General features: G+C 64.9%; 205 protein-coding genes, 1 tRNA gene, 1 pseudogene and 3 riboswitches (2 of these 210 cut by a window edge). Of the genes and pseudogenes, 108 read left to right on the top strand and 99 right to left on the bottom strand.

Annotation, left to right across the window (positions count from 1 at the left end; genetic code table 11):
- Nucleotides 1-738 carry the 5' portion of an MlaE family ABC transporter permease gene (locus ACQ3C8_RS01250; protein WP_428853010.1) on the bottom strand. 375 nt of this gene lie to the left of the window's left edge, so only the first 738 of its 1,113 coding nucleotides appear in the window; the start codon lies at nt 736-738; its stop codon lies beyond the left edge, outside the window.
- Nucleotides 739-1,028: 290 nt separating this feature from the next.
- Between ACQ3C8_RS01250 and ACQ3C8_RS01245 the strand changes: the two genes are divergently transcribed.
- The 3 genes from ACQ3C8_RS01245 to ACQ3C8_RS01235 are packed head-to-tail and all read left to right on the top strand — an operon-like array spanning nt 1,029 to nt 3,500.
- Complete coding sequence (locus ACQ3C8_RS01245; RefSeq protein WP_428852178.1) at nt 1,029-1,883, top strand: biotin--[acetyl-CoA-carboxylase] ligase; 855 nt, start codon at nt 1,029-1,031, stop codon at nt 1,881-1,883.
- 34 nt (nt 1,884-1,917) lie between these two features.
- Complete coding sequence (locus tag ACQ3C8_RS01240) at nt 1,918-2,778, top strand: type III pantothenate kinase (RefSeq protein WP_428853009.1); 861 nt, start codon at nt 1,918-1,920, stop codon at nt 2,776-2,778.
- Nucleotides 2,775-3,500: an SPOR domain-containing protein gene (locus tag ACQ3C8_RS01235; protein WP_428852177.1), complete on the top strand. Its 726-nt coding sequence runs from the start codon at nt 2,775-2,777 to the stop codon at nt 3,498-3,500. The genes ACQ3C8_RS01240 and ACQ3C8_RS01235 overlap by 4 nt, the downstream gene beginning before the upstream one ends.
- A 74-nt stretch (nt 3,501-3,574) precedes the next feature.
- Here the strand turns inward: ACQ3C8_RS01235 and rfaE2 are convergent, their stop codons facing one another.
- The 5 genes from rfaE2 to ACQ3C8_RS01210 form a co-directional block, all read right to left on the bottom strand.
- Nucleotides 3,575-4,084: a D-glycero-beta-D-manno-heptose 1-phosphate adenylyltransferase gene (rfaE2, locus tag ACQ3C8_RS01230; RefSeq protein ID WP_009520990.1), complete on the bottom strand. Its 510-nt coding sequence runs from the start codon at nt 4,082-4,084 to the stop codon at nt 3,575-3,577.
- 109 nt (nt 4,085-4,193) lie between these two features.
- Nucleotides 4,194-5,051: a ferritin-like domain-containing protein gene (locus ACQ3C8_RS01225; protein ID WP_428852176.1), complete on the bottom strand. Its 858-nt coding sequence runs from the start codon at nt 5,049-5,051 to the stop codon at nt 4,194-4,196.
- A gap of 185 nt (nt 5,052-5,236) precedes the next feature.
- Nucleotides 5,237-6,406, bottom strand: a complete 1,170-nt coding sequence (locus ACQ3C8_RS01220) for a patatin-like phospholipase family protein (protein ID WP_009520988.1) — start codon at nt 6,404-6,406, stop codon at nt 5,237-5,239.
- Complete coding sequence (locus tag ACQ3C8_RS01215; RefSeq protein WP_428852175.1) at nt 6,403-7,224, bottom strand: PhaM family polyhydroxyalkanoate granule multifunctional regulatory protein; 822 nt, start codon at nt 7,222-7,224, stop codon at nt 6,403-6,405. Before ACQ3C8_RS01215 ends, ACQ3C8_RS01220 begins: the two co-directional genes overlap by 4 nt.
- Nucleotides 7,225-7,370: 146 nt before the next feature.
- Nucleotides 7,371-8,360 carry a fumarylacetoacetate hydrolase family protein gene (locus ACQ3C8_RS01210; RefSeq protein WP_428852174.1) on the bottom strand — a complete coding sequence of 330 codons (990 nt, stop codon included), beginning with the start codon at nt 8,358-8,360 and terminating at the stop codon, nt 7,371-7,373.
- A 216-nt stretch (nt 8,361-8,576) separates the two neighbouring features.
- On the opposite strand from ACQ3C8_RS01210, the gene ACQ3C8_RS01205 reads away from it, so the two are divergent.
- Both ACQ3C8_RS01205 and ACQ3C8_RS01200 read left to right on the top strand, forming a co-directional pair.
- A complete protein-coding gene (locus ACQ3C8_RS01205) occupies nt 8,577-9,614 on the top strand; it encodes a DUF3108 domain-containing protein (RefSeq protein ID WP_428852173.1) in 1,038 nt (345 codons plus the stop codon).
- A 221-nt stretch (nt 9,615-9,835) separates the two neighbouring features.
- Nucleotides 9,836-10,093, top strand: a complete 258-nt coding sequence (locus tag ACQ3C8_RS01200) for a BTH_I0359 family protein (RefSeq protein ID WP_009520984.1) — start codon at nt 9,836-9,838, stop codon at nt 10,091-10,093.
- Between the two features lie 111 nt (nt 10,094-10,204).
- On the opposite strand, the gene ACQ3C8_RS01195 is transcribed toward ACQ3C8_RS01200, so the two are convergent.
- Nucleotides 10,205-10,597 (bottom strand): rhodanese-like domain-containing protein, encoded by a 393-nt coding sequence (locus ACQ3C8_RS01195; protein ID WP_009520983.1) that lies wholly within the window; start codon nt 10,595-10,597, stop codon nt 10,205-10,207.
- Between the two features lie 110 nt (nt 10,598-10,707).
- Here ACQ3C8_RS01195 and ACQ3C8_RS01190 point away from each other — a divergent pair, with 110 nt between their 5' ends.
- From ACQ3C8_RS01190 to ACQ3C8_RS01165, 6 genes are all read left to right on the top strand, one after another.
- The gene (locus ACQ3C8_RS01190; RefSeq protein WP_009520982.1) at nt 10,708-11,751 is read left to right on the top strand and encodes a homocysteine S-methyltransferase family protein; all 1,044 of its coding nucleotides are present in this window, start codon (nt 10,708-10,710) and stop codon (nt 11,749-11,751) included.
- Between the two features lie 58 nt (nt 11,752-11,809).
- Nucleotides 11,810-14,551, top strand: coding sequence for a methionine synthase (metH, locus tag ACQ3C8_RS01185; protein WP_428852172.1), 2,742 nt, complete (start codon nt 11,810-11,812; stop codon nt 14,549-14,551).
- 219 nt (nt 14,552-14,770) lie between these two features.
- Complete coding sequence (locus tag ACQ3C8_RS01180) at nt 14,771-15,277, top strand: hypothetical protein (protein WP_428852171.1); 507 nt, start codon at nt 14,771-14,773, stop codon at nt 15,275-15,277.
- A gap of 170 nt (nt 15,278-15,447) precedes the next feature.
- Nucleotides 15,448-16,083 carry a response regulator gene (locus ACQ3C8_RS01175; RefSeq protein ID WP_009520979.1) on the top strand — a complete coding sequence of 212 codons (636 nt, stop codon included), beginning with the start codon at nt 15,448-15,450 and terminating at the stop codon, nt 16,081-16,083.
- Between the two features lie 112 nt (nt 16,084-16,195).
- Nucleotides 16,196-16,612: a response regulator gene (locus ACQ3C8_RS01170; RefSeq protein ID WP_009520978.1), complete on the top strand. Its 417-nt coding sequence runs from the start codon at nt 16,196-16,198 to the stop codon at nt 16,610-16,612.
- Between the two features lie 90 nt (nt 16,613-16,702).
- The gene (locus tag ACQ3C8_RS01165) at nt 16,703-16,843 is read left to right on the top strand and encodes an entericidin A/B family lipoprotein (protein WP_009520977.1); all 141 of its coding nucleotides are present in this window, start codon (nt 16,703-16,705) and stop codon (nt 16,841-16,843) included.
- A gap of 140 nt (nt 16,844-16,983) precedes the next feature.
- On the opposite strand, the gene ACQ3C8_RS01160 is transcribed toward ACQ3C8_RS01165, so the two are convergent.
- Nucleotides 16,984-18,417 carry a sensor histidine kinase gene (locus tag ACQ3C8_RS01160; RefSeq protein ID WP_428852170.1) on the bottom strand — a complete coding sequence of 478 codons (1,434 nt, stop codon included), beginning with the start codon at nt 18,415-18,417 and terminating at the stop codon, nt 16,984-16,986.
- Nucleotides 18,418-18,625: 208 nt separating this feature from the next.
- Here ACQ3C8_RS01160 and ACQ3C8_RS01155 point away from each other — a divergent pair, with 208 nt between their 5' ends.
- The 4 genes from ACQ3C8_RS01155 to ACQ3C8_RS01140 all read left to right on the top strand — a co-directional run bounded on the left by ACQ3C8_RS01155 (nt 18,626) and on the right by ACQ3C8_RS01140 (nt 20,181).
- Nucleotides 18,626-18,802, top strand: a complete 177-nt coding sequence (locus ACQ3C8_RS01155) for a DUF1328 family protein (protein WP_009520975.1) — start codon at nt 18,626-18,628, stop codon at nt 18,800-18,802.
- A 129-nt stretch (nt 18,803-18,931) separates the two neighbouring features.
- Nucleotides 18,932-19,093 (top strand): DUF1328 domain-containing protein, encoded by a 162-nt coding sequence (locus ACQ3C8_RS01150; RefSeq protein WP_009520974.1) that lies wholly within the window; start codon nt 18,932-18,934, stop codon nt 19,091-19,093.
- Nucleotides 19,094-19,196: 103 nt separating this feature from the next.
- Nucleotides 19,197-19,640: a DUF883 family protein gene (locus ACQ3C8_RS01145; RefSeq protein WP_428852169.1), complete on the top strand. Its 444-nt coding sequence runs from the start codon at nt 19,197-19,199 to the stop codon at nt 19,638-19,640.
- A complete protein-coding gene (locus ACQ3C8_RS01140) occupies nt 19,630-20,181 on the top strand; it encodes a ferritin-like domain-containing protein (RefSeq protein WP_428852168.1) in 552 nt (183 codons plus the stop codon). The genes ACQ3C8_RS01145 and ACQ3C8_RS01140 overlap by 11 nt, the downstream gene beginning before the upstream one ends.
- A gap of 89 nt (nt 20,182-20,270) precedes the next feature.
- Here ACQ3C8_RS01140 and ACQ3C8_RS01135 read toward each other — a convergent pair whose 3' ends face one another.
- Nucleotides 20,271-20,597: a DUF1840 domain-containing protein gene (locus ACQ3C8_RS01135; protein WP_009520971.1), complete on the bottom strand. Its 327-nt coding sequence runs from the start codon at nt 20,595-20,597 to the stop codon at nt 20,271-20,273.
- Nucleotides 20,598-20,750: 153 nt separating this feature from the next.
- Here ACQ3C8_RS01135 and argS point away from each other — a divergent pair, with 153 nt between their 5' ends.
- The 5 genes from argS to ACQ3C8_RS01110 all read left to right on the top strand — a co-directional run bounded on the left by argS (nt 20,751) and on the right by ACQ3C8_RS01110 (nt 25,912).
- A complete protein-coding gene (gene argS / locus ACQ3C8_RS01130) occupies nt 20,751-22,517 on the top strand; it encodes an arginine--tRNA ligase (protein WP_009520970.1) in 1,767 nt (588 codons plus the stop codon).
- 69 nt (nt 22,518-22,586) lie between these two features.
- On the top strand, nt 22,587-23,303 hold the full coding sequence (locus ACQ3C8_RS01125) for an SPOR domain-containing protein (protein ID WP_428852167.1): 717 nt from the start codon (nt 22,587-22,589) through the stop codon (nt 23,301-23,303).
- A 93-nt stretch (nt 23,304-23,396) separates the two neighbouring features.
- Nucleotides 23,397-24,041 (top strand): thiol:disulfide interchange protein DsbA/DsbL, encoded by a 645-nt coding sequence (locus ACQ3C8_RS01120; RefSeq protein WP_009520968.1) that lies wholly within the window; start codon nt 23,397-23,399, stop codon nt 24,039-24,041.
- Nucleotides 24,042-24,248: 207 nt separating this feature from the next.
- Nucleotides 24,249-25,070, top strand: a complete 822-nt coding sequence (locus ACQ3C8_RS01115; protein WP_428852166.1) for an SDR family oxidoreductase — start codon at nt 24,249-24,251, stop codon at nt 25,068-25,070.
- The gene (locus ACQ3C8_RS01110) at nt 25,067-25,912 is read left to right on the top strand and encodes a helical backbone metal receptor (protein WP_428852165.1); all 846 of its coding nucleotides are present in this window, start codon (nt 25,067-25,069) and stop codon (nt 25,910-25,912) included. The genes ACQ3C8_RS01115 and ACQ3C8_RS01110 overlap by 4 nt, the downstream gene beginning before the upstream one ends.
- 72 nt (nt 25,913-25,984) lie before the next feature.
- Here the strand turns inward: ACQ3C8_RS01110 and ACQ3C8_RS01105 are convergent, their stop codons facing one another.
- Together ACQ3C8_RS01105 and ACQ3C8_RS01100 are read right to left on the bottom strand one after the other, a co-directional pair.
- The gene (locus ACQ3C8_RS01105; protein WP_428852164.1) at nt 25,985-26,941 is read right to left on the bottom strand and encodes a DMT family transporter; all 957 of its coding nucleotides are present in this window, start codon (nt 26,939-26,941) and stop codon (nt 25,985-25,987) included.
- Nucleotides 26,941-28,020, bottom strand: coding sequence for an MBL fold metallo-hydrolase (locus ACQ3C8_RS01100; RefSeq protein ID WP_428852163.1), 1,080 nt, complete (start codon nt 28,018-28,020; stop codon nt 26,941-26,943). Before ACQ3C8_RS01100 ends, ACQ3C8_RS01105 begins: the two co-directional genes overlap by 1 nt.
- Before the next feature lie 336 nt (nt 28,021-28,356).
- Here ACQ3C8_RS01100 and aceK point away from each other — a divergent pair, with 336 nt between their 5' ends.
- From aceK to ACQ3C8_RS01025, 15 genes are all read left to right on the top strand, one after another.
- A complete protein-coding gene (gene aceK, locus ACQ3C8_RS01095) occupies nt 28,357-30,159 on the top strand; it encodes a bifunctional isocitrate dehydrogenase kinase/phosphatase (protein ID WP_009520963.1) in 1,803 nt (600 codons plus the stop codon).
- Entirely contained in the window at nt 30,156-30,824 is a 669-nt protein-coding gene (gene can / locus ACQ3C8_RS01090) for a carbonate dehydratase (protein WP_009520962.1), read from the top strand. Before aceK ends, can begins: the two co-directional genes overlap by 4 nt.
- A gap of 54 nt (nt 30,825-30,878) precedes the next feature.
- Nucleotides 30,879-32,075 (top strand): acetyl-CoA C-acetyltransferase, encoded by a 1,197-nt coding sequence (locus tag ACQ3C8_RS01085; RefSeq protein WP_428852162.1) that lies wholly within the window; start codon nt 30,879-30,881, stop codon nt 32,073-32,075.
- A gap of 186 nt (nt 32,076-32,261) precedes the next feature.
- A complete protein-coding gene (locus tag ACQ3C8_RS01080) occupies nt 32,262-32,951 on the top strand; it encodes an SDR family oxidoreductase (RefSeq protein ID WP_428852161.1) in 690 nt (229 codons plus the stop codon).
- Nucleotides 32,952-33,225: 274 nt separating this feature from the next.
- On the top strand, nt 33,226-34,293 hold the full coding sequence (locus ACQ3C8_RS01075) for a serine endopeptidase (RefSeq protein ID WP_428852160.1): 1,068 nt from the start codon (nt 33,226-33,228) through the stop codon (nt 34,291-34,293).
- Nucleotides 34,290-34,697, top strand: coding sequence for a YchJ family protein (locus ACQ3C8_RS01070; RefSeq protein WP_428852159.1), 408 nt, complete (start codon nt 34,290-34,292; stop codon nt 34,695-34,697). Before ACQ3C8_RS01075 ends, ACQ3C8_RS01070 begins: the two co-directional genes overlap by 4 nt.
- A gap of 275 nt (nt 34,698-34,972) precedes the next feature.
- Entirely contained in the window at nt 34,973-36,382 is a 1,410-nt protein-coding gene (gene bioA / locus ACQ3C8_RS01065; protein ID WP_428853008.1) for an adenosylmethionine--8-amino-7-oxononanoate transaminase, read from the top strand.
- A complete protein-coding gene (gene bioF, locus ACQ3C8_RS01060) occupies nt 36,379-37,620 on the top strand; it encodes an 8-amino-7-oxononanoate synthase (RefSeq protein ID WP_428852158.1) in 1,242 nt (413 codons plus the stop codon). The genes bioA and bioF overlap by 4 nt, the downstream gene beginning before the upstream one ends.
- Before the next feature lie 27 nt (nt 37,621-37,647).
- Nucleotides 37,648-38,418, top strand: coding sequence for a dethiobiotin synthase (gene bioD / locus ACQ3C8_RS01055; RefSeq protein WP_428852157.1), 771 nt, complete (start codon nt 37,648-37,650; stop codon nt 38,416-38,418).
- Between the two features lie 33 nt (nt 38,419-38,451).
- A complete protein-coding gene (gene bioB, locus ACQ3C8_RS01050; RefSeq protein ID WP_428852156.1) occupies nt 38,452-39,507 on the top strand; it encodes a biotin synthase BioB in 1,056 nt (351 codons plus the stop codon).
- 148 nt (nt 39,508-39,655) lie between these two features.
- Nucleotides 39,656-40,597, top strand: a complete 942-nt coding sequence (locus tag ACQ3C8_RS01045) for a 2-hydroxyacid dehydrogenase (protein ID WP_428852155.1) — start codon at nt 39,656-39,658, stop codon at nt 40,595-40,597.
- A 1-nt stretch (nt 40,598) separates the two neighbouring features.
- Nucleotides 40,599-41,522 (top strand): hydroxymethylglutaryl-CoA lyase, encoded by a 924-nt coding sequence (locus ACQ3C8_RS01040; protein WP_428852154.1) that lies wholly within the window; start codon nt 40,599-40,601, stop codon nt 41,520-41,522.
- A complete protein-coding gene (locus ACQ3C8_RS01035) occupies nt 41,519-41,794 on the top strand; it encodes a DUF1289 domain-containing protein (protein ID WP_428852153.1) in 276 nt (91 codons plus the stop codon). The genes ACQ3C8_RS01040 and ACQ3C8_RS01035 overlap by 4 nt, the downstream gene beginning before the upstream one ends.
- Nucleotides 41,795-41,950: 156 nt before the next feature.
- Complete coding sequence (locus ACQ3C8_RS01030; protein WP_428852152.1) at nt 41,951-42,463, top strand: hypothetical protein; 513 nt, start codon at nt 41,951-41,953, stop codon at nt 42,461-42,463.
- A 13-nt stretch (nt 42,464-42,476) separates the two neighbouring features.
- A complete protein-coding gene (locus ACQ3C8_RS01025) occupies nt 42,477-43,448 on the top strand; it encodes an MBL fold metallo-hydrolase (RefSeq protein WP_428852151.1) in 972 nt (323 codons plus the stop codon).
- Between the two features lie 301 nt (nt 43,449-43,749).
- On the opposite strand, the gene ACQ3C8_RS01020 is transcribed toward ACQ3C8_RS01025, so the two are convergent.
- The gene (locus ACQ3C8_RS01020; RefSeq protein ID WP_428852150.1) at nt 43,750-44,724 is read right to left on the bottom strand and encodes a tripartite tricarboxylate transporter substrate-binding protein; all 975 of its coding nucleotides are present in this window, start codon (nt 44,722-44,724) and stop codon (nt 43,750-43,752) included.
- A 184-nt stretch (nt 44,725-44,908) separates the two neighbouring features.
- A complete protein-coding gene (locus ACQ3C8_RS01015) occupies nt 44,909-45,808 on the bottom strand; it encodes an alpha/beta fold hydrolase (protein WP_428852149.1) in 900 nt (299 codons plus the stop codon).
- 143 nt (nt 45,809-45,951) lie between these two features.
- Between ACQ3C8_RS01015 and ACQ3C8_RS01010 the strand changes: the two genes are divergently transcribed.
- Nucleotides 45,952-46,389, top strand: a complete 438-nt coding sequence (locus tag ACQ3C8_RS01010) for a YbaN family protein (RefSeq protein WP_428852148.1) — start codon at nt 45,952-45,954, stop codon at nt 46,387-46,389.
- A 19-nt stretch (nt 46,390-46,408) separates the two neighbouring features.
- On the opposite strand, the gene icmF is transcribed toward ACQ3C8_RS01010, so the two are convergent.
- The 5 genes from icmF to ACQ3C8_RS00985 form a co-directional block, all read right to left on the bottom strand.
- Nucleotides 46,409-49,702, bottom strand: coding sequence for a fused isobutyryl-CoA mutase/GTPase IcmF (gene icmF, locus ACQ3C8_RS01005; protein WP_428852147.1), 3,294 nt, complete (start codon nt 49,700-49,702; stop codon nt 46,409-46,411).
- A gap of 292 nt (nt 49,703-49,994) precedes the next feature.
- Complete coding sequence (locus ACQ3C8_RS01000; RefSeq protein WP_428849658.1) at nt 49,995-50,531, bottom strand: hypothetical protein; 537 nt, start codon at nt 50,529-50,531, stop codon at nt 49,995-49,997.
- Between the two features lie 69 nt (nt 50,532-50,600).
- A complete protein-coding gene (locus ACQ3C8_RS00995) occupies nt 50,601-52,913 on the bottom strand; it encodes a CHASE2 domain-containing protein (RefSeq protein WP_428852146.1) in 2,313 nt (770 codons plus the stop codon).
- Nucleotides 52,914-52,916: 3 nt separating this feature from the next.
- Entirely contained in the window at nt 52,917-54,464 is a 1,548-nt protein-coding gene (locus ACQ3C8_RS00990; RefSeq protein WP_428852145.1) for a FecR domain-containing protein, read from the bottom strand.
- Entirely contained in the window at nt 54,461-55,276 is an 816-nt protein-coding gene (locus tag ACQ3C8_RS00985; RefSeq protein WP_428852144.1) for a response regulator transcription factor, read from the bottom strand. The genes ACQ3C8_RS00990 and ACQ3C8_RS00985 overlap by 4 nt, the downstream gene beginning before the upstream one ends.
- A 664-nt stretch (nt 55,277-55,940) precedes the next feature.
- Between ACQ3C8_RS00985 and ACQ3C8_RS00980 the strand changes: the two genes are divergently transcribed.
- Nucleotides 55,941-56,324, top strand: coding sequence for a hypothetical protein (locus tag ACQ3C8_RS00980; protein ID WP_428852143.1), 384 nt, complete (start codon nt 55,941-55,943; stop codon nt 56,322-56,324).
- 326 nt (nt 56,325-56,650) lie between these two features.
- Here the strand turns inward: ACQ3C8_RS00980 and ACQ3C8_RS00975 are convergent, their stop codons facing one another.
- The 21 genes from ACQ3C8_RS00975 to ACQ3C8_RS00875 all read right to left on the bottom strand — a co-directional run bounded on the left by ACQ3C8_RS00975 (nt 56,651) and on the right by ACQ3C8_RS00875 (nt 75,228).
- A complete protein-coding gene (locus ACQ3C8_RS00975; RefSeq protein ID WP_428852142.1) occupies nt 56,651-57,067 on the bottom strand; it encodes a hypothetical protein in 417 nt (138 codons plus the stop codon).
- Between the two features lie 8 nt (nt 57,068-57,075).
- Nucleotides 57,076-57,879 (bottom strand): type III secretion system export apparatus subunit SctT, encoded by an 804-nt coding sequence (sctT, locus tag ACQ3C8_RS00970; RefSeq protein ID WP_428852141.1) that lies wholly within the window; start codon nt 57,877-57,879, stop codon nt 57,076-57,078.
- An 8-nt stretch (nt 57,880-57,887) separates the two neighbouring features.
- On the bottom strand, nt 57,888-58,157 hold the full coding sequence (sctS, locus tag ACQ3C8_RS00965; protein WP_009520937.1) for a type III secretion system export apparatus subunit SctS: 270 nt from the start codon (nt 58,155-58,157) through the stop codon (nt 57,888-57,890).
- Between the two features lie 2 nt (nt 58,158-58,159).
- Nucleotides 58,160-58,798: a type III secretion system export apparatus subunit SctR gene (gene sctR, locus ACQ3C8_RS00960; protein WP_428852140.1), complete on the bottom strand. Its 639-nt coding sequence runs from the start codon at nt 58,796-58,798 to the stop codon at nt 58,160-58,162.
- Nucleotides 58,791-59,474, bottom strand: a complete 684-nt coding sequence (locus ACQ3C8_RS00955) for a FliM/FliN family flagellar motor switch protein (protein ID WP_428852139.1) — start codon at nt 59,472-59,474, stop codon at nt 58,791-58,793. Before ACQ3C8_RS00955 ends, sctR begins: the two co-directional genes overlap by 8 nt.
- Before the next feature lie 186 nt (nt 59,475-59,660).
- A complete protein-coding gene (locus ACQ3C8_RS00950; protein ID WP_428852138.1) occupies nt 59,661-60,722 on the bottom strand; it encodes a hypothetical protein in 1,062 nt (353 codons plus the stop codon).
- Between the two features lie 7 nt (nt 60,723-60,729).
- Complete coding sequence (locus tag ACQ3C8_RS00945) at nt 60,730-61,599, bottom strand: hypothetical protein (RefSeq protein ID WP_428852137.1); 870 nt, start codon at nt 61,597-61,599, stop codon at nt 60,730-60,732.
- Entirely contained in the window at nt 61,596-62,102 is a 507-nt protein-coding gene (gene sctO, locus ACQ3C8_RS00940; RefSeq protein WP_428852136.1) for a type III secretion system stalk subunit SctO, read from the bottom strand. Before sctO ends, ACQ3C8_RS00945 begins: the two co-directional genes overlap by 4 nt.
- Nucleotides 62,099-63,448, bottom strand: coding sequence for a type III secretion system ATPase SctN (gene sctN, locus ACQ3C8_RS00935; RefSeq protein WP_037029114.1), 1,350 nt, complete (start codon nt 63,446-63,448; stop codon nt 62,099-62,101). Before sctN ends, sctO begins: the two co-directional genes overlap by 4 nt.
- A 167-nt stretch (nt 63,449-63,615) precedes the next feature.
- Nucleotides 63,616-64,257, bottom strand: a complete 642-nt coding sequence (locus tag ACQ3C8_RS00930; protein ID WP_428852135.1) for an HrpE/YscL family type III secretion apparatus protein — start codon at nt 64,255-64,257, stop codon at nt 63,616-63,618.
- Nucleotides 64,227-64,943: a SctK family type III secretion system sorting platform protein gene (locus tag ACQ3C8_RS00925; RefSeq protein WP_428852134.1), complete on the bottom strand. Its 717-nt coding sequence runs from the start codon at nt 64,941-64,943 to the stop codon at nt 64,227-64,229. Before ACQ3C8_RS00925 ends, ACQ3C8_RS00930 begins: the two co-directional genes overlap by 31 nt.
- Nucleotides 64,943-65,833, bottom strand: coding sequence for a type III secretion system inner membrane ring lipoprotein SctJ (gene sctJ / locus ACQ3C8_RS00920; protein ID WP_428852133.1), 891 nt, complete (start codon nt 65,831-65,833; stop codon nt 64,943-64,945). The genes ACQ3C8_RS00925 and sctJ overlap by 1 nt, the downstream gene beginning before the upstream one ends.
- Nucleotides 65,834-65,846: 13 nt before the next feature.
- Nucleotides 65,847-66,251, bottom strand: coding sequence for a hypothetical protein (locus tag ACQ3C8_RS00915; protein ID WP_428852132.1), 405 nt, complete (start codon nt 66,249-66,251; stop codon nt 65,847-65,849).
- Between the two features lie 17 nt (nt 66,252-66,268).
- The gene (locus ACQ3C8_RS00910; protein WP_428852131.1) at nt 66,269-66,760 is read right to left on the bottom strand and encodes a tetratricopeptide repeat protein; all 492 of its coding nucleotides are present in this window, start codon (nt 66,758-66,760) and stop codon (nt 66,269-66,271) included.
- Nucleotides 66,681-67,259 carry a tetratricopeptide repeat protein gene (locus ACQ3C8_RS00905; RefSeq protein ID WP_428852130.1) on the bottom strand — a complete coding sequence of 193 codons (579 nt, stop codon included), beginning with the start codon at nt 67,257-67,259 and terminating at the stop codon, nt 66,681-66,683. Before ACQ3C8_RS00905 ends, ACQ3C8_RS00910 begins: the two co-directional genes overlap by 80 nt.
- Before the next feature lie 13 nt (nt 67,260-67,272).
- On the bottom strand, nt 67,273-67,803 hold the full coding sequence (locus tag ACQ3C8_RS00900) for a hypothetical protein (RefSeq protein ID WP_428852129.1): 531 nt from the start codon (nt 67,801-67,803) through the stop codon (nt 67,273-67,275).
- A 363-nt stretch (nt 67,804-68,166) separates the two neighbouring features.
- Nucleotides 68,167-69,450 carry a type III secretion system translocon subunit SctE gene (gene sctE / locus ACQ3C8_RS00895; RefSeq protein ID WP_428852128.1) on the bottom strand — a complete coding sequence of 428 codons (1,284 nt, stop codon included), beginning with the start codon at nt 69,448-69,450 and terminating at the stop codon, nt 68,167-68,169.
- 189 nt (nt 69,451-69,639) lie between these two features.
- The gene (locus tag ACQ3C8_RS00890) at nt 69,640-70,113 is read right to left on the bottom strand and encodes a hypothetical protein (RefSeq protein ID WP_428852127.1); all 474 of its coding nucleotides are present in this window, start codon (nt 70,111-70,113) and stop codon (nt 69,640-69,642) included.
- A 52-nt stretch (nt 70,114-70,165) separates the two neighbouring features.
- Nucleotides 70,166-70,789, bottom strand: coding sequence for a hypothetical protein (locus ACQ3C8_RS00885; protein ID WP_009520921.1), 624 nt, complete (start codon nt 70,787-70,789; stop codon nt 70,166-70,168).
- Between the two features lie 56 nt (nt 70,790-70,845).
- Nucleotides 70,846-71,130: a hypothetical protein gene (locus ACQ3C8_RS00880; RefSeq protein WP_428852126.1), complete on the bottom strand. Its 285-nt coding sequence runs from the start codon at nt 71,128-71,130 to the stop codon at nt 70,846-70,848.
- Nucleotides 71,131-71,250: 120 nt separating this feature from the next.
- Nucleotides 71,251-75,228 (bottom strand): hypothetical protein, encoded by a 3,978-nt coding sequence (locus ACQ3C8_RS00875; RefSeq protein ID WP_428852125.1) that lies wholly within the window; start codon nt 75,226-75,228, stop codon nt 71,251-71,253.
- Nucleotides 75,229-75,519: 291 nt separating this feature from the next.
- Here ACQ3C8_RS00875 and sctW point away from each other — a divergent pair, with 291 nt between their 5' ends.
- The 8 genes from sctW (at nt 75,520) to ACQ3C8_RS00835 (ending at nt 82,749) form a co-directional block, all read left to right on the top strand.
- Nucleotides 75,520-76,812 (top strand): type III secretion system gatekeeper subunit SctW, encoded by a 1,293-nt coding sequence (sctW, locus tag ACQ3C8_RS00870; RefSeq protein WP_428852124.1) that lies wholly within the window; start codon nt 75,520-75,522, stop codon nt 76,810-76,812.
- A gap of 1 nt (nt 76,813) precedes the next feature.
- Nucleotides 76,814-77,221, top strand: coding sequence for a hypothetical protein (locus ACQ3C8_RS00865; RefSeq protein ID WP_428852123.1), 408 nt, complete (start codon nt 76,814-76,816; stop codon nt 77,219-77,221).
- A 169-nt stretch (nt 77,222-77,390) separates the two neighbouring features.
- Nucleotides 77,391-77,915 (top strand): hypothetical protein, encoded by a 525-nt coding sequence (locus ACQ3C8_RS00860; RefSeq protein WP_428852122.1) that lies wholly within the window; start codon nt 77,391-77,393, stop codon nt 77,913-77,915.
- Between the two features lie 5 nt (nt 77,916-77,920).
- A complete protein-coding gene (locus tag ACQ3C8_RS00855; protein ID WP_428852121.1) occupies nt 77,921-78,328 on the top strand; it encodes a hypothetical protein in 408 nt (135 codons plus the stop codon).
- On the top strand, nt 78,325-80,430 hold the full coding sequence (gene sctV, locus ACQ3C8_RS00850; protein ID WP_009520914.1) for a type III secretion system export apparatus subunit SctV: 2,106 nt from the start codon (nt 78,325-78,327) through the stop codon (nt 80,428-80,430). The genes ACQ3C8_RS00855 and sctV overlap by 4 nt, the downstream gene beginning before the upstream one ends.
- Before the next feature lie 45 nt (nt 80,431-80,475).
- Nucleotides 80,476-81,918, top strand: coding sequence for a type III secretion system inner membrane ring subunit SctD (sctD, locus tag ACQ3C8_RS00845; protein WP_428852120.1), 1,443 nt, complete (start codon nt 80,476-80,478; stop codon nt 81,916-81,918).
- 73 nt (nt 81,919-81,991) lie between these two features.
- Nucleotides 81,992-82,306 carry a hypothetical protein gene (locus tag ACQ3C8_RS00840; RefSeq protein ID WP_428852119.1) on the top strand — a complete coding sequence of 105 codons (315 nt, stop codon included), beginning with the start codon at nt 81,992-81,994 and terminating at the stop codon, nt 82,304-82,306.
- 143 nt (nt 82,307-82,449) lie between these two features.
- Nucleotides 82,450-82,749, top strand: coding sequence for a hypothetical protein (locus ACQ3C8_RS00835; protein ID WP_428852118.1), 300 nt, complete (start codon nt 82,450-82,452; stop codon nt 82,747-82,749).
- Between the two features lie 558 nt (nt 82,750-83,307).
- Here the strand turns inward: ACQ3C8_RS00835 and ACQ3C8_RS00830 are convergent.
- Nucleotides 83,308-83,796, bottom strand: coding sequence for a CesT family type III secretion system chaperone (locus tag ACQ3C8_RS00830; protein ID WP_428852117.1), 489 nt, complete (start codon nt 83,794-83,796; stop codon nt 83,308-83,310).
- A gap of 442 nt (nt 83,797-84,238) precedes the next feature.
- Here ACQ3C8_RS00830 and ACQ3C8_RS00825 point away from each other — a divergent pair, with 442 nt between their 5' ends.
- From ACQ3C8_RS00825 to ACQ3C8_RS00805, 5 genes are all read left to right on the top strand, one after another.
- On the top strand, nt 84,239-85,696 hold the full coding sequence (locus ACQ3C8_RS00825) for a helix-turn-helix transcriptional regulator (protein ID WP_009520909.1): 1,458 nt from the start codon (nt 84,239-84,241) through the stop codon (nt 85,694-85,696).
- 266 nt (nt 85,697-85,962) lie between these two features.
- A complete protein-coding gene (locus ACQ3C8_RS00820; protein ID WP_050980976.1) occupies nt 85,963-86,682 on the top strand; it encodes a winged helix-turn-helix domain-containing protein in 720 nt (239 codons plus the stop codon).
- Nucleotides 86,683-86,946: 264 nt separating this feature from the next.
- A complete protein-coding gene (locus ACQ3C8_RS00815; protein ID WP_428852116.1) occupies nt 86,947-87,744 on the top strand; it encodes a LuxR C-terminal-related transcriptional regulator in 798 nt (265 codons plus the stop codon).
- A gap of 205 nt (nt 87,745-87,949) precedes the next feature.
- Complete coding sequence (locus tag ACQ3C8_RS00810) at nt 87,950-89,929, top strand: diguanylate cyclase domain-containing protein (protein ID WP_428852115.1); 1,980 nt, start codon at nt 87,950-87,952, stop codon at nt 89,927-89,929.
- A gap of 126 nt (nt 89,930-90,055) precedes the next feature.
- Nucleotides 90,056-90,364 (top strand): hypothetical protein, encoded by a 309-nt coding sequence (locus tag ACQ3C8_RS00805; RefSeq protein ID WP_428852114.1) that lies wholly within the window; start codon nt 90,056-90,058, stop codon nt 90,362-90,364.
- Between the two features lie 130 nt (nt 90,365-90,494).
- On the opposite strand, the gene ACQ3C8_RS00800 is transcribed toward ACQ3C8_RS00805, so the two are convergent.
- The gene (locus tag ACQ3C8_RS00800; protein WP_428852113.1) at nt 90,495-91,595 is read right to left on the bottom strand and encodes a substrate-binding domain-containing protein; all 1,101 of its coding nucleotides are present in this window, start codon (nt 91,593-91,595) and stop codon (nt 90,495-90,497) included.
- A 183-nt stretch (nt 91,596-91,778) separates the two neighbouring features.
- On the opposite strand from ACQ3C8_RS00800, the gene ACQ3C8_RS00795 reads away from it, so the two are divergent.
- Nucleotides 91,779-93,509 carry an NADH-ubiquinone oxidoreductase-F iron-sulfur binding region domain-containing protein gene (locus ACQ3C8_RS00795; RefSeq protein ID WP_428852112.1) on the top strand — a complete coding sequence of 577 codons (1,731 nt, stop codon included), beginning with the start codon at nt 91,779-91,781 and terminating at the stop codon, nt 93,507-93,509.
- A 17-nt stretch (nt 93,510-93,526) separates the two neighbouring features.
- A complete protein-coding gene (gene fdhF, locus ACQ3C8_RS00790; RefSeq protein ID WP_428852111.1) occupies nt 93,527-96,355 on the top strand; it encodes a formate dehydrogenase subunit alpha in 2,829 nt (942 codons plus the stop codon).
- A 93-nt stretch (nt 96,356-96,448) separates the two neighbouring features.
- On the opposite strand, the gene ACQ3C8_RS00785 is transcribed toward fdhF, so the two are convergent.
- A complete protein-coding gene (locus ACQ3C8_RS00785) occupies nt 96,449-96,853 on the bottom strand; it encodes a DoxX family protein (RefSeq protein ID WP_428852110.1) in 405 nt (134 codons plus the stop codon).
- 244 nt (nt 96,854-97,097) lie between these two features.
- On the opposite strand from ACQ3C8_RS00785, the gene ACQ3C8_RS00780 reads away from it, so the two are divergent.
- The 6 genes from ACQ3C8_RS00780 (at nt 97,098) to ACQ3C8_RS00755 (ending at nt 102,557) form a co-directional block, all read left to right on the top strand.
- Entirely contained in the window at nt 97,098-98,054 is a 957-nt protein-coding gene (locus tag ACQ3C8_RS00780; protein ID WP_428852109.1) for an ABC transporter ATP-binding protein, read from the top strand.
- Nucleotides 98,051-98,812, top strand: coding sequence for an ABC transporter permease (locus tag ACQ3C8_RS00775; RefSeq protein WP_428852108.1), 762 nt, complete (start codon nt 98,051-98,053; stop codon nt 98,810-98,812). The genes ACQ3C8_RS00780 and ACQ3C8_RS00775 overlap by 4 nt, the downstream gene beginning before the upstream one ends.
- An 87-nt stretch (nt 98,813-98,899) precedes the next feature.
- Nucleotides 98,900-99,856, top strand: a complete 957-nt coding sequence (gene sigJ / locus ACQ3C8_RS00770; RefSeq protein ID WP_428852107.1) for an RNA polymerase sigma factor SigJ — start codon at nt 98,900-98,902, stop codon at nt 99,854-99,856.
- 110 nt (nt 99,857-99,966) lie between these two features.
- Nucleotides 99,967-100,452, top strand: a complete 486-nt coding sequence (locus ACQ3C8_RS00765; RefSeq protein ID WP_428852106.1) for a carboxymuconolactone decarboxylase family protein — start codon at nt 99,967-99,969, stop codon at nt 100,450-100,452.
- A gap of 190 nt (nt 100,453-100,642) precedes the next feature.
- On the top strand, nt 100,643-101,980 hold the full coding sequence (gene soxC, locus ACQ3C8_RS00760; protein WP_428852105.1) for a sulfite dehydrogenase: 1,338 nt from the start codon (nt 100,643-100,645) through the stop codon (nt 101,978-101,980).
- The gene (locus ACQ3C8_RS00755) at nt 101,967-102,557 is read left to right on the top strand and encodes a c-type cytochrome (protein ID WP_428852104.1); all 591 of its coding nucleotides are present in this window, start codon (nt 101,967-101,969) and stop codon (nt 102,555-102,557) included. The genes soxC and ACQ3C8_RS00755 overlap by 14 nt, the downstream gene beginning before the upstream one ends.
- 113 nt (nt 102,558-102,670) lie before the next feature.
- On the opposite strand, the gene glmS is transcribed toward ACQ3C8_RS00755, so the two are convergent.
- Together glmS and glmU are read right to left on the bottom strand one after the other, a co-directional pair.
- Complete coding sequence (glmS, locus tag ACQ3C8_RS00750) at nt 102,671-104,509, bottom strand: glutamine--fructose-6-phosphate transaminase (isomerizing) (protein ID WP_428852103.1); 1,839 nt, start codon at nt 104,507-104,509, stop codon at nt 102,671-102,673.
- Nucleotides 104,510-104,596: 87 nt separating this feature from the next.
- A complete protein-coding gene (gene glmU, locus ACQ3C8_RS00745) occupies nt 104,597-105,958 on the bottom strand; it encodes a bifunctional UDP-N-acetylglucosamine diphosphorylase/glucosamine-1-phosphate N-acetyltransferase GlmU (protein WP_009520893.1) in 1,362 nt (453 codons plus the stop codon).
- A gap of 124 nt (nt 105,959-106,082) precedes the next feature.
- Between glmU and ACQ3C8_RS00740 the strand changes: the two genes are divergently transcribed.
- A complete protein-coding gene (locus ACQ3C8_RS00740) occupies nt 106,083-106,994 on the top strand; it encodes a DUF6279 family lipoprotein (RefSeq protein ID WP_428852102.1) in 912 nt (303 codons plus the stop codon).
- Nucleotides 106,995-107,053: 59 nt separating this feature from the next.
- Here ACQ3C8_RS00740 and ttcA read toward each other — a convergent pair whose 3' ends face one another.
- From ttcA to ACQ3C8_RS00725, 3 genes are read right to left on the bottom strand one after another with little or no spacing between them, the layout of a single operon-like run.
- Complete coding sequence (gene ttcA / locus ACQ3C8_RS00735) at nt 107,054-108,043, bottom strand: tRNA 2-thiocytidine(32) synthetase TtcA (protein ID WP_009520891.1); 990 nt, start codon at nt 108,041-108,043, stop codon at nt 107,054-107,056.
- A 1-nt stretch (nt 108,044) separates the two neighbouring features.
- Nucleotides 108,045-108,440, bottom strand: a complete 396-nt coding sequence (locus tag ACQ3C8_RS00730; protein WP_009520890.1) for a dihydroneopterin aldolase — start codon at nt 108,438-108,440, stop codon at nt 108,045-108,047.
- A gap of 45 nt (nt 108,441-108,485) precedes the next feature.
- Nucleotides 108,486-109,298, bottom strand: coding sequence for an SDR family oxidoreductase (locus tag ACQ3C8_RS00725; protein WP_428852101.1), 813 nt, complete (start codon nt 109,296-109,298; stop codon nt 108,486-108,488).
- 15 nt (nt 109,299-109,313) lie between these two features.
- On the opposite strand from ACQ3C8_RS00725, the gene ACQ3C8_RS00720 reads away from it, so the two are divergent.
- Together ACQ3C8_RS00720 and ACQ3C8_RS00715 are read left to right on the top strand one after the other, a co-directional pair.
- Nucleotides 109,314-110,501, top strand: a complete 1,188-nt coding sequence (locus tag ACQ3C8_RS00720) for a class I SAM-dependent methyltransferase (RefSeq protein WP_428852100.1) — start codon at nt 109,314-109,316, stop codon at nt 110,499-110,501.
- 151 nt (nt 110,502-110,652) lie between these two features.
- The gene (locus ACQ3C8_RS00715; protein ID WP_009520887.1) at nt 110,653-110,847 is read left to right on the top strand and encodes a DUF2905 domain-containing protein; all 195 of its coding nucleotides are present in this window, start codon (nt 110,653-110,655) and stop codon (nt 110,845-110,847) included.
- A gap of 7 nt (nt 110,848-110,854) precedes the next feature.
- Here the strand turns inward: ACQ3C8_RS00715 and ACQ3C8_RS00710 are convergent, their stop codons facing one another.
- The 5 genes from ACQ3C8_RS00710 to ACQ3C8_RS00690 all read right to left on the bottom strand — a co-directional run bounded on the left by ACQ3C8_RS00710 (nt 110,855) and on the right by ACQ3C8_RS00690 (nt 116,613).
- A complete protein-coding gene (locus ACQ3C8_RS00710; protein WP_138750683.1) occupies nt 110,855-111,358 on the bottom strand; it encodes a MarR family winged helix-turn-helix transcriptional regulator in 504 nt (167 codons plus the stop codon).
- Nucleotides 111,359-111,461: 103 nt separating this feature from the next.
- Complete coding sequence (locus ACQ3C8_RS00705; RefSeq protein ID WP_428852099.1) at nt 111,462-112,709, bottom strand: multifunctional CCA addition/repair protein; 1,248 nt, start codon at nt 112,707-112,709, stop codon at nt 111,462-111,464.
- A gap of 4 nt (nt 112,710-112,713) precedes the next feature.
- A complete protein-coding gene (locus ACQ3C8_RS00700) occupies nt 112,714-113,409 on the bottom strand; it encodes a glutathione S-transferase family protein (RefSeq protein ID WP_009520884.1) in 696 nt (231 codons plus the stop codon).
- 79 nt (nt 113,410-113,488) lie between these two features.
- Nucleotides 113,489-114,523, bottom strand: a complete 1,035-nt coding sequence (locus ACQ3C8_RS00695) for a complex I NDUFA9 subunit family protein (RefSeq protein WP_428852098.1) — start codon at nt 114,521-114,523, stop codon at nt 113,489-113,491.
- Nucleotides 114,524-114,711: 188 nt separating this feature from the next.
- The gene (locus tag ACQ3C8_RS00690; RefSeq protein WP_428852097.1) at nt 114,712-116,613 is read right to left on the bottom strand and encodes a transglycosylase SLT domain-containing protein; all 1,902 of its coding nucleotides are present in this window, start codon (nt 116,611-116,613) and stop codon (nt 114,712-114,714) included.
- Here ACQ3C8_RS00690 and ACQ3C8_RS00685 point away from each other — a divergent pair.
- Nucleotides 116,612-117,259, top strand: coding sequence for a 5-formyltetrahydrofolate cyclo-ligase (locus tag ACQ3C8_RS00685; protein WP_428852096.1), 648 nt, complete (start codon nt 116,612-116,614; stop codon nt 117,257-117,259). The two genes, ACQ3C8_RS00690 and ACQ3C8_RS00685, sit on opposite strands and share 2 nt — an antisense overlap.
- 197 nt (nt 117,260-117,456) lie before the next feature.
- On the opposite strand, the gene metF is transcribed toward ACQ3C8_RS00685, so the two are convergent.
- The 3 genes from metF to ahcY form a co-directional block, all read right to left on the bottom strand.
- Nucleotides 117,457-118,287: a methylenetetrahydrofolate reductase [NAD(P)H] gene (metF, locus tag ACQ3C8_RS00680; protein ID WP_428852095.1), complete on the bottom strand. Its 831-nt coding sequence runs from the start codon at nt 118,285-118,287 to the stop codon at nt 117,457-117,459.
- Nucleotides 118,288-118,319: 32 nt separating this feature from the next.
- Nucleotides 118,320-118,670: a phage holin family protein gene (locus ACQ3C8_RS00675; protein WP_009520878.1), complete on the bottom strand. Its 351-nt coding sequence runs from the start codon at nt 118,668-118,670 to the stop codon at nt 118,320-118,322.
- A 201-nt stretch (nt 118,671-118,871) separates the two neighbouring features.
- Nucleotides 118,872-120,290, bottom strand: coding sequence for an adenosylhomocysteinase (gene ahcY, locus ACQ3C8_RS00670; protein WP_428852094.1), 1,419 nt, complete (start codon nt 120,288-120,290; stop codon nt 118,872-118,874).
- Between the two features lie 88 nt (nt 120,291-120,378).
- Nucleotides 120,379-120,471: riboswitch (S-adenosyl-L-homocysteine riboswitch) on the bottom strand.
- 195 nt (nt 120,472-120,666) lie between these two features.
- On the opposite strand from ahcY, the gene thiD reads away from it, so the two are divergent.
- Both thiD and ACQ3C8_RS00660 read left to right on the top strand, forming a co-directional pair.
- Nucleotides 120,667-121,509, top strand: a complete 843-nt coding sequence (gene thiD, locus ACQ3C8_RS00665) for a bifunctional hydroxymethylpyrimidine kinase/phosphomethylpyrimidine kinase (protein ID WP_428853007.1) — start codon at nt 120,667-120,669, stop codon at nt 121,507-121,509.
- 95 nt (nt 121,510-121,604) lie between these two features.
- Nucleotides 121,605-123,428 (top strand): hypothetical protein, encoded by a 1,824-nt coding sequence (locus ACQ3C8_RS00660; RefSeq protein WP_428852093.1) that lies wholly within the window; start codon nt 121,605-121,607, stop codon nt 123,426-123,428.
- On the opposite strand, the gene ACQ3C8_RS00655 is transcribed toward ACQ3C8_RS00660, so the two are convergent.
- From ACQ3C8_RS00655 to ACQ3C8_RS00640, 4 genes are read right to left on the bottom strand one after another with little or no spacing between them, the layout of a single operon-like run.
- Entirely contained in the window at nt 123,425-124,555 is a 1,131-nt protein-coding gene (locus ACQ3C8_RS00655) for a thiamine phosphate synthase (protein ID WP_428852092.1), read from the bottom strand. The two genes, ACQ3C8_RS00660 and ACQ3C8_RS00655, sit on opposite strands and share 4 nt — an antisense overlap.
- Before the next feature lie 14 nt (nt 124,556-124,569).
- Nucleotides 124,570-125,406 carry a thiazole synthase gene (locus ACQ3C8_RS00650; protein ID WP_428852091.1) on the bottom strand — a complete coding sequence of 279 codons (837 nt, stop codon included), beginning with the start codon at nt 125,404-125,406 and terminating at the stop codon, nt 124,570-124,572.
- 14 nt (nt 125,407-125,420) lie between these two features.
- Complete coding sequence (gene thiS / locus ACQ3C8_RS00645; protein WP_037029089.1) at nt 125,421-125,618, bottom strand: sulfur carrier protein ThiS; 198 nt, start codon at nt 125,616-125,618, stop codon at nt 125,421-125,423.
- Nucleotides 125,618-126,769: an FAD-dependent oxidoreductase gene (locus ACQ3C8_RS00640; RefSeq protein ID WP_428852090.1), complete on the bottom strand. Its 1,152-nt coding sequence runs from the start codon at nt 126,767-126,769 to the stop codon at nt 125,618-125,620. Before ACQ3C8_RS00640 ends, thiS begins: the two co-directional genes overlap by 1 nt.
- Nucleotides 126,770-127,007: 238 nt before the next feature.
- A riboswitch (TPP riboswitch) is annotated at nt 127,008-127,107 on the bottom strand.
- A gap of 464 nt (nt 127,108-127,571) precedes the next feature.
- Here ACQ3C8_RS00640 and ACQ3C8_RS00635 point away from each other — a divergent pair.
- Nucleotides 127,572-129,806, top strand: a complete 2,235-nt coding sequence (locus tag ACQ3C8_RS00635; RefSeq protein WP_428852089.1) for a hypothetical protein — start codon at nt 127,572-127,574, stop codon at nt 129,804-129,806.
- A gap of 68 nt (nt 129,807-129,874) precedes the next feature.
- On the opposite strand, the gene thiC is transcribed toward ACQ3C8_RS00635, so the two are convergent.
- Nucleotides 129,875-131,776, bottom strand: a complete 1,902-nt coding sequence (gene thiC, locus ACQ3C8_RS00630; protein ID WP_428852088.1) for a phosphomethylpyrimidine synthase ThiC — start codon at nt 131,774-131,776, stop codon at nt 129,875-129,877.
- 139 nt (nt 131,777-131,915) lie between these two features.
- Nucleotides 131,916-132,017: riboswitch (TPP riboswitch) on the bottom strand.
- 238 nt (nt 132,018-132,255) lie between these two features.
- Between thiC and ACQ3C8_RS00625 the strand changes: the two genes are divergently transcribed.
- Both ACQ3C8_RS00625 and ACQ3C8_RS00620 read left to right on the top strand, forming a co-directional pair.
- Complete coding sequence (locus ACQ3C8_RS00625; protein ID WP_428852087.1) at nt 132,256-133,305, top strand: hypothetical protein; 1,050 nt, start codon at nt 132,256-132,258, stop codon at nt 133,303-133,305.
- A gap of 236 nt (nt 133,306-133,541) precedes the next feature.
- Complete coding sequence (locus ACQ3C8_RS00620) at nt 133,542-135,206, top strand: isovaleryl-CoA dehydrogenase (RefSeq protein WP_428852086.1); 1,665 nt, start codon at nt 133,542-133,544, stop codon at nt 135,204-135,206.
- A 95-nt stretch (nt 135,207-135,301) separates the two neighbouring features.
- Here the strand turns inward: ACQ3C8_RS00620 and metK are convergent, their stop codons facing one another.
- The gene (metK, locus tag ACQ3C8_RS00615) at nt 135,302-136,483 is read right to left on the bottom strand and encodes a methionine adenosyltransferase (protein WP_009520864.1); all 1,182 of its coding nucleotides are present in this window, start codon (nt 136,481-136,483) and stop codon (nt 135,302-135,304) included.
- Nucleotides 136,484-136,747: 264 nt separating this feature from the next.
- Between metK and ACQ3C8_RS00610 the strand changes: the two genes are divergently transcribed.
- The 4 genes from ACQ3C8_RS00610 to ACQ3C8_RS00595 are packed head-to-tail and all read left to right on the top strand — an operon-like array spanning nt 136,748 to nt 140,266.
- Entirely contained in the window at nt 136,748-137,623 is an 876-nt protein-coding gene (locus tag ACQ3C8_RS00610) for a lysophospholipid acyltransferase family protein (RefSeq protein ID WP_428852085.1), read from the top strand.
- Complete coding sequence (locus ACQ3C8_RS00605) at nt 137,623-138,513, top strand: lipid A biosynthesis lauroyl acyltransferase (protein WP_037029088.1); 891 nt, start codon at nt 137,623-137,625, stop codon at nt 138,511-138,513. Before ACQ3C8_RS00610 ends, ACQ3C8_RS00605 begins: the two co-directional genes overlap by 1 nt.
- Nucleotides 138,514-138,555: 42 nt before the next feature.
- On the top strand, nt 138,556-139,428 hold the full coding sequence (gene dapF, locus ACQ3C8_RS00600) for a diaminopimelate epimerase (RefSeq protein ID WP_428852084.1): 873 nt from the start codon (nt 138,556-138,558) through the stop codon (nt 139,426-139,428).
- 28 nt (nt 139,429-139,456) lie between these two features.
- Entirely contained in the window at nt 139,457-140,266 is an 810-nt protein-coding gene (locus tag ACQ3C8_RS00595) for a polyphosphate kinase 2 family protein (protein WP_428852083.1), read from the top strand.
- Between the two features lie 13 nt (nt 140,267-140,279).
- Here the strand turns inward: ACQ3C8_RS00595 and pyrE are convergent, their stop codons facing one another.
- Nucleotides 140,280-140,951, bottom strand: coding sequence for an orotate phosphoribosyltransferase (pyrE, locus tag ACQ3C8_RS00590; RefSeq protein ID WP_428852082.1), 672 nt, complete (start codon nt 140,949-140,951; stop codon nt 140,280-140,282).
- 28 nt (nt 140,952-140,979) lie between these two features.
- Here pyrE and ACQ3C8_RS00585 point away from each other — a divergent pair, with 28 nt between their 5' ends.
- The 7 genes from ACQ3C8_RS00585 to ACQ3C8_RS00555 all read left to right on the top strand — a co-directional run bounded on the left by ACQ3C8_RS00585 (nt 140,980) and on the right by ACQ3C8_RS00555 (nt 146,592).
- A complete protein-coding gene (locus ACQ3C8_RS00585) occupies nt 140,980-141,756 on the top strand; it encodes an exodeoxyribonuclease III (RefSeq protein WP_428852081.1) in 777 nt (258 codons plus the stop codon).
- A 76-nt stretch (nt 141,757-141,832) separates the two neighbouring features.
- Nucleotides 141,833-142,489, top strand: coding sequence for a DUF937 domain-containing protein (locus ACQ3C8_RS00580; RefSeq protein WP_428852080.1), 657 nt, complete (start codon nt 141,833-141,835; stop codon nt 142,487-142,489).
- A gap of 177 nt (nt 142,490-142,666) precedes the next feature.
- Nucleotides 142,667-143,614 (top strand): N-acetyl-gamma-glutamyl-phosphate reductase, encoded by a 948-nt coding sequence (gene argC / locus ACQ3C8_RS00575; protein WP_009520856.1) that lies wholly within the window; start codon nt 142,667-142,669, stop codon nt 143,612-143,614.
- Between the two features lie 272 nt (nt 143,615-143,886).
- On the top strand, nt 143,887-144,423 hold the full coding sequence (gene hslV / locus ACQ3C8_RS00570) for an ATP-dependent protease subunit HslV (protein WP_428852079.1): 537 nt from the start codon (nt 143,887-143,889) through the stop codon (nt 144,421-144,423).
- A 67-nt stretch (nt 144,424-144,490) separates the two neighbouring features.
- On the top strand, nt 144,491-145,825 hold the full coding sequence (gene hslU / locus ACQ3C8_RS00565; protein ID WP_428852078.1) for an ATP-dependent protease ATPase subunit HslU: 1,335 nt from the start codon (nt 144,491-144,493) through the stop codon (nt 145,823-145,825).
- A 325-nt stretch (nt 145,826-146,150) separates the two neighbouring features.
- Entirely contained in the window at nt 146,151-146,354 is a 204-nt protein-coding gene (locus ACQ3C8_RS00560; protein WP_009520853.1) for a CsbD family protein, read from the top strand.
- 76 nt (nt 146,355-146,430) lie between these two features.
- Nucleotides 146,431-146,592, top strand: coding sequence for a hypothetical protein (locus ACQ3C8_RS00555; protein WP_009520852.1), 162 nt, complete (start codon nt 146,431-146,433; stop codon nt 146,590-146,592).
- Nucleotides 146,593-146,711: 119 nt separating this feature from the next.
- On the opposite strand, the gene ACQ3C8_RS00550 is transcribed toward ACQ3C8_RS00555, so the two are convergent.
- The gene (locus ACQ3C8_RS00550) at nt 146,712-147,257 is read right to left on the bottom strand and encodes a response regulator transcription factor (protein WP_428853100.1); all 546 of its coding nucleotides are present in this window, start codon (nt 147,255-147,257) and stop codon (nt 146,712-146,714) included.
- Between the two features lie 11 nt (nt 147,258-147,268).
- Nucleotides 147,269-148,624: an ATP-binding protein gene (locus ACQ3C8_RS00545; protein ID WP_428852077.1), complete on the bottom strand. Its 1,356-nt coding sequence runs from the start codon at nt 148,622-148,624 to the stop codon at nt 147,269-147,271.
- 127 nt (nt 148,625-148,751) lie between these two features.
- Between ACQ3C8_RS00545 and ACQ3C8_RS00540 the strand changes: the two genes are divergently transcribed.
- From ACQ3C8_RS00540 to ACQ3C8_RS00480, 13 genes are all read left to right on the top strand, one after another.
- Nucleotides 148,752-150,896 carry a TonB-dependent receptor family protein gene (locus ACQ3C8_RS00540; RefSeq protein WP_428852076.1) on the top strand — a complete coding sequence of 715 codons (2,145 nt, stop codon included), beginning with the start codon at nt 148,752-148,754 and terminating at the stop codon, nt 150,894-150,896.
- Nucleotides 150,897-150,989: 93 nt separating this feature from the next.
- Entirely contained in the window at nt 150,990-151,469 is a 480-nt protein-coding gene (locus ACQ3C8_RS00535) for a copper chaperone PCu(A)C (RefSeq protein WP_428852075.1), read from the top strand.
- Between the two features lie 131 nt (nt 151,470-151,600).
- Nucleotides 151,601-151,897, top strand: a complete 297-nt coding sequence (locus tag ACQ3C8_RS00530) for a hypothetical protein (protein ID WP_428852074.1) — start codon at nt 151,601-151,603, stop codon at nt 151,895-151,897.
- A 131-nt stretch (nt 151,898-152,028) separates the two neighbouring features.
- A complete protein-coding gene (gene argB, locus ACQ3C8_RS00525) occupies nt 152,029-152,943 on the top strand; it encodes an acetylglutamate kinase (protein WP_009520846.1) in 915 nt (304 codons plus the stop codon).
- Nucleotides 152,943-153,818 carry a pyrimidine 5'-nucleotidase gene (locus ACQ3C8_RS00520; protein WP_428852073.1) on the top strand — a complete coding sequence of 292 codons (876 nt, stop codon included), beginning with the start codon at nt 152,943-152,945 and terminating at the stop codon, nt 153,816-153,818. The genes argB and ACQ3C8_RS00520 overlap by 1 nt, the downstream gene beginning before the upstream one ends.
- A complete protein-coding gene (gene slmA / locus ACQ3C8_RS00515) occupies nt 153,815-154,483 on the top strand; it encodes a nucleoid occlusion factor SlmA (RefSeq protein ID WP_428852072.1) in 669 nt (222 codons plus the stop codon). Before ACQ3C8_RS00520 ends, slmA begins: the two co-directional genes overlap by 4 nt.
- A gap of 238 nt (nt 154,484-154,721) precedes the next feature.
- Nucleotides 154,722-156,005: a homoserine O-succinyltransferase MetX gene (gene metX, locus ACQ3C8_RS00510; protein ID WP_428852071.1), complete on the top strand. Its 1,284-nt coding sequence runs from the start codon at nt 154,722-154,724 to the stop codon at nt 156,003-156,005.
- Nucleotides 156,002-156,685 (top strand): methionine biosynthesis protein MetW, encoded by a 684-nt coding sequence (metW, locus tag ACQ3C8_RS00505; RefSeq protein WP_009520842.1) that lies wholly within the window; start codon nt 156,002-156,004, stop codon nt 156,683-156,685. Before metX ends, metW begins: the two co-directional genes overlap by 4 nt.
- Nucleotides 156,686-157,027: 342 nt before the next feature.
- Entirely contained in the window at nt 157,028-160,129 is a 3,102-nt protein-coding gene (locus tag ACQ3C8_RS00500; RefSeq protein WP_428852070.1) for a hypothetical protein, read from the top strand.
- Nucleotides 160,130-160,245: 116 nt separating this feature from the next.
- Nucleotides 160,246-161,223, top strand: coding sequence for an ABC transporter substrate-binding protein (locus ACQ3C8_RS00495; protein ID WP_428852069.1), 978 nt, complete (start codon nt 160,246-160,248; stop codon nt 161,221-161,223).
- A gap of 152 nt (nt 161,224-161,375) precedes the next feature.
- Nucleotides 161,376-162,284 carry an ABC transporter permease gene (locus ACQ3C8_RS00490; RefSeq protein ID WP_428852068.1) on the top strand — a complete coding sequence of 303 codons (909 nt, stop codon included), beginning with the start codon at nt 161,376-161,378 and terminating at the stop codon, nt 162,282-162,284.
- Between the two features lies 1 nt (nt 162,285).
- The gene (locus ACQ3C8_RS00485; RefSeq protein ID WP_009520838.1) at nt 162,286-163,080 is read left to right on the top strand and encodes an ABC transporter ATP-binding protein; all 795 of its coding nucleotides are present in this window, start codon (nt 162,286-162,288) and stop codon (nt 163,078-163,080) included.
- A 27-nt stretch (nt 163,081-163,107) separates the two neighbouring features.
- Nucleotides 163,108-164,166 carry a hypothetical protein gene (locus ACQ3C8_RS00480; RefSeq protein WP_428852067.1) on the top strand — a complete coding sequence of 353 codons (1,059 nt, stop codon included), beginning with the start codon at nt 163,108-163,110 and terminating at the stop codon, nt 164,164-164,166.
- A gap of 74 nt (nt 164,167-164,240) precedes the next feature.
- Here the strand turns inward: ACQ3C8_RS00480 and ACQ3C8_RS00475 are convergent, their stop codons facing one another.
- On the bottom strand, nt 164,241-165,494 hold the full coding sequence (locus ACQ3C8_RS00475; RefSeq protein ID WP_428853099.1) for a muropeptide transporter: 1,254 nt from the start codon (nt 165,492-165,494) through the stop codon (nt 164,241-164,243).
- Nucleotides 165,495-165,738: 244 nt separating this feature from the next.
- Between ACQ3C8_RS00475 and ACQ3C8_RS00470 the strand changes: the two genes are divergently transcribed.
- The 4 genes from ACQ3C8_RS00470 to ACQ3C8_RS00455 all read left to right on the top strand — a co-directional run bounded on the left by ACQ3C8_RS00470 (nt 165,739) and on the right by ACQ3C8_RS00455 (nt 176,138).
- Complete coding sequence (locus ACQ3C8_RS00470; protein ID WP_428852066.1) at nt 165,739-171,798, top strand: MG2 domain-containing protein; 6,060 nt, start codon at nt 165,739-165,741, stop codon at nt 171,796-171,798.
- Nucleotides 171,799-171,851: 53 nt separating this feature from the next.
- The gene (pbpC, locus tag ACQ3C8_RS00465) at nt 171,852-174,197 is read left to right on the top strand and encodes a penicillin-binding protein 1C (RefSeq protein ID WP_428852065.1); all 2,346 of its coding nucleotides are present in this window, start codon (nt 171,852-171,854) and stop codon (nt 174,195-174,197) included.
- A 308-nt stretch (nt 174,198-174,505) separates the two neighbouring features.
- Complete coding sequence (locus ACQ3C8_RS00460) at nt 174,506-175,015, top strand: c-type cytochrome (RefSeq protein ID WP_428852064.1); 510 nt, start codon at nt 174,506-174,508, stop codon at nt 175,013-175,015.
- Nucleotides 175,016-175,214: 199 nt separating this feature from the next.
- On the top strand, nt 175,215-176,138 hold the full coding sequence (locus tag ACQ3C8_RS00455; RefSeq protein ID WP_428852063.1) for a M48 family metallopeptidase: 924 nt from the start codon (nt 175,215-175,217) through the stop codon (nt 176,136-176,138).
- 203 nt (nt 176,139-176,341) lie between these two features.
- Here the strand turns inward: ACQ3C8_RS00455 and ACQ3C8_RS00450 are convergent, their stop codons facing one another.
- From ACQ3C8_RS00450 to ACQ3C8_RS00435, 4 genes are all read right to left on the bottom strand, one after another.
- Nucleotides 176,342-177,556: a CobW family GTP-binding protein gene (locus tag ACQ3C8_RS00450; RefSeq protein WP_428852062.1), complete on the bottom strand. Its 1,215-nt coding sequence runs from the start codon at nt 177,554-177,556 to the stop codon at nt 176,342-176,344.
- A gap of 224 nt (nt 177,557-177,780) precedes the next feature.
- The gene (gene dksA, locus ACQ3C8_RS00445; RefSeq protein ID WP_009520829.1) at nt 177,781-178,200 is read right to left on the bottom strand and encodes an RNA polymerase-binding protein DksA; all 420 of its coding nucleotides are present in this window, start codon (nt 178,198-178,200) and stop codon (nt 177,781-177,783) included.
- Nucleotides 178,201-178,741: 541 nt separating this feature from the next.
- The gene (locus ACQ3C8_RS00440) at nt 178,742-179,833 is read right to left on the bottom strand and encodes a CobW family GTP-binding protein (RefSeq protein ID WP_428852061.1); all 1,092 of its coding nucleotides are present in this window, start codon (nt 179,831-179,833) and stop codon (nt 178,742-178,744) included.
- A 72-nt stretch (nt 179,834-179,905) separates the two neighbouring features.
- Nucleotides 179,906-180,385 carry a Fur family transcriptional regulator gene (locus ACQ3C8_RS00435; RefSeq protein ID WP_009520827.1) on the bottom strand — a complete coding sequence of 160 codons (480 nt, stop codon included), beginning with the start codon at nt 180,383-180,385 and terminating at the stop codon, nt 179,906-179,908.
- Nucleotides 180,386-180,488: 103 nt separating this feature from the next.
- On the opposite strand from ACQ3C8_RS00435, the gene ACQ3C8_RS00430 reads away from it, so the two are divergent.
- Nucleotides 180,489-181,373, top strand: a complete 885-nt coding sequence (locus ACQ3C8_RS00430) for an EamA family transporter (protein WP_428852060.1) — start codon at nt 180,489-180,491, stop codon at nt 181,371-181,373.
- Nucleotides 181,374-181,448: 75 nt separating this feature from the next.
- Here the strand turns inward: ACQ3C8_RS00430 and ACQ3C8_RS00425 are convergent.
- From ACQ3C8_RS00425 to gatC, 7 genes and pseudogenes are all read right to left on the bottom strand, one after another.
- Nucleotides 181,449-183,523, bottom strand: a pseudogene (locus tag ACQ3C8_RS00425) (putative bifunctional diguanylate cyclase/phosphodiesterase).
- A gap of 178 nt (nt 183,524-183,701) precedes the next feature.
- A complete protein-coding gene (xerC, locus tag ACQ3C8_RS00420) occupies nt 183,702-184,715 on the bottom strand; it encodes a tyrosine recombinase XerC (RefSeq protein ID WP_428852059.1) in 1,014 nt (337 codons plus the stop codon).
- A gap of 17 nt (nt 184,716-184,732) precedes the next feature.
- Nucleotides 184,733-185,401, bottom strand: a complete 669-nt coding sequence (locus tag ACQ3C8_RS00415) for a DUF484 family protein (protein ID WP_428852058.1) — start codon at nt 185,399-185,401, stop codon at nt 184,733-184,735.
- An 88-nt stretch (nt 185,402-185,489) separates the two neighbouring features.
- On the bottom strand, nt 185,490-186,947 hold the full coding sequence (gene gatB, locus ACQ3C8_RS00410) for an Asp-tRNA(Asn)/Glu-tRNA(Gln) amidotransferase subunit GatB (protein ID WP_428852057.1): 1,458 nt from the start codon (nt 186,945-186,947) through the stop codon (nt 185,490-185,492).
- An 85-nt stretch (nt 186,948-187,032) separates the two neighbouring features.
- On the bottom strand, nt 187,033-187,497 hold the full coding sequence (locus tag ACQ3C8_RS00405; protein WP_009520821.1) for a hypothetical protein: 465 nt from the start codon (nt 187,495-187,497) through the stop codon (nt 187,033-187,035).
- Nucleotides 187,498-187,499: 2 nt separating this feature from the next.
- Nucleotides 187,500-188,978: an Asp-tRNA(Asn)/Glu-tRNA(Gln) amidotransferase subunit GatA gene (gene gatA / locus ACQ3C8_RS00400; protein ID WP_428852056.1), complete on the bottom strand. Its 1,479-nt coding sequence runs from the start codon at nt 188,976-188,978 to the stop codon at nt 187,500-187,502.
- 124 nt (nt 188,979-189,102) lie between these two features.
- The gene (gatC, locus tag ACQ3C8_RS00395; protein WP_009520819.1) at nt 189,103-189,402 is read right to left on the bottom strand and encodes an Asp-tRNA(Asn)/Glu-tRNA(Gln) amidotransferase subunit GatC; all 300 of its coding nucleotides are present in this window, start codon (nt 189,400-189,402) and stop codon (nt 189,103-189,105) included.
- Between the two features lie 448 nt (nt 189,403-189,850).
- On the opposite strand from gatC, the gene ACQ3C8_RS00390 reads away from it, so the two are divergent.
- From ACQ3C8_RS00390 to rodA, 5 genes are all read left to right on the top strand, one after another.
- On the top strand, nt 189,851-190,894 hold the full coding sequence (locus tag ACQ3C8_RS00390) for a rod shape-determining protein (protein WP_009520818.1): 1,044 nt from the start codon (nt 189,851-189,853) through the stop codon (nt 190,892-190,894).
- A gap of 125 nt (nt 190,895-191,019) precedes the next feature.
- Nucleotides 191,020-191,952, top strand: coding sequence for a rod shape-determining protein MreC (mreC, locus tag ACQ3C8_RS00385; protein WP_009520817.1), 933 nt, complete (start codon nt 191,020-191,022; stop codon nt 191,950-191,952).
- Nucleotides 191,949-192,461, top strand: a complete 513-nt coding sequence (mreD, locus tag ACQ3C8_RS00380) for a rod shape-determining protein MreD (RefSeq protein ID WP_428852055.1) — start codon at nt 191,949-191,951, stop codon at nt 192,459-192,461. Before mreC ends, mreD begins: the two co-directional genes overlap by 4 nt.
- 33 nt (nt 192,462-192,494) lie before the next feature.
- Entirely contained in the window at nt 192,495-194,681 is a 2,187-nt protein-coding gene (gene mrdA, locus ACQ3C8_RS00375) for a penicillin-binding protein 2 (RefSeq protein ID WP_428852054.1), read from the top strand.
- Nucleotides 194,682-194,697: 16 nt separating this feature from the next.
- Nucleotides 194,698-195,840 (top strand): rod shape-determining protein RodA, encoded by a 1,143-nt coding sequence (gene rodA / locus ACQ3C8_RS00370; protein WP_009520814.1) that lies wholly within the window; start codon nt 194,698-194,700, stop codon nt 195,838-195,840.
- Nucleotides 195,841-195,869: 29 nt separating this feature from the next.
- Here the strand turns inward: rodA and ACQ3C8_RS00365 are convergent, their stop codons facing one another.
- On the bottom strand, nt 195,870-197,066 hold the full coding sequence (locus ACQ3C8_RS00365; RefSeq protein ID WP_428852053.1) for a LysR family transcriptional regulator: 1,197 nt from the start codon (nt 197,064-197,066) through the stop codon (nt 195,870-195,872).
- A 548-nt stretch (nt 197,067-197,614) separates the two neighbouring features.
- Here ACQ3C8_RS00365 and ACQ3C8_RS00360 point away from each other — a divergent pair.
- The 4 genes from ACQ3C8_RS00360 to minE all read left to right on the top strand — a co-directional run bounded on the left by ACQ3C8_RS00360 (nt 197,615) and on the right by minE (nt 202,116).
- Entirely contained in the window at nt 197,615-200,185 is a 2,571-nt protein-coding gene (locus ACQ3C8_RS00360) for a hypothetical protein (RefSeq protein ID WP_428852052.1), read from the top strand.
- A gap of 73 nt (nt 200,186-200,258) precedes the next feature.
- The gene (minC, locus tag ACQ3C8_RS00355) at nt 200,259-201,005 is read left to right on the top strand and encodes a septum site-determining protein MinC (RefSeq protein ID WP_428852051.1); all 747 of its coding nucleotides are present in this window, start codon (nt 200,259-200,261) and stop codon (nt 201,003-201,005) included.
- 29 nt (nt 201,006-201,034) lie between these two features.
- Nucleotides 201,035-201,850, top strand: coding sequence for a septum site-determining protein MinD (gene minD, locus ACQ3C8_RS00350; protein ID WP_009520810.1), 816 nt, complete (start codon nt 201,035-201,037; stop codon nt 201,848-201,850).
- 11 nt (nt 201,851-201,861) lie between these two features.
- On the top strand, nt 201,862-202,116 hold the full coding sequence (minE, locus tag ACQ3C8_RS00345) for a cell division topological specificity factor MinE (protein WP_428852050.1): 255 nt from the start codon (nt 201,862-201,864) through the stop codon (nt 202,114-202,116).
- A gap of 64 nt (nt 202,117-202,180) precedes the next feature.
- Here the strand turns inward: minE and ACQ3C8_RS00340 are convergent, their stop codons facing one another.
- The 4 genes from ACQ3C8_RS00340 to ACQ3C8_RS00325 are packed head-to-tail and all read right to left on the bottom strand — an operon-like array spanning nt 202,181 to nt 206,500.
- Nucleotides 202,181-202,924 (bottom strand): enoyl-CoA hydratase/isomerase family protein, encoded by a 744-nt coding sequence (locus ACQ3C8_RS00340; RefSeq protein WP_009520808.1) that lies wholly within the window; start codon nt 202,922-202,924, stop codon nt 202,181-202,183.
- Nucleotides 202,921-204,558: a class I adenylate-forming enzyme family protein gene (locus ACQ3C8_RS00335; protein WP_428852049.1), complete on the bottom strand. Its 1,638-nt coding sequence runs from the start codon at nt 204,556-204,558 to the stop codon at nt 202,921-202,923. The genes ACQ3C8_RS00340 and ACQ3C8_RS00335 overlap by 4 nt, the downstream gene beginning before the upstream one ends.
- Nucleotides 204,545-205,525 (bottom strand): MDR family oxidoreductase, encoded by a 981-nt coding sequence (locus tag ACQ3C8_RS00330; protein WP_009520806.1) that lies wholly within the window; start codon nt 205,523-205,525, stop codon nt 204,545-204,547. Before ACQ3C8_RS00330 ends, ACQ3C8_RS00335 begins: the two co-directional genes overlap by 14 nt.
- 42 nt (nt 205,526-205,567) lie before the next feature.
- Nucleotides 205,568-206,500 (bottom strand): NAD(P)-dependent oxidoreductase, encoded by a 933-nt coding sequence (locus ACQ3C8_RS00325; RefSeq protein WP_009520805.1) that lies wholly within the window; start codon nt 206,498-206,500, stop codon nt 205,568-205,570.
- Nucleotides 206,501-206,637: 137 nt separating this feature from the next.
- Between ACQ3C8_RS00325 and ACQ3C8_RS00320 the strand changes: the two genes are divergently transcribed.
- The gene (locus ACQ3C8_RS00320) at nt 206,638-207,519 is read left to right on the top strand and encodes a LysR family transcriptional regulator (protein ID WP_428852048.1); all 882 of its coding nucleotides are present in this window, start codon (nt 206,638-206,640) and stop codon (nt 207,517-207,519) included.
- Between the two features lie 17 nt (nt 207,520-207,536).
- On the opposite strand, the gene ACQ3C8_RS00315 is transcribed toward ACQ3C8_RS00320, so the two are convergent.
- The 13 genes from ACQ3C8_RS00315 to ACQ3C8_RS00255 form a co-directional block, all read right to left on the bottom strand.
- On the bottom strand, nt 207,537-207,878 hold the full coding sequence (locus ACQ3C8_RS00315) for a carboxymuconolactone decarboxylase family protein (protein ID WP_009520803.1): 342 nt from the start codon (nt 207,876-207,878) through the stop codon (nt 207,537-207,539).
- Nucleotides 207,879-207,911: 33 nt separating this feature from the next.
- Complete coding sequence (locus ACQ3C8_RS00310; RefSeq protein WP_428852047.1) at nt 207,912-209,117, bottom strand: mandelate racemase/muconate lactonizing enzyme family protein; 1,206 nt, start codon at nt 209,115-209,117, stop codon at nt 207,912-207,914.
- Nucleotides 209,118-209,142: 25 nt separating this feature from the next.
- The gene (locus ACQ3C8_RS00305; RefSeq protein ID WP_428852046.1) at nt 209,143-210,117 is read right to left on the bottom strand and encodes a tripartite tricarboxylate transporter substrate binding protein; all 975 of its coding nucleotides are present in this window, start codon (nt 210,115-210,117) and stop codon (nt 209,143-209,145) included.
- Between the two features lie 68 nt (nt 210,118-210,185).
- A complete protein-coding gene (gene acdA, locus ACQ3C8_RS00300) occupies nt 210,186-211,388 on the bottom strand; it encodes a 3-sulfinopropanoyl-CoA desulfinase (RefSeq protein WP_428852045.1) in 1,203 nt (400 codons plus the stop codon).
- A gap of 21 nt (nt 211,389-211,409) precedes the next feature.
- On the bottom strand, nt 211,410-212,624 hold the full coding sequence (locus ACQ3C8_RS00295) for a CaiB/BaiF CoA transferase family protein (protein WP_428852044.1): 1,215 nt from the start codon (nt 212,622-212,624) through the stop codon (nt 211,410-211,412).
- A 233-nt stretch (nt 212,625-212,857) separates the two neighbouring features.
- Complete coding sequence (locus ACQ3C8_RS00290) at nt 212,858-213,595, bottom strand: amino acid ABC transporter ATP-binding protein (protein ID WP_428852043.1); 738 nt, start codon at nt 213,593-213,595, stop codon at nt 212,858-212,860.
- Nucleotides 213,596-213,631: 36 nt separating this feature from the next.
- Complete coding sequence (locus ACQ3C8_RS00285; protein ID WP_428852042.1) at nt 213,632-214,324, bottom strand: amino acid ABC transporter permease; 693 nt, start codon at nt 214,322-214,324, stop codon at nt 213,632-213,634.
- A 3-nt stretch (nt 214,325-214,327) separates the two neighbouring features.
- Complete coding sequence (locus ACQ3C8_RS00280) at nt 214,328-215,113, bottom strand: amino acid ABC transporter permease (protein WP_428852041.1); 786 nt, start codon at nt 215,111-215,113, stop codon at nt 214,328-214,330.
- A gap of 12 nt (nt 215,114-215,125) precedes the next feature.
- Nucleotides 215,126-216,031: a transporter substrate-binding domain-containing protein gene (locus tag ACQ3C8_RS00275; protein WP_428852040.1), complete on the bottom strand. Its 906-nt coding sequence runs from the start codon at nt 216,029-216,031 to the stop codon at nt 215,126-215,128.
- Nucleotides 216,032-216,070: 39 nt separating this feature from the next.
- Nucleotides 216,071-217,252 (bottom strand): aminotransferase class V-fold PLP-dependent enzyme, encoded by a 1,182-nt coding sequence (locus tag ACQ3C8_RS00270; protein ID WP_428852039.1) that lies wholly within the window; start codon nt 217,250-217,252, stop codon nt 216,071-216,073.
- Nucleotides 217,253-217,299: 47 nt separating this feature from the next.
- Nucleotides 217,300-217,701, bottom strand: coding sequence for a Zn-ribbon domain-containing OB-fold protein (locus ACQ3C8_RS00265; protein WP_428852038.1), 402 nt, complete (start codon nt 217,699-217,701; stop codon nt 217,300-217,302).
- A 10-nt stretch (nt 217,702-217,711) separates the two neighbouring features.
- Nucleotides 217,712-218,872 carry a thiolase family protein gene (locus ACQ3C8_RS00260; RefSeq protein ID WP_428852037.1) on the bottom strand — a complete coding sequence of 387 codons (1,161 nt, stop codon included), beginning with the start codon at nt 218,870-218,872 and terminating at the stop codon, nt 217,712-217,714.
- A gap of 1 nt (nt 218,873) precedes the next feature.
- Nucleotides 218,874-220,121, bottom strand: a complete 1,248-nt coding sequence (locus ACQ3C8_RS00255; protein WP_428852036.1) for a CaiB/BaiF CoA transferase family protein — start codon at nt 220,119-220,121, stop codon at nt 218,874-218,876.
- Nucleotides 220,122-220,204: 83 nt separating this feature from the next.
- Between ACQ3C8_RS00255 and ACQ3C8_RS00250 the strand changes: the two genes are divergently transcribed.
- Together ACQ3C8_RS00250 and ACQ3C8_RS00245 are read left to right on the top strand one after the other, a co-directional pair.
- A complete protein-coding gene (locus ACQ3C8_RS00250; protein ID WP_428852035.1) occupies nt 220,205-221,008 on the top strand; it encodes an IclR family transcriptional regulator in 804 nt (267 codons plus the stop codon).
- A gap of 609 nt (nt 221,009-221,617) precedes the next feature.
- The gene (locus ACQ3C8_RS00245; protein WP_428852034.1) at nt 221,618-222,358 is read left to right on the top strand and encodes a PAS domain S-box protein; all 741 of its coding nucleotides are present in this window, start codon (nt 221,618-221,620) and stop codon (nt 222,356-222,358) included.
- Between the two features lie 334 nt (nt 222,359-222,692).
- Here the strand turns inward: ACQ3C8_RS00245 and ACQ3C8_RS00240 are convergent.
- From ACQ3C8_RS00240 to rsmB, 5 genes are all read right to left on the bottom strand, one after another.
- Nucleotides 222,693-222,768 (bottom strand) — tRNA-Phe (locus tag ACQ3C8_RS00240).
- Between the two features lie 38 nt (nt 222,769-222,806).
- On the bottom strand, nt 222,807-223,553 hold the full coding sequence (locus tag ACQ3C8_RS00235) for a response regulator (protein ID WP_428852033.1): 747 nt from the start codon (nt 223,551-223,553) through the stop codon (nt 222,807-222,809).
- A 26-nt stretch (nt 223,554-223,579) separates the two neighbouring features.
- The gene (locus tag ACQ3C8_RS00230) at nt 223,580-226,039 is read right to left on the bottom strand and encodes an ATP-binding protein (protein ID WP_428852032.1); all 2,460 of its coding nucleotides are present in this window, start codon (nt 226,037-226,039) and stop codon (nt 223,580-223,582) included.
- Nucleotides 226,036-226,701 carry a DUF4390 domain-containing protein gene (locus ACQ3C8_RS00225; RefSeq protein WP_428853098.1) on the bottom strand — a complete coding sequence of 222 codons (666 nt, stop codon included), beginning with the start codon at nt 226,699-226,701 and terminating at the stop codon, nt 226,036-226,038. Before ACQ3C8_RS00225 ends, ACQ3C8_RS00230 begins: the two co-directional genes overlap by 4 nt.
- 16 nt (nt 226,702-226,717) lie before the next feature.
- Nucleotides 226,718-226,775, bottom strand: partial view of a 16S rRNA (cytosine(967)-C(5))-methyltransferase RsmB gene (gene rsmB / locus ACQ3C8_RS00220; protein ID WP_428852031.1) — the end only. 1,295 nt of this gene lie beyond the right edge of the window; the window shows 58 of its 1,353 coding nt (coding positions 1,296-1,353); the start codon falls outside the window, past its right edge; its stop codon occupies nt 226,718-226,720.

Here is a 226,775-nt window from a genome sequence, read left to right as displayed (position 1 = left end):
GATACCCATGACGCGCATCGCGTCGAGCTCCTCGGTCACGCGCATGACGCCAATCTGCGCCGTGATGGCAGAACCGGAACGGCCTGCCACGAGAATGGCGGCGAGCACCGGTCCGAGCTCGCGGATGATGCTCATGCCGAGAATGTTGACGATGAAGGTACTGGCGCCAAAGATCCGCAACTGGTTCGATGACAGGTAACTCAGCACGATGCCGATCAGGAAGCCGACCAGTGCGGTGATCGGCAGGGCGCGGTAGCCGATGCTGTAGATATTGGCGGAGATCTCGCGCCATGGCCCGAGATGCGGCACGCGCAGGAAGCGCAGCAGGTCGAACATCAGCTGGCCCAGCATCGCCACACCGCTGTGCATATGGCGCAGGAACGACAGCATTGCCATGCCCAGTAGCACGATCGGATTGGCGCGGTCGAACTGGCGCTTTTTCCAGTCGCCGACCTGCAGGCCGGCCGCGCGCTCGATGACGCGGCGCTGCGCCGGCGACACCGTGATCTGCGCCGGCCATTGTCCGTTCCATGCCGTCCACAGCAGCAGCGCGCCAAAGTGGTCGAGTCGTGCGACGTTCCGCAGATCCCAGCGCACATCGGCCCCAGCGCTGCGGATCTGGGCGCGCAGCTTCCCTGCCCGCTTGTCGTGAGCCAGGGCAAGGGCGGTCCAGTCGCCAGCCGGTGTGGCGACCGTACCGCCGTCCTGCGGGCCGGTGTCGAGTCGAGGCGGGTCGATATCAGTCAAATTGGACGTGGTTGTTCAACCGTGGTTATTCAACGTAAGGACGCCAGTACCAGGCACAGCCGCATATGCGCTGCGCACTCCGGTAGTTTGTACGCCCCGCGCTTGCGCGACCGCAGGCAGAGCCCGCCATGACGAGGGCATCCGTGCTGCAGTGTTCCAGAGCGCATTCTAAGCCACAACAAGCGGGCCGCTACAGCATGACAGGCAGTCACACAGGCACATCGTACAATAGCTGCGCTACGCCCCTGGCCGGCAGACCCTTTGTCCAGCGCTCCCAACCCATGCACCCGACCGCCAACACCCCGCCCGACACCTCAGCCCTGCCGCCGCACCGGCAGATCGACCCGGCCCGCCTGCATGCCGCGCTCGACGCTGTGCCGCGCACATGGGCCCTCGACATCGTTGCGGAAACCGGTTCGACCAACAGCGATCTCCTGCAGATGGCCCGCACACGCACCGACAGCACGCCGCTGTGCCGCCTGGCATACCTGCAGACCGCCGGCCGTGGCCGGCAGGGACGGCCGTGGGCCGGCAGTCCGAGCCTGACGTTTTCGCTGGCGTATCCGTTTCCGTTCGACCCGCAGGCCCTGAGCGGCCTGAGCCTGGTGTGCGGGCTGGCGCTAGCGAACGGCGTTGCCGACTACACGCCGGCAGCGCGCGGCCGCGTACGGGTGAAATGGCCGAATGACCTGGAAGTAGATGGCAGCAAGCTGTCCGGCATTCTGATCGAAACGGCACGCGCCGGCAGCACGCTGTGGGCCATCATCGGCATGGGTCTCAACCTGTCGCGCCCGCCAGGCATTGAGGCCGCGCTCGGCCGCCCCATCGCCTGCGTCGACGATCTGATGCCGTCCGGCGAACCCATCGACAGTACTGGCCTGTTCGCCGCCATCCTCAACCAGCTGGCCGGTACGCTTGCGGTGTTCGCGCGCGACGGCATGCCGTCGCAGCGCGCCGCATGGGAAGCGCTCGACGCCTATCGCGGCCGCGCTGTGCGGCTGCTGCGCGACCAGACGGTCGTGCTCGAAGGCATTGCACGCGGCATCGATGACAGCGGCCAGCTGCTGGTCGAGACCTCAGCCGGCGTGCAGGCCGTGATGAGTGGCGAAATATCCCTGCGGCCGGCGGCGGCATGAGGACCAGCGCATGAGTACCAGCATGAGCACTGGCATGGACACAGACCACACGGTCCACGCCGGGACCGGCACCGCCACCCTGCTGATCGACGCGGGCAATACCCGGGTCAAATGGGGCTGGCTGCAGCGCGACGGCAGCGTTGCCGCCGGCACACCCTACGCCCATGCAGACAGCGCTGCGGCCGCTCAGGCGTCAGCCTCGTGGCGCGCTGCGGCCCCGGTGGACAAACCCGTCGCGATCTGGCTGTGCAACGTCGCCGGCCCAGCCGTCGACATTGCCTTGCGGGCACAGGCAGCCGCAGCCTTTGCGCATGACGCCCAGTGGCACCCCGTTGCCTCGAGCGCCGCAGCAGCGGGCATGCGCAACGGCTATCGCAATCCCACGCAACTCGGCGCCGACCGCTGGGTGAGCGCCATCGGCGCGCGTGCGTTGTGGCCGGGCACGCCCCTGCTGGTAGTCACCGCAGGCACGGCCACCACGCTCGACGTGATCACGGCGGATGGCATGTTCCGTGGCGGCATGATCCTGCCGGGACTGTCGTTGATGACGCGTTCGCTGGCACGCGGTACGGCGCAGTTGCCGGACGTGCCGGCCATCACGCCCCCCCTGCCGGCATGGGCCGACAACACGCAGGATGCCATCGCCCTCGGCTGCCTGAGCGCCCAGTGCGGCGCGATCCAGCTGGCATGGGAACGCTTGCTTGCGGATCTGGCTTCCAGTACCACGCCCATCAGGCCGCGCTGCATCCTCAGCGGTGGAGCAAGCGATGCGCTGGCAGCCGCGCTCACGCTGCCATACACGCAGTATGACAATCTGGTGCTGGCCGGGCTTGCACATCTGGCCACCCATCCAGCCACCCCGTCGGCCACTTTCGTGGGAGACCCATCCGCATGAAACGCAAGATGCTCTGGCTGCTGTTGCTGCTGGCAATCAATGGGCTGCTGCTCGGCAGCATCCTGGGCATGCCGTGGCTGCCAGCGACATTTCAGGAAATGCGCGAGCCGGAGCGGCTGGCGGCGCAGCAGCATCGCGAGGCCATTGTTCTGTTGCCCGCCTCCGATGCGCCCGCTTCCGACGTGCCCGCAGCCGGAGCCTCCGCAACGGAGACAGTCGCCGAAGCCAGTAGCGCACCGGCAGACAGCACTGGAAACTGTCTCGAACTGGGCGGGTGGAGCAAGGCCCAATGGCAGGCCGCCAGCGACGAGCTCGGCGCCTTGCGCGCACAGTTTGCGGATGGACAGTGGCGTCAGGTCGAGCGGCATGACAGCGAGCGGCTATGGGTGAGGTTGCCGCCCTTTGCGGAACGCCCTGCGGCGGAACGGGCCGTGGCCGCGCTGCACGACAAATCCGTAGAGGATGTCTCCATCGTCAGCGACTCGCAGGCGGGCACCCATACCGTGTCGCTCGGCGTGTTCCGGGACCCGGTGCGTGCCCAACGGCGGCTGACAGAGCTGCGCGCCAAACAGGTCGAGGCCGAGATCACGCCCGACCCGCGCAGCCCGGCTCGCATCTGGGTGCAGGTGCACGACGCCAACGAGGACGTGGCGGCGCGTCTCGCAGCACTCGCCAAGCGCCACAAGCTGGCTGCGCCGGCGCCATGCCGGGCAGACGGATAATCCGGGAAAAAGCAAAAGATTCGGATGCCACAAACCACAGCCGCGCCCAGGCGCGTCTGCGGTCGCGGTCATCCTCAGCCCGCGTTGCGCACGCGCTTGAGCAGCGTGGTCGTGGACCGGTCGTGCAGGAACGGAATGGCAACCGCCGATCCACCCCACGTGCGTACGATGCGGGTTTCCTCGAGCGCGTCGATATCGTAGTCGCCGCCCTTGACGTAGATGTCGGGATGCACGCGTGATACCAGCGACACCGGCGTCTTGTCGGTGAACATCACCACCAGATCAACCGCCTCCAGCGCCGCGAGCACAGCCATGCGATCGGCTTCGGCGTTGACCGGACGGTCATCGCCCTTGCCCAGCATGCGTACCGACGCGTCGCTGTTGACGCCAACGACAAGCGCGCCGCCCAGCGCTCGCGCCTGCGCCAGATAGGTGACGTGGCCCCGGTGCAGGATGTCGAACACGCCGTTGGTGAATACCAGCGGGCGCGGCAATCCGGCAAGGCGACGCGTCAGGTCGGCCTCCGCCTCGGGGGTGTCGAGGCAAACGATCTTGCGTTCGAATAAGGGTGCGGCAAAGGTCATCGCAGACAGTGGGGTCAGCAAGTGGACGAAGGGTCAATCGACGCGCGCTGGCCGCGCCGGCCGGAACGTGCGGCGCGCGTCAGCGCCACAGCACGGCACGCCGCGCCAATCAGGCAGCCGCAACCTCGCCAGTGGCCAGCAACCGGGCGTTCAGTTCCTTGCGGTAGCGATTCAGGTCCTGCACGCTTTCGAACGTGCGCTCGAACAGCAGCGACATATTGTGCAGAATGCGCTCGATCACCTTCTTCTCCCAACCCTCGTCGAAGCGGATCTGCTCGTCGAGCCAGTGTTCAAGCCATTCCGGATCCGGCAGGCGCGACTGGATGGTGTCGTTCGGGAACAGCGCCTTGTTGACGTGCAGGTTGGTCGGGTGCAGCGGCTTGTCGGTACGACGCGCCGCGGCCATCAGCACGCCGATCTTGGCAAACGCGGCACGCGCGCTATCGCCGAACTGGGCCAGGTATTTTTTCATGTAGCGCAGGTAGGCGCCGCCATGACGTGCCTCATCCTGCGAGAGGTGCTTGTAGATCTGCTTGATGACCGGTTCCGTGTGCCACTCCGAGGCGCGGCGGTACCAGTGGTTCAGGCGGATCTCGCCACAGAAATGCAGCATCAGCGTTTCCAGCGGCGGCGCGGGGTCGAACTCGAAACGCACGGCGTGGAGTTCGGCTTCTGTCGGCACGAGATCGGGACGGAAACGGCGCAAGTACTCCATCAGTACCAGCGAATGCTTCTGTTCCTCGAAGAACCAGATGCTCATGAACGCGGAAAAGTCCGAATCATGGCGGTTGTCGCGCAAGAACATTTCAGTGGCCGGGAGCGCGGACCATTCGGTGATGGCATTCATCTTGATGGTACGGGCCTGGTCTTCGGACAACAGGCTGGAATCGAACTGATCCCAGGCGATGTCCTTCTCCATATTCCAACGGACTGCTTCCAACGATTTGAACAATTCAGGATAGAGCATGGTAAGCCTTTGAAAACATTTGATTATTTTACCAGACTGGCGCACTCCCCCCCGGAAATATCGCCGTCCTGCTGATTCTGTTGCGGAACCATCCCGTGCCAGGAAACGCCAACGGCACATGGATGCAGCGCCGCGCGGAGGCCGGGAGGCCGGCGTGGCCTGCCGGCATGGAGATTACAGAGGCCTCAGCCGGCCGTCGGTGGCGGCACGACGCCGTAGAGAAACGCCCGCAACTCATCCGCCCTTTGCAGTGCATCGTGCTCGCCCAGCGCCATCAGTTCGTTCGTGAACTCCGGCTCGAACAGCAGGTAGCTGGCGAATGCCGCGCCGCGCGCCTCCGTGCCACCGAGCGGCGCCAGCAGCGCTCGGACGGTGCGCGGCAGATACTTCAGATGGCGCGCGGCGATCACCTCCAGGCGCTCGCTGGGCTCCATCACCATCACTTCGATCGGCCGCCAGCCGGCCACGCTGTCCACAAGTTCGGGAGCGCGAGCCAATAGACCATTGATCTGCTGTAAACGTTCGATATCGACTGTCAATCCGTCGAGAAAAATACTCGCGAGGGCCTGCCCGCCGATCTGCGCGAGCGAGGGATAGCCGCCCGCCGGCACGGTGTCGTACCAGCCCGGGCGGTAGCGCGAGGCCGAGCCAATTGCCATGATGCGCGACGCCCCGAGATGGATCGCCGGACTCAGCGGAGAGATCTGCCGGATCGTGCCATCGCCGAAATGCTCTTCGCGGCCGCCACACTGGATCGGAATGGCGGGAAACAGGAACGGAATGCTACTCGATGCCAGCATGTGGGCAGGGGTGATCTCCGCCACCTCGGCCTCACGCTGCGAACGCCGCCAAGGCTGGATCGAGCGGTGGGCCTGATAGAACGTGACATGCCGCCCCGTAGAGTAGCTCAGCGCCGTAATCGCCAGCGCCTGCAGCGTACCGGCGCGCAACCCTTCGGCAATCGCATCGGGGCGATGCAGGCGCTCAAGCATCTCGCCGAGCGGCGCATTGTCGAACAGGGAGCGCGGCCCGCGCCGCAGCATCCAGCCGAGCGCCATGGCGCTCAGCCAGCGGGCGCCGCTGACACTGATGCTGCCCACGCCGGTGCGATAGATATCGGCCGCATGGATGTTGCTCCAGAGCGCCGCAAGGCCATCGACGGCGGCCCGGAAATCGCCCGATGATGCTGCCAGCGCGCCGGCGTTGATGGCACCCGCCGAGGTGCCGCACAGGATGCGGAATGGCGATGCCGGCCCGGTCTCTGGTGGCATCAGCGCCGCCAGCCCCCGCAGCACGCCGGCCTGATAGGCCGCGCGCGCACCGCCACCGGTCAGAACAAGCGCGGTGGTTGTCATGCGGGCGGCCGTTTGACGGCGCGCTTGGTGGAAGAGGTATCGGACGACGGCCGGGCAGCGGACTTCAGCGACGATTTTGCTGTCGGCTTTGTTGTCGACTTTTTGGCAGGCTTGGCCGTGGACGCTGGCGATGCTGGCGCCGCCCCGGCAAACTGCTGCGCTCCCTCTCGAGTTGTCGTCTTGCGGGGAGCAGCACCACGCCGGCCCGCCTCATACCCGGAGCCCGCCGCAACACCGCCGAACGGTGGCATCGTGGCCGCAGCCGCCGAACTGGCGATCTGGTTGAACTGCTGCTGCAGCAGATTCCACCAGAGCGCTGCGTTGTCAGCTACGTTGTCCGGCGTTTTCCCGGCAGCGGCAGCATCCGCCGTCTCTGCCGAGGCGGCATCTGCAGCCGGTTCGGATGCAGGCTCCGGCATTGGCTCCTGCGGCGCCTGCTTCGGCGCGGCAGGAGCCCCTTCGGGCGGTCTGGAGGGTTGGGACGGCTCGGTCGCACCACCCTGGCGCTCTGCCATGCGTGCCATCGTAGCCTGCATGGCCTCGGGCGAAAGTGTGGCGCCGAAGGTTTGCAACGCGACCAGCGTGGCCCGCTGCACTTCCAGGCCCTGGATGGTGGAGCGCAGCAGGTTGACGTTGAGCTGCAGCCAGCTTTCCACGGCCTTGAGATCCTGGATACGTTTTTCCAGCTCATCGAGGCTAACCGGCGGCGTACCAAAACCGCTCATGCCCGGCATCAGGCCGGCCGGCATGGCGGACTGTTCCCACATCTTGCGCAGCATATCGAAGCTGTTGCTGAAATCCGGCATCTGTCCAAACATTTGCACCCCTCCGCTCGACGACTCACAACAGCATAGCGGAACAGGCAGTCACGGGAAAACCCTTGGCAGGATCAAGGCATCGGGCGTACGCGCGCATCACGCGGCAGGGGGCGGCGCGATCTGCGCGTACACGTACCGGCCATGGTTCAGGTGTTTTCGGAAGCCTCGACCGTCTGCTCGATTGCCCCGAACACTGACGTGCCCTGCGCATCGAACATTTCGATGCGCACCGTGTCGCCAAAGCGCATGAACGGCGTGACGGGTGCGCCCGTGTCGATGATCTCCAGCATGCGCTGCTCGGCAATACAGCAGTAACCCTTGCTGCGGTCGACATTGGAGATCGTGCCCGAGCCGACGATGCTGCCGGCGCGCACATTGCGCGTCTTGGCGATATGCGCAATCAGCTGGCCAAAGTCGAACACCATGTCGGTACCGCAGTCCGGCGCGCCAACCTTGCGTCCGTTCCAGTGCACGGTGAGCGGCAGGTGCACCTTGCTGTCGCGCCACGCCGGGCCCAGTTCGTCAGGTGTCACGGCGACCGGCGAAAAGGCCGAGGCAGGTTTGCTCTGGAAAAAGCCAAATCCCTTGGCCAACTCGCCGGGAATCAGGTTGCGCAGCGACACATCATTGACCAGCATGAGCAAGCGGATCTGCTGCGCCGCCTGCCCGGCGGTACTCCCCATCGGTACGTCGCCGGTCACCACTGCTACCTCGCCTTCGAAGTCGATGCCATGCTCTTCGCTACGGCAGATGATGTCATCGCGCGGCCCGAGGAAATCATCGGACCCGCCCTGGTACATAAGCGGATCCACCCAGAACTCCGGCGGCATTTCTGCGCCACGCGCCTTGCGCACGAGTTCGACATGATTGACGTAGGCCGAGCCGTCGGCCCACTGGTAGGCACGCGGCAGCGGCGCCATGCACTGCGTCGGATCGAAGGGAAAAGGATGGCGGGCGCGTCCCTGGTTCAACGCCTGGTAGATATCCTCGAGCTGCGGCGCAAAGAAACTCCAGTCATCGAGTGCGCGCTGCAGCGTACCGGCGACTGCCGTGGCGAACTGCGCGGTCTTGAGATCGCGGGAGACGACCACGAGCTGTCCGTCGCGGGAACCGTCCTTGAGTGTGGCAAGTTTCATGATGCTTCCAGATCCAGAGTGATGCGCTGCGGCCTGAACCGGTGGCCGGCGGCCAGCCCCGGGGGCCGTCCCGGTGCGCGCAGAAAGTCTACACTATGGCGTATATGAGTCACCTGCCACTCTCCGTGTTGCGCGCCATCCGGCACAGCCATGTGGTGTGCGTGTTCGAGGCGCTAGCGCGGCGATACGCGCACCAGTCTATGCGGCAGCACCATCATGGCTAAGCGCTGGCGCACGGCTGGCCGCTGGGCGCTGGTCGCGGCGGCCGTCATCGCACTCCACCTGCTCGTGCTTGGATGGCTCGGACGCCTGCCCGCGCCCGCCCGGATCCTCGACGCCGCGCGCATCGTCGAAGCCCACCTGCTATCGCCGCCGGCCCCGCCCGCTCCGGTGAAGGTGACACCACCTCACAAGCCAGCCGCGCCACGCGAAGCTGCGAAACCCGCGCCGGCGCCCGAGCAACCGGCGGTTGCCACCGCGCCGTCCGGCACCGACACAGCGGCATCGGAGTCCGGCGAGCCGCCGGCTGCTTCCGTACCGCCCGCTCCGCCCGCACCGGCCGCCGTTCGCCCGGCTGGCGCCCCGGACGATGCGGCGCATTTCGCCCTGCCGCCCTCCACGGCCTTGCGCTACGACACGTACGTCAACGGCATCCGCAACCAGAACGGCACGTTGCGCTGGACTACCGACGGCAAGCAGTACGCGATGGAGGTCGAGACCAGCATTCCCTTTCTCGGCCGCTACGCCTTCCAGAGCACCGGTCATATCGACGCTTACGGACTGGCCCCGGACCGCTATACCGAGATTCGCGGCCGGCGCGACCCGGCCACCGCCACCTTCGAGCGCGGCACGCGACCCGGCGGCACTTCGGCCGTGACCTTCTCGCGCAACGGCGGCAGCGTCCCTTTGACACCCGGGATGCAGGACCGCTTCAGCGTTTTCATGCAGATGGTCGGGCTCCTGCGCGGGGCCGCGCAACGGTACGCCACGCCGGGGGACACGCTTCCCTTCCAGGTCGTCGATACACGCGACGCGGAAGCCATTCGCGTGCAATTCGTCGGCGAGGAAAGCGTGGCTGTGGCAGGCGGGCGCAACGTACAGGCGCGGCACTTCGTGCGACTGCCGCGTCACGCCGACGACCGGCGGGTGGTGGAGGTCTGGCTGGCGGAAAGCCTGGGCTGGATGCCTGCGCGGCTGCGCCAGACCGAACCGAACGGCCTGCAGTTCGAACTCGTCTGGCAGGGCAGGGAGTGATAAATCGTTGTGACAAAACGTCAAGACTGCAAGCAAGTGTCGCAGAACGCCCCTTTTTTGCGCGCTGTGGCGTACAACGGAAGTGCGCACGCAGCAATCGCGATCCGCGGCAGGCGCGGCAGTGCAGACGCCCTTGAAGAACGTCCCGGCGTCCCCAGATAGGCAGCAATAGCGCGGAATGCCTCCGGCAATGCCGCGAATCCGTATCCGAGGAGTGTGCCATGCAGATGATCTACAACAGCGACAACTACTACGTCGTCGAATTCGGGGCAGACATGCAGGACGGTGCGCAATCCACAGCAGGCTATGAAATCGTCGGCAAGCACCTGAACCGCGAGATCTATCTCGGCGGCAAGCTCGCCGAGCATTTCCGCGAAGATGTGCGCAAGCTGATCGCCAGCGAACCGACCGAGGAGGAGGTAGACGACTTCCTTGCCCGCTTCGATACCGTCATGCTGCAGCCGGTGGTCGTGCACTGACCCGTCACCCGCGCGGATGAACGCCGGCCTGCTGGCTGGCGCGCATCCGCCGCAACTGCGCGCGGCGCGCCGGCAAGCCTGGCGCATCACAACCTCAGGCGCGTATCCCGATCAATACTGTTCCCAGGGCAGCCCGTCGAAGCGCCAGCCATTGACCGAATTGCGGTGGCGGTGTGCGTCCAGGTCGCCCTCGAAGCCATGCGTGACATTCGTGATGGCCGTGAAGCCCGCTTCCTCCAGCGCCGCGCCAGCAGCCAGCGAGCGGTTGCCGCTGCGGCAGATCAGTACGATCGGCCGCGCATCGCCGTGGCCCGCCAGTTTGCGCACCATCTGGACGAAGTGCGGATTGACCTCCCAGTCGGGGCCGTCATTCCATGACACATGGTGCGCCCCCGCCGGGTGTCCCACGAAAAGATGCTCCATTTCGCTACGCACGTCGATGAACAGGGCTTGAGGGGTGGCTTGCAGGAATGCGAACGCTTCCTTGGGGGTCATGTGCTTCATGGCGTCTCCGGCGCATCATACTGTTGAGACGGAAGTGTACCCTGCACCGCCCGGCTACAGGCGCAGCGGGGTCCGGACTGGTAAAATCACGGCTTTCCTGGAGTTCCCGCATGTCGCCTGCCAATCGCCCCTATACCCGTGCTGCCCAGCTGCCCGCGCTGCTGCGTGACCGCATCCTGATCCTTGATGGGGCGATGGGCACGATGATCCAGCGCTACAAGCTGTCCGAAGCCCAATATCGCGGCGAGCGTTTCGCCGATTTCGCGCACGACGTGAAAGGCAACAATGAGTTGCTCAGTCTGACGCAGCCGCAGATCATCCGTGAGATCCACGACCAGTACCTGGCGGCCGGTGCAGATCTGATCGAGACCAATACCTTCGGCGCCACCACCGTCGCCCAGGCCGACTACGAGATGGCCGACCTGGCCTACGAGATGAACCGCGTGTCGGCCGAACTGGCGCGCGCGGCGTGCGATGCCTTCACCACGCCGGACAAGCCGCGGTTCGTGGCTGGCGCGTTCGGCCCAACGCCCAAGACCGCCAGCATTTCGCCCGACGTGAACGACCCCGGCGCGCGCAACGTCAACTTCGATACGCTGCGTGACGCCTATTACGAACAGGGCAAGGGCCTGCTCGACGGCGGCGCGGATGTATTCCTGGTGGAAACCATCTTCGACACGCTCAATGCCAAGGCCGCGCTGTTCGCCATCGACCAGTTGTTCGAGGACACAGGCGAGCGCCTGCCGGTAATGATTTCCGGTACCGTCACCGACGCCTCCGGCCGCATCCTGTCTGGCCAGACCGTGGAAGCCTTCTGGAACAGCCTGCGCCATGCGCGACCCATCACCTTCGGCCTCAACTGCGCCCTGGGTGCAGCGCTGATGCGCCCCTACATCGCGGAACTGTCCAAGATCTGCGACGTGGCGGTCTCGTGCTATCCAAACGCCGGCCTGCCGAATCCGATGAGCGACACAGGCTTCGACGAAACGCCGGAGACGACCTCTTCGCTGGTCGACGAATTCGCCTCTGCCGGACTCGTCAACCTGGTAGGCGGCTGCTGCGGCACCACCCCCGAACACATCGCGGCCATCGCGGCACGCGTCGCCAACCGCAAGCCGCGCGCCTGGCCCAGCCAATACCGCGACGCCGCCTGATGGCGCGAGCGCCCGCGCCAGCCTGGCGCGGCCCGACAGAATCACAGAGCCCCACACCATGACCACCGCCCAGCACCCGTCCGACCCGATCCGCCTGATGCGCCTGTCAGGCCTCGAGCCCTTCAACGTCGGTCCCGACACGTTGTTCGTAAACGTTGGTGAACGGACCAACGTCACCGGCTCCAAGGCCTTCGCCCGCATGATCCTGAACGGCCAGTTCGACGAAGCGCTGGCCGTGGCACGGCAGCAGGTCGAAAACGGCGCGCAGGTCATCGATGTAAACATGGACGAAGCCATGCTTGACTCGAAGGCGGCCATGGTGCGCTTCCTCAACCTCATCGCCTCCGAGCCGGATATCGCACGCGTGCCGATCATGATCGACTCGTCCAAATGGGAGGTGATCGAAGCCGGTTTGAAATGCGTGCAGGGCAAGGCCATCGTCAACTCGATCTCGCTCAAGGAAGGCGAGGAGCCGTTCCGCCATTACGCCACGCTGCTGCGCCGTTATGGCGCCGCCACGGTAGTGATGGCCTTCGACGAGAAAGGCCAGGCTGACACCTTCGAGCGCAAGACCGAAATCTGCAAACGCAGCTACGACATCCTTGTGAACGAAGTCGGCTTCCCGCCGGAAGACATCATCTTCGACCCGAACATCTTCGCCATCGCCACGGGCATCGAGGAGCACAACAACTACGCGGTCGATTTCATCAATGCCACGCGCTGGATTCGCGAGCACCTGCCGCATGCGCACGTGAGCGGGGGCGTCTCGAACGTCAGTTTCTCGTTCCGTGGCAACGATGCGGTACGCGAGGCGATCCACACCGTGTTCCTGTACCACGCGATCCAGGCCGGCATGGACATGGGCATCGTCAATGCCGGCATGGTCGGCGTGTATGACGATCTCGATGCCGAGCTGCGCGAACGCGTCGAGGACGTGGTGCTCAACCGCCGCCCCGACAGCACTGACCGCCTGCTCGAGATCGCCGACCGCTACAAGGCCGGCGCGGCAAAGAAAGAAGAGAACCTCGAGTGGCGCAATGCGCCGGTCGAGAAGCGCCTCGCGCATGCGCTGGTGCATGGCATCACCAACTACATCGTCGACGACACCGAAGAAGCGCGCCAGAAAATCGCCGCCACCGGCGGCCGCCCGATCCACGTCATCGAAGGGCCGCTGATGGATGGCATGAACATCGTCGGCGACCTGTTCGGCCAGGGCAAGATGTTCCTGCCGCAAGTGGTGAAATCCGCGCGCGTGATGAAGCAGGCCGTGGCCCACCTGGTGCCTTTCATCGAGGAAGAGAAGCGCCTGCTCGCCGAAGCCGGCGGCGACGTCAAGCCGCGCGGCAAGATCGTCATGGCGACGGTCAAGGGCGACGTGCACGATATCGGCAAGAACATCGTGACCGTAGTGCTCCAGTGCAACAACTTCGAAGTCATCAACATGGGCGTGATGGTTCCGTGCAACGAGATCCTCGCCAAGGCCAAGGAAGAAGGCGCGGACATCGTCGGCCTGTCGGGCCTGATCACGCCATCGCTGGAGGAAATGGCCTATGTCGCCTCCGAAATGCAGCGCGACGCCTATTTCCGCGACCAGCAGTTGCCGCTGCTGATCGGCGGCGCCACGACGTCGCGCGTGCACACCGCCGTGAAGATCGCCCCGAACTACGACGGCCCGGTCATCTACGTGCCGGACGCCTCGCGCTCCGTGAGCGTGGCATCGAGCCTGCTGTCGGACGAAGGCGCCGCGCAGTATATCGACGAGATCCGCACCGAATACGAACGCGTGCGCAAGCAGCACGCCAACCGCAAGGAAACACCACTGGTGTCGCTGGCCGACGCACGCGCCAACAAGTACCGCATCGACTGGTCCGCCTACACGCCGCCGCGTCCGAAATTCATTGGCCGCCGCGTATTCCGCAACTACGACCTGGCCGAATTGGCAAACTACATCGACTGGACGCCGTTCTTCCAAACCTGGGACCTGGCCGGCAAATTTCCGGCCATCCTCAAGGACGAGGTGGTCGGCGAATCCGCGCGGCGCGTGTACGACGATGCCCGTAACATGCTGGAGCGCCTGATCCAGGGCCGCTGGCTGACGGCCAACGGCGTGCTGATGATGCTGCCGGCCAATACCGTCAACGATGACGACATCGAAATCTACACTGACGACTCACGCAGCGAAGTTGCACTGACCTGGCACAACATCCGCCAGCAGACGGAGCGTCCGGTCGTCGACGGCATACGCCGGCCGAACCGCTGCCTCGCCGACTTCATCGCGCCCAAGGACAGCGGCGTGGCGGACTACATCGGCATGTTCGCCGTCACCGCCGGCATCGGCATCGAAAAGAAGGAAGCCGAGTTCGAGAAGAACCTCGACGACTACAGCTCGATCATGCTCAAGGCGCTGGCCGACCGTCTCGCCGAGGCATTTGCGGAAGCCCTGCACGCACGCGTGCGCAAGGACCTGTGGGGCTACGCACCCGACGAACAGCTCGACAACGAGGCGCTGATCGGCGAACAGTATCGCGGCATCCGTCCGGCGCCAGGTTATCCGGCCTGCCCGGAGCATACAGTGAAGCTGCCGATGTTCGAGGTGCTGAACGCGGCCGAGATCGGCATGAGCGTCACCGACTCGCTGGCCATGATGCCCGCATCATCCGTTAGCGGCTTCTATCTCTCGCACCCCGACGCGGTGTACTACACCACCGGCAAGATCGGGCCGGACCAGGTGGATGACATCGTGGCCCGCCGCCACGCGAACCGCGACGACATCCTGCGCGCACTCGCACCGAATCTGTAACGGAATCTCTTTCGCCTGCCGCCGCCGGGGTCTGTCTGGCGTTGCGGCATGGCCGAATGACAGGCCAGCGCGGACACCCTCGTGCACGCGTTCTTTTACACTCCATTACAAGCCATTACATCCCTCAACGCCGCCCTTTCATAGACTCAACCTCACATCGAAACCATCGGTGTCAGGTCCTCGCCTCCCGCGAGGGTCTCTCTCTTGAAAGGAGCTTGTATGAAGAAGATTCTGCTGTCGATTTCCGCGCTGGCCTTTGTGACCGCATCTTCCCTGGCTGCAGCTCAAGGCGTCGGTGCCGCCCTCAAGGCCGACGGCCAAATCGCCGCGCCGATCCCGGCTGCCGCGCCGACCGTGGGCAGCGCTGCCGAAGGTGTCGGCAAAACCGTGAGCGGCACCACCAGTACACTCTCGCAGCAAGCCAGCGAAACCGCGCGCGCCGCGAATGGCATGGCACACTCGACGCTAGGCAAGACCGCCTCCGCGGCACACAATGCAGCCCCGGCAGCCGATGCACAACTGAGCGCAGGCGCAACCGCCGAAACCAAGGGCGGTACCAAGGCCGACCTGAACGCCGACGCACATCAAGGCGCGCATGCCGACACGAAAGGCACGATCAAGGATGCCAGCAAGACCGGCAAGAAGCTGCACAAGAAAGGCGCGACCGAGACTAGCAAGCTCAGTGGTTCCGCCAAGGCAGGCACCGAAGCCGGCGTGACGCAGTAAGCGAACCCGCCCCCTCCCTCCGAGCGCCGGTACGTCCGGCGCTTTTCATTTTTGGCGGATGACTGCGCAGATCGGTTGGCGAACGCTACAATGTATCCGCAGCAGTCACTCCATATAGTAGAGCTCGCCTATGTGTACCAAGGCGGCCGATGCAGTCAGGAAGGAGCAGCATGATTCGTGTTTTGATTGCCGACGATCACGAGATCGTCCGCGCGGGACTCAGGCAATTTCTGTCCGATGAACCCGATATCGAAGTCGCCGGCGAAGCAGGCAGCGGAGATGAGGTGATGGAGAGCCTCCAGGAGCCTGGTGCGTTCGATGTGGTGGTGCTCGACATCTCGATGCCGGATCGCAACGGTATCGACACGCTCAAGCTGATCCGGCAGCGCCATCCCGATCTCCCGGTGCTGATCCTTTCGACGTTCCCCGAGGATCAGTACGCCATCAACCTGATTCGCGCCGGCGCCAGCGGCTACCTGACGAAAGAGAGCGCGCCGGATGAACTGGTCAAGGCGATCCGCACGGTCTCGCAGGGACGCCGCTACGTGAGCCCGGCGGTGGCAGACCTGCTGATCGGCGGCCTTGAAAAGCCGACCAATCAACCTCTGCACCAGAATCTCTCAAAACGGGAATTCCAGATTTTCTGCAAGCTCTCGCGTGGCCAGTCAGTTTCCGTCATCGCCGACGAACTATTCCTGAGTGTCAAGACAGTCAGCACCTATCGCACCCGTATCCTTGAAAAGATGGGCATGAAATCGAACGCCGATCTGACGTATTACGCAATCAAGAACGGGCTGGTGGAGTAACCTCGGCGCGCCCCACACCAAAGTCTGGCATCCGAACGCAAAGCAAGGCTCCATGCGGGCTGTAGGACAAAAACCGATACCGCTGCAGTTTCCCGGGCGCTAAGCTTTGACCATGCTGGAACAAGCTGTGACAAACTCCCCGCGCGGCGTACGCGTGCTGCTGATCGAAGATTCTCCAGTGTTGCGAGACATGCTGATGGAGTATCTCGAGGCGCTGTCGTTCGTCGAACAGATCGAGTGGGCTGACACCGAGCAGCTCGCTCTGCGCAAGTTCGCGCAGACGCACCCGGAGATTGTCATCGTCGACCTCCAGCTGCGTCAGGGAAATGGTGTCAACGTTCTGAAGATGCTGCAGAACCAGAGCGCCCCTGGCATCCGCATCGTCTATACCAACCATGCGCATGTGGCGACGTACCGCAAGCAGTGCGTCGATGCCGGAGCGAACTATTTCTTCGACAAATCGCTCGAAATGGAACAGATCTTTCGCGTCATCGAGGAGTATGCGCAAAGCACCACGCAACCGCATTAACCGGTGGCTGACGGATGGGCCTGCAGAGCAGGCTTATGGTTTTCCCGATGCTGCAAGCGCGGCATCACAACAACAGCAAGGAGAAATCTGATGAAGAAACTGATCGCTGTATTCGCGCTGGCTGGTATTTTCCTGGGTGGCTGCAACACAATCGCTGGAGCAGGGAAAGACATCGAACGTGGCGGTGAGAAGCTGCAGGGCACCGCACAGGAAACGAAGCAGAAGATGTAATACGCACCCAGGCAGGCGATCGTCATCGCCTGTCACATGCATGACGCAAGGGACCCTTCGGGGTCCCTTGTCGTATCAGTCTTCCTGCCGTTGTTCCCCGTTGCCTCGTCGTTGCGACCACAGCGGTCCCGCAGGCCGTTTCACGCCGGGTTATCGCGCGAGGAGTTGTCGCCCACCGGCAGCCCTGCCTCGGCACCGTCGGGTACAACTGGCTGCACGCATGACGCCCGCGGCAGTTCGACCACGACCACGACACCCTGCGCCGGCCGGGAATCGGCCTGCAGCCAGCCACCCAGGGCGATTGCCCGCTGTTCCATGCCGAGCAGGCCGTGGTGGCCGGCCTGGCGGTCGGCCTCGCGGTCAGGCATGAATCCCTTGCCGTTGTCGCGCACCGTCAGCCGGATCACCTCGTCCGTGCAGCGAAGTTCGATCTCCACGCGCGTCGCGCCGGCGTACTTCGACGCGTTGGTCATGGACTCCTGCACGATCCGGTAGAGCGCAATGGCGGCGTCGGTCGTCAGCGGCGGCATGTCTTCCGGCAGCTTGACCGCGGTTTCCCAGCCATTGCGCGCCCCGACTTCTTCCACCAGTTGCTGCACGGCCTCGCATATGCCGAAGTTCAGCAACACCGTCGGCCGCAGGTCTTCGATCAGCCTCCGCTTGATCTGGATACCTTGGTCGACATGCGATACAACCCGCTTGAGTTTGTCGAGCACCTCCGCCGGCGCGGGGTCCAGCTTGGCGATCTTGCCGCGCACCCAGTGCAGGTCGAGTTTGGTGGCAGTCAGCAAGGCCCCAAGTTCATCATGCAGCTCCCGCGACAGGCGTGTCTTTTCTTCTTCGGTAACGCGCTGCAGGTGAGCGGCCAGATCCGATAGCTGGCTGGTGCGCTGGCGTACCAGCCGATCGAGAAACTGGCTTTCCTGCGAAAGCCGCTCATGCTCTTCTTCGGCCTGGGCGAGCCGACGCGCGTATTGCATGCCAAGCACCACCAGCAACACGATGTTCAGCGCCGTGATAAGCGCGATGCCCCAGCGCGCCAGCATCAGATCGCGATCGGCAAAGGCCAGGCTGCGCGACACCTTCACGGCCTCATGCCCATAGAGTTCGGCCAGTCCGCGCCGAATGCCGTCGAGTGACTGCTTGCCAAAATCAGTCCGTACCAGATCGAGCGCCACCTGCAGATCGCGCTTACCGTAGATCAACGTCAACTCCATCTCGGTCAGCTTGCGGTCAATCAGGCCGGCGATGGCATTGAACTGCGTCAGTTCGGCCGGACTGGTACGGTAGTGGTTGCCAACATCCGCCACCAGTGTGCGGATCTTGGGAATGGCGAGATTGTAGGGTTCGAGATACTCCTCGTTGCCGGTCAGGAGGTAGCCGCGCTGCCCGGCCTCGGCATTCACGAGTTCCGCCAGTAGCGCATTGATCGCCGTTTGTGCCTGTTGTGACTGGATGACCTGCCGATACCCTTCGGTCAGCCGGCTGTTCCCGGTTTCGGAGGCGATCAGTACGCCAAGGGTCAGCAGAATACCGCCGACCAGCAGCAATGTGGTCCGTAAGGAACTGCGCATAGAAAAACTGGAGATATTGTCCGGCAACGCCGGACCGGCTTTGCATGGAAACATAGAAAGCGGAGGGGGTCAACGTCCGCGCGGCTCCGGCCGCTGTAGGAAAACGCTGACAAGCGAATCGGAACGCCAAGTGTGGAGGCAAATAGGCCTGCGCTCTACGATAGACCCATACCTGCATAAGCGGGGTCGACCATCGGAGGGAATCATCATGCTGAAGTGGGCAATCGTATTTGCCATCATTTCCGTGATCGCCGGCGTGCTGGGGTTCACCGGAATCGCTGCCGGCGCCGCAGGCATCGCGAAGATCCTGTTCTTCATCTTCCTGATCCTGTTCGTGCTGTTCCTGGTCCTCGGCGCCACGGTGTTCAAGGCTGTCAAGGATTAGCGCGCCATTTGTTCTCGTTCCCGCTGCGGCGGGCGCGAGAACAGCCCAGCGCATCGCCGCCGGGAAGTCTTCCTGGCAAGCCAGAGCGCCCAAAACCATAACAAAGCCACATCTACCGGAGCCTGCCCCATGCTGAGATATGCCGTCATCTTCTTTGTTATCGCCATCATTGCCGCTGTGCTGGGCTTTGGCGGGATTGCTGCCGGTGCAGCCGAGATCGCGAAGATCCTGTTCTTCATCTTCATCGTGATCGCGGTGATCGCCTTCTTCATGGGACTCATGAAGCGATAACGCATTCGCCCCGTCGGCCAAAGCCGGCGGCCTCGAGGCTTCTCGCCGCAGACCACCCCGGAATGCCACGGGATCGCCTTCACTTCATTTTCGGGAAGACATCATGACACTACTCAAGAACACGCGTGTACGCGAAGAGATGGATCAGGTTTCCCAGACCGCCCAGGATGCCGTACGCCATGCGCGCGGTGCCGCGCGCAACAGTACCTCGGCCATCCGCGAAGCCGCGCAGCCAGTCCGCGAGGACATCCAGCAACTGCTGCGCGATGTCGAGCATGCCGCCGGCACGCTGAAGCAGGAGACAAGCGCCGAAGCCCGCGCGCTGCGCGATTCGCTGCAGGCCCGCGCACACGACCTGCGCGAAGCTGCCTCCGATAAAGCCAAGCAGGCACGTGCCAAGGCCGCATGGTGTGCCGATGAAACGGCGCGCCAGGTCCGCGCCTCCCCGCTCAAGGCGATTGGTATTGCCGCTGGCGTGGGCGCCCTGCTTGGGCTGATCTTCGCCGGCTCGCGCCAGACGAAAGCGGGGACGCACCATGACGAATAAGACGAGCCCAACCGACACCGGCTTTCTCAGCGACGTGCAAACGCTGCGCGCCCGCGCCCGTAAGCACATCGAGGAAGGTGCCGTGACCGGCAACTATGGCGCCGACCGTGATACCGTGCTGAAGCTGCTCAACGAAGCGCTCGCGACCGAACTGGTCTGCGTGCTGCGTTACCGCCGTCACCATTTCATGGCCAAGGGCATCCATGCCGAGCCGATTGCGGCGGAGTTCAAGGTTCACGCGGATGAAGAACAGGCCCATGCCGACCAGATCGCGGCCCGTATCGTGCAACTCGGCGGCGAGCCGGACTTCTCGCCGGACGGCCTGGCGGCGCGCAGCCACTCGGAGTATGTGGAAGGGGATTCGCTGAAGGACATGATCCGCGAAAACCTCGTGGCGGAACGCGTTGCCATCGAAAGCTACCTGGAGATGATCCAGTATCTCGGCGATCGCGACCCGACGACACGGCGGATGCTGGAAGGCATTCTGGCGGTGGAAGAGGAGCACGCCGACGAACTGGCGGACATGCTCTCCAGCGAATAACGGGACATACCAGGCCAGCTGGCCTGGCTTGTCGGGACAATGGACGCCCTTGCGGGCGTCCGTTTTTTCATGAGAGCTCGGAAACCGAGTCAGACACCCCACATCACATTGGTATCGGCACGCAGCGATTCCCGCAGCATGTCCAGGAAGGGGAAGGCACGCTGGCCGAGGTGCAGCGGCTCCTCGACGGGATCATCATCCTCATGGCCATCCGTCGCCTCGGCCGCGGCCGCGCCCTGGCGCTCCCGGTCCTCGCGCACGGCACGTTCGAGCTTGTGGATGGCCGCCGGCATTTCCGCCGGGGTGATGACTCCACGCTCTCCGACATGCTTGCCGACAATACCCAGCAACACCGTCGCCAGGTCGTTCATCATGGTCAGATCCTGCGTTGCACGCGATTTGAAAGTAATCAACATGGCGTATTTCCTCTTCTTGTCAGTACGGTGACCAATGGCTGCGGAGATGCCGCCACGCGGTCCGTCCATGTTAGGCAGCATAGCACCTGATAAAATCCGCAGTCTTGTCATTTCATCACGTTGCGCCGCTCGCGGCGCGTCGGGAATTCCCTCATGCTGCCTGTTCATTACCAGACCATCGCCACCCTGTTCGCCAACGCCGTGGCGAACGTCGCGCCGGACGCGCCAGCCCCTGCAATCACGCTGGAGCGCCCCAAGGCCGCCGCACATGGCGATGTGGCCTGCAATATCGCCCTGCAGCTGGCCAAACCCCTCAAGACCAATCCGCGCGAGCTTGCTCAGCGCATCGCCGACGCCCTGCAGGCCGATCCGGCCGCCAGCGGCCTGATCGGTGGTGTCGAGATTGCCGGCCCGGGTTTCATCAACCTGCGCCTCGCGCCCGCAGCGCGCGCCGCCATCGTGCGTGCCGTGCAGACCGAAGGCGACCGCTTCGGCGCGGCGGCAACGCCACGCGACACGGTGCTGGTGGAATTCGTCTCCGCCAACCCGACTGGCCCCCTGCACGTCGGCCACGGCCGCCAGGCCGCGCTGGGCGATGCACTGTCCACCCTGCTGGCCTGGCAGGGCTGGCGCGTGCACCGCGAGTTCTACTACAACGATGCCGGGGTGCAGATCCAGAACCTGGCGATTTCCGTGCAGGCACGCGCCCGCGGCCTGGCGCCGGGCATGGCCGACTGGCCTGAAGCCGCTTACAACGGCGACTATATCGCCGACATCGCCCAGGATTTCCTCGCCGGCAAGACGGTCAGTGCGTCGGACGGCGCGCCGGTGACGGCTTCCGGCAACGTCGACGATCTCGAATCGATCCGCCGCTTTGCCGTGACCTACCTGCGCAACGAGCAGGACATCGACCTGCGCGCCTTTGGCGTGCGTTTCGACCACTATTACCTCGAATCGTCGCTGTACACCGATGGCAAGGTCGAAGCCGCGGTGCAAAAGCTGATCACCCAGGGCAAGACCTACGAGCAGGACGGCGCGCTGTGGCTGCGCACCACCGACGATGGCGACGACAAGGACCGCGTGATGCGCAAGTCCGACGGCGGCTACACCTATTTCGTGCCGGACGTGGCGTACCACACGACCAAGTGGGAACGCGGTTTCCACAAGGTCATCAATATCCAGGGCAGCGACCACCACGGCACCATCGCACGCGTGCGCGCCGGCCTGCAGGGCCTGGATATCGGCATTCCGGCCGGCTATCCCGACTATGTGCTGCACAAGATGGTCACCGTCATGAAGAACGGCGAGGAGGTGAAGATATCCAAGCGCGCCGGCTCGTACGTCACGGTGCGCGACCTGATCGAATGGAGCAATGGCGGCGACGAGACCATCCAGGCGGCCATGGCGGCCGATCCGCAGCACTGGCCCGCCCACTTTACGCGCGGCCGCGATGCCGTGCGCTTCTTCCTGCTGTCGCGCAAGGCCGATACCGAATTCGTGTTCGATATCGACCTGGCTCTGAAGCAGAACGACGAGAACCCTGTGTACTACGTCCAGTATGCGCACGCCCGCATCTGCTCGGTGTTCGAGCAGTGGGGCGGCGACGCCGCCAGCCTGGGCAGTGCCGACCTCGACGCGGTGACCGGCGCCGATGCCAGCCCGCAGGCGCTCGCCCTGATCCAGCGCCTGGCCGATTTTCCGTCGATGCTGGCCGATGCCGCCAACGAACTCGCGCCGCACGCCGTCGCGTTCTACCTGCGCGACCTGGCGGGCGACTTCCACGCCTTCTACAATGCCGACCGCGTCCTGGTGGACGACGAGGGCGTGCGCCACGCCCGGCTGGCCTTGCTGGCCGCAACCCGGCAAGTGTTGCGTAATGGCCTGGCGGTGATCGGCGTTTCCGCGCCGCTGCGCATGTAAGCGCGTAGCGCCCGCGTCCACGGCCGGACAGCCGCTCTATAATCGAGTGACACGAACATGAGGGATTTCATGCACGCAACACGCACACGACCGATCCACCGGAACCGGCCAGGCCGGCGCGCCCTGCAGCGCGGCGGCACTTTCCTCGGGCTGGTGCTCGGCCTGATCGTCGGCCTGGCCATCGCCGTCATCGTCGCCCTGTATATCACCCGCGCACCGTCGCCCTTCCGCTCCGCCGCCCCGGCCAAATCCACGCCGGGCAATGTGGCGACCCCGCTACCCCAGCCGCAGGCCCAGCAGGAACAGGAGCCGGTCGATCCCAACCAGCCGCTGTGGAGCCGCGTGCCCGCCACGCCGAGCACTCGCACGCCGGACGCCACGCATCCCGCCGAAGGCACACGTCCGGTGCCGCCTGTGGCCGGCACGGCGCCGGCCTCGCAGCCGCCCGCCAAGCCGGCGGAAAAACCGGCCGACAAGCCGGTCGCCGAAAAACCGGCGGAAAAACCGGTGTTCGACCCGATCGCCGAGATCGCCCGGGAAGACAACGCCAAGATCGGCTATCTGCTGCAGATCGGCGCTTACCGCTCGAAGGACGATGCCGCCCGCCAGAAAGCCAACCTGGCCATGCAGGGCTATGAATCGACCATTACCGAGCGCGAGGTCAATGGCGTCATGCTGTACCGTGTCCGCGTGGGTCCGTACAAGAAGCTCGAAGACATGAACAAGGCGCGCGACCGCCTGCAAAGTTCCGGTTTCGAGGCCTCGGTCATCCGCTTTACAAAATGATGCACTTTGCCTGATGCCGGCCCGGGTGGCATGGAACCCTTGTCATGCTGCCCGGGTCTGATTCGTGACCGTCCTCTCTCTGCTCACCCCGCCATGAAAAAATTCCTCGCCGCCCTGCTCGCCACCCTCGCCGCCTCGGCCCTGCTCCTGCCACACAGCGCCAGCGCCCAGGGCGCCGCACCGGTCGAAGGCAAGCAATACAAGCTGCTGGCCAAGCCGCAGCCGACGCCGCCAGGCAAGATCGAAGTGATCGAATTCTTCTGGTACGGTTGCGTGCACTGCAATGCCTTTGCGCCGACGATGAAGGCCTGGGCCGCGCGCCAGAAAGCCGACGTGGTAGTCAAGCGCGTCCCGGTCGCCTTTGGCCCGGAGTACATGCCGCACAACAAGATCTACTACACGCTCGACGTCATGAAGAAACTCGACGTCATGCATGAGAAGGTGTTCCACGCCATCTTCGTGGATCGCAAGGAAATGCTCGACCCGAATGAAATCGCCGATGTCATGGCCAAGAACGGCCTGGATCGCAAGCAGTTCCTCGATACCTTCAACTCCTTCCCGGTCGTCACCAGCGCCCAGCGCGCGCCGGGGCTGGTCGATGCCTACGGCATCCAGGGCACGCCGTCGGTGGTGATCCAGGGCAAGTACCTGACGTCGCCATCGATCGCCGGCGGCGCGGCTCAGGCGACGCAGACCATGGACTGGCTGATCGACCAGATCCGCAAGGGCAAGAAGTAAGCACGAACCATCGGGGCTGCGCCGGCACATTGGCCGGGCAGCGCCCTACCGGCGGCGGGGTCGGTCGGACCTGAAACGGACCTGAAGCGAGGCCCGAAGCGGGACCCAAGACGCTCCCCCGACCGTCCATCGGGTCTCCCGGCCCGACATACCAATCACATGCCGCGGCCCGGCGCGCATCGCGCATTTTTGACATGGCAGGACGGCATGCAGGCACTCAAGGTTTTCATCACGGGCGCATCGAGCGGCATCGGCCAGGCGCTGGCGCAGGAGTATGCGCGCCAGGGTGCGGTGCTCGGCCTCGTTGCCCGGCGTGAAGAGGCCCTGCGGGGCCTTGCCGCCAGCCTGCCAAACCCGCGTGCCGCCCATCTCTATCCCGCCGATGTCTGTGATGCCGACGCCATGCAGGCGGCGGCGCAGCGCTTCATCGCCGAAGTCGGCGTTCCCGATATCGTCATTGCCAATGCCGGCATCTCGGTCGGTACCCTGGCCAGCGAGCGGGAAGATATCCACGCGTTCCGGCAGGTGATGGAGACCAACTGGTACGGTGTGCTGACCACCTTCAATCCGTTCATCGCCCCGATGTCCGAGGCCGCGCACGGGCCCGTCCGACCGACACTGGTGGGCATCGCCAGTGTGGCCGGCGTGCGCGGGCTGCCCGGTGCCGGCGCCTACAGCGCTTCCAAATCAGCCGTGATCAAGTTGCTCGAAAGCCTGCGGCTCGAACTGCACGGCAAGGGCATCCGCGTGGTGACCATTGCACCGGGCTACATCCGCACGCCCATGACGGAGCACAACCCGTATCCGATGCCCTTCCTCATGGATGCCGACCGTTTCGCGCGGCGTGCGGCCAGGGTGATCGCACGCGGGCAGCGCTTCCGCGTCATTCCATGGCAGATGGGTGTGGTCGCCGCCCTGCTGCATTGCATGCCGCGCTGGCTGTATGACCGCCTGTTCCGCAATGCGCCGCGCAAACCCCGAGCCTCCGGCACCCCCGACACACCGGGCTCACCGGATTCCCCGGCATGAAGCACACCCTGCGCGATGCCAGCGGCATCGATCATGTGCCGGCGGATGGCACGGTGCGGATCGTCTCGCTGGTGCCATCCCTCACCGAATTGCTGTTTGCCCTCGGCCTGGGCCCGCAGATCGTCGGCCGTACCGGCTTCTGCACGGCGCCCGCCGAAGCGGTACGCGACCTGCCCAAGGTTGGCGGCACCAAGGATGTGAACCTCGACCGGCTGCGCGCCCTCGCGCCCACGCACGTGGTCGTCAACATCGACGAGAACACGCGCGAGACAGTCGAGGCCATGCGTGCCTTTGTCCCGCACATCATCGTCACCCACCCGTGCGCCCCGGAGGACAACTTCGCGCTGTATGCGCTGCTGGGCGGCATCTTCGGTCGGCAGTCCCAAGCGGCGGCGCTGGGCGAGGCCTTGCGTGCCGCTCTCGATGAAGTGGCACGTACCGCCTGGCCGGCGCGCCAGGTGATCTACTGCATCTGGCAGGACCCCTGGATGACAGTGTCGCGCAACACCTATATCTCGCGCATGCTGGCACTCGTCAACTGGCAGACCTGGCCTGCCAGCGACGCGGATCTGGCGGCCTGCGACGGCGGCAATTGCGTGCGCCCGCCCGCGCCAGGCACACGTTATCCGGCGTTCCGCTGGCAGGGCGATGTCGTCCAGGCAACCGATTTGATCCTGCTGTCGACCGAGCCCTACCGCTTCACGGAGCAGCACTGCGATGCGCTGGAACGCCAGACCGGCACGCCGGTCGCGCTGATCGACGGCGCGATGGTGTCGTGGTACGGCAGCCGGGCGATCGAGGGGGTACGCGCACTGGCCGCCTTCGCGCGCGCATGGTCATGAGCTGCGTCACATGGCGAGAGAATGTCGAAGGATGTCGGGCAGGACCAGCACACCGCCCGAGAGCAGCAGATTTCAGGTGCGCACCGGCAACCGGTGGTTGGGCCGGTTCACCAGCAGGATGCCTAGCAGGGTCACGGCGCCGCCGGCCAGCATGCTCCAGTGCACCGTCTCCCGCAGGAACAGCACGCCCGACAGCACGCCGAACACCGGCACGAGATTGCTGAACACCGCGGTGCGCGTCGCGCCGATCCTCAGGACACCCTGGTAGTACGAGACGAAGGCGAAGGCCGTGCCAAGCATGCCGAGATACGCCATGGCAGCGACATGCGCCGGTGTGATCCGCGCCAGATCGAGCACGCCCGGCTCGAACCAGGCACCGACGGCCAGCATCGCGGTACCCCACAGCGCGGCGTAGGTGGTGGCGACCAGCGGTGTGAGCGTCCGCAGCACCCCGCGTCCGATCAGGGTATAGGCGGTCCACGCCGCCGCGCCGCCCATCATCAGCCATTCGCCGCGCCCCAGCGCTTCATGGCGAAACGTCGCCAGGTCGCCGTGTGACAGCACCAGCGCCGCGCCACAGAAGGCAATCACCATGCCGGCCCAGCGGAACCAGGCCAGACGCTCGCCCAGCAGCACGACCGCCGCCAGCACCGTCATGCCCGGATTGAGGGCGATAATCAGTGCGGTCCGGCTGGCCGGCAGTGTTTCCAGGGCACCAAAGAAACACACATTGAAGAGGAACACGCCGGTCAGTCCCAGCGCAGCGGTCTCCAGCCACTGGCGCGGCGACAGGCGCGGCAATCCGCCTTCGCGCCACCACACCAGGCACAGCAGGCAAACGGTGGCGATCAGGTAGCGCCCGGTCGCGGCCGCCAGGTGCGGCACGCTTTGCGCGAGCACGCGGCCCGCCACGAACGTGCCGCCGGCCGCCATGGTCATGGCGATAAGGCGCAGGTAGAGTCCGGCCAGAGGAGCTCCCGAGGGCATGGCCGCCCCGGCCTGCTCCCCGGAGGCGCTACGCGCCGTCATCAGGCGGCCGGGGCGAAGCGGTAGACGCCGTCGGCGTCGCAGGTCCGCACCAGTTCACCCGCCAGCCAGAGCATATGGAGGTGCGCCAGCGCCTCGCCCATGGCAAAGGTCAGCTGATGGATATCGAACTCGCGCCGGAAGATCACCTGCACGATATCGCGTGCGGTCTGCGGCGCCTTGCGGCAAGCCTCACGCGTTTCCTCCAGGCGCTCCGCATGATGGTCGCGCAACTGATGGATGCGCGTATGCAGGCCGCGGAATGGCTTGCCATGCGCCGGCAGCACAAGCGTGTTTTCGGGCAGCGGCAGATACGCCTCGAGCGAATCGAGATACAGCTGCAGCGGATTGCCTTCAGGCTCGACGTCGAACACGCTCACATTGGTGGAAATGCGCGGCAGCACCATGTCACCGGAAATCAGCACACCCGATTCGGCGCAGTACAGCGCCATATGCTCGGGCGCATGGCCAAATCCGGCGATGGTCCGCCAGGTGCGGCCGCCCATGCGGATCGCGTCGCCATCGCGCATGCGGCGGTAGCGGACCGGCAGCGACGGCACCAGCGAGGAAAAATAGGTCTTGCGTGCGCGGATCTGTTCGATGGTATCGGGGTCGGTGAGGCCGTGCCGGGCAAAATGCGCTGCAGCCGCATCACCGCCCGCATTGGACGGGCCCGTACCCTGCAGCATGTTGTGTGCGAACGAGAAATCGCCGAGACTCATCCACACGCGCGCCGACCAACGTGCCTTGTCGCCACCACTGGAAATCCAGTCGGCCAGGCCCACATGGTCCGGATGCATGTGCGTGACGATGACACGCAGCACGGGCAGGCCATCGAGTTCCCGCTCGAAGATCCGTTCCCAGTGCGCGCGGATCTCGTCACTGCTGACGCCGCAATCGATCACCGTCCAGCCCTGCACACCCTCCACTTCATCGCGCACCAGCCACAGGTTGATGTGATTCAGCACGAACGGTAGCGGCATGCGGATCCAGAAGATGCCGGGGGCGACTTCGTGCTTCTCGGCCGGCTCCGGCAGATGTTCGCCGAAGGGGTAGTCGAGCTGGTGTTCAAGTGCATTCATGTGGGGGTCTCCGCGCCCGGCGCATCGTGGCGCGGGAGCAATATGCAGGCACCTGCGCGGTGCCAACGCCAGGCGCACCACGCCGGTGGTCTGATGGGTCCTTGAATCATGCAATGGTAAGCGAAAATGCGGCAGCGCATCGCACGACCGTGCTAATTTCAGCAAGTTTGCGCAACTCACCGCGATTGCCCTCTCATCTGCAATCATGTCCGCACAAACGTTCCTTGTGAAAATTGTGCGGAAGCAGCGCAAACTGGCGGGATCGACACCCCGACGCGTTCCTTCGCCTGCCAAACCCAACTACAATCGGACACCTGCAGCCTGATTGCCGCCCCCATGTCGCACTTCCCCAAGCTACTCTCCTCGCAGATTGCCTACGACGTTGCGCGCACCATGCTGGACGGTTTCGACCGGCATTACCGGATCTTCCGGGAGGTCAGCCACAGCGCCAAGACCATGTTCGAAGCCGGTGACTGGCATGGCCTGCAGCGCTTGCAGCGCGACCGTATCGCTTACTACGACGAGCGCGTCAAGGAAACCACGATCCTGCTCGAGGATGAATACGACGCCGAGAACATCGACGACGAGATCTGGCAGCAGATCAAGCTGCACTACATCGGCCTGCTGACCAATCATCACCAGCCGGAGCTGGCCGAGACCTTCTTCAATTCGGTCACGACGCGCATCCTGCACCGCTCGTACTTCAACAACGATTTCATCTTCGTGCGGCCCGCGATCTCCACGGAGTACATCGACACGCACGAACGCGGCACGCGCCCCACCTACCGCGTGTACTACCCCGGCGCACTGGCCGGCATGGCGGCGACCTTCGAGCGCATCATCCACAACTTCCAGCTGGAACGGCCGTTCGAAAACCTGCAGCGCGATATCGACTACGTGTTGCGTGCCTTCATGGAACGTTTCGGCGATTTCAAGGTGCGCCCGAATTTCCAGATCCACGTGCTGTCGTCGCTGTTCTTCCGCAACAAGAGCGCGTACATCATCGGCCGCGTGCTGAACGGCGATGTCACCATCCCGCTGGCAATCCCGATCCTGTTCGGCCCCAGCGGCAGGCTGACGCTGGACACCGTGCTGCTCCACAAGGAGCAGTTGATGATCCTGTTCAGCTTCACGCATTCGTACTTCATGGTTGACATGGAAAACCCGTCGGCCTTCGTCACCTTCCTGCGCGACATCATGCCGCGCAAGCCCCGCGCCGAAATCTATACCTCGCTGGGCCTGCAGAAGCACGGCAAGAACCTGTTCTACCGCGATTTCCTGCACCACCTGCAATACTCGTCCGACCGCTTCATCTCGGCGCCTGGCATCAAGGGCCTGGTGATGCTGGTGTTCACGCTGCCGTCGTTCCCGTATGTCTTCAAGGTCATCAAGGATTTTTTCCCGGCGCCCAAGGAAACCACGCGCGCACTGATCCAGTCGAAGTACCTGCTGGTCAAGCAGCACGACCGCGTCGGCCGCATGGCGGATACGCTGGAATATTCGAACGTCGCCTTCCCGCTCTCGCGCTTCGACCCGGCGCTGGTGCGCGAGCTCGAGCAGCATGCGCCGTCGATGGTCGAGTACCAGCGCAGCCAGAGTGGCGAGGACGAGATCGTCGTGCGCCACCTGTACATCGAACGCCGCATGACGCCGCTCAATATCTGGCTGCAGGAAGGCACGGACGAGCAGGTGGACCAGGGCATCATCGAATATGGCAACGCCATCAAGGAGCTGATCGCCGCGAACATCTTCCCCGGCGACATGCTCTACAAGAACTTTGGCGTCACACGTCACGGACGCGTGGTGTTCTATGACTACGACGAGATCGAGTACCTCACGGACATCAACGTCCGCAAGGTGCCCGAACCGCGCAACGAGGAGGAGGAAATGTCCAGCGAGCCGTGGTACAGCGTCGGCCCGCACGACATTTTCCCGGAGACCTACCGCACCTTCCTGCTGGGCGACCCGCGCGTCCGCCAGGCTTTCCTGAAGCACCACGCCGACATCTTCGAGCCGGAGATGTGGCAGGCCTTCAAGACACGGCTGCAAGCCGGACAGGTGCATGATTTCTACGCATATGACGCGAGCGAGCGCTTCATCAACCGCTACGGCGTCGCCACACAGGAGCAGTCGAAATGACCGATGACATCAAGGTACTTTTCCAGAACAACCGCGACTGGGTCGACCAGGTCAATGCGGAAGACCCTGAGTTTTTTAACAGCCTGGCCAACCAGCAATCGCCCGAATACATGTGGATCGGCTGCTCCGATTCGCGCGTACCCGCCAACCAGATTCTTGGCCTAGCGCCGGGCGAGGTATTCGTCCACCGCAACATCGCCAATGTGGTGGTGTATAGCGATCTCAACTGCCTCTCGGTCGTGCAGTTCGCCGTCGACGTACTCAAGGTCAAGCACATCACCATCGTCGGCCACTACGGCTGCGGCGGCGTGCGCGCGGCGCTCCTCAAGCTGCGCGTCGGCCTGGCAGACAACTGGATCCGCCATGTGCAGGACGTCGCCTCCAAGCACGAGCGCTACCTCGGTTCGATCCTGCGCGAGGAAGAAGCGCACGACAAGCTGTGCGAGTTGAACGTCATCGAGCAGGTCAAGCACCTGTGCGAGACCACAGTCATCCAAGACGCCTGGGACCGTGGCCAATCGATCACGATCCACGGATGGGTGTATGGTGTATCCGATGGCTTGATACGCGAACTCGGCATGGCCGTCGCCAGCAACGAACAGTTGCATGAACAGCTGGAACGCGCCTACCAGCAATACAGCGTCGACGCTTACGGCCGGCGCTGAATGCAGCTCCGCAGGGCGGGGCGCGAAGGCTTGCGTGCCGGGAAGGAGAACGTCATGCACGATCCGATCGTCATTGTGTCCGCCACACGCACCCCGATGGGGGCATTCCAGGGTGAACTGTCCAGCCTGACCGCCCCCCAGCTCGGAGCCGTGGCAATTCGCGCAGCGCTCGAACGGGCCGGCGTGCAGGCCGAGCAGGTCGACGAAGTGGTCATGGGCTGCGTGCTGCCCGCTGGCCAAGGGCAGGCGCCAGCCCGACAGGCGGCGCTCGCGGCCGGACTGACAGAAGCGACTGCCTGCACGACCGTCAACAAGATGTGTGGCAGCGGCATGCGCGCCGCCATGCAGGTGTATGACGCGCTCGTGGCCGACGCCTTCCGGATCGGCATCGCCGGCGGCATGGAAAGCATGAGCAATGCGCCGTACCTGCTGCCCAAGGCGCGCGGCGGCTACCGCATCGGCCACGGCATGGTATTCGATCACATGATGCTCGATGGCCTCGAGGATGCCTACGACCGGATGCCGGACGGCAGCCGCCGTGCCATGGGCACCTACGGCGAGGCGTGTGCCGCGCACTACGGCTTTACCCGCACGGCGCAGGACGACTTCGCGCTAGCCTCGGTACAACGCGCCCAGCTGGCCGCACACAGCGGCGCCTTCGATTGGGAGATTGCCCCAGTCACCGTCACGACACGCCATGGCGAGACCCGCGTCGACAGCGACGAAAGCCCGCGCCGCATCCAGCCCGACCGGATCCGCACGCTCAAGCCGGCCTTTGCGCCAGACGGTACCGTGACGGCCGCCTCGTCTTCTTCGATTAGCGATGGTGCTGCCGCACTGACCATGATGCGCGCCTCCACAGCGCAGCAGCTCGGCCTCGCGCCGCTGGCGACGATGGTGGGCCACGCTACGCATGCACAAGCCCCAGCCTGGTTCACCACCGCGCCGGTGCACGCCATCCGCAAGCTATGTATGCGTCTCGGCTGGGACATCGACAGCGTCGACCTGTTCGAAATCAACGAGGCCTTTGCCGTCGTGCCCATGGCCGCCATGCACGACCTCGGCATTGCGCATGCGCGCCTGAACATCCACGGCGGGGCGTGCGCGCTCGGTCACCCGATCGGCGCATCAGGAGCGCGTATCATGACCACGTTGCTGGGCGCGCTGCGCGCCAGCGGCGGGCGGCGCGGCATTGCCAGCCTGTGCATCGGCGGCGGCGAAGCCACGGCGGTCGGCATCGAACGGCTGTAGGCAATAGCTGGCCGAAAGCCAGCCGGTTCATGCGGATGTCAATCGCAGCTGCCAGCATCGCGGGTAGCCACGGTAAGATGAGCGGGAGCGGCGCGTGACATCGCATCGCCAGACCGGACAGGGCGGCAGCAGGATGCCTGCGTTCTGCCGGGGGTTTTTCAAGAACAGCATCCAGGGGGAAATGGCATGCCTGTGGCTTTGATTCTCGGCGCGTCGCGCGGCATCGGACTGGAGTTCGCGCGGCAGTATCGCGCCGATGGCTGGCGCGTTGTGGCCACCACGCGCAGCGACGACGGCCAGCGCGCGCTCGAGGCGCTCGGCGCGGAAGTCCACCGGCTCGACCTGACCGACCCGACCGCTGTCGCTGCGCTGGGCTGGAAGATCGACGGCGAAGCGTTCGATGCCGCCATCTACTGCGCGGGTGTGATGGGCATGCGCACCCATGGCATCCAGCCGGTGCACCAGGACAATTTCGATACGGTGATGCGCACCAACGTGCTGGGCCCGATGATGGCCCTGCCGATCATCCTCCCCGCTGTGGAAGCCGCCACGCAGGCGCGCGGCGGCAAGGGCGGTGCGCTGGCCGTGCTGTCGAGCCGCATGGCGAGCCTCGGCGAAATGGAGAGCAATAGCAACTGGCTGTATCGTGCCAGCAAGGCTGCGCTCAATGTGGTCGTCAAGGCCACCGCGCTCGAGGCACAGCAGGCCACGGTGGTCGCCCTGCATCCGGGCTGGGTGCGCACCGACATGGGCGGCCCGCTGGCGGAAATCTCGCCCAAGCGCAGCGTCACGGAAATGCGCATCGTGCTCGCCGAAATCAGCCGCGCCCACAACGGCGCCTTCCTGAACCACGACGGCAACGCCATTCCCTGGTGAACCCCCGCTCATGAGGATGCTGCGACGTCCACGCGCCCATGCCTCGACCTGGACCGCAGGCGCAGCTTGGGACGATCACTGCAGCATCAGACCAATATGCCGGGTATTGCCGGGCATTCACTGCTCGCCCTGCCTTCGCAGACAACGTATTTCCACCTATATGCGGGCAGCCGGCGTTGCCTGCGGTCTGGCACCCCTTCCCGCGGGTTGACGTGCCACAATCGCGAGCATTGCAATCAAGGATTGCCGTTCCGACTGCAAGGAGCTGACTGATATGAAAAAAGGCTTGCGCTTCAGTGAAGCGTGGTTCCAGCGTGGCCTCTGGCTGATCGCCATTGTCTTCGCCAACTTTCTGATCGGCCTGGGCAGCCTGGTGGTCAGCGACCTGCCACGCGTCGACAATACGCCCCGCCTCGAGGATTTCGTCGACCAGGCGAGCGCCGGGCCGCTGCGCCAGCGCATCGATGCCGCGGATGTCACGCTCAAGCAAAACAATGATGAAACCGCGCGTGCGCAGTTGCTGCTCGATGCCGCGCGCAACGACACGCGTCAGGCCCGCGCAGCCTTCCAGAACTGGATCGCGTCGCGCACGGCTACAACCGAAGCCGCGCAGAATCCGGAAATCGCCCGGCGCACGCAGGAGCTCGATGCGCTGGTCGCGCGCGAGCGCACCGCCGAACGCACGGTCGAAGGGCTGCGGCAGCGCGCACTGGCCGTGCGCACCGAGCAACAACAGGCGCGCGACCAGTTGAACACTCTAGAAGAGAGCGGCCGCAAGGAACTGGAGCGCGCAATGCGCGCCAGCGAGCTGCGCGTATTCGGTCTGCGGCTGGCGCTGACTCTGCCGCTGCTGGCGATCGCCGGCTGGCTGTTCGTCAAGCACCGCAAGAGCCGCTACTGGCCGTTCGTGTGGGGCTTTATCTTCTTCGCCGGTTTTGCGTTCTTCGTCGAACTGGTCCCGTACCTGCCGAGCTACGGCGGCTATGTGCGCTACCTCGTCGGCATTGTGCTGACTGGCGTGATCGGCCACTACGCCATCCGCGCGCTGCAACGCTACCTCGAACGCCAGCGCGAGGCCGAGCGCCAGCCCGACAGCGCACGCCGGCAGATGCTCGACTACGACGTGGCGCAAAGCCGCCTCGCCAAGAAAATCTGTCCCGGCTGCGAGCGGCCTATTGCCACCGACGACCCGCAACGCAACTTCTGCATGCACTGCGGGATCTGCCTGTTCAACAAGTGCACCCAGTGCGATGCCCGCAAGAATGCCTTCGCGCATTACTGCCATGCCTGCGGCACCGGCGCGACAGAGCGCGCGGCCCCGGTAGAAGCAGGAGCGGCATGAGCAAGGGCGCCCGTCACAAGCCCGCACCCGGGAGCGATGCCTGCCCTTGTGGCGGGCCCACGCTCGCCGCCTGCTGCGGCCCCTACCTCGCCGGCACGGAGGCACCGGCCCGCGCAGACCTGCTGATGCGCTCGCGCTACACCGCGTACGTGCTCGGCGACACAGCCTATCTGCGCGCCACCTGGGATCCGGCCACTTGCCCGGCCTCGCTTGATGATGGCACGCCGACGCAATGGCTGGGCCTGAAGGTCTTGACATATACGCCGCGCGACGAGAGCCATGCCGAAGTGGAGTTCGTAGCACGCTACAAGATCAATGGGCGCGCCTACCGGCTGCACGAGCGCAGCCGTTTTGTCCGCACGGACGGCCGCTGGCGTTACGTGGATGGCGACATGCTGGCGTGAAGGCGCGGCAAAAGACGCGGAAATCCAGGTGCCGGGCGAAACGCATGGCACCCCCGTAGCCGGCCAGCACAAGCGCCCTCGCCAGCACAACGCCTTCTTCTTCACGCAATCCATAGCGAATTTCCGCCAAACCGCACTCAACTTCCATTTTTGACGTGCATTGCCGCATTCCGGCGCCTTCCCTAAGATAGACCGGTCCCGACCGATATCGCCAGCATCCGCTGGTCGAGGAGTGCGCTGTGTCCCGTGTTGCCCCCGCTGCCCTTGCCACCCCCATGCCCGATCCGGCTGTTGCACCCGGCAGGGAGCAGGCCTGCCATGCTGCGGACAACGCTACGTGGCAGGCCCGCTCGCGCACGGCGGTATGGCATCCGTGCACGCAGACGATCCGCCTCGAGGCCGCGCCGCCGCTGCCGGTGGCCCATGGCAAGGGCGTCTGGCTGCATGACTACGCTGGCCGGCGCTATCTCGACGCCACCAGTTCGTGGTGGGTCAATCTGTTCGGGCATGCGCATCCGGCGCTCAATGCCGCGCTCAAGGACCAGCTCGACCGCATGGCCCATGTCATGCTCGCGGGGTGCACCCACGGGCCGGCGGTGGAACTTTCGGAACGCCTGTCGGCCCTGACGGGCGGCGTGCTGGGGCATTGCTTCTACGCCTCGGATGGCGCCTCGGCGGTCGAGATCGCCCTGAAGATGAGTTTCCATTTCTGGCGCAATGCGGGCCAACCGGAAAAACGCGAGTTCGTCTGCGTGCAGCATGGCTACCATGGCGAGACGCTCGGAGCGCTGGGCGTCACCGACGTGGCGATCTTCCGCGATGCCTATGCGCCGCTGATCACGCCCGCGCATATCGTGCCCTCGCCCGACATGCGCGAGGCCGCCGTCGGTGAAAGCGCGGCCGATGTCGCGCACCGCGCCGCCGATGCGCTCGAAGCGCTGCTCGCGGCACGTGCCGGGCAGATCGCCGCCGTGGTGATCGAACCGCTCGTCCAATGCGCCACCGGCATGGCAATGCACGACCCTGTCTATCTGGAACGCGTACGCGCGCTGTGCGACCGTTACGCGGTACACATGGTGGCCGATGAGATTGCCGTCGGCTGCGGCCGCACCGGTACTTTTTTCGCGTGCCAGCAGGCCGGTACCGCGGCACAACCGGTGTGGCCGGATTTCCTGTGCCTGTCAAAAGGCATCAGCGGTGGTTATCTGCCGCTCGCGCTGGTGATGACGCGAGACGCCATCTATGCGCGTTTTCAGGACGAGGACATCAACCGCAGCTTCCTGCATTCGCACTCGTACACTGGAAATCCCATGGCTTGCCGCGCCGCGCTTGCCACGCTCGACCTGTTCGACAGCGAAGACGTACTGGTACGCAACCGCGCTCGCGGCGCGCGGCTCGCCGCCGCACTGCAGTCTGAACTCGCGGGTGCGCTGGCCGATGGCGTAATCACCCATCTGCGCCGGCAGGGCATGATCTTTGCCTTCGATGTCGCTCCGGAATGGATCGGCGAACGCTTCAGCGAACGCTTCCATCTCGCCGCACGCGCGCATGGCGTGCTGATGCGCCCCATCGGGCGTACCGTGTACCTGATGCCACCATATGTGATCAGCGATGACGAGATCGACTGGCTGGCCGAACAGACCGCGACGATCCTGCGGGCTACGCTGAACGGAACCATGGCATGAACCTGCTCGTCCATCTCGACCAACAGCTCGCCCTGCTCGATGCGCTGGCCCTGCGCCGCCGCCGCCATGTCGCCACGACTGCCTGCACCCCGCACCAGACCCTTGCGGCGCCGGGCGCGGAGACGGTCAGCACGCCGCTTGCCTTTTGCAGCAACGACTACCTGGGACTGGCCGCCCACCCGGCGCTCGCGGCAGCACTGGCCGAAGGCGCAGCACGCTATGGCGCCGGCAGCGGCGGCTCGCACCTGATCGGCGGTCACAGCGCAGCGCATGCCGCGCTCGAACAGCGGCTGGCGCAGTGGTACGCGCCCTATATCCCGGAAGTCGCCACGCTGTTCTTCAGCACTGGCTACATGGCCAACCTGGGCGTGCTGACGGCGCTTGGTTCGAGCGATGCCGTGCTGTTCACCGACAAGCTCAACCATGCCTCGCTGATCGACGGCGCGCGTCTCGCCGACGCGCAGGTCGAGCGGTACCCGCACGGCAACATGGACAATCTGGCGATGCGGCTGGCGCGCAGCACGGTCGCGCTCAAGTTCATCGTGACCGACAGCGTGTTCAGCATGGATGGCGATATCGCGCCCATGCAAGAGCTGCTGGCCCTTGCGCAACAGCACGATGCCTGGCTCGTGGTGGACGATGCGCATGGCTTCGGCGTGCTCGGCCGGCACGGGCGCGGCATTGCCGAGTATGCCGACCTGCATTCCGAACGGCTGATCTATATCGGCACCTTCGGCAAGGGCGCGGGGCTCTCGGGCGCCTTCGTCGCAGCCCATCGCACCATCGTCGAATGGCTGCTGCAGCGCGCACGCACGTATATCTTCACCACCGCGACACCGCCAGCCGTCGCGCACGCGCTGCTCGCCAGCCTCGATCTGCTGGAGGGCGCAGAGGGTGATGCGCGGCGCGCCGCGCTGCAGGGGCATGTTGCCTGGTTGCAAGAGACGTTGCCCGCCGCGCTTGCCAGCCTACCGGGCTGCCCGCTGCGACTCGGCGCCTCGCAGACCGCGATACAGCCCGTGATCGTCGGCGACAACGCCACCACACTGGCGCTGTCCGCCCGGCTCGACGCCGCCGGCCTGCGCGTGCCAGCGATCCGCCCGCCCACCGTGCCGGCCGGCACGGCGCGGCTGCGCGTGTCACTGTCGGCGGCGCACACCCGGGCCGATCTCGAACGGCTCGTCGCCGCCCTCGTCGAGCATGCGCCGCAGGTTTCAGCGGCAACACTCCCGGCCTGACCCCATACCCACAGAGAAACCCACATCATGATCGCTTCCCCTCGCGGATGGTTCATTACCGGCACCGATACCGGCGTCGGCAAGACGCTGTCGAGCAGCGCGCTGCTGGAAGCGCTGGGCCAGGCCGGTGTCCGCGCGATCGGCATGAAGCCGGTGGCATCCGGTGCAGAACCCGATGCGCACGGCATGCTGGTCAACGACGATGTCGCCCGCCTGCAGGCGGCCAGCTCCATCGACGCGCCGGCCAGTGCAATCTGCCCCTACCTGTTCCGCCTCGCCATTGCCCCGCATCTCGCGGCCGTGGCGGAGGGGCGCGAGATTGCCCTCGAACCGATCCTCGCCACATACGCCGCGTTGCGACAGCGCGCCGATATCGTGGTGGTCGAAGGCGTGGGTGGTTTCCGCGTGCCGCTCGGCCCCGATTTCGACACAGCAGATCTGGCGCAGGCACTCGATCTGCCGGTGATCCTTGTCGTCGGCATGCGGCTTGGCTGCCTGAACCACGCGCTGCTGACCATCGAAGCCATCCAGGCGCGCGGGCTGACCCTGGCCGGCTGGATCGCCAGCAGCATCGACCCCGACATGCTTGCCGCCGCCGCCAACCTGGACACCCTGCATCGCTACATCGACGCACCGCTGCTCGGCCATGTGCCCTACCTGCCGGAGCCGGATGCGAACCGGCAGCGTGTGGCCGCAGCGCGCCATCTCGACCTGGGACGCCTGCTGGGCAACCCGCACCATCCACCCGGAACGGCTTATGTGACGGAACACAACGCCGTCGCCGCCAGCCCCGACTGAATACTGAACCGATACTGACCGAGAGCACTCACCATGGAACACACCATCACTTTTCATGAGCGCGCTACGCCCGTGACGCGCCCCGGCGATTCGAGCCAGGCATGGAGCGTCGACGCCGTCGCCCAGCTCTTCGAACTGCCGTTCAACGATCTGCTGTTCCGCGCGCAGCAGGTGCACCGCCAGCACTTCGACGCCAATGCAGTGCAACTCTCCACGCTGTTGTCGATCAAGACCGGCGGGTGCGAGGAGGATTGCGGCTATTGCTCGCAGAGCGCGCACCACGACTCGGGCGTGAAGGCCGAGAAACTGATGGCGCTCGACGAGGTGCTCGAAGCGGCGCGCGCTGCCAAGGCCAACGGCGCGACACGCTTCTGCATGGGCGCAGCGTGGCGCAGCCCGAAGGAACGCCACATGGAACCGATCACGGCCATGGTGCGCGAGGTCAAAGCCATGGGGCTCGAGACCTGCATGACGCTCGGCATGCTGCAGCCCGAACAGGCTCAGCAGTTGAAGGAAGCCGGCCTCGACTACTACAACCACAACCTCGATACCTCGCCCGATTTCTACGGCAAGATCATCACCACACGCACCTACCAGGATCGTCTCGACACGCTCGGCCATGTGCGCAGCGCCGGTATCCATGTGTGCTCGGGCGGCATTATCGGCATGGGCGAATCGCGCGTGCAACGCGCCGGACTGATTGCCGAACTGGCCAACCTCGATCCGGCGCCCGAATCGGTACCGATCAACAACCTGGTGGCAATCGAAGGCACGCCGCTTGCCGACGTGCAGGCGCTCGACCCGTTCGAGTTCGTGCGCACCATCGCCGTGGCCCGCATCACCATGCCGGCTTCCATGGTGCGCTTGTCGGCAGGACGCGAACAGATGGACGAAGCCCTGCAGGCACTGGCCTTCATGGCGGGGGCGAATTCGATCTTCTACGGCGACCGCCTGCTGACCACATCCAATCCTCAGGCGGAGAAAGATCGCGCCCTGCTGGCGCGCCTTGGCATCCGCACCGATGTGCAGGAGGCCCTTGCGTCAGATGCTGTCCCGACGGAACCTGCTGGCTGCCAGCATCACGCCTGAACGCCCGGCGCAACGCCAGCGCCGGGAACCACGCCGCACGCGCGCTCCACTGCGCGGACGGGCCGGCTGATCTGCGTTAAAGTCAAGGCTTTACCGCATACGCTGGCGGGCATGGACCTGCCAGCGTGACCGATCTGCTGGAGTCCGCATGAAGTTGCAGTTGTATGTTCCCGATGGCCGCTACGATCCGTGGCTGGCCGCCTTCCGTACCGCGCTGCCGGAGGCCGCGCTGAGCACCTGGTCCGACACGGCGCAGGAGGAAGCGGACTACGCCGTGGTATGGAAACCGCCGATCGACATGCTGCGCGGCCGTCGCGACCTGAAGGCCATCTTCAACATGGGCGCAGGCGTCGACGGCATCCTGCGCTGGCACGCGGAGGCGCCGGGCGCATTGCCGGCAAACGTGCCGATCATCCGCCTCGACGATGCCGGCATGTCCATCCAGATGGTCGAGTATGTCACGCACGCCGTGCTGCGCCACTTCCGCCGCTTCGATGCCTACGACGTGCAACAGCGCGAAGGCCGCTGGAAATTTGCGCGGCCCTATGTGCGCGAAGATTTTCATATCGGCGTGATGGGCCTGGGCGTCCTCGGCACGCGCATCGCATCGGCCCTCGTCCCGTTTGGTTTTCCGGTACGCGGCTGGAGCCGCACGCCCAAGCAGATCGACGGCGTCACCTGCCATGCAGGCGCGGCGCAGCAGGATACCTTTCTCGACGGCCTGCAGGTGCTCGTCAACATTCTGCCGCTGACGCCGGAGACGGACGGCATCCTCAATGCCGGCCTGATGCGCAAGCTGCGTCCCGGCGCACATCTCATCAATATCGGCCGCGGCGATCACCTGGTCGAAGAGGATCTGCTGGACATGCTGCACGCCGAACAGCTCTCCGGCGCGACGCTCGATGTGTTCCGCACCGAGCCCTTGCCCGCCGGGCATCCGTTCTGGCAGGAACCGCGCATCACCATCACGCCGCATATTTCCGCGATGACGCTGCGCGACGACACGGTCGCGCAGATTGCGCGCAAGATCCGCGCGCTGGAAGCAGGCAAGCCAGTGGCCGGGGTGGTCGACCTCGCACGGGGATACTGACATGGGCTATCCATCCACCGTCAAGGTGATTGAAGTCGGGCCGCGCGACGGCCTGCAGAATGAAGCGCAACCGGTGCCGACTGAGGTCAAGATCGCACTGGTCGACCGCCTCTCGGCAGCCGGCTTTGCCAATATCGAAGCCACTTCCTTCGTCTCGCCGAAGTGGGTACCGCAGATGGCGGACGGCACAGATGTCATGGCCGGCATCGCGCGTCGCCCTGGTACGCTCTACTCCGCACTCACGCCGAACATGAAAGGCTTCGAGGCCGCACTCGCGGCGGGCGTGGACGAGATCGTGATCTTCGGCGCCGCCAGCGAGGCGTTCTCCCAACGCAATATCAATTGCTCGATCGCCGAGTCGATCGACCGCTTCGCGCCCGTGGCGGAAGCCGCCCAGCAAGCCGGCCTGCGGGTTCGCGGGAGCATCTCGTGCGCGCTCGGATGCCCGTACCAGGGCGCGGTGCCGGTCGCTTCAGTGGTCGACGTGGTACAGCGCTTGCAGACGCTCGGCTGCGACGAGATCGACATCGCCGATACGATCGGCGTGGGCACTGCCGGGCAGGTGCGCGCCGTATTCGATGCAGCAGCCCGCGTATTTCCAATGGAACGGTTGTCGGGCCACTTCCACGATACCTATGGACAAGCACTCGCGAATATTCTCGCCAGCCTCGACGTGGGCGTGACGATCTTCCATGCATCCGTCGCCGGCCTCGGCGGCTGTCCATATGCCAAGGGCGCGACCGGCAATGTCGCCACGGAAGACGTGCTGTATCTGCTGCATGGCCTGGGGATCGCCACCGGTATCGACCTCGATGCCGTCGCGCGCACAGGCGACTGGATCTCACAGCAACTCGGCCGCGCTAATGGATCGCGCGCCGGCCGCGCGCTGCTGGCCCGCCAGTCGGCCGGAGCCGCCAACGCATGACCAGCGCAGCCTACCTGCGCGCCGCGCGGCGGATCAGGCGGCTGGCGCCACCGATTCTCGCCGGCAACGATGGAGCCGGGGGAAGCACTCCGTCGCCCTGCAACAGCGTCTGCCGCATGGACCGCGTGCCGGGCAGCAGCGATGACTGGTGCCTCGGTTGCCTGCGTACGCTCGACGAAATCGCCAGTTGGTCGACACTCGAGCCAGCACGCCAGCGGGCGATCTGGCTGGCATTGCTGGCACGCGCCGAGCAGCTCGTGCAGGAAGATTGAAGGGAGGCTGCAAGCGATGTATCACTCGCGACATTGCGCAATACGCAGTACGAACGCAACGCCACGTCGAGCGCGGCATCGCACGGCATGTGGCACGATCTCACCCGCTGACTGGCCCGCCTTGCAATGAAGCCGGACATTGCTCGAGACCCATCCGTGATGCGCTCGCCGGACACGGAGCATGCGCTCGTGGCCGTACCGACCAGCGGACCGGCCTACAGTACCTACTTCAAATGCCTGGCAAGTGGCGTGGTCTGGCTGCTGGCCTGGTATGGCTGGCGCACGGTCGTCATGATGTCTGACGTGCATGTGCCGCTGGTCCGTGAGCACCTGGGCATGTTGCTGCTGGCAGGCGGTGCGGGCTGCCTGCTATTGCTGAGCTGGTGGCACTTCCTGACATCAACCACCACGGTCGACGTCCATGGCATCCGCCAGACCGGGATCGTCAACCGATCCGTGGAATGGGAGGCATTGCGCCATGCGCGGCTGATCGGCCTGCCATTCCTGGAGCGCCTGTTTCCTCCTCGACTGGTCCTGCAGACGCGGCAGGGACATTTCGTGACCTTCCATGGGGGGACGCCGGCGCTGCTCGAGGCGTTCGCCCATATCGCCGCGGCGGGTCACACAGGCCGCACACACCATACCGGCCGCGCCACCGACGCCAGATGACGGGAACCTTGCCATGACCATCGCCCTGCCGCCCAGCCTGCGCGTCTTCGAACGTGGCTGGCTGTCCGCCAACGGTCTGCTGTGCCGCGATCCTGAAAGCGATGCAGACCGCGACGCAGACAATGCCAGACCCACCCCGGCAACACGCTATCGCTATACGCTGATCGATACCGGTTACGTCAGCCACGCCGCGCAGACCGTCGCATTACTGCGCCATGCACTGGCCGGCGCGCCGCTCGTGCGCATCGTCAATACACATCTGCACTCAGACCATTGTGGTGGCAACGCGGCCCTGCATGCCGAATGGGGGTGCCGCATCACGATTCCCGCCATGGAGGCCGCTGCCGTCGCTGCATGGGACGAGGACCAGCTGAGCTTTCGCGCCACCGGGCAGGAATGTGCCCGCTTTGTACACGACGACGTGATCGCCCCTGGCGATACGCTGCAGCTTGGCGGTTATGCATGGCAGGTGCTTGCCGCGCCGGGACACGATCCACATGCATTGCTGCTGTTCGCCCCGGAGCCGCGTATCCTGGTGTCCGGCGATGCCTTGTGGCAAAACGGTTTTGGCGTACTGTTTCCCGAGCTGGACGGCGGTGGCGGGTTTGCGGAGCAACGCGCCGTGCTGGATCTCATCGCCAGTCTCGATGCCGCCGTGGTCATCCCTGGCCATGGCCCGGTCTTCGACGACGTCGGCGCCGCAGTGGAACGCGCGCGCAGCCGTCTCGCGTACCTGGAGGCCGAACCACGCCGTAATGCCGCACAAGCGTTGCGCGTGCTGATCAAGTTCCACCTGCTGCAACGCCAGCACATGCCCGACTCCGAGTTGCTGGCGTGGATGGATGATGCCAGTTACCTGCACCGCATCCGTGCACGGTTCTTCGACGATGCGCCAATGACCGCATTAATGGCCGAGGGCATCGCCGGACTGGTGAAAGCCGGCGCGGCACGTCATGTGGATGGCGTACTGTACGACCACGGTTGAACGAGAAGCGATCCTGGGCGCCACACCCTGCGGTTCTACCGCGTTTGCGTACCTGATCCCGTTTTCTTGCCAGCCCTTCGTCAGGGCGCCTTCGCCCATGTGATTGATGGCGGCAAGGTGAGCGGCGCCGGACAGGATGAAAATTGGAGTGATTCCTCCAGACAATCGCCCACGAATCCCGTGCGCAGTGTTGCATTCATACCAATAAAAAACCGCCCCGAGGGGCGGTCTTCATCTTGATGCACCGCTGCGTGGCGGACATCGCCGAACGATATCCGAGGGCAGACAGCATGCCCGGCAGTCAGTCGGCGTAGACGCCAGCCTTCTTGATCACCGGGGACCACTTGGCAATTTCCGAGGCCAGGTGGGCGCGCAGTGATTCCGGCTTGGCCTTGGCAGGCGGCACGGCTTCCGCACCAAGCTCGGCCATCTGTGCCTTGAACTTCGGATCCTGCACCGCCTTCTGGAGCGCTTCGGACAGCTTGTCGATCACGGCCTTGGGCGTGCCCTTGGGCGCGTACATGGCGTGCCAGATCTTCACTTCCAGGCCCGGCAAGCCTTGTTCGGCGGCGGTCGGCACGTCCTTGAAGGCTTCCACGCGACGCGGCTGCATGGCGGCGTAAGGCTTGAGTGCATTGGCCCGCAACTGGCCAGCGATGTTGGTGGTCTGATCGCACATCAGGTTCACCTGTCCGCCCAGCAGGTCGGTCAGGGCCGGCGCGGTGCCTTTGTACGGCACGGTCACGAGTTCGGTCTCGATCTTGCTCATGAACATCAGGCCGCACAGGTGCGAGGCGGACCCCACCCCGGCGTTGGCCAGCGATAGCTTGGCGGCATTGGCCTTGATGTACGGGAGCAGTTCCTTGAGGGTGTTCGGCGGCAGCGACTTGTTGCCGACCAGCAACATCGGCACGTCGGCGATCTCGCCGATCATCTCGAAATCCTTCAGCGGATCAAAGCCAAGGTTGCGGTACAGTGTGGGCGCGGTGGACATGCCGATGTGGTGGATCAGCACCGTGTAGCCGTCGTTCTTGGCCTGTGCCACGCGCTTGGCGCCAATGGTACCGCCGGCACCGCCGGTGTTCTCGATAATGATCTGGCCGCCGAGAGCCTTGCTCATCGCCAGGGCGAGTTCGCGTGCCACCTTGTCGGTCGGGCCGCCGGCCGCGAACGGAACCACCGCCGAGATCGGGCGCGAGCCGGGATATTCCTGGGCGGTGGCACCAAATGCCGAAAGCATCAGGGCCACTGCGGCGAGTTTCGACAGCACTTTCATCCTAGCTCTCCTTGCGTTCATTTGATTCTCTAATCGTCTGCCGCACCGCGCCTCCCCTCGAACGGGTGGCGCCGTCTGCGCAGCAAGCTAGCGGGGATGCTATCAACCGGCTGGCGCGGATGGCATCGGGATTTACCCCTTTTCGCGCCCCGCACCTGCACTCTGTTCGCGAATCCAGCGGACTCTACGGCGCTCTTGCGAAGAACGTCATCATCTCGGCCAGGATCGTCTCCGGGAGTTCCTCGGGCAGATAGTGCCCGCACGGCAATGCGGTACCGCTGACGGTTGCGGCCACCTCGCGCCACAGCGCCAGCGGGTCGAAGCACTGGCCTACGACACCGTGCTGGCCCCACAATACGCGTACGGGGCAGGCGATCATCCGCGCTGCCGCACGGTCGGCGCGGTCATGCTGCAGATCGACCGTGGCCGCGGCGCGGTAGTCTTCGCACATGGCATGCACCGCATCGGGTTGGCGCATGGTCGCGGCATAGGCTGCCATGGCGTCGGGATGGAACGGTGCCAGCCCGGCATGCCGCAACCCCATGAGCTTGTTGATGTAAAAATCGGGCGCGGCATTGACGAGCGTTTCCGGGAACGGCGCCGGCTGGATCAGGAAGAACCAGTGCCAGTAGGCACTGGCGAATGCCATGTCGGTGCGTTCGTACATGGCCAGCGTCGGGGCGATATCGAGCAGCATCAGTCGGCGCACGCATTGCGGATGATCGAGTGCCAGGCGATGCGCGACGCGTGCCCCGCGATCGTGCCCGCAAACATCGAAGCGCGGGTAGCCGAGCGCTGCCATGACATCGACCTGATCCTGCGCCATGGTGCGCTTGCTGTAAAGCAGGTGCGCCGGATCGCCGGCCGGCTTGGACGAAGCGCCATAACCACGCAGATCGGTGGCGATCACCGTGAAGTGGGCTGCCAGGGCAGGGGCAACTGCATGCCACACTACATGACTCTGGGGATGCCCATGCAACAGCAGCAAAGGCGAACCCGATCCCCCCTGGACACCGGCAATCTCGACACCATTCACGGTTTTCCTGAAAGGCGTAAACCCCGGAAAGAATGCCGCATCCGTCATGTTCGCTCCCTGGCACATCCAACGCGCCGCAAGATGGTCCCCTGACGTGAGCCGTCGTGACCATCGCGTCATTGCAGCTTCATTACAGCACGAAAGTCACCAGACACGCGACAAGTTCGCGGCGTTCGCGCTATGCTTGAACCATGCCTGCTCCAGCCGAACCCGATCACGCCGTGCTCGCGCCCGCCTATCCACCGCGGCTACTCGCGCGCTCGCGCGGTGCGCGCATCGCGTGGATGGCGCTGGGCTGGCTCGCCCTGCTGGCCGGTGCAATCGGCATCTTCCTGCCGGTCCTGCCAACCACGCCATTCGTCCTGCTCGCTGCGGCCTGTTTTGCCCGCGGCTCGGCGCGCTTCTATTTCTGGCTGTGCTCGCACCGCATCTTCGGCCCGCTGGTGCGCGACTGGCAGACCCATCGCAGCATTCCCCGGCGCGCCAAGCGGCTGGCCATCGGCATGATGTGGACGTCGATGGCAATCTCCACGTGGCTGTTCCGGGAACGCACCAGCGTCGTGCTTGCCCTGCTGGCTACCGGGCTGCTCCTGACGGTGATGCTGGCACGCATCCCGACACGACGCTGAAGCGATCTACCGAGGCGCGCTACATCGTACGCCGATACTGTCCGCCGACCTCGAACAGGGCATGCGTGATCTGCCCGAGCGAACATACCTGTACCGCGTCCATCAGCACTGCAAAGACATTCGCATCCTCGAGCACCGCTTGCTGCAGGCGCGTTAGCATGGCTGGCGCAGCGCCGGCATGCCGCGCATGGAAAGCCGCAAGGCGGGCCAGCTGCGAGTGTTTTTCCGCCTCCGTTGAACGCGCGAGCTCGGGCGTTGGCGCGGCCTCGGCGGCAGGCGCGAGAAAAGTATTCACGCCGACGATGGGTAGCGTACCGTCATGCTTGCGCTGCTCATACAGCATCGACTCGTCCTGGATTCGGCCCCGCTGGTAGCCGGTTTCCATCGCCCCCAGCACACCGCCGCGTTCGGTGAGGCGATCGAATTCGCGCAACACGGCTTCTTCTACGAGGTCAGTCAGGCTTTCGATCAGGAAGCTGCCTTGATTGGGATTTTCACAGCGCGACGGTCCCCACTCGCGGTTGATGATCAACTGGATGGCAAGTGCGCGCCGCACGGATTCGGCGCTCGGCGTGGTCACGGCTTCATCGTAGGCGTTGGTGTGCAGGGAATTGCAGTTGTCATAGAGCGCGATCAGCGCCTGCAACGTGGTACGGATGTCGTTGAAAGCAATTTCCTGCGCGTGCAGCGAGCGCCCTGAGGTTTGCACGTGGTACTTCAGCTTCTGGCTGCGCGCATTGGCGCCGTAGCGGTCGCGCATGGCAATGGCCCAGATGCGCCGCGCCACGCGGCCAAGCACGCTGTATTCCGGATCCATGCCATTCGAGAAGAAGAATGACAGGTTCGGTGCGAACGCGTCGATGTGCATGCCGCGCGCCAGATAGGCCTCGACATAGGTAAGGCCGTTGGCCAGCGTGAAGGCCAGTTGCGAGATCGGGTTCGCGCCGGCTTCGGCGATGTGATAGCCGGAGATCGACACCGAATAGAAATTGCGCACCTCGTGTTCGATGAAGTACGCCTGGATATCGCCCATCATCTTGAGCGAGAAATCAGTCGAGAAGATGCAGGTGTTCTGACCCTGGTCCTCCTTGAGGATATCGGCCTGCACCGTGCCGCGCACGATGCGCAACGTCTCAGCCTCGATCTGTGCGCGCTCGGCGACGTCAGGTACGCGGCCCTGCTCCGCTGTGAAGCGTTCGACGCGCTGGCGGATCGCGGTTTGCAGGAACATGGCCAGCACCGTCGGCGCAGGCCCGTTGATGGTCATGGACACGGACGTATCCGGATCGCACAAGTCGAAGCCGGCGTACAGCGCTTGCATGTCGTCGAGCGTGGCGATGGAAACGCCGGCGTTGCCAATCTTGCCGTAGATGTCCGGGCGCTCGGCCGGATCCTCGCCATACAGTGTGACGGAATCGAAGGCAGTCGACAGGCGTTTGGCCGGCATGCCCGAAGACAGGAGGTGAAAGCGACGGTTGGTGCGGAAGGCATCGCCCTCGCCCGCGAACATGCGGGTCGGCTCTTCCTTGTCGCGCCGCAAGGGAAACACGCCGGCGGTGTAGGGGAATGCGCCCGGTACGTTCTCGCGCATCAGCCAGCACAGGATATCGCCAGTATCGTGGTAGGCGGGCAACAGCACCTTGCGGATGGGCATGCCGGACAGCGTGTGCGTCACCAGTGGACTGCTGCGCTCGTGCCCGCGTACCTGCGTGACCAGCTGGTCGGCAGCGTAGCGTGCCTGCAGGTCTGGCCAGGCGGTAAGCAAAGCTTGCGCGTCTTCGTCGAGTTGCGCCGAACGCTTGGCAGCCAATTCTGCCAGCCGCTGCAGCGCGGGATCATCAGGCGCACCGCCCTCGGCCGCCAGCAGCCGCTGCGCCGCATTCAGTTGCTGACACTCGCGGGCCACGGCGCTCTGCCGCGCGACACGCGCATGATAGCGACGCACCATGTCCGCCACCTCGCTCAGGTAACGGCTGCGCGCCGGCGGCACGATGGCCTGGCCGAGGGCGGTGGTCTTGCCTGCGGGGTGGGCCAGGCGCGCACCGCTGGGTGGCAGACCATGCGGCACCAGCGCCGTGCGGAGCGCATGATAGAGCGCGGTAACGCCACTATCGTTGAAGCGCGAAGCCTGGGTGCCATAGACCGGCATGTCTTCCGGCGCGACATTCCAGCACTCGCGGTTGCGCTGCACCTGCTTGGCCACATCACGCCAGGCATCGGCGGCGCCGCGCCGGTCGAATTTGTTGATGACGACGAAATCGGCGAAGTCGAGCATGTCGATCTTCTCGAGCTGCGAGGCAGCGCCGAACTCCGGCGTCATGACGTACAGGCTGACATCGGCCAGCGGGACAATCGCGGCGTCGCCCTGTCCGATGCCGGAAGTCTCGACCACGATCAAGTCGAAACCGCTGACCTTGCAGGCGTCGATGGCGTCGGGCAGATGGGCCGGCACCTCGGCCACACTGTCGCGCGTGGCCAGCGAGTGCATGAAGATGCGTGGATGGTGGATCGCATTCATGCGGATGCGGTCGCCAAGCAGCGCGCCGCCAGACTTGCGGCGCGAGGGATCGACGCAGAGGATGGCGATGCGCAGGGTCTCGGCATCATCGAGCCGAAAACGGCGGATCAGCTCGTCAGTGAGCGATGACTTGCCGGCGCCGCCGGTGCCGGTGATGCCGAGCACCGGCACGCGCCTGATCATGGCGGCCGCCTGCACTGCGGCGCGTGTTTCAGCCAACACCCTTCCTCCCGCGCACTGCGAGAGATAACGGGCCAAGGCCATATCGCGGCCTGCCAGCACATCGCCCACCTCGACCGGCGCGGGTCTCGGGGCGGCGTAGCAACGCGCGATCATGTCATCGACCATGCCACGCAAACCCAGCGCCTGGCCATCCTGCGCGCTGTAGAGCCGCGTCACGCCAGCCGCATGCAGCAAGGCAATCTCGTCTGGCACGATCACCCCGCCTCCGCCGCCGAACACCCGAATATGCGCCCCGCCCCGCGCGTGCAGCTGCTCGACCATGTAGCGGAAATACTCGACATGCCCACCCTGGTAGCTGGACACGGCGATCGCGTCGGCATCTTCCTGCAACGCGGCCGTGACCACCACCTCAACGGAGCGGTCATGCCCGAGGTGGATCACTTCGCAGCCGGCAGCTTGCAAAACCCTGCGGATGATATTGATGGACGCGTCGTGCCCGTCGAACAATGCAGCTGCGGTGACGAACCGCAGCGGCCCACGCGCGGCGCGATCGCGATTGCTATCGCCATCGGCATAGCCGCCGCGCAGACGCGCATCGGAAAGATCAGTCATGTCACCCCCTGGAGAGCCATGCCGTCATGTAGCCGGGCGCAGCGTGCTGCCGCACCGGCAGCTCACGCGCCGGCCTTGGCAAAACCCGGTCAAGTGCCTGAATCAAGCATACGCCGGCCGATCGCCTGGGGCAAACATGCGGGAGGCGCTGGGGGGAAGGACGTCCGCAGGAACGGCGTATCGCCAGTGCAGAGAAAGCGCGACGCGCGCACGCCATGGCACGAACGCGTCGCGGGAGCAAGTCATGCCGGGCCGGCAGGTCGTGGCGGCCGGTGTACGGTCGGCCGTGGCCTCAATAACGCGGCGATCTCAATGCCTGCTGGCAGACGTCGGAGTTGATATAGACATCGCCGATGCGGCGGTTGTCATTGGTCAGGTAACGGTAGCGCAGATCGACACCCATGCGCGCGAGGATCTGTACATCGGCGTTGGTGCAGATATTGCGCTGCAAGGATGGTGCGAAGCGGACTTCGAAGCTGGCGAGGTCGGGGGTGGGTCCGGCGAAATTGCTGAGCTTGATCTGCAGCATGATGCGCTTGGACGGCAGCGGACGGCAGCGCACCAGAATACTTTCCTTGTCGATGACCAAAGGCAACACGCCATTGACCTCGGCGCAGGCGCGCTCCAGCGCGGCATCCACATTACGGCCGGAAAGCAGGGAAGGCACCCCCGCAGCCCCGGTATTCCTGCCCGTGGCGGCACCCAGCACCATGCGGGCCAGCCCACCGAGCCCATCGTCGGCGGCAGGCGCGGCAAGCACCATCGCCGAGTAAAGCGTGGCGCAGGACGCAACGGTGAACGCTATCGATGTGATGAAACTCGATCTCATGGGCTCGATTATCGCACGCGATACGTGACTCACGACAGGTTACCCGGTAATCGCGCCGCCAGAATCCGCTCAATCCAACTGCACGTCCTTCGCACAACGCGGCAGCTGGAGCTGCATGGTAGTCCCGGAAGCGCCGGTTTCGAGCACGGCGACATCACCGCCGTGCCGCTCGGCGACGACTTGCACAAAGGCCAGTCCCAGGCCGACGCCGCTGAGTTTACCCGGCTGGTGGCGGGCCCGTCGGAAGGCATCGAAAATCGTCGGCACTTCCGCCGGGGGGATACCAGGCCCATGATCCACAATCTGGATGGTCACGGTACTTTCGCCGGTCAGCAGGCGGATGCAGACGATGGTTGCACGCGGCGAATACTTGATCGCATTGTTCAGCAGGTTAACAACCGCGCGCGTCATCAGAGAGCGGTCCGCATGAATCAGTACTTCGTCGTCCCGGCTTTGCACCTCGATGTTGACGTCACCCGCCGAGGCCAGCGCCCAGACATCATCCGCGGCGTCGATCAGGAGCGAACGCAGGTCGAACCACTCCAGCTGCAGGTCGATCGACTTGGCGCGCGCCAGCTGCACAAAGCCATCGGCCAGCGCCATGGTTTCCTGCGCGTGCCGCTCGATGCGGTCGAGCAGTTCGGTTTCATTGAGGGCCAGATGCCGCTGTCGGCGTAACTCCACCAGCGCCATGATGGAGGCCTGCGGCGAACGGATATCGTGGGTCAGGAAGCGCACTGCCTCTTCGCGCTCCTCTTCGGCACGCCGGATCGAAGTGATGTCGGTGAGGCTGACGATCCAGCCGAGTACAGACTGGTCGGTCGCACGAAACGGCGTGGCGCGCAGCAGCTGTACCATCCCCTCGCGGTCCATGCGCTCCTGCCGGTCAACGCGCAAGCGCTGCGCACCCAGATCGAGCGGTTCGCCGTCGCCCAGCACGCCAGCCAGGCGCAGCAGGTTGCCGAGAACGAAGATATTCAACTTGGCACGTACACCAAAGCGCGCGAAGTAGCGCTGCGCCGCATCGTTGTTCATCAGCACGCGCCCATGCAGATCGACCACCATGGTGGCATCCGGCAGGCTGTTCAAGCCATCCGAGACAAACCGGCTCACACTCTGCAACTGCCGGATCGCTGCTGCCAGTTGATAGCCGCGATGGTCGAACAGATCAGCATCCGCCGATGCGGGAAAGAGGCGCAACACCGGCAGCGGTATGGTGCTTTGCGAAAGATTGCGCAGCTGGTGGTCAAGGTAGCGCAGCGCGGCCTCCTGACGCCGCCAGCTCCACAAGGGATAAGCGACCAGCACGCCGAGGACGGCTGAGGCCGGCGGCATCCAGATCCCGACGCGTAACAACAGGAAGGCACTCAGGCCAAGGATGCCGGCGGCAATCGCACACGTCACCATCAGCCCGTGCCGAGGCGTGAGGAAACGCAAGGCGATCAGTGCACCGGCGACAAACAGCAAGGTCAGCACCACATGTTGCGCCATCGATATCGGAGTGATGTGCATGCCGGCCTTGAGCGCCGCGACGATACTGGCAATCAGCTCGACGCCGGCCATCGGCTTGTGGTCGCGGGTCATCGGTGTGTTGACGGCATCCGCCATGCCAGATGCCATGGCGCCAATGAGGACGATGCGTCCCTCCAGATGCTCCGGCGCAACCCGGCCCTGCAGGACATCGACATAGGAAAATGCCGGGATATGGCCGGGCGGGCCAAAGAACGGAATCAGGTAGCGGCTGCCGCGCGGGACATTCTGCAGCGCCGGCAGCCAGGCCGGATCGACAAGACGCAGGGCGGCCACGGCGATGTGATCCCATCCGCCGTTTTCGATGGCTTGCTGGAGCACAGCCTCGCGCACCACGCCGCCATCGCCAATGACCGCTTCAATATGGCCAAACGAGCGTGCCGCGTCTCGCAGGCGTGCAGACGGGTAGTAGGTTACCGGCGCGCCACTGCCGCCCTCGACCAGCACAGGCAGCACCGTTGCACCATTGCGCCGCATGGCATCTGCCAGCAGGGTATCGTCATCGGGAAAGGCGGAGCTTTCTTCTGCCAGCACAAGGTCGAACACCACCGCGCGGGCGCCGGCGTCGGTCAACCGATCCAGCAGCGCCGCATGCAATGCGCGGCGCCATGGCCACTGGCCGAGCGCACGGATACTGGCATCGTCGATACCGATAAGCACGACATCGTAGGGAACGGGTTCGAGCCGGGTCGAGAGGATCTGGTCATAGAGCAGCGTGTCGGCCCGCCGCAGGCTGCCGGTGAGCACCAGCACCACCACGCAGGTCAGTACTGCCAACGACAGTGCCAGCCACTCAGCGGTGGTGCGGTGCGTCTGCCCAAGCGCACGCCATAATCCGGTCAGCCGCTTCACTGATTACATGGGTCCGATACGCAGTCTCTGGGGAGGCGTGTATGCCCGCGGTACATCATGACGATCAATATAACGTTGCCGCACCGCATAGTCACCTGCCGGCAACGGTGGCAAGGCTACGCCGTCAGCCGCGCCTGCAAGGAGGCGGGGAGCACCCTCGCTTCCGGATGCCGCACTGATTTCCAGCTGGCCTGCCATGCCGGCACGCGGCCGCCAATGCAACGAGACAGGTACGGCATCGCGAACGGCGCCAGCCCCTTTTCCTACCGTACTCCACGGGCCAGCGATGCGTTGACCGTCTCGCTCGACCACGGTGCGGATGCGCCACATCGCTCCCTCGCCAGGCAGCGTGAAGCTCGTGACGTCGGGCGCCAGCGGTACCTGCATGTGCGGCGTTCCCGGCGGTGCCGGCGGCCACCATTCCAGCTCATAGCCGGCGCTCCCGGGTACGGCAGCCCAGGCGACCGTGTTCTGGCGCAGCTCACTGCCAGCCACCCGGCCACCGCCAATGGTCAGCGGCGGTGCCGGACGCGCTGCCACCTGGATATGCTCGACCGTGTCGTTTCCTTCGATGCCGGCAGCCGAAATCGCCCGCACCTTGATGTAGTAGTCACCGTCATCGAGATCCGCAAACGTATGCTCGAGCTGCGCCGTGGCGCGGGACTCGAGCACCTGCGTGAAGCCCTTGTCGCGTGCCAGTTGCACGCGGTAAGCCACCGCCTCCGGAATCGCGGCATAACGCAGCACGACGTCGCCAAAACCTGGCTCCACCTCTGCCTGTGCACGTGGCGCGGGCAGCAGGGCTTCGTTGACCACACCACGGTCCGTGGCGCCCAGGCCCTGGCCCTCGCGGATCGTAATCCGGTCGCGCGCGCCGCGTGCCAGCACCTCGACCTCGCCCTTGAGCACCTCACCGGTGACACTGTCATCAGTGACGCCGACGCGGAAGCGCGTGCCGCGTACACCCGTCACCGCGCGCGGGGTGCGTATCTCGAAACGGCCGACACCTTTGCCGGATGGGTCAACGTTGGGTTCGACCTGGCCGCGCTCCAGCAGGATCACGAAATCCTGCAACCCAGCACGGCGGAATTCCGTGACCTGCTCGATCCGCATACGGGCATTGGGCAAGACCAGTACGGTCGAACCATCGAGCAGCTCCAGCGAGAGATAGCCGTCCGGTCCGGTATGAATCTCCGTGCCCCGCTCGAGCAAGGCGCCAGACACCGGCATATCACGTTTGACGATCTGCACCTCACCCTTCTGGTAGAGGACACGTGCCGCCGTCGGATCCTTCTCGATCAGTCTGAGCGGTACGCGTACGGTCGTCCCGGGCACCAGCCGGCGCGGATCGTCGATCTTGTTCAGGCGCACCAGCTGCGCCCAGTCCTTGGCAGTTGCGTAGCGGGAAGCGATATCGAAGATGGTGTCGCCATCCTGCACCTGATACAGGAAGTCCTGGTGGCGGGAGCCAGCCGGCTGGGCAAGTACCGGACTGCACAGCAGGCTGCCTGCGGCGCACCCCAACCCAAGCAGCGCGCGTAATCGTTTCATCCGCTGACCCTCCAGTCGGGATCGGTGTTGCCTCGCTCCTCTCCGGACGCTTCACCATCGTCGCCGTTTTCCATATCGCCAGTCGTCTGCAGGCGATAGCCGAGTCCATAGACGGTCGAAAGCTTGAAGCCGAGTTCAGGACGCAAACCGAGCTTGATGCGCACGCGCGACAGGTGCGTGTCGACCGTGCGCGATTGCGGCGAGATATCGCGACCCCAGATACGGTGAGACAGCTCGCTTTTTGAAACAAGGCGGCCAAGACTCGACAGCAGCAGCGACGCCAGCTCGAATTCCATTTTCGTGAGTTCGGCGGGCACGCCATTGCGCGTGATGATCTGGCGGGCCGGATCGATCACCAGGGGGCCGATCGTAAACGTCTCGGATACAGGCCGCTCCGGATAAACACGCCGCAGCAGGGAGCGAATACGGGCAATCAGCTCGGCCGGGCGAAAAGGCTTCACGAGATAATCATCCGCGCCAGCCTGCAATCCGGTGATGACATCTTCCTCAAGGGTACGGCTGGTCACGAAGATCACCGGCACGCCAAATCCCAGATTGGAGCGAATCCATTGCAGGACTTCGAATCCGCTCATTCCCGGCACTTCCCAGTCGAGAATGAACAGGTCGTAGGCTTCTTTGCGCAAGGTGTAGATGAGCTTCGAGCCTTCGTAGAATATGTCGGTCGCAAAGCCTTCTTCCGCAAGAACCTTCTGGATCAGCTGCGCCTGGCTCAGATCGTCTTCCAACGCTACGATTCTCATGTTTCCCCCCTCGATTGGCCGGGACAACGAATTCGGAATAGTGGCTGTCAAACTCAGCCCGCCGTCGTGCATCCGCAGATTGAACAGGCATGCGAGAAATGTCCGTTGGCCTGGTCGGGTGATAACTTAATACACGTTTTAAGCGTGTTTTAAGTCTAGTGGCATGGTGATTACCAAGGAATAAGACACTTCTTATAAACTGCAAATTTTTATAAATTTTTGCTTTTCACTTTACTTTCTCAAATCAACACGATGCCCAGTAAGCCAGTATTGGTGCGGGGATTAAACGATGCGAAAATGAGTAATCAATCATTTAACCCCCTCTTATTGGGGGCACCGTTTCACATTGGTTCGCAATCTATTTTTCATTGTCGCAGTAGCATTGGCATATACGTTGAACAACCGCATTGCATGCCAGCCCGTCGGTGCCGCTGGCAAGCCTGCCCACAGCGGCGCGCCAATCCGCCGCGCAGTCGTGCGAACTTACTGGAATATGTGTTTCATGGCGATACCAATGACCGGGCCTTCACGCGTTTCTGCCGTGCCAATCACACGGCCGTCGGCGGACGCATCGCCTTCGCAGCCCGATAACGCTGCATCGGCACCCTCGAATGCTGCCGCAGCCCATAGCAAGGCTACGCGCCACGACAACGTACATGGTGACAAACCGACGGCCGGCGCGCCGCGCGATTCGTTCGCGCCATCTGCAACCGACATGGCCAGCGACCCACAACAGGGTGGGTCCGCGAAACTCTACGCCGCCAAGCAGTTGCTCGATCAGATCGGACTCTCCGGCCTGGCCGCACGGACCTTTTTCGACAAGCAGGTGGAACGGATACTGGCCGACGATCCCGCAAAGCTCGAATCATGGCTCACGGGGTGGATACTTGCCGCCCGGCAGAATGCATCTGCCGCAAGCGCACCCGTCAACACGCTTGATCCGTTGACGCCGGAAAGCCCTCTCGCGTTGCTGGCACAGCAGCCCTGCAATAGCAATGAGGAGCGCGTGACACTCGCGACCTGGGTCGCCCTCCCAGAGGCAGAATTGCGGCACCGTCTCGCCGAGGCTACCGGAACCCCCGCGCGTCCAGCCGCCTGACAGAGACAGGCGCGCCCCGCAACGAAGCCCTCCGCCACGGTCGTCATACCGTGCCCGACCTGGACATTCGGATTGAATACCGCGGCGCCAGAACCGGCCACCCTCAATGGCGCTGCCCTTCCGGCCCGCGAGGGTACAAACGGGATGCGAAACCCAGTGACCAGCCATCGGTGACAGTAGCCTGATTGGCATTTCCACAGCAGACGTTGCTGCATCAGTCGCGGCCCATGCCTCATCGTAGCCTGCGCCTTCACTACGGCTTGAGCAACGGCCCAGCCATGGCCCCGACTGCGATCCCGACTACAGGGTTCCACAACACATTCCAACTACAATCCCACCCGCTGCTCCAGCTGTGTCAACATTTCGCGCCACACCTGACAGGTCCGCGCGAACTGCACGACGCTCTCATCGAATTCCGGCTCGCCGCATCCAGCTGCCAGCCGCTGCCACAGATGCAGGACATACCCTTCGGCATCAATCGTGCAACTGGCGGGGGACACCCTCATCAATCCCGCAGCGAATGCGCCGACGCGGCATACCATCCGCGCACGTGCCTCCGGCTCCCGCGGCAGGGCGCCGACACGCGCACGCAGTACGATGGTGGCATTGGGGGCTTCCTGCAGGCTCATGCGGATACCGTCACCTGCCAGAACCCGCAAACCGCCGTCTGGCGTACACGCGCTCTCCGGCAAGCCTCGCCGGAGACGATAGCGATGCAATGCCTGCGCACTGCTGATAGCCATTGCCGCTTTCATCGCGCTCCCTGCCAAATGATGCTGATTTGGTCGAACAATCCACCCAGCCCGCGAATTTCGTCGCCGACGTACTCCATCAATGTGCCGGCATAGAGCACCAGGATGAAAAACGCCAGGGCGCTCTTGATCGGCATGGCCAGGAAGAACACCTGCAACTGCGGCGCGAAGCGATTGACGAGCGCCAGGCCGACTTCCGCCATGAACATCAGGATCAGCACCGGCGCCGCCAGGACCACCGACAACTGCACGAGCCGATCGAGTTGCCCGAGGAAAAACGTTGCATAGTCCATATGCAGGCCGGGCGTCCATGTCATGACGCTCCAGAAACGGAAGCTGTCATAGAGAATGCCCAGCATCAGGTTCATGCCGCCGCTCAGCAGAAAATAGATGATGAACACCTGGTTGAACAGCAGGCCCAGGGGTGAGGTGTCGCTGCCGGTCAGCGGATTGAGCGTATCGGAGATACTGGCGCCGCGCTGGTTGTCGATCAGGAAGCCGACCGCCTCCAGTGCCCAGAACGGAATCGCCACCAGGAAACCCAGCACGAACCCCACCATCACCTCCTTCAGGATCAGCGCCGTGTGTTGCATGCCCGATAACGTACCAGCCATGGCGATCTGCGGCTGTACGAGGGGCAGCGCGACCAGTGACACCGCGAGCACGATCGCGGGCAATACCGCGCCAGGGATCAGTTCACGGTTGAACATCGGAATCAGCAGGAACATGGCCATGATGCGCGGCTGCAGATAGGCCAGTGCCGTGAGCCACTCCTTCACTTCGGCGACGCTCACGGATCCCATGTAATACCTCAGCGTGCGACGAGCGGCAATGCGTCGAAGATCGACAGCGTGAAGTGGTACATCTCCCCCCCCAGCCACCGTCCGGTCAGGAAGAGGGTGATGGCGACCGCGATGAGCTTGACACCGAAGGCCAGGGTCTGCTCCTGGATCTGCGTCAGCGCCTGCAGCAGCGAGAACACCGTACCGATAACCGAGGCGACGATGATCGGCGGCAGCGAAAGCCACAGCACCAGGTACAGCGCCTTGGTCAGGTAGGAAACGACTTCGACGGTTTCCATGATCAGACGTAGGACAGTACAAGGCCGCCGATCAGGCGGGTCCACCCGTCCACCGCAACGAACAGGAACAGCTTCAGCGGCAGCGAGATCGTGACAGGCGACACCATCATCATCCCCATTGCCAGCAGCACATTAGAGATGATCAGGTCGATCACGATGAACGGCAGGTACAGCAGAAAGCCGATCTGGAAGGCCGCCGCCAGTTCGGATACCACGAACGCCGGCATCAGGATCAGGAAATCGGACTGCGCGACATTGGCTGAGGCCTCGGCACCCCACATGCGCTTGGCCGTGGTGAGGAAAAAATCACGGTGTTCGGGCTGGCTGAACCGCATCATGAACTTGCGCAGCGGTTCGGCGCTCTCCTGGAGGCCGCTCATCACCGTACTGGCATTCGCCATTGTGCCGGGCGATGTCAGGCGCTCGAACAACGGCGAAAACACCGGCGCCATGATGTAGGCCGTAAGGATCAGCGCGAGCCCGTAGAGCGCCAGGTTGGACGGCACCTGCTGCACGCCGAGTGCATTACGCAACAGCGACATCACGATGGAGATCTTCAGGAAGGCGGTCGAGGCGACAATCAGCAGCGGGAGCAGCGAAACCGCCCCGACCAGAATAATCAGCGAAAACGGATCACCCATGATGCGCTTCCTCGGTCAGGGCAGTCAGCATGATGCCAAAACGGCCTTCCAGGTCGACTAGCATGCCGCGGGCGATTTCACGCCCATCGAGCATTAGGCTGACCCCTTCGAGCAGCGGCCGGCCGAGGTCGATCACCTGTCCGGCCTGCAGCGCGCGGATCTCGCGCACCGACACGGTCAACCGGCCCGCCTCGCAGGCCAGCACCGCCGGCAGCTCACCGATTCCGTCATCGAGATCCTCATCACCCATGGCTGCGGCAGCGGTAAATGGTGCAGCGTCATGCACGGGATGCATCAGACGCCGTTCTGTCCGCCGGGCCTCGTTTGGCCCGGCGTCATCATCGTCCTCTCCGCCCCTATTGCCCTCGTTGCCTTCGAGCCAGTCCGCGTCATCATTATCATCTGCCTCGCGCGCACCCTCGGGATGGCCAGCATCCCGCAGCTCGTGCCGGCGAGCTGCATGGCGGACATCGTCGATGTCGCCGAAGTCATCCGCATAGTCCGCATAACTGGCGTGCGGCTCGCTGTGCTCGCCCCCGATGCCATCGCCAACTCGCAATGCCTGGCGGCCACGCGCCCCGGCTATCGGCAGGGCATTGCCAAGCTCCAGGTCATCTTCGTCATCATCGAAAAAATCATCGTCCTCTTCCGGACGCTGGTCGGGGGGCGTCATCATGATGGCAGCTCAAAGGAGTGGTGCCACGATCCGCTTTGACGGGCGGACTGACCGAACATGTGATCGGTTGTGACACGTCAGACACCCATGGGGATGCCTTACTGAGACTTGAGTAACGACGTTTCGGGAATTGTTCCAGCCGCGCCCGTGGCAGCAGGCACGGCCGTTATGTGCCTACGGCAATCCTTAATCCGCTGACGCCGCAGCCGCGCGGGACAAGACCACGGCCAGGCGACCGTCGATGTCCGCCAGCACGCCCTGTCCGACCGGACGGCCGTCGAAGAACACACGCAGCATCGCGTCGCCAGGCAATACCGCCACCGCGACGTGGGCATGGATGGCCGTCAGCAACTGGCGCAGCGACAGCCTGACGAGCCCCAGCTCGAAGGTCATCCGACCCTCGCCCGGCGCGGCATCGAGCAGATCGTCGCAAAGGCGGTCGGCCTGCCAGAGCGACGCACTGCTCAGTGCGTGGTCATCGCAGACTGCCATCAGACTCCAGCCGCTGGCGGCGCGCAATGGCAGCATCTGCCGGGCGGCAGGATGATAGCGATCGATCAGGATCGCATCGCCATGCTGCAGCGTGGCTACCTGCTCGGCGGACAGGTTGGTTTCACCCACGATGGCGCGCAATGTCACCGGCACCGCGCCGATGTCGACATGATTACCGACGCAGGGACGCAGGAAGGCATGGCGGGCCAGCGCGGCCACGCCGTCCGCATCGGCCTGTATCGGCAAGGTCATGGCGCCCTCGAGCCCGGCGCCCTGCAGTTCCAGGAGGAAGCCGGGCACGGCCGGATCCCGCTCCGGAAACGCCTCGACCATCGCCAGCGACGCACCAGACAACCCGAGCGCCTGTTGCGCACTCAGCAGCGCGCCCTCCAGAATAGTATTGGCAAAGGCAGCCGGCATGCCAGGCAGGGGAATGTCCGGCACCAGGGCCTGCGCGCATGCCGCTAGCAGGGCATCCGGCACACGCATGTAGAACACGCCGCCCTCCCAGCGCAGGCGGATGATCCGCCCTTCGACCTGCCGTGCGACGCGCGGATCGGTCGCTGGCACCGGCCAGAGCCGGGCCTCCCATTGCACCCCGATGTCGATCGGCACATGCCAGGCGCGCTGCGCAACCGCCGTACATGCCTGTGCCTGCAGGCCGGTCAGGCGCGGTAGCTGCAACGGCTGCCACGGCGTGGCGCTGGCCAGCGACGCAGGTTTGCCAGGCAGCGTCAGGTTCATGGGAGGGTTCACGAATGCCTCACGACAGCGCACGTGACGCGGCAACCACGCGTCGCACGTCTGGGGCGGAAACGGTCCGGGCCGCCACGGCTTCGGCCTCCGGCGTTTCTTCGCCATCGGCATGGATCCGTGTCAGGACAGGGCGCCGCAACCGCGCACTCAGCTCATCGGACATGGTACGGACCTGGCTGCCGAGCCACTTGGCCGCGGCGCCTGATGCCGCAAACTCCACCACGAGACGGCCATTCTCGAGGAATAGCGCCACCGTGGTGCCTTCCAGATGCGGCGTCGATAGCATCACGTCGACCCGGTCGTGGCGTGCCCCATCTTCCGGCGCCAACAGTGTTGCCGCCGAAGATTCGAGCACCTGTACCAGTTCAGCCACGGCCGTGTGGCGCTCGACACGGACCGAGCGTGCGGTGGCAGCAGCCTCCGCCTGGGCATGCGCATCCTGATGGACGTAGTGCGCGAATACCATGGCATCCGGCGCGGAACTGTTATCGGTGCCAGCCACCGTGTCGCTGCTGTCCTTGTCTTTCTTGTCGCCCTCCTCACCGGCACGCTCATATCGCCTGGTCTCGGCGAACGATTCCTGGGCGTTCATGGCTGCCCCCTGGAACGCGGCCGGGTGAGACGGCGCGGGCGGCGGTGTTTCCGACACAGGTGCGGCATCGGGCGTGAAATCGACCAGACTCATCGGATCCTGGCTGGCCGCCGCATCCTCGTCGGACTCATGGCGATCATGCTTGTCATCGTCGTCCTGCCGTTCCGCCAGACGCCGGAATGCCTCGATCTGCTCGGGTGGCGCCATCAGTTCGGACGCGGCTGACGGGAGCCCGGAACGACTTTCCCGCGCCGTGGCATCGCACTGCATTGCAGTTGCTTTCATTTGCTCTCCATCAGCCCCGCACCACGGGCGCGGGCATGCGCATGGCCGAGCGTGCCGGCCTCATCGAGTTCGTGTTCTTCCCGCATGACGCGGTCGCGGGCCTGTTCCTGCGCGCTTTGCTGCACCAGCTCCGCAAATTTCTGCGTCATGCGCACGGCCTCCAGATGGGCTGCCCGTGCCTGTGCGAGCGCATCGCATGCAGCAGCCTCCTCGTTTCGCGCCTGGGTGGCGGCCTCGGCGTGTGCCGCCTCTTCCTCGCGTAGACGGGTGACGGCATGCTGCACGTCTTCGATTTCACTCAGTTCCACGGTGCGGGTACACAGATCGGCATACATAGCGAGTTCTGTCTCGCGGGCATATGTCCGAAACGCATCCAAGGCCTGCTCACATTGGTGGCGCGCCGCCTCGCAACGTTCCAGCGCGTTGACACTTCGCATCACTTCGCGCTCAGCCTCGCGCTCGCGGAACTGCTTCAGCGAGAGGAGTTCGTCGAGCGTGTTCATGCCCTACCTACCAGGGCCTCAAGCCGCTGCAGCGTCTCTTGCATGCCGCAGCGTTCAGTGGTCTGCTGGCGCAGAAACTGGCGAATCCCTTCGATCTTGGCAATCGCCTCGTCCGCCAGAGCGTCGGTGCCGGGCTTGTACTCGCCGACCTTGACCAGCAGCTCGATCTCTTCATGTTTGGCAAGCAGGCTACGCAGGCGGCCGGCGAGCATGCGGTGGCGCTCGGGAACCACGGCATGCATGACACGGCTGATCGACGCCAGCACGTCGATGGCAGGATAGTGATTGGCAGCCCCCAGCTTGCGCGAGAGCACGATATGTCCGTCGATGATCGAACGCGTTTCATCGGCAATCGGCTCGGTCATGTCGTCGCCCTCGACCAGCACGGTATACAGCGCGGTGATCGAGCCGCGATCGCTCATGCCGGTGCGTTCCAGCAGCTTGGGCAGCATGGCGAACACCGATGGCGGAAAACCGCGCCGTGTCGGCGGCTCGCCTGCAGCCAGGCCGATCTCGCGCAGCGCCCGGGCAAAACGCGTCACCGAATCCATGAGGAACAGGACCTTCTTGCCCTGATCCCGAAAATACTCCGCTACGGCAGTCGCCACATACGCGGCCTTGGCGCGTTCCATCGACGAGCGGTCGCTGGTGGCGCACACGACCACGCTCTTGCGACGGCCCTCCTCGCCCAGCTCGTGCTCAAGGAACTCGCGCACTTCGCGGCCCCGCTCGCCGATCAGTGCAATCACGGTGACATCGACGTCGGCGCCGTTGACCAACATGCCCATCAGGGTCGACTTGCCGCCCCCTGCTGCGGCGAAGACGCCCATCCGCTGACCTTCACCGCAGGTGAGCACCGAATCCAGCGCGCGGATGCCAAGCTCCAGCGGCTGTGCGATGATGCGCCGCGCGAGAGGGTCGGGCGCTTCCGCATAGACGGGATACAGGCGATCCCACGCCAGCGGCCCATGTTCCTCGACATCCAGCGGCCGGCCCAGGCCATCGAGCACGCGGCCCAGCAGGCCGGGGCCGACGGCAACCTGATGCGACCGCCCGGTGGGAATCACCTGGGTGCTCGAGGAAATGCCGTGCATGTCGCCAATCGGCGTCAGCAGCGCGGCTTCGTTGGAGAAGCCGACCACCTCGGCTTCCACCTCGGTGGCATCGCCAGCGTTGCGCAGCAGGCACACCTCGCCCATCTTCACATGCGGCACCACAGCCTTGACGATGGTACCGACGACCTGAACGACCCGGCCCTTCACCCGCGGCTCGGACACCGTGGACAATGCTTGCGTGAGCGCCGGCAGAATCGCATCGAGGGGGCTTGGCGCAGGGGCGCGCAGCATGGCCGAGCGACGGACCGGCCGGGTGGCTGCCGCAGGGCCGGCAGCCGGTGCAGAGCCGAGATCGGATTCAAAGCCGGGTTCGTGCAGGGATGCAGGTTTCGACTCCGGTCTGGCACCAGATGCGCGCGTGGCTGCGCGCCGCCGACGGACCGGCTGCTCGGCAGTGCTCACGGCCGCCCCCCCAGCGCCCGCCGGAAGGCCTGGGCGATCGCCTCGATTTGGCCTGCGACACTGCCTTCGACCACGCCAATGCCGCTTTCGAGCGTACAGGTATCGCAGGGAATGGACTTGTCCTCGATTACATCAAGCGTATCGATGCCGGGAAATTCCTTCATCAGGCTGCGCACCTGCTCGCGGACCAGGGCAGCCTGGCCATCGTTCACGCGGAGGGTCAACAGCTTCTGCCCGCGCACCGAAGCCAGGCATTGCCGCACCGCAGCCGTCACGCGTCGCTTTTCGCCCAGCTCGCCGATGACCTGGCGGACAGCTGTCATGACCAACTCAGCAATCTGCGGTGCAGCACCGGCGTAGTAGCTGGCGGTTCGCGCCGCCATGTCGGCGAGTTGCGCGCTCAACTCGCGGCTCGCCTGCTCGCGCCCCTCGCGGTAGCCGCGCAAGGCTTCTTCTTCATAGACCCGGCGTGCGTCGGCCACGATACCGTCCGCCTGGGCGCGGGCCGCTTCGAGCATGGCATGGGCGTCGTGCCATGCCGCGAGCTCGGCGGCACGCACGACCTTGGCGCCGGGGTCAATCCGCGCCGCCAGCGTCGTCGCAGGTGTCAGTGGATGCTTGGGAACAAGGAACGCCATTGCGGATCACGCTCCGTCAGTAATTGCAGCGCCAGATCGAGTGCTTCATCCGCCGCCAGCGGCATGAGCTGCGGCACGGCTTCGGCCAGTACAGGGAGACGCAACAACGCGCGTGCCCGGATCGCCAGCGGCGCAGCCTGCAGCGCACGGCCAAGCAGGCCATAGCCAAGAACAGGAATGGCGGCATCGAGCTGGCTGACGTCCCAATCGGTGGTGTCGGGCACGAAGACCGGGTTCACCGCATGCGCCCTGGCGTAGCGAACCGTCTCCTCGCCGAGCACGCGACTGGCTTCGGCAAGGTCGGCGCGCGCCACCATGCGGCGCAGACGCACAGCCAGCAGCGCCAGCCCGGCCGACCGGGCAAGCGCCTCAAGTAGTTCGCCATGCAACATGGCGATCGGCAAGGCCGGCGCATCGAGATCGCACACCGGATCCGCTTCCAGCGACAGTGTCTGGAGAATGCTGGTAGACCAATGGCGGTGCGCAAGTGCGGCCGTTTCGGGGCAGGCCAGCAGTTCATCGAAGCCTGCCGGTAAGGCATGCTGCGTCACATGCTCCGGATGCAACGTGAGACTGGGCAGCAGATTGAATGCCACGAGATGCGGCATCAACGTGTGCCCAAGCGGCAGCCCGCCGCCGGGCCCGTTTTGCCGCTGCCTGGCCGGACCGTGCGCGGCGTGTTCCATCACGCGCCTCCGCCTTGCGCGGCATCACGCCGGCGCCGGACCCGCTCCATGATCGACAATCCGGCCTCCGCGGCTTGCGGTGCTGCGGCGGATTCTTCTGTCACAGGCGCGAGCGCCGGCGCTGCTCGCTTCGGCGCCAGCACATAGCGCCACAGCAGATAGCCGGCACCGCCTGCCGCAACCATGAAGAGCCCTGCCAGCACCATCAGGAGGATGCGCAGCCCGCTCGCTGCAGCGGGCGATACGTCATAACCCAGCACATCATCGAACACCACGCGGCCGCCCGGTGCGCGCGGCTGGGCGGCCACCAGCACGATCGACACGCGATCCGCGGCAAGATTGGGAATGGCATTCGTCACCAGGCGGCGGATCTGCGGCTGGACTGCGTCAAGGTTGTAGCCTTCCATATACTTCACGAACACGGATGCAGTGGACGGCGTGCCCGGCTCACCAGCAATGCCACGCTCCGGCAACACCACATGGACGCGCGCGGCGATCACGCCATCAATCTTGGCGAGCGTGTTCTCCAACTCCTGCGACAGCGCGTACAGATAGCGGGCGCGTTCTTCAATGGGCGATGAGATCATGCCCTCTTTCTTGAAGATCTTGCCGATCCCGGAGAATGGATCGCGCGGCAGGCCGCGTTCGCGCATCACCGAGAGCGCATGCGCGACCTGACCGGAGCCGACGCGCAGCGACACCATGCCGTCCTTGCCTGGCACTTTCTCGACATTGATGCCAGCCGCCAGCAGCGTGGTCAGCACCTCGTTGGCCTCGGCCTCCGGCACCGACGCCATCAGGTCGACCCGGTTGCCGCAGGCTGCGAGCAGCAGCATGGCGGAGCACACAAGCGCGGCGCGCAAGCGGCGCAGAGCAAAAGGCTGCGACATCGTCATGCCCCTTTTACTTGGTCAGGTCGGACACGGTTTGTGTGCCTTTGCCGACCACCTTGCTGAGCAGGCCAGTGTCGTTGGATAGTTGCATCATGTCCGCCAGGTTCCGCAGCAGCTGCACGGTCTCCATTTCACGGCCGGCGGTACCGGACACGCGCTTCATCACCGCCGCATAGTTGTTACTCATGCCGGTGAAGCCCTCGAGAATGCGGGCCCCCATGCTCGGAAGGGAACCGCCCGTCTGCTCCAATGGCTGCAGCTCGGACTTGTTGCTGTCTGCCGTCATGGCCTGGTCGAAACGCGCCACGTCGCCAGCTGGCGCCGCTCCGGCGCCGTTCAGGTCGAATGTCGCGGTGCCGCCTGCGCCTGCAGCAATACCACCGGCCGGACCCAATGAAAAATTCTGTATCGTCATGACATTCTCCTGAGGCGCTATCTACCCATGCTTCGTGGCGCGCCGCCCCTGGACGGTTCCCCGGCCAGGGCATCTTCAGCTTCGTTTTCAAGCAGGCTGCGCGCCAGCGCCACGCCGTCGTTCTGCCGTCCGCTCTCGACGACCGGCTGCAGCACGCGGACCGCTTCGCGTGCCCGGCCGGCGAGCAGCAGCATGCTGCCCAGAAAAGCCTGACCGAGGTCGCGATGCTTGCCTTCCAGCGCGGCGGTGGCCTGCAGCAGCTGCAGCGCCTCTTCGACACGCCCCTGATCCATGTAGACCCTGGACAGGCCCATGTATCCGCCAGCCACATCGCTGCGCACCGCGAGGATGCCGCGGAAGATCGCCTCCGCCTGACGCAGCTTGCCCTGCTCGCGCGCCAGGTTGCCCAGTTCGAACAGCATCACCAGATCATCCTCGGTCGCCACGTGATAGACGGGATCCTTCGCGGTGATCTGTGCTGCGCCAGTTGCCGGTCCTTGTGTTGTCATGATGCGTCCTCCTGTGGGGCTGAATCAGATTGCGCAGTCCGGCGGCACGGGTTGCCAGCGCCCGCCGTTCTGTGTGCGATGAAGGCGAATCAACCGCATCCGCAGCGCCACATGCCACCACCGCATCGAGCCATGTCACGGCTTCAGCGGGACGGCGCAGCGCCAGCAGGCACTCGGCCTGACGCAGCATGGCGGCCGGATCGCCCGGGTGCCAGAGCAACGCAGCGGTATTGATCCGGATGGCCTCGGCATGACGCTGCAATCCTGCGAGCGCCAGTGCGAGGCCAGCGAGATAACTGCGGTCCATCGGATCGTTGATAAGCAACGTGCGGAAATAGTCGTGCGCCTGCTGATAACGTTTTTCCTGCAGGTGCGCGTAACCCAGCGCGTACAGCGCTGCGGCTACGCGCGGCTCGAAGCATGGCGGCAATTGGCGGAGGGCAGCCACCAATGGGTTGTCGCTCGAGGCGGCGGCAGTCGATTGAAGGGTATTCGACATTTTCTACGCTCGCTCAGGCGGACAGCTTCATATTCTCGGCGTTGTTTTGCCCGAACGTGCGCATCATCTCGAGCGTGCGCTCGAAGACCTGGACTTGCGCCCCTTCCGACTGACTCAGTGTGTCGATCAATGCCTGGACATGCTGCGCCAACGCCTCCAGCTTCTGGCTTTCGGCCTGCTTTTTTTCCGCTTCGGCAGTCAGCGGCGCTCCGATAACGTTACCTGCGCCGTTAGTCCCTGCCGAGAATGCCATCGAGTAGTTCCCATATTTGGTTGACTCGGCACGCAACTCTTTGACCTTTTTTTGGATACCGTCAGCCTTTTCGTGTTGCGCTGGAGTCCATCCGTTCTCGTCGTAGCCATGCGTCTCGAAACGAGGTTTTGGTTTCCTGAATACACGGGCGGTGTCCTCTTTCTGACTCCTCTTGTCGGTATGATGGCTATCCGGCGCCTCCTGATCTGCCGCGCGCTTCCGCGCACCATTCCCGGATGAACTTTCGGATGTGCTTCCCTCACCAGGCTCTGTCGAGCTCGTGGATGACACGCGTGTATTCACATCGCGATCGGTAGCGGAAGTACGCGGGGTCGTGTCATCACTGGTTGCGGTATATGACTCTTTACTTGAGCTCCTCATCACTCGCATTCTTGATCAAGCCAAGCAAATCGCGAATCCTGAAAGGCTGGGGCGCCGACATGCCAGGCAAGGGCGCGTTCTGTGCCGGCGACGGAACCTGCGTAATATCGGCATCGCGATGCTGGACAGACGTGCTGCCTGCCGCCCCGGCGGCCGTCTCAACGGGGGTTGCGGAAAGAGCGAGGGGGTGCGTACCCGGTGAACCGATGGAAGGAGAAGAGATGCCTGACACGATATCTTCCTTGTGAATACGTAGATGACGCTTACGATGACTCAGACTTCCGCCATGGACGGCGCGAGACTACGGACCAAACGTGTTTGGCTGGCTTGCATGTCTTCTTTAGAGTCCTTGATCTTCTCGAGGATCTCCTGCAGGACCTCTTCCATGCTCTTCTGGTGATCGGCGGTCATGGAGAAGGCGGCATTCAGGTAGTCGGTAAAACCACGCAAGGCGGTTTCCTCGGCCTGGGTCATATCGACATCGTGCTGGCGCTGGGCCTGTTCGACCCCGTCCTTGCCGCGCTGGATGCCCAGCCCGCCCTGCACGGCGCCGCTGACAATCTGGCCGTTCTGGATGGTGAATATTTTTTGGAAGGCATTACCACCGGTGACGATCCTCCCCGCTTCCTCCGCCGCCTTGACGGCGCTGTTCATGGCCTTGCCGCTGACGATGGCGTTTGCGATGCCGTTCGCCAGCGTGCCGACCATCTTGAGGATGGCGACTACCTTGTCGCTCGCGCCGCCCATGGCGGCCGCACCAGAGAGCAGCGATCCGCCGATCTGGGCGTCCATCAGCGCGGGCGCGATGGTCACCGTGCCGACAATGCCGGCCAACAGAGTGCCTAGCTTGGCGGCGTCCTCCTTCGACATCCACTGCTCTGCCAACTGCTGAAACCCTTCTGTGAGGCCTTTGTTCACCGAAAAATCCGGACCGCCCTTCTGAGTGCTGATAGCACTGGCCATCTGGATCACGCTACCAACCAGTACCGTCATCGTCACCGCAACCGGCGCGGTCAGCGCACCGCCGGATGCGGCAATCGCCACACCGGCGAATATGGCACTGAACACGGTACCGATCACCGCACCGACCAGGTCCCAGATGTCGCGCGAGGCCAGCTTGTCCATCTGTTCCATCAGGCGCTTCAGGGCATCGAAGGTCTCCTTGGTGGCATCTTCGATCTGGTTCGACTGGTTATGCGCTGCCTGGGCGCTGGCATAAGACTGCACGCGCTTGAGGTCGGCGAACATCAGCTGCAGCTGGTAGGCCAGTTCGGTGGGATCGAACGAGGCATCGAGCGCGATCTTCGATTGATTGGTGAGCGGAATGGCGACGACGCCATCGCCGCCGGGCGGGTTACTGCCCGTCCGGTTGACCACCTGGGCTGCGGCAATGCTGGTAGGTGACGGCGATAAAACCGGGGCGCTATTTGCAACTGTGTCCGAATGCGAAACTGCAGTGGTCATGACGTCACCCCAGGAAGATATTGGCGAGCCAGGAGAACATCGAGGCTCCATTCCCTTGCTGAGTAACAGCACGCTTGAAAACGTTCGCTTCAACTCACGTTTTCAGCGGCTGCCATCTCCTGGGCCGGGGTGACGCTCGACATGACGCATCTGGCTGAAGCGGCGCTTAAGAAAAAGCTGAGGAGATCACCGAAATCATCCATCGTGCCTGGACGCATGGTTGCGCCGATAGGGCCGACGGGCCGGTACGATGGCGCGTCGCGCCACATCGGGATATGCGTATCAGGTCCCCATGCCGTTCCGCATGAGTGCGATCCGGGCGAGCGCCATGGCATTCTCTGACCTGACTGCATACTCTTCGGCAAGATCGAGAGCAATCCGCGCAGCCGGCGCGTAGCCCAAAGCAAGCTGGCATTCGGCCAGCCGCAGAGGAATATCCGGCTCCCTGCCGCCGAGCAGCAGGCAGACCTGCAGCAGGCTGGCCGCCTGCGCCGGCTTGCCTTCGGCCTGGAAGGCCTCCGCTGCCGCTGCAAGGTCAGCGAGATGGGTGGGATCGAGATGGAGCAATGCCGCGAACACGGCGCGCGCCTGCGCATACTGGCCCGCGGTCAGCAGACTGCGGCCAATGGCGCGCAAGGCAGCGCGCTGACGCCGATCGAAATTCGGCAGGCCGCCAGGCAGCGGCGCTTGAGCGGAATCCTCCGCCACAGCGCGCGGCAGATCGCCCGATTCGGCTAAAGACGGTTCGGCAGGCATCGCGCCATCCTGATCGAGTACGGGCCCACTGCGCACGACGCCTTGACTACCGCTACATGCGCTGCAAGATGTTTTCCATGATCTTCGTCAGCATGTCGATCATGGCAGCGCTCAGTCCTACGAGGTTCTTGTAGCTATTGCCGACCTTGTTGAGTTCGATCGTGTCTTTTTCGATGAGACCCAGCTTGGCGGTAATCTGGTTGTCCAGGGAGCCGAGGGCAGCCGTGGCGGTTTCCTTGGCAAACAGGGAGATGTTGTTGATCTTCAGATCGAACTGATTCAGCTGTGCCACGGTGACGCTGCCGGCATCCGCCTTGCCGCCATCAAACGCGGAGATCTGGTTGCTCGGATCGTCCTTGTAAAGCTGGTTGTTCGCCTGGATGAAGTCCAGCAGGTACTGGACCTTTTCCGTATCGACGATTTCGTTACCGTCTTTGTCGGTCTTGGTCAGCTTGATTACGCCATTACTGCGGAAACCGTCGAGCGCGGTTGCCAGGTTTTTCATGTTACGCAGCGTATTCGCATCTTCGTTTTTCTGTGCAAGCTTGGCACCCAAGGCATCGAGCGTTGCCATCATCTGCGAGGCCGCGATCAGACTTTGATTCGATATTCCCGAGAAACCCTGCGGGGCGGAAACGCTACTGGCTGCGCTCACAGTAGAAGTAGAAACAGGCATGCTTGACTCCCTGGCTGATTCTGGCGGCGCGGTAGCAGCCGCCGTTGCATGTACGGTTAAACCATCAGACGCGGACGGCGTCTTTTCAGCGGCGACGCGGTATTGCCAGAGGCGAACATCGGGTGGCTGCTGTCGGCGATCAGGCTCTGGATATCGGCCTTGACGCGATCCGCAAAACGCTGCTCCTCCAGAGTCGGGCTCGACATGACGCGGCGTGCTTCGGCGTTGTGCGCGCAGATCGATTCCAGTTCGGACTGGAACTCGCTCTTGGCCTGCTTGATGGCTTCGACGAGTGCGCGCGAGCGCGCCAGCACATCATCAAAATGTTGATCTTCCGTCATGGCTGCTCCCGAAAACGTCTCGCCAGATCATTTGGCATTCCTGCTCACTGAGTAACTTCAGCAACAGCATGGTTCCGCTTACCGCACGCCTCAACTACGTGGACGATGAACCTGCGCACCTCACCGCATGCCGACGATGATGCTGTCGATCCAGTCACTCATGTCCTTCACGATCTTGCGCACGGCATCGAGCGAGGCGCTCATCATGTTGGAGGCATTGGTCACGCCGGTGGCGGCAATCGATTGTTCGCGGCCCATCTGGTCCACCTTCGAGGTGAAGACCTGCATGGTGTTGGTGGCCTTTTCACGCGTGAAGGCCTGGTAGTGGCCGACGCTGACCGGGAAGTTGAGACCAAGCACTTCGTGGCCATCGCGGCTCTTGTCGTCCTGCATGGTGCGCGGATCGTTCAGTACCTGCTCGTACAGTGCGCGGTCCTGAATAAAGACATATCCTTGCGCGATGCCCGTCTTGACGCCGTCAAGCGTGGCATAGCCGCCACCATTCATGATGGACAGCGGAAATGCGCCAAGAGTCACGCCGCTCCCGACGAACAACGCTGCATGCACAAGCCGCTCCTGCTCCGGCGTGGACGCACGCATCTTGTCGAGCAGCAGGTCGTTCAGGATGACTGTTCCGGCCTCCTTGACCCGCGGATCGTCGGCACGCACCATGGCCACCGGGATGGTGTTCTGTTCGTTCCAGTAGGCAGTGTGTCCGTCGAGCGCAGGACCTTCACCGATCTGGTTATAGGACGTCCACATATCCACCAGGATTTCCCGCGCGCGCTTGTAGTAGTTGCGTGGATTGTCCTTGCTGTCGGTCTTGTCGCCGTATGGAATTTCCGCATCGGACGTGGCATCTTCGGCGGTAAAGCTGATCAGCTCGTTCAGCCCTTCGATGATGCGCTGGTGCAGACCCATTTTTTGCGTGGTGGCCTGCATGTCGGTTGTGAGACCCTGGTACTGGCGCGCCATGATGTCACGCGCATCCATCAGCAGCGACTGTATCCAGTAGAAAACATCTTCGCGGGAATGGCTGGCGAGTGCATTGGCAGCGGCACTGGCCCGGACATCTTTCCGGACCGCGTTGAGCGCTTCCTGCGCACCGCCGGCCAGCGCGTTGCTCAGCCGGTCGCGCTCATCCGGTGCAATGGGGCGGCTCGCATTCACATACGTCAGCACCATGTCGAGCAATCCGGGTATCTGGCTTTCGACCTCCTTGAGAATGCCGGGAACCAGGTCGTCACGATAGTTCTTGAAGCCGGTCAGCCCTTGTGCAACTTGCTGCTTGAGGGCGGCGAGACCCTCCTCTCCAAGCGTCCACTGCCCGCTGGCATCACGCACGAGGCCGGCGCGCAGGGCGTCCACCAGCTGCGGCGCGAGGGTCTTGATGAACTGACCCGCGGTCGTGTCCGGCAAGGCCTGCCACGCTGGCGCGATCCGGCGCTCAGCCTGCAGGGTCTGCATGAGCGCGGTGCGCGTGTCCTCGGGGACCGGCAGATGCGCCAGCATGGCGCGCAGGGGACCTTCGATCTCGGACATGCCGCTGTGAACGCCCTTCAGCACAGGCTGGAGGCTGCCCATGCGCATCAACTCCTGCAGCTGGGCAGCATCACCGCTGCGGACGGCATCCTGCATGAGCGCCCACACGTTTGCGGCAATCCTGAACTGATCGGGATTCTTCTGCGTGGCCGACTCGGCGGCATACCCCAGCGTCACGGCGAGCGACTGGCGCACTTCGGCGGCATATTTCGGGTTCAGCTTCTGCTGGTCGGTCACGGTAAGGGCAATGTAGTCGGCAACGGCCTCGTAGTTGCTGAGCAGCACTGCCTTGGGATCGTTGCTGGCCCGCCATTCCGGACCCGCGAACTGGTCGCCGCGCAACTGAATCTGCTGGCGCACGAAGGCATCCAGAGACGGCCCGGCCATGCCATATGCGACCCCTTTGCCATACAGGTCGACCAGCTGTTCGATCGTCTGGCGCGTCGATGCATTGAGCAGGAAAGGTGGAATCTGCGGAGTCACGGCGGCCACCGCGGCTCGCGTGGCGTTCTCGATGCCCTGCGAGAGCACCGCAGATACGATGGCTGGCCCGAGGCCGGCCGCTGGCCCCACTCCAGTGGCCTGGGTGGCCGGCATATCCAGCATGAGCCGGCTGGCCAGCTGCTTCGCCATGGCGCCCAGCTGCGACGATACGGCCTGGAGCAGTTGCGCCCGCGCCATCTGGTCATCCGTCGTCGTGGCCGGTGACAACTTGGCGAGCAATGCGGCGAGGACCGGCTGCAGGGTCTGCGCGACCTTGTCCGGGGTCAGCGTCTCGGGCGACTGCATCAGCGGCTGCAGCGCCTTGCCGGCGGCCAGCTGCAGGTCCTGCAGCAGCGCCTGGGCGGGATCGCTGGATGGCGTGAAGGTAGCGGGCAGCAGGCTGATCTCGGCGGCAAGGGTGTTCTGCAGCCGCGCGCGTTGCGTGGGCGTGAGCAGGCTGTCCGGCAGTTGCGCCATGACGTTGTCCACCAGCGTCGTACTATCGGCTCGCAGGCCGGCCAGTAGCTGGGCGCGACCCGCAGCATCGTCGGGGGCGACCTGCGCGGCGGCCGTGGCAGCCGCGCCTTTGAGGCGTTCTGCCAGGTGGCCGACGGCGAACAGGGCGCGCAGGCCAGTTTCGCCGCTGCGCGTCACGATGCCGCGGATCTGCTGCGCCAGATCGGTGACGGCCAGCAGGCCGGTCCACTGCTGGGGGGGCGTGGGCAGCGCCCCGGCCAGTTGCAACGCCATGTTCGTACGCGCGGTGACGGCTTCCTGCACGCGGGCGCGCTCGTCGGCCGGCATGTTTCCGGAACCACCGGTCATGGCTTCAACCAGGCCATCGACAATCCCGGGAAGCCGGGCGGTCAGCGCTTCACCGAGCTTCTGCATCGCCGCCGCATCGAGCGGCGGCGGGCCGTTGCGCGCCGCGAGCAGGGGGGCAAGAAGCGTCTGCGCGTCCGGCAGCTTGCCGCCGGCGGCGGTAAAGCTGTTGTTCCAGCTGGCGGTGATCGGCATGACAGCTTGCGCGATATCGAACACATCGTTGAAGACGTCCGTTTCCTGCGCCATGCGCTGCACTTCAACCCGAGCGGTGTCAGCCGCACCGCGCTGGGCGGTGCCGGTATTCGCGGAAGCGGCGAACAGCGCACTGCTGCGCACCGCGTCGGCCAGCACCTGGCCGGCAACGCCCTGCGACAGGGCCGCCACACCGCTGTTTGCGGCGACGGTGTCGAGCTGTTCGGCCAGCATCGGTAACAGATCCTGGATCGCCTGGGCGGCGGCGGTGCGCTCCTGCGCGCTCACGTCGTGTTCGCCCACGGACTGATCGATTGCGGTACCGATAAGCTCGCGCAGTGTCGCGGCCAGCACATGCCGCGCCTCCTCGGGCGAAGCTGCGTCGGCGGCGATACGCAGTCCGGCCGCCATACCGGTCCATGCGGCATGCACAGTGCGGCCAGTGAGCGTGGCGACCACATCCCAGCGTGCCGCCGGCGCACCGTCGGCGGTCGTACTCGCGGGCGGCGGTGTGTAGACGCCTTGCGGAAAGAAGCTGCTGCGCGCCGTGTTCACAGCCACCTGGACCAGCGCCGTCAGGGTGCGCGTATCGAGCGGCGCAGCGTCTTGTGGTGTCCCCGGCGCGCCCACGGCGCCCTGCGCCATTGCATGGACAACAGTGGTCGCGAATTCTGCAGCGCCGTCGGAGAGGATCTGCAACGTGACGGCGATTTCAGCCGGCGTGGCGCCGTTTTCCTTGGCCAGCGCCTGGAGCCGCTCGGCGAGCGGATAGGGTTGGCGGATGCTGTCAGCAGCGCTTGCGCCGGCGCGCGTCTGGGCATCGGCCCACAACTCGGCGAACAATCGCGCGCTCAATGCAGCGGTGCGCTCGGGGCGGACCTGCGTGTCGCTCGTGCCGGCCGGCTGGCCGTAGCTGCGCGGCAGCTCCTTGGGTACGGATGCATTGCCAGCATCCAACGCCCTGCCCTGCCCGGCCTCCGCGGAAGCGGACGGCACGAGCGCGGGCGCAACGTAATTCGTGCTCGAAGTACCAAGGTTGGAACCGGTGGAGAGCATAGGGCACCTGAAATAGCTGGATTGCTGCGCATGACCGCCATGCCGCAACATCCTCGAACGGATGCCAGATCAGTAACCTGCCGCCAGCGCCGGTTCCGCGCCAACAGACCATCCCCGGCCCTACGGCCAGCCGGATACCTGCCCGCTTCGCATGATTGGCAACCTCAGCGGAAGACTGACGCCCACCATGGAACCGTCCAGCACGCGCGGCCACACACACGGAACGCTGCGCGGGAGATCTGTGTGCACCCCGCTCCGCTTTCACCCGTGCCTGCACCGCCGCGATCGCTCATGAGCACCATCCGCGCCACGCCGTCCCATCTTCCCGCCCAGACGCAGTCGGCCAACGCAGCTGCCACTGCAGGCATGACCGCCAGCGGCAGCTGGAAAGGCCGGGAGATCGTTCTCAAACAGAAGCCTCCGGGCGAGGCCCAGGCCAACGCGGTGGAAGAGTTGTGCCGCGACGCCGCCATCCGCCTGCGCGAGCGCGACAAGAAGGAAGAAGTCAAGGAACTGCCGGATCTGCAGATCGTCGCCCACGAAAGCGCCGACGGTTATCTCGACATGACCGGCCAGCACGATCAGGCGGAAGAGCTGATGCGGCGCATGCGCCGTACACCGGAGCAGGCGGCGACGCTGGCACGGCAGCAGCGCGACGATCCCGCGCTCGGCTACCTGGCGCTGCAGCGTGCCTACGCGGCAGCGCTTGAGGACGGCGAGCGCGCCGACATCATCAGCCTGTTCGAAGATGCGCTGACCGAATGCGAGACCCAGCAGGGTCCCGCGCTACGGGCTGCGCTCAATACCATCGCCGCTGCGGTGGAACAGCAACCGACCTCGGCCCAGCTCAAATCATTCCAGGCAACCTACCGCGATATCGTGCTCGGTACGCCGACGGTTGGTGAAACGCTGACGGCGGTGCTGCGGGAATTCGGCGAGGCCCGCTTCGGCGAAGGTCTGCAGCAGATGATCCGCGCACTTGGACAGGACTTGAACGCTGCGCGCCCATCCGCCTCGCCCGTGCGGCTCAATCAGCTGGTACAGGATCTTTACCATCTGCAGGTGGTCGGCACGGTGCTGGAAGACTGCGGCAACCTGTGCATGGAACTGACGGGACGTGCCCAGCCGCTGGCGCTGTCGTCGCAACAACTCATGGAACGCATCATCAATCTGGCCGGGGAACGCTGGATCACCGGCCAGCGCGTGCTGAGCCTGACCGAGACGTGCGATGTGCGCATTCTGGCCACGCAGATCTATTTCGTCAGCTGGGTGCGCCGCATGCTCAAGCGCCTGCCGCTCAAGATTTTCTACGACGAGGATTGCCGCGGCTCAGTGCTGAACGCCAGTCAGGAAGCCCTCGACACGCTGATTGCCCGCGAAGAGGAAGGCGAGGACGAAGACGACGGGAATAGTGACGGCGAAGGCAGCAACCCCGAGGGCGACGGCGTCACTCATGGTGACAGCCGCAACGAGCGTCTCAACGGCAGGGGTACGCCTGCCGACACGGATGCCGCCAAGGCAGCGAACGGCAGCGCTGCCTCGTTCGCGCTCCCGAAACTCCCCGCCGGGCCCAAAGGACGCTGACATGCTGATCGAGCAGACGCTGGCGGCGTTCGGCCAGGAAACCGGACTGGGCGCCCTGGTGCTAACGGAGGACGCGCCCCTGCACCTGGCGCTGTCGGACCATGAGGAACTGATATTCGAGCGCTGCCCGGACGGCATCCTGCTGCATCTCGACACGCGCGTGCGCTATGACATGCCGCTGGTACTGGCCAGCGCGATGCAGCGCATTACTGCCGATGGCGCCACGCCGTATCCGGTGCAGGTGGGCATGCGCGAAACACCGGAAGGATCCTGGCTGATCGTCGGTACACGTGCCGACGAGCGCACCTTCACGCTGCAGTGGATCGAGCTGGCCACGGCCCATCTGGAACGCTGGATCGGGGCCTTGCGCAGGGACTATCCGGAGAGCTTCGACGGACCGTTCCGCTAGCGGCATCGGCAAAACGGCACGCCATCGCGCCATACGGACACGCGCACCCTCCCCGGGATAACCCGCCATGCCGATGGCGGAACCGTCACAGCCGGCCGGTTACTCATTCCGAAATCGTCATGGCAGCCATACCGGCATGTCATTGACTCGACCGTTGCAAGGTGCCCCCATGACCGAACTGAGCCTGGTACGACTCACCCTGGATTACGGGCTTGAGGGAATTTCTTATACGCGCGGCAATACCCGCCCCACCCTGCCGCGCGACCGCGACCTGCGTCCATCCGGCGTTGGCCGCCGGCCGCAGCTCGAGGCCCTGCTGGCAATGCCGAATCTCGACAGCTACCTGCGTGATGCGCTGATGCCGTCACTCAATCACCCTGAACTGCTGAACCGCGTGCAGTTCGAGCGCACGCTCGACCGCTTGTACGAGGGACTGCGCCGGCTGATCGAACATGCGGCGGAGCGCGACGAGGACTCGCGAGGCGGCAAGGACGGTACCAACGGCAGCGATCAGGAAGATGGTACCGGCGACGGTCGCGACAGTGGCAGCGATGACCGCGGCGGCGATGGAGAAGACCCAGGGATTCGTGGTCCGGAGCGACGGGACCTGCGGCAGGCGTGCGAAGCCCTGCAGCGGGAGCGCGCGCTGCGCGCCGATGTCTGGAACTATCTCAACGCCCTGCATCAGGGATGACCGCCATGACTGCCGTTCCTCTCCAGCTCACGTCAATTGAAGTTGAACTGCTCGATTTTCTCAGCTACGTGTACCTACAGATCGACGAGCCCGCCAAGGCAGCCGCGCTGCTCGCCGTGCGGCAGGCCCACGCGGAGATGCAGCACGGCCAGCCGCCCGACACCCGTGCCGCCATCGCACTGGCGGTGGCGCGCACCCGCAACGCGCAGCCCCGCAAGGCGCTGCGCGTGCTGCAGGATCTGGCGCAACGCTGCCCGGCCGTGCTGCACGACGCGAGCTATCACCTCACGCGCGCACAGGCCCTGTCGGCCGCCGGCGAACATGACGCCGCCGTCGTCGCCATGCGCACCTATGTCGAACGCCGCCCGGCCAGCCTGGCCGCCATGGGCGACCAGACCCAGGCTACCTCATGAAAGACCGCATCCTCAGCCAGGCGCAGCGCCTGGTCATGCTTGCCACCAGCCGCAACGATATCGTCCTGGCGGTGATCATCGTCGCCATCATCTTCATGATGATCCTGCCGCTGCCGACCTGGCTGATCGACGTGCTGATCGGCCTCAACATGACTGCGTCGGCCGTGCTGCTGATGGTGGCAATGTACCTGCCCTCACCGCTGGCGTTCTCATCGTTTCCGTCGGTGCTGCTGATCACCACGCTGTTCCGCCTCGGCATCTCGATTGCCACCACGCGGCTCATCCTGCTGCAGGCGGATGCGGGCCACATCATCTTCACCTTCGGCAACTTCGTGGTCGGCGGCAATCTGGTGGTTGGCCTGGTGGTCTTCCTGATCCTGACGATCGTGCAGTTCGTGGTGATTACCAAAGGCGCGGAACGCGTGGCCGAAGTGGCGGCACGCTTCTCGCTCGATGCGATGCCCGGCAAGCAGATGTCCATCGATGGCGACATGCGCGCTGGCTCGATCAACATGGAAGAAGCCAAGGCGCGGCGGTCCCTGGTCGAAAAGGAAAGCCAGTTGTATGGCGCAATGGACGGCGCCATGAAGTTCGTCAAGGGCGATGCCATCGCTGGCCTGATTATCGTCGCGGTCAACCTGCTCGGCGGCCTGATCATCGGCACCATGCAGCGCGACCTGAGCGCCAGCGACGCCATGCGCGTGTATTCGGTGCTGACCATCGGCGACGGCCTGATCGCGCAGATTCCGGCCTTGTTCATCTCCATCTGCGCGGGCATCATCGTGACCCGCGTGCAGAACGGCGACAAACCGAGCAACGTCGGTACCGACATCGGCGAGCAGGTGCTGGGGCAACCCCGGGCACTGCTGATCGCCTCTGCCATCGCGCTGGGCATGGCTGCCATCCCCGGTATGCCGGTCCCGGTTTTTCTGATGCTCGCGCTGCTCACCGGTGGCCTCGGCGTGATCCTGCTGCGCAATGCCCGTGTGGCGGATGGCAAGGGCAAGAAGCTGAAGGACATGCCTGCCATGAGCCCATCCGGCGACAAGACGGCGCACCAAGGGCAGGTCGATAGCAACGAGGAATTCACGCCGACGGTACCGCTGCTGATCGATGTCTCATCGAGCGTGCAGGAGCATTTTGATGCCGAGGTGCTGAATGCCGAGCTGATCAAGATCCGGCGTGCGTTGTACTTCGATTTCGGCGTACCGTTCCCCGGCATCCATTTGCGCTTCAACGAACTGCTGCCGGCCGAGACATACAACATCCTGCTGTCCGAGGTGCCGGTCTCGCAGGGTCGGCTGCGCGCCCATCACCTGATCGTGCGCGAAGCCCCGGCCAACCTCGACGCCCTGCAGATCGCTTACGAGGAAGACAAGCGTTTCCTGCCGGACATTCCCACGCTGTGGGTGCCGGCGACCCTGCGCGAACCGCTGTCGAAAGCCGGTATCCGCTTTCTCGACACCAACCAGATCCTGACGCACCACCTGGCCTTCGTGCTGAAGAAATACGCGCCTGATTTCATGGGCATCCAGGAAGCCAAGGTGCTGCTGACCTCCATGGAGGCGAAGTTCCCTGATCTGGTGAAGGAAGTCACGCGCGTCATGCCAATCCAGAAGATCGCCGAGATCCTGCAGCGACTGGTGTCTGAGGAAGTATCGATCCGCAATCTGCGCGCGATTCTCGAATCGTTGATCGAGTGGGGCCAGAAGGAAAAGGATTCGGTACTGCTGACCGAGTATGTCCGGTTCGCGCTCAAGCGCCACATCAGCTACAAGCACGCCAGCGCAATGAACATCCTGCCAGCCTACCTGCTGGCGCCAGATGTCGAGGACACGCTGCGCGAATCGATCCGCCAGACGTCCTCAGGCAGTTACCTGGCGCTCGCGCCGGAAGTGTCGAAGCGGCTGGTGGAGAACATCAAGAAGGTAGTCGGCAGCATGGCCGCCTCGGCGCATCCACCTGTGCTGCTGACGTCGATGGACGTGCGCCGCTACGTGCGCAAGATGATCGAGCCGGAGCTGTATGAGCTGCCGGTACTGTCCTATCAGGAGCTGACGCCGGATATCAACATCCAGCCGCTGGCCCGCGTCGAGCTTTGAGAGACGCCAGAATCGTCTGGATGGCGTCTCTAACAGGGGGAACCGATGATGAAGCAAACAGTCAGGGAACTGCGCATTCTCTCCGGACTGCATGCCGGCGCGGTGGTGCCGGTCGAATCGGAACTGGTCATCGGCTCGGATCCGGCCTGCGACATCATCCTCGACGATGACGGCATCGCGCCGCGCCATGCGCGCCTGATCATCGAAGACGATCACTGGGCGCTGTTCGAGCCGGAAGCCGATCTGCATGCCACCGGCACGACGCTGCCTGAGCCGATTGCATCCGGCACGCTGGGGGAACCGTGTACCCATGGCCCGCTGTGCTTTGCCATCGAACCTGCCGATACACCATGGAAGAGCCAGCAAGATTATGAAGATGCCGCGGCAGCACGGGCGGCAACGCTCGCCGCCACCGAGGTCGCTGCCGCGGAAGCGCCACCGATTCCGGCATCGCCATCCACTTCGCAGCCCACTGCGGCTGGCGGCACCTGGCAGACCAGGCATGCCGCCATGCGCGCGCGGCTTGCCGGCGCGCTGCGCGGCCTGCGCCTGCCACAGCTGCAGCGCATGCCGCGCTTTGCCATGATCATCGTTTGGCTGGTGCTGCTCAGTGGCGCGGGTGTTGCCGCATTCATGCAATACCAGTCGCTCAGCGCCTCACGGGCGCTCGAAGCCGCCAACCGCGAAGCCATCGCCCGCCAGAAGCGGCTGGACACCGTGCACGCCGCCATCAAGTCACTCGGTGTCGAAACCAACGTTCGTGTCGCGGCGCGCAAGGATGGCACCGTGACGGTCACCGGCTGGGTCGGCGACGAGGCCGCCCTGAAGCAGGTACAGACCGCACTGGCGGCGCTGCAACCCGCGCCGGAACTTCATCTGACAACCACAGCGCTGCTGCAGCAGAGCCTCAAGGAAGCACTGCAACCCTATGGCGCGCGGCTCAGCTTCGAGTTGCAGAAAGCGGGCAATGTGCGACTCAGCGGCGGCGTGAAAGACAGTGCACAGAAAGAAGAAATCTTGCGCAGCATCAAGGCACAGGTGCCGCAGATTGGCGATATCGAGGATTACCTCATGCTGCCGCCCCAACTCGTGCAGATGTTCCGCACCCAGCTGCGCACGACAGAGTTTCCCGATGCCGAAGCCACGTGGGACGGCAGCCGCATGGTGCTGAACGTGAAGCTCTCGGACGATGATCGCGCGGCATTCGAACGCCTGCTGATGGACTTCAGCAGCAAGTATGGCGACGTCGTTCCCTTCGTCGCCCAGACCCCCGGCGACACGCGCAACGCCCCCAAGGTAATGAGCGGCAGCGCGGAGAGCCTGCCATTCCGCGTGGTCAGCGTCATTGGCGGCCCCATGCCCTTCGTGGTACTCGACGGCGGCGTGAAGGTCATGCAGGGCGGCATCTACAAGGAATATCGGCTCGCCAGCATCGGCGACAAGGAGCTGGTGTTCGAGGGGCCGCAGCGGATCGTATTGCGGCGCTGAGGCGCGGTATCGCGCTCGCAAGATCGCGCTAGAGAGATATTCGCAAAGTAATGTGACATACCGGAACAGCGCCTTGGCGAAAGCCACTTACTCAACAACAACGTTACGCCAATCCGGCAATGCAGGGAGAACCAGGATGCTCACACCGCCCCGCAACAACGCTCCAACGGAAAAACGTCTTGAGCGCAATCCGCTTCTCGATCAACTGAGCGGCGATGCAGGTGCGAAGGCGCGTGCGCAGAAGCTGGCGCAGCTCGATGAGATCAGTGCACGGATTCAGGGTCGCCGCAATGCAGGCGCTTCCCGGCAAGGTTTTCTTGCACTGGAGCAATTGACGGAAGCCGTCGTCCTCGCGCGGGAAACCGTCGAGGCGCTCGCGAAGGCATAAGGCAAGGCGGCATCCGCTACCGCATCTCTCCGGCATTTGGAAGATACGGTGGCCAGCACGGAACAGTTTTGAATTGTCAGCATCAGCCCAGGGCTGACATCTTGGATAAACCTGGGCTCATTTGACGAAATGAGGTAATGATCATGGCTGAAGTCAATAATGGTGGTGCTGGCGGTGCTGGCGGTGCGGGTGGTACTGGTACCGCCAGCGGTACCGGCTTTATCACGGATCTCATCAAAAATTACGGAGCATTCGCGGATAAGTCTCACGGCGCTCGCGACACGTTTCTGAAAGCGGCGGCAGAGAATGGCGACGACACCAAGTCCACGCTGGAACTGCTGAACAACCAACAGACGGAAAGCCGCGTCACCGGCATCTATGTCAACGTGGTCAGCAAGCAAGACGAAATGATGCGCAAGTCCATCGACGCAATGCGCGGCTGATCTCCTGTCGCACTAACAGGATTCAGCAGGGCGGCATACCTCCGGGTATGCCGCTTTTTTTGGGCATGCTTGAGCGCCGAGGAGAACGTAGAACCACCTCATGAGGTCAGGGCACGTCCATCCGGCGACGTAACGCCAGACGACTATGACCCACGCCACGCGGTTGATGCGCACGAACGGCCTGCGGCCGTCACGGCGAGGCCGCGAGCATTGCGCAGGGCGTGCCGTTGGTGGCAATACGCTGGATACCGAGGGCGATCTCCAGTGTATTACCTTGCGCCGTCATGCCAGCCGAGTATGCCTGCTGGCTAAAAACAGGTCGAGCACGACGCAAGGTAAATCAGAAAGGAGGATGGGACATTCTGGAGGGTCGCGATGCACAAAGCGCTGAGGCCGCTCCTGGCCGACCTCGCCCTACCAAACTCAACCGGGAAGCGATGCAGGCGGCTCGACCGCGATACGGGACGTGGAAGAAACCGGTGACATGCCGGGCCCGGCTGGCGTGCCGGAAGATGCCGAAAGATGGCGGCGTGAAGTCGACTCGAGATCGAAGGAAATTCAGGCGCGCAGACCCATGCTCATGCGCTGCAGATCCGTCAGGGCCTCCGGCGCAACCGCGCCGCTGCTTGCCGGCGCGGCCGCAGAGTCAGGCTGCCCCTTGACGACGCTTTCCCACTGCGCGGCCGTATCGAGGAACCCGCCGATCACGCCCGCCAGGCTTTCGCCGGTCAGGCCATGCGCATTGATGGAGGACGAGATCACGACTTCGCCGCTGTCATGATGCACGCCAATAGTGCTGCCGCCCACACCCGCCGCGAGGTAATTGGCCTCGAGCAGTTGGAGGGCGATTTCCTGCAACCGGGCCGCGCCCGGCGCCCCCAGACGGATGAAAAAGATCACGTCGCCATTTTCTTCGTCCCCTTCCCAAAGGAAGCCGACCACGGTGCGTTCGATCATCAACTCCTGTTCTTCGAGGAATTCCTTTTTGGAATCCACACCGACATGGGTTGCGAACTCTTCCAGTACCTCGAAATAGCGTTTCGACATGGCGATATCCGGTGAAAAAGTGATAAGCCAGCGCACTGGCTGGCGCAAGCCAGCAAGGCCCGCATCGCTATGGTCAGTAACCGCAGGCGACAGACAGTTCACACCTCATGAGAAATATCCGGTTATTGAATTCAGTCCGGGGGCCCACCTCCCGAATGGCGGTGACACACATCCTCTGCCCGGCGCGCCACGACGCACTTCCCTACTCCGTGAATTCACCTATGCATGCAACCTTGCAGGTTTCCAGGCACGACCTGGCCTCACGTTTGGCACCGGCGACACAATTGCTCACACAAACAGTAGAAACATTTTGAGAGTTTCCGGCATTCCTGGACCGTAAAGTAGGCCCGCAAACACGCTTCTTTCCGCAGCGCGCCCATGCGTTTGACGCGTCGCTGGAAGGCCGGCGTACCTCAGCAGACATGCGACTCGGAGCAGGCCGATGTTCTCTTCCCTTTATCTCCCACTGTTGTCCGTCCACGCAACCACGGCCAGCATGCCGGAGTTGCAGCACAAGATCCGTCATGCACAGTTTCTGGAAGCCGCAGCCACCGGCGAGCGGCGGCGCTTTGGTCCGGAAACCAGCCTGGCGCTGCCGCAGACCGAAGCGGACGCGCTATGCGTCTATGCTGATATCCACACGGCGTTGGCCAATCATGAGGACGCCGAGGAGCTGTACCGCCGGCACCAGCGTGCCCTGGGCTTCGACAAGAAGGCCGTGCGCTTCGCCTCGTTCCGCAACAATGCGTGGAAAAGCCTGTTCCAGTCGCGGCTGGCATCGGCCTTCGCAGGTTTCCGTCGCATGCTCGACGACAAGACGCTGACCTCGGCGCAACGCATCGAAATGACAGTGGGGGCTGCCGTGACACTGCTCGCTGCCGGCGACGCTGGCAGCGCGGAGCAGCTGCTAGCCACCCTCGATCCCGAGGACATCGCGCCCAACACCGAGCTGATCCTGGAAGCCTTGCAGGCGGATGTCAGCGTGCAGCACTACCTGCGCTATTCGCAGCGCATCACGAACCATACGTACTGGCATCCGGCCGCCCATGACAGCTGGCGCACCATGGGGCAACTGGACACGCTGATGCGCAAGCTCGACCGCGACAGCGACTTCGAGGCGATCCCGGTTCTGCGCGACCGCCTCGCCTATCTGCGTGCCCTGCTCATGCTGTCCGAAGGCGATGACTACGCCGTGCCGAGCGTGCTGCGCCACCTCGGCTGGGCCGAGCGCGAGGGGATGTCGGACTACGAGGTGGCTGTTCGCCTGGAGATCGCGCTGGCCGCCATCGCCGGCAATCTCACCGATATCGCGGACATGATGCTGACCGCCTGCCGACACCGCTACCAGTCTGAACCGACCCACGGCCGGTGGATTCTCGATTACTTCTTCTGCAGCGCGCGGCTGGCGGAACAGCACGGCAAGCTGGAGCTGACGGTTCGCATGCTGCGCGACTATGCCGGCACCGCCCTGGAGTTCGCGCGGCGCGACAGCACCATTGCAGCGCTCGCCTCGACCATCGTACCGCGCCCGGCCGAAGGGGCTGGCGACGATATTTCGGTCTGCCTGCCGGCCAAGTACCGCCGCGCCTATCGCTACCTGATCGTGCAGCTGCGTGACCCGGGCCTGTCAGTCCGGCGCGTCGCCGAGCACATCGGCGTGACTGAGCGCGCCCTGCAGGCGGCCTTCAAGGCCCACTTGGGAATGTCGCCATCCGAGGTGATCCGCGTGCGACGCATGGAGCGCATTCGCGAGGAATTGACGGATACCCACCACAGCGCCTCCGCCAATATTCTCGAGACCGCAGCCAAATGGGGCGTGCGCAACCGCTCAACGCTGCTGAACAGCTACCGCAAGCGCTTTGACGAAGCGCCGTCGGAAACGGTCGAGCGTGCAGCCTGATGCGAGGAAGGCATTGCCCGCCAAACAGGCGGGCAATGCCGCGGATATGACATTTCTTTGCAGTATGGAATTCGACGGCCGCATACACTGACACGGTCTGGGCGGCCGCTTTCCGCAGAATCACAGTGACCTAAACAGTCTCGCAAAGGCTCGGCCCCGACACAGCCTGATGGCTGTGTCCGCATCCAGTCACCCGATTTCGCCATCTGCCATCGCTAAATTCGGAGAACGACGTGTTGTGTGCCGTTTATGGGAATGAAAACCGGTTGGTTGCACTGCTCCATCAGTGCTTCGGCTTGTTGCACCTGGAAGTCGAGGTATTTCATGAGGAGCTGCGGCTACTGCGTGCCGTGCAGCGGCGCTCGTACGATTTCATCCTGGTCACGGGAACCAAGCCGGCATCACTGTTCTCGTGGCACGCATCGACACATGGTCCGCGCGCACCGATCATCGTGCTGGTGAATGCGCCCAACCACGATGCCATGATCCCGTACTTCGAGGCCGGCGCGGACGATGTGATGATCGAGCCGGTTTCGCCACGCGAACTCGAAATCCGCATCAACATGGCCATGCGGCGCAGTGCGCTGGACCGCAGCACCGCCGCACGCATCAATATCGGCCCGTACTGCCTCGATCGCGTTTCAGGCCATGCCACGGTCAATGATCATCACATTCATCTGACCCCACGCGAGTTCGCCACGGCCTGGCTGCTGTTTTCCAATGTCGGAAAATGCGTGGCGCGCGACAAGCTGGCGCATGCCATTTGGGGCGCCGAAATCGACGTGGCGACCCGCACGATCGAGCAGCACATCTACAAACTGCGCAAGAAACTCCACATGTCCGGACAGATGGGCGTGACGCTGCGGACGGTGTACTCGCGCGGCTACAAGCTGGAGGTCAACGCGGATTACGAATTGCCGAAGCCACAGCCCAGCATGCCAGTCCGCATGCCGGCACAGCCGTATCTCGTCGTGCCCGCTGCGTGAAACGGCCATCATGGAAATGAGAATCAATCAGGCGCAACGCATCGCCGCCTCATGCTTTGTGAAGTGTAGTTTTCAATTGTTTGCAATTGACTTGTGTTTGTTTCTAAGAAACCCCCTAGGGTAGAGTTTGCTCATGAGCTGCATGCCCGCCGGGGGACAAAAAACGCAGCCAGTAGTTTTTCCCTGAAGGCTGTCGAGGGATTGCGCGGATTGCGCTCGGGACGTTGCGCTGTTGACGGCTAATCAGTCTGGAGATCGCCCGAGATGAATCCGGAACATTCCTTATTACACGTTGTTATTGCTACTGATCTGCCAGTGGTGTCGCATGGCATCACCTCTGCCATCGGCACAACCACCTGGGCAACCACCCACGCGGTCTGCCGGACGCCTAGCGATATCCTGGCGTCGATTCCCGCCCAGCTTCCCACCGCGCTGATTATCTTCCTGAGCGGCAAGCTGTTTTTGCGCTGCAATATTTCCACCTGGCTGAACAATCTGCGCCGTCAGCATCCCAGCTTGCCCGTGCTGCTTGCGGTGGATCAGACCGAAGCCCCATTTTTCCTGCGCAACGGCATGCTTCTGGGCATCCGCGCCCTGCTCAGCCTGAATTTCGAGCCGGACGAGATGTTGCGCGCACTCGGGGCGATCCGCTACGGGCAGGTATTTACTTCCCAAGAACTGCTGACCAGCGATTTCCGCTATCAGACCACGGGCATCCACGGGCTGACACCGCGCGAGCGCGACGTACTCGAAAAATTCGCCCGCGGGCTGTCGCTGTCGGAGATTGCGCACATGGCCAACCGGAGCGTGAAGACTATCAGCCTGCAGAAGCAATCAGCGTTCCGCAAACTGGGCTTCCGGGGGAGTGCAGACCTGCACCGCTTCTACTCGTCGCAACTGATGTCTTCGCCGGATAACTCGATGCCGGAGACGGGCAGCATGGCCCCGGCCAGCCTACCGGCAGCCGGCGTGCCGTCGGCTCCGCGGGGCCGCGCCAACGTGATCGCAGACCAGCCGCAACGGGTTCCGGCGGCGCATGTGCGCCAACGGGAACCTGCCTGACGGAAACGGCTGGGCCATCCTTGGCGGGGTGCAGCACGGCGAGTGTGGGATACTGACGATTCCCTGTCGTGCGTGCGCCCCGAGCCCATGCGTCAATGACTGGCAGGAAGCGACCCATGCCCACCCACCCGGCGCGTTGGGATAGACTTCCACCGGTCACTCCGGGCGCGCACATGCCGAAGAACCCAGGCTCGCCTCGTGTTGCATGCAGATTTCGCTGAAGACCCGTCTGGCCCTTTTTTCGTCGCTGATCGCCATCGCCCTGACGATCCTTGCCTCGTTGGGCAGCCAGTTCCTGGCATTTCGTGATCTGCAGGCCCTGCTCGAGCAGCAGCAGTCGTCCCAGGTCAAGCTGGTGGCCGAACAACTGGACACCAAGTTCGAGGATCGCAGCGAAATGCTGCGCCATCTGGTGGCGGAACTGCAGGGCAAATTCCCGTCATCGCCGTCACACGCCAATGCCATCCTGCACAGCCTGCCGCTTCCCTTGGCCTTCGATAATCTGTTCTTTATCGACCCGAAAGGAAACGTAGACTACTCCACTGCGCCACTGGGCGCACAACGGCTGAATGTCAGCGATCGCGCCTACTTCCAGGAAGCCTTGCGGACCCGGGATGTAGTGATCTCCGATCCGGTGTATTCGCGTTCCTCGCACACGCCCATGGTGTACATGGTGGCGCCGGTCATTGCGGCGGATGGCCGCGTGGTGGGTATGCTGGGCGGTGCGCTAAACCTGCTCAAGCCGAACTTTCTCGGCCGCATCGCCCATCACCGTATCGGCGTCACTGGCTACTATTGCCTGGTCTCCGGTGGCCCGCGCGCGCTGTATGTGATGCACCGTGATACTGCCCAGCTCGGCAAGGCCGCGCACCTCACCGGAGAGAACTGCGGCGAGCAGATGCAGCCCAGCCGTTACGAGTTCCTTGCGCCCAATGCGGCCCTGGTCTCACGCTACATTCTGCAAAGCACGGGTTGGGAACTGGTGGCGGTCGTTCCGGCGAATGAGGCTTATGCTCCGCTCCGGGCGATGCATACCCGCATGAAAACAATCGCCATCGTGGTGGCGGCAATCGCTGGCGTCGCGGCATGGCTGGCGACCTGGTACCTGCTGGCGCCGCTCAGCCGCCTGCGTGACGTCGTGCAGCGCAGCCATGAGGATGACGCAGCCTATGAGTCGCTGGTCCTGCAGCGCAATGATGAAATTGGCGAAGTCGGGCGCGAGTTCGCATCCTTGATGTCGCAATTGAATCTGCAGAACGATGCGCTGCGCCGTTCGGAGGCGGAGCTGCGGGCTGGCGAACTGCGCATGCGCAACATTGCCGACCATTTACCGTCGCTGGTGGCGTATCTGGACCGGAACGAGCGGTACGTATTCAACAATCACGCGTACGAGCGGGAGTTTGGGCGACCGGCCGCCGAACTGCGCGGCATGCATATTCGCGATCTGCTGGGCGAGGAGGCTTACCAGCGCCTACAACCCTATCTGCGCCGCGCCTTCGCCGGCGAAGAAATTTCCTTCGAGACCTCGGAACTGGTCCAGGGCGGCGGCATGCTCTGGACCGAAGCCTTGTACCAGCCTGAATGGAATGCCGATCACACCGAGGTCGTCGGCATTCATATCCTGGTGCGCGACATCACGGCCGAGAAAGCGGAAGTGGAACGCCTGGACGCGCTCACCCAGCTCGACCACCTGACCGGCATCGCCAATCGCAAGGGATTCGATCGCCGGCTGGCGGTCGCCGTCGATGATGCCAATCTGGCACGTATCCCGTTCGCGCTGCTGTATCTTGATCTCGATCACTTCAAGACCGTCAACGACACCTATGGCCACGCTTGCGGCGACGCGCTGCTGCAGACGTTCTCGATGCAGATCCTCGGTTGTATCCGCAAGACCGACACGGTGGCGCGCCTGGGCGGAGACGAGTTTGCCATTGTGATCGACGGGATCAATCATCCGGAACAGGTCACACGCGTGGCCCGCGATATTCTGGAGGCCACGCGCATGCCGTTCGTGTTCGGCACGCAAATTATCCCGATGGGGGTGAGCATCGGCATCGCGCTGAGCCAGCCAGAACACAATACGGTCGACGACATCAAGGCGCGGGCCGACGCCGCGCTGTATCGCGCCAAGCAGAATGGCCGCCACCAGTTTGCCGTGGATGGCGATGCGTCCACGGCCGCCTGATCCTTATTCAGCAGCGCCTTACAAATGGTTACGGCCGTAGCGATCTGGTAGCCGGTGGGCGGCAGCGCACCCCATACACTTCAGGTACGCGCACGCTGCGCGTTTTTTACGAAAATGGGGTGTGAGATGAACAAGTCCGTGCTCGCCGCCGTCTGTACCGGCGCCTTGCTGCTGTCGACGCAAGCCATGGCGCGTGTCGATGTCTTCCTGGGCCTGCCCGGCGTGGTGGTCGCTCCGCCTTCCCCGGTCTACTATCCGCCGCCGGTCGTATACGAACCGGCGCCCCGCTATGTGCCGCCGCCGAGCGCCTGGTATGACGACCGTTGGGAACGGCGCCAGTACCGCCGCTGGTTGCGCGACCAGCGCGAACGGGAGCGCTGGGAGCGGCGCCAATGGGAACGCGCCCATGGCTGGCGCGACCGGGACGACGATTGACCCTGTTGCCCGGCGCCTTCGCGACATCCGGTCGGGCAGATCAGGACGCGCGGCGCCGCCAGCGCCGTGTCCAGGCCGGGTGCGGCAACGTGCGATCACGGCAGGGCCGGCATCGCCTCCCGATCGCCGTTCATCTGGAAACCATCTCCGGAAATGCCTCATCCAGCGTCAGAATCTGGCCGGACAGCGCCCCGTCATACCCGGGCAAGGCATTGATCACCTGACGAAAATCGGCGCTGCCCAATAGCGCCAGCACATCTCTCATCAGCCCCGTATCGAGGGCCTGCCGCTCCACGGCGAAGAAATACCGCTCACGGGCCAGCGGCACAAATTCCAGTCCGAATTTCTGCGCAGCCGTCTGCACGCCGAAGCCGGCATCCGCCATGCCGCTGGCGATATATGCCGCAACTGCAGCGTGGGTAAACTCAGTGGTATCGAATCCATTCACGCGCTGGGGTGTGAGGCCGGCCGCGCCGAGCATCAATTCAAGCAGCATACGCGTGCCGGAGCCCGCCTGACGGTTGACGAACCGCACATCGCTGCGCGCCAGATCGGCCAGCGCCAGGATGTACTTGGGATTGCCCGGCGCCACGAACAACCCCTGGTTGCGCGTGGCCAGATGCACGAGCCGATGGCGGCGGGGATCGAGCCATTGACGGTAATACCGCAGCGCCTCGTTCTCGAACGGGCCAAGTGGAATATGAAAACCCGCCAGATCGCATTCGCGGTGGGCCAGGGCGGCCACCGCCTCGGCACTGTTGCGAAACCGCAGTTCCAGTGGAAATTGGCCGGCCTTCAGCCGCTCCACCAGGGCTTCTACGGCAAACCCGTGGCTGGCATACAGGCGCAGGGCATCCCCGTCAGTCGCGACCACGCGCGCCAGCTCCGTTTCGAGTTCCGAAGCCAGGCTGCTCAGCATCGGCGCCAGGCGTGCATCAATCCGCTGCTGGGCGCGCAGCAAGGTTTCCGCTAATGGCGTAAGGCGCGTGCCGGTACCGCGCTGCTTGACCAGCAGCGCACCGCCAAAGACCTCTTCAGCTGAGCGCAACAGACCCCACACATGCCGATACGAAAGCGCAGTCACCCGGCATGCCGATGCGATCGAGCCGCCGGCCTGGATATGCTCCAGCAACTGCATCAGCACGCCCGTATCGAGCGACGGCGGTGTCTGGTCGTCAGGTGACTGGCGGGCAACCTGCAGGCGCGGACGAATGGCAATCCGGTAGTTCATGCAAATTCTTTCATATTGTCGGCAGGCACTCCGCCTGCTAGATTGATCATATTACGATGATTATTATGCAAATTTTTGCATAAATACACCCCCATACACCCTTCACCGGCACCCTCCCCGCAGTGATGCAGCTCCACATGGCGGCATCCTGCGCAGTGGTCAGAGAGGGTGCGGAGACATGTCATGAACAAGCGAGTCATTCCCATCGCGCCCGAAGGGGCGAGCCGGCTGCGCAAGCGCCAGCAGCCCAAGGGCCGGCAGGTCGATCCGGCCGCGCTCGAAGAAGTGCGTCACGCGCTGGGCGATGCGCCACGCCGTGCCGACCTCCTGATCGAGCACCTGCACGCCATCAACGACCGCTATGGCCAGCTTGCCACGCCTCACCTTGCCGCCCTGGCCCACGAGATGCGCATGGCACAAACCGAGGTGTTCGAGGTGGCCAGTTTCTACCACCATTTCGATGTTGTGCGGGAGGATGCGGACGGCACGATCCATCCGCCCGCCGCGCTGACGGTACGCGTGTGCGAAGGCATCGGCTGCGAACTGGCCGGCGCGCATGGCTTGCTGGAACGCCTGCCTGCCGTGCTCGGCACTGACGTACGCGTCCAGCCCGTGCCGTGTGTAGGCCGTTGCGAGCAGGCGCCGGTCGCCGTGGTCGGCCAGAACCCGGTGCCGCACGCTACCTGCGAAAGCGTGCAGGCCACGGTACAGGCCGATGCGCGCACCGAGGTGCCGGCTCCGTACACTGACCTCGCCGCCTACCAGGCAGAAGGCGGCTACCAGTTGCTCAAGCGCGTGGCGTCGGGCGAACTCACACCCGAGGCAATGATCAAGACGCTCGAGCATTCGGGCCTGCGCGGCCTCGGCGGCGCAGGCTTTCCGGCCGGACGCAAGTGGCGCATCGTGCGTGGGGAAGCCGCGCCGCGCCTGATGGCCGTGAACATCGACGAAGGCGAGCCAGGCACCTTCAAGGACCGCTATTACCTTGAGCGCGATCCGCACCGCTTCCTCGAAGGCATGCTGATCGCCGCCACCGTGGTCGGCGTCTCGGCCATCTATATCTACCTGCGTGATGAATACGCCGGCTGCCGCGCGCTGCTCACCGCCGAACTCGACAAGCTGCGTGCTGCCGCGCCTGTCCCCCTGCCGACCATCGAGTTGCGGCGCGGCGCGGGCGCCTATATCTGCGGCGAAGAGTCGGCCATGATCGAATCGATCGAAGGCAAGCGCGGCATGCCGCGCCTGCGCCCGCCGTATGTGGCGCAGGTCGGCCTGTTCGGCCGGCCCACGCTCGAGCATAACTTCGAAACGCTGTACTGGATCCGCGACATTGTCGAAAAAGGCGCGGACTGGTTTGCCGGCCACGGCCGCCATGGCCGCAAGGGCCTGCGCTCCTACTCGGTCTCGGGCCGCGTGAAGAAACCGGGCGTGCACCTCGCGCCGGCCGGCATCACCATCGCCGAACTGATCGACGAATACTGCGGCGGCATGCTCGATGGCCACAACTTCTACGCGTACCTGCCGGGCGGCGCATCAGGCGGCATCCTGCCCGCCACGATGAACGATATCCCGCTCGACTTCGATACGCTGCAGCCCTACGGCTGCTTCATCGGCTCCGCTGCCGTGGTCGTGCTGTCCGATCACGACTCGGCCGTAGGCGCGGCACGCAACCTGATGTCGTTCTTCAAGCACGAGTCGTGTGGCCAGTGCACGCCCTGCCGTACCGGTACGGCCAAGGCGCTCGACCTGATCCACCAGCCCGAATGGGATGTCGACACGCTCAACGATCTCTCCTTCGTGATGCGCGATGCATCGATCTGCGGCCTGGGACAGGCTGCGCCGAACCCGGTCGATTGCGTCATCAAGTATTTCCCGCACGAGCTCGCCGCCCCTGGCGCGGCCTCGAAGCGCTGAACCGGAGCCGATCCGACATGAATGCCCTGACCCGCAACGAACGCGCCCTGCTGGATACCGCCACGCGCGTGAACTTCACCCTCAACGGCCAGGCCGTGACCGCGCAGAACGGCGAAACGCTGCTGCAGGCAGCCCAGCGCGAAGGCGTAGAAATTCCCCACCTCTGCTACAAGGATGGCCTCGAGCCGGCCGGCAACTGCCGCGCCTGTGTCGTCGAAGTGGCCGGCGAACGCGTGCTCGCGCCGTCGTGCTGCCGTCATCCGGTGGAAGGCATGGTCGTCACCACCAACAGCGAACGCGCCGAAAAGGCCCAGCGCCTGGTGCTCGAACTGCTGCAGTCCGACATGCCCGAGGCCGCGCACACGCGGCACAATGAGCTCGACCAGTGGTCGGCCAAGCTGAACGTCGGCAAGCCGCGTTTCGCGCCGCGCGCCGCCGTGGCACCCGATCTCTCGCACCCGGCCATCGCCGTCAATCTCGACGCCTGTATCCAGTGCACGCGCTGCCTGCGCGCCTGCCGCGACGAGCAAGTCAACGACGTCATCGGTCTCGCGTTTCGCGGCAGCGAAGCCGCCATCGTGTTCGACATGCAGGATCCGATGGGCGCCTCCACCTGCGTGGCCTGCGGCGAATGCGTGCAGGCCTGCCCGACCGGCGCACTGATGCCGGCGCGCGATGTCGCCATGAACGTGCCCGACAAGCAAGTCGAATCGGTCTGTCCGTATTGCGGCGTCGGCTGCCAGCTCACCTACAACGTCAAGGACAACAAGATCCTCTACGTGGAAGGCCGAGACGGCCCCGCCAACCACGCACGCCTGTGCGTGAAGGGCCGCTACGGCTTCGACTACGCGCAGCATCCGCAGCGCCTGACCAAACCGCTGATCCGCCGCGAAGGCGTGCCCAAGCACGGCGACTTCGTGATGGATCCGGACCACGTCATGGACGTATTCCGTGAAGCCACCTGGGACGAAGCTCTGGCGCTCGCCGCTGGCAAGCTGCGCGATATCCGCGACACGCATGGCAAGAAGGCGCTGGCCGGTTTCGGCTCGGCCAAGGGCAGCAACGAGGAAGCCTATCTGTTCCAGAAACTCGTGCGCACGGGCTTTGGCAGCAACAACGTCGACCACTGCACGCGCCTGTGCCACGCTTCCTCGGTCGCGGCACTGCTCGAAGGCATCGGCTCGGGCGCGGTCTCGAATCCGGTCATGGACGTCGGCCAGGCCGAGGTCGCCATCATCATCGGCGCGAATCCGAGCGTGAACCACCCAGTCGCCGCCAGCTGGATCAAGAACGCTGTCAAGAACGGCACCAAGCTGATCGTCGCCGATCCGCGCCGCTCCGATCTGGCACGCCACGCGCACCGTTTCCTGCAGTTCAAGCCCGATACCGACGTGGCCATGCTGAATGCGATGATGAATGTCATCGTCACCGAAGGCCTGGTAGACGAGAGCTTCATCGCCGACCGCACCACCGGCTACGAGGAACTGAAGCGCAACGTCGAGCAGTTCACGCCTGAAGCCATGGCGCCGATCTGCGGCATCGATGCCGAGACGCTGCGCTATGTCGCGCGCCTGTATGCGACCTCCAAGGCCTCCATCATCCTGTGGGGCATGGGCGTATCGCAGCACATCCACGGCACTGACAACGTGCGCTGCCTGATCGCCCTGTCGCTGATGACCGGCCAGATCGGCCGCCCCGGTACCGGCCTGCATCCGCTGCGTGGCCAGAACAACGTGCAGGGTGCGTCCGACGCGGGCCTGATCCCGATGATGTACCCGGACTATGGCCGCGTCGACGATCCCGCCAACCAGGCGCGCTTCGAGGCGCTGTGGAATACCAAGCTGGATAGCACGCCCGGCCTGACCGTGGTGGAAATCATCCACGCCATCGACCGTGGCGAGATCCGCGGCATGTACATCATGGGCGAGAACCCGGCCATGTCCGACCCGGATGCCGAACACGCCCGCGACGCGCTGGCCGCCCTCGACCATCTGGTGGTGCAGGACATCTTCCTGACCGAAACCGCCTACCTCGCTGACGTGATCCTGCCGGCATCGGCCTTCCCCGAGAAGACCGGCACCTTCACCAATACCGACCGCGCCGTGCAGCTCGGCCGCCAGGCCATCGACCCGCCGGGCGACGCACGCCAGGATCTCTGGATCATCCAGCAGATGGCGCGCGGCATGGGCCTCGACTGGAATTACGGTGACGTGAGCGAAGTGTTCGACGAAATGCGCCGCGCCATGCCGAGCATTGCCGGCATCACGTGGGAGCGGCTGCAACGCGAGCATGCGGTGGTGTATCCGTGCCGTGAGGAAGGCGACGCGGGCGAGCCGGTGATCTTCGTCGATGACTTCCCGACCAAGACCGGCAAAGCGCGCTTCGTGCCCGCCGACATCATCCCGGCCGCCGAACAGCCGGACGCCGAGTATCCCGTGATCCTAATCACCGGCCGCCAGCTCGAGCACTGGCACACCGGCAGCATGACGCGCCGGGCCGGCGTGCTCGATGCCATCGAACCGGATCCGACCGTGCTGGTGCATCCGCTTGACCTCGCTGCACTCGGCGTCGAACCGGGCGGCCTGGTCACGCTGGAGTCACGGCGTGGCACCGTCACGCTGTATGCGCGCGCCGATGCCGGCACGCCGCGCGGCGCAGTGTTCGTCCCGTTCTGCTATTACGAAGCGGCGATCAACAAGCTGACCAATGCGGCACTCGATCCGTTCGGCAAGATTCCCGAGTTCAAGTTCTGCGCGATCCGTATGAGCGCGGGCGGTGAGGCTCCTGAGCAGTCGAGCTACGGCGGCGGGCAAATTCTCGGGCTCCCGGCAGCCATCGCACGCTGAGCATCGGTAGGGCATGCGCTGCGGCGTGACCCGCAGCGAAAAAAAAGGGCGCCACGATGTGGCGCCCTTTTTCGATTATGCGACCTGACAAGCTCAGTTCAGCTTGCCACCGGCCCCTCCCATGCTGTAGCGGCCCGCACCGAGCAGCATGATCGCCAGTGCGCTGAACAGGAACATGCCCTGCAGCTCCAGATCCCAGCCGCCCGTCTGGTTCAATTTGGCCAGTTGGCCCATATGCACCAGGCCGATGGCGAACAGCATGTTGACGACCACAACCAGGGCCGCAAGACGCGTGTACAGGCCGACGATCAGCAGCAGCGGGGCCAGGACCTCGCCAATATACACCCCGTAGGCGAGGAAGGCCGGCAGGCCAGCGTTGCCGAGCATGCCAGCAATGCCGCCGACACCGCCCTTCAGCTTGGCGATACCATGCAACAGGATGAGAATCCCCAGCGCGAGCCGTAGGACCAGCTTTCCAGTATCTTGTCCGTTCTGCATCTTCGTGTGCCTCCCAGGTTTGAACTGCTCAGGATCGAGGCAGGCCGCATGCGCAAGGTCAAACGTCCCTGCAAAGGGCTGCCAAGCAGGAGCATCGCACGTCTCTCTGCAGAAATCGAGACCTACCATGTAACGGCCCTAGAAAAGGCTGAGCGGCCGGGCATGACTCCCCACTGGCAGCAGGGGGATGCGCCAAACCCGTCCGCGCCTTAGAATCGCTGCTCACGGTTACAGGGAATCCGCCATGCCGCACCCGCCCGATCCAGGCACCATCATTGCCATTTCCGGTATCAGCAAGACCTACGCTTCCGGCTTCCAGGCACTCAAGCGGATCGATCTCGAGATCCGCCGCGGCGAGATCTTCGCCCTGCTCGGCCCCAACGGCGCCGGCAAGACGACGCTGATCAGCATCATCTGCGGCATCGTCCGTGCCAGCGGTGGCACGGTACTGGCCGACGGTGCGGATATCGAGCGTGACTTCCGCGCGGCGCGCACCAAGATCGGCCTGGTGCCGCAGGAACTGACCACCGATGCCTTCGAGAGCGTGTGGGACACGGTGCGCTATAGCCGCGGACTGTTCGGCAAGCCGCCGGCGCCCGACTACCTCGAAAAGATCCTCAAGGACCTGTCACTGTGGGATAAACGGGACACCCGCATCCGTGCGCTGTCGGGCGGCATGAAGCGTCGCGTGATGATCGCCAAGGCGCTCAGCCACGAGCCGGAGATCCTGTTCCTCGACGAGCCCACCGCCGGCGTCGATGTCGAATTGCGGCGCGATATGTGGAACATGGTACGCGGCCTACGCGCGCGGGGCGTCACCATCATCCTGACCACGCACTACATCGAAGAGGCCGAAGAAATGGCCGACCGCATCGGCGTAATCCGCAAAGGCGAGATTATCCTGGTGGAAGACAAGCGCACGCTGATGCGCAAGCTCGGCCAGCGCCAGCTGACCGTGCACCTGCAGCATCCGCTCACGGCAGTTCCCGCGGCGCTGGCGAGGTTCCCGCTGACGCTCACCGATGACGGCAGCACCCTCGTGTACACCTTCGATGCCCAGCAAGACACACCGCCGGAAGGTGGCGGCATTGCCGACCTGCTGCGTGCACTCGACAATGCTGGCATTGCCTATCGCGACCTGCAGACGGCCGAAAGCTCGCTGGAGGATATCTTCGTGCAACTCGTCAAGGAGCCGGCATGAACTGGCACGCCATCCACGCGATCTACCACTTCGAAATGGCCCGCACCTGGCGCACCCTCGCACAGAGCATCGCCTCGCCGGTCATTTCCACCTCGCTGTACTTCATTGTCTTCGGCTCGGCCATCGGCTCGCGCATGCAGACCATCGATGGCGTCAGCTACGGCGCGTATATCGTACCCGGACTGGTGATGCTCTCGATCCTCACACAGAGCATCTCCAACGCCTCGTTCGGCATCTACATGCCACGCTTCTCGGGTACCATTTACGAGATCCTGTCCGCGCCCATCTCCGCGATGGAAATCGTCATCGGCTTCGTTGGCGCGGCAGCCAGCAAATCGATCATCCTCGGCGTACTGATCCTTGCCACCGCGCGGCTGTTCGTCGACTACAGCATCGCCCAGCCGCTGTGGATGATCGCCTTCCTCGTGCTCACCTCGGTCACCTTCAGCCTGCTCGGCTTCATCATCGGCGTGTGGGCGGACGGCTTTGAAAAGCTGCAAGTCGTGCCGCTGCTGATCATCACACCGCTGACCTTCCTCGGCGGCAGCTTCTACTCCATCAATATGCTGCCGCCGCTGTGGCAGACGGTATCGCTGTTCAATCCGGTGCTGTACCTCGTGAGTGGTTTCCGCTGGAGCTTCTATGAAGCCTCGGACATCGGCGTAGGCATCAGCCTGGGCGTGACCTTTGGCTTCATGATCGCCTGCCTGCTGGTGATCGGCTGGATCTTCCGCACGGGATACCGCATCAAGAGCTGATACACGATCCGGTGGAGCAGCGCATGTCACAACGTGACGAGCTGCGTCGTCATATGCCGCAGGAAGATCCCTTTTCTTGGATGCGCGATGACTGACTTTAACGCCAACCCTGATGTCACCAAGGCACAGCGTGCCCAGCAGTTCGACCGCGAGCACGCCAGAAGCCTCCGTGCCCTGGCCTACCGCATGCTTGGCTCGCGCGCGGATGCGGAGGACATCGTGCAGGAAGCCTGGCTGCGCTGGGCGGAGGTCGACGCACACGGCATCACGCATGCCGGCGCCTACCTGTCGCGCATCGTTACGCATCTGTGCCTGGACCGCCTCGGCTCCGCCCAGGCGCGGCGTGAGCAGTATGTCGGGGTATGGCTGCCAGAGCCCCTGCTGGACGACGAACCGATGACCGGCTGGTCCCCCGACCCGGCGGCGCAGGCAGAGTTCGCGCAAGACGTATCCGTCGCCTTCATGCTGGCACTGGAGCGCCTGAGTCCGCTTGAGCGCGCGGCCTTTCTGCTGCATGAGGTGTTCGACCTCGATTTCGAGGAGATCGCACAGCGCCTGGCACGCTCGCCGGCCGCCTGCCGTCAGTTGACCAGCCGGGCACGCAAGCATGTGAAGGCCGACTACGCGCGCCGTGAAGTGGCGGAGGAAGAGCGGCAGCGGCTCTTTGAGGCCTTCAATGCGGCTGTGCTCAGCCGCGATATGGAGGCGTTGACCCGGGTACTGACGGAGGACGCGGTCATGCTGACCGACGGTGGCGGCAAGGTCCACGCGGTGCCCCGCCCCTTGCATGGCGGACCACTCATCGCCAAGGTGTTCATCGGCTTCGCCGAGCTGCGCGCCAACCAGGGTTGGCGGCTGGTGCCGGCCCGCGTCAACGGCCTGCCGGGATGCCTGGTGTTCGATGATGCCGTCGGCGGGCGGCTGGTGCAGACCGTGGCACTGGCACCCGCCGCCAACCAGTCCGGGCGCATTGGCGCGATCTATATTCAGCGGAACCCGGACAAACTGCAGGCCATTCTCGCGCGCCTGCGCGCCTCCGCCTGAGGCGGGAGCCAAACTGCCGGTCCGCTGGACTGCCGATGAGCAGGACGATGTCACACTGTCCGACGCTGCGTCGTCTTAGGGGTGTTACTCACTCTTTTTGGATCGACACCATGCATTCCACAACCGCTCCCGCCCGCCAAGATTATCTGAAGCACACCCCCGAGCTGTTCAAGAAGTTCCTCGACTTCAGCATGGCCATTCCGCTCGACCCCAAGCTGCGCGGGCTCGTCGACATTCGCGCGTCGCAGCTGAACGGCTGCGCCTTCTGCCTGGACATGCACGTCAAGCAAGCCAAGCTGCACGACGAGCGTGAGCTGCGCGTACACCATATCGCCATCTGGCGCGAATCGCCGCTGTTCAGCGAAAAGGAGCGTGCCGCACTGGCCTGGACTGAAGCGCTGACGCAGCTCGATGCACACGGCGTGTCTGACACGCTATATGCAGAAGTCAGCGAACACTTCGCACCAGCCGAACTGAATGCGCTGACGTATCTGGTGATGGGCATCAACGGCTGGAACCGCCTCAACATTGCCTTCCGCCAGCCGCCCGGTAGCAAGGACAAAGCCTACGGCCTGGACAAAGCCGGATTGGCCTGATCCGTGGCAAGCATCACGCGCCGGCGAGGGCGCAGCGCTCCTGGCGCCTCAGAAAATATCCTGCATCATGAGATATTGGCGTTCCCTATGGCCGCGCTCGCTGGAGATGGCGGCGCTTTCTCCCTATGATGAAGCGGCACTGGCCGGTTACTCTGAACCGACGGGCTGACAACAACAATATGGAGGCCGCATGTCCCACGAGATTCGTGAACGCTCTGCCGAAATTCCACTCGCTCCACCCGAACAGCACGCGTTGATATCGCCAAGTCGGCGCGGGTTTCTGAGACGCGGCAGTGCCGGAGCGGTGGCCACCGCCGTGGCAGCCCTCGGCACCTCGGAACTGGCATCGGCCCAGGCCAGCGCCCCGGCACCCGCCGCGGCCGCCGGCAACCTGCCGCCCAACGTGCCGGAGTGGACCCGCTCCCTAGGCGGGCCGACCGCCGTTCCCTATGGCACCCCGTCGAAGTTCGAGACCAAGGCCGTCCGCTCGATGTATCCGGGTCTCAAGGAGCCGATGTCGGCCTACAGCACGACGCCGCTGCAGGAGCTGGACGGCATCATCACACCCAACGGCCTGCACTATGAGCGGCACCACGCCGGCGTGCCGACCATCGATCCAGCGCAGCACCGGCTGATGATCCACGGCCTGACCGACAAGGCGATGATCTTCACCATGGAGGAGATCCGCCAGTTCCCCAGCATCTCACGCATCTATTTCATGGAGTGTTCCGGCAACCCGTCTTTCCTGCCGCCCTACGGCAAGACGGCAGCCGAAGTTGCCGGCCTGGTGAGCGGCGCATCGTGGACCGGTGTGCCGCTGCGTACGGTGCTCGAGCACGTGGGGCTAAAGCGCAGCGCCAAGTGGATCGTGGCTGAAGGCGCCGACGGTGCTGCCATGACACGCAGCATCCCGATCGAGAAATGCCTCGACGACGTGCTGCTGGCCTACAGCCAGAACGGCGAGCGCCTGCGCCCCGAGCAGGGCTACCCGCTGCGCCTGTTCGTGCCAGGCTTTGAAGGCAACATGAGCATCAAGTGGTTGCGGCGGTTGCACGTGACCGACAAGCCGGGCCACACGCGCGAGGAAACGGCAAAGTACACCGACCTGATGGCGGATGGGCGCGCACGCCAGTTCTCATTCGTGATGGAGTGCAAGTCGCTGATCACCTCGCCGTCTGGTACGCACAAGCTGACGCGTCAGGGCATCCACGAGATTCGCGGCATTGCCTGGAGCGGGCGGGGCAAGATCACCGGGGTCGATGTATCGATCGATGGCGGCAGAACGTGGAAAGCTGCCGTCCTCGATGCGCCGGTCCTGAGCAAGGCGCTGACGTCGTTCCGCGCGCCGTTCGAATGGCGCGGGCAGGAACTGATGCTGATGAGCCGGGCCATGGATGAAACGGGCTATGTGCAGCCCACGATCGAGCAACTGATCCAGGCGCGCGGCAAGTTCTCCTTCTATCACAACAACGCCATCCAGCCATGGAAGGTCGCTGCCAGCGGGGAGGTGACCAATGGACGCGTGTAACCCGACACGATGGATCGCCGCTGCGATCCTGGCATGCAGCGCCATCCCCCTCGCCGCCGGTGCGGCCGACCCAAGCCTGGGACGTATCGTGACCGACAAGGAGCTCGCCGGCTGGAATATCGACGTGTTTCCCGATGGCACTGGGCTGCCGCCCGGCAAAGGCACAGTTGCGCTGGGCGAAAAGGTTTACCAGACGCAATGCGTGGCGTGCCACGGGGCAAAGCTCGAAGGTGGCCTGGGTCCAGCGCTGGTTGGCGGCGCAGGCACGCTGAAGAGCGACAAGCCGATCAAGACGGTGGGAAGCTACTGGCCATATGCGACCACGCTGTTCGACTACATCCGGCGCTCCATGCCCTTCCAGGCGCCGCAGTCGCTCAGCAACGAGGACGTGTACAGCGTCACCGCCTATGTACTGCACGCCAACGGAGTGTTGCCCGCCGACGCCACCATCGACGCCAAGTCGTTGGCCGCGGTGAAGATGCCAAACCGCAACGGCTTCTATGTCGACGACCGGCCGGATGCGAAAAATCCGCGTTGTATGAAGGATTGCCCGACCGCGTCTGCCGCGAAGCGTTAGCGTCTCGCTAACTGGCACCAAAAAAAGAACCGCCCCGATATGCCGGGGCGGTTCTTTTTTTGCGGCGGGACGGCACACGCGAGAAGCGCCGCCCTACAACGGCAGATAGCAGATTACTCGACCGTCACCGACTTCGCCAGGTTGCGCGGCTTGTCCACGTCGGTACCACGTGCGCAGGCCGTGTGATAGGCCAGCAGCTGCAGCGGCACCACATGCAGCAGCGGCGACAGCGGGCCGTAGTGCTCGGGCATGCGGATCACGTGGATGCCGTCGGACGACTGGATCTCCGTATCGGCATCGGCGAACACATAAAGCTGGCCGCCGCGTGCACGCACTTCCTGGATGTTCGACTTGAGCTTTTCCAGTAGCACGTCGTTCGGCGCGACAGTGACCACCGGCATCTGGTCGGTAACCAGTGCGAGCGGGCCATGCTTGAGCTCACCGGCCGGATACGCTTCGGCGTGGATATAGGAGATTTCCTTGAGCTTGAGCGCGCCTTCCAGGGCAATCGGGTAATGCATGCCGCGCCCGAGGAACAGGGCGTTTTCCTTGCGGGCGAACTCCTCCGACCACGCGATGATCTGCGGCTCGAGCGCCAGCACGGCGTGCAGGGCCGACGGCACATGGCGCAATTGGGCGATGCCCTTGGCTTCGTCGTCGGCGCTCAGCAAACCGCGCTGCTTGGCCAGCGTCATGGTGAGGATATACAGGGCGGCCAGCTGCGTGGTGAAGGCCTTGGTCGAGGCCACGCCGATTTCCGTGCCAGCGCGCGTCAGCATGCACAGCTCGGTCTCGCGCACCATGGCGCTGGTACCGACGTTGCACACCGCCAGCGTATGTTTGTGGCCGAGGCTCTGCGCATGACGCAGCGCGGCCAGCGTATCGGCGGTTTCGCCCGATTGCGAGATCACCACGACGAGCGCGCGCGGATTCGGTACGGTAGTGCGGTAGCGGTATTCGCTGGCCACCTCCACCTGCGTGGGGATGCGCGCAATGGCCTCGAGCCAGTACTTGGCCGTGCAGCCGGAGTAGTAACTGGTACCGCAGGCGAGGATCAGGATGCTATCGATCTCGCCAAACACCGACGCGGCGCGCTCGCCGAACAGGGCCGGCTCGAAGCTGTCGATGCCGTCGACGGTATCACCCAGGGCGCGCGGCTGTTCGAAGATTTCCTTCTGCATGAAATGGCGGAACGGACCGAGTTCAACCGCCGCAGCATGCGACTCGACCTCGCGCACTTCGCGCTCCACGGGCGCGTCATTGACGTCGACGATGGTGCAGCCCTCGCGCGTGATTTCCACCACATCACCTTCTTCGAGATAGATGATGCGGTTGGTGGTGCCGGCGACCGCCAGCGCATCGGAGGCGAGGAAGGCTTCGTCCTGGCCGAGCGCCACCACCAGCGGCGAACCTGCGCGCGCGCCGACCACACGCTCGGGCTGGTCCTTGGCGAATACGGCAATGGCGTAGGCGCCGTGCAGGCGCTTGACCACGGCACGCACCGAGGCAAACAGGTTACCGCGCGTCTTGCTGCTCGGATAGGTGTAGGCCTGGTGCACGAGATGGGCGACGACCTCGGTGTCGGTCTGCGACTCAAATCCGTAGCCGACGGCGCGCAACTCCTCGCGCAGCGCTTCGTAGTTTTCGATGATGCCGTTGTGCACCAGGGCAATGGTCTCGCCGGAGAAATGCGGGTGGGCATTCACCGTATCCGGCTTGCCATGCGTGGCCCAGCGCGTGTGAGCAATGCCGGTAAGGCCGGACAGGCCGCTGCTCTGGATCTGCGTGTCGAGATCGGCCACGCGCGCCACGGTACGGGCGCGCACGAGCTCGCCTTCGTGGGCTACGGCCACGCCACAGGAATCGTAACCGCGGTACTCGAGCCGGCGCAGCCCCTCGACCAGGACGGGAACAATATTACGGTGGGAAACTGCACCAACGATGCCGCACATAATCGCTACTCCATGGAGCGCTCCGGGTACCGGAACGCAAACCTGCGTTGCGCGGCGCGCATGGCGCCGCGGTTCTTGTGATTCTGTTTACTTGGGCTTCTTGACCGGCCGGGTCCAGCTCTCGATGGTCACCTGGCGGGCGCGCGACACGGTCAGCCGGTCGGGCGGCGCATTCTTGGTCAGCGTGGTGCCGGCGCCGAGCGTGGCGCCGCGTCCCACCGTCACCGGGGCCACCAGCTGCGTATCGGAACCAATGAAGGCATCGTCCTCGATAATGGTGCGGAACTTGTTCGCGCCATCGTAGTTGCAGGTGATGGTGCCCGCACCGATATTGACGCGCTCGCCCACCGTGGCGTCGCCGACATAGGCCAGATGGTTGGCCTTGGAATGCGCGGCGATCTGGCTGTTCTTGACCTCGACGAAGTTGCCGATGTGTACGTCTTCGCCGAGCGTAGTGCCCGGACGCAGGCGTGCATACGGACCGATGCGGCTGTCCGGGCCCACCGTGGCCTGGTCGATGTGGCAGAACGGCAGGACATGCGCGCCCGCACCGATGACGGCATCGCGGATCACGCAGTTGGCGCCAATGCGCGCGCCGTCGCCGATGGCCACATGGCCTTCGAAGATGCAGTTGACGTCGATGATCACGTCGCGCCCGCAAGCCAGGTGGCCACGCACATCGAGACGCGCCGGATCGAGCAGCGTCACGCCGTTTTCCAGCAGACGGGCCGCCAGATCACGCTGATGAATCCGTTCGAGCTCTGCAAGTTGGGTTTTACTATTGACGCCAAGCGTCTCGCACAATTGGTCGGGATGCGCGGATACGATCTCGACGTGTTCGGCAGCGGCCTGTTCCACGATATCGGTCAGGTAGTACTCGCCCTGCGCGTTGTCATTGCGCAGCGCCTGCAACCATTTCCGCAACAGCGCGGTCGGACATACCATGATGCCGGTATTGATTTCGCGGATCTGCCGCTGGGTCTCGGTGGCATCCTTCTGTTCGACGATGCGGGCAATGCGTCCGGCGGCGTCGCGCACGATGCGGCCGTAACCGGTAGGATCGTCCATCTCGACGGTAAGGATGCCCAGGCGCGCCGGACCGGCGCTGGCCACCAGGCGCTGCAGCGTCGCAGGAGTAGTGAGCGGGACATCGCCATACAGCACGAGCGTCGGCACGGCGTCGTCGAGCAGGGGCAGAGCCTGCATCACGGCGTGTCCGGTGCCCAGCTGCTGAGCCTGCTCGGCAAAGGCAATGTCGGCGCCGCCGACGGTCGCCCGCACCTGTTCGGCGCCGTGGCCGACCACCACGACGAGGGCAGCGGGCTCAAGCGTGCGCGCCGTGTCGATGACATGCGCCAGCAGCGGCTTGCCAGCCAGCGGATGCAGCACCTTGGGCAGGGCGGAGTGCATGCGTTTGCCCATGCCCGCGGCAAGAATGACAATGTTCACGAAGGAGGTTCCTCAAGTGCGCCAGACCGAATGGACAGGAAACACACGACGCAATGGCTGGAAAGCGCGCTACGTCGCCGGCTTGGGGCTGGCAAGCAGGACAAGCAATGGGGAAAATTCTAGCATGGCTACCCCCGCCAGCCGGCCTGCGGACGGGCTCGCCCGGCGGTTTTCGCGGCGTTTACGCCACGTTTTCCGCCGCCTGGCCGTCCGACTGGCCCTCGTGATGATGGTGGCGGGGCTCGGGGCATGCAGCGCGCTCAAGAGCACCTACGAGCAGGGCGATCATCTTGCCTACTGGTGGCTGGACCGCTATGTCGATATCAGCAGCGATCAGGCGCCGCAGGTCCGCAGCGCAATTGCCACCTTCTTCCGCTGGCACCGCCGCGAGCAATTGCCGGCGATCGCCGCCTTGCTGGAACAGGCAAAGGGGCACATCCAGCAACCCATGGCGGCACAGACCGTGCGCCATTACCAGCAGGAGGCACAGCGCCTCGGCCATCTGGCCTTCCGGCAGGCGCTGCCGGACACGGCGGCGCTGCTGGTAACACTGACACCGGCGCAGATCCGCCACATGCAGGAGCGAATGGCAAGCGACAACGCCAAGTATCGCCGCACCTTCCTGGCAGCGGACGAAGCAGAGCGCATCGATGCCCGCATGAAAAAAGTCATGCGCTATGCCGAACTGATGTATGGCGATTTCACCGCGGAGCAGGAACGGCAGATCCGCATAGCCGTCGCCGCGGTGGTACGGACCACGGCGGAGCGGCTGGCGCTGCGCGAGCGGCGGCAACAGGCATGGCTGGCACTGGCGCGTGAAGTGGTCACGGAGCGGCCCGAGCGCAGTGAAGTGGTCCGGCGGCTGGAGCGTTTCGACGCGACCTGGCGCGAACAGGCCAACCAGTCGGACAGCGATGCCGGCATCCAGCTGGCGGTGCAGATCGCCAACCTGACCACGCCCGCCCAGCGCCAGCATGCGGTTAAGCGGCTGCAGGGCTGGCTCGATGATACGCAGGCGCTGATGCGCCGCAGCTAGCGCTTAGGCAGGCCCGACAATGCCGCTGTGCAACGCGGAGCCGCCAGCGGCCATCAGGCTCAGTCGTCGTCGAGCCCGGCAAAGCGGATGGTCTGGACGCCTGGCTGGAAACCTGCCGTCGCCGTGTCGTCGCACGGCGCCTCGTCGAAGGCAATATCGCCATCGGCCAGCGGCTTGCCCTCGGCGCGCAGCGTGGCGAAGGGGTGAAGGTTGCGATCCATCAGATGCGACGGCACGACATTGGAGAGCGCATTGAACATCGACTCGATGCGGCCCGGGAATTTCTTCTCCCACTCGCGGATCAGCGCCTTCATTTCCGCACGCTTGAGGTTCGGCTGGCTGCCGCACAGGTTGCACGGAATGATCGGAAAGCCCTTGACCTCGGCATAACGCTCCAGATCGCGCTCGCGCACATAGGCCAGCGGCCGGATGACGACGTTGCGGCCATCATCCGACTGCAGCTTGGGCGGCATGCCCTTGAGCTTGCCGCCGTAGAACATGTTGAGGAACAGCGTCTCGAGGATATCGTCGCGGTGGTGGCCGAGCGCGATCTTGGTCGCACCGAGCTCGCCCGCCACGCGATAGAGAATGCCGCGGCGCAGTCGCGAGCACAGGGAACACGTGGTCTTGCCCTCGGGCACCACGCGCTGCACGATGGAATAGGTATCCTGGTTCTCGATATGGAACGGCACGCCAAGCGACGTGAGATAGTCGGGCAGGACATGCTCGGGAAAACCGGGCTGCTTCTGGTCAAGGTTGACGGCAATGATGTCGAAGGCCACTGGCGCCCGCGCGCGCAGCTTGAGCAGGATGTCGAGCATGGCATAGGAATCCTTGCCGCCCGACATGCACACCATGACCCGGTCGCCAGGCTCGATCATGTTGTAGTCGCCGATCGCCTGGCCAGTCAGGCGGCACAGCCGCTTTTCCAGCTTGCGGGCTTCGAATGCCGCCTTGTCTTCGCGGCTCGGCCGGGTGCGGCGCGCCGTGGCTTGCCCGGCAGCGTGATCCCCGGCCATGTCCGCCGACGGGAGAATGACAGCGTTCATGTCAGGCTTCCTTGATATGAAAGACTTCGACGCCAACAGACTCGCAGTCCGGGTAGACATCGGGCTTTTCGGTCGACACGCGCACGGCCAGTACCCGCGGATGGGCCAGCAGTGTCCGCGCTACGTCGTCACACAGGGTTTCCTGCAGATGCACGTGCCCCTGCGACATACGCTGCACCACGGTCTCGCGCATGAAATCGTAGTCAACGACTTCTTCGAGGCGATCATGCTGGGGCGTGGTCTGCGCCAGGGGCACGAACAGGTCGATATTCACCAGCACGCGCTGTTCGCCCTTTTTCTCGAACTCATGCACGCCAATATTGATCATGACTTCGAAGTTGCGCAGGAACAGGCGGCGGCACTGCGCCAGCGGCGCGTGGGACAAGGCTGGAAACATTTCACTTCCTAGGGCGTTAGGCACGTCGACGTGCCGGCAAATCGTTCATTCGGTGAGGAACATTACATCGCGATCGAGCGGCATCAGGTGTTGCCCGCCATCCACATACAGCGTCGTGCCCGTGATCGCATCAGCCTCGGCCAGATAGCACACCGCACCGGCAATGTCTTCCGGCGTCGAGGAGCGGCCCAGCGGCGTCATGCGGTGCGCAGCGGCAAAGCTGGCGTCGCTCTGCGTGCCCGAGACCAGCGTGATGCCGGGTGCGAGGCCCACCACGCGCAGGCGCGGCGCCAGCGCCTGGGCCAGCAGCACCGTCGCTGTCTGCAGCGCGGCTTTCGACAGCGTGTACGACAGAAAATCCGGATTCAGGTTGCTGAGCTTCTGGTCGAGCAGATTGATGACCACGCCGCGCTGCGCAGCGTTTGCGCCATCCACGGCTTCGCTTTCCAGCGCACGATACAGCGCGCGCGACAGGGTGAGCGGTGCCGCTACATTGGTGCGCATGTGCGTATCGAGCGAAGCATAGCCAAAGCTTTGCGCCACGTCGTACTGGAACAGAGAGGCGTTGTTGACGAGGCAGGCCGGGGTCCCAAGCGCCGCGCGGCAACGTTCGATCAACTGCGCGGTCGCCGCCTCGTCGGCCAGGTCAGCCTGCAGCACCACGCTGCGGCGGCCCAGCGCGGCAATCTCGGCGGCCACGGCCTCGGCTTCGGCCAGCGAGCGATGGCAATGTACCGCGACATCCCAGCCGCGCTGCGCCAGCGACAGGGCGATGACGCGGCCCAGCCGCCGGGCAGCGCCGGTGACCAGCGCCACGCCACGAGGCAATGCGGGGGCAGAAGAAGACGGGGTCGGCATTGTTACAATCGCAGGATGCAGAAAACAGCTAGTTTACCGCTTCCCTCCCCCGACGCGCTGGCGCAGTCCGTCGCCCTGACATCACATATTGGCGCAGCGCTCGACGCCGCCGGCGGCTGGCTGCCGTTCTCGCGCTTCATGGAGCTGGCGCTGTACGCGCCCGGCCTCGGCTATTACAGCGGTGGTGCGTCCAAGTTTGGGCGCAGCGTGGCGGATGGCGGCGACTTCATCACCGCCCCGGAACTGTCGCCGCTGTTCGGTCGCACGGTGGCCCGCCAGCTGGCGGAAGTCATGGAAGAGCACGGCCTCGACCGTATCATCGAATTCGGGGCGGGTACTGGCCGGCTGGCGGCGCAGATCCTCGGCGAGCTGGCCGCGCTCGGCGTGCCGTGCCGGGAATATGCCATCGTCGAGCTGTCGGGCGAGCTGCGTGCGCGCCAGCAGGTCGCGCTGGCAGCACATGCCGGACAGGTCGTGTGGCTCGATGCCCTACCGGAACGCATCGAAGGGATCGTGCTCGGCAATGAGGTGCTGGATGCCATGCCGGTACGCGTCTGGGCGCGCCGTCATGGGCTCTGGCGCGAGCAGGGCGTGCGCCGCGCCGGTGACGGTTTTGCCTGGCAGCCCGCGCCCGATGCCTTCAGCGCGCCGCTGGATGTTCCGGCGGTGCTGGCCCAGGTGCCGGGCGGGCACGACATCCAGACCGAAACGCACGAGGCCGGCGAAGCCTTTATCGCCAGCGTGGCGGAACGGCTCGAACGCGGCCTGGTGCTGCTGTTCGACTACGGTTTTCCGGCAGCGGAGTACTACCACGCGCAGCGCGAGCACGGCACGCTGATGTGCCACTACCGCCAGCATGCGCACGACGACCCGTTCTTCCTGCCGGGCCTGCAGGACATCACCGCGCACGTCAATTTCACAGGCATTGCGCAGCAGGCCATGGCGCACGGCCTGACGCTGGCCGGCTACACGAGCCAGGCGCGCTTCCTGATGAACGCGGGCCTGATGGAAATGCTGATGGAGCTCGACCCGCGCGATGCCACGACGTTCCTGCCGGCCTCCAACGCTGCGCAGCGGCTCCTGTCGGAAGCGGAGATGGGCGAGCTGTTCAAGGCCATCGCGCTGACACGTGATATCGATACCGGCACGCTGAGCGGTTTTGCACGCGGCGACCGTGCGCACCGTCTTCTGACGGACGCGTGATGCGTCATGTGTCACGCGACGCGGGTATCATGCGCTCAACCGACAATACGCTTTGCCCGCGACCTGCATCGCGACGCATGTGGCTGACCGGCCGTCCCCCATGCCCTCCGGCGCCTGCCGGAGTCCACCATCCCCACCATCGACACTGAGCATGCTGCGCTGGGTCCTGACCATCTTCCTGACCGTGATGATCCTGTCATCGGCGCTGCCGTGGCTGAAGAAACTCGGGCTCGGACGCCTGCCGGGCGATCTCAATTTCCGTCTGTTCGGGCGCGAGTTCATGCTGCCGTTCGCCTCCACCATCCTGCTGTCGCTGGTGGCGGTACTCATCGGCAAGCTGCTCTGAGCGCTGCCTACACGCGTGCAGCAGCGCGTCCGTACTGGTTGTTGCATTCCACCAGCGTAGTCAGCAGCGCCATGAAGCGTGCGCGGTCCTCGGCTGACAGCGGCGCGAGAAAGCGATCCTGCGAGCGCTGCATGCCGGCGTGCAGCGCGTCCTTGAGGCGCTGCCCCTCGGCCGTGATGTAGGCCTGCCGCGAGCGGCGATCGGCCGGATTCACGCGGCGCTCGAGATAACCCTTCTCTTCGAGCCGGCGCAGCACGTCGGCCGTGGTGGTGCGGTCCAGCCCAAGCTCAAAGCCGATGGCCGTCTGGTCCAGGCCAGGCTGGGTAGCGAGCACGGTGAGGATGCCGTACTGCACGGGCGTGATGCCTTCGGCCGTGCATTCCTCGATGAACATCGCGTAGTGAATCTGATTGAGACGCCGGATCAGGTAGCCGGGCCGAGAACGCAGGGCCTCCCAGCTCGGATCGTAGGGCGCCGCCGGCGCAGCCGCCGCGGACTTGTGCCCGGCCATGCCAGCCTCGGGCGCGGCACCCTCCGTCGGCGGATCGGACATGTCGGACGGGCGGTCAGTCGGCATCTGCTGGGATTCCTTCAATGCCGGCACAGGGCCGGCCTCATTCAAGCGCCCCGGCACGCAGGGCTTCTTCAAGTGCGGCAGCGCGTGCATCATGCACGCGTGCGCGGATGGCGGACGGATCCGCCGCGCACTGGCGCGCAACCGCGCCGGCATCGACTGTGTTGACCACGGCAAGCGCGCGCAGCAAGCGCTGCCCCTGCGGATACTGCGCCTCCTCATGCCCCAGCCGCCCGCGCGCATCGGCCTCGCAGGCCTGGATCACCTGGGCGAAACGCTCGGGCTTGCGCAAGGCATCGCAGCGCTCGAGCAGCCGCAGCAACGCGGCCGCGCCGAACTCGCCACTGCGGTGGATATTGCCATGCTCCTGCGCGACCACGCGCGCCAGATCGCGGCAGTCGTTGGGCACGCGCAGGCGCTTGCAGACAGCTTCCAGCAGATGCACGCTACGGCCCTCGTGGCCAATATGACGCGGCAGGACGTCGGGCGGCGTGGTGCCCTTGCCAAGGTCGTGCATCAGCGCGGCGAAACGCACGGGCAACGGCGCCTGCAGCCGCGCAGTCATCGCCAGCACCATCATGACGTGCACGCCGGTGTCGATTTCCGGATGGTAATCGGCACGCTGCGGCACGCCCCACAAGCGATCGAGCTCGGGCAACAGGCGCGCCAGCGCCCCGCAGTCGCGCAACACGTCGAACATGCGCACGGGCGCGGCCTCCATCAGCCCGCGTGCCAGCTCCTGCCAGACGCGCTCGGGCACCAGCGCATCGACCTCGCCTGCCGCCACGATGTCGCGCATGCGGGCGAGCGTTTCGGGCGCCACGGTAAAGTCGGCAAAGCGCGCAGCGAAACGCGCAATGCGCAGGATGCGCACGGGATCCTCCGCGAACGCGTCGGACACATGCCGGAACACGCGCGCCGCGAGATCACGCTGCCCGCCGAACGGATCGATCACCGGACCGGACAACACACCATCCGCATCCACGGCCTGGGCCATGGCATTGATGGTGAGGTCACGGCGCTGCAGATCTTCCTCGAGCGTCACATCGGGCGCGAAGTAGAAGGCAAAGCCCTTGTAGCCCGCCGCGGTCTTGCGCTCGGTGCGGGCCAGCGCGTATTCCTCCTGCGTCTGCGGATGCAGGAACACGGGAAAATCCTTGCCGACCGGCCGGTAGCCGAGCGCGGCCATCTGTTCCGGCGTGCCGCCGACCACGACGTAATCGCGGTCCTTGCCCGGCAAACCCAGCAAACGGTCGCGGATGGCGCCGCCGACGGCATAAACCTGCATGGGCTCAGTGGCCTCCAGTCACCATGATCGGATCGGCAAAATCCGGCACGTGGCGGTACGGCTCCTGCGAGACGAGGAAGTCGCGTTCGGTGTTCGCGCCGGCAATCCATTTCTGCATGGCAGGCAGGCTGCGGATGTGGTCAGCGTAGGCCTGCGCGAGTGCCGGCAGCTTGACCTGGTAGGTGTGGAAGCGCGTTACCACGGGCGCATAGAATGCATCGGCAATGCTGAACTCGCCGAACAGGAAGGGACCATCCGCCGCATGGCGCTCGCGCAGGCCGGTCCAGATTTCGATGACGCGGTCGATGTCGCGCTGCACCACATGCGTCCAGCGCGTCGTCGGCAGCGAAGCGCGAATGTTCATCGGCAGGTTGACACGCAGCGGGCTGAAACCGGAATGCATTTCGGCGGCGACCGAACGCGCTTCGGCGCGCTTGGCGGCGTCTTTCGGCCAGAGATTCTTTTCCGGAAATTTTTCGGCCAGGTATTCGCAGATCGCCAGCGAGTCCCAGATCTTCAGTTCACCGTCGACCAGGATCGGCACATGGCGCGCCTTCGAGTATTTCGCCACATGCGGCGCAAACTCCGGGGTAAAAAGGCGCACCGGCTCCTCTTCAAATGCAATGCCCGCATGGCTCATGGCCAGCCACGGACGCAGCGACCACGAGGAATAATTCTTGTTACCCATCACCAGTTTCATCGACGATTCCCAAAGATCCGGGCCACCCCGGAGGAAATTCATTCTATCAGCCATCACTTAGAACGACAAACCATAGCGTTCACGCGCGCATGCGCCAACGGTCCAGGCGGGCGCTGCGATCCTGGCGGCCGAGGACCTCGGCCAGGCTGGATTCGAGGTGGCGGGGCGTGATACCCAGGACCGGCGAGACTGGTCCGTGCAGCACATTGTCGACGCGCATCGAGTCGAGATTGTCGCGCGACATGAGCGGACCGCCCGGCGCGTGTTCAAGCATCATGGCCTGCAAGCGGCCCAGCGCAGCGGGCAGGCGCATGACCGGACGCGGGTGGCCGGCAGCCTGCCCGGCCAGGCGCACGAGTTCCTCGAGCGTATAAACCTGCGGCCCGCCAAGGTCGTAGCACTGGTGGATGGTCTCGGCATTGCCGAAGGCATTGACGATCGCCTGCGCCACATCCTCCACGGCAATCGGCTGGAAGCGCGCGTCAGCACACGCCAGCGGCACGAACGGCGCGAACCGCTGCATGCGCGCGAACAGGTTGAGAAAACTGTCGCCCGGGCCGAACACCACGGACGGACGGAACACCGTCCAGTCGAGCATGCTCATGGTCACGGCCGCCTCGCCGTCGCCCTTGCTGCGCAGGTACATCGAGGGCCCGGCGCTTTCCGCCCCCAGCGCGCTCATATGCAGCAGCCGGCGCACGCCATGCCGCGCGCACATAGCGACGAGGCGACGCGGCAGGGCCACGTGAGCCTTGGCGAAACCAGGACCATACGGCGTGCCGCGACGATCGTGCAGGATACCGACCAGGTTGATGACCGTGCCGTCCTCACCCAGCGCGGCAAGCAAGCGGTCAAGCGTGGCGTCGTCATGGACATCGGCCTCGACCAGCTCCACCGGGAGGGGCAGCAGATGGCGCACACCGCGCAGATCCCGCGTGGGTGCCAGGATACGCCCGGGTACGCGGTCCGGCAGCGCGCCCGGCACCCATGCGGCACGCGTGACCGGCTCGGGCAGGCGTTCGCCCGGGGTCGCCGCGAGTGCGGCCAGGCGGGCCAGGACATGGCTTCCGATAAAACCGGAACCGCCGATCACGAGAATGTTCGATACCAGCATGGCAACCTCCGTCGATTTTGTCACGCTGCCCCACCCGGTGTGGCGGATACCACTCGAGCGTGGCGAAGACACCATTCAAGTGTAGACGCGCCGCCACCGACCGCGAAGCGGGCACGGCGCCGGCATGACGTCAGGCAACTGCATGCAGGCGCTCCGCGCAATCGCGGTGCGCCTGCCGCGCATGAGGCTCAGGGCAGGTTTGTTGCGACTGCCTGGCTCGGTGCGACCTGTCCGAGGCGGGTCCGCAACGATTGCGGCTGGCCGCTGATGATGGCCGCATAGTACGTGGCGTTCGACAGCACGTTCTTCACATAGCCGCGCGTTTCCGCGAACGGAATGGTCTCGGCGAAGATCGCGCCTTCCACGGTGCGGTTCAGCGAACTGCGCCAGTTCTTGGGCCGGCCCGGACCGGCGTTGTAGGCGGCCGAGGCCATGGTCCACGAGCCGTCGAGGTCGTTCAGCACCATGTTCAGGTAGTTGGTGCCCAGCTGGATATTGACCGTCGGGTCATCCATCTGGCGCGGGTGGAAATCGCTCAGGCCGATGCGGCGCGCGACGTAGCGCGCGGTCGCGGGCATCACCTGCATCAGGCCGGACGCGCCGACGTGCGAGCGTGCATTCATGATGAAGCGCGACTCCTGGCGGATAAGACCGTAGGTCCACGCCATGTCGAGACCCAGCTGGTCCGTGGCGCGGCGCATGATGTCGCGGTACGGCATGATGAAGCGCAGCGTGAAGTCATGCTCGTCGCGCGTGCGGTCGGCGGAGTTGACGGTACGGTCGAGAAGCTGGATGCGGCGCGCATACTCGGCGGCGGCCAGCAGTTGCCGATCCGTCATGCCGCGCAGTTCCCAGTTCCATTCGCGGTTGCCCTCGAAGCGCATGTCCATCGCATAGAACCTGGCCGCACGGGCAAAGCCTTTGCGACCGCGCATCTGCTCGACCTCGGCATCGCTGACGGTGGTGCGCGGCGGCAGCGTGATGCGCTGGCCCAGCTCCTCGAGCGCCAGCTGGCCATAGAAGTTGTACTGCTGCGCAATCGAGGCGAACTGCTCGCGCGCCTCGGCATCGCGCTTCTCGGCCTTGAGCGCGCGGCCATACCAGTAGATCCAGGCCGGATCATCGCGCAGGCCCATGCGCATGGCTTCGACCGACTGGCGCACCAGCTTCCAGTCGCCGGCACGCAACGCCGCGCGCACGCGCCATTCCTGAGTCTCGTCCGAGAGCCAGCGGTCGCCGCCCAGTTCGAGCTGGCGGCGATACCACTGCGCCGCCTCGGGCATTAGCTTCTTGGCGGCGAACTGCGCGACCACACCCCAGCCCGCACCCTGCTCCTCGCGCGGCAGCGACGCGCCGGACGCCTGCAGGTAGGCGGCAGCCTGCGACGGATCGTTGCGCGCCATCTTGACCACGGTCGCCAGCGTATCGCCATCCACGCGCTCACCACCGTTGGTAGTCGCGGCGATACGGCCCGCCAGCGTCGTGAAATTCTGTTCCAGCGCCTGGCGCGCCTGGAAGGCGACATCGGCCCGGCTGAACTGCCCGCCCTGCGCAAGATAGCCAATCAGATCGACACAGCCTTCGCCATAGCTTTTCGGCACGACCAGCACGCGGCGCGCCGCATCGGCCACTTTCTGGCCCTTTTGCGCCGCGGAGAGCAGGGCATAGCACTCGACCTGCGGATCGTCCTTCAGCGCAAACTGCGGATACTCCGCATCGAAGTTAGTCCAGTCGCGTTGCTTGCCGAGCACCAGCAGCCAGTCGTTGCGCAGGCGGTCGGCAATCGCGTCGCCGCGATAGCGCTCGAGGAAGCTGCGGATCTGGTCGACCGGCGCATCGAGGCGCGCCAGGCCACTGCTGTCGAACATCTGCGGCTTGATGCGGTAATACTCGATATAGGAGGGAATCTCGTACCCGCCGAGCTGCGCCGCCAGGCTCCAGGCGCGCGTCACATCGTTCTTGCGGGCGGCGTCGCGCAACTGGGCAAACTGGTCATCCGGCGAGACCGCGGACTGGGCCGAAGCCACGCCAGCGACGCAGGCCAATCCGAGCAAAGTGGTCGCGGCGACACGATATACTGCCTGGCGCATGTTGATTCCTGTCATGGTGTCCGAGTTGAGTTCATTATCACACGATAGCGGCGCCGTGCCGGCGCGGGCCGAGTTGCGGCGCACGCTGCTGGCGCGCCGTCCGGCGGGCGACCGCCGTGCCGCGCACGACGCGGCCCTGACACAGTCGCTGGCCGGCCTGCTGGCGACGCTCGACGATTGCTGCATCGGATTCTACTGGCCGATCCGCGGCGAATTCGACATGGTTGCGGAAGTCGTCCGCTGGCTGCGCGCCAGTCCGCACGCCAATCCGAACGCAGCCCCCCAGGCTCGTTCCAGCAGTACGCGCCGCGCAGCCCTGCCGGTGATCCACACGCGGGCCGCGCCGCTCGATTTTCATCTATGGACGCCAGAGACGCCGATGCGTTCCGGCCAGTACAACATTCCCGAACCGCAAGGCACCGCCGCCGTCATACCGGACATCCTGCTGATCCCGTGTGTCGGCGTGGATCGCCAGCGTTACCGCATGGGCTATGGCGGCGGGTATTACGACCGGACCCTGGCAGCGTTGTTCCCGCGCCCGCAGGCCATCGGCATTGCCTACGCCGATACCGTAGTCGAGTCCATTGCACCGGAAGCGCACGACATCGCACTCGATCGCGTGGTGACGGAAGACGGTATCTGGTAGAGCGGCCTCAACCGCCTGTCCGCGATACTCGCCGACGTACCGGGACTTTCGCGTTGGCGAGCCGCAGTGCCGCCTCCACCGTACGCTGTGCCCATGCCGTAATCTGCGCGGCATCAGTTCCAGCAGGTGCTGGATGAGCCCATCCGACGTGCGCGTGGTCGGATCCGCCATGACGACCACGCTGCCAGCCGCAGCGACTAGAGGCCCAGGCGCTGCCAGAGCGACTTGGTCGGGCCAGCGGCGTTGAGGGTGTAGAAATGCAGGCCCGGCACATCCGAGGCCAGCAGCCGTTCACACAGGGCCGTGACCACATCGAGGCCGAACGCGCGGATCGACTCGCGGTCGTCGCCGAAGCTCTCGAGCCGCTTGGCGACCCAGCGCGGCACCTCGGCGCCGCACATGTCGGAGAAGCGCATGAGCTGCGAGTAGTTGGTGATCGGCATGATGCCGGGCACGATGGGAATTTCCACGCCCAGGCGACGCACATCGTCCACAAAGCGGAAATAGGCATCCGCGTTATAGAAGTACTGCGTGATGGCCGAGTCGGCCCCGGCCTTCACCTTGCGCGCGAAATTCTCCATGTCGTGCCGCGGCGAGCGCGACTGCGGATGGTATTCCGGATAGGCTGCGACCTCGATATGGAACCAGTCGCCGGTTTCGGCGCGGATGAATTCCACCAGCTCGTTGGCAAAGCGGAATTCCCCAATCTCGCCCATGCCCGAGGGCAGGTCGCCGCGCAACGCGACGATGTGGCGGATGCCCGCCTCGCGATAGGTCTGGAGGATCTGCCGGATGCTGTCGCGCGACGAGCCGACGCACGACAGGTGCGGCGCGGCCTCCGTGCCCTCGCGCTGGATCTCCAGCACGGCATCGAGCGTGCCCTGTTGCGTGGTACCGCCCGCGCCGAAGGTCACCGAGATGAACTTCGGCTGCAGCGTCGCCAGCTGCGCGCGCGTGACGCGCAGCTTCTCGGCGCCCTCGGGCGTCTTGGGCGGGAAAAATTCAAAACTGAAATGTCGTTCTTGCATAGTGTTGTTGCGGGCCAAAGCGCCGCCTCATGTCACGCGACGCGGTCGCGCAGCAGCAGGCTGGCCAGCAGCCACGAGATGATGCTGTACAGGATCGAGCCCAGCAGCGCCGTGCCGAAACTGTCGACCATGAAGCCGGACAGCAGCTTGCCGACAAACAGGAACAGCAGCGCGTTGATGACGAAGATGAACAGGCCGAGCGTCAGCACCGTCACCGGTAGTGTCAGGATGACGAGGATCGGCCGGATCAGCGCATTGACCAGGCCCAGCACGAGGGCTGCGATCATCGCCGAGCCGAAGCCCTTGATCTGGATTCCGGACAGCACATAGGGCAGCACGAACAGCGCGACGGCATTGATCAGCCAGACAATCAGCAAACGCATGGCACTTCCTCCCGGGTTGCAATGACCCGGCCGGGCGGAATGCCTGGCCGGGCGGTCAGCATAAAACGGTACAGCAACGCAATGGCCCTCGGATGCGGCTTCAGACCCCAAGCGAATCTGGCCGGACGCGCGGCGGGCAGTACACAAGTACGGCCCAGCCACGCGACGATGCCAGACTCCGGCTGAAACCGCCGCCCAAGCTTAGTAGCGGTAGTGGTCGGCCTTGTACGGACCTTCCTTCGAGACGCCGATATAGGCGGCCTGCTGGTCGGTCAGTTCGGTCAGCTGCGCGTTCAGCTTCTTCAGCTGCAGGCGCGCCACCTTTTCATCGAGATGCTTCGGCAGCACGTACACGCCGACCGGGTACTTGCCGGAATCGCGTTCCTGCCACAGTTCGATCTGTGCAATGGTCTGGTTGGCGAACGAGCTACTCATCACGTAGGACGGATGGCCCGTGGCGCAGCCGAGGTTCACCAGGCGGCCCTTGGCCAGGATGATGATGCGCTTGCCGTCGGGGAAAATCACGTGATCGACCTGCGGCTTGATCTCTTCCCACTGGTATTTTTCCAGCGCGGCGATCTCGATCTCGTTGTCGAAGTGACCAATGTTGCAGACGATGGCCTGGTCCTTCATCTTGGCCATGTGGTCATGCGTGATCACATGGTAGTTGCCGGTACAGGTCACGAAGATGTCGGCCTTGTCGGCGGCGTAGTCCATGGTCACCACGCGGTAGCCTTCCATCGCGGCCTGCAGCGCGCAGATGGGATCCACTTCGGTCACCCACACCTGCGCCGACAGGGCGCGCATGGCCTGCGCGCTGCCCTTGCCCACATCGCCGTAACCGCAGATCACCGCGACCTTGCCGGCGATCATCACGTCGGTGGCGCGCTTGATGCCGTCGACCAGCGATTCGCGGCAACCGTACAGGTTGTCGAACTTGCTCTTGGTCACCGAGTCGTTCACGTTGATGGCGGGGAAGCGCAGTTCGCCCTTCTGGGCCATCTGGTAGAGGCGGTGCACGCCCGTGGTGGTTTCTTCCGTCACGCCGCGGATTGCGTCGAGGTTGCGGCTGTACCAGGTCGGATCCTGCGCCAGCTTTTCCTTGATGGCGGCGAACAGGAAGGTTTCTTCCTCGCTGCCCGGCTTGGCGATCACCGAGGCATCCTTCTCGGCGCGCGCGCCGAGGTGCAGCAGCAGCGTGGCATCACCGCCGTCGTCGAGGATCATGTTCGGCGTGCCACCGTCCGCCCAGTCAAAGATACGGTGCGTGAAATCCCAGTACTCCTTCAGCGACTCGCCCTTGAAGGCGAACACCGGCGTGCCGGCGGCGGCAATCGCAGCGGCGGCGTGGTCCTGGGTCGAGAAGATATTGCACGAGGCCCAGCGCACATCCGCGCCGAGCGCCTTGAGCGTCTCGATCAGCACGGCGGTCTGGATCGTCATGTGCAGCGAACCGGCGATCCGCGCGCCCTTCAGCGGCTGGCTGGCGGCGTATTCGTCACGGATGGCCATCAGGCCCGGCATTTCGGTCTCGGCGATGGCGATTTCCTTGCGGCCCCAGTCCGCAAGCTTGATATCGGCAACGAGGTAATCGGTCTTCAGGTCGGCAGGTGCGTTCATTTTCACTCCGGAGAAAAGTGATCGCCACAGGGGGTGAACGCAGGAATAAACGCTTGAGACGCGCACTCTCGCCACCATGACAATCACGGATCAGCGAGCGCGGTTGAGAGACTTCCGAGCCTGGCGGGAAGGTGCGACCTTGCGGAAAAGGCACCACTCCGTTGCAACGCTCCTCGGAATGCCGGTATTGTAGCGTGAGCGGGACGAAGTTGCACCCGCCACGCGCCACCCAAACACGCCGCCAGGCCACCTGCCCCGCACTTTTCGGGGAAAGCCCCGGCCAGCCCTGATGTTCCTGGTCCGCGACCGCCCGACGATTCACATGACACACGCCACACCGGTTTCTGCTCCTGCCGCCTCGCCTACCTCGGTTTCCATGCCAGCCCCATCCACCCCGACCGCGCATATTCCACCGCGCACCCTGACCATCGCCGGCTCCGACAGCAGCGGCGGCGCCGGCATCCAGGCCGACCTCAAGACCTTCGCCGCCCTCGGCTGCTTCGGCATGACGGCCATCACCGCCATCACTGTGCAGAACACCCTCGGGGTCAGCGGCGTCCATGCCATTCCGCCCGAGATCGTCGGCGCCCAGATCGACGCCGTCGCCAGCGACCTCGGCGTGGATGCCGCCAAGACCGGCATGCTCGGCAGCCCCGAGATCGTCCACGCCGTCGCCGCCGCGCTCGACCGCTGCAGCCTGACGCAGCTGGTGGTCGACCCCGTGATGATCGCCACCTCGGGCGCCACGCTCTCCAGCCACGACACCGCCCGCGCCATGGTGCGCGAACTGTTCCCGCGCGCCCGGCTGGTCACGCCCAACCTGATCGAAGCCGCCTGGCTGCTGGGCCGCGAGATCCACACCGAAGACCAGATGGACGCCGCCGCCGAAGCCCTGCTCCAGCTCGGCTGCCACGCCGTGCTGCTCAAGGGCGGCCACCTCGACCAGCCCATCCTCAGCGACCTGCTGCTGTGCGCCGACGGCACCCGCGAAGTCATCCGCCACCCACGCATCGCCACGCGCAACCTGCACGGTACCGGGTGCACGCTGGCGGCTGCGGTGACGGCGCATCTGGCGCGTGGCCTCGGCTTGACGGAGGCGGTGCGTGGGGGCATCGAGTATGTGACACAGGCGATTGCGGCTGGGGCCAGATGGTCGTTGGGGCGGGGGAATGGGCCGTTGGATCATGGGGCAGGAAACGCTTGTTCACTGTCGCGATGAAGCGCAATTCATAGAATGGCATGGCTCACCTTGGATAAAGGAAACCAACCATGCCAGTGAATCCTCTCCGGCGATTAGCGCGCGGATTCTCAAATATGATCGCGTCCGTCAAGGACGCCTATATGCAGGAGAAAAGTGTCGCGGCAAATAATCGCGCAACCTTCCTGCGAGAGACCCTGATCAAAAATCTCCGGGACGAAACATCGACACCAGTCCGCGTACGGTATGAATCACTGCTGCCGCGCTACGCGGACGACGGCCGGATCGAAAAACGATATCGGGGACTCTATCCGCGCCCCATGCTCACGCGCGTCGAACCGGTTCACCTGGAGAAAAAACAATGGCTGCGCGTGGCGGAGACCGAGCTGGCTAAACTGGAGGATTTTCTGGCAAAGCATCCAGTCAGGACGCCGGAGGGCGCTGCTGCGGCAGTGACGCCAGGCACGACACCACCCAACCACCATCCCGGCCCTGCCCAAACGCCTAACACCAAACGCAAGCCCGCAGTGGAACCCGCTCGGGTGATCCATCCTCCCCCCGCGCACAGCGCTCGCAAGAAATTAGCATCGGACGCAGGTCTTCGAACTGCGCGTGAGGCCGGCGGTGCAGCGCAGCCCCAACCAGCACGACAACCCAGACCGTCGAAACATCCAGAAACCCGCCCCACCGGTCAACCGCGGCAGCGCGGTGAAAAAGATCCGGCGACCGTCGAAAAGGCCTCTGCAACGACATCGCGTGCGCAGCGGTCACGCCTGGCGTCATCGCCATCCAGCGGCACGCACAAGACATCAAAAGAAGACCGACAGCGCGCCACCGAGCCATCGCCGAGCGCCCATGCCTCTCTCGCGCTTCACGCCACGGGGACAGCCGAGCCGGTCGGCACCACATCAACCCCTAGGGATCAAAGATCGCACAGACAGGCACCGAAGGGCCCGCTGCACGCACCCCGAACCTCCCGCTCCCGGCGATCGGATGCTCATTCCGGTGCGGGCTCCTCTTCTTCGTCATCCTCGCCGCGCCCCACAGCAACGAGGCCGGGAGCAGCGATCGACGCCGGCCACCCAGGCGCACCGCCGCCGAACCAGCCAATATCACCGGGACACCGTCTACCCTGGGAAGCCGACCCGAACGACGCAGACATCGCCAGGGAAATTCTCGACTGCTTCAGGCATGCTCCGGCAAGCACGCCAGCTACACCCGCTACCGCCGCAGATCCCCTGCAAATACGGGCCATCGAGACGTTCAACAGCGAGCGAGAGAAAATCATGCGGGCAGATGGCCAAAAACGTACCTCGCCCGAAAACGAGCAAAAGCTGCTCGATCTGTCCGATCAGTTGATCCCGCATCCATCCGATCCGCTCACCCTGACATTGTGGAATGGCACAACGACCAGCCTCGACAGGATCAGGCTGCCCGAGCAAGCCGACCCGTCACATCCCGCCGATGCCTCCCTCGAATTCTGCAGCCGGATCGTGTGCGCTTACGCCAACAGCGTGCTCGAAAACCTGGCGCTTGCTTACGTGAAACTGCTCACCGCGGGAACGGTTCCGGACCACCGCTTCAATCATGGCGCGGTGACTGGCATGCTCTATACGAGCAAAAATGCGATGCTTGACGCCATGTTCGAGATGGAGACCCGGATTGCCCGAGCCGCTCGGGAAGAGGGTGTGACACTTCCGGGGATTCCCCCGCTGTCGGTTCAATGGGACGAACTGTTCGAGCCCCAGATAGACGATCCCCATCATGCCGGCAGAACGGTCAACAAATTCGCGAACCTGATGCCGACCCAGGGCCTTGAACGCCCGGAAAGCGAGGTACGGCATCAGCTCCTGGCGCTGCTGGAGAGCGACAGCAGGTTAATCCAGGCAAAGGCGGACACGCTATTGCGGAAGATGCTTGTATCACTACAGCAGGGCTAACCAGCCAACGCGCGCAGCCGACGGACAGCGGCAGATAAATCCCCCGCCTCCGTCACCGCCCTCACGACCGCCACATTTCCCACCCCCGTCCGCAAGACCTCCTCCGCATTGCCCGCATCGATGCCGCCAATGGCGACGAGCGGCAATGACGGATAACTGCTGCGCACGGTCTCGACGTAGGCCTGCAGGCGCGCGAGTCCTTGCGGTGCGGTCTTGAGGGTTTTGGTAGTGGTCGGAAACACCGCACCCAGCGCCAGATAGCTCGGCTGCAGCGGTAGCACGCGCAGCATTTCGGCGAAGCCATGCGTGCTCACGCCGAGCCGCAGCCGTGCGGTGCAGATGGCGGGCAGGTCGGTGTCGGTGAGGTCTTCCTGTCCGAGGTGAATACCGTAGATGCCGCTGGCGCCATGCATGTCGAGCGCGGCGCGGTGCTGGCGGATGGCTTCCTGCCAGTGGTCGTTGATGAACAGGCGGCAAGCGCTGCCGCGTGCGGCCTGTTCGGCGCGGGCGATTTCGTCGGCCACGCGCGCCGGGTCGCCGGATTTGAAGCGCAACTGCAAGGTCGGCACGCCTAGCGGCACGAGACGTTCGATCCATACGGCGTCGGGCACGACGGCGTACAGGCCGAGTTGCTCGGGGCAGGGCGGGAAAAGGCCGGGTGCTTGCAGCGGCGCGGCGCGCAGCATCACGGCCGGAAAACGCGGCAGGTGCGTGGGCCAGGTGGTGTCGCCGACATGCCAGGCGCGTGCGAGGCATACGGCATCGTGCGGCTCGAAATCCATGTCGAGCAGGGCGCGCACCGTGTCGAGCCAAGGTTCCGACAACACCGGGTCATGCTCCGCCGAGGAAACGAACTGCCATGCGCCGAAGGGGCCATCGACATGATCGACGATCTGCCGTCGTGATCCAGCGGAGTTAAGCGTGGTCACCAGTACGGCTTCACGCGTTGTTTCGCCCGGTGTCTCGGCCGTTGTATCCGTGTCGCCATCCGCCGCCGTATGCGCCGGCGCGGATAAACGGAAGCGGACTTCCCCGGCCGGCAGGTCGACTGCCGTGATCTGCCAGCCTTGGGCACCGCGCCCGAACGATGCACCATGCCGCTCGAGCAGCGCGTGACGCAAATCCATATGCCGACTCTCCGTCAAACGTTGCTGTCCTGATGCCAAAACGGCATCCCGACCACCGGCGTGCTGGCCTGCGCCAGTTCGCGCTCCGGCATGGGCTGCGCGAGCCACGCGGCGCGGCCGGCGGCGACGGCCATGGAGAAGGCCTGCGCCATCGCGACCGGGTGCGTGGCCTGTGCCACAGCGGTGTTGAGCAGCACGCCGTCGTAGCCCCATTCCATGACTTGCGTGGCGTGCGAAGGCAGTCCGAGACCGGCATCGACGAGCAACGGCGTATCGGGCAGGCGCTCGCGCAGCAGGCGCAGCGCATATGGATTGATCGGCCCCTTGCCGGTACCGATGGGCGCGGCCCATGGCATGAGCGCCTCGCAGCCGGCATCGAGCAGGCGGCGGCAGAGCACGAGGTCCTCGGTGCAGTATGGCAACACCTTGAACCCTTCGCGGATCAACCGCTCGGCCGCGGCCGGCAGCGCCAGCGTGTCGGGCTGCAGCGTGTAGTCGTCGCCGATCAGTTCGAGCTTGATCCACGGCGTGTCGAACACTTCGCGCGCCATCATGGCGGTGGTGATCACTTCCTCGATCGAATGGCAGCCTGCGGTGTTCGGCAACACGGGCACGTTGAGTTCGCGCAGCATCTGCCAGAAGCGCTGTCCGCCTTCGCCCTCGCCAACCGCGCCTTCACGGCGCAGCGCGACGGTCAGCATGCCTGGCCGCGCGGCGCGTACTGCCTGCTCGAGCACGGCGGGCGACGGGTAGCGCGCCGTGCCGAGCAGCAGGCGCGACGCAAAGGTTTCGCCGTACAGGCGCAAGGCATCGTCGGCCAGCACGGAAGCGAGGGAGGTGTCTGAATTCATGGCAGTTCCTGCAATCAGCCGCCCGTGACGGGCTGCACGAGATCGATACGGTCACCAGCCGCGAGCACGGTGACGGCATGCGCGGCACGCGGCACGAAGGCACCGTTCACGGCGGTGGCGAAGGGCGGCTGCGCGCCGCTGTGCGCGACGGCATCGGCAAGTGTCGCGTTGTCAGGCAAAGCAAGCGCCTGACCGTTGAGTAGAACATCCATCATGCGTTTTCCAACTGTGAATCGAACGCGGTGCCGCCATACATTTCAGGCCAACGCGCCGACGCGCGCACCGCAGGTAGCGCGCCAGCGCCATCATCGAGCCAGGCTTGCGCCACAGTGCATGCCGCCTGCGTGACCGCCGGGGCGATCATGAAGCCATGCCGGTACAAGCCATTCACGCGCATGACCGGTACATCCTGCACGTGTTCGGCAATAATCTCCGGCAGATTGTGCGGCAAGGTGGGGCGGCACTGCACATTCAGTTCGAGAATACGCGCCTCGCCGAACGCGGGGTGCAGCGAATGCGCGGCCGAGAGCAGTTCGAGCGCGGAGCGCACGCTCATCGGCGACATGTCGTCGCTCTCGAGTTCGGTCGCGCCAATCACATATACGTCGCCTGGCTTGGGCGCGATGTAGATCGGGTAACGCGGATGCAGCATGCGTACCGGACGGTGCAAGCGTACGCCGGGCGCGTGGATACGCACCACCTCGCCGCGCAGACCACGCAGCGCAGGCCAGTCGCGGCGCGCGCCGAGGCCGCGGCAATCGAGCACCAGCCCGGCTTCCAGGCCGAGCCCGGGCAGCGATGACACATCGACCTCGCCGGCATGCCAGACGCAATGCACACCTTCCGCCTCCAGCGCCACACGCAGCGCATCGAGCACCATGCGGTTGTCGAGCTGGCCTTCGCCGCCGATAAACAGGCCTTGACGGAAACGGCCGGCCAGCGCCGGTTCCAGTTCGGCAATCGTGTCGCCATCGACAGCGCGCAATTGCGCCTGCACGGCATCGGCCGGCGCAACGGCGCGCACACGGCTGGCGAACATGGTGGCTTCGTTGCGGTCGCCGGCATGCCAGACGACCAGCGTACCGTCCTGCTGGAAGAACACCGGGGTGGGCAGCGTATCGATCAGCGCGCGCCACAACGGCACGCTAGCCATGCCCATCTCCACCACGCTGCGTTCGCTGATGGCGGACTCGGCCAGCGGCGCAAGCATGGCTGCGGCGATATGCGCCGCCGCGCCGCGCCCATCGGGCCCATCGCGCTCAATCAACGCCACGGTACGCCCCGCGCGCGCCAGCTGCAGCGCGCACAGGCGTCCGGCCAGGCCGGCGCCGAAGATGGCGACGTCGATGTCGGGAAGAGTCACGGAATCACCTCGCGCCCCGAGATGCACAGTACGCACGCCCCGGGCAGCACACCATATCGCATACAGTGCACGAAACGATCGGTACAAAAGGGAACAGGCAACCCTGGGGGGCGCCGGCTGTCCGGCTGGGGGGCAATCGCTGACAATCTGGTAGATCTGCGGTCATCATTCGCTCCGGCATGCGTGACATCAACAGCAATGCGCAGAGAAAGACCTTGCAGACTCGTCGGCGCCAGTACCGGCACCGTTCGAAACTTCCCACGCCGGTATGAACCGGATCGGGTGCAAAGGGTCTCTCTCAGCCATGCAGCGTGGGCACGGCACCCCTGTTTCTTCGATAGCTGTAAGGATAGCACACGCATTCGACATCGCGCGGATCACGAACCCGTTTTCGGACAAACGCAGAGTTGCGAAGATTCACATTCCCCGGACGGATGACATCATGTATTCGGCACTATGCTTGTTTTTAGTCACACCCTCATGCCGGCATCCACGCTAGCGGTTCCCTGCGGCACGCCACTCCTTGCGCTGTATGCGCACGTGACAACACGCCGGATTTCGAGGCAATGATCGAGGCCCGGTCACCCGAAGGGTCGGGCGTGAGCGAGCGAAAACCGATCGGGCGCCGCCATGCATCGCCGCTTCTCACAAGTACGCCATCATGCCCTTATCCGTATTTCACACCCCCGTCTTTTCCGCTGCCGCGCGGCAAGTCCCGCCCTCTATCCAACAATCGCGTCTTCTGGACGTTCCCGCTGAAGCGCATGCGCGCCGCCCACTGTTCATCAGCAAGGAAGCTGTCATGAACGGGAATGCGCCGCTCAATGCCTTTCCGGGCGACTATCGTCAATTGCTGAACGAACTCACCACCGTGATGCAGGACCTGGCGATGACAACCGCGCGTCAGGCAGCAATCGCCGTCAAATGGAACGCGCTTCACCAGATGCTTTTTCCCTACGGCGGCGTCATGCCGCAAGCCCTGCACGAAGAAAACGACGCCTACCGCTTTTACACCAGCGTGAAGCGCGATCTGGAGCTGATCAACAAGATTCTTAACGACGATAACGTTCATCTGGAGACGCGCCGACGCGCCGCGATCAACCTGGCGGATGAAATCGAACACTCCTGCTGGGCTGGCATGATCGGATATATCCGCGTGATTGCAGCCAGCCTGGAAGCGTGTGCCGGCGGGTTGATCGGCCGCCTCTACGCGGCGCGCGTCGATGTGATGAACCAGGTTTTTGCCGAAGCCCAGGCGGAGCAAGCGCGCCGCCAGCGGATGGGACCGGCGATGAACGTACACGTCAATTCAGCGCTGTTCAATCACTTCGCTGACCGCTATCACGTCGCCCGCATTGAAGAGAGCTATGGTAACAATCAGATGCTGCAGAGCCGGGGGCTCGATCTACCAGCACTCCAGCGGCGGCTCGATACGCTCCTCGCGCCGTCAAACCTGATTCGGTTCATCGCCGAAGATTGCCTCAATGCGGTCAAACGATGCCTGATGGAAACCTTTCCAAAAACCTCCCCGGAGACCTGGCACGACCTCGGAACCTTTAAGAAAATCGAATCCCCGCTGGAGCAGATTGCACTGGCATATGCCGGGCTGGGGACCAACGGCAGCGGGGCAATTCCAATCACCGCCCTGCTGGATTACCGCGAGGACGACTGCTTTAGGGCAGGCACCAATGTCCCGCTGGTACAGCATTACATCAGCCTGGGGCTGGAACGCCAGTCATTGCTTGATCCGCTGCGTCAACTAGTGGACAGCCCGCTCGACCCACCCGCTGTGCTCACCGCGCACATCGAACATCGTGACACCGGCCTCTGGTGTGTGCACGAAGGCTATCGCGAGATACTCGACACTGCACATCTGCGCGAGGCGCATCCGCACATCAACCCCGACATGGCAGGTGTGCGGGCGCTGCAGATCACCGACCCGGTCAGCATGCAGGCGCTTCCACCATCACAGCTAAATCACAGCCATCTGCTCGCACACTTTCTCAAAGTCATGGGGCCCGCGCGCGCGGCGGCGTATCTCAACCAGCATCGCCATGCGCTGCCAAGCGCTTTCAATACGACGCGGCATACGTGGCTTTTGGCCGCGTGGTTGATGCCGGGAACGTCCACGACTGAGCGTGTGGCGATGGTGTCTACGCTTTTGGAGGCAGGCGTCGCTCCGGCATTCAGAGCCCTGGGCCGTCGCCGCTTTCTCCCGCGCCTGGTGATTGGCGCTATCCAGCAGGGCACGGCGCACATCCTCGACCGCATCGCGGCATCCGGCATCACGCTCGCCCAGATGCGCTTTAGCCGAGGCTTGCTCCCGCTACAGGAAGCCGCGCGAGGCCGGCACGCCGGGATATTTGCCTCCATCCTGTCGGCCAGCCCGGCGCATGCGCTACTGGCAACCGATGCGTACGGAAAGACGCCAATGCATTACGCCACGTCCGGCGGAAATGCCGAATATGTGAACCAGATGCTGGACAAGCTGCACGCCGAACCGGACATCGCACGGCAGGCACGCCCGCTCGTCGCGGCGTGTTTACTGTCAGCCTTGCGCCATCGTCATGCGGACGTGGCGCGTCTGCTCGCCGAGCAGTGCCCTTCGCCGGAAACACTCTCGCGCATTCCGCCCACAGAATCCAGTCATCTGCTCAAGCGGTTGCCACAGGGCTGGCAGAACGCCTTCGCGCCGCATGGAATCGGTCCCGCTCAGCGCAGCAATAGTGGCATCCGTGCATTGCGCGCCATGCTGACTCCTGAGGAATTTCGCGCTTATGTCCGCACGCATCGGCGCGAATTCCGCAAGCTCATGGATCCGGAACATACGGACGCGGTATCTCGTCGCCTGAACTCGATGCGCTGGGTGACCGCGATACGCGACGCCGCGTCCGAATCCAACGTACCTTACTGGGCCAGTCTGCAGCGGGTGGGCGCCACGCTTGGCACCCTGAATCCGCATGAACTTGCGCTGGTGCAGGCTCAGGTGGCAGCAGACAGGGGAATCTCATCCAGATCCCGACGCGGCGCCACGTAACTGCGCGACGGTACCGCCGGACGACCGATCCGGCGGCAGGATCGCCGCAAACATACAGCGTTCGTGGGTCAGGAGTAGATCTTGCCGCCCTGGCGGACGAACTCGATCGATTTTTCCTGCATGGCCTGCTCGGCGCTGCCATCCTTCAGCGAGGCGGCGTAGTCACGCACCTCCTGCGTGATCTTCATCGAACAGAACTTGGGACCGCACATTGAGCAGAAGTGCGCGATCTTCGCGCCTTCGGCAGGCAGCGTGGCGTCGTGGAAGGCGCGCGCTTTTTCCGGATCGAGACCGAGGTTGAACTGGTCTTCCCAGCGGAACTCGAAACGCGCCTTGGACAGGGCGTTGTCGCGCAGCTGCGCGCCAGGCCAGCCCTTGGCCAGATCGGCGGCGTGCGCGGCGATGCGGTAGGTGATGATGCCTTCGCGCACGTCTTCCTTGTCAGGCAGGCCGAGGTGTTCCTTGGGCGTGACGTAGCACAGCATGGCCGTGCCCATCCAGCCGATGTTGGCCGCACCGATGCCGCTGGTGATGTGATCGTAGCCGGGTGCAATATCGGTGACGAGCGGGCCGAGCGTGTAGAACGGCGCTTCGAAGCAGTGCTTCAGCTCCTCGTCCATGTTCGCCTGGATGCGCTGCAGCGGCACGTGGCCCGGGCCTTCGATCATGACCTGCACGTCATGCTCCCACGCCTTTTTGGTGAGCTCGCCGAGCGTATGCAGTTCGCCGAACTGCGCCGCATCGTTGGAATCAGCGATGCAACCCGGACGCAGGCCGTCGCCGAGGCTAAACGACACGTCATAGGCCTTCATGATTTCGCAGATCTCGTCGAAGTGCGTGTACAGGAAGTTTTCCTTGTGATGCGCCAGGCACCACTTGGCCATGATCGAACCGCCGCGCGACACGATGCCGGTCACGCGGTCCGCGGTCAACGGCACGTAGCGCAGCAGCACGCCAGCGTGGATGGTGAAGTAGTCGACGCCCTGCTCGGCCTGTTCAATGAGCGTGTCGCGGAACATTTCCCACGTCAGGTCCTCGGCCTTGCCGCCGACCTTGTCGAGCGCCTGGTAGATCGGCACCGTGCCGATCGGCACCGGCGAATTACGCAGGATCCACTCGCGCGTTTCATGGATGTGTTTGCCGGTGGACAGGTCCATGATGGTGTCCGCGCCCCAGCGGATGGCCCAGACCATCTTCTCGACTTCCTCGGCGAGCGACGAAGTCACGGCGGAGTTGCCGAGGTTGCCGTTGATCTTCACGCTGAAGTTGCGGCCGATGATCATCGGCTCGAGTTCAGTGTGATTGATGTTGGCGGGAATGATGGCGCGGCCAGCGGCGATTTCCTGGCGCACGAATTCCGGCGTGATGTCTTCCGGGCGGCGCGGAATGTTGGCGCCCAGGCCATCGCCGGGATGCTGGCGCAGCAGCGCCTTGTATTCGGGCTTGTCGTACAGCGCCTGCAGGTTCAGCGACTCGCGCAGGGCGACGAATTCCATTTCCGGTGTGATGATGCCGCGGCGCGCGTAGTGCATCTGGCTGACATTGGCGCCAGCCTTGGCGCGGCGCGGATTCGTCAGGTGTGCAAAACGCAGATGCGCCGTAGCCGGATCGGCAGCGCGGGCGCGGCCATATTCGGAACTCAGGCCCGGCAGCACCTCGGTGTCACCGCGGGCATCGATCCACGGCGCACGCAGCGCCGCGAGGCCGGCCTGCAGGTCGATCTGCACGTCCGGATCACTGTAAGGGCCCGAGGTATCGTAGACCGGGATCGGCGGATTGGGCGACTCGCCCTGCTCGGTACGCGTGTTGGTCTGCACGATGGTGCGCAGCGGCACGCGGATGTCCGGACGGCTGCCGACGAGATAGGTCTTCGACGAAGCAGGATAGGCGAATTTCTGGTCGAGCTCGCTGGCGAGCGATTCGAAGGAAGTTGCAGCAGAAGTGGCGGCTGTGGAAGCGGATTGCGTCATGTCTCGTCCTTGGTTATGCAGTGGCGGACGAAACCGGAGGCCCTGAACCGATGACCAGCCTGTAGGCTGAAGTGGCATCCTGCGCGGGCTCGCGGGCGGCTCGTATGGAGCACAAGTGACGCAAGCGGCAGGTGGAGGGACGGTTATGCTTGAAACTTCCCACGCCGGTACTAACCGGATCGGGTTCGAAGGGACTCTCTCAGCTACACGCCCCATGCGTGCAGCACCCCTGTTTCATCCAACAGGGATGATTAAAGCATATTGCGCGGGAAACCGCCAGTTTCACGGGCGCAGGCAAACACGGCCGGCACTGACCTTTGTGGCTGGGCATGTGCCTCGACAACACAAGGCCTGTCAGGCGCCGCAGCGGATGTATCGCCGATGAAAACCGGCGGGCTCACGAATGTTTGCAAATACGGCCAACGCAGTACGGCAGCATGGCTCTACGATAGGCTCACATATCGACAGAGAGGAATTGCATGTTGTCACGTCTGGGTTTTGGAGCGAGTCATGCTTCACGACAATCCGCCAACACCAACCCGCAAGCGCCCAAACCTGGCGATGCATCCGACCCGGCGCCCTCTGGAAACGAAGCTGGCAGAGGCACAGGAGCAGCGGCAAGCCGGGACAGCCATACCGCGACCACATCTGGATTGAAATCGAGATTGCGGGAGATCGCTCGTGCCGTAGGCTTCGACCGTCGCCATGCGCAGAAAGCGAGACCGGATCCGCTCGAAGGCATGACCGAAGCACAGCGCACGCAGCTACGCAAGGCCGCCACGGCGGCGCTGTGCGACAAGGTGGTACTGGAAAAGATCCTCGACCAGTGGCCCAGTCGGTCAAGGTATGGTTCCTACGAGCAGGACTACCTGCGTGACCTGGCAGGAAACCTGAGCAGAACCTCGAAGTCGATCCGCAAGGCAATGCTGCCGGTACTGGCAGCCGCACTTTTGTATTGCCACTACAACCGCGTGTTCGTCTACACCAGCAGCATTCCCAATGGCTGGCTCAAGTTCAAAGGCACCGATCGACTGGCATTCGGTCGCTGGGTCACGGAACAGGTACTCCCGCGCCGGATACCCGGCTACGCATCGGTACTGACCGCCGAATTAAGGGCCGGATTCATGAAAGACGTCATCATTCCGGCAACACAGGCAGCTTTTCAACACTACGTCCACCAAGGTGACCTGGGCACGGCCAAGCGCATGCTGACCAGTGGCCTGGTGTCGCCATTCAATTCCTTCGACGAGGTGAAGCCGCTCTTCCTGCTCGTCTCAAAGAAGGTTAAAGCAGACTATCTCGACGAAATCTGCGAAGAACTTCACAAGCTCGATGAGTTCAAGGGCTACATCAATCATTCCGACGGACATAAGCCCCCCCTGCGTCTGCTCGACTACGCTCTGGAATGCGGTAACCAGGCCGTGATCGACGTGCTCAGGAAACACGGGGCGGTGACACATGACATCGACATCCCGGCGCCGCCACCCACCCAGACGATCACATGGAGTGACCCGCCCTGGTTCGATTAGTCGTCGCAGCCAAGTCGGCAGTCGGCATCGCCATTAACATGGTGCGCGATAAAAGCGCCCGATCACTTGACCACTGCGCCGGATAAGTGCCTGACTACCAGTCAAGCTGAATCGACCACTTGACGCACATGAAATGCCATAGGCACATTCTTAGATACGCACGCCCCGATTGTTTCGACACTCGCGTTTCCCGCCGTGTGCGCTAAGATGCAAAACAGGCTCCGGGAGAAACGCGCGTGTCCTCACCCACACACCGCATTTTCAATCAGGTGCCGGACCTGTCCGGCTACAACCTGTACACCTGCGACAACGTACTGCAAAGTGCGGTGACGCACTACGGTGCAGCCTGGTATGAAGCGAGGCTCTGTGCATTGGGCACGCGCCTGGGCGAGGCGGAGACGCTGGCGCAGGGCACGCTTGCCAACCGTTACCCTCCCGAACTCCACACGCACAACCGCATTGGCGAACGCATCGATTGCGTGAGCTTCCATCCGAGCTGGCACGCCCTGCTGCGCATCCTGCGCGGCAACCTACTGCATGCACTGCCCTTTGCCGAACCGCGTCCCGGCGCGTGGGCCGCGCGCAGCGCCGGCTATTACCTGCAGGGGCAGGTCGAAGCAGGCTCGCTGTGCCCCGCGACCATGACGTTTGCCAGCATCCCGGTGTTGCAGAAAGAGCCCGCACTGTTCGCCGAACTGGCGCCCCGCCTGCTGTCGGCTTCGCACGATGCGCGCGATGTGCCATGGCGCCAGAAATCGGCGGTGATGATCGGCATGGGCATGACCGAGAAGCAGGGCGGCTCCGATGTACGTAGCAATACCACCGTCGCGCGTGCGGCGGGCAGCCAGCGGGGCCGTGGTGCCGAGTATCGGCTGACCGGGCATAAATGGTTCTTCTCTGCACCGATGTGCGATGCCCATCTGGTCGTCGCCCGGCTGGAATACGAAGATGGCCCGCTGTCATGTTTTTTCGTGCCGCGCTTTCGTGACGACGGCAGCAAGAACGCGGTCTTCGTGCAGCGTCTGAAAGACAAGCTCGGCAACCGCTCGAACGCGAGCGCCGAAGTCGAGTTCGAAGACGCCAGCGGCATCCTCATCGGCGAGGAAGGCCGGGGCATTCCAACAATTCTCGACATGGCGACCCACACGCGCCTGGACTGTGTCATTGGCAGTACGGCCATCCTGCGGCAGACCGTGGTGCAGACCCTGCACCATGCGAACCATCGCGTGGCATTCGGCAAGCGTTTGGCGGAGCAGCCGCTGATGCGCAATGTCCTCCTCGACCTGGCGCTCGAAAGCGAAGCGGCCACGCGCCTGATGATGCATCTCGCCGATACCTTCGAACGGGCCGCGCACGATCCGGAAGCCGAAGCGTGGAAACGCATCATGACGCCGGCCGCGAAGTTCTGGATCTGCAAGCGCGCCGTGGAGGCCACCGGCGAAGCCATGGAAGTATGGGGCGGCAACGGTTATGTCGAAGAGGGCCCGTTGGCGCGGCTGTATCGCGAAGCGCCGGTCAATTCGATCTGGGAAGGCTCGGGCAACATCATGTGCCTCGACGTGCTCCGCGCCATTCAGAAATCACCGGAGAGCGCAGGACGCCTGCTGCAGGGCATCGCGGCACTGGCCGATGGGGATGCGCGTATCCGCGGACGCCTTGGGGAATTGCAGACGCTGCTGCAACAGCCGCCCGACACGCTCGAAGCCGAGGCCCGCCGCGTGGCGCAACTGCTCGTGCTGACCGCCCAGGCCGCGCTGATGGTGCGCTATAGCGTACGCTCCACTGCGGACCTGTTCGTACGCAGCCGCTTCAAGCCGCTGCACGGACGTGTCTTCGGCACGCTCGCCAATGTGCCGGCAAAGCTTGCGCAACGGCTGCTTGAGGACAGCTTTCCTGTGTAGCGGACACACCCGCGCAATCCTACAAAAAACGGCAACCCGCAGGTTGCCGTTTCGATGCGATCCGCAGAGGCTGCGAACCAGATGCCAGGGAACACTCAACGCTTGGCTGCGGCACGCAGGGCGTCGGCCTTGTCGGTGGCTTCCCACGTGAATTCCGGCTCCTCGCGGCCGAAGTGGCCATAGGCGGCGGTCTTCTGGTAGATCGGACGCAGCAGGTCAAGCATCTGGATAATGCCCTTCGGACGCAGGTCGAAATGCTCGCGCACCAGCGCGGCGATCTGGTCGTCCGGGATCACGCCCGTGCCTTCGGTGTACACGGTGATGTTCATCGGCTGTGCCACACCAATGGCATACGCCACCTGCACCTGGCACTGGCGCGCCAGGCCGGCGGCGACAATGTTCTTGGCCACGTAGCGCGCCGCGTAGGCTGCCGAACGGTCCACCTTGGTCGGATCCTTGCCCGAGAATGCACCGCCGCCGTGCGGGCACGCGCCGCCGTAGGTATCGACGATGATCTTGCGACCGGTCAGGCCGCAGTCACCCTGCGGGCCGCCGATGACGAAGCGGCCGGTCGGGTTGATCAGGTACTTGGTTTCCTTGAGCCACTCCTTCGGCAGGACCGGCTTGATGATTTCTTCAATCACCGCCTCGATGAAGCTGGCCTTCATCTTGGTCGCCGTTTCGCTCTGGTCGGGGTGGTGCTGGGTGGACAGCACCACGGTGTCGATGCTGTGCGGCTTGCCATCGACATAGCGCATCGTCACCTGGCTCTTGGCGTCCGGGCGCAGGAACGGCAGGCGGCCATCCTTGCGCAGCTGTGCCTGACGCTCCACCAGACGGTGCGCGTAATAGATAGGCGCAGGCATCAGCTCCGGCGTTTCGTCGCAGGCGTAGCCGAACATCAGGCCCTGGTCGCCGGCACCGGTGTTCAGGTGGTCGTCGCTGGCGTGGTCCACGCCCTGGGCGATGTCGTTGGACTGCTTGTCATAGCAGACCATGACCGCGCAACCCTTGTGGTCGATGCCGTACTCGGTATTGTCGTAGCCGATGCGCTTGATGGTATCGCGCGCGACTTCGATATAGTCGACATGCGCGTTCGTGGTAATTTCGCCGGCCAGCACCACCAGGCCGGTGTTGCACAGCGTCTCCGCGGCCACGCGGCTGCGCGGGTCCTGTTCAAAGATGGCGTCGAGGATGGCATCGGAAATCTGGTCGGCCACCTTGTCCGGGTGTCCTTCGGAGACCGATTCCGACGTAAAGAGAAAATCGTTTGCCACAGTTGCTCTCCAGGTTGGCATCTGCGTGCCCGTTACTGGAACGTGGCGACGCTTTAGCGGAATTGTTGTCGGGCCATGCACATGCCATGTGCCCGAATCGCCCCGCAAGTTGTCATTTAACTCGGCGATCGCGTTATTATACGGCACTTACCGATGACGCTGCATGGCGTCCCGCCCCAGGCGGGAGACCCTCTCCCGAGGGCCATCGCACGGTTCGCTCCCGGTTCGCCCCATGCTGCCCACCGCATTCCCGCCGCTCCCGACATGACCGTTCTCTTCTGGCTGCTCTCCCGACTTCCGCTACGCGTCCTCCAGGCGCTCGGCGGCATGTTCGGCTGGCTCGGCGCACAGGTGCCCGGACGTTACAGCCGCCTGCTGCGCGACAACCTGCAGCGCGCCCTGCCGCAGGCCACGCCCGCCATCCGCAACGCAGCAGCGCGTTCAGCCGGCCGCATGATGTTCGAGATGCCGTATTTCTGGATGCGCAGTGATCCGCTCGCCGGCCTGCGGATCGACAGCGGCAACCTGTTCACGACCATGGACGCATCGCTCGCGCAGGGCCGAGGCCTGATCCTGCTGACGCCGCACCTTGGCTGCTTCGAGGTGCTGCCGCCGATCATCGCCACGCGCCATCCGCTCGTCGCCATGTACAAGCCACCGCACAAGCCGGCATTGCGCGACTGGATCGAGCGCATGCGCACGCGCCCCAACGTCACCATGGCGCCGGCCGAAGCGCGCGGTGTGCGCATGGTGGTCAAGCAGCTCAAGCGCGGCGGCGTGGCCGGCATCCTGCCCGACCAGACGCCCACCGGCGGCGAAGGTGCATGGGCGCCGTTCTTCGGCCGCCCGGCCTATACAATGACGCTGGTACACAAGCTGCATCAGCTGACCGGCGCGCCGATCGTGCTGATCTGCGCCGAACGCCTGGCGCACGGCGAGGGCTACCGCGTGCATACCATGCCCGTGCCGACGCCACTGCCGGACGACCCTTCCGCTGCCAATACGGTGCTGAACGCCACGCTCGAACAGATGGTGCGGCAATTGCCAACGCAATACCTGTGGGGCTACAACCGCTACAAGCATCCGGATGGCGCGCCGCCCCCGCCCGCTACAGAATCCACTGCCGGAACGGCCGCATGATCGGGCGCGTGTTCACCTGGCTCGGCATTGGCTTGCTGCATGTGCTGAGCTATTTGCCATATGGAATCGTGGCGCGCTTTGGCGAGGCACTGGGCAGCCTGCTGTACCGCATCCCGAGCCGCCGCAAGCGCATCGTGCAGACCAATCTGCGCCTGTGCTTTCCAGAAAAATCCGAGGCCGAACGGGAAGCGCTGGCGCGCGAGACCTTCCGCATGGTGCTGCGCAGCTTTGCCGAACGCGGCATCTTCTGGTGCGGCAGTGACGCCCAGGTGCGCCGCTGGGTACAGATCGACGACCAGGCCAACCTGCCGGCGCTGCATGGCACGCCGCATATCGTGGTAGCGCTGCATCTGGCCGGCGTGGAAGCGGGGGCGATCCGCGTGACCCAATACCTGGGCGACCACGCCATCCCTGGCCACTCCCTGTACACCACGCAATCGAACCGGCTCTTCGACGCACACATGAAACGCTGGCGCGGCCGCTTCGGTGGCAACATGATCGCGCGTACGCAGAATACGCGCGACGTGGTGCGGCTGATCCGCAAGGGCGAGGTGATGCAGCTGATTGCCGACATGGATTTCGGTGCGCGCGAATCGGTGTTCGTGCCGTTCTTCGGCGTGCCGGCCGCCTCGCTCGCGGCAGTCTCGCGCCTGGCGCGGCTGACCGGCGCCAAGGTGATTTTTTCTTATACCGAGATGCTGCCGGACTACCAGGGCTACTGCGTCCACCTGCTCCCGCCCGAGGCGGATGTCCCGACGGACGATGTGGTCTCTGACACCCGCCGCATGAACGCCTTCTTCGAATCGGTGATCGCCCCGCGCATTACGGAGTACTACTGGGTGCACAAGCGCTTCAAGACACGCCCGGAAGGCGAGCCTGGCGTCTACTGAGCTGGCCAGGCGCAAACCCGCCCAAGCCGCTACAATCGCAGGATGAAACTCCACTTCACCAAAATGCATGGCGCCGGCAACGATTTCATCGTGCTCGACGCCACCGCCGCGCCGCTCGAGCTGAGCGCCGCGCAATGGCAGGCGCTCGCCGACCGCCACTTCGGCATCGGCGCGGACCAGATCCTGATCGTGGAACGCAGCACGCGCCCGGACGCCGATTTCCGCTACCGTATCTTCAACAACGACGGCGGCGAAGTCGAGCATTGCGGCAACGGCGCGCGCTGCTTCGTGCGCTTCGTCAGCGAGCGCGGCCTGACCAGCAAACGCTCGATCCGCGTGGAAGTGCAACACGGCATCATCACGCTGACCCTGCAGGACAACGGCGAAGTCACCGTGGACATGGGCGCGCCGATCCTCGATCCGGCACAAGTGCCGTTCGTGCCAGGCGCGCTGCCGACACGCGCGGAAAGCGAGGACACGCTGTACGGCCTCGACATCAATGGCCAGACGCGCTGGATCTCCGCGGTGTCAATGGGCAATCCGCATGCCGTCCAGGTCGTGGACGATGTCGAAGCGTTTCCGGTGCGCGAGGAAGGCCCGCTGGTCGAGCATCACCCGGCGTTTCCCAAGCGCGTCAACGCCGGCTATATGCAGATCATCGACCGCAACACCATCCACCTGCGGGTCTTCGAGCGCGGCGCCGGCGAAACGCTGGCCTGCGGCACGGGCGCCTGCGCGGCCGTGGTCGCGGGCATTCGCCGCAACCTGCTGGATACGCCAGTGCGCGTCAAGACGCACGGCGGCTGGCTGACCATCGCCTGGGGCAGCGCCACCGACTCGGTACGCATGACCGGCCCGGCCGTGACGGTATTTGAAGGCACCATCGACCTCGACCGCCTGAACCCGCCGGCCTGATACGGCTGGCACCATCCCGGGAGCCGCCATGTCCATCGATTCGCTGCGCATCACCGCTGGCAAGCATTTCCAGCTGAAGGACTTCGACCCGGCGGCCAAGCCATGCACGACCGGCAGCAAGGCGGGCGACAAGGAACGCGTCGACGCTCTGTCGATCGAGCTCGACCTGCTGCAGGACAAGCTCTACGCCATGCGCAGCAAGCGCCTGCTGATCGTGCTGCAGGGCATGGACACGAGCGGCAAGGACGGCACGGTGCGTGGCGTGTTCCGCGCCTTCGATCCGCTGGGTGTGCGCGCCGTCAGCTTCAAGGCGCCTACCGCCAACGAACTGGCGCGCGACTACCTGTGGCGCGTGCACCTGCAGGTGCCGGCGGCCGGCGAGATCGTGATCTTCAACCGCAGCCACTACGAAGACGTGCTGATCACGCGTGTGCACGGCTGGATCGATGCCGACGAATGCGCACGGCGCTACCGCCAGATCCGCGCCTTCGAGGAACACCTGGTGGAGAATGGCACGACCCTTGTGAAGTGCTTCCTGCACATCTCGAAGGACGAACAGAAGAAACGGCTCGAGGAGCGCCTGGCGGATCCGCTCAAGCACTGGAAGTTCGACCCCAAGGACCTTGAGGAACGCCAGTACTGGGATGCCTACGCCGAGGCCTACGAACAGGCCATCGCCGCCACGGCCACGCCTGAGGCGCCGTGGTATGTCATCCCCGCCGATTCGAAATCACACCGCAATGTGGCAATTGCCGACATCCTGCTGCATACGATGACGGCCATGAAGCTCGCCTATCCCGATCCGCTTGCCGGACTCGCGGACATCAAGGTCACGTGACCGGCAGCGTCAATCAGGCATCGACGCCGTAGCGCGCGCGATACGCGCCAACGGCCGCGCGATGCTGGGCCAGCGCCGGATTCTGCGACGCGTCGAGATACTGCAACAGGTCCGCCAGGCTGGCGATCGACACCACCGGCATGCCGAACTCGCGCTGCACGTCCTGCACGGCCGAATGCTCGCCGACCTGTTCGGCGTTGCCGCTGCGCTCCATGCGGTCCAGCGCGATCAGCACTGCCGCCGGCGTCGCGCCTGCGGCACGGATCATCTGCACTGATTCGCGCACCGAGGTGCCGGCCGAGATCACGTCATCGATGATCACCACGCGGCCTTGGAGCTTGGCGCCGACGATGGTGCCGCCTTCGCCGTGGTCCTTGGCTTCCTTGCGGTTATAGGCGAACGGTACGTCACGTCCCATGCCCGCCAGCGCCACCGCCGTAGCCGAAGCCAGCGTGATGCCCTTGTAGGCCGGCCCGAACAGCATGTCGAACTCCACGCCCGAGGCCAGCAGCGTTTTCGCATAGAATTGGGCGACCTGCCCGAGCATCGCGCCCTGGTTGAACAGGCCCGCATTGAAAAAGTACGGGGAGGTGCGTCCAGCCTTGGTGACGAACTCGCCGAACGACAGGACGCCCGCGTCCAGCGCGAACTGAATAAAAGCGTGGCGCAGATTGTCTTGCGTCATTTCGATTCCCTTTTGCAGAATTCCCGAGATGTTACGGATTATCAGCGCCAACCTCAACGGCATCCGCTCCGCCAGCCGCAAAGGCTTCTTCGACTGGATGGGCCAGCAGAACGCCGACATCGTCTGCGTGCAGGAACTGAAAGCACAGGCTGCCGACATGACACCCGAGTTTCTCGCGCCGCACGGCTATCACGGCTTTTTCAGCTACGCTACCAAGAAGGGCTACAGCGGCGCGGGTTTATACAGCCGGCGTGAACCCGATGATGTGATCATCGGGTTCGGCAACAGCGAGTTCGATGACGAGGGCCGCTATGTCGAGGCCCGCTACGGCAATCTCGCGGTGATCTCCGTCTACGTGCCGTCCGGCTCCAGCTCCGAGGAACGCCAGCAAGCCAAGTTCCGCTTCATGGACGTGTTCCTGCCGCATCTCGCGCAACTCAAGGCGGCCGGGCGGGAGATCGTGCTGTGCGGCGACGTCAACATCGCCCACCGCGAGATCGATATCAAGAACTGGAAGGGCAACCTCAAGAACTCCGGCTTCCTGCCCGAGGAACGCGCGTGGCTCACCAACCTGTTCGACAACCATGGCTATGTGGATGTGTTCCGCGTACTCGACCCACGCCCGGAACAGTACACCTGGTGGAGCAACCGCGGCCAGGCCTACGCCAAGAACGTCGGCTGGCGCATCGACTACCACCTGACCACGCCGGGTATCGCGCAGACCGCCAAGGCCTGTTCGATCTACAAGGATGTGAAGTTCAGCGATCACGCGCCGCTGACCATCGACTACGCATTCAAACCCTGAATGCCTGCCGGTCCCCTGACTATACTGTGAGCGTGCCCGCTGGTGGCACGTCTCTCCAACCTCCGGAGCACACATCATGCAGATCACCGACTTGCTGGGCCAGATCGGCGGCCTCCAGTCCATGGCCAACGAACTCGGCGTTGACGAAAGCGAGGTCGCGCGCGGGGCCGACGCCTTGCTGCCCGCCATTCTCGGCGGTGTGAAGAAACAGGCGCAAGCCCAGCCCGGTGGGCTCGAGGATGTGCTCGGCATGCTCGGCCAGGCCGGCGGCGGCGGTTTGCTCGAACAGGTCCTTGGCGCGCAACCGACCGATGTGTCGTCCGGCAATGACATCCTCGGCCAGATCTTCGGCTCGAAGGACGTGAGCCGCACCGTGGCCGAAAGCGCGGCCGCGCAATCCGGCCTGGACTCGTCCCTGCTGAAGAAAATGCTGCCCATGCTCGCCATGTTGGTGATGGGCTATATGTCGCGCCAGCGCGGCGGTACGGCGGATGAAACTGCTGCTCAGGGCGGCGGCCTGGGCGACCTGCTCGGCGGCGTACTCGGCGGCGGCGCTGGCGGCCTGGGTGGCGGACTCGGCAGTGTGCTGGGCGGTATGCTCGGCGGTGGAGCAGGGCAGGCTCAGGCGGGCGGTGCAGGTGCACTGGGCGGCCTCGGCAGCATGCTCGACCTGAACGGCGACGGCAACGCCCTCGACGACATCCTGCGCATGGCGGGCAAGGCCATGCGCTGAGGCGCCGCCTCGCACCTGCCACAGTGCTGCGGTAAAATCGCGGCACAGGGCCGGCATCCCCGACCGGCACCGGAGACGCGATCAGAATGAGACCGGCCGTACCGCCAAGTGCGGCGCGGCTGCCAGCCAGGGACGGGCTGCATTCTGATCGCGTCTTTTCTTCACAGCGAGAAGTTCATGACGACCAAGGTTTTTGTCGATGGGCAGGAAGGCACGACCGGCCTGCGCCTGCTCGACTATCTGTCCGCCCGCTCCGATGTGGAGCTGCTGCGTATCGACGACGACAAACGCAAGGACCCGGCCGAGCGCGGCCGCTTCCTGAATGCCGCCGATGTCGCCTTCTTGTGCCTGCCGGATGCGGCATCGCGCGAGGCGGTATCGTTGGTGAACAACCCCAATACCTGCATCATCGACGCCAGCACGGCATTCCGTACCGACGACGGCTGGGCCTACGGCCTGCCGGAACTGGTGCGCGGCCAGCGCGAACGCATCCGCGCCAGCAAGCGCATCGCCGTGCCCGGTTGCCACGCCAGCGCCTTCATCCTCGCCGTGCGCCCGCTGGTGGATGCCGGCGTGCTGCCGCCCGACTATCCGCTCTCGGCCTTCTCGCTGACCGGTTACAGCGGCGGCGGCAAGAAAATGATCGCGGAGTTCGAGGCCGGCGGCAATCCGCGCCTGGAAAGCCCGCGCCCGTATGCCATGGGCCTCGAGCACAAGCACCTGCCGGAGATGCGCGTGCAGTCGCGGCTGGCCCAGGCGCCGGTGTTCTCGCCGGTGGTCGGCAACTTCTTCAAGGGCCTGGCCGTGACCGTGCCGCTGCATGTCAACCAGCTCGCCAAGCGCGTGACCCTGGCCGACATCCGTGCCATCTACGCCAGCCACTACGCGGGCGAGCAGTTCATCCGGGTGGCGCCGGACGATGGTCCGGAGCAGCTCGACAACGGTTTCTTCGACGTGCAGGCCAATAACGACACGAATCGTGCCGACCTGTTTGCCTTCGGCAACGGCGAGCGCATCGTGCTGATGGCGCGCCTCGACAACCTCGGCAAGGGCGCGGCCGGCGCCGCCGTGCAGTGCATGAACGTGCACATCGGCGCGGACGAAGCTACCAGCCTCGCAGCCTGACCGCGGGACGCCGGCAGCAGCGCCCCGCAGGGCGCGGTCTTCCGCGCCGGCTGTCCGTCAGCCATCTGGCAGCCTTCTCCCCAGCCAACCGCCGCTCGGCCCGCTCTGCCACGCGCACGGCGGGCCGCGTTCTTTTTGGGGACGACCCGGCGCCGTCGGCCGCTCCACTATCATAGGGAAGCCGGCCGGCGCTTTGGCGGCCCAGGTGCAAGCAGCCTCTTGAAATCCCGGCTGGCGCCGTCACCTAGTCATTTCAGAACAGGAAAAACACGATGGAACAATTTCACGGCACCACCATCGTCAGCGTGCGGCGCGGCAACCAGGTTGCGCTCGGCGGTGACGGCCAGGTCACGCTCGGCAACACGGTCATGAAAGGCACCGCGCGCAAGGTGCGGCGCATCTACAACAACCAGGTGCTGGTCGGCTTTGCCGGCAGCACCTCGGATGCGTTTGCGCTGCTCGACCGCTTCGAGACCAAGCTGGAGCAGTACCACGGCAACCTGACGCGCGCCGCCGTCGATCTCGCCAAGGACTGGCGCACCGACCGCGCCCTGCGTCGGCTCGAAGCCATGCTGATCGTGGCCGACCGCGAGACGACGCTGGTCATCACCGGCAACGGCGACGTGCTCGATCCGGAAGGCGGCGTGGCTGCCATCGGCTCCGGCGGTTCCTTCGCGCAGGCTGCGGCCCGTGCACTGGTGGACAACACCGAGCTGGCGCCACGCGATATCGTCGAGAAAGCGTTGACCATCGCCGGCGAGATCTGCATCTATACCAACACCAATTTCACCATCGAGTCCCTCGAATAAACGTTGCGCCGCGACGGCCGATGGAGTCCATCCGGCCGCCCATACCGACTGCCCCAGGATACGCACGATGTCACACACCATGACTCCGTCGGAGATCGTCTCCGAACTCGACAAGCACATCATCGGCCAGACCAAGGCCAAGAAGGCCGTGGCCGTGGCGCTGCGCAACCGCTGGCGCCGCCAGCAGGTCGCCGAGCCGCTGCGCCACGAGATCACGCCCAAGAACATCCTCATGATCGGCCCGACCGGCGTCGGCAAGACAGAGATCGCGCGCCGCCTGGCGCGGCTGGCCGATGCGCCGTTCATCAAGATCGAGGCGACCAAGTTCACCGAGGTCGGCTACGTGGGTCGCGACGTCGATACCATCATCCGCGACCTCGCGGAAATGGCCGTGAAGATGACACGTGAAAGCGAGATGCGCAAGGTGCGCACGCGTGCCGAGGACGCGGCGGAAGATCGCCTGCTCGACGTGCTGCTACCGCCGCCGCGCGATGCCGCCGCACACCTGTCGGAAGACAAGGATTCGAACACGCGCCAGGTGTTCCGCAAGCGCCTGCGCGAGGGTCAGCTCGACGACAAGGACATCGAGCTCGAAGTCGACTTGGGTGCGCCGTCGATGGACATCATGGGTCCTCCGGGCATGGAAGACATGACCGAGCAGATCAAGTCGATGTTCGCGGGCCTGGGCCAGGGCCGCAAGAAGCGCCGCAAGCTGAAGGTCAAGGAAGCCTTCCGCCTGCTGGTCGATGAAGAGGCCGCCAAGCTGGTCAACGAGGAAGAACTGAAGACCAAGGCGATTGCCAACGTCGAGCAGAACGGGATCGTGTTCCTCGACGAGATCGACAAGATCGCCACGCGCGGCGACCGGGGCAATGGCGGCGAAGTGTCCCGCCAGGGTGTGCAGCGCGACCTGCTGCCGCTGGTGGAAGGCACGACCGTGAGTACCAAGTACGGCATGATCCGTACCGACCATATCCTCTTCATCGCCTCGGGCGCATTCCATGTGTCCAAGCCGAGCGACCTGATTCCGGAACTGCAAGGCCGCTTCCCGATCCGCGTGGAGCTTGATTCGCTGTCGGAAGCCGACTTCGAAGCGATCCTGACGCAGACCGACGCGAGCCTGACCAAGCAGTACCAGGCGCTGCTGGCGACCGAGGACGTCGCCATCGAGTTCGCGCCGGACGGTATCCGCCGCCTCGCCGAAATCGCCTGTTCGGTCAACGAGAAGGTCGAGAATATCGGCGCACGCCGTCTGCACACGGTGATGGAGCGCCTGCTCGAAGACCTGTCATTCCACGCCACCAAGGCGTCCGGCACGACGGTCACCATCGACGCCGCCTACGTCAACGAACGCCTGCAGGAACTGGCCGGCAACGAAGACCTGTCGCGCTACGTGCTGTAATCCCCCAGCGGGCGGCTTGTGCGCAAGCCGCCCCGCCTCTCCCTGCATCTCCCAGAATCGGCTGTCGTTCCCCCGCTGCCCGCCAGGGCAGCGCGCCTGTCTCCGTCCATGGCCGGCGCCGCTTGCCGGTCGATTTCTACGTCAACGTCTGCGTCACCCGCGAGCGCCGCAGAGTCCGTTCATGTGGGAATTGTCCGACGCGCGGTTCAGTCGCCACCGTCTGCTGCGTCAACCGCCTCGTCCGTATGATGGGTTCATGGCAGGACGCTTTGTCACCCTGCACGGTCATTGCGCTGTCATTGTTAACTGACCTGAGGAGAACACCATGAATTGGGATCAAGTAGAAGGCAAATGGGATCAGCTCAAAGGCAAGGTCAAGGAAAAGTGGGGTGAGCTCACGGATGACGACCTCACGCAGATCAAAGGCAAGCGTGACCAGCTTGCCGGCAAGATCCAGGAGCGCTACGGCTACACCAAGGAGCGCGCCGAGGACGAACTGAAGGCTTGGGAATCCAACAACCGCTGGTAATCCCGCCAACCTGACCGATCGCTTGCATACGGATCTTCAGCCCGCTCCGGCGGGCTTTCCCGCGAGGGCCGTCACTGTGCGCAAACTGCCTTTTCTGACGCTGGCGCTGCTGGTACTGCTGGTCACCATGACCGCGTATCTCTGCATGCTCGATGAACGTGTTCCCGCGCCGGGCGGCGGCCTGGCGGCGCCGGAACGGCCGGTCGGATGGAGCCATGTCTATTTGCGTGTCTTGTGAGTGGCGGGGCGGGATGCTTCTCGGGTGATGGTTGCGCGGCCGCTTTCGCCCCGCGGCTTCGATCCTGTGTCCTCGCGTTTGACTGATCGACCTGTTACCCGACGTTGACGGCGTTCCGCTCAGCGCGCCACCGGTTTCTTGCCCAGCTTGCGCTGCAGGGTGCGGCGATGCATGTTGAGTGCCCGCGCGGTGGCCGAGATATTTCCCTTGTGTTCCGCCAGCACACGCTGGATGTGCTCCCATTCGAGCCGCGGCACCGACAGTGGCGTCGGCTCGATATCGGGCGACGGCGCCACCGCCTCGCCCTGCAGCGTGCGCAGGATGGTATCGACATCGGCCGGCTTGGCCAGATAATCGTCCGCCCCCGCTTTGACCGCCTGCACTGCCGTGGCGATGCTCGCATAACCGGTCAGCACCAGCATGCGCGCCTCGGGCAGCAGGGCGCGCAGCGGCTCGATCAGGTGCAGGCCCGAGGTCGTGCCGGTCGGATGGGCCAGATGCAAATCGACTGTGACCCAACCGTAGTCCGTGGCGCGCGCCAGCGCCAAAGCTGCCTCGGCCGTCGGTGCGACGGTCGGCGCATAGCCGCGGCGCATCAGGGCCCGCGCCAGCGCACCGGCGAACACATCGTCGTCATCGACGATCAGGAACCTGGGCGAGACCATAGGCACGGTGTTCACGGATGAGCCTCCGGCAGGTCGGAGGCGAATTCGGGGGCGAACGGCAGGCGCAGTTCAGCGCGCGTCCCCTGCTCCAGTGCGCTGCGCCACGTGAGCGCGCCGCCGAGGCGCTGCGCCGCCGACTGCGCCAGAAACAGTCCCACGCCCTGGCCGCCGGACGCGCTCGGCACAGGTTTGCGGCCGAGCTGGGCCAGCAGTCCGGCCGACATGCCCCGACCACGGTCGACCACGCTTAGCTGCAGCATCGCGGCATCGGCCTGTGCATCCAGCCGGATCCACGGCGTGACGGTCCCCCCGTCGTCGCGGCGCGCATAGCTCTGCGCGGCATTGTCGAGCAGGATCGTCAGAATCTGGCCCACCGCTACTGCATCGACCATCGCCTTGCCAGCCGCATCCGCGGCCGGCAAGGCCAGTTCGAGTTCGGCCTGCGGATGGCGCAAGCGCCAGTTGCGTGCAAACTCGGGCAGCCAGTCCGCCAGTTTTACCGGCGCCTGCGATGCACCGCTCACCTGCAGACGACCCAGTGCGGCCTTGCACAGCGCTAGCTGTTGCTCGACCATGACCAGATCTTCCGCATACGCGCCGATCGCCGTGCCGGATTGCGCAGCGTCCATGGCGTCGCGGCGCAATTCTCCGGTCACCACGGCGATGGTCGCCAGCGGCGTGCCGATCTCGTGCGCGGCGCTTGCCGCCTGCGCACCGAGTGCCTCCATGCGCTCGTCACGCAGCAGTTGCTCGCGCGCGGCTGCCAGTTCGGCATCGCGCTGCCGCAGCGTGCCCGACAGGCGCGCCACGAAGCCGGCCAGCAGTGCGGCGCTCGCGATAAAGTTCAGCCACATGCCACCAAGGTGGGCGGATACCGCGCTGTCCGGATCGTGCAGATGCAGCGGCTGGTAGTGGAACAGCATCACCGAATAGGCAGCGAAGGCCGCCAGCGCCAGTCCCGCGACCTGCCACCACGGCAGCAGCGCGGCGGCGATGGCCAGGCTGGGCAGATAGAACGACACGAACGGATTGGTCGCGCCGCCAGTGAAGTAGAGCAGGGCGGACAGCGCGCCGACATCGAACAGCAGTTGCGCCGCCAGTTCGCCATCCGCAACCTGCCAGCCGTTCTTCTGCAGCACATGCAGGCGGAACATGCTGGCGAGATTGACGGCCCCCTCCACCGCCATGATGGCGAGCAGGGTGTTGACCGGCAGATGCATGCCCAGCGCATGGCCCAGCCACAGGATCACGCCCTGTCCGGCCAGCACGCCCCAGCGCAGCCAGAGCAGGCGGCGCAGCGTCAATGGATCGTGACGGTGCGGGGAACGGTGTGGCGATGAAGATGTGTGTCGAGCGGAGGGCGGCATGCCGTGAGTGTAACCAAGGTGCGCCACGGCGGTGCGCCGGCGGCGGGCTGTGCGACACCATGCCGCATGGTCGCCGGCCGGTGTGCTCTCTAGAATGCGCAGCACACTCCGCAAACTGTCCCCCGCCATGTCCGCCTTACCCGCCTTCTTCCGACCGGCGCTGTCCGTCCGCCCCGCCCGCCTGAATCCCCGTCCGCGCGCGGCTCTGACACCGCTGGTGCTCGCCATGCTGGGCGGCACGGCGCTCGCCCAGCCGGCCCAGCCAGTCGATTCCGCGATCACCGCCGCCCTGCCCGAAGTGACCGTGCAGGGCAGCCGCGAAGGCGCGCCGACCCAGCCGGGCATCGGCGCGGCGCGGGCCACCGCAGCCCGCGTGCCGGGCGGCGCGACAGTCGTCGATACCGAAACCGCGCGCGAAGGCCGTGTCTCGACGCTCACCGACACCCTCGGCTATGCGCCCGGCGTGCTGGTGCAGAGCCGCTTCGGCGCCGAAGAGGCGCGCATCTCGATCCGCGGCTCGGGCCTGCAGCGCACTTTCCATGGTCGCGGCCTGCTGGTACTGCAAGATGGCATTCCGATCAACCTGGCCGACGGCAGCTTCGACATGCAGGCCATCGAGCCCCTGGCGGCGCGCTATATCAATGTCTATCGCGGCGCGAATGCGTTGCAGTACGGCGCGGCCACGCTTGGCGGGGCGATCGACTACGTTTCCGCCACCGGAGCGGACCAGGCGCCGCTGGAAGTCCGCGTGGAAGGGGGGAGCGACGCGTACCGCCGCGTCCATGTCGGCGCGGCCGGCGCCAGCGACACCGCGCACGGCCCGATCGACTACGCGCTCTCGGTCTCGACCTTTGACCAGGATGGCTTTCGCCGCCATGCGCGCCAGTCCACGCAGCGCGCCATCGGCCAGTTCGGCTGGCAGATCACGCCGGATCTCGACACGCGCTTCTATCTCGGCGCCGTGCACAGCCGCTCGGAACTGCCGGGCAACCTCACGCTTGCCCAGGTCATGGACGATCCGCGCCAGGCCAATGCGCAGAACGTGGCGCAGAACCAGAAGCGCGACCTCGACCTGTTCCGCCTCGCCAACCGCACCAGTTTCCGCATCGACGATGTGCAGCGCGTGGATGTCGGCGGCTACTGGGTGCACAAGGAACTGTTCCACCCGATCTTCCAGGTGCTCGACCAGAACAGTGACGACGTCGGCCTGTCGCTGCGCTACCAGCTGACCGCGCCGCTGTTCGGCCGGCCCAACCGGCTAGCGGCCGGCGTGCAGTTCAGCCGTGGCGTGCTCGACGAGGACCGCTGGGTCAACGTCAGCGGCCGGCGCGGTGCGCGCACCAACCAGAACCGGCAGACCGCGCTCACTGCCAGCGCGTACCTCGATAACCAGTGGTCGGTCACCGATGCGGTGGCGCTGACCGGCGGCGTGCAGTTCACGCGCGCCACGCGCCGCCTCGACGACCGCTTCATCGCGCCGGGCGAGGCCTCCGACAGCTTCGACATGCGCTACACCGCGTGGAGTCCGCGCATCGGCGTGCTGGTGGATGTTGCGCCGCGCGTGCAGGTGTACGGCAATCTGTCGCGCAGTGTCGAACCACCAACCTTCAGCGAACTGGCCGGCGGCCTCAACCCGATCCGCAATGCCGCGCAGCGCGCCTGGACCGCCGAGATCGGCACGCGCGGCGAACTGCCGCTCGACAATGCCAAGCTCGGCTGGGATGTCTCGGCCTATCACGCCGAACTGCGCGGCGAGCTGCTTGCCACCGTAGTGAACGGCATCACGCAGACGCGCAATGCGGGCCGCACCCTGCACCAGGGCGTAGAAGCCGGGCTATGGGGCGAGACCGGGCCATGGCGCACGCGCATCGCCGCGCTCGTCAACCGCTTCCGCTTCGATGGCGATCGCGTGTACGGCAACAATGCGCTGCCGGGCGTGCCGCGCGCGCTGCTGCGCGCCGAGCTGACCTACCGCTTTCGCGAAGGACTGCTGCAGGGCGTGTATGCCGGGCTGACGGGCGAATGGCAGCCCGGCAGCTATGCCATGGACATGGCCAACACGTTCTCCGCGCCGTCATATGCCATCTGGGGCGTCAAGCTCGGCCAGCAGGTGAACCGCCAGTGGTCGTGGTTTGTCGAAGGACGGAACCTGTCGGACCGGCGCTACGTGGCCACCACCGGCATCGTGCCGAGCATGGCCGGCCGCGACGGCGCGCAGTTCCTGCCCGGCGACGGACGCTCGGTGTATGCGGGGGTGCAGTACCGCTACTGATACGCCCCCAAGCGGGCAGGCAACGGGCCGGACGGCCATGCACTACACTATCGGGCCTGAACGTACTTGAATGCTTTTGATACAGGATTGGATATGAAACGCTCATTCCGCCTGGCGGCCTGCCTGGCAGCCGGGATCATGCTCTCCGGCCATGCCTTCGCGCAGGTGGATGTCTCCGGCGCCTGGGTGCGCGGCACGGTACCCGCCCAGACCGCCTCGGGCGCCTTCATGACGCTGCATGCCCATGAAGCCGCGACACTGGTGAACGCAACGTCGCCCGTCGCCAGGAAGGTGGAGGTGCACGAGATGAAGATGGACGGCAACGTGATGCGCATGCGCGCCGTGCAAACGCTCGACCTGCCGGCCATGCAGGCGGTCGAACTCAAGCCCGGTGGCTACCACATCATGCTGATGGGCCTGACGCAGCCGCTCAAGGCCGGCGACAAGGTGCCGCTCACACTGACCTTCCGCATCGGCCAGAAGACCATGGAAAAACGCGTGGACGCGGAAGTCCGTGCGCTGAACGCCACCGCCGGGGGTGCGGACAAGCCCGCCGGGCATCACCACCACTGAGGGCCCGGCGGCGCCCTCAATCCGGGTCAGGCTGGGCCGCCGATGCCGGATCCGCGGGTGCGCCGGGCACACAGCCAGCCTCGGCCAGCCCGGCCCGCAGACACGCCGGGCACAGGCAACTGGCCGCCCCGGTGCGCCACGCCGCCGGCAGGACCGGCATCGACATGCACCAGCAGGGCGTATTTGCCACGCTGCCCGCCGCGCTGCTCGTCACGCTGCCCACCACTGTTCCCCCAAACGCACCCGCCTCCATGGCGCAGGCGCGCGCCGCGCCACACCGGCTGCACGGCGTGATGCCGACGGTGGGAGCCATTGGGGATGCTGGGGAAGTGTCGGACATATTCACCGGCATGGGCCATCCTGTTGCGGACACGGCACGTTTCGCTGCCTTCCGGGCCATTGTCACGGCCCGCTGCCTGCTTTCTTGATAAAATCGGCGCCTTGTTGCGGTCCGCCCTGCCGGTCGTCCTGCGAACGTCCTGCCGCGGACCGCGCACCGCTTGCCTGACAGCATGATAGCGTGCTGCCGCCCCGTTTTCCTCCACCGGATACTACTGCCATGACCGACGCCGCCCCCACCAACCCACTCTCGCTGGACACGATTCCGTCCTCGCTGAAAGCCGAGATCCTGGCGGAGGCGCTGCCGTACATCCGCAAGTTCCATGGCAAAACCATCGTCATCAAGTACGGCGGCAACGCCATGACCGAGGAGCGCCTCAAACAGGGCTTCGCGCGCGACGTGATCCTGCTCAAGCTGGTCGGCATGAACCCGGTGGTGGTGCACGGCGGCGGCCCGCAGATCGACGAGGCGCTGAAAAAGATCGGCAAGTCCGGCACCTTCGTGCAGGGCATGCGCATTACCGATGAAGAAACCATGGAAGTGGTGGAGTGGGTGCTCGGCGGCGAAGTCCAGCAGGACATCGTCATGCTGATCAACCACTACGGCGGCCAGGCCGTGGGCCTGACCGGCAAGGACGGCGGCATGATCCGCGCGCGCCGCATGCAGATGCCGGACCGCGAGAACCCCGGCCAGTTCCTCGACATCGGCTTCGTGGGCGAGATCGATGCGATCAACCCGGCCGTGGTCAAGGCGCTGCAGGACGATGCCTTCATCCCGGTGATTTCACCGATCGGCTTCTCCGACGACGGCCAGGCCTACAACATCAACGCCGACCTGGTGGCCGGCAAGATGGCCGAGATCCTCAAGGCCGAAAAGCTGGTGATGATGACCAACATCCCCGGCGTGCTCGACAAGCAGGGCAACCTGCTCACCGACCTGTCGGCCCGCGAGATCGACGAGCTGTTCGCCGACGGCACCATCTCCGGCGGCATGCTGCCGAAGATCTCCTCGGCGCTCGACGCGGCCAAGAGTGGCGTCAACTCGGTACATATCATCGATGGCCGCATCGAGCACTCGCTGCTGCTGGAAATCCTCTCGGATCAGGCCTTCGGCACGATGATCCGCTCGCACTGATGTCCACCGGCCCGGCGGACCGCCGCGCGCCGCCGGTGTGGCTGTTCGATCTCGACAACACGCTGCACGACGCCAGCTTTGCCATCATGCCGCAGATCAACCGCGGCATGACGGCGTATGTGGCCCAGTTGCTGGACACAGACCTCGCCACCGCCAGCCGTATCCGCACCGAATACTGGAAGCGCTACGGCGCCACGCTACTGGGCCTGCTGCGCCACCACGATGCGGATCCCGCCGAGTTCCTGCGCGCCGCGCATACCTTCGACGACCTGCCATCGCTGATCCGCGCCCGGCGCGGGCTGCGCACGCTGCTGGCCAGCCTGCCCGGCCGCAAGATCCTGCTGACCAACGCCCCGCGTGCGTATGCACGCGACGTCATGCGCCATCTCGGCATCGTCCGGCAGTTCGCGCATGAGGTCGCCATCGAGGACATGTGGGTGCACCGCCGGCTGCGGCCCAAGCCCGACCGGCTCATGCTGCGCCGGCTGCTGGCGCGCCAGCGCGTGGCGACGCACCGCGCGGTGCTGGTGGAAGATACGCTCTCGCACCTCAAGCGCTATCGCGGCATGGGCTTGCGCACTGTGTGGGTCACGGGGTACCTGCGCGAACTGGCGCCCAGCCAGCCGGTGCTCGAGCAGGGCCAGCACACCGATGCTGCAACGATGGCCGTCCTGGCCGAAGAAGCGGCACGCCACGTGCCGGCGGCTGTCGCGACCGGATCCGTGCAGGATGTCCAGGCCGAGCACGACCAGATGGCACAGCAGCTGCCGGTGCGCACCCGCCGCCCGGTGGGGCGCAATCGGCCCGGCTATGTCAGCATCAAAGTAAAATCGGTTCACGAACTCAAACGACGGATTTCGAGGGGCCACTCATGACGCAGGATGGAATCGGCGCACCCGCGCGCCAGGAGCCGGAACCATTGCCCGGCACGCCCGCAGGCGAAGCGGCATCCGCGCCGGCCCGCAAGCGGCCCCGCCCGGGAGAGCGCCGCGTGCAGATCCTGCAGACCCTGGCGGCCATGCTGCAGCATCCGCGCGGGGAGAAGATCACCACCGCCGCGCTGGCTGCCCGGCTCGAGGTGTCCGAGGCGGCCCTGTACCGCCACTTCGCCAGTAAAGCGCAGATGTTCGAAGGGCTGATCGAGTTCATCGAGCAGACCATCTTCGGCCTCATCAACCAGATCACCGCCAAGGAAGAACAGGGCGCGCGCCAACTGCAGGACATCATCCGCATGCTGCTGTCGTTTGCCGACAAGAACCCGGGCATGACCCGCGTACTGATCGGCGAGGCACTGGTGAACGAAGACGAGCGCCTGCAGGAGCGCATCAACCAGTTGTTCGACCGCATTGAAAGCTCGCTCAAGCAGTCCCTGCGCATCGGCATGACGCAGGCTGCCTGGCCCGCCGACACCGACGCGGCGGCACGCGCCGGCCTCATCCTCAGCGCCATTGTCGGCCGCTGGCACCGCTACGCCAAGAGCGGCTTTCGCAAATCTCCCAGCACCGACCTCGAGGTGATGATGCGCACACTGCTCGCCTGACTGGTCTATAATCCTCAGGTCGCGCCGATTTGACGACTGGATTGCGGGCGCGCGGCATGCAGGAACGGGCACATTCCGTTTCGGCCTGCCACTACAAATGCGGCTAAAGAGGTAACCGGGCAGGCATCCGCCACAGGGGCCCGGAATGAACCCGACCTGACCGCATTGGCGTACGCAGTCGGGTTTTTTTTCGTCCATCTTTTTTGAGATCCGCCTGGCCGGTCCGGCCGCGGGCCGTATGGTCATGACAGAAACGCTGGCACCTTCCGAAATCGCTCCGCCCCATCCCGTCCCGGCACCGGCCGGCTCGGTCGGGCACGTCACTCCGCAGCGGCTGCACTTCAGCGAACCGCTGGCGCTGCGCAGCGGCGCCACGCTCTCGGACTACGACCTGGTGATCGAGACCTATGGCACGCTCAACGCTGCGCGCAGCAATGCCGTACTGGTGTGCCACGCGCTCAATGCTTCGCACCATGTGGCCGGCATCGACGCCAACGGCGAAGTGGGCTGGTGGGACAATATGGTTGGCCCGGGCAAGCCGGTCGACACCAACCGCTTCTTCGTCATCGGCATCAACAACCTCGGCTCCTGCTTCGGCTCGACCGGCCCGATGAGCCCCAACCCTGCCACCGGCCAGCCGTATGGCGCAAGCTTTCCGGTCATTACCGTGGAAGATTGGGTCAATGCGCAGGCCCGCGTGGCTGATCACTTCGGCATCGCGCAGTTTGCCGCCGTCATGGGCGGCAGCCTCGGCGGCATGCAGGCGGTCGCCTGGAGCACGATGTATCCCGAGCGCGTGCGCCACTGCGTGGTGGTCGCCTCGACACCCAAGCTGTCGGCACAGAACATCGCCTTCAACGAGGTGGCGCGCACCGCAATCCTGTCCGATCCCGACTTCCACGGCGGCAATTACTACGCGCACGGCGTGAAGCCCAAGCGCGGCCTGCGCGTGGCGCGCATGATCGGACACATCACGTACCTGTCGGACGAAGACATGGCCAACAAGTTTGGCCGTGAACTGAAAGCCGACGACATCCGCTTTTCGTTCGACGTGGAATTCCAGGTCGAGAGCTATCTGCGCTATCAAGGCGACAAGTTTGCCGAGTACTTCGATGCCAACACGTACCTGCTGATCACGCGTGCGCTCGACTACTTCGATCCCGCGCTGGCACATGGCGGCGATCTGACCAAGGCCCTGGCCGGCACCACCGCGCAGTTCCTGGTGATCAGCTTCAGCACGGACTGGCGCTTTTCGCCGGCGCGCAGCCACGAGTTCGCCAAGGCGCTGCTCGATACCAAACATGCCGTCACCTATGCCGAGATCGACGCGCCGCATGGCCACGATGCCTTTCTGCTCGACGACGCGCGCTACCACGACCTGATGCGCGCCTACTACGATCGCATTGCCGCCGAATTGTCCATGGAATCCACTGCGGAACCGACTGTGGGGCCGACTGCAAGCCCAGGCAACGCAGCGACCACGCAGGTTCCTGCCGCACACCACGCCGAGACTGCCGCATGACTGCCGCCACCTCCACTACGCCCCCCGCCGCGCGCGCTGCGCACGAGCACCCGCACGCCTACGCCACCGGCCCGGCCACGGCCTCGTCGGACATCCTTGCGCAGCGCCCCGACTTCCGCGCCATTGCGCGCTGGATCGAACCGCGCGCCTCGGTGCTCGATCTCGGTTGCGGCGACGGCAGTCTGCTGCGCGTGCTGCAAGATGAACTGGACGTGCAGGCCTATGGCGTGGAAATCCGCGACGAAGGCGTGCTGGCCTGCGCGCGCAAGGGCGTGCACGTGATCCAGCAAGACCTGGAGGGCGGCCTCGCACTCTTCGAAGACAAGAGTTTCGATACCGTGATCCTGTCGCAAACCCTGCAGACCGTGCACAACACCGCGCACGTCCTGCGCGAAACGCTGCGCGTCGGCCGCGAGTGCGTCGTGTCGTTCCCGAACTTCGGCTACTGGCCGCACCGCCTCGCCGTTTTCAAGGGACGCATGCCGGTGTCCGAATCGCTGCCGTACGAGTGGTACGACACGCCCAACGTACGTGTGCTGACCATCCGCGATTTCGAAGCGCTCGCGCCAAAGGTGGGGCTGCGCATTCTCGACCGCGTGGTGCTGCACGAAGGCCAGCCGGTCACGTGGGGCGCAAACTGGCGCGGCAGCCTGGCCGTGTATCGGGTGTGCGGGGTCTGATACGGGACAGGCGGCCCTCGCTGCCGCCCGCATGTCACACTTGTTTTCACGCCGCTGAAATGGCGGTCCGCAGCCCTGCGGCATCTTCCTGTGCACACACCTTGCGCACATCCATCGCCCACCACGCCTGACAGCACAAGCATTCCGCAACACATGACCTGATGTTGTGCCACACACGGCCGCGCGCATGACATAAGCACAGGCGGAAAACTTCGTTCACCCGCCGCTCATCGCACCGGACACTGTCACAAAAGCGCCTTATTGGCATGCCAGCATTCCGCCACGTGTGCTCCGCCGCCCAGCCCGGCACGGCACGCCTGCGCAGCGCCGGGAACTCTTGTGATGAACGCCACCGTATCGCCATACACTACCGCCACCCTGCAGACCCGCACTGCAGCCGACCCACCCGGGGCAGCGCAAGTCGCGGCAGCCACGCGCAAAGCCCGCTCGCGCCGGACCTTGCGCCCCATGCAGCAACAGATCAGCTTCGGCGGCGTCCTTGCGGTGACGCGCAGTCCGGTCGCCCACGCCGATCTGCAGCGTGCGGCCGCCACGCTGCCATACAACGCACCGGCAATCCCGCGCGTGCAGCCACCGCTCAAGGCGGCGCGATGGCAAGTGACGCATGCACGCGCTGCCGCGCGAACCGTATTGCCGGAGACCGCGCCGCGACGACGTGCCACGGCAGCACATCACACAGCCTCGCGTCCCACGTCCGATGATCCCGCTGCACAGCCCTTCCAGGCAATGGCGGAGGCGTGCGCATTGACTGGGCGCGAGCCGGCAGCCGTCGAGGCCCTGCTGAATACCCTGACGCCACAGGTCTTCATCCATGCCAGCCATGCACTCGTGGCAGGCATGCCCCACCCGCACAACGACGCCATGGCAGTTGCCGGACTGCTGGCCCGCAGCGGTGCCGGCTTCGATGCATTGCTCATGCGCCTGCCGCGCGATGCATGGCCCCCACTGCAGCGAGAAGCATTGCGCATCTGGCTGCACGCCCGCGAGGCCGCACAGGCGCCGGATGCCAGCGAAGCGCTACGTCAATCGTGCGCGCAGGAAATCGACGCGGCCTGGCATACCCTGCAACACCTGCAGGATCATCCCGCCGCCTCTGCCCGCGAGGTCGCTGCTTCGCTGCGCAAGGTCGGACTGCTCGTGCCCTACTTCAATCGCAAGCACGGTTTTGACCACCCGGAGGATGTCGCGCTGGCGCAGCGGATGCTGCTGGTATGGGGCATCGACCTGCGCCGCGCCCACAAGCTGCACACGTCGTGGCGTGCCCGCTATCATCCGCGCCGGCTGGCCGGTCGCAAGAAGAGTGCACTGGCCGCGATGCACAAGCGCATGACGGGCTTGCGCCGCGATCTGGCCCAGCGCGAGCGCGCGCGCCTCGATCGTGCGCTCCAGCAAGCCGCCAGCACCCTGTTTGCCGATCCTCACCGCGAAATGATCCTGCGCGCGCTTTTTGATAGCGCCGCACCGGAACACAAGCTCGAAGTGGTGCGGCAGATCGTGATCCTGCGTCATCTGCACCGGCATGCCCAGGCCGACCAGCAGCACGGCGTGGCACAGCAGCGGCCGTTCTTCGCGCCGCTCGACCTGACTCCACAGCAGATGGCACGCGAGACACTGCAGGAGATGCAGCGGCTCGCACCGGAGCTGGCCCGCAACGATCCGGCCCTGCTGCGCGTCTTGCAGGAAGAAGCGCGCGTGATGCTGATGCCGGCTAGCCAGTTGAAACATGGGCACTGGCGTCCGCCCACTGTGCAGCATCTGCTGGCTTGGCACGCGCAATGGCGGGCGGCCCTCGACCGGGCCCGGCTGGATGGCGCACAGGGACCAGCCCTGCATCAGGCGCTGGAAAAACTGCACGCGCATCTGCAGGATGCAGCGGAAACAGTGGCAGACGATCCGCAGATGCACGAGATGACGCCCGATGGCGTGCAGCGCGAATTCGACGACATGTATGGCCGCATGCACAACCACAGCGCGGTATTCCACAGTGGCGGCAATCTGGGCATCGCCGCACGCGTGGTGCTCGCCATCCTCCCTGGCATTGGCGTGGCCCCGCGGCTGAAGCGCACGGCCGGCAGGGATGCCGTGATCGCCGTCGGCCAGTCGCTGAGCGGCAGCTACCTGGCCATCGGCCGGCAGTCGCGCAGCGACGGCGAGATGGGCGTGGATGCGGTGCTGGGGACCGAGGCGCTGGCCGGCACGGGTGCGATCCCGCTGCAGGCCACTATCGCTGCAGGCATCGACGCCGGGTACCGGCAACTGCGCGGCAAGGGCCTGATGATCCGCGCCAACAAGCTGCTCGATGCAAACGGCAAGGTCATCACGTGGAACCGCGACGGCCAGCCCGCGCCCGATGGCATCGACAGCAACCGCTGGACCATGCAGCAGGTCAACGCCTTTCTGCGCCGTCATTGCACGCTGCAGCACGGCAAGATGACGGTGCCTGCCGATGCCGCTGCCTTATGGGAAGACTTTGCCGCCGCGTTCTTCGACAGCCCCAACCTGCAACTGGCGGTTTATCGCGAAAGCCGGACCACGCACACCGCCGGGGTCCGTGTCCAGGCCACCGCGAAACTCGGTAGCCGTGACATCGGCCTGCAAGCCAGCGCCGGCGTGCGCGCCGAACTGGGCCGCGAGCGTCAGCGCATGCAGGAGCGCAGCACCCAGAACGCCGCCATGCACGGCGGTCACCAGACCCGTCGCGGCGTGCTGGCCAGCGCGCGCCTGGGCGTGGCGCTGCCTGGCATCGCCCCGACTCATGGCCCACGCAAGGTCAGCGTGCCACCGGCACAGATCGCCGACATCCAGGCACGCTTCGCGGACCGGCGGCGCAATGTGCAATACCGCCTGCAGCAAGTCGACGGCAAGCTCGATGCCAGCTGCTTTCGCTACGAGATCGTCAGCACGCTCCCGGCCGTGCGCGCCATCCTCGCGCGCGACGCCGACATCTGGCACGATATGGCCGACGGTAAGGCGCGCCTCGAGCATTTCTACACGGAGTACGCACGCAGCTACGCCGATCTGCCCAACGTGGTGTTCTACGTGATTTGCGATTTGCGCCGCCCGGCCGCGCGGAAGATCGACGACATCAACTGTCAGCTGGCCCTGCTCGAAGCGCGATTGGCACGGCAGGCAGGGCTGGCACCGGCCGATGCGACAGAACGGGCTGCCCTGTCTGCGCGCATCGCCGTCTTGCAGCAGCAACGCCAGCAGATCCTCGAAACGCGCAGCAACTGGACACCCTACGCCCTCGACGTACGCCAGACGGTGACCAGCGGACAACGCACTGGCCCCGGCGTGGGCCTTGTGCTCCAGCACACCGAAGGCGTCGACGCCACGCATGTGCTGATGCGCCTGACCGCCAAACCGGAAGACCGCCACGCCGCGCGGGTCCGATTCGAGGCCGCCCTCGGACACGGCGGATAATCCGCCCCGACAGGCCGCCCGGTGATAGACTAACGCCGCTCGGCACCGGCGGCCCCCATTGTTTTCTGAGACACCGCAGCCGGACCGTCAACGAATCGACTCGGAGAATCAGAAGCATGTTCAAGATGCACAAGCATTCGATCGGCGCACTGTGCGCCGCAGCCGCTGCCGCCACGCTGTTTGCCGCCCCCGCCATGGCTGCGGACAAGGCCGTCGCCATCACTGCCATTGTGGAGCATCCGGCACTTGACGCGGTCCGTGATGGTGTCAAGGAAGAACTCAAGGCGCAAGGCTTCGAGGCCGGCAAGAACCTCAAATGGGAATACCAGAGCGCCCAGGGCAATCCTGGCACCGCCGCCCAGATCGCCCGCAAGTTCGTCGGCGACAAGCCGGATGCCATCGTCGCCATCGCCACGCCCTCGGCCCAGGCCGTGGTTGCCGCAACCAAATCGATCCCGACCGTTTACTCGGCCGTGACCGACCCGATCGCCGCACAGCTCGTCAAAGACTGGAAGCCGTCGGGCACCAACGTCACCGGCGTGTCCGACATGCTGGCAATCGACAAGCAGATCGACCTGATCAAGAAAGTCGTGCCGAAAGCCAAGCGCGTTGGCATGGTCTACAACCCGGGTGAAGCCAACTCGGTGGTCGTCGTCAATGAACTCAAGAAGCTGCTGCCGAAGCAGGGCATGACCCTGGTCGAGGCTTCCGCGCCGCGCACCGTGGACATCAGCGCCGCCGCCAAGAGCCTGATCGGCAAGGTCGACGTGATCTACACCAACACCGACAACAACGTGGTCTCGGCTTACGAGGCGCTCGTCAAGGTCGCCAACGACGCCAAGATCCCGCTGATCGCCTCCGACACCGACAGCGTGAAGCGCGGCGCCATCGCCGCCCTCGGCATGGACTATTTCGACCTGGGCCGCCAGACCGGCAAGATCGTCGCCCGCATCCTCAAGGGCGAGAAACCGGGCGCGATCGCTTCCCAGACCAGCGACAAGATGCAGCTCTTCGTGAATACCGGCGCCGCAGAAAAGCAGGGCGTCAAGCTCTCGCCGGAATTCGTGAAGTCCGCGACCACCGTCATCAAGTAAGATCTGCCCATGCGCTGCCGCCATTTTCTGGGCGGCAACGCGCAGGCGCAAGCAAACGGGCCGGCTGACCAGCGGCCCGTTTGCCTTCCATGCGGCGCATGCCAGGCGCATCAGGCGCGCCCCGCAGACCCACACAGAACAGGTCAGATGTCATGACAATGTATTCCATGCTTGGCGCGGTGGAGATCGGCCTGATCTTCGCGCTCGTTGCGCTCGGGGTGCTGATTTCCTTTCGCATCCTCAACTTCCCCGATCTCACCGTCGACGGCAGCTTCCCGCTCGGCGGCGCCGTGGCCGCCACCATGATCGCCCACGGCATCGACCCGTTCATTTCCACCGCCGCCGCCATCGCCGCAGGCGCGGTGGCCGGCGCGCTCACCGGCTGGTTCAACGTGCGCCTCAAGATCATGGACCTGCTCGCCGGCATCCTGCTCATGACCGCGCTGTACTCCATCAATCTGCGCATCATGGACAAACCCAACGTCCCGCTCATCACCGAGCCGACCATCTTCACCATGCTGCTACCGGAGATGATGCCCGACTACATCGAGCGCCCGCTGGTGCTGCTCGTCATCGTCATCATCGTCAAGCTGCTGCTCGACCGCTACTTCGCCTCCGAATCCGGCCTCGCCATGCGCGCCACCGGCGCCAACGCCCGCATGGCCCGCGCCCAGGGCGTGCCCACCGGCCGCGCCACGCTCGTCGGCCTGGCGCTCTCCAACGCGCTCGTCGCACTGGCCGGCGCGCTGTTCGCGCAGAGCCAGGGCGGCGCCGACATCTCCATGGGCATCGGCACCATCGTCATCGGGCTCGCCGCCGTGATCATCGGCGAAACCATCATCCCGGCGCGCCGCCTCGTATGGGTCACGCTCGCCGTCATCATCGGCGCCATCCTCTACCGCTTCTTCATCGCCCTCGCCCTCAACAGCGACCTGATCGGCCTGAAGTCGCAAGACCTGAACCTCGTCGCCGCCTCGCTGGTGACCATCGCCCTGGTGCTGCCGATGCTGCGCCGCAAGCTGCGCGGCGGGTCACGCGGCAACGCCAAGAAGGGAGCCTGACATGCTGCGCGCCCAGAACCTGCACATTACCTTCAACGCCGGCACGCCCATCGAGAACCGCGCCCTGCGCGGCTTGAGCCTCGACATTCCCACCGGCCAGTTCGTCAGCGTTATCGGCTCCAATGGCGCCGGTAAATCGACCTTCCTGAATGCCGTCTCCGGCGATCTGCTGGTTGATTCCGGCACCATCGAGATCAATGGTACCGACGTCTCCGCCAAGCACGCCTGGCAACGCGCCGACCTCGTCGCCCGCGTCTTCCAGGACCCGATGGCCGGCACCTGCGAAGCCCTCACCATCGAAGAAAACATGGCCCTCGCCATGGCCCGCGGCCGCAAGCGCGGCTTCCGCATGGCGCTCAACCGCAGCAACCGCGAGCTGTTCCGCGAAAAACTCGCCATCCTCAACCTCGGCCTCGAAAACCGCCTCACCGACCGCATCGGCCTCCTTTCCGGCGGCCAGCGCCAGGCCGTGAGCCTGCTCATGGCGTCCCTGCAACCGTCCAACATCCTCCTGCTCGACGAACACACCGCCGCCCTCGACCCCAAGACCGCCGCCTTCGTCCTTGAACTCACGGCCAAGATCGTCGAGGAGAACAAGCTCACCACCATGATGGTCACCCACAGCATGCGCCAGGCCCTCGACTACGGCTCGCGCACGGTGATGCTGCATCAGGGACAGGTGGTGCTGGATGTATCCGGCGAAGAGCGCGCCGGGCTGGATGTGCCGGACCTGCTGATGATGTTCGAGAAGACGCGCGGGGAGAAGGTGGCGGATGATGCGTTGTTGTTGGGCTGAGGGATAACTTGCACCGAAAATCATGCTATGAAGCTAAAGCGCGATGCTCGCACACTAAAACTGAAAGCAATCGCCTCACTTCGCCGTGGCTTGGAAGTTTTTAATGGCTATGACGAGCAAGGACGCACCGAGTCTGTTCTTTTACATCTACAACACTGCAGTGAGCTACTCACGAAGGCACTTCTGGTTCAAAAATCAAAGCCAGTATTCGACAAAGAACGCGGCACATCGATCAGCCTAGACAAGGCGCTCAACATTGCTACAGCTTCTGGATACATTACAGCAACGCAAGCTGGTTCAGTGCGTTCGATCAATGCTATGCGTGATGCCGCACAACATTGGATGATCGTCGTTGCTGAAGATGCTCTTTATTTGAATGCACGTGCCTTGATCACGGTAGTCGACGAAATCTTGCAACTGCATTTTGATGATTCCTTAGCTGACAATCTTCCGACGAGGGTAATGCCATTATCCTCACAGCCAATTACCGATTTCGATCTATTGATAGACCGTGAGTACAAACAGATTTCAGAATTATTAGCTCCGAAGAAGCGTGCACGGGATGAGGCGCGAGCGCGAATACGCACGCTCCTTGCAATGGAAGCACACGCTAGCGAAACTGTTTCTATATCAGAACGTGACATTGATCGCATCGAACGCGCAATAAAATCTGCGACCGCCATTGAAAACGTATTCCCTCGCCTCATGACACTTGCGAGTGACGTCGCCGGTGAGGGGCCAACAATGAAGGTCCGATTTACGAAAAAAGAAGGCCCGCCTGTGCGGTATGTTGCAGGTGACGATCCAGAAGCGGCTGCAGCAATTCGTGAGGTTGATTTGCGCAAGAAATATTACATTAGCCCGCAGGACCTTGCCGGCAAGCTCAATTTGAGTACAAGCCGCTGTAAAGCACTAAGAGACTTTCTTGGCATCGATAATGCTCCCGAGAACGTTATGGTGTTCGAGTTTGGTAGCCAAAAGCATCCGAGATATTCAGATAACGCTTTGCGAGTGCTAAGAGAAAATAACACTCCCGAGACTTTGGCCCAGGCTTGGTTGGAGCGCCCTAACGGAAAAAAGCAATAAATCGCCAGATTACACACCAGAGATTGGGCAGACTCCATTCAATGCCAGTTCTTCATGCGACGTATGGCAAAACGTCACTCTTCCCGCGCCTCCTTCTCATACCGCCCCACCGTCCCCCGCATCCCCCACAGCAACACCACCCCCGGCAACGCAAACACCACTGTCGCCAGATAGAACGGCGCCCAGCCGAACGCTTCGACCATATACCCCGCCGTCGGTCCCACGTACACGCGCCCGATGGCGGCCAGCGCGGAGAGCAGCGCGTACTGCGTGGCGGAGAACGAGCGGTTGCACAGCGCCATGAGCAGCGCGACGAAGGCGGCGGTGCCCATGCCACCGCAGAGGTTTTCGATGCCGATGGCGGTGGCCATGGTCCACAGGGCCTTGGGGGTGACGGCGAGGACCCAGTAGCCGAGGTTGGACACGGCCTGGAGGATGCCGAACAGCATGAGCGAGCGGTACAGGCCGAGCCGGATCATGAGCATGCCGCCGAACAGTGCGCCGATGATGGTGGCGATGAGGCCGAGGGTCTTGTTGACGATGCCGACTTCTCCGGCGGAAAAGCCGACGCCACGGATGAGGAAGGTGGTGGAGAGGCTGCCGGCGAAGGCGTCGCCGAGTTTGTAGAGCACGATCAGCAGCAGCAGGAGCCATGCGCCGTGGCGCGAGAAGAAGTCGCGCAGCGGGCCGACCACGGCTTCCTGCAGGCTACGGGGCGGGCGGGCGGCAGTCTCGGGCTCTGGCGCGAAGAGAGCCATGACAATGCCGACGCCCATCAACCCGGCCATCAGCAGGTACATGTTCTGCCAGCCGAGCACGCGGTCGGCGAGCCACAGGGCCAGGCCGCCGGAGACCAGCATGGCGAGCCGGTAGCCGAGCACGGAGATGGCCGCGCCTGCGCCGCGTTCTTCCTGGCGCAGTACGTCGGTGCGGTAGGCGTCGAAGACGATGTCCTGCGAGGCGGAGGCGAAGGCCACGAGCACGGCCATGGCGGCGAGCAGCCAGAGGGCTTCGCGCGGCGGGCTGAAGGCCATGCCGATAATGCCGGCGACGAGGGCGATCTGCGTGAGCACCAGCCAGCCGCGCCGCCGGCCGAGCAGCGGCGGGGTGTAGCGGTCCATCAGCGGAGCCCAGAGGAATTTGAAGATGTACGCCTGCCCCACCAGCGAGAAGAAGCCGATGGTTTTGATGTCGAGCCCTTCTACGGTCATCCACGCCTGCAGGGTGCCGGAGGTGAGCGCAAGCGGCAGGCCGGAGGCGAAGCCAAGCGCCAGCATGGCGCCGATGCGGCGATTGCGGAAGATGTCGAGATAGTCGTTGAAGGTCATGGCGGCGGGCGACAGGAAAGATGCGGCAATGCGCGCGGAAGGCGCGGCATTCTGCGCATGGATTCCGCGCATTATGGCATCCCGGTTGTAGTGTCATGGTGCGGCGGCGATAATACGCGGGCGCCGCCATACAACCACGGACCGCCGCATGCGGCGAGATCCGGCGGCATTGCCCATGGGATGTCATCAGCGCCACAGTCAGCGCGCCATAATCAGGCGGATGAATCCGCCACGGGAGAAGCGGATGCCGCGTGCAGCCAACACGAGCCGTTCCAGCCTTTCGACGTTTTCTGCAGTTCCTGTTCAGTTGTTCCGATCTTTCGTGCGCGGGCATGCCGCGCCTGCCTTGCTGGCATTGCTGTCCGTGCTGCCGGCCGGCCCGGCGCAGGCAGCGCGCGTGCAGACGCTGTCGCCACAGGGCGAGGTCGCGCGTGTGCGGCAGGTGGCCGTCACCTTCGACAGTGCGATGCTGCGCTTTGGCGATGCGCGCGCGGCCGCGCCGGCCGACGTGGCGTGCCGGGGGGCGAACGTGGAAGGCCAGGGCCGCTGGATCAACGACAAGCGCTGGGTGTACGACTTTGCGCGCGACCTGCCGCCGGGTGTGCAATGCGCGGTAACACTGACACCAGGGCTGAAGGATCTGGCCGGCACGGCGGTGAGCGGGCAAACGCGCTACACCTTCCAGACTGGCGGCCCGATCGTGGTCAGCGCCCGCCCTGGCGGCGGCGAGGTGGAAGAACAACCGTACTTCGCCATCCGCTTCAACGGCGCGGCCACACCCGCCTCGGTGCGTGCCAGTAGCTGGTGCCAGGCCGAGGGCCTGGGCGAGCGCGTGCCGGTGAAGCTGATCGAAGGCAAGGAGCGCGAGGCGATCATCGCGGCCACGCACTGGACGCGCGAGGCGCAGGCCGCGAACACAGTGTTCGTGCTGGCGTGCCAGCAGCGCCTGCCGGCAGGCGCGAAGATGGAGCTGGTGATCGGGCATGGCGTGGCGACCCCCTCAGGTCTCGCCAGCCGTGACGAGCGCCGTCTGAGCTATACGGTGCGCGAGCCGTTCACGGCGAGCTTCTCGTGCGAGCGCGAGAATGCGCAGGCACCCTGCACGCCGCTGCGGCCGATGCGCCTGTCGTTCTCCGCGCCCATCGCCACCGACGTGGCGCGCAAGCTCGAGGTGCGCGGATCGTCGGGCAAGGTCGCGGCCAACATCGAGCGCGATGCTGGCGATACCGTGCAGGAAATAACCTTCCCGGCGCCATTCGCGGAACGTGCCGAATACACGCTTGAGTTGCCGCGCAGCCTGACGGACGACAGCGGCCGCCCACTAGCCAATGCCGACCTGTTCCCGCTCAAGACCACCACGGCGGCGCTGCCACCGCTGGCCAAGTTTGCGGCGGCACCGTTCGGCGTGGTCGAGCGCTTTGCCGACGTGCCACGCAAGTCGGCGCGGCGCATCGACGCCGCCACACGCGATGCCTATCCGCCGCTGTTGCCGCTGACGGTGCGCAATGTCGAGGCGGATCTGGCGGTACGCGGCGTGCGCGCGGAAGGCGGCACGGTGGCGCGCCTGCAGGTCGATGACGATGCGGCGATGCTGCGCTGGTATGCGCTGGTCAAGCGCCTGCACGAGAGCAGCATGACGCGGCCCGAACTGGAGCGCGTGCTGGCCGGGCTCGATCCGTCCGACGCGCACAACCGTCGCAATGAACCGCAACTGCAGTCGCGCGCCCTCTCGCTGCTCGATCGCGTGCAGGGCGTGAAGAAACTCGCCTTGCCGAAGGGCGACGGCAAGGATCCGCGCCCCTTCGAGGTGGTCGGCATTCCGCTGCCGGAGCCGGGCTTCCATGTGGTGGAAGTCGCTTCGCCACGGCTCGGCGGCGCGCTGCTTGGCAAGGCCGCCCCGATGTATGTGCGCACCGCCGTGCTGGTGACTAACCTCGGCGTGCACTTCAAGGTGGGTCGCGACAATGCAGTGGCGTGGGTGACCACGCTCGACGATGGCAAGCCGGTGGCGAATGCGCGCGTGCATGTGCTTGACTGCAACGGCCGCTCGCTGGCCGTGGCGACGACTGATCAGAACGGCATCGCGCGCATCGACAAGGCGCTCGGTGAAGGCGGGTGGTGCCGCGAAAGCGGACTCGACGGCTACTTCGTGACGGCGCGCATCGGCGCGGAACATCCGCAGGCTGCCGGCAAAGCCGATGTGGCCTTTGTCATGTCGAACTGGACCGACGGCATCGAGGCGTGGCGCTTCAATGTGCCGACCGATCACGACCCCAAGCCGACGCAGCGCGTGCATACGGTGTTCGACCGCATGCTGTTCCGGGCCGGCGAAACGGTCTCGATGAAGCACCTGATCCGTCAGGAAACCCGCAACGGACTCGCCTTGCCGACGGATCCGACCACGCTGCCGGACAAGCTGGTGGTGCGCCACATGGGCAGCAACCAGAAGTTCGAGCAGCCGGTGGTGTGGCGCAGCACGCCGACGGGCGGACGCAGCGCGGACAACACGCTGCAACTGCCGGCGGCCGCCAAGCTGGGCGTGTACGAGGTCACGCTGTCGAATGGGGAGCAGACCTATGAGGGCGGCACCTTCCGCGTGGAAGCATTCCGCCTGCCGGTGCTCGGCGGTACGCTCACGACCGCCGGAAACACGGCCGGCAGGAGTGCTGCCTTGATTGCGCCGAAGCAGGCGCCAGTCGATGTGCAGATTAACTATCTGTCGGGCGGCGGCGCGTCGCAGTTGCCGGTGCAGGTGTCGGCGGTGCTGCGCGACCGCTCGGCCAGTTTCGATGGCTATGATGGCTTTGCCTTCGGCGCACCGCAGGAAGCGCGCCGCGCGGACCAGGGCTATGGCGACGAGGACGAGGAAGACAGCAGCCCCGCGCAGGACCCGACGCAGCAGCTCGTGGCCGACAAGCTCAAGCTCGTGCTCGACCGCAACGGCGCAGGCCAGGTCACGCTCAAGGATCTGCCCGCCGTGAAGGCGCCGCGCACGCTGATGCTGGAAGCCAGCTTCAGCGATCCCAATGGCGAAATCCAGACGCTGCGCCAGAACGTGCCGGTGTGGCCGGCAGCGATCGTTCCGGGCATCCGCGCGAGCCGCTGGGTGTCGGTGCAGCAGGATCTGGCAGTACAGGCGCTGGCGCTCGATACCAGTGGCAAGCCGCGCAAGGATGCCGCGCTGGAAGTCCGCGCGGTGTCGCACATCACCACGTCGAACCGCAAGCGGCTGGTAGGCGGCTTCTACAGCTACGACAACCGCACGGAGACGCGCGACCTCGGCAAGGTGTGCGAGGGCAAGACCGATGCACAGGGCCTGCTGAACTGCAGCGTGACGCTCAAGGAGCCGGGCGAGATCGAATTGATCGTGGTCGCGCAGGATGACAAGGGCAACACGGCCCGTGCCGCAACCTCGGTGTGGGTCACACGCCAGGGCGACGTATGGTTCGGCGGCGGCAACAACGACCGCATCGACCTGCTGCCCGAGAAAAAGACCTACGCGCCGGGCGAGACCGCGACCTTCCAGGTGCGCATGCCGTTCCGCTATGCCACTGCGCTGGTGGCCGTGGAGCGCGAGGGCATCATCGAGACCCAGGTGGTCGAGCTGAATGGCAAGGATCCGACCATCCGCCTGAAGGTGCAGCCGCAGTGGGGGCCGAACGTCTACGTCTCGGTGCTGGCGCTGCGCGGCCGGCTGCGCGAGGTGCCGTGGTATTCGTTCTTCACGTGGGGCTGGCGCCAGCCGGGTGAATGGTTCCGCGCCTTCCGCAGCGAGGGGCGCGAGTATGTCGCGCCCACGGCGTTGGTCGACCTGTCCAAGCCGGCGTTCCGCCTCGGTCTCGCGGAGATTCGCGTAGGCACCGATGCGCACCGCATCGATGTGAAGGTCGCCACGGACAAGACCACCTATCCGGTGCGCGGCACGGCGCGCGTGACCATCACGGGCACGCTGCCCGACGGCAAGCCCGCGGCAAACGCGGAAGTGGCCGTCGCCGCCGTCGACCAGGCGCTGCTCGAGCTCATGCCGAACAGCAGCTGGAACCTCCTCGACGCGATGTTCCAGCGCCGCAGCTACGGTGTGGACACTGCCACCGCGCAGATGGAAATCATCGGCCGCCGCCACTATGGCCGCAAGGCCGTGCCGGCCGGCGGCGGAGGCGGCAAGAACCCGACACGCGAGTTGTTCGATACCTTGCTGCTGTGGCAACCGAACGTGCGGCTCGATGCGCAGGGGCGCGCCACGCTCGATGTGCCGCTCAACGATTCGCTCACGCGCTTCACCATCGTGGCGGTGGCCGATGCGGGTGTGGACCGCTTCGGCACCGGCACCGCCAGCATCGCCGCCACGCAGGACCTGCAGCTGATCTCCGGCCTGCCGCCGCTGGTGCGCGAGAACGACCGCTACCGCGCCATGTTCACGCTGCGCAATACCACGCAGCAGGCGATGAATGTCGAAGTCACGGCGCGTGGCACGCTGCTCGGCGTGGACAATGCACTGCCGGCGCAGAGCGTGGCCGTGCCGGCCGGCGAAGCGCGCGAGATCGCCTGGGAGGTGAGCGCGCCAGCGGCGCTCGCTTTCACGCGCAGCGGCACGATCCACTGGGAGATCGCCGCCACCGACAAGACACGCGGCGCGACGGACCGGCTCAAGGTGACGCAGACCATCGTGCCCGCCGTGCCAGTGACGGTGCAGCAGGCCACGCTCGAACGGCTCGCGCCGGGGCTGGAACTGCCGGTCGCCATGCCGCCGCACGCGCTGGCCGACACCAATGGCGGGCCGCGCGGCGGACTGCAGCTCGATTTCCAGTCGAAGCTCGCGGATGGCCTGCCGGGCGTGACCACATGGTTTCGCCACTATCCGTTCACCTGCCTCGAACAGAAGGCCTCGCGCGCCATCGGCCTGCGCGATGCGACGCTGTGGAACGCGGTGGCCGGACAGTTGCCGGCGTATCTCGACAGCGATGGACTGGCCAGTTACTTCCCGCCGTCGAATGGCGGGCCGGCACAGGGCAGCGAAGTGCTGACGGCCTACCTGCTGGCCGCCGCACATGAAGCCGCGCGCGCCGGCATGCCGTTCAAGCTGCCTGAGGAAGCGCGCCGCCAGATGGAGCAGGCGCTTGCCGCCTTCGTGGAAGGCCGCATCCGCCGCGATGGCTGGTCGCCGCGCGCCGACAACGCGCTCGACCGCGACGTACGCAAGCTCGCCGCGCTCGAAGCCCTGTCGCGCAGCGGCGCAGCGCAGGCGCGCATGCTCGGTTCGATCGCCATCGCGCCGAACACCTGGCCGACCAGCGCGGTGCTCGACTGGTACGCGCTGCTGCTGCGCCTGCCCGACATTCCGCAGCATGCCAAGCGCCAGCAGGAAGCCGAGCAGATCCTGCGCGCCCGCCTGACGATGCAGGGCACGCGTCTCGCGTTCTCGACCGAGCGCGACGACAACTGGTGGTGGTTGATGCAGAACGCCGACACCAATGCGGCGCGCCTGCTGGCGCTGGTGCTCGACCAGTCGGCCTGGCGCGACGACGTGCCGCGCCTTGCCACCGGCCTGCTGGCGCGGCAGGTGCGCGGCGCTTGGTCAACCACCACGGCCAACCTGTGGGGCAGCCTGGCGATTGCACGCTACTCGCAGACCTACGAGCGCACGCCGGTTGGCGGCAGCACGCAGGCGCAGTTTGCCGGCGCGGAAAAGACGTGGAGCTGGCCGACCGCCAACGGCGAGGCGATCCAGCGCGGTGCCTTGACGCTGCCGTGGCCGGCGAAGGGCGCACCCAGCGCATCCGGCCCGCTGCGCATCACGCACCAGGGCAGCGGACAGCCGTGGGTTACGGTCAGCAGCCTGGCAGCAGTGCCGCTCACGCAGCCGTTCGCGGCGGGCTATCGCATCCGCCGCACGGTCGCGCCGGTCGAGCAGGCGGTGAAGGGCAAATGGACGCGCGGCGATATCGCACGCGTGACGCTGGAGATCGAGGCACAGACCGACATGAACTGGGTGGCGGTGAGCGATCCGATCCCGGCCGGTGCCACCATCCTCGGCAGCGGGCTGGGCCGCGACTCGGCCATCGCCAGCAGCGGCGAGCGGCGCAGCGGTGCGGCATGGCTGGCCTACACCGAGCGCGCGCAGGATGCCTACCGCGAGTACTACGAGGTCTTGCCGAAGGGCAGCAGCAGCGTGGAGTACACCGTGCGCCTCAACAACGCGGGCGACTTTGCGCTGCCGCCGACGCGCGTGGAAGCGCTGTATGCGCCGGACGTGTACGGCGAGATTCCGAATGCGCGCATGACGGTGGCGCCGAAGGCGCCGTGAGCATGGTGCGAACGATGCGGAGCCCGGCGTAGGCGATGGAGGATCGGGGACGAATGCTGATGAAGAGGCAGGCGGCCACGTGGGTGACTGCGTCGGTGTGCAGACTGGCTTGTGCGACGGCAGGTGCAACGGTACGCGCACCGGTCAGCGCGTCAGTCGCCGCGCTGGTCATCGGCCTCGCGCTGGGCACGCTACCCGGTTCCGCCCACGCCGCCGTGCCACGCTACGAGCACGTGCGCACAGCCTGGCTGTCCTCCGATGTGACGATCCTCGATCGGCATGGCGAGCCAGTGCAGCGCGTGCGGCGCGACTATGCGGCACGGCGCGGCGAGTGGGTGGCGCTGGCGGATGTGTCGCCAGCGCTGCGCGAGGCCATCGTGCTATCGGAGGACAAGCGGTTCTACGCGCACAGCGGCATCGACTGGCGCGGCGTGGCAGCGGCGGCCTGGGGCAATCTCTGGCACACGCGCACGCGCGGCGCATCGACGCTGACGATGCAGCTCGCGGGTCTGCTCGACAGCGACCTGCAGGCCATCGCCGGCGGCCGCAGCCTGCGCCAGAAGATCGGCCAGGCCATCGACGCCACGGCGCTGGAGCGCCACTGGCGCAAGGACCAGATCCTCGAGGCGTATCTGAACCTCGTGCCCTTCCGGGGCGAGATGGTGGGCATCTCGGCGTTGTCGCATACGCTGTTCGGCAAGTATCCGAGCGGTCTCGATGCTCGCGAGGCCGCCGTGGCGGCGGCGCTGCTGCGCGGCCCGAATGCCGGCGCAGCGCGGGTTGCCCAGCGCGCCTGCGCGATCCTCAAGATCATGCAGGAAGCGCAGGCCTGCGGGGGCCTCGACGGCTTCGTGCAACTGGCGTTCGCGCGTCCGGCGAGCACGCCGGCACTGGGTACGCAACTCAATCTTGCTCCGCACCTTGGCCGCCGGCTTGCGCAGGAGGCGCCGCCATTGACGGCCACCGTGCGGTCGACGCTCGACGCGCGTCTCCAGCGCATCGCACAGGAAAGTCTCGCGCGCCATCTGCAGGCACTGACGAAGCGCAACGTGCAGGATGGCGCGGTGGTGGTGCTCGACAATGCCAGCGGCGAGGTCCTGGCGTGGGTCGGCTCGTCGGGCACGCTGTCGGGCGCGGCGCAGGTCGATCACGCGCTGGCGCTGCGGCAGGCCGGTTCGACGCTCAAGCCGTTCCTGTATGCGCAGGCAATCGAGGAACGGCGGCTGACCGCCGCGTCGCTGCTCGACGACACGCCGGTCAACCTGCCCACGGGCGGCGGGCTGTATGTGCCGCAAAACTACGACCGCCGCTACAGCGGCTGGGTCAGCACACGCACGGCGCTCGGTTCGTCGCTGAACATTCCGGCGGTGCGCACGCTCGTCATGGTGACGCCGCACCGCTTTCATCAACGCCTGCGCCAGCTCGGCCTGCCGCTGCCGGAGTCGGGCGACTACTACGGCTACAGCCTCGCGCTCGGCAGTGCTGATGTGCCACTAGGCGCGCTCACCAACGCCTACCGCGCGCTGGCGAACGGCGGACGTTACGGGCCGATGCACACGATGGCCAGCACATCCGTTGCATCCCCCGCCCGGCCGGCAGGCCGCACGCGCCCAGCCAGCGCCGGCGCAGGTAGCGTAGCGTCCGGCAACCAAGTGCTCGACGCACGCGCGGCCTGGATCGTCGCCGACATCCTCGCCGACCGCCACGCGCGCACGCGCACCTTCGGACTCGACAGCCCGCTCACCACGCGTTTCTGGAGCGCGGTGAAAACCGGCACCAGCAAGGACATGCGCGACAACTGGGCCCTCGGCTGGTCGCAGCGCTACACCGTCGGCGTGTGGATCGGCAACACCAGCGGCGCGAGCATGTGGGATGTGTCGGGCATCGATGGTGCGGCGCCGATCTGGCACGAGGTGATGAGCGCCTTGCATGCGCAAACGCCGAGCCACGCCCCCGCCATGCCAGCCGGGACCGTGCGCACGGCGATTCATTTCGGGGCAGCTGCGCCGGGTGCAGGACCGCTCGAACCGGCGCGCGATGAGGTCTTCCTGGCGGGCACGGAACAGCAGGCCATCCTGCCCGGTACGCCGGCGCCGCCCACGGCGCGCGCCGCGCCCTCGATCCTTGCGCCGGCCGATGGCACCATCGTGGCGCTCGACCCGGACATTCCGCCACGCAACCAGCGCGTGTGGCTGCGCGCCACGGCGGTGGGCGGCCTGAGCGCGCAACAGGGCCATGCACTGCGCTGGGCCATCGGCGGCAAGCCCGTGGGCCGTGGCGCGGAAGTCGGCTGGCTGCCATGGCCGGGCCGCCATGAAATCACGCTCAGCGATGCCCAGGGCCGGGTACTCGCGCGCCGCCAGATCGAGGTGCGCGGGGCGACGTTGCGTGCGCCGTGAGGGCGCTGAGGATGAGGCCCATATCATGGTGGACCATCCCATGTGTGATGAATTCGATACTCGTCCGTTTCCTTGACCCACAGCACCCAAACAGGGGACTACCGGACGCGGCAATAAAGGATGAAGATACCGGCATCGCCATTCCGACCGCACCCTCCGCCATGCCGCTGCCGGGCCGGTTCATTCCTGCCAGCAGCGACGTGGCTGGTGCGTGCGCGGGAGACGATGTCAGTCACGCTTTTGCATCCTGATCCAAACCCGACCTGGCAGGCCGACCGGCCCGACGGTCCATCCCTGGGAGACATGCAATGAGAACCTGTTCTGAAACGGGCGGCCTGATGCGATCCGCCCTTTTGGCTGCTGCCGCTGCAGCGCTATGCGTCTCGACGCTGGTACAGGCTGCGCCTGCCACGCAGCAGTCCGCCGCCAAGCAGATCGAACGCGGCCGCTATCTGGTGCGAATTGCCGGGTGCAATGATTGCCATACGCCCGGCTACGCCGCTTCGGGTGGCAAGGTGGCGGAGAAAGACTGGCTGGTCGGCGACCGGCTCGGCTTCAGCGGCCCTTGGGGCACCACGTATGCCGGCAACCTGCGCCTGCTGGTGTCGCAGATGACGCAGCAGCAGTGGCTGGCCCGGGCGCGCTCGGAGATGCGTCCGCCGATGCCCACGCCCAGCCTGCACCACATGCGCCAGGACGACCTGAAGGCGATCTACCGCTACATCGCCTCGCTCGGCCCCAAGGGCGAGCCGGCGCCGGCCTATCTGCCGCCGGGCAGCGCACCGGCCGGGCCCGCGGTGGTGTTTCCGAGCCCGTGAGTTTCCCGGCCAGCAATGGTGCCGGCGCGTACACTGCGGCGGACCCACGGCCAGATGAGGCGGCAAGGCAGACGCGACGCGTCAGACAGACCGTCGCCGTCTCCTGCCAAGCGCAGGAAGACGCCGCCTGATCCGCTGTCTGCAGCATGGGTCGTGTATCCTGATTCCCTGCATTTGTCTGGAGCATGGAGTCATCCCTATGACACACCGTTTGCACAACACGCTGGCTGCCGTGGCGATAGCTGCGGGAATGCTGTTCGCCGGCAGTCCGGCACTGGCACAGGAAGGCGTGAATGTCCGTCCTGGCGGCTCGGCGGTGAGCCGGCTGATTCCGGCGGAGGCGCTGGAAAAACAGGCCGTGCAGGAGTACGCGCAGCTCAAGCAGGAGGCTGCGGCAAAAGGCCTGCTGGCCGGCACCAACGATACTCAGCTGGTGCGCCTGCGGCGCATCGCCAACCGCATCCTGCCGCACACCGCCAAATGGAACGCGCGCGCCAGCGAATGGCCGTGGGAAGTGAACCTGATCAAGTCGGACGAGATCAACGCGTTCTGCATGCCCGGCGGCAAGATTGCCTTCTTCACCGGCATCATCAACAAGCTCAAGCTGACCGACGATGAAATCGCCATGGTAATGGGCCACGAGATCGCCCACGCGCTGCAGGAGCATGCGCGTGAACGCGCCGCAAAGTCGGAACTGACCAACGCTGGCGCCAGCCTGCTCTCGCAGTTTTTTGGCCTCGGCGACCTCGGCAACATGGCGCTGGGCGTGGGTGCGCAGCTGATGTCGCTGAAGTTCTCGCGCGGCGACGAAAGCGAGGCCGATCTGGTCGGACTCGATATTGCGGCGCGCGCCGGCTACGACCCGCGCGCCTCGATCACGCTGTGGCAGAAGATGGGGTCGGTCGGCGGCAATGGGCCGATCGAATTCCTGTCCACGCACCCCTCGGGCACCTCGCGCATTGCCGAACTGGAAAGGCAGATTCCCAATGTGCTGCCGCTGTATGCGCGTACCAAGGGCATGTCGGTCGCGCAGCTGCCGCCGTATCGCAGCAATGTGAGCAATCTCGGCCCGGCGCCCCAGGACGCGGGCGACCAGAATCGCAGCGCGCCGCTGCGGCGCTGAATGGTCTGAATGGCGCAGATGGCGCTGACGGCGCTGACGGCGCCGCTTGGTCAGGATCGATACCGATCGACGCTCATTGGCGCCGACGGCATCCGATGGCGTACCGCGACTGAAGATATCGGTCCGGTACCACGGTGGGTCGGCCAGGTCGGCGCCCTGTCAGGAATTTTTTTGGACAGCCTCGGCCGACGTGCGCGGCACGCTCAATGGGCATGGCCGCAGTCGTCGCCGCAGACGTGGTCATCGCCGTGGTCGTGGCTGTGATCATGGTCGTCGGCTTCCCACTCCGGAAACGGATCAGGTAGCGCAGCCCACGCGTCGGGGCCGGCGGCCATCTCCGCATCGCTCAGCAGGCAGGCATCCAGTTGCTCCCCCAGCGCGGCTTCGTCCAGCTGATGGCCGATGAAAGCCAGTTCCTGCATCCGGTCGCCATAGGGCGCCGGCGCATCGCCATCCTGCAGGCGCAGGGCAATCTCGGCGCGCAGGGCATGATCCTCGGGCCAGTCAGCCTCCTCGGCCGCACTCCACCACACCCCCGCCGCGCCGTGGCGGCACGCCCCGCCGGCCTGCTCCCAACTGCCGGAAAGCGCCATGCGGCTGGCCAGCCAGAAATAGCCGCGCGAGCGCAGCACGGTGCCGTGCGTGCGCAGCCAGTCGGTATGCATCAGGTCGAAGAACCGTTGTGGATGGAAGGGCCGGCGGCGGCAATAGGCGAATCCGGAGACCTGCGCTTGCGCCGGGACGCTGCCGCCGCGCAGCAGCGCGGCCCAGCCGGTGCCGGCCTCGGTGGCGTCAACATCATAGGGCGCAGCGGCCTGGAGCATCCGGGCATCGAGGTGATCGACAGCGTCCACCACCGTGGCGCGCGGATTCAACGCATGCAGCAATGCCACGAGCGTCTGGCGGGTGGCGGTGTCGACGCGATCGGTCCGGTGGAGGACCAGGATCGTTGCCGCTTCGATCTGTTCGATCAGGACATCGGCGACCGTGCGGTCATCGTCGGCCCACGCGGCGGGATCACGTTCGGCGAGGAAGTCGGCCGCGTGGAATTCCTGCAGCAGCGTGGCGGCATCGAGTACGGTCAGCACGACACCGAGCTGCAACGGTGTGCCGGTCGCTCCTGTGGCCCGACCCGTGTCGGCCAGCAGATCGACCAGACCGATCACGCTCTCCGCGCGGGCGCGTACCACGAGTTGTTCGCCGTGCGCCTGTGCCTGCCCGGCCGCCGCGCTGAGTGCTGCCAACACGGCGGCATCTGCGGCCTGTTCGTCGCCGGCGGGCTGGCCAGCCGTACGCTCCATCAACTGCGTGGCATCGAGCACGCGCAGCGGAAGCGAGGCGTTCAACTGCGTGAGCAGCGCGGAGACGCCCGTACCGGGCAGGCCGGCGACGAGACTGACAGGAAATGAGGAAGCCATGGCTGCAGATCGTTCAGTACAACAAGGGTGCCACCTTAGCAGAGTGCGGCGTCAATAGAAACGGCGGAAAGAGCGGATACGGCACGCACTCAAGCGAGCCGAGCAATAACGAAAAGGCGGATGGCGACGCATGCATCCGCAGGCGGCGGATGGGGAAAGCGGAGGCGGGACGTGGGAAGGCGAGGGCGCGCCAGTGTGATGGCGCACCCCGTGCCGGATGGAGATCAGTCGCCGAACAACTTCTGGCGTAGTTCGCGGCGTTCCTGTGCTTCGAGCGACAGCGTGGCTGTCGGGCGGGCCAGCAGGCGCGGCACGCCGATCGGCTCGCCGGTTTCCTCGCACCAGCCGTAGTCGCCAGACTCGATGCGGGCGATGGACTGCTCGACCTTCTTCAATAGCTTGCGTTCGCGGTCGCGCGTGCGCAACTCGAGCGCATGCTCTTCCTCGATCGTCGCGCGGTCGGCCGGATCGGGCACGACCACGGTTTCGCGCAGGTGCTCGGTGGTCTGGTCGGCATTCTTCAGGATCTCATCGCGCAGTTGCTCGAGCCGCTGCTTGAAAAACGCCAGCTGGGCGTCATTCATGTAGTCTTTTTCGCCCATCGCGAGGATTTCGGCTTCCGTCAGGATTTTCTTGCTCGTCATGTTTGCTGCTGCTTCTCTGGTGAGATGCGGACCGCCTGCGGCGCGAATCGAATCTTCGCGCCCGGCGGCCGCGCTGGCCGTCGATTGAACTCCGGCCGTTGCACATGGCTGGCTGCAGTCTCGCTGCGTCGCATGCCTCCCATCGCTTGCCCGGGTGCTGCCTCAGCAGCACCGGGAAGCCAGCACCGGCACTGGCCGGCACAGTATTCCTGGCGGTGGGACCGGTCTGTCCGGCCCACGCCCATCATCGCCTTCCTGTTTGTGTGACACTTCCGTGTTACGCATAAGCCGCGCGCTGCCGTGCCTGCAGTGAGGCCTGCCGCGACACGCGCTGCCCGCAGGCTTATCTATACCACTGACAGGACCGGCCGGCAATTGGAGCGTGTTGATGTCGTGTCACGTACCCGCAAAAGCCGGGGTATTGTACTTGAGTACGCGGACAGTGCCACAGGAGATGTCGTCCGCAATACCTGTGGCCGGCCAGGAGGCCCCGGCAAGACATTGCCGGGGCCGGACCCACACAGGATTCATGCGGCGGGACTCATGCCGCAAGGCAGCCTTCGAGCCCCTTCAGGATGGCGTCGCGCGGCAGGTCCACGCCGATGAACACCATGCGGTTGCCCGGCGTTTCGTCGCCCCACGGCGCGCCGATGTCGCTGCCCATCAGCTGGTGTACGCCCTGGAAGACCACCTTGCGGTCCACGCCCTGCATGTAGAGCACGCCCTTGTAGCGCAGCAGCGTTTCGCCGTAGACGGTGAGGATGCCGCCCAGGAATTCCTCGAGTTTCGCGTAGTCGAATGGCCGCTCGCTGCGGAAGACGAACGAGGCAATGCGGTCGTTGTGATGATGATGAGCGTGGCCGTGATCATGCCCGTGAGCGTGGTCATGGTCGTGATCGCACTCGGCGCTGCAGGTGTGATCGTGCTCATGATCATGGTGGTGCCCGTGCTCATGGTCGTGGGCATGCTCCTCGGCCTTGAGGAAGTCGGGATCGAGCTCGAGCTTGGCGTTGAGGTTGAAACCGCGCAGGTCGAAGATCGTGTCCAGCGGCGTTTCGCCAAAATTGACGGTGCGGATCGGCGCGCGCGGGTTCATGTGCACCAGACGGTGGCGCAGCGCGGCCACGTCATCGGCACTGACGAGATCGCTCTTGGTGATGAAGATCGCGTCGGCAAACCCGACCTGGCGCTGGGCGGCTTCGTGCTGGTCGAGCTGCTGGTTGCCGTGGCGGGCATCCACCAGCGTGATGACGGCATCGAGCAGATAGCGCGTGGCGATCTCGTCATCCATGAAGAAGGTCTGCGCCACCGGGCCGGGGTTGGCGATGCCGGTGGTTTCGATGACCACGCGGTCGAACTCGATCTCGCCGGCGTCGCGGCGCGTCATCAGGTCCGACAGCGCGGCGACCAGATCGCCGCGGATGGTGCAGCAGATGCAGCCGTTGCTCATCTGCACGATCTGCTCGCGTCCGTCCTGGACGAGGATTTCGTTGTCGATGTTTTCTTCGCCGAATTCGTTTTCGATCACGGCGATCTTCATGCCGTGCGCTTCGGTGAGGATGCGCTTGAGCAGCGTGGTTTTGCCGCTACCGAGAAAGCCGGTCAGGATCGTGGCCGGGACCAGTTTGGACATGGAGTGACTCCAGCAGAAAAGTGGGGGATGAAAGAGGGCGATGCACAGGCCATGCGAAGATGCCGGCTGGCGTCAGTGGCATTGCGGGCAACGACCCTTCAGGGTGAGTTCGACATGCTCGACGGCAAAGCCGGCCGGTACGCTGGTCTCCGGGACCATGTCGGCAACCGGTGCGGCCGGGCCGTCCAGGCAGTAGGTGCGGTGACAGCACACGCATTCGAAATGTCCATGCTGCCGATGCGCCTGTGCCTCGGCTTCCACGTGCTCGGTCAGGCTGAAGCGGAAGACACGGTCGTCACCGGCGTGCTTGTAGGCCAGATGCTGCTCGACCAGCCAGTCGAGAATCCGGTAGACCGTCACCCGATCGACCGGCTCGCTGGCCACGGCCATGTGTTCCAGCACGGCCTGGTGCGTGAGCGGGTGCTCGCTGCCCATCAGGCAGGCCAGCACCTGTACACGCGGTTGCGTGACGCGCGCACCGAGGCTGCGCAGGCGTTCCCGCGCGGCATCGGACAGGCTGACAGGAGGAGCATGAAACGAATCGGACTGCATGCAGCCATTTAACCATAGGGGCCAAACACCTGCAACTCAGTTGCGATAAGACCGTCCATCAGGGTTTCCCTGTAGAATCGCGACAACCTGTCATCAAACTGTCATGTCGCTTTACGCCCTCGCACTGGTTGTCACGGCCGCCTTCCTCCACGCTGGATGGAACCTGTTGGCGAAACGCATCAGTGCCCGCACCGGCGGCGGCTCGCCACTGGTCTTCCTGACCTCGCTGGGCGTCACACTTCTCTACCTCCCGGCCGCCATCTGGGTCCTGGCCACCGAAGCCCATACACTCGACCTGAAAGCCTGGCTGTGGATCTGCCTGAGTGCCGTGCTCCACTATGGCTATTCGCTGGTCCTGCAGCGCGGCTATGAAACCGGCGACCTGTCGGTGGTCTACCCCCTGGCGCGCGGCACGGGGCCGCTGCTGTCGTCGATCGGCGCGATCTTCGTGCTTGGCGAGCGGCCCGGCTGGCTGGCGGCCTGCGGCATCCTGCTGGTGATCAGCGGCGTGCTGCTGCTGGCCGGCGGACGGCGCCTGTTCCGCGTCAGCGCGTTCCGCAGCAACCTGGAATCGGGGGTCGGCTGGGGCTTGCTCACAGGCCTGTTCATCGCCACCTATACGCTGGTCGATGGCTACGGCGTGAAGGTGCTGCTGCTCTCGCCCCTGCTGCTCGATTACTTCAGCGGCGTGGTGCGCGGCGCGATGAGCGCGCCGCGCGCATTCACGCAATGGCCACATGTGACGCTGCTGTGGCAGCGCCATAAGAAGGAGATCCTCGGCATCGCGCTGCTCTCGCCGCTCAGCTACATCCTGGTGCTCACCGCACTGCAGGAAGCGCCCGTCTCGCACGTCGCCCCGGCACGCGAGCTGTCGATGATGGTCGCCGCCTTCCTCGGTGTGCGCCTGCTCAACGAAGGCGACATGCTGCAGCGCATGGCCGCCGCGGGGCTGATCGTGGTAGGTGTGATCGCGCTGACGCTGGGTTAAGGCGGCACGGGCATCCAGCTCCTTCCGGGCCGCTGGCATGTGCCATTGCAGACTGCGGCCCTATGGGCGGCTGACTCAGGCCGGTACGCCGCCTGGCTGCATGAACTGGTCCAGCGCGTCGGCCCGCATCGGTTTGCCGAGCAGATATCCCTGTAAAGAGTGGCAACCAAGCGCCGTCAGGAATGACTTCTGCTCGGTCGTCTCCACACCCTCTGCAACAACCGAGAGATTCAGCGAGCGCCCGAGCGCCACGATGGCCGAGACGATGGCCGCGTCCTCGGTATCGTGTGCCAGATCACGGACGAAACCACGGTCGATCTTCAGTTCCGTGGCAGGCAGGCGCTTCAGGTAGAGCAGGCTCGAATAGCCGGTGCCAAAATCGTCGATGGAAATACACACCCCCATTTCATGCAACTGCTGCAGGATATGCAGGCTGGCATCCGCGTCCCGCATGGCAGTCGACTCCGTGATCTCCAGCGTCAGCCAGCCTGGATCGAGCGCGTGGCGGTGTAGCGCCCCGCGCACCGTATCGACCAGTGAGGCATGCCGGAACTGAACAGCCGACAGGTTGACGGACAGCGTCCATTCGACATGCCGTTCGCGCCGCCACTCGGCAAGCTGGCGGCAAGCCTCGTCCAGTACCCAGGCGCCGAGCGGCATGATCATATTGGTTTTCTCGGCGAGCGGAATGAACTCGTCCGGCGGAATCATGCCGCGTTCGGGATGCTCCCAGCGCACCAGGGCTTCGATACCGACCACACTGCCCTCGTGTGCGGTGAATTTGGCTGATAGTACAAGACAAGTTCACGGCGCTGGATAGCCACGCGCAGATCCTGCATCAGGAGCAGTTGCTGATGGATACTGGCGTTCATCGAAGCTTCGAAGAAGCAGTACGTATCACGTCCCACACTCTTGGCGTGGTACATGGCGGCATCCGCATTGGTCAGCAACTCGTGCTGGCTTGCGCCGTCGGCCGGATACAGCGCAATGCCGACGCTCGTCGACACGCTCAGTTCATGAGCGTCGACGATGAAGCGTTCATGCAGGGCCCCGACCAGCGACTCCGCCAGCCGGCCGGCATCGGCTGCTTCCTGCACGTTGGCAAGGATGACAAACTCGTCGCCACCGAGGCGCGCGACCGTGTCGCGACTCTGTACGCGCGCCGTGATCCGCTGCGCCACCTGAATGAGCAGCCGATCGCCGATCTGGTGGCCATAGGCGTCATTAATTGCCTTGAAACCGTCGAGGTCCAGGAAGATCAATGCAAAACGGCCACCATCAGCTTCCGCAGCCTGGATCGCATGCGCCAGGCGATCTTCGAGCAGCACACGGTTGGCCAGTTTCGTCAGGCTGTCATGCAGCGCCAGATAGGCCAGTTCCTGGTTAGCCTCCTCCAGTGAGTTTGCCAGCATGGAGGTGCGGACTTCCATGCGGAAATCGAGCAGGGACGTGAGCAGTGCGATGCCCAGCACCGCCATCGTCGCCAGCACGATCACGACCGCAAGCCATTCCGCACTGACGCCGCTGGATGCCGCGCTACAGACGCTGCCCACCGGGAAGTTCGCAGCGCTCATACCGACATAATGCATGCCCACGATCGCCAGTCCCATCACCAGCGACGCAGCCGCGCGCAGCATGCGCACATGACGCGAGTGCTGCCGCAGGCGGAAAGCCATCCACAGTGCCGCGCCGGACGCCAGGATGGCGACGACGATGGACAGGGTAAACAGTCCCAGATCGTAGTGGATACCGGGCGACATGCGCATCGCCGCCATACCGGTGTAGTGCATGCTGGCGACGCCGAGCCCCATCAGCACAGCGCCACCGCCAAGACGCGGCAACGGCAAGCGGCTCTGCCCGACCAGCCACAGGGCAAAGGCAGACAGCGCGATGGCCAGCATGAGGGAGGCCAGGGTAATCGGCAAATCGTAGCCGAGCGGAATGGGCAAGCGGAACGCCAGCATGCCGACGAAGTGCATCGACCAGATGCCGAGCCCCATGGCGGTCGCACCGCCGGCGAGCCACCAGTACACTGTGCGCCCGCGCGCCGTCGCAATCCGTCCGGCCATGTCGAGCGCCGTGTAAGAAGCCAGAACGGCCACAAACCACGACACGGCCACAAGCAGTACGTTATAACTGCCGACTAACATTGAACCCCCTCTTTTCCGCTCGGCGCGACAGGCCCACGGCAATTTGTTGCGGCATTATGTCTGGAAGCGACCTCCGCCGCTTGGTACCGTCGGCTTTTTGATACAGGGCGCGGGCGCATTGCCCCGCAAGGGACATGGAAGTGAGGGTGGGCCACTCTGGAAGGGGAATGCCCGCGGATCAGCGCGAGGGCTTTTTCTTGGCGCGCGGATGCGCCTGGTCGTAGACCTTGGCGAGATGCTGGAAGTCGAGCGCGGTGTAAACCTGTGTGGTGGAAATACTGGCATGGCCCAGCATTTCCTGCACGGCGCGCAGATCGCCGGAGGACTGCAGCACATGCGTGGCGAAGGAATGGCGCAGCACGTGCGGATGCACATTGGCCGGCACGCCGGCACGCAGCGCGTGCGCCTTCAACCGCTGCTGGATGGTGCGATGGCTGATGCGGGCGCCGCGCGCGCCGAGGAACAGCGCATGGGCATCGGCTGGCGCCACCCCAGGGCGTACGAATGCATCGCGCACCGCGAGCCATGCCCGCAGGGCGGCGCAGGCCTTGCTGCCGACCGGCACGGTGCGGCGCTTGCCGCCTTTGCCGAGCACCGTGACTTCGGCGGCATCAAGCGTCAGCCAGCCGCCGGACTGGTAACCGCCTTCGTCCACGTAACGCCAGTCGAGCTGCACAACTTCCGACAGGCGCAGGCCCGAAGAATAGAACAGCTCGTAGATGGCCAGGTCGCGCAGGGTTTCGGGTGCGTTGGGATCTTCGCCCGCCGGCGCCATCAGCGCCACCGCATATTCCACCGAGAGCGCCTTGGGCAGGCGCTTGGGACTTTTCGGCGCGCGCACATCATCGACCGGATTCGCGGCGACCGGATAGCCCTGCAGCGCAGCCCAGCGATAGAAGCCGCGCCACGCCGACAGCTGCCGCGCGATGCTGCGCCCTGACAGGCCCCGCGCATGCTGCTGGGCCGCGAGGCGGCGAATCACGGAAGTATCGATGGCAAGCAGGTCGCGGCCGGGCCAACCCTTGGCCAGCAGCGCCTCGAGTTGCCGCAGATCGCGGCTGTAGCTGCTCAGGGTGTGGGCAGACAGGCGGCGGCCGGTCTGCAGCATGGCGAGATAGGCCGCGATGCGCGGATCATGCGGCGGATCGTGCGGATCCTCGGGAGGGGAGCCGGGCGCGGCAGGCAGGTCCATGGGCGCGCCCCGGTGTCTCAGGTACGCAGGCGGTTGAGGGCGGCGCTGGCCAGATCGCCGAGCTGCGCGAGATACACGGTGCCCATGCCTTCGTGGAAGCGGCGCGGATCCGGCGACCCCATGATCAGCAGGCCAAAGGTGGCCCCGGGTTCGGCACCGACGCTTTGCGGAGTCCGCAGCGCCACCATGGCGACCGACTGGATATCGTCCTGCTCGAGCCACTGCACCGCCTCGAAACCGGCATTGGCGCCGCAGTATGGCGTACGTAGCCCGCCGGCAAAGACACGCACATCCTCGGAGACTTCGCGCGCCACCTCGAGGTGGTGATATGCCTCGGCGGCACTCCATAGCCGCAGGCTGACGGCCGGCACCTCGAAGATATCGCGCAGGCCGTCGATGACGGCGTACGGCAGCGCATGCGGATCGGTTTCGCCGAGCAGGCGCACCAGCCAGGTATGCAGCCGCTGCTGCGTGCGGTCATTCTCATGGCCGAAACGCATCAGGTCAGCGAGACGCAGCTCCAGGCCCTTGTTCTTTTCGCGCAGGATCTCCATCTGGCGCTCCTGCAGCGACACGGCGCGGTGGCTGTGCGGGCTGGTGAGCTGGATGCCGGCGAGCAGCTCGGCATGCGCTTCGAAGAAGTCGGGATTCGACTGCAGGTAGTGAGCGACGTCTTGTGCGTTCATGGTGTCAACCGGAATGGAATAGCGAAGAGTTTAGCAAACCCGCGGCGCCAGCCGTTCGCCGGCGCCGCGGCATGTCCACGCAATGTGCTCAGCCCAGCTTCTGCTTCAGCAGTTCGTTGACCTGCTGCGGATTGCCCTTGCCTCGTGTGGCCTTCATCACCTGGCCGACAAGCGCGTTGAAGGCCTTGTCCTTGCCGGCGCGGAACTCCTCCACCGACTTCTGGTTGGCGGCCAGCACTTCGTCGATGATCTTCTCGAGTTCGCCGCTGTCCGACATCTGCTTGAGGCCCTTGGCAGCAATGATGGCATCGGCGTCGCCACCGGACTCGCCGGCCCACATGGCCGGGAACACATCCTTCTTGGCGATGTTGTTCGAGATGGTGCCGTCGGCGATGCGCGCCAGCAGCGTCGCCAGCTGGGCGGGCGCAACCGGCACGGCATCGATGGCGATGCCTTCGCTGTTCAGTCGCGAGGCGATATCGCCCATGATCCAGTTGGCCGCGCCCTTGGCCTGGGCCGGACCGGCAGCGGCGATCACCGCCTCGAAATACGCGGCAACATCCTTCGATGTGGTCAGCTGGCTGGCATCGTAGGCCGGCAGGCCGTATTCCGACATGAAGCGCGCCTGCATGGCGGCGGGCAGTTCCGGCAGCGCCTCGCGCACACGTTCGATCCACTCGGGTGCGATCACCAGCGGCAGCAGGTCGGGGTCCGGGAAGTAGCGGTAGTCCTGCGAGTCTTCCTTGCTGCGCATCGAGCGCGTTTCCTTGCGGTCCGGATCGTACAGGCGCGTTTCCTGCACCACGGTGCCGCCATCCTCGATCAGTTCGATCTGGCGCTGCACCTCGTAGTTGATGGCCTCTTCGAGGAAACGGAAAGAGTTCAGGTTCTTGATCTCGCAACGCGTGCCGTAGGGCGCATCGGGACCGCGACGCACGGACACGTTGGCATCGCAGCGGAAGCTGCCTTCCTGCATGTTGCCATCGCAGATGCCAAGCCACGTCACCAGCGCATGCAACGCCTTGGCATAGGCCACGGCCTCGGCGGCGCTGCGCATGTCGGGCTCGGTGACGATTTCGAGCAGCGGCGTGCCGGCGCGGTTCAGGTCGATGCCGCTCATGCCGTGGTAGTCCTCGTGCAGCGACTTGCCGGCGTCTTCCTCGAGATGCGCGCGCGTCAGGCGCACGGTCTTTTCATACGGCTCGGCGCCCTTGCGCTCCACCTGCACGGTCAGCGTGCCACCGACTACCACGGGCAGTTCGAACTGGCTGATCTGGTAACCCTTGGGCAGGTCCGGATAGAAGTAATTCTTGCGTGCGAACACGCTGCGCGGCGCGATGTTCGCGTCGATGGCGAGACCGAAGCGGATGGCGCACTCCACGGCGGCGCGATTCAGCACCGGCAGCACGCCCGGCAGGGCCAGGTCCACCGGCGAAGCCTGGGTGTTGGGTTCCGCCCCAAAGGCGGTGGAAGCGCCGGAAAAAATCTTCGAGACCGTCGAAAGCTGGGCATGCGTTTCGAGGCCGATCACCACTTCCCATTGCATTGCATTCACCTTGTCACGTGTTGCAGGAAGACTGCATGGCAGTCTTCCGGTTGTATTGGTGGCACGTCGTGCCGTCGTGCGCCACTCAGCGGCGCACGCAGGCGCCGGTGTTCGGCTCGAACATCACCGGCCACGCTTCTTCGTAGATGCCCGGCGTGCAGCGCCGCTCGCAGCCCACATGGGCCAGCGTGACGCGGCGCGGTTCCTGCCACATCAGCAGCTTGCAGCTGCTGCCGTCGCGCGCCCGCATTTCGATGTGCGGCTTGCGCTGCGTCTGGCGGAATTCGGCGTAGTCGAAGCTGCAGGTGCCGCGCTTCCCGACGGCGATGCGCCACGACAGCGACTGCACGGTATTGTTGTTGACGACCACCTGTGCGTTCTCGTGGAAACCGTCTTCCTCGGTCTGCACGCAGTTGCCGCGCATATTGATGTCGCGATCGGCGATCGGCGCGGGTGGCGCGCCACCGATGCGTGGCAATGGAATACACGAGGTCAGCACCAGCACGGCTGCCGCCACCAGGCCTGCCCGCATCCATCGCATCGTCATCATGGTCACACTCCCGCCGGGCGGCGCAGGTGCCAGTCGGTCGCCTGCTGGAACGCATGCGCGACCTGCAGCATGCGCGCTTCGTCGAAATAGTTGCCGATGATCTGCAGGCCCACCGGCATGCCGCCTTCACCAAAGCCGCATGGCACGCTCATGCCGGGCAGGCCGGCGAGGCTGGTCGACAGCGTGAAGATGTCGGCCAGGTACATCTGTACCGGATCGGCGGTCTTCTGGCCAAGCTTCCATGCCACGCTGGGCGACACCGGACCCATGATGAGGTCGCACTGGCCGAAGGCGTTCTGGAAGTCGTTGGCGATGATGCGGCGGATCTTCTGCGCCTGCAGGTAGTAGGCGTCGTAGTAGCCGTGCGACAGCACATAGGCGCCGACCAGGATGCGGCGCTTGACCTCCCAGCCGAAACCTTCGGCCCGGGTCTTCTGGTACATGTCGCGCAGATCCTTGTACTCGGCCGCGCGATGACCATAGCGCACACCGTCGAAGCGCGACAGGTTGGACGACGCCTCCGCCGGGGCGATCAGGTAGTACACCGGGATCGACAGCTCGGTCTTGGGCAGCGTGACATCGACAAGCGTCGCGCCGAGCGTCTCGAGCTGGGCCAGCGCGGCGCGCACGGCATCCGCCACGTCGGCATCGAGGCCGGGGCCAAAGTATTCCTTGGGCAGGCCGATACGCAGGCCCTGCAGCGGCTTTGCGGCAGTCGCGCCGTCGAGCGGCTGGCCGAGATGGCGCGTGAAGTCTTCGTCATCGCGCGACAGGCTGGTGGAGTCGCGCGCATCGTGGCCCGCCATGGCGTTCAGCATGAGCGCGCAGTCGTCGGCGGAGTGCGCCATCGGGCCGGCCTGGTCGAGCGACGAGGCAAAGGCGATCATGCCGTAGCGCGACACACGGCCATAGGTGGGCTTGATGCCGGTGATGCCGGTCAGCGCGGCCGGCTGGCGGATCGAGCCGCCGGTGTCGGTACCGGTTGCCACGGGCGCAAGCCGCGCCGCCACAGCCGCCGCAGAGCCGCCGGAGGAGCCGCCGGGGATGCGCGCCACGTCCCACGGGTTCTGCACCGGACCGAAATGCGAGTTTTCGTTGGAGGAGCCCATGGCGAACTCATCCATATTGGTCTTGCCGAGCGTGACCATGCCTGCAGCCGCGAGGCGCGCCACCACGGCGGCATCGAAGGGGCTGACATAGTCGGCGAGCATGCGCGAACCGGCGGTGGAGCGCCAGCCGCGCGTCACGAACACGTCCTTGTGGGCGACCGGAATGCCGGTCAGGGCGGTCGCGTTGCCGCTCGCCAGCAGGGTATCGGCATCGCGCGCCTGTGCCAGCGTGCGTTCGGCATCGACGTGCACGTAGGCGTTGAGCCCCGCATGCGTCTCGATGCGCTGCAGGTAGTGGCGCGCCAGTTCTTCGCTGGACACGGTGCGCGCCTTGAGCGCGTCTGACAGTTGTCGGAGTGAATCGAAATCCATGACAGTCTCGGTGAAACCACGGCTGGCACACGCCGGCCATGGCTACTGAATCGGTAATACGGGCGACCTGCATGCAAGCCGCATGCGGACAAACAGCGGTGCGGCGCACCCTGCGCCGCACCGCTCACTCCACGACGCGTGGCACCAGATAGAGGCCGTCTTCCACGGCCGGAGCCGCAGCCTGGCAGGCCTCGCGGCGATTCGGCTCGGTCACCGTGTCATCGCGAAGGGGCTGTGCGAGTTCCGCAATCGTGGCGATCGGATGCGCAAGCGGCTCGATGCCTTGCGTATCGACAGCCTGGATCTGCTCGACCAGCGCAAAGAACTGGTTGAGCTGCTGCTGGACCTGGGCCGCCTCGGCCTCGGAAATCTCGATCCGGGCCAGACTGGCCAGCCGGTTCACATCTGAAAGTTCTAGGGACATTGTCGAAAGCCCCGTCGGGCAGGTTGATCGGGCAGGATATGAAGGACATCGCCTGGACGGCCGCGCCCCGACGCCAGAAACCCCGGGACGGCCGCCGGCAGGCCGTCTCGAAACGATCGGGCCGAAGCCGGACTTTTGACAGCGTTTTCAGCGGCTTTTGCCTTCAAAACTGCAAGAATTATAAGGTATCATTGCGCATCGCTTTTCGGGACGGCAGGCTTTTTCCTCCAAGCCGTGGGCTCTCCGATCAGGTTTCCGGCGCGCCCTGTGTCCTGATCAAAGATTCCAGACACCCGTGCGGTCCCCGGCACCACCGGGCTGCCGCACCTTCGCCAACTCCTCCGGAGGCGAACTGGTGAGACCGACCCGCGCTGCGCCAGCCATTCCACGCATGCCGCCCTGCTCGGCCTCCATCAGACGTTTTCGACACATGTAACAGGAACATTTGATGTTCGGCTTCCTCCGTAGCTATTTCTCCAACGACCTCGCCATCGACCTCGGCACCGCCAACACCCTCATCTACGTGCGCGACAAGGGCATCGTCCTCGACGAGCCGTCGGTCGTGGCCATCCGCCAGGAAGGCGGCCCGAACGGCAAGCGCACGCTGCAGGCCGTCGGCAAGGAAGCCAAGCAGATGCTGGGCAAGGTACCGGGCAACATCGACGCCATCCGCCCGATGAAAGACGGCGTGATCGCCGATTTCACGGTCACCGAGCAGATGCTCAAGCAGTTCATCAAGATGGTGCACGACTCGAAGCTGCTGCGCCCGAGCCCGCGCATCATCATCTGCGTGCCATGCGGCTCGACCCAGGTGGAGCGCCGCGCGATCCGCGAATCGGCACTCGGCGCGGGCGCCTCGCAGGTCTACCTGATCGAGGAACCCATGTCGGCCGCCATCGGCGCCGGCCTGCCGGTGTCGGAACCCTCGGGCTCGATGGTGGTCGATATCGGTGGTGGCACGACCGAGGTGGGCATCATCTCGCTCGGCGGCATGGTCTACAAGGGTTCGGTACGCGTGGGCGGCGACAAGTTCGACGAAGCGATCGTCAACTACATCCGCCGCAACTACGGCATGCTGATCGGCGAGCAGACCGCCGAAGCCATCAAGAAGGAAATCGGCTCGGCCTTCCCCGGCTCCGAGGTCAAGGAGATGGAAGTCAAGGGCCGCAACCTGTCGGAAGGGATTCCGCGCGCCTTCACGGTGTCGTCCAACGAAATCCTCGAAGCGCTGACCGAGCCGCTCAACCAGATCGTCTCGGCCATCAAGATCGCGCTCGAGCAGACCCCGCCGGAACTCGGTGCGGACATCGCCGAACGGGGCATGACACTGACCGGCGGCGGTGCGCTGCTGCGCGACCTGGACCGGCTGATCGCCGAGGAAACCGGCCTGCCGGTGCTGGTGGCGGAAGATCCGCTGACCTGCGTGGTACGCGGCTCGGGCATGGCGCTGGAGCGCATGGACAAGCTCGGTAGCATCTTTTCCTACGAATGAGCCCACGGGTGACCGGCTCCCCGCCGCGCGCCCGTACCAACTGCCGCTGCGCGTGAAGGCGCGGCCGCATCGCAATCGAGATCGAGGCCCGTGCACAGCATGGGCCGGTTTTTTTGTCCGGCCAGATGGAATACTCGCCACCACCCCTCTTCAAGCAAGGCATCTCGGCCATCCTGCGGCTGATCATCTTTCTGATGATCGCCCTGGCGCTGCTGGTGGTGGACGCGCGCATGCATACGCTGGGCGTGGTGCGGCAGGCCGTCTCGGTAGTGCTCTATCCGCTCGAGCGCATGGTACTGATTCCGCGCGATGCCTGGCGGACGTCCGCCGAGTACCTGAAATCGTCGGCTACGCTGGTGGCCGATAACCAGGCGCTGCGCGAGCACGCTGCCGAGCAGTCGCAGCAGGCGCTGCACGCCCGCCAGATGGAAGCCGAGAACAAGCGTCTGCGCGCACTATTGGATTTGCAGCAGCAGGCCGCCGTGCCGATGCTGGCCGCGGAAGTCCTGTCGGACGCGCGCGACCCATATTCCGAAAGCCTGATCATCAATCGCGGCAGCCGTGCCGGCGTGGTCGCCGGCTCGCCGGTGGTCGACGATGCGGGCGTAGTCGGGCAGGTCACGCGCGTGATGCCGTTTGAATCGCAGGTGACCCTGGTGACCGACAAGGACCAGGCGATTCCGGTCCAGGTGGTGCGCAACGGTATCCGCAGCATCGCCGTGGGCAGCAGCCGGCGCGGTGCGCTCGAACTGCGCTTCATGCCGGCTGCGGCCGATCTGCAGGAGGGCGACCTGCTGGTGACCTCGGGGCTCGACGGCGTCTATCCGCCCGGCCTGCCGGTGGCGCGCATCAGCCGCATCGAGCGGCGCGCCGACACGGCATTCTCGCGCGTCATCTGCACGCCGGTCGCTGGCGTCAAGGCGCACCGCCATCTACTGATTGTGCAAAAACCGGCGGCGCCGGCCGGAGCCGCGGCCAGCGCGCCCACCGCCGCTGCTGCGTCGGCACCTGCGGTTGCGCCGGCATCGACCCCTGCTGCCCGGGAGAAACGGCGATGAACAATCCCCATTACCTGCTGCGTCCCGTGAATCCGGCGTTCATCGCGCTGAGCTTCCTGCTGGCCTTTCTGTTCAACATGATGCCGTGGGGCCGCCTGCTGTGGATTCCCGACCTGGTGGCACTGACGCTGGTGTTCTGGAACATCCATCAGCCGCGCAAGGTGGGCATGGGCATCGCGTTCGTCCTCGGCCTGCTGATGGACGTGCACGATGCACGCCTGTTGGGCGAGCACGCCATGGCTTATACCCTGCTGGCCTACTTCGCCATTACCATCCACCGCCGCGTGCTGTGGTTTCCGGTCTTCTCGCAGGCGCTGCACATCCTGCCGCTGCTGTTCCTCGCGCACGCGGTCCCGGTGGTGATCCGCCTGGTGATGGGCGCATCGCTGCCCGACTGGACCATCGCCCTCGCGCCGGTCATCGAGACCATGCTCTGGCCGCTCGCTACCGCGCTGCTGCTGGCGCCGCAACGCCGTCCGCAACATGTCGACAAGACCCGCCCGATCTGACCGGCGCCATGCCGTCCGCCCGCAGGGGGACGCATGACCGAGTTCCGCAACGTCGAGCAGGAGCTGAGACGTTTCCGTCTGCGACTGGTGATGGCCTTCCTGTTCGTGCTGTTCTGTTTCGGCCTGCTGCTGGCGCGCTTCATCTGGCTGCAGGTAATCAAGCATGACCAGTATTCGGCACGCGCGGAGAACAACCGCATCTCGGTGCAACCGATCGAGCCGAACCGCGGCATCATCACGGACCGCAACGGCGTGGTGCTCGCACGCAACTATTCGGCCTACACGCTCGAGATCACGCCGTCCAAGCTCGATGCGCCGCTCGATGCCACGCTGGACGCGATCGGCAAGATCATCGAGATCCAGCCGCGCGACCGGCGCCGCTTCCGCCGGCTGATGGAAGAGTCGCGCAGCTTCGAGAGCCTGCCGATCCGCAGCCAGCTGAGCGACATCGAAGTGGCGCGCTTCTCGGCGCAGCAGTACCGCTTCCCCGGCGTGGAAATCCGCGCGCGCCTGTTCCGCCAGTATCCAATGGGCGAGGTGGCTTCGCATGTAATCGGCTACATCGGCCGCATCTCGCAACGCGACAATGAACGCATCGAGGAGATGAGCGAGAAAAACGCGGCGGCTGAAAGCAACTACGATCCGCGCCGCGACGCCAACAACTACCGGGGCACCGAATACATCGGCAAGGTCGGCATCGAGCAGAGCTACGAGACCGAACTGCACGGCCTCACCGGCGTGGAAGAGGTCGAGGTCAGCGCGGGCGGCCGGGCCATCCGTACGCTGTCGACCTCGCAGTCCACGCCCGGCAACAATCTCGTCCTCTCGCTCGACATCAACCTGCAACGCCTCGGCGAACTGCTGTACGGCGAGCGTCGGGGCGCAATGGTGGCGATCGAGCCGGATACCGGCGACATCCTGGCCTTCGTGTCGATGCCCACCTACGATCCGAATATGTTCGTCGAGGGCATCGATACCGCCACCTGGAACGAACTCAACAATTCGACCGACAAGCCTTTGCTGAACCGCCCGCTGCGCGGGGCGTATCCGCCGGGCTCGACGTACAAGCCATTCATGGCGCTGGCCGCGCTCGAGACTGGCCTGCGCACGGCGCAATGGGGCATGCACGATCCCGGCAGCTTCACGCTTGGCAACCATACGTTCCGCGACGACAAACCCGGCGGGCACGGCTGGGTGGACATGCACAAGTCCATCGTCGAGTCGTGCGACACCTACTACTACGTACTGGCGCGCGACATGGGCGTGGACCGCATGGCGGAGTTCATGAAACCACTCGGGTTCGGCCAGATCACCGGCATCGACATCGAAGGCGAACGCAGCGGCATCCTGCCGTCCACGGAATGGAAGCGCAAGGCGTACCGCAAGCCAGCACAGCAGCGCTGGTACGAAGGCGAGACGATATCGCTGGGCATCGGACAGGGCTACAACAGCTTCACGATCCTCCAGCTGGCGCATGCCACTGGCATCCTGGCGAATGGCGGCATCGTCATGAAGCCGCACCTGGTCAAGGCCATCGAGGATGCCGTGACCAAGCAGCGCCGCCTGACGGTCCCTAAGGAAAGCTACCGCATTCCCTACAAGCCGGAGCATATCGAGGTGATCAAGCGCGCCATGGTTGCAGTCAACCAGAGCGGTACCTCGGCGCGGGCGTTTGCTGGCGCCCCGTACGTGGCGGCGGGCAAGACCGGCACGGCGCAGACCTATTCGCTCTCCAAGGGCGAGGTCTATCGCCACCATGCGCTCGACGAGCACAAGCGCGACCACGCGCTGTACATGGCATTCGCCCCGGCCGACAAACCGCGCATCGCACTGGCCCTGATCGTCGAGAATGCCGGTTTCGGCGGGCAGCACGCCGCACCGATTGCGCGCAAGATGTTCGACTACTACCTGACAGGCAAGTGGCCGCAGGAGCTCGCGCAGAGCGCGCCGCCCGCGGCCCCGCTGGCGCCGGTGGATACGCCAAGCGTGTTCGTGACCGGCAAGACCGCGACCATCGCCAGCTCGACGACGCTGCCCCCCGCCGAAGGCGATGCTGCCTCGACGCCGCCTGCCATCGCGGATGCACCAGCCAGCGCCCCGCAGGCGCTGAGCGATTACGTCAGGCAGGCGCTGTCGGCCAAGCCGCCGCACGCCGTGCCGCCCGCCGCGGCGCCGGCTACGTCATCCGCCCGCGCGCCGCGCAGCAGTACGTCACGATAATAAGCCGGGATTCCCCATGGACAAACACCGTCTCGCCACGCTCGTCAAATCCTGGTTCACCGGTTTCGACAAACCGCTGGCGCTGGTCGTGTTCCTGCTGTTCGGCATGGGCATCGTTGCGCTGTATTCGGCAAGCATCGACATGCCGGGCCGGCTCGAGGACCAGTTGCGCAACATCCTGTTGTCATTCGCCGTGATGTGGCTCATCGCCAACCTGCCGACGCAGACGCTGATGCGCGTGGCTGTCCCGCTCTATACGGTGGGTGTGGCACTGCTGATCGCGGTCGCCATGTTCGGCCTGATCCGCAAGGGCGCGCGGCGCTGGCTCAATGTGGGCATCGTGGTGCAGCCGTCGGAGATCCTGAAGATCGCCGTGCCCCTGACACTGGCCTGGTACTTCCAGATGCGCGAAGGCGTGATCCGCTGGTTCGACTACCTGGTCGCCGCGGTACTGCTGGCCGTTCCGGTCGGACTGATCGCCAAGCAGCCGGATCTCGGCACGGCGCTGCTGGTGCTGGCCGCCGGACTGTACATCATCTACTTCGCCGGCCTGTCGTGGCGCCTCATCATCCCGGTGATCAGTCTCGTGGGCGTGGCCGCCATCCTGCTGATCTCGTTCCAGACGCAGCTATGCGCCCCTGGGGTGGACTGGCCCGTCCTGCACGGTTACCAGCAGCATCGCGTGTGCACGCTCCTTGATCCGACCAGCGACCCCCTCGGCAAGGGCTTCCACACGATCCAGTCGATCATTGCCATCGGCTCGGGCGGGCTGACGGGCAAGGGCTGGCTGCAGGGCACGCAGACGCACCTCGAGTTCATTCCCGAAAAACACACCGACTTCATCTTCGCCGTATTTTCGGAAGAGTTCGGGCTGCTGGGCAACTGCGTGCTGCTTCTGCTCTACGCACTGCTGGTACTGCGCGGCTTCTATATCGCCGCGCAGGCGCCGTCACTGTTTTCGCGCCTGCTGGCGGGTTCGATCACCATGATTTTCTTTACCTATGCCTTCGTCAACATGGGCATGGTGAGCGGCATCCTGCCAGTGGTGGGCGTGCCGTTGCCGCTGCTCAGCTATGGCGGTACGGCCCTGGTCACGCTCGGCATGGGAATCGGCATCCTCATGAATATTTCGCGGCAGAAACGGTTCGTGCAATCCTAGCCGGCCGGGCTGCCCGGGCTTGGGGCGCATCAGCAGCCGGCCTGCTCCGGACGGCTGCCGCGCAGCACGCGGCGCGGTGCAACGGGCCGACCCATGACATCGAGCACGATGGCAACCCAACGCTCCATCGCCGGCAGCAGGACCTGCATCAGCCAGTGGCGCACCACCGGAGGGCATGCCTCGCCCGAGAACATCAGGCGCAGCTCGCAGCGCTCGTGCTCGTCTTCGGGCATCAGGTAGGCCTCGAGGCCATGCTCCGAGACCAGATAGTGCGCGGCGATGTCCGAACAGAAACACACCTGGTCGGAATCCTGCAGCAGCTGCCCGAGACTGGACCATGACTCCAGTGACAGACGCCCCTCACCGGTACCGCGCGGCGCTGTGCCTTCGATGCCGATCCAGCGGCAGTCGTATGCAGCCGCCAGCGTCGGGGTCTCGCCGAGCACCGGATGCCCCCGCCGCGCCACCAGCCAGCGCCGGGTGAAGCGCGCGATGACGTGCTGCTCGCTGTCCCACGGCACAGTCTCGCGGTGATCGACGATCATCAACGCGGCCGCGCCCTGGGTGTCGTAGAGCCGCTGCATCTCTTCCCAGGTCGGCAGGACATGGCGCACCACCAGGTCCATCGGCAGGGTTTCACCCTGCAGTCGCGTCAACATCGTCAGCAGGTACTCGGGACAGGCGATCTCCAGGTCCGGCATGGCGACACCCGGCGCGGTCGCGCGCATGTCGCCGAGCACGCCATCCCATAGCCGCAGGATCTCGCGCACGCGCGGCGCAAGCTGGTGGGCAGACTCCGTCGGCACAAGCCCCCGCCCGGTCGAACGGAATAGTTCGCAATCGAACATCTGCGCAAGGCGTGCAATGCTGGTGGAAACCGTGGAGGTCGTGACCTTGAGCTCGGCAGCTACGCGCGACATCTTGCCACTGGCATAGACTGCCATGAAGAAACGCAGCACCGACAATGAGATGCGGTCGGACCGCAGCGCATCCGGCGTGCCCCTGCGGCCGTTGGAAGCACCGGCCGCAGCGCCATACAGATAGGCGCGGTCGCGCGACTGGCGAACACCGCGCACCGGCTGTCCGGTACCGCGCCTGCTGTGCAGGCCCGGGAAGATCGGTACGACATTCTCGGCGGATACGACGGTGAAGCTGCGATGCGAATCCTGCGTGCGCGGGGCATGCGGTTCGGGCGACAGCGGTAGGTACGCTTGCGCTTGTTTCAACACGATCTCCTTGGATCTGGGCAAGGATCGCGCCCTGTCGCCACGCACGAATACGGAAGGCACGCCGTTCAGAGACAAGCAACATGCGGCGTGGCAGGCCCGGGAGCGCCCTGTGGCCCCTGCGGGACGGTCTGCTGACACAGCAGCGGGATCGCAATCACTTAAACAGCATTGAAATCGGTATGAGACACTTTTTTACCGCAAGCAGGCCCGGAATATCCGAAGTTATGCTGCCATGGCCGATGGCGTCAGCAGGCAGCATCGCAATCCCGATCCCCTCACGGCAATTGACAATTGTTTAGTTGCCCCCCGCTGCACATCCCCCTACGATGAACCGGCGTTACCGGCCTGCGCCGGTAGCGCGCACCGGTCCGGACGCCACGTATCGAGCCCCGACTCATGTCTCGATTCCCGTCTCGATTCACGTCCCGGCTCGAGCCCCGATACCGGTCCCTTCGCTCCCGATCGGAGCCTGGAGCGCGCGGGGCGTCCGGCGCCTGGCACGTCCGGATCCGCTCTGGTCATCTCCATCCCAGGTGCGCCCGCTGATGAGTTCGTCACATGTGCCGTCCGGGCTGCCGCCGGGCCGCTCTCCACCGCCGGTCCGCCTCTGCCTCCAAGGTCAGCTCACGCTACTGCGCGGCGATACGGCACTGCAACTGCCATATGCGCGCGCCTATGGTCTGCTGATCATGTTGACGCTCAGTCTCACGCCGCTGAGCCGAGGCGTACTCGTGCAGACACTGTGGCCTGGCGTCCCCGAGCCCGAGGGACGCGCCCGCCTGCGGCACGCGCTCTTCACGCTCGACCGCCTGCTGCGGCCAACACGGGTCGAGCGCATCCATCAGCAACTGCAGTTGCCGCGTCGCGCGCTGCGATGCGATCTGTGGGAGACCGCGCAGCATTGCGAGCGCATCGAGACGGCTGACCCGCACAGCCTGAAGATCGCCGATGCGGAGGCGCTGGCCGGAGTGTGGCGCGCACCGCTGGCTGGCACGTTTGCGCTTGCCGATGCTCCGGCATTCCAGCAATGGCTCACTGAACAACGCGAGTTCTGGGCGCGGCGCATTCGTCAGGCATACCAGCGCGTGACGGCCGAGCTGGCGCTGCGGGGCCACGCGGTCGACGGCGGCAAGACGCACGCACGCACACCCGCGACGTCTCACTCGGGCGGCGGCATGTTCGCGGAGCGACGCTGGATCGCCTGCATCATGGCCCTGGCCCGCGAACCGGATACCGAATCCAGCCATCGTACGCGTGCAGTCACCACGCTTGGGGAAGCGCTGCTCAAGAACACACCGGCCGTGCTGCAGCATCCGCATCCCGGATCGTTGCTGGCCATCTTCGGCCTGCTGCCCGACCCCGTCGATCCTTGTACCCAGGCACGCCTGTGGGCGAACCTGCTCGCCAAGCGCTATCACGCCGCACATGTCCCGGCGGCGATCGGCGTACATAGCGGATGGCATCTGAGCGGCTGGCCGGAACACCCGATCGATCCGACCGGCGCGATCACGCGCCGCGCCTTCGAGACCGCCGCAGGCGCCGCGACGGCTGGCGTCGTTGTCGCCCCGTCTGCCGGACTGCCGCCGCGTCACGACGAAGCTGGCGATCATGTCCGGCAGATCGATGCACTCGAACCGCCAATGCGGCGTGCCGTCGCCTGCCTGGCCATCTATCGCGGCAGTTTTTCGCGGAGCGATGCACTGGCGGTATGCCATGGGCTCATGAAGGACGCCGGCCGCGTTCCGCTGCCGCTGGCGGCCGCCGGCATCCTGGTCTCGGCAGGGCGCGGCCGCTGGAATTTCGCCGGGCCCATGCTGCGTTATCTGGCCGGCTTGCGGCTACCGCTGCCACAAGCCGTTCGCCTGCACCGCATCGTCGCCTTGCGCTGCCGTGAGCAGGACCGCCATGTGGAGGCTGCATGGCATTTCGCACGCGGCGCACAGCCCGGGCACGCGGCTGCAGCCTGGCATGCCGCAGCGGAACAGGCGCTGATGGCGGGCCGTGTGGTGCGCGCGCATTATTGCTACCAGCGTGCCGCACGCGCCATGATGCAGGCCGAACGTCTTGCCGCCGGCCTGCGCTCGCAGATCCCCCTCGGCCTCGCAGCGGCGGCACGCCTATTGCGGGGCCAGCGCGACGATCATCAGGGCGGCCCAGCCGTGCAACTGCTCGGCCAGCTCAAGCACTCCGGCACACCGGTCCCCATGCAGGTGCGCCACATGTTGTGGACCCTGCGTCTCCTCGCACGTGGACCGCTCGCAGCACGCGCCCTGGGTACGCACCTCATGCGCAACGCCAGCGTCGCACCGTGGCGTGCGGTTGCACACGCGTGCCGTGCGGTCGAATCGCTGCTGCGCGGCCGCTATCGCCAGTGCATCTCGGCGGCCAACGAAACCGAGAAGTGGGCGCGCCTGGCGATCGGGCGCGACGCGGCGCCCACCCCGGGCGTCGACATGGTTTCCATCGCCCGTGCGGCGCAGGCGTGGGCGCAGGACATGAGCGACACGGCGTATCCCACAGCGGCCGGCATCGCGCCGCTTTATCCGCCCCCAGAGCACACAGCGGGCATGGTGTGGTACTGCCGTGCCATGTGCGCGCAGTATCGCGGCGAAGCAGCCGAGGCGCGGCGATGCGCCGCGCAACTGCTGGCCCACGCCGAACGCACGGGGCTGCAGGGATTTGCGGTGATTGCACGGGTGGTCGTCCACACCCTGAGCGGGCCGCTCAGGCCAGGCGCGACGGCGGCCAGCCAGCTGGCGGATGCACTCGAAGCCGTCCGCCAGGCTAGCACGCTGGCGTTGAGCCAGGTGCCGCTGATCGCCGGGTTGGCTGGCGAGGTTTGTCTGCATCTCGGCGCGCTCGCGCCGCTGCAGAGTTGTGTGCAACGCGGCCTGCGCGCCGCGCGCCGCACCCATGTCAGGCTGGGCCTGACTCGACTGCTCTGGCTGCAGGCGCGGATCTGCGAATTACGCGGCGAACCCGGCCGCGCCGCGCAATGGCAGGAACGCGCCTGTCACGCCACGCGCTTCCTGCGCGAGGCGCCATATCACCGTGCCGTCATGCCGCATCACCACCGGATGACAACCGGGAAAGGACCGGAATCATCATCGGAATAACAGCCTGTTACCCATTTTTCATGACAGACGGCGGAACCCCGTTAGAATTGAGTCTTTCCAGACTGGTTGTCTTATGTCACAGAAGAAAACGGCACGCTTTGAACTGAAAAGCGGAACCGTGGATGCCTTGTTGTTCTCGGTGCGCACCACGGACATGGCGGCCATGCGCGAAGAGCTGACGCAGCGCTTTGCGGCGACGCCCGAATTCTTTTCCAACGACATCGTCGCCATCGACGTGCGTCCCCTCGAGGACGGCGAAACCGTGGCGCTGGATGAGGTCGCTGACCTGTTGCGCAGCCTGCAGGCCCACCCGGTCGGCGTCGTGGCCCGGCCGGAGCAGCAGGCCTGGGCAGGCCAGGGCGGGCTGCCGGTGGTCGAGAGCCAGTCGCGCCGCCCGGCCCGCAAGGAGACGTCCGCCTCCGCGGCTCCCGCTGCTGCCGCGCCCGCGGCATCCGCACCGCCACCGCCCGCGCCGCTCATCTCGGCCGGCACCATGCTGATCGACAAGCCGCTACGCTCGGGCCAGCAGATCTATGCCAAGGGCGATCTGGTGATTCTCGACCTGGTGAGCTATGGCGCCGAAGTCATGGCCGAAGGTAACATCTACGTCTATGCACCGCTGCGCGGCCGCGCCCTGGCCGGCGTGCGCGGCAATACCGAGGCGCGCATCTTCTGCACCTGCCTCGAACCCGAGCTGATTTCGATCGCCGGGATCTACCGCACGTCCGAACAGCCTTTTCCGGACACACTGCTCGGCAAGCCCGTGCAGATCCGGCTGGCGGACGACAAGCTGATTCTCGAACCACTTCGCATGAAGTAATCTGAAACCCATTTTTCTGGAACGCGCAGATGGCAAAAGTTATCGTTGTGACATCGGGTAAAGGTGGCGTCGGCAAGACGACCACCAGTGCAAGTTTCGCGGCCGGCCTCGCATTGCGTGGCCACAAGACCGCAGTGATCGACTTTGACGTCGGCCTGCGCAATCTCGACCTGATCATGGGATGCGAGCGCCGCGTGGTGTATGACCTGATCAACGTGATCCAGGGCGAGGCGAACCTGCACCAGGCCCTGATCAAGGACAAGAAGTGCGAGAACCTGTTCATCCTGCCGGCCTCACAGACGCGCGACAAGGAAGCGCTGACGCAGGAAGGCGTGGAAAAGGTCATCAATGACCTGATGGCCATGGACTTCGAGTACATCATCTGCGACTCCCCCGCCGGTATCGAATCGGGGGCGCTGATGGCCATGCACTTCGCCGACGAGGCGCTGATCGTCACCAATCCGGAGGTCTCGTCGGTACGTGACTCGGACCGCATCCTCGGCATGCTGTCGTCCAAGACCAAGCGCGCCATCGAAGGCAAGGAGCCGATCCGCGAGCACCTGCTGATTACCCGCTACAACCCCAAGCGCGTGCAGGAAGGCGAGATGCTCTCGCTGGAAGACATCCAGGAAATCCTGCGCATCAAGCTCATCGGCGTGGTGCCCGAATCGGAGTCGGTGCTGCACGCCTCCAACCAGGGCATTCCCGCCATCCACATGGACGGCTCCGACGTGGCGAATGCCTACCGCGACATCATCGACCGCTTCATGGGCGAAGACCGCCCGATGCGCTTCATCGACTACCAGAAGCCCGGCCTGCTCCAGCGGCTGTTCGGCGCCAAATAAGGGAGGACATCATGTCGATTCTGTCTTTCCTGCTCGGCGAAAAGAAGAAGTCCGCCAGCGTCGCCAAGGAGCGCCTGCAGATCATCCTGGCGCATGAGCGCACGGGCGGCGCCTCGCCGGCCGACTACCTGCCGGCGCTGCAGCGCGAGCTGGTGGCGGTGATTTCGAAGTACGTGCATATTGGCGACGATGACATCAAGGTCAGTCTCGAACGCCAGGACAACCTCGAAGTGCTCGAGGTGAAGATCGAGATCCCGCAGGGCTGACGGCAACAGCGGACAACAGTGCGTCGCCGCCCGGTATCCGGCGCGCGACGCATGTCGGCGCGGTCTAGCGACCGCGATACTGCGGCGGCGTTTTCTCGCGCGCGCTGCGCATGCCTTCCTGCCGGTCCTCGCTGGCCATGATTGCCTCCACCACGCGCAACGCATGGCTGGCATGGCCCATCGGCCCCTTCGGCAGGACCTCACCCGCGAACTGCTTGAGCATGTCCAGCACCAGCGGGGCGTTTTGCGCCAGCCGGCGGGCATACACCATGGCCGCTTCCACATGCTCCCCCTGCGGCACGACCTTGTTGACCAGCCCGACCTGGTAGGCGCGCTGGACGTCGATATCCTCACCGAGCAGCATCAACTCCATGGCAACCTTGTGCGGAATGCGCGCCGCCAGCGGTGCGATCATGCCGCCGGCAAAGCCGAGCTTGGCCTCGGGATAGCCAAAACGCGCATTCTCCGACGCCACGCACAGATCGCACATCTGCAGCAACGTGAGTCCGCCGCCCAGGCACCAGCCACCCACCGCCGCAACGATCGGCTTGCGGACCTCGATATCGAAGCCAGGCGTGAAACGGCGGTAATCGGGCGCTGCATCGTAGTTCAGATCCTTGCCCACCGAGAAGGCTCGGTTGCCGGCACCCGTGAACACCGCCACCAGATCGTCGCTCTCGTTCAGGCGTCGCCACGCCGCGGCCAGTCCCAGCTCGACCGCCTCGTTGATAGCGTTCAGCCGGTCCGGCCGGTTGATGGTGATGAGGGCAATCCGGTCCTGCGATTCATAGGTCACCGCGTCGCTCATGTTCTGTCTCCTGTTTGCTGGGTTGCATGGTCCGGCCTGCCGCACACCTGTGCGAGCTGGCTCTTGAGTACCTTGCCGTTCGCCGCAAGCGGCAACGCGGGCACGATCACGATTTCGGCCGGGCGCTTGTAGGGCGACAGCAGGCCCGCCACGTGCGCGGCCAGCGCGGGCGCATCGGCGCTGCCGGCCGCCGCCAGTTCGACATAGGCCACCACCTCTTCATTACCGGGCACGCTGCGGCCCACCACTGCGCTGTGCAACACGGCGGGATGCGTATTGAGAGCGGCCTCGACTTCGAGCGGATACACATTGAAGCCGGAACGCACGATCACGTCCTTGGTACGGCCCACGATCAACATGCGGCCGTCGGGCAGGCTGCGCGCAAGGTCCTGCGTGTTGAACCAGCCCTCGGCATCGACCACGCGGCGTGTCTGCTCGGGATTGCGGAAGTAGCCAGCCATCAGGTTGGGACCGCGCATCCATAGCTCGCCTACCTCGCCGTCGCCCACCGTCTGGCCGGCACTGTCGCGCAGGCAGGTCTCCACGCCGGGCAAGGGCGGTCCGACATTGTCATCAGTATTGGCGTCATCGAAACGCGTCCAGCAGATCGACGCTGCCTCGGTCAATCCGTAGCCGTTCTGGAGCTCGCAACCGAACAGCGCCTCGGCATCGGCCTTGATCGTGGCATCAATGGGCGCGCCACCCGAGCCGACGAAACGGACGTCCGGAAAGCAACGCATGCCGGCACTCCTCCCGCTCGCGCTTCCGCCAGCCTCCGTCGCAGCCTGCTGCCGGCAATACGCCGCGATGCTGGCGAACATCGCGGGCGCGCCCTGGATGCAGGTGATGCGCTGCGCGGTCAGCGTCGCTACGCAGCGCGCCGCGTCGAACCGCGCTACCAGATGCAGCGCCGCACCGTTGTGCAGGGCGCCGAGCATGACCGAGGCATGCCCCATCACATGCGTTGCCGGCAGCACCCCATAGACGCGGTCGCGCGGCGACAGGTGACGCAGCGCGCGCATCATGGCAGCGATGAAGATCAGATTGCTGTGCGTGAGCATTACGCCCTTGGGCTGGCCGGTGGTGCCCGTGGTGTAGATGATGATGGCGATGTCATCCGGCATGGGGCCAGTATCATCAGATGTCGCTGCCGATACGGCGTTTGATGGTACCGCCACGCTAAAGTCGCCCAGCGCCGTATTGTGCTGCGGGTCCGCCCCGAGGACCTCGGCATGGCGGCGCGCTTCCGCCGATGCACCGATCACGAAGACCTTGCGCGGCAGGCTGTGTGCGAGGATACCGGCAATCTCGGCCGGCATGCGCCGCACGTTCTCGACCACGGCGCATACGCCGCACTGGCTTGCCGCCAGCAGCATCACCGTCAGCGCCACGCTGTTTTCACCGATCACCATGATGCGTTCGCCCGGGGCGAGGCCTTCCGCCCTCAGCTGACCGGCCACGGCGTAGATGGCGTCGGCCAACGCGCCGTAGCTCAGCGCGCGCGTGTCGTCGCTCACCGCCGGTGCATGCGGCTGCCACTGGGCCCACTGCAGCACGCGGTCAGCCGTGCGCTCGCCCGGTGTGCTCACGGGCAGGAACGGCCTGTGCGCCGCCACGCGCTCAAGCATTGACATCGACCACCACGCGGCCCTTGATCTCACCGCGTAGCAGCGCGCCGGCCGTGTCGATGGCGGCCTCGAGCGGAATCAACTCGGCCACCTGGCCGATCAGTTCGCGCATGTCGCGCGCCAGGATGGCCCACGCCTGCTCGCGCAAAGCCCGGGGCGCATAGACGCTGTCCACGCCGAGCAGGCTCACGCCGCGCAGGATGAAGGGCGCGACGGTCGCCGGAAAATCGAGGCCCTGCGCCAGGCCGCACGCCGCCACGGCACCACCGTAGCGCGTGCTGGCGCAGGCATTGACGAGCGTGTGGCTGCCCACACTGTCGACCACGCCGGCCCAACGCTCCCTGGCGAGCGGCTTGCCGGGCTCGGACAGCGTTGCGCGGTCGATTACCTCGCTCGCGCCGAGGCGCTTGAGGCGTTCGGCTTCGGCCATGCGGCCGGTCGATGCCACGACGGTATAGCCGCGCTGCTTGAGAATGCCGATGGCGAAACTACCGACACCGCCATTGGCGCCCGTCACGAGAATCTCGCCCTGCTGCGGCGTGAGGCCATGCCGTTCCAGCGCCATCACGCACAGCATGGCGGTATAGCCAGCAGTACCGACCGACATGGCCTGCAGGGAAGTCAGCGGCTCCGGCAAGGGCAACAGCCAGTCGCCGGAGACGCGGGCGCGCTGGGCCAATCCGCCCCAATGCGTCTCACCCACGCCAAAGCCGTTCAGCAGCACCCGGTCTCCCGGACGGAAAGACACATGCGTGCTTTGTTCCACCGTGCCCGCCAGATCGATGCCGGGCACCATTGGAAACTTGCGCACCACCGGCGCCTTGCCGGTGATGGCCAGCGCGTCCTTGTAATTGAGCGTGGAATGCTCCACGCGTACCGTCACATCGCCTTCCGGCAGTTGCGCTTCATCCAGTGTCTGGATGGACGCACGGCTTTTGCCGTCGACCTGCTCGACAACCAGGGCCCTGAACATGCTGTCTCCGTCCTGTGGTGAAAAATGTGGGAAAGCGCCGGCTTACTCCAGCGCCTCGAGCGCGGCCAGCACCCGCGCGGTGACGAGATCGCTGACCCGCACTTCGGAATCGGCGGTCACGCCGCCGATATGCGGCGTGAGCAGAAGATTGGGCACATCCGCGAGCACCGACCCGGGACCGAGCGGCTCGGTCTCGAACACGTCGAGCGCGGCGCCATGCAGGCGGCCGGCACGCAAGGCTGCTGCCAAAGCGGCTTCGTCAACCGTGCCGCCCCGTGCGGCATTGATGAGCACGGCATCGGCCCTCATGCAGGCGAGACGCTGCGCATCGAGCAGGTGGTGCGTCTGCGGCAGCAGCGGCATATGCAGCGTGACCACGTCGCTGACCGCCAGCAGTTCCTCAAGCGGCAGCAACGCACAATCATGTTCGCGCAAGGCGGGGGCATCAGCTGCGAGCATAGGATCGTAGGCCACCACGCGCATATCCATGCGGCGCGCCAGCGCGGCGGTAACCTGACCGATGGAGCCGAAGCCGACCACGCCGAGCGTACGGCCGAAGATCTCGCGCCCACCGCCCAGCGCCGCACGCGGCCAGGTACCGGCGGCCACCTCGGCGCTGGCGCCGTAGGCGCCGCGCAGCAGCATCATGGCGGTGGTCATCACATACTCCGCCACCGAGCGCGCGTTCGCCCCGATCGCGGGAATCACTTCGATGCCCCGTGCGCGGCAGACATCCATGTCGATGTTGTCGAGGCCCACGCCCTGGCGGCCTACCACGCGGCAGCGCGTCATGGCGTCGAGCAACGCACCGCGCAGCTGGGTGCGGTTGCGGATGATGATGCAATCGGCATCGCGTGCCGCCGCGATGAGCGGCTCGGGCTGGTTAACCAGCGCCGGATCGTAGTGCACCGTGTGCCGCGCCTGCAGCTGCGCCAGGGGGCCGGGCAGCAGCGCTTCCGGGATCACGATCTTCACGGGGACATTCCTCCTGAATCAGACTGACGTCGGCACCACATGGTGTCGATTATAAGAATCCCGGCATCAGGGAATATTGCAAATTTCTATAACTGAGTATCATCTCTGCTAATACTCAATGTTCTGCGAGGCCCGGCATGATGATCCGTTCGTTGCGCGCGTTTCTTGCCCTCTACCGTTACGGCACCGTAGTGGCGGCCGCGGAACAGGTCCATCTGTCGCAGGCCGCGGTCAGCGTGCAAATGAAATCGCTGGAGCGCGAGCTCGGCGTCGACCTGTTCATCCGTACCAAGCGCTCCATCAAACTCACGCCTGCTGGGCATCGCCTCGTGCCGTTGGCCGAGCACATGGTGGCCACCTATCAGGAGATGTGTGCGCTCGATGGCAGCCGCACGGTCTCGGGCGTGCTCTCGCTCGGTGTCATCAATAGCGCCTTGAGCGGTGTCCTGCCATGCCTGCTGCGGCGCATCTCGCTCGAACATCCGCAGCTCGAAGTGAAGATCATCGCCGGCATCTCGGGCGACCTGGTGGCCCAGGTCGATGCCGGCGTGCTGGATGCGGCAATCGTCACGCAGCCGCCGGAAAATTTCTCCACCGGCCTGATCGCCCGCCATCTCTACACCGAGCCTTTCGTTGTCATCGGCCATAGCAGCATGCGGCAGATGGATGTGCCGACGATCCTGCAAGCCGCGCCCTATGTGCGTTTCGACCGCAGCACCTGGGCCGGCATGCGGATCGAGCAGTACATTCTCGAGCAAGGCCTGCAGGTCCGGCCCGGCGTGGAACTGAATTCGCTCGACGCCATCACCGTGATGGTCAGCGAGGGCCTGGGCGTATCGATCGTGCCGCTGATCCGGCGCGCTTCGTGGCACCGCAAGCCCACGCTGCACATCGCGCCGCTGCCGAACTTCAACCGCCCGGTGTCGCTCATCGAGCGGCCGGCGCATGCCCGCAGCGCCTTGACCGCCACGCTGCTGACCTCGTTCGAACAGCTGGCGCCCGAACCCGGCATCTTCTAGCACCAGTTGCCCGGCACTCACTTGCCCATCTGGCCAAATGCCTCCATGGCGCGCAACGAGTACACATAGGCCGCACCCGCATTGAGCGCGATGGCAGTGCCGAGCGCATCGCTGACTTCCGCTTCCGTTGCGCCAGCCTGCCGTGCGGCACTGGCATGCGAGGCAATACAGCCATCGCAGCGTGTGGTGACGGCCACCGCGATCGCGATCAGTTCGCGCGTCTTGGCATCGAGCGCACCGTTACTGCCCTGTGCGGCATTGAGGCCGCGAAAGGCCGTCAGCATCTTGGGATTGGCTTCGCCAAACGGCGCAGCAGCCGCACGCGTGTTGTTGAGTTGATCCACCCAGTTGTTCAGCATGTCGTTTTCCTTTTCTCTTGGTCAGTGTCAGTCTCAGGCCGCAGGCCGCTTGTACTGCAGCAGGCCGCCGGTGCCGCGCGGCGGACGCGCGCGGATGGCTTCTTCCACCGGATCGCATCCCCAGCCCGGCCGGTCCGGAATGATCAGATGGCCGTCGCGGTACTCCGGCGCATGGGTGAACAGTTCGTCCTCCCACGCCAGGTGGTCGATGTCGGTTTCCATGATGCGCAGGTTGGGCACGGCGGCAGCGAAGTGCGCGTTCATGAAGGTGCACAGGTGGCCGTAGAAATTGTGCGGCGCGATGTTCACCTCGAAGGCATCGGCCATGGCGGCGATCTTCATCGACTGCCACACGCCATTCCACACCGTATCGACGATCGCCACATCCATCGCGCTCTGCTGGAAGTACGGCAGAAAGCTGCCCAGGCCGATGAGCGTTTCGCACGAGCTGATCGGATGACGGCTGTGGTTGCGCACGTAGGCCAACCCCTGGGCGCTCGGCGTGTCGATCTCGACCCAGAACAGGTCGTGATCCTCGAGTGCACGCAGCAATTTCAGATAGCCTTCGGGCCGCGCGTTGAAGTTGAAGTCGATGAGGATGTCCATGTCCGGACCGGCGCCATCGCGCAGCGCCTCGAGATGATCGCGGATGTTGCGGATCAGGCGCCGGTCGATGTTGCGCTCTGGCTGGAACGGCACGGCAAAGCCCGAGCGCCAGGCGTAGGCATCGCCTTCGTCATGGATGAACATATTGGTCTTGAGCGCGGTGAAGCCACGTTCGCGCGCCTCGGCCGCCGTGGCTGCCACGCCCTGCAGATCAGTCACTGCCGGCGGATAGAACTTGGGATGGTTGATCCGCCAGGTGGGACAGTGCGACCAGTACACGCGCACGGAATCGCGCATCTTGCCGCCGAGGAGGTCATAGCACGGCACATTGCGTGCCTTGGCCTTGGCATCGAGCAGCGCGTTCTCGATGGCGCCGATGCTTTCGCCGATCACACTGCCCGGCGCGGGCCGCGTCAGGCAACTCAGTTCGGTGAAGATGCGCTCATGATCGTTGATCGACTGGCCGACCACGCGCTTACCCATCTGTTCGATGATGGCGGTTACGCCGGGCGAACCAAAGCCTTCATCGTATTCGCTCCAGCCCACCACGCCACCGTCGGTACTGATCTTGACGAAGTAGTAGTTGCGCCATCCGGCATCGCATGCCAGGGTTTCGACTGCGGTAACTTTCACAATGTCTCCGGAAAAGAATGGATGCTCAGTCGAGGCTGATGTTCAGCGGCTTGATGACGGCTTCCCAGCGCTTCATCTCGGCGTTCACATACGTGCCGAACTCCTTCGGCGTGCTGCCGACCGGCGTGGCGCCAAGCGTGTCGAGACGCTTGCGCACCTCGGGCGACTGCAGCATCTTGGCAACCTCGGCGCTGAGTTTTTCCACGATCTGCGGCGGCGTGCCGGTTGGCGCAAAAATGCCGTACCACGAGGTCACGTCAAAACCCGGGACCGTTTCGGAGATGGCCGGCAGATCCGGCGCCAGCGAGGAGCGCTTGGCCGTGGTGACCGCCACGCCGGTGAGGCGCTTGTCCTGGATGAACGGCAAGGCCTCGTTGGCGATGACCATCTGCGCCTGCCCGCCCATCACGTCCTGCATGGCGGCGGCGCCACCCTTGTAGGGCACGTTGACGATCTTCGCGCCTGTCATGCTCTTGAGCATTTCGCACGACATGTAGGTGCTGGTACCGACGCCCGTGGTCGCACAGCTCACCTTCTCCGGATTGGCTTTGGCGTAGGCGATGATGTCCGCCATCGTGCGCGCCTGGAAGTTGTTGTTGATGGCCAGGTAGTTGGGCACCGCCACGAGCTGGGAAACCGGAATCAGCTCCTTGGTGATGTCGTACATCGGCTTCTTGTAGAAGTAATGGTTCAGCGCATTGGCGATGCTGCCCACCAGGAAGGTGTAGCCGTCTGGCGCGGCGCGCGCCACCATCTGCGAACCGATCATGCTGCCCGCGCCCGGCTTGTTCTCGACGATCACGGTCTGGCCCAGCGAGGTGGTCAGGTGCTGCGCCACCAGGCGCCCTAGCGCATCCGTATTGCCGCCCGGCGGGAACGGCACCACCAGCTTGATCGGCTTGTCCGGCCAGGCCGCCATGGCACCCAGCGACGCCCCGGCAAGCACAGTCGCCAATCCGGTAGCCAACATTACGCGCGCAATTTTCCTGAACGTCTTCATGCATGTCTCCTCTGTGTTATATGGGCAGTCGATACGGGAGTTGCTCCCCCGGGCGCGGGCGTGTTTTTTCAGGACGCGCTGCCGGAGCCGATGGGATGTTTCAGATAACCATCGCGCGTCTGCGGCAGCTTGTGGCCGAGCAGCTTGCTGGCAATCTGGTTGCGCAGCACCTGCCCGGTGCCGCCAGAAATCGTGAACATGCGGGCGTCGCGCAGCATCCGCTCGAGCGGCAACGCGCGGCCGTAACCGACTGCACCGTGGATCTGCAGTGCATCGCTGGTGACCTTGAGGGCCATGTCGGACGCCAGCACCTTGGCCTGCGCGGCCGCGAGAATGTCGGGAAACTCCGTGCCGCTGAGCGCCGCCTTGTAGATCAGGGCCCGCGCCGCTTCCAGCTGCACCGACATGTCGGCCAGCATCCACTGGATGCCCTGGAACTCGGCGATCGGCCGGCCGAACTGTTCGCGCTTCAGGGCATAGTCGCGCGCCAGTTCATAAGCGCCCTGCGCCACGCCAAGCGCCACGGTCGCCGCGCCGACGCGCTGCGCGTTGTAGGCATTCATCAGCCCCGCAAAACCGCGCTCCGGGCCACCGGGCGGCGACACCATCATCGAGCTGTGCACTTCGACGTTGTCGAAGGTGATGTGTCCTTCTGGCACGCCGCGGATGCCCATGGCATACAGGCGCTTGATGGTCATGCCCGGCACGTCCGGCCCGACCACGATGAAGCCGGCGATGCCGCGGTCCACACCGTCATCCATCACGCGGGCGAACACCAGATGCAGGCGCGATACGCCACCCCCGGTGATCCAGTGCTTTTCGCCATTCAAGCGCCAATGGTCGCCATGACGCGTCGCGGTGGTGCGCAGGTCGGTGGCCGAACTGCCGGCGCCCGGCTCGGTGATGCAGATCGCGGGCTTGTCGCCATCCAGCACCAGGCGCGCGCCCAGCTGCTTTTGCTCTTCCGTGCCGTATTTCATGATGGCGCCGATGGCGCCCATGTTGGATTCGACCGCGATGCGGCCCGATGCGGCGCAGACCTGCGAGAACGCCTCGATGACCAGCACGGCCTCCAGGCAGCTCGCACCCTTGCCGCCGTAGGCCTGGGGAATCGTCATGCCCATGAAGCCGGCGTCGCGCATCGCGCCAACCACTTCCCATGGATACTGTTCGGTGCGATCCGTTTCTGCCGCGCGCGGGGCCATCACGGCCGCAGCCATCTCGCGCGCCTTGCGCTGCCATTCGAGTTGCGTAGAGGTGAACTGGAACATATGCGTACCTTGTCTAGTGATCTAGTGAGCGTGAAATCCGTTGCCGGCCGCGAGCGCGTTCAGGATGTCCTCGGTGTGCTCGCCCAGGCGTGGTGGCGGGCGGCGATAGGAGGGCGCGGTGCGGCTCATGTGGATGGGGTTGCCGATCAGTTCGACCTTGCCGTCGGCGTAGCCCGGCGCAGGCATGGCCACGCGCATGCCGCGGGCGAGTACCTGCGGGTCGTTAAACACATCGGCAATGGTGTTGATCGGACCACCCGGAATACCGAGGCGCTCGAGCTGTTCGGTCCAGTAGGCGCGCGGCTGGCGCACGGTCAGCGCCTTGAGCTGCGGCACGAGTTCGGTGCGGTTCTGCACGCGCATGCGGTTGGTGGCGTAGCGCGCATCCTCGGCCAGTTCTGGCACGCCGGCCAGGCTGCAGAAGCGCGCGAACTGCGCATCGTTGCCGACCGCCAGGATGAAGTAGCCGTCGCTGGCCGGAAAGACTTCGTACGGCACGATGTTGGGATGGCCGTTGCCAAGGCGTGGCGGGGCTTCGCCGGCGGTCAGGTAGTGCGTGCCGGCATTCGCCAGCCACGCGACCTGCGCATCGAGCAGCGCCACGTCGATGTGCTGGCCTTCGCCATGCTGATCGCGATGGCGCAGCGCCGCCAGGATGCCAACCGTGGCATACATGCCGGTCATGAGGTCAGTGATGCCGACCGCAACCTTCTGCGGTTCGCCGTCGGGCGTGCCGGTCAGGCTCATGATGCCGCCCATGCCCTGCGCGAGAAAATCGTAGCCGGGCCGCGAGGCGTACGGGCCAGTCTGGCCAAAACCAGTAATCGAGCAATATACGAGGCGCGGATAGCGTTCGTGCAGTTGCGCGTAGGACAAACCATGGCGCGCGAGGTCGCCGACCTTGAAGTTCTCCACCAGCACATCGGCATCGGCCAGCAGCGCGTGGATCACGGCCTGCCCCTCGGGACTGGTCAGGTCAACGGCAATCGAACGCTTGTTGCGGTTGGCACAGGCATAGTAGGCGCTCTCGGCGAGTTCGCGGCCTTCATCGTCGCGCAGATAGGGCGGCCCCCATTTGCGGGTGTCGTCACCGGCACCGGGCCGCTCGACCTTGATGACATCGGCGCCGAGATCCGCCAGCAATTGCGTGCAGCTCGGGCCCGCCAGGATGCGCGAGAGATCGAGCACGCGGATGCCATCGAGACTGCCGGGCGATAGATGATGAGCCGTTGACACTGTCGACCTCCTCGCTGGTGATGACCTGCGTCATCAGAAGTGTGGAGGTCATTATGGAGGCGGCCTTGCTTAAGCTAAATCGAAAAGTTCTTGATCTGAGTATCGGTTTTCGTAATACGTGGCGCACGAGCCGGCGCGGGTGATACCGTGCTTCACCCCGTATTGCGCGGGGCTTGCGGGATGATGCACTGCACATCGGCACGCTTGCGCGCCCGTGTGCGGTGCGGGTCATGTCAGCCCAGCATCTGGCTGATGAACTGGCGTGTGCGCTCGTGCTGCGGCGTGTGGAAAATGGCATCCGGCGTGCCGACTTCGACGATCTCGCCCTGGTCCATGAACACCACGCGGTCGGCGACCTGCTTGGCGAAGTTCATCTCGTGCGTGACGCAGATCATGGTCATGCCGTCGCTCGCCAGTTCGACCATGGTATCGAGCACTTCCTTGACCATCTCCGGATCGAGCGCTGACGTCGGCTCGTCGAACAGCATCACCTGCGGCTTCATGCAGAGCGCGCGCGCGATGGCCACGCGCTGCTGCTGCCCGCCCGACAGCTGGCCCGGATACTTGGCCGACTGGTTGCCGATATGCACGCGGTTGAGGTAATACTCGGCCAGCTCGCGCGCGTCGCGCTTGGGGACTTTCTTGCTGTGCACCGGCGCGAGCATGCAGTTTTCCAGCACCGTCAGATGCGGAAACAGGTTGAAGTTCTGGAACACCATGCCGATGTCGTCGCGCAGCCGTGCCAGTGTCTTGCCGGGACTGCCGACGTCCGTGCCGTAGACCTGCAGAGCGCCATCGTCAAAGCTTTCCAGCCCGTTGACGCAGCGGATCATGGTCGACTTGCCGGAGCCCGAGGGCCCGCACACGATGACACGCTCGCCCGGATCCACCTGCAGGCTGATGTTGCGCAATACATGGAACTGATCGTAGTACTTGTTGAGACGCGTCAGTTGAACCGCAGCGACACCCATGACAACCTTGCTCCTGAAAAACGTTTTGCAGTGGAATCAAGCCAGCGCCGCCTGGGCGTTGCGCTTGCGGATATATGCGACCAGCTGCGAGGCCGCGACACAGATCACCAGATAGATCACGGCCACCGCCAGATACATCTCGACCAGACGCGAATCGCGCTGTGCCAGCTTGGAAGCCGCGCCGAGCAGGTCGGTGATCGACAGCACGTAGACCAGGGCCGTGTCCTGGAACAGGATGATGGTCTGCGTCAGCAGGATCGGGCTGATGGCGCGCAGCGCCTGCGGCAGGATGACGAGGCCGTAGGTGCGGCTCATCGGCAGCGCCAGTGCACGGCACGCCTCATACTGGCCTTTCGGGATCGAGTTGAGGCCGGCGCGGATGATCTCTGCGTAATACGCGGCCTCGAACATCGCGAAGGTGATAAAAGCGGTGTAGACCGGGCCGATCGGCGTCGGCCGTGCCGCACCCGTGACCCACTGCAGCAGCAGCGGAATCAGGAAGAAAAACCAGAACAGCACCATGATGAGCGGAATCGAGCGCATCAGGGCGATGTAGCCGGCGGCCAGCGGTGCCAGCACCGGCACGTCGAGATGGCGCACGAGTGCCAGCCCGGTGCCGAGGACGATGCCGGCGACAAAGCTGAAGGCTGTCAGCTTCAGCGAGAACATCAGGCCCTGCATCAGGTACGGAAAAGCCTGGACCACGGCCGCGAAATCGAAGGCTTCCATGGCTCAGGCTCCTCTCAGGGCACGGTCGGCGCGCGCCCGGGCGCGCGAGCGGCGGCTGCGTGGCCGCGTGGGGTGCGTGCCGGGAATGGTGAGCTTGCGTTCGACATAGCGCATCACGGCATACACCAGCATGGCGAGGATCAGGTAGAGCAGCGTCGCGATGCCGAATGCCTGGAACGTCTGGAAGGTGAACTCGCTGACCTGGCGCGCCTGCGCCGTCAGCTCGAGCACACCGATGGTCAGCGCCACCGAGGTGTTCTTGAAGATACCCATGAGTTCGCTGGTCAGCGTCGGCACCACGATCCGCAGCGCCTGCGGCAGGATCACCAGGCGGTAGGTGGCAAACGGCGTCATGCCGAGCGAGGCGGCCGCCATGCGCTGGCCGCGCGGCACCGATTCGATACCGGCCTTGATGTGCTCGGCGACGCGCGCCGCCGTGTACAGCGTGAGCCCGAACAGGGCCGGAACGAAGTTGCCCCAGGGCGGGGCCATCTGCTTCATGGCCTCGCCCCAGGCACGCGGCAGCAGTTCGGGGACGACGAAGTACCAGAGGAACATCTGCACGATGACGGGGATATTGCGGAAAATCTCCACATACAGCCGGGCAAGCACGGCGACCCAGCGGTTGCGGGATGTGCGCCCGCAACCCACCAGCACGCCGATCACGAACGCGAGGCACCAGCCCGCGGCGGCCAGAAAGAGCGTCCATCCGACTCCGGAAAGAATCCAGTCGAGATAGATTTCATCCCCATCCGGCACCTGCTCGAACAACACTGAGAACATCGTCATCCCCGTCCTGTCTCAGAACTCGGCCCTGTCGCTCGGCGACTCGATCCGGGCGCGCAGCTTGTCCGAGATCGGGAAGCTCAGGTTGACGTTGCGCGGCGGGATCGGCGATTCGAACCACTTCTTGTAGGCGCGCTCGAACGAGCCATCCTTCATCATCGCCACCAGCACGCCATCGACGAGCGCCTTGAAGCCGGCATCGCCCTTGTGCATCATCAGACCATAGTAGCTGACCTCGTAACCGCCCGGCAGGAAGGTAAACGCGGAAGGATCACGGGCGTTGGCGCGCTCGCCGGACAGCAGGATGTCGTCCTCGAGGAAACCGACGGCGCGGCCGCTGGCCAGCGTCAACATCGACTCGCTGTGGTCCTTGGCCTGGATCACCTGCAGGCCGAGCTTCTGCTCGTCATTGACCTTGCGCAGGAAGCCGACGGCGTTCGAGCCCTGCGTGACCACCACGGTCTTGCCCTTGAGATCGGCTTCCTGATTGAGCCCGGAATTGGTACGCACCAGCCAGCGCGGCTGGCCGGCAAACGTGGCCACCGAGAAGTTCACCTGCTTCTGGCGCGCGAGGTTGTTGGCCGTGCCGCCGCATTCGATGTCGATGGTGCCGTTGACCACCAGCGGAATGCGGTTCGACGAGTTCACCGGCACCTGCTTGATGTTCAGCTGCGACATGCCGAGCTGTTGCTTGATCTTGTCGGCGATAGCCTGGCACAGGTCGATCGAGAAGCCGACCGGTTTCTGCTGGCCGTCGAGGAACGAGAACGGTACCGACGATTCGCGGTATCCGATCGTAAACGTGCCGATTTCCTTGATGCGCTTGAGGGTTTCGCTTTGCGTCTGGGCGATTGCGCCAGCCGCGCAGAATGCGAGCATGGCGGTGACGCCAAGCTTGACCAGGACCAGTGGGCGTTTCATGGCTAACTCCTTCTTGTAACGATGGGCAGGATGGCGGCGTCAGGCCGTCAGGCGGAAATCCGCGGGCGACAGGTCGGCCCAGCGGTCAGGACTGTGGGAGTAGATCAGGCCGGCAAGCCGGTCAACGTCCTCCCGGGTATTGAAGATGCCGAACGAAATGCGGATGCCGTCGCGCTCCGGCGAGACCCGCACATTGTGTTGGGCGAAGTACGCCAGCCATGGCTCGGCCGGCAGGTCGAGCACGTAGATGTGCGCGCGGTGCGCGCGCGTGCGCGGCCCCACCAGTCCGATGCCGAACCGGTCGAGATGTTCGATCAGCCGGTCGCCCAGCATCTGCATGTGCGCGTGCACGTTCGTGATGCCGATGCCTTCGATCAGGTCCAGCGCCTTGTCGAGCGCGTGGATGTCCGGCAGGTTGAAGTTGCCAAGCTCAAAGCGCGCCGCTCCCGGTGCGGGGGCAAGGTCGGCCGGGTTGGCGATCAGGTCGGCCGGCGGGCGAGCCAGCGAGGCCCAGGCCAGGTAGGCCGGCTGCAGGTCGGTCAGACGCGCATCGGCATACAGCAGCCCCAGGCCCTGCGGCACCAGCAACCCCTTGTGACACCCGGCGGCGAGCAGCGAAATGCCCAGCGCCTTCACGTCGATGGGCACGACGCCGACCGACTGCATGGCATCGACGACGAAATACAGGCCGCGTTCGCGGCACAGCGCACCGATGCTGGCGAGGTCATGGACATGGCCGGCGTGGAACGTGACATGCGACATCGAAATGACACGCGTGCGTGCATCGATATGCGGCGCGAACAGCGTGGCGTCGGCCACGCCGTCGTGCAGCCTGATGAAGCGCACCTCGACGCCCTTGCGCGCCAGATTGAGCCATGCATAGGCATTGTTCGGATGATCGCCTTCGATCATCAGCACATTGTCGCCAGCCGCCAGCGGCAGCGCATTGGCGGCAATGTTCAGGCCTTCCGACGTGTTCTTGGTAAACGCCAGCTCCTGCGGCGCCGCGCCGAGGAAGGCCGCGGCGCGGGCACGCACGGCCTCGACACGGCCGAGCCACACCGGCTTGGGGCCGGCGTTTTCGTTGGACTCTTCCAGGAATGCCTCGATCCCGCGACGGATGCTGGTGGCCAGCGGCGTCTGGTGTGCGGCGTCGAGGTACAGCATGCGACGGGTGACGGGAAAATCGTCGCGGACGTGTTGCAGGTCGATGGCATCCATGGTGAGGCCTTCACTCCGGTGATCAGGGACGGACTGGCGCAGCGCGCTCAGGTCAGCTGGAACGCAGCAATTTTCTGGCCAGGTCCGTGCGGCACGAACACGGCCCGCACGGACCGGCCGATGAGCGACTCGCCTTCCACCGGCGCGCCCGGCAGCTGGGCGTACAGGCACGGCCCTTCGGCCAGTTCGACGGCGGCAAACACATACGGCGCTTCTTCGTTGAAGCCATCGTGGTGCGTGCGGCGCACGGTGGTATGCGAGATGACGGTGCCCTGGCCGCTGGCCTGGGTCCACGACAGTGCATCGGCCTGGCAGAACGGGCAGCAGGCGCGCGGATAGAACACATGCTTGCCGCACTCGTCGCAGTGCTGCACCATCAGCTTGCCGTCGTTGCAGCCGTCCCAGAACGGGCGGTTCAGCGGGGTCACCCGCGGTTGGGGTTTCAACACGGCGGTCTCCTTATTCAACACGTTCGAGGATGGCGGCGCTGGAGCACAGGCCGCGCCCGTAGGCGATCATGCCGTAGCCCGACACCACGCCACGGCGGCATTTGACCTGCCGCTCGCCGGCCTGGCCGAGCAGCTGCGCAACAGCTTCGTAGACACCGATCATGCCGCCGCTCGCACCGGCCTGCCCGGCCGAGAGCTGGCCGCCGCCGGTGTTGACGGGAAAGTCGCCGCGCGTGGTGAGATCGTGCTGGCGCACGAACTCGTGCGCCGTGCCGGGCTTGCAGAAGCCGAGCCCTTCGAGCTGGATGAAGGACATCACGGGATAGTCGTCGTACACCTGCGCAAAGTCGATCTGCTGCGGCGTGACGCCGGCACGGCTGTACAGGCGCTCCTGCAGGCCGAGCCAGCCGCCCGGTACCTGGTACGGATCGTTGGCGGGATAGTTGTGGATCTCTTCGGCTGCGAGGATGCGGACCGACGGACCTTTCAGACCTGCGGCGATCTTTTCCGAAGCCAGCACGATGGCATCGCCGCCGATGCACGGCATCACGCAGTCGTAGAGCCGCAGCGGATCGGCGATCGGCTTGGCGTTCAGGTAGGCTTCCATGGTGAGCGGCTGCTTGAACAGCGAGTTCGGATTGCGCAGGCCGTTCTCGCGCAGGGCGATGCAGAAGCGCCCGAAATCCTCGCTGGTGGCACCATGGCGTTCCATGTACAGGCGCGTGTGCAGCGCGAACATGCCATTCGCGCCGCCGAAGCCCTGCGGCGACATGAACTCCTTGATGGAGCCATTGAAGTGATCGAGCGTTTCATTGTGCGCGGCGACGTCGAACGAATCCGCCGCGACGATCAGCGCCACGTCGCAGACACCATCGCGGATCGCACGCGCGGCGTGCGCCATGCCGATGATGCCGCTGGCGCCACCGTACAGGCCCTGGAACATGAAGCGCGTTTCCAGGCCGAGATGCTCGGCCACCGTCGGCGCATTGTCGGGCGGCAGCAGGAAGCAGGTGACGGCGAGGCCGTCGACCGATTTCCATGACAGCCCGGCGCTGTTGAGTGCCGCCGAACCGGCCTCGTACATCAGGCGCTGCAGGCTGCGGTCTGACTTCTTCGCGTACGTGGCCTGCCCGGCGCCGACGATGCGTACCCCGTCAAACATGTGGCTCATGTCAAATGACTCCTTCGGACTTGAGGGCGTCGAATTCCTGTTCGCTCAGGCCCAGCATGTCGATATAGATGGCGCGGTTGTCGGCGCCGAGGTGGCGGCCCGAGTGGCGCACCTCGCCCGGGGTCTCGATAAAGCGCGGCACCACGCCCTGCATGCGCACCGAGCCGAAGTCGTCGTCCTTGACGGCCACGATGTTCTGGCGCGCCTGGTAGTGCGGATCCTTGACGATGTCGCTGATGTCATACACCGGCCCGGCCACGACCTCGGCTTCGTCGAACAGCGCCATCACGTCGGCGCAGTCGCGCTCGCGGAACCAGTCGGCGATGATCGCGTCGAGCGCCGCGTCGTGCTCGCAGCGCAGCGCGTTGTCGAGGAAGCGCGGATCGGTGATCAGCTCGGGCATGCCCAGCGCCTGCGCGAGCCGCTCATAGGTGCGCTGCGAGCTGGCGGAAATGCCGATCCAGCGGCCATCGCGTGTCTGGTAGGTGTTGCGCGGCGAATCTTCGGCAAGGCGGTTGCCCAGGCGCTCCTTGATGATGCCGAGCTGGTCGAAGCCGATGACCTGCGACTCGACCAGGCGGAACAGCGGCTCGTACAGGCTGACGTCGATTTCCTGGCCCCGGCCCGTGCCGTGGTCGCGGTTGTACAGCGCGAACATCGCCGACATGGCGGCAAAGGTGGACGCCACGGAATCCGCCATCGGGAAGCCCGGCAAGGTCGGCGGACGGTCCGGCGCGCCGGTGAACGAAGGGATACCGGAGAACGCCTCGGCAATCGTGCCGTAGCCGCCGCGCTTGGCATACGGGCCGGTCTGGCCGAAGCCGGAGACGCGCACCATCACCAGCTTCGGATTGATCTTCGACAGCGTGTCGTAGCCCAGCCCCCAGCGCTCGAACGTGCCCGGCCGGTAGTTCTCGATCAGCACATCGGCCTCGCGCACCAGCTCCAGGAACAGCTCGCGGCCGCGCGGCTTGGACAGCGTCAGGGTGATCAGCCGCTTGTTGCGGGCGATCACCTTCCACCACAGCGACAGGCCGTCCTTCATCGGCGTCCAGTGGCGCATCGAATCGCCGCCGACCGGCAGTTCGAGCTTGATCACGTCGGCGCCGAAGTCGGCCAGCTGGGTGGCCGCGAGCGGACCGGCAATCATGTTGCCCGCATCGATGACGCGCAGCCCGGCCAGCGGCCCGGCGTTCTGTTGAGCAGGGGCGGCAGGCGCCGTGGAGGGGGAAGAAGTCGAAGTTGGCATGGCAATATAAAGGCGCTGAGAAATATTGGTTGTGCTACAATTCCGAAAAATGGAAGTTTTTCTTTCGATTTATGAACATCGTAATGAGCACCCATACCGAGAACAATCAGGGTAAACCCGTGGACGACAAGCCCCTCGACCGTCTGCTCAGCGTGATGGAAGTGGTGGCGCGCGCCGCCCATCCCATCTCCATGACCGACATTGCGACGGCCTGCGACCTGCCGGTACCGACCGTGCATCGCCTGGTTGCACAACTGGAAGAACGGCGCCTGCTGAAGCGCTTGCCGGGCTCAAAGAAACTGCTGGTGGGTTTTGCACTGGTGCAGCTGGGCACGGCTGCCGTGCACTCCGCACTGCGCACCGACCTGCCGCACCAGATCCTGGTGGCGCTGTCGGCGCGTATCGGCGAGCACTGCCAGATCGGTCAGCGCATCGACAATGAAGTGGTCTATCTCGACGCAGCCTCGTCGATCCGCTCGCAGGGCCTGCGCTTCGAACAGGGCAAGCGGTCGCCGATGCATTGCTCGTCGATCGGCAAGCTGTTTCTCGCCGACATGAACGACGAACAGCTCGACTGGTGGCTATCGCATGTCGAGCTGACGCAGGAAACGGCCAATACGATCACTGCGCCCAAACAGCTACGGCAGGCTGTCGAACGCGTGCGCGCGGAACAGTGGGCAACCAGTAACGAAGAGGTGATCGCGGGTGTCGTGGGATGCGCCGTACCGATCCGCGACGAACAGGGCCGGCTGATTGCCGGACTGGGTATCGCGGTGCCCAGCGCACGCGTGCCGTATGAGGGACTGGGTCAGTTCCGCGAGGCCATGGAGCAGGCCGCACGGGAGATTGCCGTCGCGCTGTATGAGGCGGCGCAGCAGGAACAGTAGAAGCGGAAGCGACAGCCACCGCCGGTACGATCATCAGCATGGAGGCGGCCGCTCCGCCGATGTGCCCGGGCGTGGCCAGCGCCAGGCGAGACACCGGCACGTCCGGCACCCATGTCATAGCCACGCACAGCATGCAGGCAATGCATGTCGCGGACAAAAAAAACCCAGCGCCAGGCTGGGTTATGAAAACCTGGGGGCCCGTCCAAACGGGCCCCCAGGATCAGGATGCATTGACTGGTACGCGGCCTGCCATCGCCACGGCAGGCCATGGCAGCCTATTTCCGGGCATTGGCTCACGCTGCGCGCAGGGGAGATCAGTCATGTGGATGTTTAAGGCATGGCACCGCTCGAAGGACTTGTGTCCAGCATTTCAGCGCAGTGAAAATTCGGAGACGGGGCATGCCAACAACGCACGGCAGTGTCGTCGGCATGCCCGGCCTTTGATGCAGTACTGCTATGACCCTTGTTTTTATGAGTGGAGTGACGGATTCCGGATCACCCATTCCCGCCCCGTCTTGCATTGCAAGACGCCCGGCATGCGCCGCACGTTTCCCCCGGCGAAGAAGTATAAGGATTTGGCTAGAATGCAGACTGAGCAAATATGAGCATTTGCACTTCAGCAAGCACTGGCCGCCCCCGATCCTCAGCCCCCCCTCAAACATGACGTACGCCGCCCCAGAGACAGACCTGCTGAATTTTCTGCTGGACGCCGTCTGCGTGGTCAATGAAGAAGGTGTATTCCTGTCGGTGACGGGTGCCTGCGAGCAGATCTTCGGGTATGCCCCGGAGGAACTCGTCGGCCGCCAGATGCTCGAGCTCGTTTACGAGCCCGACCGGAAGAAGACGCTAGGCGCCGTCGCCCGTCTGATGGGCGGGCACCTGCAATACGATTTCGAGAATCGCTACATACGCAAGGATGGCCGCATCGTGTATCTGATGTGGTCGGCCCGCTGGTACAAGGAAAAGAAGATCCGCGTGGCCGTCGCACGCGACATTACGGATCGCAAGCGCAGGAGTGGCGGCACGGAAGCGGCGATAGCCCCGGCGGCAACAAGTTGGCAACTGTCCGATGCGCCGCGCTGCCTGATTCCCCCCGACTCCGCGCCGATCCTGCTGTCCAACCAGGACTACGTGGTGCTCGCCGCGCTCGCGGCCAACAGCGACGTGGTCACGCGCAGGCAGATTATCGAAGCACTTGGCCAGGACTACCTGTCATACGACCGGCGCCGGCTCGATACGCAGATCCGCCGCCTGCGCCGGAAGGTAGAGGAAGCCTCCGGATTGCCCCTGCCGATCACCACGGTGCGCGGCGTGGGCTTCCGCTTCTATGAACCGGTCAAGCTGAAATAGCACGGGGCGCATGCCCATGCGCGAACGGGTGCGAGCGCGAGGTTTCGCGGGTTGTCGTATCACGTGATACATGCAGGCGTTGCCGCAGCCTGCTGCGGCAGGACGCACGCCATCAGCCAGCCCACAGGACTACCGCTGGCGACCGCGCGCACTGCGGCGCCCAGCAGTCAATGGCCTGACGCCCGCATGCCACGCAGTGGCGGGAACATGACGCGATGCACACGTGACGGACTGTCGACGACGCAAACCATAGCGACGCACGGGCACGGGAAGGGCCAGACGGACAGTCCAAAGCAAAAAGCCCCGCATATGCGGGGCTTTTTGACGGAATTTGTGGTGGCCCGGGGCGGAATCGAACCACCGACACAAGGATTTTCAATCCTCTGCTCTACCAACTGAGCTACCAGGCCAAAGAAGCGCAATTATAGCAGCACTCCGCCCCATGCCGTCAAGCCTTGCTTTCGATATCGTTGGCGGCATGCTCACCCTTGGCGCGGCCGAGATCGACGCCAAGCTGCTTGAGCTTGCGGTAGAGGTGCGTGCGCTCCAGGCCGGTGCGCTCGGCAACGCGGGTCATGCTGCCACTTTCGCGCATCAGGTGGTATTCGAAATAGGCGCGCTCGAACAGGTCGCGCGCTTCGCGCAGCGGCATGTCGAAGGAAAACTGCGCGACGCCGGCCGTGGCCGCGGGCGCATGCTCATCGGGCCGCGCGAGGGTGGCGTGCTCGAGACCTGCGGCGACCCCATTGGGGCCAGGGATGGGCGCAACGCCATCGAACGTCGTGCGCAGGGGCGCGACCGGTGCGGCCGGCAGGGTGCGCGGTTTTTCCTGTCCGCGCGCGAGCCCCTGTTCGACGGCACTCAGCAGCTTCTGTAGCGCGATCGGTTTTTCCAGGAAATTCAGCGCGCCGATCTTGGTCGCCTCGACTGCGGTGTCGATGGTGGCATGCCCGGACATCATGATGACCGGCATGGTGAGCGCGCCCTGGGCGGCCCACTCCTTGAGCAGCGTCACGCCATCGGTATCGGGCATCCAGATGTCGAGCAGCACCAGGTCGGGCGTGCTGCGCAGCCGATACTCACGCGCCTGCTGCGCGTTCTCCGCCAGTTCAACGACATGGCCTTCGTCACCGAGGATTTCCGAGAGCAACTCCCGGATGCCCATTTCGTCGTCTACTACGAGGATGGTCGCCATACATCTCCTCTTGATGCGCTCACCGCTCAGGCGGTGGGTGAGTGCGATGCCAGTTTCACGAACAGGATCGAGATCAGCGCACCTTCGATCTCTGTATCCGTCATACGATTGCGCAGCTCGATGCGCGCGCCGTGCTCGTCGATGATCTTCTTGACCATCGCCAACCCCAGACCGGTTCCTTTCGCCTTGGTCGTAACATACGGCTCGAAGGCACGGCTCAGGATGCGCGGCGCGAATCCCGGACCGTTGTCCGAGATCGTCAGCTTCGCTGCTTGATGGCTTGCGCCATCCGCACCCCGGTATTCTACCGTCTCGGTCTGCAAAGTCACGCGTGGCGCGGGCCGGCCCGCTGCCTGATTTTCGGCGACAGCATCCTGCGCGTTCTGCACGAGATTGTGGATCACCTGCCGCAGCTGGGTGGCATCGCCAAGGATATCAGGCAATGACGACGCAAGCGATGCATGGATGACGGGATGATCACTGTGCTGCGGATCATCGATGCCATAGAGGTGAAGCACCTCCCCGATCAGGTCATTCAGGTGCAGCGTCTGCAGCACGGCAGGTGGCGTGCGCGCATAGTCGCGGAAGTCGTCGACCATACGTTTCATCGCGGCCACCTGGTTAACGATGGTCGACGCGCCGCGCCGCAGGATGGCGGCATCGGGCTCGTCGAGCTTGCTTTCGAGTTTCATCTGCAGACGTTCGGCAGACAGCTGGATGGGGGTCAGCGGGTTCTTGATCTCGTGAGCCAGGCGCCGTGCGACTTCGCCCCAGGCGACGGAACGCTGGGCGGAGATGACATCGGAGATATCGTCGAACACCACCACGTAGCCACGTTCATCCACTTCGCTGTCAGTCTGCCCCGCCGACAGGCGCGCGCCGCGCACGAGCAGCGTGATGGGCTGGTCCTCGCCTTCGAGGTCGAGTTCCATCTGTTTTTGCCAGTGCTCACTGCCGCCCAGCATCTCGCGCGTATTCTGGTCGGAGAATGCCTTGCGCGCCGCGTCGACGAATTGCTGCAAGGCCGGATTGTCATCGGCCGACTGGTCGATGGTGCTGGCGAACGGCTGCTTGAAGATGCGCTCCGCGCCAGGATTGGCCGTGATCATGACGAAGCGGTGGTCGAACACGAACACGCCAGCGGTCAGGTTCTGCAGCACGCTTTCGAGATAGGCCTTCGATTGCTCCAGCGCCGTGCGATTGAGTTCGACCGCCAGCCGCGCCTCCGCCAGCTGGCGCGTCATCTGGTTGAACTGCTGGGTCAGGACGCCAAGTTCGTCGCGGCTTTTCAGTTCGCGCTTGGGCGACAGGTCGCCCTCCGCCACCTCACGCGTGCCCTGCAGCAGCATCAGCAGCGGGCGCGCCAGCTGCGCACCCAGCAGCAGGGCCAGCATCACGGCAATGAACACTGCGAGGAACAGCGTGAGCGTGAGCGTGCCGATATACATCTTGCGCAGGCCGGTCCGGCCAAGCGATTTTTCCTGGTACTCCTGATAGGCGGTCTGCACCGCGTCGGCGTTGCGACCCAGGATCGGCGGCACGGGATCGACGAGTTGCAGATAGCGGGTTTCGCGCGGATCCGCACCCAGCAGGCCAAAGCCGCGCCCGCTCGCTTCCTCGGGCGAGCGCTCGGCCAGCAGGCCCGTGCCCGCCCACTTCGCCGGCTTGCCGACGCCGTTGACGGCGCTGCCGGGTGGCAGCGCGGGCAGGGCGGCTTCCGACAGCGCCACGATCACGCGCAGGCGGTACAGGTGGGCATCGTTAGCCGTCGGGGCCAGTGACGCAGGTCCCGTCCGGCTCTCGTCGTCGAGTGTCGCATCCTCGATGGCAGCGTACTGGCCTGCCGCGCGCAGTTGCTGCTGCATGGCCGCTGACGGCAGGCGCGGCACGAGACGTTCATAGCTGCTGGAGGCGGCGGCGATGACACGGCCGCTGCTGGAAAACAGTACGACTTCCTGCACGCCAAACTGTTCGCGCAGGCGGCTCAACGCCAGCGAGGTGGTGGCGCTATCGTGTTCCTCGAGGCGATCGGCCATCTGCCGGGCCTTGCCTTCGAGTTCGAGCAGGGCGGTGTCGAGCGTCGAGCGCCCCAGGTTGAGGCCGGCTTCAAGCGCACTCTCGACCTTTACATCGAACCACGATTCGATGCTGCGCGACACGAACTGCAGCGAGACCAGATAGATCAGTACTCCCGGCAGCACGCCCACTACGCCAAAGAACACCGCCAGCTTGGTCATCAGGCGCGTACCGAACTTGCCGCGCCGGTGGCGCAGCCAGAGAGTCGCGGCCAGCGCGCCGACAGTCAGCACCAGCAGCACGCCGACCACCAGATTGACCTTGTACAGCAGGGTGAAGTAGCGGTCGAAGAACTCGGTATTGGCGGAGGCCGAAGCCAGCAGCACCAGCAACACGAGCGCGACGAAAACAATAACGCTGCCCACCACCTGGTACATCACGCGGCGGAAGCGGTGGTCGAACTGGATCATTCCGCGCGTCCGCTGTCGTGCAAGGGCGCGGTGCCCAGGAATAGTGTGCCCGGCACCGCCGCGCCCGGGACCTCAGGAATGGTCACGGGAAACCGCAACCAGTCGGACGAGAGGTTCCAGTCACTGGTGTTGACCGCATTGATCTGGAACGGTTTGGGCAGTTGTGAGACATCGAGCCGGATCCGCACTTCGGCGAGGTATGGAATGCCCGGCTTGACGGCACTACGTTCGATCACACGCCAGCCGCGCACGCGCTTGACGAAGCCAAGCGCGTCAGACAGCTTGGCAAATGGCAACTGCAAGCCGCCGGTGGAAACGCGGTATTGCCGCGTGAGCGGATGGTACGCCACGCGCACCGTGCGCCGGACCGACACCGGTTTTTCGTCGAACCAGTACCAGCGCGGACGGTTGAGGTCGAACTCGGTGACGAAATACAGCGGGATGCCCTTGTTGATGGCGTCCTCGAGCGCGGGCGGCAGTTCGAACTCGAAATTGACCGAGAGATTCCAGCCGCCATCGCCATATTCGAGACGCGGCTCGCTGACCTCGACGGCGTGTGCCGCCCCGGCCAACATGCCCAGCCATGCCATGCCGCACGCCAGCAGCCAATGCCGCAACGAGTGCCACGCGAGGCCGCGCAGGCGTGAGAGCGCATGGAGCATTGGAGTCACTGTGGCATCAGCACCGTTTTTGGAAAAGCGCGTAATAGAAACCGTCATGGTCACCCATGGCATCT

This window comes from Imbroritus primus (assembly GCF_964332355.1).
Taxonomy (GTDB): Bacteria; Pseudomonadota; Gammaproteobacteria; order Burkholderiales; family Burkholderiaceae; genus Imbroritus; species Imbroritus primus.
The sequence above is the reverse complement of the archived record's forward strand: the minus strand, read 5'-3'. Positions and strand labels throughout refer to the sequence as shown.

What these genes read in the sequence shown, in the direction of transcription:
- minD (WP_009520810.1), top strand. Translation starts at nt 201,035, where the DNA reads ATGGCAAAAGTTATCGTTGTGACATCGGGTAAAGGTGGCGTCGGCAAG.
- bioD (WP_428852157.1), top strand. Translation starts at nt 37,648, where the DNA reads ATGATCGCTTCCCCTCGCGGATGGTTCATTACCGGCACCGATACCGGC.
- ACQ3C8_RS00270 (WP_428852039.1), bottom strand. Translation starts at nt 217,252, where the DNA reads ATGGATGCCATCGACCTGCAACACGTCCGCGACGATTTTCCCGTCACC.
- ACQ3C8_RS00540 (WP_428852076.1), top strand. Translation starts at nt 148,752, where the DNA reads ATGTCCGCCTTACCCGCCTTCTTCCGACCGGCGCTGTCCGTCCGCCCC.
- ACQ3C8_RS00815 (WP_428852116.1), top strand. Translation starts at nt 86,947, where the DNA reads ATGAATCCGGAACATTCCTTATTACACGTTGTTATTGCTACTGATCTG.
- ACQ3C8_RS01080 (WP_428852161.1), top strand. Translation starts at nt 32,262, where the DNA reads ATGCCTGTGGCTTTGATTCTCGGCGCGTCGCGCGGCATCGGACTGGAG.
- mreD (WP_428852055.1), top strand. Translation starts at nt 191,949, where the DNA reads ATGAACAATCCCCATTACCTGCTGCGTCCCGTGAATCCGGCGTTCATC.
- ACQ3C8_RS00635 (WP_428852089.1), top strand. Translation starts at nt 127,572, where the DNA reads ATGAACGGGAATGCGCCGCTCAATGCCTTTCCGGGCGACTATCGTCAA.
- ACQ3C8_RS00675 (WP_009520878.1), bottom strand. Translation starts at nt 118,670, where the DNA reads ATGCGTTTGCTGATTGTCTGGCTGATCAATGCCGTCGCGCTGTTCGTG.
- ACQ3C8_RS00290 (WP_428852043.1), bottom strand. Translation starts at nt 213,595, where the DNA reads ATGGGTGTCGCTGCGGTTCAACTGACGCGTCTCAACAAGTACTACGAT.
- ACQ3C8_RS00625 (WP_428852087.1), top strand. Translation starts at nt 132,256, where the DNA reads ATGTTGTCACGTCTGGGTTTTGGAGCGAGTCATGCTTCACGACAATCC.
- ACQ3C8_RS00595 (WP_428852083.1), top strand. Translation starts at nt 139,457, where the DNA reads ATGTCCATCGATTCGCTGCGCATCACCGCTGGCAAGCATTTCCAGCTG.
- sctT (WP_428852141.1), bottom strand. Translation starts at nt 57,879, where the DNA reads ATGGGATCCGTGAGCGTCGCCGAAGTGAAGGAGTGGCTCACGGCACTG.
- metW (WP_009520842.1), top strand. Translation starts at nt 156,002, where the DNA reads ATGACTGCCGCCACCTCCACTACGCCCCCCGCCGCGCGCGCTGCGCAC.
- ACQ3C8_RS00800 (WP_428852113.1), bottom strand. Translation starts at nt 91,595, where the DNA reads ATGAACTACCGGATTGCCATTCGTCCGCGCCTGCAGGTTGCCCGCCAG.
- ACQ3C8_RS01035 (WP_428852153.1), top strand. Translation starts at nt 41,519, where the DNA reads ATGACCAGCGCAGCCTACCTGCGCGCCGCGCGGCGGATCAGGCGGCTG.
- ACQ3C8_RS00495 (WP_428852069.1), top strand. Translation starts at nt 160,246, where the DNA reads ATGTTCAAGATGCACAAGCATTCGATCGGCGCACTGTGCGCCGCAGCC.
- ACQ3C8_RS00775 (WP_428852108.1), top strand. Translation starts at nt 98,051, where the DNA reads ATGAACTGGCACGCCATCCACGCGATCTACCACTTCGAAATGGCCCGC.
- ACQ3C8_RS01175 (WP_009520979.1), top strand. Translation starts at nt 15,448, where the DNA reads ATGATTCGTGTTTTGATTGCCGACGATCACGAGATCGTCCGCGCGGGA.
- ACQ3C8_RS00285 (WP_428852042.1), bottom strand. Translation starts at nt 214,324, where the DNA reads ATGGAAGCCTTCGATTTCGCGGCCGTGGTCCAGGCTTTTCCGTACCTG.
- ACQ3C8_RS01135 (WP_009520971.1), bottom strand. Translation starts at nt 20,597, where the DNA reads ATGTTGATTACTTTCAAATCGCGTGCAACGCAGGATCTGACCATGATG.
- ACQ3C8_RS00785 (WP_428852110.1), bottom strand. Translation starts at nt 96,853, where the DNA reads ATGCAGAACGGACAAGATACTGGAAAGCTGGTCCTACGGCTCGCGCTG.
- ahcY (WP_428852094.1), bottom strand. Translation starts at nt 120,290, where the DNA reads ATGAACGCACCTGCCGACCTGAAGACCGATTACCTCGTTGCCGATATC.
- icmF (WP_428852147.1), bottom strand. Translation starts at nt 49,702, where the DNA reads ATGACTGATCTTTCCGATGCGCGTCTGCGCGGCGGCTATGCCGATGGC.
- ACQ3C8_RS00925 (WP_428852134.1), bottom strand. Translation starts at nt 64,943, where the DNA reads ATGGAACACGCCGCGCACGGTCCGGCCAGGCAGCGGCAAAACGGGCCC.
- ACQ3C8_RS00975 (WP_428852142.1), bottom strand. Translation starts at nt 57,067, where the DNA reads ATGGCTATCAGCAGTGCGCAGGCATTGCATCGCTATCGTCTCCGGCGA.
- ACQ3C8_RS00340 (WP_009520808.1), bottom strand. Translation starts at nt 202,924, where the DNA reads ATGAGCGACGCGGTGACCTATGAATCGCAGGACCGGATTGCCCTCATC.
- sctR (WP_428852140.1), bottom strand. Translation starts at nt 58,798, where the DNA reads ATGGGTGATCCGTTTTCGCTGATTATTCTGGTCGGGGCGGTTTCGCTG.
- can (WP_009520962.1), top strand. Translation starts at nt 30,156, where the DNA reads ATGACCGATGACATCAAGGTACTTTTCCAGAACAACCGCGACTGGGTC.
- ACQ3C8_RS01170 (WP_009520978.1), top strand. Translation starts at nt 16,196, where the DNA reads ATGCTGGAACAAGCTGTGACAAACTCCCCGCGCGGCGTACGCGTGCTG.
- mrdA (WP_428852054.1), top strand. Translation starts at nt 192,495, where the DNA reads ATGACCGAGTTCCGCAACGTCGAGCAGGAGCTGAGACGTTTCCGTCTG.
- metH (WP_428852172.1), top strand. Translation starts at nt 11,810, where the DNA reads ATGACCACCGCCCAGCACCCGTCCGACCCGATCCGCCTGATGCGCCTG.
- acdA (WP_428852045.1), bottom strand. Translation starts at nt 211,388, where the DNA reads ATGTTCCAGTTCACCTCTACGCAACTCGAATGGCAGCGCAAGGCGCGC.
- ACQ3C8_RS01240 (WP_428853009.1), top strand. Translation starts at nt 1,918, where the DNA reads ATGGACACAGACCACACGGTCCACGCCGGGACCGGCACCGCCACCCTG.
- minC (WP_428852051.1), top strand. Translation starts at nt 200,259, where the DNA reads ATGTCACAGAAGAAAACGGCACGCTTTGAACTGAAAAGCGGAACCGTG.
- ACQ3C8_RS00250 (WP_428852035.1), top strand. Translation starts at nt 220,205, where the DNA reads ATGAGCACCCATACCGAGAACAATCAGGGTAAACCCGTGGACGACAAG.
- metX (WP_428852071.1), top strand. Translation starts at nt 154,722, where the DNA reads ATGGTCATGACAGAAACGCTGGCACCTTCCGAAATCGCTCCGCCCCAT.
- soxC (WP_428852105.1), top strand. Translation starts at nt 100,643, where the DNA reads ATGTCCCACGAGATTCGTGAACGCTCTGCCGAAATTCCACTCGCTCCA.
- ACQ3C8_RS01220 (WP_009520988.1), bottom strand. Translation starts at nt 6,406, where the DNA reads ATGACAACCACCGCGCTTGTTCTGACCGGTGGCGGTGCGCGCGCGGCC.
- sctJ (WP_428852133.1), bottom strand. Translation starts at nt 65,833, where the DNA reads ATGTCGCAGCCTTTTGCTCTGCGCCGCTTGCGCGCCGCGCTTGTGTGC.
- ACQ3C8_RS00255 (WP_428852036.1), bottom strand. Translation starts at nt 220,121, where the DNA reads ATGCCAACTTCGACTTCTTCCCCCTCCACGGCGCCTGCCGCCCCTGCT.
- rodA (WP_009520814.1), top strand. Translation starts at nt 194,698, where the DNA reads ATGGACAAACACCGTCTCGCCACGCTCGTCAAATCCTGGTTCACCGGT.
- ACQ3C8_RS01040 (WP_428852154.1), top strand. Translation starts at nt 40,599, where the DNA reads ATGGGCTATCCATCCACCGTCAAGGTGATTGAAGTCGGGCCGCGCGAC.
- sctO (WP_428852136.1), bottom strand. Translation starts at nt 62,102, where the DNA reads ATGAACACGCTCGACGAACTCCTCTCGCTGAAGCAGTTCCGCGAGCGC.
- ACQ3C8_RS01115 (WP_428852166.1), top strand. Translation starts at nt 24,249, where the DNA reads ATGCAGGCACTCAAGGTTTTCATCACGGGCGCATCGAGCGGCATCGGC.
- ACQ3C8_RS00550 (WP_428853100.1), bottom strand. Translation starts at nt 147,257, where the DNA reads ATGGTCTCGCCCAGGTTCCTGATCGTCGATGACGACGATGTGTTCGCC.
- ACQ3C8_RS00905 (WP_428852130.1), bottom strand. Translation starts at nt 67,259, where the DNA reads ATGTCGAATACCCTTCAATCGACTGCCGCCGCCTCGAGCGACAACCCA.
- thiD (WP_428853007.1), top strand. Translation starts at nt 120,667, where the DNA reads ATGCCAGCCCCATCCACCCCGACCGCGCATATTCCACCGCGCACCCTG.
- ACQ3C8_RS01195 (WP_009520983.1), bottom strand. Translation starts at nt 10,597, where the DNA reads ATGAAGCACATGACCCCCAAGGAAGCGTTCGCATTCCTGCAAGCCACC.
- dksA (WP_009520829.1), bottom strand. Translation starts at nt 178,200, where the DNA reads ATGACGAGCAAGAAAATCCTGACGGAAGCCGAAATCCTCGCGATGGGC.
- ACQ3C8_RS00580 (WP_428852080.1), top strand. Translation starts at nt 141,833, where the DNA reads ATGCAGATCACCGACTTGCTGGGCCAGATCGGCGGCCTCCAGTCCATG.
- ACQ3C8_RS00655 (WP_428852092.1), bottom strand. Translation starts at nt 124,555, where the DNA reads ATGGATTTGCGTCACGCGCTGCTCGAGCGGCATGGTGCATCGTTCGGG.
- bioF (WP_428852158.1), top strand. Translation starts at nt 36,379, where the DNA reads ATGAACCTGCTCGTCCATCTCGACCAACAGCTCGCCCTGCTCGATGCG.
- pbpC (WP_428852065.1), top strand. Translation starts at nt 171,852, where the DNA reads ATGCTGATGAAGAGGCAGGCGGCCACGTGGGTGACTGCGTCGGTGTGC.
- ACQ3C8_RS01105 (WP_428852164.1), bottom strand. Translation starts at nt 26,941, where the DNA reads ATGACGGCGCGTAGCGCCTCCGGGGAGCAGGCCGGGGCGGCCATGCCC.
- bioA (WP_428853008.1), top strand. Translation starts at nt 34,973, where the DNA reads ATGCCCGATCCGGCTGTTGCACCCGGCAGGGAGCAGGCCTGCCATGCT.
- ACQ3C8_RS01215 (WP_428852175.1), bottom strand. Translation starts at nt 7,224, where the DNA reads ATGTTTGGACAGATGCCGGATTTCAGCAACAGCTTCGATATGCTGCGC.
- ACQ3C8_RS00455 (WP_428852063.1), top strand. Translation starts at nt 175,215, where the DNA reads ATGACACACCGTTTGCACAACACGCTGGCTGCCGTGGCGATAGCTGCG.
- ACQ3C8_RS00860 (WP_428852122.1), top strand. Translation starts at nt 77,391, where the DNA reads ATGACCGAACTGAGCCTGGTACGACTCACCCTGGATTACGGGCTTGAG.
- ACQ3C8_RS00980 (WP_428852143.1), top strand. Translation starts at nt 55,941, where the DNA reads ATGGCCAGCGACCCACAACAGGGTGGGTCCGCGAAACTCTACGCCGCC.
- ACQ3C8_RS00520 (WP_428852073.1), top strand. Translation starts at nt 152,943, where the DNA reads ATGTCCACCGGCCCGGCGGACCGCCGCGCGCCGCCGGTGTGGCTGTTC.
- hslU (WP_428852078.1), top strand. Translation starts at nt 144,491, where the DNA reads ATGTCACACACCATGACTCCGTCGGAGATCGTCTCCGAACTCGACAAG.
- ACQ3C8_RS01120 (WP_009520968.1), top strand. Translation starts at nt 23,397, where the DNA reads ATGAAAAAATTCCTCGCCGCCCTGCTCGCCACCCTCGCCGCCTCGGCC.
- gatB (WP_428852057.1), bottom strand. Translation starts at nt 186,947, where the DNA reads ATGCAATGGGAAGTGGTGATCGGCCTCGAAACGCATGCCCAGCTTTCG.
- ACQ3C8_RS00725 (WP_428852101.1), bottom strand. Translation starts at nt 109,298, where the DNA reads ATGCCGACCCCGTCTTCTTCTGCCCCCGCATTGCCTCGTGGCGTGGCG.
- ACQ3C8_RS01200 (WP_009520984.1), top strand. Translation starts at nt 9,836, where the DNA reads ATGCAGATGATCTACAACAGCGACAACTACTACGTCGTCGAATTCGGG.
- sctS (WP_009520937.1), bottom strand. Translation starts at nt 58,157, where the DNA reads ATGGAAACCGTCGAAGTCGTTTCCTACCTGACCAAGGCGCTGTACCTG.
- ACQ3C8_RS00585 (WP_428852081.1), top strand. Translation starts at nt 140,980, where the DNA reads ATGTTACGGATTATCAGCGCCAACCTCAACGGCATCCGCTCCGCCAGC.
- fdhF (WP_428852111.1), top strand. Translation starts at nt 93,527, where the DNA reads ATGAATGCCCTGACCCGCAACGAACGCGCCCTGCTGGATACCGCCACG.
- ACQ3C8_RS00705 (WP_428852099.1), bottom strand. Translation starts at nt 112,709, where the DNA reads ATGCAGGTTTATGCCGTCGGCGGCGCCATCCGCGACCGTTTGCTGGGT.
- ACQ3C8_RS00765 (WP_428852106.1), top strand. Translation starts at nt 99,967, where the DNA reads ATGCATTCCACAACCGCTCCCGCCCGCCAAGATTATCTGAAGCACACC.
- ACQ3C8_RS00500 (WP_428852070.1), top strand. Translation starts at nt 157,028, where the DNA reads ATGAACGCCACCGTATCGCCATACACTACCGCCACCCTGCAGACCCGC.
- ACQ3C8_RS00330 (WP_009520806.1), bottom strand. Translation starts at nt 205,525, where the DNA reads ATGTTCAGGGCCCTGGTTGTCGAGCAGGTCGACGGCAAAAGCCGTGCG.
- thiS (WP_037029089.1), bottom strand. Translation starts at nt 125,618, where the DNA reads ATGGATGTTCTACTCAACGGTCAGGCGCTTGCTTTGCCTGACAACGCG.
- mreC (WP_009520817.1), top strand. Translation starts at nt 191,020, where the DNA reads ATGGAATACTCGCCACCACCCCTCTTCAAGCAAGGCATCTCGGCCATC.
- ACQ3C8_RS01150 (WP_009520974.1), top strand. Translation starts at nt 18,932, where the DNA reads ATGCTGAGATATGCCGTCATCTTCTTTGTTATCGCCATCATTGCCGCT.
- glmS (WP_428852103.1), bottom strand. Translation starts at nt 104,509, where the DNA reads ATGTGCGGCATCGTTGGTGCAGTTTCCCACCGTAATATTGTTCCCGTC.
- gatC (WP_009520819.1), bottom strand. Translation starts at nt 189,402, where the DNA reads ATGTCCCTAGAACTTTCAGATGTGAACCGGCTGGCCAGTCTGGCCCGG.
- ACQ3C8_RS00990 (WP_428852145.1), bottom strand. Translation starts at nt 54,464, where the DNA reads ATGAAACGATTACGCGCGCTGCTTGGGTTGGGGTGCGCCGCAGGCAGC.
- ACQ3C8_RS00430 (WP_428852060.1), top strand. Translation starts at nt 180,489, where the DNA reads ATGTCGCTTTACGCCCTCGCACTGGTTGTCACGGCCGCCTTCCTCCAC.
- ACQ3C8_RS00390 (WP_009520818.1), top strand. Translation starts at nt 189,851, where the DNA reads ATGTTCGGCTTCCTCCGTAGCTATTTCTCCAACGACCTCGCCATCGAC.
- sctV (WP_009520914.1), top strand. Translation starts at nt 78,325, where the DNA reads ATGAAAGACCGCATCCTCAGCCAGGCGCAGCGCCTGGTCATGCTTGCC.
- ACQ3C8_RS01180 (WP_428852171.1), top strand. Translation starts at nt 14,771, where the DNA reads ATGAAGAAGATTCTGCTGTCGATTTCCGCGCTGGCCTTTGTGACCGCA.
- ACQ3C8_RS00470 (WP_428852066.1), top strand. Translation starts at nt 165,739, where the DNA reads ATGCCGCGTGCAGCCAACACGAGCCGTTCCAGCCTTTCGACGTTTTCT.
- ACQ3C8_RS00910 (WP_428852131.1), bottom strand. Translation starts at nt 66,760, where the DNA reads ATGACAACACAAGGACCGGCAACTGGCGCAGCACAGATCACCGCGAAG.
- minE (WP_428852050.1), top strand. Translation starts at nt 201,862, where the DNA reads ATGTCGATTCTGTCTTTCCTGCTCGGCGAAAAGAAGAAGTCCGCCAGC.
- ACQ3C8_RS01025 (WP_428852151.1), top strand. Translation starts at nt 42,477, where the DNA reads ATGACCATCGCCCTGCCGCCCAGCCTGCGCGTCTTCGAACGTGGCTGG.
- ACQ3C8_RS00835 (WP_428852118.1), top strand. Translation starts at nt 82,450, where the DNA reads ATGGCTGAAGTCAATAATGGTGGTGCTGGCGGTGCTGGCGGTGCGGGT.
- ACQ3C8_RS00225 (WP_428853098.1), bottom strand. Translation starts at nt 226,701, where the DNA reads ATGCTCCATGCGCTCTCACGCCTGCGCGGCCTCGCGTGGCACTCGTTG.
- ACQ3C8_RS00440 (WP_428852061.1), bottom strand. Translation starts at nt 179,833, where the DNA reads ATGTCCAAACTGGTCCCGGCCACGATCCTGACCGGCTTTCTCGGTAGC.
- ACQ3C8_RS00480 (WP_428852067.1), top strand. Translation starts at nt 163,108, where the DNA reads ATGAAGCTAAAGCGCGATGCTCGCACACTAAAACTGAAAGCAATCGCC.
- ACQ3C8_RS01190 (WP_009520982.1), top strand. Translation starts at nt 10,708, where the DNA reads ATGTCGCCTGCCAATCGCCCCTATACCCGTGCTGCCCAGCTGCCCGCG.
- ACQ3C8_RS01235 (WP_428852177.1), top strand. Translation starts at nt 2,775, where the DNA reads ATGAAACGCAAGATGCTCTGGCTGCTGTTGCTGCTGGCAATCAATGGG.
- ACQ3C8_RS00535 (WP_428852075.1), top strand. Translation starts at nt 150,990, where the DNA reads ATGAAACGCTCATTCCGCCTGGCGGCCTGCCTGGCAGCCGGGATCATG.
- ACQ3C8_RS00660 (WP_428852093.1), top strand. Translation starts at nt 121,605, where the DNA reads ATGATCGCGTCCGTCAAGGACGCCTATATGCAGGAGAAAAGTGTCGCG.
- slmA (WP_428852072.1), top strand. Translation starts at nt 153,815, where the DNA reads ATGACGCAGGATGGAATCGGCGCACCCGCGCGCCAGGAGCCGGAACCA.
- ACQ3C8_RS00610 (WP_428852085.1), top strand. Translation starts at nt 136,748, where the DNA reads ATGACCGTTCTCTTCTGGCTGCTCTCCCGACTTCCGCTACGCGTCCTC.
- ACQ3C8_RS00890 (WP_428852127.1), bottom strand. Translation starts at nt 70,113, where the DNA reads ATGCCTGCCGAACCGTCTTTAGCCGAATCGGGCGATCTGCCGCGCGCT.
- ACQ3C8_RS00685 (WP_428852096.1), top strand. Translation starts at nt 116,612, where the DNA reads ATGTTGATTCCTGTCATGGTGTCCGAGTTGAGTTCATTATCACACGAT.
- pyrE (WP_428852082.1), bottom strand. Translation starts at nt 140,951, where the DNA reads ATGACGCAAGACAATCTGCGCCACGCTTTTATTCAGTTCGCGCTGGAC.
- ACQ3C8_RS00710 (WP_138750683.1), bottom strand. Translation starts at nt 111,358, where the DNA reads ATGGCCGGGCACAAGTCCGCGGCGGCTGCGCCGGCGGCGCCCTACGAT.
- ACQ3C8_RS00825 (WP_009520909.1), top strand. Translation starts at nt 84,239, where the DNA reads ATGTTCTCTTCCCTTTATCTCCCACTGTTGTCCGTCCACGCAACCACG.
- dapF (WP_428852084.1), top strand. Translation starts at nt 138,556, where the DNA reads ATGAAACTCCACTTCACCAAAATGCATGGCGCCGGCAACGATTTCATC.
- ACQ3C8_RS00490 (WP_428852068.1), top strand. Translation starts at nt 161,376, where the DNA reads ATGACAATGTATTCCATGCTTGGCGCGGTGGAGATCGGCCTGATCTTC.
- sctD (WP_428852120.1), top strand. Translation starts at nt 80,476, where the DNA reads ATGATGAAGCAAACAGTCAGGGAACTGCGCATTCTCTCCGGACTGCAT.
- ACQ3C8_RS01145 (WP_428852169.1), top strand. Translation starts at nt 19,197, where the DNA reads ATGACACTACTCAAGAACACGCGTGTACGCGAAGAGATGGATCAGGTT.
- ACQ3C8_RS00740 (WP_428852102.1), top strand. Translation starts at nt 106,083, where the DNA reads ATGGCTACCCCCGCCAGCCGGCCTGCGGACGGGCTCGCCCGGCGGTTT.
- argC (WP_009520856.1), top strand. Translation starts at nt 142,667, where the DNA reads ATGACGACCAAGGTTTTTGTCGATGGGCAGGAAGGCACGACCGGCCTG.
- ACQ3C8_RS00415 (WP_428852058.1), bottom strand. Translation starts at nt 185,401, where the DNA reads ATGAACGCACAAGACGTCGCTCACTACCTGCAGTCGAATCCCGACTTC.
- aceK (WP_009520963.1), top strand. Translation starts at nt 28,357, where the DNA reads ATGTCGCACTTCCCCAAGCTACTCTCCTCGCAGATTGCCTACGACGTT.
- ACQ3C8_RS00810 (WP_428852115.1), top strand. Translation starts at nt 87,950, where the DNA reads ATGCAGATTTCGCTGAAGACCCGTCTGGCCCTTTTTTCGTCGCTGATC.
- ACQ3C8_RS00855 (WP_428852121.1), top strand. Translation starts at nt 77,921, where the DNA reads ATGACTGCCGTTCCTCTCCAGCTCACGTCAATTGAAGTTGAACTGCTC.
- ACQ3C8_RS01020 (WP_428852150.1), bottom strand. Translation starts at nt 44,724, where the DNA reads ATGAAAGTGCTGTCGAAACTCGCCGCAGTGGCCCTGATGCTTTCGGCA.
- ACQ3C8_RS00315 (WP_009520803.1), bottom strand. Translation starts at nt 207,878, where the DNA reads ATGCTGAACAACTGGGTGGATCAACTCAACAACACGCGTGCGGCTGCT.
- ACQ3C8_RS00275 (WP_428852040.1), bottom strand. Translation starts at nt 216,031, where the DNA reads ATGAAACGCCCACTGGTCCTGGTCAAGCTTGGCGTCACCGCCATGCTC.
- ACQ3C8_RS01110 (WP_428852165.1), top strand. Translation starts at nt 25,067, where the DNA reads ATGAAGCACACCCTGCGCGATGCCAGCGGCATCGATCATGTGCCGGCG.
- ACQ3C8_RS00545 (WP_428852077.1), bottom strand. Translation starts at nt 148,624, where the DNA reads ATGCCGCCCTCCGCTCGACACACATCTTCATCGCCACACCGTTCCCCG.
- ACQ3C8_RS00915 (WP_428852132.1), bottom strand. Translation starts at nt 66,251, where the DNA reads ATGACGATACAGAATTTTTCATTGGGTCCGGCCGGTGGTATTGCTGCA.
- ACQ3C8_RS01155 (WP_009520975.1), top strand. Translation starts at nt 18,626, where the DNA reads ATGCTGAAGTGGGCAATCGTATTTGCCATCATTTCCGTGATCGCCGGC.
- ACQ3C8_RS00930 (WP_428852135.1), bottom strand. Translation starts at nt 64,257, where the DNA reads ATGGCGTTCCTTGTTCCCAAGCATCCACTGACACCTGCGACGACGCTG.
- gatA (WP_428852056.1), bottom strand. Translation starts at nt 188,978, where the DNA reads ATGGATTTCGATTCACTCCGACAACTGTCAGACGCGCTCAAGGCGCGC.
- ACQ3C8_RS00305 (WP_428852046.1), bottom strand. Translation starts at nt 210,117, where the DNA reads ATGAAGACGTTCAGGAAAATTGCGCGCGTAATGTTGGCTACCGGATTG.
- sigJ (WP_428852107.1), top strand. Translation starts at nt 98,900, where the DNA reads ATGACTGACTTTAACGCCAACCCTGATGTCACCAAGGCACAGCGTGCC.
- ACQ3C8_RS00805 (WP_428852114.1), top strand. Translation starts at nt 90,056, where the DNA reads ATGAACAAGTCCGTGCTCGCCGCCGTCTGTACCGGCGCCTTGCTGCTG.
- bioB (WP_428852156.1), top strand. Translation starts at nt 38,452, where the DNA reads ATGGAACACACCATCACTTTTCATGAGCGCGCTACGCCCGTGACGCGC.
- ACQ3C8_RS01165 (WP_009520977.1), top strand. Translation starts at nt 16,703, where the DNA reads ATGAAGAAACTGATCGCTGTATTCGCGCTGGCTGGTATTTTCCTGGGT.
- ACQ3C8_RS01010 (WP_428852148.1), top strand. Translation starts at nt 45,952, where the DNA reads ATGCCTGCTCCAGCCGAACCCGATCACGCCGTGCTCGCGCCCGCCTAT.
- metF (WP_428852095.1), bottom strand. Translation starts at nt 118,287, where the DNA reads ATGCAAGAACGACATTTCAGTTTTGAATTTTTCCCGCCCAAGACGCCC.
- ACQ3C8_RS00485 (WP_009520838.1), top strand. Translation starts at nt 162,286, where the DNA reads ATGCTGCGCGCCCAGAACCTGCACATTACCTTCAACGCCGGCACGCCC.
- ACQ3C8_RS00880 (WP_428852126.1), bottom strand. Translation starts at nt 71,130, where the DNA reads ATGACGGAAGATCAACATTTTGATGATGTGCTGGCGCGCTCGCGCGCA.
- ACQ3C8_RS00405 (WP_009520821.1), bottom strand. Translation starts at nt 187,497, where the DNA reads ATGATGACGATGCGATGGATGCGGGCAGGCCTGGTGGCGGCAGCCGTG.
- ACQ3C8_RS00450 (WP_428852062.1), bottom strand. Translation starts at nt 177,556, where the DNA reads ATGGCTTCCTCATTTCCTGTCAGTCTCGTCGCCGGCCTGCCCGGTACG.
- ACQ3C8_RS00320 (WP_428852048.1), top strand. Translation starts at nt 206,638, where the DNA reads ATGATGATCCGTTCGTTGCGCGCGTTTCTTGCCCTCTACCGTTACGGC.
- rfaE2 (WP_009520990.1), bottom strand. Translation starts at nt 4,084, where the DNA reads ATGACCTTTGCCGCACCCTTATTCGAACGCAAGATCGTTTGCCTCGAC.
- ACQ3C8_RS00280 (WP_428852041.1), bottom strand. Translation starts at nt 215,113, where the DNA reads ATGACGATGTTCTCAGTGTTGTTCGAGCAGGTGCCGGATGGGGATGAA.
- ACQ3C8_RS01125 (WP_428852167.1), top strand. Translation starts at nt 22,587, where the DNA reads ATGCACGCAACACGCACACGACCGATCCACCGGAACCGGCCAGGCCGG.
- ACQ3C8_RS00885 (WP_009520921.1), bottom strand. Translation starts at nt 70,789, where the DNA reads ATGCCTGTTTCTACTTCTACTGTGAGCGCAGCCAGTAGCGTTTCCGCC.
- ttcA (WP_009520891.1), bottom strand. Translation starts at nt 108,043, where the DNA reads ATGAACGCTGTCATTCTCCCGTCGGCGGACATGGCCGGGGATCACGCT.
- thiC (WP_428852088.1), bottom strand. Translation starts at nt 131,776, where the DNA reads ATGACGCAATCCGCTTCCACAGCCGCCACTTCTGCTGCAACTTCCTTC.
- ACQ3C8_RS00650 (WP_428852091.1), bottom strand. Translation starts at nt 125,406, where the DNA reads ATGAATTCAGACACCTCCCTCGCTTCCGTGCTGGCCGACGATGCCTTG.
- ACQ3C8_RS01015 (WP_428852149.1), bottom strand. Translation starts at nt 45,808, where the DNA reads ATGACGGATGCGGCATTCTTTCCGGGGTTTACGCCTTTCAGGAAAACC.
- ACQ3C8_RS00755 (WP_428852104.1), top strand. Translation starts at nt 101,967, where the DNA reads ATGGACGCGTGTAACCCGACACGATGGATCGCCGCTGCGATCCTGGCA.
- ACQ3C8_RS01070 (WP_428852159.1), top strand. Translation starts at nt 34,290, where the DNA reads ATGAGCAAGGGCGCCCGTCACAAGCCCGCACCCGGGAGCGATGCCTGC.
- ACQ3C8_RS00830 (WP_428852117.1), bottom strand. Translation starts at nt 83,796, where the DNA reads ATGTCGAAACGCTATTTCGAGGTACTGGAAGAGTTCGCAACCCATGTC.
- ACQ3C8_RS00780 (WP_428852109.1), top strand. Translation starts at nt 97,098, where the DNA reads ATGCCGCACCCGCCCGATCCAGGCACCATCATTGCCATTTCCGGTATC.
- ACQ3C8_RS00955 (WP_428852139.1), bottom strand. Translation starts at nt 59,474, where the DNA reads ATGATGACGCCCCCCGACCAGCGTCCGGAAGAGGACGATGATTTTTTC.
- ACQ3C8_RS00230 (WP_428852032.1), bottom strand. Translation starts at nt 226,039, where the DNA reads ATGATCCAGTTCGACCACCGCTTCCGCCGCGTGATGTACCAGGTGGTG.
- xerC (WP_428852059.1), bottom strand. Translation starts at nt 184,715, where the DNA reads ATGGACCTGCCTGCCGCGCCCGGCTCCCCTCCCGAGGATCCGCACGAT.
- ACQ3C8_RS01225 (WP_428852176.1), bottom strand. Translation starts at nt 5,051, where the DNA reads ATGCTCTATCCTGAATTGTTCAAATCGTTGGAAGCAGTCCGTTGGAAT.
- ACQ3C8_RS00360 (WP_428852052.1), top strand. Translation starts at nt 197,615, where the DNA reads ATGAGTTCGTCACATGTGCCGTCCGGGCTGCCGCCGGGCCGCTCTCCA.
- ACQ3C8_RS00460 (WP_428852064.1), top strand. Translation starts at nt 174,506, where the DNA reads ATGAGAACCTGTTCTGAAACGGGCGGCCTGATGCGATCCGCCCTTTTG.
- sctN (WP_037029114.1), bottom strand. Translation starts at nt 63,448, where the DNA reads ATGCTGCGCGCCCCTGCGCCAAGCCCCCTCGATGCGATTCTGCCGGCG.
- ACQ3C8_RS00700 (WP_009520884.1), bottom strand. Translation starts at nt 113,409, where the DNA reads ATGAAACTGGTGATGGGTAACAAGAATTATTCCTCGTGGTCGCTGCGT.
- ACQ3C8_RS01045 (WP_428852155.1), top strand. Translation starts at nt 39,656, where the DNA reads ATGAAGTTGCAGTTGTATGTTCCCGATGGCCGCTACGATCCGTGGCTG.
- sctW (WP_428852124.1), top strand. Translation starts at nt 75,520, where the DNA reads ATGAGCACCATCCGCGCCACGCCGTCCCATCTTCCCGCCCAGACGCAG.
- ACQ3C8_RS01000 (WP_428849658.1), bottom strand. Translation starts at nt 50,531, where the DNA reads ATGAGATCGAGTTTCATCACATCGATAGCGTTCACCGTTGCGTCCTGC.
- ACQ3C8_RS00475 (WP_428853099.1), bottom strand. Translation starts at nt 165,494, where the DNA reads ATGACCTTCAACGACTATCTCGACATCTTCCGCAATCGCCGCATCGGC.
- ACQ3C8_RS00435 (WP_009520827.1), bottom strand. Translation starts at nt 180,385, where the DNA reads ATGCAGTCCGATTCGTTTCATGCTCCTCCTGTCAGCCTGTCCGATGCC.
- ACQ3C8_RS00945 (WP_428852137.1), bottom strand. Translation starts at nt 61,599, where the DNA reads ATGAAAGCAACTGCAATGCAGTGCGATGCCACGGCGCGGGAAAGTCGT.
- argS (WP_009520970.1), top strand. Translation starts at nt 20,751, where the DNA reads ATGCTGCCTGTTCATTACCAGACCATCGCCACCCTGTTCGCCAACGCC.
- hslV (WP_428852079.1), top strand. Translation starts at nt 143,887, where the DNA reads ATGGAACAATTTCACGGCACCACCATCGTCAGCGTGCGGCGCGGCAAC.
- ACQ3C8_RS00235 (WP_428852033.1), bottom strand. Translation starts at nt 223,553, where the DNA reads ATGGCGACCATCCTCGTAGTAGACGACGAAATGGGCATCCGGGAGTTG.
- ACQ3C8_RS00695 (WP_428852098.1), bottom strand. Translation starts at nt 114,523, where the DNA reads ATGCTGGTATCGAACATTCTCGTGATCGGCGGTTCCGGTTTTATCGGA.
- ACQ3C8_RS00260 (WP_428852037.1), bottom strand. Translation starts at nt 218,872, where the DNA reads ATGAGCCACATGTTTGACGGGGTACGCATCGTCGGCGCCGGGCAGGCC.
- ACQ3C8_RS01140 (WP_428852168.1), top strand. Translation starts at nt 19,630, where the DNA reads ATGACGAATAAGACGAGCCCAACCGACACCGGCTTTCTCAGCGACGTG.
- ACQ3C8_RS01085 (WP_428852162.1), top strand. Translation starts at nt 30,879, where the DNA reads ATGCACGATCCGATCGTCATTGTGTCCGCCACACGCACCCCGATGGGG.
- ACQ3C8_RS01210 (WP_428852174.1), bottom strand. Translation starts at nt 8,360, where the DNA reads ATGAAACTTGCCACACTCAAGGACGGTTCCCGCGACGGACAGCTCGTG.
- ACQ3C8_RS00560 (WP_009520853.1), top strand. Translation starts at nt 146,151, where the DNA reads ATGAATTGGGATCAAGTAGAAGGCAAATGGGATCAGCTCAAAGGCAAG.
- ACQ3C8_RS01075 (WP_428852160.1), top strand. Translation starts at nt 33,226, where the DNA reads ATGAAAAAAGGCTTGCGCTTCAGTGAAGCGTGGTTCCAGCGTGGCCTC.
- ACQ3C8_RS00720 (WP_428852100.1), top strand. Translation starts at nt 109,314, where the DNA reads ATGCAGAAAACAGCTAGTTTACCGCTTCCCTCCCCCGACGCGCTGGCG.
- ACQ3C8_RS00875 (WP_428852125.1), bottom strand. Translation starts at nt 75,228, where the DNA reads ATGCTCTCCACCGGTTCCAACCTTGGTACTTCGAGCACGAATTACGTT.
- ACQ3C8_RS00690 (WP_428852097.1), bottom strand. Translation starts at nt 116,613, where the DNA reads ATGCGCCAGGCAGTATATCGTGTCGCCGCGACCACTTTGCTCGGATTG.
- ACQ3C8_RS00335 (WP_428852049.1), bottom strand. Translation starts at nt 204,558, where the DNA reads ATGTCAATGCTTGAGCGCGTGGCGGCGCACAGGCCGTTCCTGCCCGTG.
- ACQ3C8_RS01245 (WP_428852178.1), top strand. Translation starts at nt 1,029, where the DNA reads ATGCACCCGACCGCCAACACCCCGCCCGACACCTCAGCCCTGCCGCCG.
- ACQ3C8_RS01100 (WP_428852163.1), bottom strand. Translation starts at nt 28,020, where the DNA reads ATGAATGCACTTGAACACCAGCTCGACTACCCCTTCGGCGAACATCTG.
- ACQ3C8_RS00715 (WP_009520887.1), top strand. Translation starts at nt 110,653, where the DNA reads ATGCTGCGCTGGGTCCTGACCATCTTCCTGACCGTGATGATCCTGTCA.
- argB (WP_009520846.1), top strand. Translation starts at nt 152,029, where the DNA reads ATGACCGACGCCGCCCCCACCAACCCACTCTCGCTGGACACGATTCCG.
- ACQ3C8_RS00730 (WP_009520890.1), bottom strand. Translation starts at nt 108,440, where the DNA reads ATGTTTCCAGCCTTGTCCCACGCGCCGCTGGCGCAGTGCCGCCGCCTG.
- ACQ3C8_RS00865 (WP_428852123.1), top strand. Translation starts at nt 76,814, where the DNA reads ATGCTGATCGAGCAGACGCTGGCGGCGTTCGGCCAGGAAACCGGACTG.
- ACQ3C8_RS01205 (WP_428852173.1), top strand. Translation starts at nt 8,577, where the DNA reads ATGGCTAAGCGCTGGCGCACGGCTGGCCGCTGGGCGCTGGTCGCGGCG.
- ACQ3C8_RS01160 (WP_428852170.1), bottom strand. Translation starts at nt 18,417, where the DNA reads ATGCGCAGTTCCTTACGGACCACATTGCTGCTGGTCGGCGGTATTCTG.
- ACQ3C8_RS00795 (WP_428852112.1), top strand. Translation starts at nt 91,779, where the DNA reads ATGAACAAGCGAGTCATTCCCATCGCGCCCGAAGGGGCGAGCCGGCTG.